Origin of the sequence: Streptomyces puniciscabiei, from assembly GCF_006715785.1 — a bacterium.
Lineage (GTDB): Bacteria > Actinomycetota > Actinomycetes > Streptomycetales > Streptomycetaceae > Streptomyces > Streptomyces puniciscabiei.
On record NZ_VFNX01000001.1, the window covers coordinates 2,389,261 to 2,615,793 of the forward strand.

Genomic DNA, 226,533 nt, shown 5'->3' on the forward strand with positions numbered 1-226,533 from the left:
CGCCGGTTTTGGAGACCGGTGCTCTACCAATTGAGCTACGACCCTTTGTGTGTCCCCCAACGTACCGCATCCGGCCGGGTGCGCGGTGTGCACCGGTTTCGGCGGCGGCTTCTGAAGGCCAACGAGGTGAGAGTGTACGTGGTCCACGGCCCGGCGTCGAACAGAAAGAGCCCGTCCGGGGCCACTTGACCAAAGATCGTCCTGGCCGGGGGCCGTATTCGGACCCGTGTTCACGCTTCGACCCCTGGTTGTTCAGTCCGTGAAACCCGTGTGCCGGGGACATTTCCGGTCTGGAACGATGGGCGCCATGAGCGCTGCAACCCCACCCACCGAGCGCCGGGTCTCCGCCCGAGTCGGCGCGATCTCCGAGTCCGCCACCCTCGCCGTGGACGCCAAGGCCAAGGCCCTGAAGGCCGCCGGGCGTCCGGTGATCGGCTTCGGCGCCGGCGAGCCCGACTTCCCGACCCCGGACTACATCGTCGAGGCGGCCGTAGAGGCCTGCAAGAACCCCAAGTACCACCGCTACACGCCGGCCGGCGGCCTGCCCGAGCTGAAGGCCGCGATCGCCGCGAAGACGCTGCGCGACTCCGGCTGGGAGCCCGACGTCTCGCAGATCCTGGTGACCAACGGCGGCAAGCAGGCCATCTACGAGGCGTTCGCCGCGATCCTCGACCCGGGCGACGAGGTCATCGTCCCGGCGCCGTACTGGACGACGTACCCCGAGTCGATCCGCCTCGCGGGCGGTGTCCCGGTGGAGGTCGTGGCCGACGAGACGACCGGCTACCGCGTGTCGGTCGAGCAGCTGGAGGCGGCGCGCACGGAGAAGACGAAGGTCGTGCTCTTCGTCTCCCCGTCCAACCCGACCGGAGCGGTGTACTCGGAGGCCGAGACCGAGGCGATCGGCCGCTGGGCCGTGGAGCACGGCCTGTGGGTGCTCACCGACGAGATCTACGAGCACCTGGTCTACGGCGACGCCGCCGCGGTGTCCCTGCCGGCGCTGCTGCCCGAGCTGCGCGACAAGTGCGTCGTCGTCAACGGTGTGGCGAAGACCTACGCCATGACCGGCTGGCGTGTGGGCTGGGTCATCGGCCCGAAGGACGTCGTCAAGGCCGCGACGAACCTGCAGTCGCACGCCACCTCGAACGTCTCCAACGTGGCCCAGGTGGCCGCCCTGGCCGCCGTCTCCGGTGACCTCGAGGCCGTGGCGAAGATGCGCGAGGCCTTCGACCGGCGCCGCAGGACCATCGTGCGGATGCTCAACGAGATCGACGGCGTGGTCTGCCCGGAGCCCGAGGGCGCCTTCTACGCCTACCCGTCGGTCAAGGCCCTGCTCGGCAAGGAGATCCGCGGCAAGCGCCCGCAGGACACCGTCGAGCTGGCCGCCCTGATCCTTGAGGAGGCCGAGGTCGCGGTCGTCCCGGGCGAGGCCTTCGGCACGTCGGGCTATCTGCGGCTGTCCTACGCCCTGGGCGACGAGGACCTCGTCGAGGGCGTGAGCCGCATCCAGAAGCTGCTGGCGGAGGCCAGGGACTGAGTGGTCCATTTTTGGACAGGGGCACCTCCGGACCTCGGAGGTGCCCCTGTTCGTTTGTGCGAGCAAGACCACGTACGGGGAAACGGCTACCGGTACGACAGGGGCGTACGGCAGGATCTGGGAATGGAGCGTGTACGTGATCTCTCTGAACTGCCGAAAGCCCATCTGCACCTGCACTTCACCGGTTCGATGCGGCCGGGAACCGTCCTGGAACTGGCCGACAAGTACGGCGTACGCCTGCCCGACGCCCTGACGGAGGCCCTGACCAGCGGTGAACCGCCGAAGCTGCGGGCCACCGACGAGCGGGGCTGGTTCCGCTTCCAGCGGCTGTACGACGCGGCGCGCTCCTGCCTGCGCCGGCCGGAGGACATCCAGCGCCTGGTCCGGGAGGCCGCCGAGGAGGACCTCAGGGACGGCTCGGGGTGGCTGGAGATCCAGGTGGACCCGACGTCGTACGCGCCCCGGCTCGGCGGGCTGATTCCCGCGCTGGAGATCATCCTGGACGCGGTGGAGACGACGTCCCGGGAGACCGGGCTCGGCATGCGCGTGCTGGTCGCCGCCAACCGCATGAAGCACCCCCTGGACGCCCGCACGCTGGCCCGCCTGGCGGTGCGGTACGCGGACCGGGGTGTGGTCGGTTTCGGGCTCTCCAACGACGAGCGGCGGGGCATGGCGCGGGATTTCGACCGGGCCTTCCACATCGCGCGCGAGGGCGGTCTGCTGTCGGCCCCGCACGGCGGCGAGCTGACCGGCCCGGCCTCGGTGCGCGACTGCCTGGACGACCTGCACGCCTCACGGATCGGGCACGGGGTGCGCGCGGCCGAGGACCCGCGGCTGCTGAAGCGGCTGGCCGACCGGGGCGTGACCTGCGAGGTGTGCCCGGCCTCGAACGTGGCGCTCGGCGTGTACGAGAAGCCCGAGGACGTCCCGCTGCGGACGTTCTTCGAGGCCGGCGTGCCCATGGCCCTCGGCGCCGACGACCCCCTGCTGTTCGGCTCCCGGCTGGCCGCCCAGTACGAGATCGCCCGGCAGGCCCACGGCTTCTCGGACGCCGAACTGGCCGAGCTGGCCCGGCAGTCGGTACGGGGATCGGCCGCCCCGGAGGACGTCAGGGCGCGGCTGCTGGCCGGCGTGGACGACTGGCTGGCGCGCCCGGCGGCCTGAAGTGGCGTAGGGCGGATATGCCTTGAAGCAGATCACCACCTCGATCGGATGCCCGCCGCCGGGCGGGTCGACCAGGGGGAAGATCGATCCCATGTACGCCATGTGCCCCTCGCGGGCACCCTTGTGATGCGGGCCGTGGCCCGCCGCCCGGGCGAGCCAGACCGCGGTGGCGGCGAACAGGTTCCGGTCGCCGAAAACAATGGTGTGCCGGGAGCAGGCGGCGAAGGTGAACAGGCCCGCCGGCCGGCTCGGTCCGTCGGGGTCGCCGAGCAGCAGGCCGATGGGGCCGGGCGCGCGCAAGGAGGTGTGGCGCAAGGGGCGCCAGGGATGGACGACCCGGTATGCGTGTGGTCCGGTGCGGGGCCGGAGCTCACGCAGTCTCAGCCGCATACGGTGCTCCGCGGGGCCGGTTGTCCGGCTGCTCGTCATGCACCCGGCTGAGGTTCACGCGCGCGTGGGCGCAACGGAGATTCCGCCCAGCAGTGTCCTCGCGAGCCGTGCGGCGAACGCGTCGACCGGCGGCCGCTCACCTGTGCCGGTCATGTCGTAGGCGAACGCGCGCTGTGCGCAGGCGCCCAGCAGCAGGGAGGCGGCGGCGAAGGTGTCGGCGTCGGCGCGGACTCGGCCGTGGGCCTGTTCGGCGCGCAGGTAGGCGTCCAGGTCCTGGATGGGCCGGTGCGGGCCGGCGCCGAGCGTGCGCAGGACGTCGTCGTGGCGCCGTTTGAGCTGGGTCTCGGCGTACAGGGAGGCGGCGATCGGGAAGCTCTGCTCGTAGAAGAGCGCGGCCTGGCGGGCGATCTCGGTGAGGTTGCCCTCCAGGGTGCCCTGTCCCGGTTCGGCGGCGAGACTGGCCAGGAGGGGCTTGAGCCGGGGCAGCCGCTCGGCGAGCACGCGCACGAACAGCTCCTCCTTGCTGTCGAAGTACTTGTAGAGGGCCGCTTCGGAGCACCCGGCCGCGCGGGCGATCTCCTTGGTGGTGGCGCGGGCGAGTCCGACGGTGAGCATGAGCTCGTGGGCGGCGTCGAGGATGCGGACACGCGCCGGCTTCGGCTCCATGGGACGTCCAATCGGGCTTGACGAGTGAGTGAGTGCTTACCCACTCTAGAGTGAGCAGAGGTGAGTGAATACTCACCCACCCTTTCGGACCACGGGAGCACTCATGAACCTCACCGTTTTCGGCGCCACCGGCGGCATCGGCCGGGAGATCGTGCGTCAGGCCCTCGGCGCCGGCCACCGGGTGACGGCCGTGGTCCGCGATCCCGCCCGGCTCGACGTCACGGGGGACGCGCTGGAGGTGTTCCGCGCGGACCTCACCGACCCCGAGGAGCTGCGCCCCGCCGTCAGCCGCCGGGACGCCGTCCTCTCCGGGCTGGGCGCGCGCAGCCGCAAGGACGCCGGTGTCGCCACCCGGCTGACCCGTACGGTCCTGCGCGCCATGGAGGCCGAGCGCGTACGACGGCTGCTCGTGGTCAGCGCCGGCCCCGTCGGCCCCGCCGCGGAGGGCGACGGCGCGCTCGACCGTGCGATGCGCGGCCTGGTGTCGGCCGCGCTGAAGGACGTCTACACCGATCTGCGCGAGATGGAGGCCGAGCTGGCCCGCAGCGACACGGACTGGACGTCCGTGAGGCCACCGCGCCTGCAGAACAAGCCGCTCACCGGCCGCTACCGCACCGTCGTCGGCGGCTTCCCGCGCAAGGGCCGCTTCATCGCACGCGCCGACGTCGCGCACGCCATGCTGGCGATGATCGGCGACGAGGCGACGGTGAAGCAGGGGGTGGGAGTGGCGTACTAGGCGTACACCCTGCGCCCCTTGTCCGTCCCTGCGGGCTGATGTGGCACTACAGGCTGACGCCGACCGTCACCGGCTCGTTGACGAGCGTGATCCCGAAGGCCTCGCGGACGCCGGCGACCACCTCACGGGCCAGGGCCAGCAGGTCCTCGGTGGTGGCGGCGCCCCGGTTGGTGAGGGCGAGGGTGTGCTTGGTGGAGATGCGGGCCGGTCCGGTGCCGTAGCCCTTGGTGAAGCCCGCCTTGTCGATCAGCCAGGCCGCGGAGGTCTTCGTACGGCCCTCCCCCGCCGGGTAGGCGGGGGGCTCTACGCCGTCACCCAGCCGCTCGCGCACGCGCGCGTGGAACGCGGCGAACTGCTCGCCGGTGAGGATCGGGTTGGTGAAGAAGGACCCGGCGGACCAGGTGTCGTGGTCTTCGGGGTCGAGCACCATGCCCTTCCCGGCGCGCAGCTTCAGCACGGTCTCGCGGGCGTCGGCCAGCGGCACCCGGTCCCCCGGCTCGACACCGAGCGCGCGGGCCGCCTCGGCGTACTTGACGGGCGCCGACAGCCCGCCCGCGTCCTCCAGCTCGAAGCGCACGCGCAGCACGACATAGCGCTCGGGGTCGGCCTTGAAGCGGCTGTGGCGGTACGCGAAGGCGCATTCCTCGTTGGCCAGCGTCACGGTCTCGCCGGCGCGCCGGTCGTAGGCGATGACCTCGGTGATGGTGGAGGAGACCTCCTGGCCGTAGGCGCCCACGTTCTGGATCGGCGTGGCACCCGCGGACCCGGGGATGCCGGCCAGGCACTCGATGCCGGCGAGCCCCGCCTCGACCGTGCGGGCGACGGCGTCCGTCCACACCTCGCCGGCGGCGAGCTCCAGCGTCGTACCGCGCATGTCGACACCGCGCGTGGCGATGCGCAGGGCGGTGCCGTCGAAGCCCTTGTCGCCGATGACCAGGTTCGATCCACCGCCGATGACCAGCAGCGGCGTCCCGCTGTCGTCGGCCTCGCGGACGGCGGCGATCACCTCGGCGTCGGTCACCGCAGTGACCAGCCGCGTCGCGGGACCGCCCAGCCGGAAGGTGGTCAGTGGGGCAAGAGGGGCGTCGTGGAGTACCTGCACGGGCCCAAGACTACGAGACGGCCCTGACAGCCCTGCGTCCGCGCGGACAGCGACTGCGGCGCCGAGACCGGCACCGGGGGTTTCTCGGCGCCGCTGGGCGGTGCGGGCCGGCGACGAGAGCGCCCTCGCGGGCGGGCGACCTTTTGGTCCCGTCCCCGCACGTCCTGGCAGGAACTTGCCTTGCGGCATGCCCCCTCGGCCCCCTGCCTACCGCTGTAGGCCGCTCGCCGCCCACCACCACGCGCGCGTGGCCGACTCACACGCATGGACGCGCGCATGGACGCCGACACACGTGCACGCGCGCGTGGCCTCCTCTCGAAGGCCACGCGCGCGTAGCGGCGTACCGCGACTGCCGACCGTCGTCGGTCCCCGTGAGCCGCCGCTCCGCCTCCTCCCAGCTCACCGGAAGTCGGGTCGCTGGAGGTCCGCCGGGTGGCGATCCAGGGTCCCGTCCTCAGCGGGCAGTGCCCTCCACGGCGGCAGCCGCCGAGGCGGTGGCCGCCGGCGCAGTGGCCGCCGGGGCAGTGCCCTCCAAGGCGGTGGCCTCCGAGGCGGCCGCGGGCGTCCGCCCGTCCCCCGCGGCGCGGCGGGCGGCGCTGCGCCGGCCCGGGATCACCAGGGCCGCGACCGCGGCGAGGGCGACCACCGCCGAGCCGGTGACCAGGGCGGGCCGCAGGCCGTCGACGAAGCTCTGCGCACTGTCGTAGCCACCCTGTGCGGAGAAGATCGACGACATCACCGCGATGCCGAGCGCGCCGCCCACCTCGCGCAGCGCGTTGTTGGCGCCGGAGGCGATGCCCTGCTCCTGCGGGCGGACGCTGGACATCACCAGATTGGCGGCCGGCGCGAAGTACAGGGCCATGCCGATGCCGCTGACGATCAGAGCGGGCAGCTGGGCGGCGTAGGAGGCGTCCGTGGTGGCCACGGCGGCCATGTAGCCGAGACCGACGGCCTGCAGGAGCAGGCCCGCCGCGACGACCGGGCGCCCGCCGACGCGGTCGGAGAGGATCCCGGCTATCGGCGCGACCAGCATCGGCATGCCGGTCCAGGGCAGCATCCTGAGGCCCGCCTCGGTGGGCGAGTAGCCGAGCACGCCCTGCATGTACTGGCTGAGCAGGAAGATCGAGCCGAACATGCCGACGAACATCAGCAGGCTGGCGGCGTTGATGCCGGAGAAGGCGCGGGAGCGGAACAGCCGCATCGGCAGCATGGGGTTGGCCGCGCGCGAGCTGTACAGGACGAACCCGGCCAGCAGCGCGCCGCCGGCGAACAGCGCGGTCAGGACGACGGTGTCGGTCCAGCCGTCGGAGGGGCCGCGGACCAGGCCGTAGACGATCCCGAACAGGCCACCGCTGGCGAGCAGGGTGCCGGGGACGTCGAGCCGGGCGCCGGTGCCGTGGGACTCGGCGAGGCGGAGACGGGCGAGGGGCAGCGTGACCAGGCCGAGCGGCACGTTCAGCCAGAAGATCCAGTGCCAGGACACGTGTTCGGTGAGGCTGCCGCCGATGAGGGGTCCGGAGGCGACGGCGAGCCCGTTGACGGCGCCCCAGATGCCGTACATCATCCCCCGCTTGGCCGCGGGGACGGCCGCGGTCAGCAGGGTCAGCGTGAGCGGCATCATCACGGCCGCGCCGACGCCCTGGACCGCGCGGGCGGCGATCAGCGAGCCGATGCCGGGGGCCATGGCCGCGGCGGCGGACGCACCGGTGAAGACGGCGAGTCCGGCGATGAAGAGCCGACGGCGGCCGAAGCGGTCGCCGAGCGCCGCGCCGAACATCAGCAGGACGGCGAAGGTGAGCGTGTAGGCGCTCACGGTCCACTCCAGGTCGTCCAGGGCGCCGCCGAGGTCCTTGCGGATGGAGGGCAGGGCGGTGGTCACGACGAGGTTGTCGAGGGCCGCCATGAAGCCGGCGACGCTGGTGATCACGAGGGCCCAGGCGGCGCTTCCGCGGCCTGTGCTCGTCGGTGCGGTCTGCTGTGACATCTCTCCCCCAGAGAGCGATCTTAGTTAGTTATTGCTGACTAACTTTCGTGCGCAGGAAAAGAGGCGGGCACCCCGCCTCGTTCCGCTACTTCTCCAGCCGGCCGGTGATCCGGGCCGACGGATACATCCCCTGCCAGACGCGGTGCTCGGGCGGAAACCCCATGGCCGCAAGGGTGTTGATGAGCATTCCGTACGCCAGGAAGGTCGTGGTGTCGCTGTCGTCCGCCCCCAGCGGCAGATGAACGGTGTCCCAGAGCTTCATCCAGGCCGTCCGCACTGCCTCGCCGAACTCGTGGTCGCCCTCCGCCTCGGCCGCCGCCACCGTGATGTACGTCTGCATCTGCATCTGCAGCTTCTCGGGCTGCTCCGTGATCAGCCGCACATAGGCGTTCGCCATGGCATGCAGGGCCTCCTCGCCCCGCAGCCCCTCGGCCGCCTCCTCGAAGACCCGGCAGGTGTCGTCGACGCAGCGCAGCGACGCGGCGGCGAAGATCGCCTTCTTGCCCGGGAAGAGCCGGAAGAGGTAGGGCTGCGAGACCCCCACGCGGCTCGCGATCGCCTCCGTGGAGGTGCCGTAGTAGCCCCTCTGGGCGAACTCGGCGATCGCCGCGCGAATGACGCTCTCGCGTCGCTCCTCTGCACTCATCCTGGGCATGCAAGTAAGTTAGTACTCAATCACTAACTTGGCAAGCCGTCCGGGTCGGGCGTATGCGTAAGGGGCGCCCCACCATGGAGGACGCCCCTTACTTCAGGTTCCGATGGAGCTGTCAGGCCAGCCGTACGACGGCGCGGGACATGCCCAGCACCTTCTGGCCACCGCTGGTCGCCGTGAGGTCCACGCGCACGGTGTTGTCGTCCAGCTTGGCCCCGACCTTGCCGCTGACCTCGATCAGTGCGCCCTGGTCGTCGTTCGGCACGACGACCGGCTTGGTGAAGCGGACGCCGTACTCCACGACCGCTCCCGGGTCCCCGGTCCAGTCGGTGACCACGCGGATCGCCTCCGCCATGGTGAACATGCCGTGCGCGATGACGTCCGGCAGGCCGACCTCCTTGGCGAACTTCTCGTTCCAGTGGATCGGGTTGAAGTCCCCGGAGGCACCCGCGTAGCGCACGAGCGTGGCGCGGGTCACGGGAAAGGTCTGCGCCGGGAGTTCGGTGCCGACCTCGACGTCGTCGTACGCGATCTTCGCCGTCATCAGGTCCTCACGCCTCCTCGGCCGCACGGGCCACGAGCTTGGTCCAGGCGGTCACGACAAGCTCGCCGGCCTCGTCGTGCACCTCACCGCGGATGTCCAGGATGTCGTTGCCCGCGAGGGACTTGATGCCCTCGATGGTGGAGGTGACGCTGAGCCTGTCGCCGGCGCGTACGGGCCGGCTGTAGGCGAACTTCTGGTCGCCGTGCACCACACGGCTGTAGTCGAGACCGAGCTGTGGGTCCCCGATGATCTGCCCGGCGGCCGGGAAGGTGATGGCGAACACGAACGTCGGCGGGGCGATCACATCGGAATGACCGAACGCCTTCGCGGCCTCCGGGTCCGTGTAGACCGGGTTGGTCTCGCCCACCGCCTCGGCGAACTCGCGGATCTTCTCCCTGCCCACCTCATAGGGCGCGGTGGGCGGGTAGGTCCGTCCCACGAAGGACTGGTCGAGCGCCATGGCCCGGCACCTCCTGATGTCTGCTGTGATGGCCCCAAATTAGCCGGATTCCCGCCGGGGAATGCGCGCGGGGACGGGTGTGGCCCCTGGCCGCTGAAACGCCGGGGGCAGCTGAAGCGCGGGGGAAGCTGAAGGGCCGGTGAGGCCGAAGCGCCGGTGAAGCGGTGAAACGCCGCGAGGCCGCCCCCTCGGAAGGGGACGGCCTCGCGGACGAGCCTGTTTATCGCGTTTCGCGGTGCGCGGTGTGCGCGTTGCAACGCGGGCAGTGCTTCTTCATCTCAAGACGGTCCGGGTTGTTACGCCGGTTCTTCTTGGTGATGTAGTTCCGCTCCTTGCACTCCACGCAGGCCAGCGTGATCTTCGGGCGGACGTCGGTGGCAGCCACGTGAGTGCTCCTAAGACGAACGGGTGGACTGATTCAACGCAAGAAAGAGTAGCCGATCGAAGGACCGACCCCGCAATCGGCTACTGTCAGTAGCGGTGACCGGACTTGAACCGGTGACACAGCGATTATGAGCCGCTTGCTCTACCGACTGAGCTACACCGCTGCGATGCGATCGGGCCCCGTCTTTCGACGGGAACCTCTCACACCAGAGCCCCAAAACGGAATCGAACCGTTGACCTTCTCCTTACCATGGAGACGCTCTGCCGACTGAGCTATTGGGGCGAGCGATGAAGACATTACACGGTCCGCCGCCGTTCACCCAAATCCGTATCCGGCAGCTCGCGGCGACTCCCACCCCAGCCCTCGCAGCGGCCCCGGATGTCGCCGCACGGAGCCGCACGGAGCGGCATGGAGCCGCGCGGAGCGGGAGCGGCGGCACGCGCGCGTGGCCCCAGCGGGGAGAGCGGGGCCACACAGGTGGGCGACACGTGTACTGCCATGGGCGGACCAACCGGTACGACTATTGCGCTCCTGCGCTCCCGGTGCGGCTCGCCGCCCTAGGCTCGACTCGCTCTGCGTGATCTTGGGGCCGAGGCCCCGGTGTCTCACGCGGGCCCGCCCGAGCCCCCGGCCCCATCCTGGAGCGCGATGCCCGACAGCCAGCCGCAGCCCCACCCGCCGTCGAACTCCTCGGGCTCCTCGGGCCAGTCCGACCCGGCCGCCCTGCTGCTGTGCGGAGCGCGGCTCACCGACGGCCGGACGGTGGACGTACGGCTGGGCGGCGGGCGCATCGAGGCGGTGGGCACAGCCGGCAGTCTGGCGCCGGGCCCGGCCCGGACGGGCGCCACGCGCGTGGACCTGAACGGCTACCTGCTCCTGCCGGCTCCGGCAGAACCGCACGCCCACGGCGACACCGCGCTGTCCGCCGAGCGCCCCGGCCCGGTGTCGTACGCCCCCGAGGACGTCCAGCGCCGGGCGACGGAGGCGGCCCTGCTGCAGCTCGGCCACGGCGCGACGGCGGCACGCGCGCACGTGCGCGTGGGCGATGTACAGGGGCTCGGCGCGCTGGGCGCCGTCCTGCAGGCGCGGCGCTCGCTGCGCGGGCTCGCCGAGCTGACGGCGGTGGCGATGCCACGGCTGCTGACCGGGGTGGCCGGGGCCGACGGGCTGGCGATGCTGCGCGACGCGCTCAAGATGGGCGCCTCCGTGGTGGGCGGCTGCCCCGACCTGGACCCCGACCCCACGGGCTACGTGGAGGCGGTCCTGGAGGTCGCCTCCGAGCACGGCTGCCCGGTGGACCTGCACACGGACGCCTCCGACCCCACCCGGCTGTCCCGGCTCGCGGCCATGGCCGGAGGCCTGCGCCCCGGCGTGACGATCGGACCGTGCGCCGGTCTCGCGCGCCTGCCCACCCAGGCCGCCTCCCGCGCCGCGGACCAGCTCGCGGCGGCCGGCGTGACGGTCGTGTGCCTCCCCCAGGGCGGCTGCTGCGGTGCCGACCGCCGGGGCGCCGCCCCGGTACGGCTGCTGCGCGCGGCCGGAGTGCGCGTGTCGGCCGGCAGCGGCGCCCTGCGTGACGCCTCCAACCCCGTGGGCCGCGGCGATCCCCTGGAGGCCGCCTACCTCCTCGCCTCCACCCACGGCCTGCGCCCGGAGGAGGCCTACGACGCCGTCAGCAGCTCGGCCCGCGCCACGCTCGGCCTGCCGGAGGTACGCGTGGAGGCCGGCTTCCCCGCCGACCTCCTCGCCGTACGTGGCAACCGCCTGGCCGGCGCCCTGTCGTTGGCGTACAGCCGGATCGTGGTCCACCGGGGCCGGGTGGTGGCCCGCACGAGTGCGGTACGCGAGTACTGCAACTCGGTGGCCACGGCGGAACTCGGGTTGCCACGGCAGGGGCGGGGCGAGTTGTCGTGAGGGGCGCGCGGTCCGGGGGCGCGGTCTGGGGGGCGGGGGGTCGGCGGCTTGGGGGCGCGGGCGTGGGTGTGCGCGGGCGTACGACCGTACGCGCCCGGCGTGTGCTGGTGGGTGCAAGCCCGGAGGTACGCACCCGGCGGCATGTCCGTGGGCGTGAGCCCGGCGCGGCCCTGCCACGCCGGTCAACTCATGCGGCGGATGCGCCCCGTCCGGCGTACGGTCGGAATCATGCGCATTGTCATCGCTGGTGGTCATGGTCAGATCGCGCTGCGGCTGGAGCGCCTGCTCTCCGCGCGCGGGGACGAGGTCGCGGGGATCATCCGCAGGTCCGAACAGGGCGACGATCTGCGAGCGGCCGGCGCCGAACCGGTGTTGCTCGACCTGGAGTCCGCCTCGGTGGAGGAGGTCGCGGCGCACCTGCAGGGCGCCGACGCGGCGGTTTTCGCGGCCGGCGCGGGCCCGGGCAGCGGGGCGGCCCGCAAGGAGACGGTGGACAGGGGCGCGGCGGTGCTGTTCGCGGACGCGGCCGTTCGCGCGCGCGTGCGCCGCTTCCTGGTCGTGTCCTCGATGGGCGCGGATCCCGCGCACCAGGGCGACGACGTCTTCGACGCGTACCTGCGCGCCAAGGGCGAGGCGGACGCGTACATCGCCCGCCAGGAGGCCCTGGACTGGACGATCCTGCGCCCCGGCTCGCTGACGGACGACGCCGGTACCGGTCAGGTCCGGCTGGAGGCGCACACCGGGCGCGGCACGATCCCCCGGGACGATGTGGCCGCCGTACTCGCGGAGTTGGTGGACACCCCGGCGACGACCGGCCTGACGCTGGAGCTGATCAGCGGATCGGCACCGGTGTCGGTGGCGGTGAAGTCGGTGGCCGGGAACTGACGCAGGCCTCCGGCCGTTGAACGGACAAACCCCGCCACGAGCCTTCAGCGTCACCTACTTGTCCCTGCGTCAGCTCCCCGCCCGCGCACGCAAGCCGACTCGCAAGCCGGCACGCTTCGCCTCCTCGTGACTCAGAACAGCGGCAGCTGCCCGGGCATCTCCGGTACGGCGTATCCGTCCAACGCCGGCTGGGCGGCCCCGAGTTGGGCCTGCCGCCGCGACCCGGCGCAAGAGACGAGTTCGCCGTTCTGCCGCGCGCCGGGCGGGTCGTGCCGCGCGTAGCGGCCCGCGACGACGGCGATGTCGCGGTGGCACACAGGGCAGGTTCTGCGTCGGGAGGACATGACCGCCAGTGTGCCCGCACCGGCGCCGGCGCGACACCGCCGTCAGGTGCGGGTCTCGGCTTCCCAGCGATCGGGGCCCACCCCACGCCAGTCGATCAGCGGCGAGTCGGCCACCTGCTCCGGCTCGATCTCCAACCCCGCGCGGCGCAGGAACTCCACCAGGTCCCCGACACTGTGCGCCAGGCCGAGGATCTCGCCGTCCACCCGGACCCGGCGGCCCCCGGTAGGGGACGGCAGGTGCACGATGATGGGTCGTTTCCCGGCCATGGCTCCAGCATCGTCCGGACCGCCCGGGCGCGCACCCGGACCGGTCATTCCAGTATTCCCAGCGCGGTGTCGGGGCGGCACAGCGGGCATGCGGCGACTCCTCCTTCGGTGAGCGCACGGACCGCCTGGTTGCGGCCGACCTCCTTGGCACGCCCGCCGACGCCGGTACAGCCGCCGACGTGGACGTACACCGCGGTGCGGCCGTTCAGGCCGTGCTCGATCAGCCAGTCCGGACCGGCCTGCCGGGTGGCGAGACGGCGCTGCCGTTCGGCCTCCCGGCGTTCCTCGTCCGCGATCCACCGGTCCATCAGGGCGAGCTGCCGCGCGGCCTGGTGTTCGACGACGCGGCGGGCGAAACGCAGCATGTCGAGACGCGTCAGCGGACGGTCATCGTTCACACGTTCGATTCTAGTGAAGGTACCCGGAAGTGCGACCAGCGGGATACGAACGAACGGGATCCGCCCCGAAACGGTTCTCCATCGGCGAGACGCATGAGGCACAGGTCACATTCATGTGCTGTCACAGCGCGCGGGGCCGCTCTGTCCAAGAGGGCGTACGCACCGGCAACCACCCAGGAGTACACCGTGGAAGCTCGTCTGAACGTCATGGCCAGTCCGGTCGCGGCCAAGGCCATGAAGCACCTCATCGCCGCGGGCATGGCGCTCTCGGAGTCGACCGTGCCGGCCTCGACGCGCGAACTGATGATGCTCCGCGCCAGCCAGATCAACGGCTGTGCCGGATGCATCGACATGCACACCAAGGAAGCCGCCGCGGCCGGCGAGACCGCCGTACGCCTCCACCTGGTCGCCGCATGGCGGGAGGCCAAGGTCTTCACCGACGCCGAGCGTGCGGCGCTGGAGCTGACGGAGCAGGGCACCCGCACCGCCGATGCGGCCGGCGGCGTCCCGGACGAGGTGTGGGCGAACGCGGCCAAGTACTACGACGAGGACCAGCTCGCCGACCTGGTGGCCCAGATCGCCGTCATCAACGCCTTCAACCGCGGCAACGTCATCACCCAGCAGCCCGCCGGCGACTACGAGGCGGGCATGGTCGCCAAGTTCCACTGACGGTCAACGACGAGAGCCCCGTGACCCGCTCTCGCAGGTCACGGGGCTCTCGATTCCGTGTGGCGGCGCCAGGATTCGAACCTGGGAAGGCTGAGCCGGCAGATTTACAGTCTGCTCCCTTTGGCCGCTCGGGCACACCGCCGGGTCGGCCACCAGATCGAACCGCTTCTCGGCGGTGCTCCCTGGCGACGACGTAAACAATACCCGATACACGGGGGTGCTTCGCCACCCGGTTGATCTCCACCCCTCGGCTCGTGGGGTGGCTAGGCTGGTGCGGATGCGGCCCGGTACGACGCCGGGCCCGGCGGCCGCCGCCGCGCACGCCGGCACGCACCCGATACGCATCCGATACGCACCCCGATACAAGGAGCCACAGGACATGGCCGACTCCAGTTTCGACATCGTCTCGAAGGTCGAGCGGCAGGAGGTCGACAACGCCCTCAACCAGGCCGCCAAGGAGATCTCGCAGCGCTACGACTTCAAGGGCGTGGGTGCCTCGATCTCGTGGTCCGGGGACAAGATCCTCATGGAGGCGAACTCCGAGGACCGGGTGAAGGCCGTCCTCGACGTCTTCCAGTCCAAGCTGATCAAGCGCGGTATCTCGCTGAAGGCCCTGGACGCGGGCGAGCCTCAGCTGTCCGGCAAGGAGTACAAGATCTTCGCGTCGATCGAGGAGGGCATCTCCCAGGAGAACGCGAAGAAGGTGGCGAAGATCATCCGCGACGAGGGCCCGAAGGGCGTGAAGGCCCAGGTCCAGGGTGACGAACTGCGTGTCTCCTCCAAGAGCCGGGACGACCTGCAGGCCGTGATCGCGCTGCTGAAGGGCAAGGACTTCGACTTCGCGCTGCAGTTCGTGAACTACCGGTAAGACCTACCGGTTGGACCCAACGGAAGGGTGGGCGCCCCGAGCGGTGCCCGCCCTTCCGTGCTGTCGTCGCGGGTGTCCGAGATCCCTGCCCTAGTGACCCTGTGTTCGTGGCCTGTTGACGTGGACGAGGTCACCCCTCCACGACCCCGTTGAGGCGGTCAGTAGGGTGCGGCGCATGACCTCCTCCGGCACCGGACCGGCCACCGGACTGCGACGCACCCTCGGCGTGCGGGACGCCGTGGTCGTCGGCCTCGGCTCGATGGTCGGGGCCGGCGTGTTCTCGGCCCTGGGACCGGCCGCGCGCGCGGCCGGATCGGGACTGCTGCCCGGGCTGGCGCTCGCGGCCGTGGTGGCCTACTGCAACGCGATGTCCTCGGCCCGGCTGGCCGCGCGCTATCCGGCCTCCGGCGGGACGTACGTGTACGGGCGGGAACGACTGGGCTCCTTCTGGGGCTATCTCGCGGGCTGGTCCTTCGTGGTCGGCAAGACGGCGTCCTGCGCGGCCATGGCACTCACCGTGGGCGCCTACGTCTGGCCCGGGCAGGCGCACGCGGTGGCGGTCGCGGCCGTGGTCGCCCTCACCGCGGTGAACTACGGCGGGATCCAGAAGTCCGCGTGGCTGACGCGCGTGATCGTGGCGGTGGTGCTGGCCGTCCTCGTGGCCGTGGTGGTCGTGTGCCTGGCCTCCGGGCGGGCCGACGCCGGGCGGCTGGACATCGGGCTGTCGTCGGGCGCGGGCGGGGTGCTGCAGGCGGCGGGACTGCTGTTCTTCGCGTTCGCCGGGTACGCCCGGATCGCCACCCTCGGTGAGGAGGTGCGGGATCCGGTGCGCACGATCCCGCGTGCTGTCCCACTGGCCCTGGGGATCGCACTCGTGGTGTACGCGTGCGTGGCCGTCGCCGTGCTCGCCGTGCTCGGCCCGGACCGGCTCGGGCACGCGGCGGCGCCGCTGGCCGACGCGGTACGGGCGGCCGGTGTGCCGGGGCTCGTGCCGGTGGTGCGGGCCGGGGCGGCGGTGGCGGCGCTCGGCTCGCTGCTCGCGCTGATCCTCGGCGTGTCCCGTACGACGCTCGCCATGGCCCGGGACGGGCATCTGCCCGGGGCGCTGGCGGCCGTGCACCCGCGTTTCCAGGTGCCGCACCGGGCGGAGCTCGCCGTGGGCGCGGCGGTCGCCGTGCTGGCCGCGACGGTCGACGTGCGTGGCGCGATCGGCTTCTCCTCCTTCGGCGTGCTCGCCTACTACGCCGTCGCCAACGCCTCCGCGTGGACGCTGAGTCCGTCCCCGGCCGCCCGCGTGGTGCCCGTGGTGGGCCTGCTGGGCTGCGCCACGCTGGCGTTCGCGCTGCCCGCCGCCTCGGTGGCCGTGGGGGCGGGCGTGCTCGCGGTGGGCGTGGCGGCCTACGCCGTACGACGGCGGGCGCGGCGGCGTACCGAGTGACGCCTTGTCAGCACGCCCGGCACGCGCGCGTGGTGCCGTTCTCCGCCGGCCCGCCCGGCGGGTGGCCGGCGCCGCCGAGCGGGATCGTCTCCGGACGTTCCCGATCACGCCACAAGGGTGCTGCGGTTCTGCCCGAACGCCGGACACGCTGATACTGGTGGCAGCAGGCATGCCGACGGAGCGACCCGGAGAGGTACCGATCATGAAGGTGTTCAACCTGCTGCTCAACATCCTGTGGCTCGTCTTCTGCGGCTTGTGGATGGCGATCGGTTATCTCATCGCTGCCGTGATCTGCTTCGTCCTGATCGTCACCATCCCGTTCGGCATCGCGTCGCTGCGCATCGCCGGCTTCGTGCTGTGGCCGTTCGGCCGGACGACCGTGGACCGGCCGGACGCGGGTGCGGGCTCCGTCATCGGCAACGTGATCTGGGTGATCTTCGCGGGATGGTGGCTGGCGCTGGGCCACCTGATCACGAGCATCCCGTTGTTCCTGTCGATCATCGGGATCCCCTTCGGCTGGGCGAACCTGAAGCTCATCCCGATCTCGCTCATGCCGCTCGGGCGTGAGGTGGTCGCGTCGGACCAGGGATTCGCCGGACGCTGATCCCCCGCGCCGGCCGCTGGTCTGTTCGTTCCGCCGCGGCAGCCGCTCACAGGGCCCGGTGGCTCCGGTGCCGAGCCCCGCTGGCGCGCAGCGAGATCCGCACGACGCCGATGTCGGCGGTGGACAGGACGGGTTCTCCGCTGAGCGCCACACCACCGGTCAGCAGCCGGTCCAGCAGGTCGATCAGGGCCACCTGCTGCTGCGGGACCGGCCGGGCGTCGTACGCACCGTGCTCGTACGGCGCCAGGGGCCGGTGACGTCCACGCGGATCCCGTCCAAGCCGTCCGCGGCGTGCAGCATCCGGGTGCGGAACTGCTCGGTCAGGCGGCGTGGGACCACAGAGGCGTCGTTGGCGACGTTCGCGCCCGGGGCCTGAGCCACTCCGCCCTCCTGCGGCCGGTGCCGGGCGCGCTCCACCGCGAGGCCGCGGGCCTGCTCCTCCGTACGCCGGACGGCTTCCTCGGCGAGCCAGGTGTCCTCCCGCTCGCGCCGTCCACCGTCCTCAGGCTCCGATCCTCGTCCTGCTCGTTCCGTCCCTTCCGTCCCTCCAAGGACTGCGGGCCTTCACCGGTGGCGGCCCGCCAGCTGCTCCAGCCGGGCGATGCGCTCCGCCATCGGCGGGTGCGTGGAGAACATCTTGGTCAGCCCCTGTCCGGGGCGGAACGGGTTCGCGATCATCATGTGACTGGCGGTCTCGATCCGCGGCTCGGGGGGCAGCGGGAGCTGCCGGGTGCCGGTCTCGAGCTTGCGCAGGGCACTGGCGAGGGCCAGCGGGTCGCCGGTGAGCTGGGCTCCGGAGGCGTCCGCCTCGTACTCCCGGGAGCGGCTGATGGCCAGCTGGATGAGGGTGGCGGCGAGCGGGCCGAGGATCATGATCAGGAGCATGCCGAGCAGGCCGGGGCCGTCGTCGTCGTCCGAGCGGCCGACCGGGATGAGCCAGGCGAAGTTCACCAGGAACATGATCACCGAGGCGAGCGCGCCGGCCACCGACGAGATGAGGATGTCCCGGTTGTAGACGTGACTGAGCTCATGGCCGATGACGCCGCGCAGCTCGCGCTCGTCCAGCAGGCGCAGGATGCCCTCGGTGCAGCACACGGCCGCGTTGCGCGGGTTGCGGCCCGTGGCGAAGGCGTTGGGGGCCTCCGTGGGCGAGATGTACAGGCGGGGCATGGGCTGGCGCGCCTGCGTGGACAGCTCACGGACCATCCGGTAGAGCGCCGGGGCCTCGAACTCGCTGACCGGGCGGGCGCGCATCGCGCGGAGCGCCAGCTTGTCGCTGTTCCAGTACGCGTACGCGTTCGTCCCGAGGGCGACCAGGACCGCGATGACCAGACCGGCACGGCCGAAGAAGCTGCCGATGACGATGATGAGTGCGGACAGCCCCCCGAGGAGTACTGCGGTCCTGAGCCCGTTGTGCCGGCGGTGCACCGTGCGCCCTCCAAGTCGTGCAGCTGGGGAACACTTTGGTCCAGTGGACCCTCCCGCCTGTGACAACGCCAGGCGGCGGCTGGGAGTTCCCTGATGGGTGCGGGTGCACGCCGGGCCGTACGGGTGAGGGGGCGCGTGCGGCTAAGCGCGCGTGGGGGCCGGGTGTGCCCCACGCGCGCGTGCCCGTGTCTCAGAACAGTCCGGTGGCCGCGAAGCGGAGGACCAGCTGGGGTGCTCCGGACAGGGCCACGCCGAGTACACCGGTGAGGGCGAGGGCGGCCGTGACGGGGGCCGGGACGCGGTGCCGGGCGGGTTCGCCCTCGGGGGCGCGGAACAGCAGGGCCGTCCACTGCAGGTAGTAGAAGAGGGCGATCACGACGTTGACGGCCATGACGACGGCGAGCCAGCCGAGGCCCGCGTCCACGGCCGCCGAGAACACGGTGACCTTGGCGAACAGCCCGATCACGCCCGGCGGCAGCCCGGCCAGGCAGAGCAGGAAGAACGCCAGCAGGAGCGCGGTGAGCGGATTGGTGGCGTACAGGCCCCGGTAGTCGCTGATCCGGTTCAGGGCCCGGCCGCGGCCCACCACGGCGGCCACCGCGAACGCGCCCAGATTCACGGCCGCGTACATCAGCGCGTAGGCCACGGTGGAGCCGATCGCCTTCTGCGGGTCCCTGGAGTAGCCCGCCGCGGCGATCGGCACCAGCAGGTAGCCGGCCTGGCCGACGGAGGACCAGGCGAGCAGCCGTACGGCGCTGTACGCGCGCGTGGCCTGCTGGCGCAGGGCGCCGACGTTGCCGACGGTCATGGTGAGCGCGGCCAGGACGGCGAGCGCGGGACCCCAGACGTCGGCGTACGACGGGAACGCGACGACGGTGACGAGGATCAGGCCGGAGAAGCCGACCGCCTTGCCGACGACCGACAGGTAGGCGGCGACGGGCAGCGGCGCGCCGACGTAGGTGTCGGGCACCCAGAAGTGGAAGGGGACGGCGGCCGTCTTGAAGGCGAAGCCGATCAGGGTCAGGACGACACCCGCCTGGGCGAGCGTGTGCAGCTGTCCGCCGACGTGGGGCAGGCGCTGGGCGACCTGGGTGAGGTAGAGGGTGCCGGTGGAGGCGTAGACGAAGCTGATGCCCATCAGGCTGACCGCGGTGGCCGTCACCGAGGACAGGAAGAACTTCAGGGCGGCTTCGGAGGACCGCTCGTCGCCGTGCCGGATGCCGACGAGGGCGAAGGCGGGCAGGGAGGCGACCTCCAGGGCGACGATCAGGGTGGCGAGGTCCCGGGAGGCGGGCAGCAGGGCGGCTCCGGCCGCGGAGGACAGCAGCAGGAACCAGAACTCGCCCGGCGGTACGCGCCGCTGGTCGTCCTCGAGGTTCGTGACGGACAGCAGGGCCGCGAGCAGCGCGCCGCCGAGGACGAGGAACTGGATGACGAGCGTGAAGTGGTCGGCGGTGTAGCTGCACGCGCGCGTGGCGCCGCCGGAAAGGCAGAAGGTGCTGCGGTCGCCGTCCAGGAGGGGCAGGAGCAGCAGCGCGGCCAGGGCCAGACCGGCGACCGAGACCCAGCCGAGGACGGCCTTGCGGGCCTCGGGCAGGAACAGGTCGGCGACCAGGACGACGAGTCCCACGGCGGCGGCGATGGCCGGCGGGGCGACGGCGAGCCAGTCGACGGACTGGACCAGCGACTCGGCGAGGGGCTGGGCGCTCATCGGGTGCCTCCTGCGAGGAGCTGGTGCACGGCCGGGTCGGTCAGGCCGAGCAGCGCCTTCGGCCACAGTCCGGCGGCGACGGTGAGGGCGACGAGCGGGGTCCAGGCGGCGAACTCGTACCCGCGCACGTCGGCGAGCTTCGGGACTTCCTGTTCGACGCCGCCCATGCAGACGCGGCGGACCACGATCAGCATGTACGCGGCCGTCAGCAGGGTCCCGAACGCGCCGATCGCCATGAAGGTGAGGAAGGCCGGCCGACTGAGGCCGACGGCGGGCTCGAACGCGCCGAACAGGGCCAGCATCTCGCCCCAGAACCCGGCGAGCCCGGGCAGGCCGAGCGAGGCGACGGCACCGAACGCGAGCAGGCCGCCGAGGCGGGGCGCCCTGCCGTACAGGGCGAGGCCGGTCTCCTCGGCAAGGGTGTCGAGGTCCGTCGTGCCCGTGCGGTCCTTCAGCGCGCCGACCAGGAAGAAGAGCAGGCCGGTGATGAGGCCGTGGGCGATGTTGGCGAACAGGGCGCCGTTGACGCCGGTGGGGGTCATGGTGGCGATGCCCAGCAGGACGAAGCCCATGTGGCCGACCGAGGAGTAGGCGATCAACCGCTTGAGGTCGCCCTTGGCACCCCGCTTGGCCAGGGCCAGGCAGGCCAGGGATCCGTAGATGATCCCGACCACGGCGAACGCCGCGAGGTACGGCGCGAAGGTGTGGAAGCCGTGCGGCGCGACCGGCAGCAGGATCCGGACGAACCCGTACGTACCCATCTTCAGCAGGACACCGGCCAGCAGCACCGAGCCGACGGTCGGCGCGGCGGTGTGCGCGTCGGGCAGCCAGCTGTGCAGCGGCCACATCGGCGACTTCACGGCAAGCCCGATCCCGATCGCCAGAACGGCGATGACCTGCACGGACGCGGTCAGCGACCGGCCGTTGTCAGTGGCGAGTGCCACCATGTCGAACGTGCCCGCCTTGATCCCGATCAGGAGCAGGCCGAGCAGCATGACGACGGAGCCGAGCAGCGTGAACAGGATGAACTTCCACGCGGCCCGGGTCCGGCCCTCGCCGCCCCAGCGGGCGATGAGGAAGTACATCGGGATGAGCACCATCTCGAACGCGAGGAAGAACAGCAGCAGATCGAGGACGGCGAAGGTCGCGAGAGTGCCGGACTCGAGCAGGAGCAGCAGCGCGACGAACGCCTTGGGGGAGCCGCCCTTGGGCGGGTTGAAGTAGGAGTACAGCGCGCACAGGAAGGTCAGCAGCGCGGTCAGCACGACAAGGGGGAGCGAGATGCCGTCGATGCCGAGGTGGATCCGCACGTCGAGCGCGGGGATCCAGCTGATGTCGGTCGTGGCCTGCATCTTCGACGGGTGGTCGTGGTCGAAGCCGAGCGCGAGGGCGATCGCGGCGATGAGGATCGCGCCGGTCACGGTCACGCCGTGCCGCAGCACGGCCTGCCCGGGCGACTTCCCCTTCAGCCCGGGCGGGGCGGGCAGGAGGGCGGCGACGGCGCCGAGGAGCGGGCCGACGACGGTGAATGCCAGAAGGAACTGCATCACGGACTCGTTGATATCGATCACGCCTGCTCACGCTCCCGTGGCGACGAGGACGACGGCGACCGCCAGGACGACGGTGCCGGCGAGCAGCGCGCTCACATAGGTCTGCACATTGCCGGTCTGCGCCCGCCGTACGGCGGCCCCGAGCAGCCGGGGCAGCGCGGCCGCGCCGTGTACGTAGGTGTCGACGACCTCGCGGTCGAGGAACCGGACGAGACTCGCTCCGGCCTGCACCGGGCGGACGAACAGCGCCGCGTACACGGCGTCCAGGTGGAAGCCGGCGGCCGCGTGGCGGCGCAGCGGGCCGAGCAGCAGCCGCGCCGGGTCCGCGGGGTCGGGCGCGTAGGCGATGTCGCCGTAGGCCGGCTCGTGGGTGGCGATGGCCTCGGCCTCGACCAGCCCGGCGTCCTCCTCCGGATGGGCGGCGACCGCGCCGAGCGGGACCCGGGCGGCGAGAGCGGTGGTGCGCTGCCAGGCGCCGTAGGTGAGCAGCCCGCCGACCAGGGCGAGGCCCGTGCCGAGGATGGAGGTGAGCAGGGTCGGGGTCAGGTCGCGGCCGTCGAACCAGCCGGGCAGCGCGCGGTAGGCGAGCCCGCCGAAGGCGAGGGACGGCGCGGCGAGGACCCACAGCACCACGGTCATCGTCAGCGGCTGGCGGCCGTGGTCGGGGGCCTCGGCACCTCGCCCGCGGAAGGCCAGCAGCCACAGCCGGGTGGCGTAGGCGGCGGTCAGCAGGGCCGTGACCAGGCCGGTGACGAGGACGATCCAGCCGGCCGCGCCGGGCACGTGCGCGGTGTGCCCGTCGGCCGCGTGCTCGGCGGCGCCGAGGACGGACTCCTTGGAGAAGAAGCCGCTGAACGGCGGGATCGCGGCGAGCGCGAGGAGCGCCACGGTCATCGTCCAGTAGGCGTCCGGCACGCGGTCGCGCAGGCCGTGCATGCGGGACATGGCGGCCAGCGAGTTGGTGCCGGCGGCGTGGATGATCATGCCGGCCGCGAGGAACAGCAGCGCCTTGAAGGCGCCGTGGGACAGGAGGTGGAAGACGGCGGCCCCGCGGTCGCCGACGGCGAGGGCGCCGGTCATGTAGCCGAGCTGGCCGATGGTCGAGTAGGCGAGGACGCGCTTGATGTCGTCCTGGGCGAGCGCGGCGAGGCCGGAGCCCACCATCGTGACGGCGGCCATGACGGCCAGGACCACCATCGCGGCCTGGGAGGCCTCGAAGACGGGAAGGAGACGGGCGATGAAGTAGACACCGGCGGCGACCATCGTCGCCGCGTGGATCAGCGCCGAGACGGGGGTCGGGCCGGCCATCGCGTCCGGGAGCCAGGTGTGCAGCGGGAACTGCGCCGACTTGCCCGCGACGCCGGCGAGGAGCAGCAGGGCGACCACCGTCGGATGGTGCAGATTGCCGCTCGCGACGGCGCCGAGGACGCGCGTGATGCGGAAGGAGCCGGCGTCGGTGGCGAGCGCGAACAGCCCGATGAGGAACGGCACGTCGCCGAGCTTGGTGACCAGGAAGGCCTTCAGGGAGGCGGCGCGGGCCTCGGGGGTCTCCCAGTAGTGGCCGACCAGGAAGTAGGAGCAGATGCCCATGACTTCCCAGCCGACCAGCAGCACGATCAGGTCGCCGGAGTAGACGACCAGGAGCATCGCGGAGGTGAACAGGGAGACGAGCGCGGCGTACGAGGGGTAGCGCGGGTCGTCGCGCAGATAGCCCGTCGAGTAGATCTGCACGCAGGCGGCGACGAAGGCGACCAGGATCGCGACGAGCGCGGCGAAGCCGTCGATGTGCAGCGCCAGCTCGATGGGAACCGAGCCGGTGGGCGTCAGCTCCGTGTGGGCGTCGATGGCCTGACCGCCGCCCTGACGTGCGGCGACCAGCGCGGCCAGGACGAGCGAGGCCAGCGGCGGCAGCACGGCGAGCGGACGGACGAACCCGGGCGCGGTGCGGCCGAGCAGCAGTCCGGCCGCGGCGCCGAGGAACGGCAGGAGGGGGACGAGGACGGCGAGGGTGGTCGTGGTCACGCGGGGGCCTCAGCCTTCTCGGCCGCGGAACCCGGTCCCTCGGTGCCGGGGCCCTCGGCGGTGTCGCGGAGCTTGTCGATGTCGGAGGTGCCGCGGTTGCGGTAGACGGCGAGCACGATCGCCAGGCCGATGCCGATCTCGGCTGCGGCGATGGTGACGGTGAACAGGGTCAGCGCCTGGCCGGAGTGCAGGGTCTCCTTCGCGGCCCGGCTGAGCCAGACGTCGAAGGCGACGAGGTTGAGGTTGACGGCGTTGAGCATCAGCTCGACCGACATCAGGACCAGGATCGCGTTGCGGCGGGCGAGGACGCCGTACAGGCCGGTGCAGAACAGGAGGGCGGAGAGTACGGCCGGGTAGGCGAGGTGCATCAGCGGGCGCCTTCCTTCTCGCCGGCGTTGGTCACGCCGGTCACGGAGGTGGCGTTCGTGTCCGCCTTCGCCTTCCGGGACAGGACGATCGCGCCGACCAGGGCCGCGAGGAGCAGCACGGACAGCGCCTCGAAGGGCAGTACCCAGTTGCGGAACAGGCTCTCGCCGGTGACCCGGGTGGAGCCGGCTGCCGGGCCGTTCAGGTCGATCCAGGTGGTGCGGAAGGCATCGACGACCACCCACACCAGGGCGACGGCGGCGGCGACCGCGACGGTCAGGGCGGCCCAGCGGTTGCCGGAGTCGGCGTCCGGGGAGCGGCCGATGGGGGCCTTGGTGAGCATCAGACCGAACAGCAGGAGGACGACGACGGAACCGACGTAGATCAGCACCTGCACCCAGGCGATGAACTCGGCCGTGAGCAGCAGGTACTCCACGGCGAGGCCGCCGAGCGCGACCACCAGCCACAGGGCGGCGTGCACCAGCTGGCGGGTGGTGACGGTGACCAGCGCGGCGCCGAAGGTGACCAGTCCGACGAGGAGGAAGGCGATCTCGACCCCGGTCGGGGACAGGAAGCCGTGCGAGGTCGCGGCGAGGTGCACGCCGGGGTACCCCGCGGCCGCGCTCAGGGTGGAGGCGAGGGTCACGACGTGCCCTCCCCCGGTTCGGCCTGCGCGGCGGCCAGCTTCTCGGCGGTCTTGCGGGCGGCGGCGATCTCCTTGGGCTCCTCGGCGGCCGGGTCGAGGGCCGGCGGGGCCGGGACGGTCCACATCCATTCGCGGAGCTTGCCCCGCTCGTGGGTGAGCTCGTGGATGTCGGTCTCGGCGTACTCGAACTCCGGGGACCAGAACAGCGCGTCGAAAGGACACACCTCGATGCAGATACCGCAGTACATGCACAGGGAGAAGTCGATGGCGAACCGGTCGAGGACGTTGCGGCTGCGCTCGCGGCCGCCCGGGGCGGCCGGCGGGACCGTCTCCTTGTGGGAGTCGATGTAGATGCACCAGTCCGGGCACTCACGGGCACAGAGCATGCAGACCGTGCAGTTCTCCTCGAACAGGCCGATCACGCCGCGGGTGCGGGGCGGGAGTTCGGGCTGGGCGTCCGGGTACTGCTCGGTGACGTGCTTCCTCGTCATCGTGCGGAGGGTGACGGCCAGGCCCTTGGCGAGGCCGGAGCCGGGAATGCGGGGCCGGGTGGGCGGGAGAGACTCGGCCATCAGGAGATCACCACCTTGACGATGCCGGTGAGGGCGATCTGGGCGAGGGAGAGGGGGACGAGGAGGGTCCAGGACAGCTTCTGGAGCTGGTCCTCGCGCAGGCGTGGGTAGGTGACGCGGAGCCAGATGACGAGGAAGGCGAGGATCGCGGTCTTCAGCAGGGTCCACAGCCAGCCGAGTCCGTCGTGGCCCCACGGTCCGTGCCAGCCGCCGAGGAAGAGGACGGTGGTCAGGCCGCACAGGACGACGATCCCGGCGTACTCGGCGAGGAGGAAGAGGGCGAACCGCAGTCCGGTGTACTCGGTGTACGCGCCGAAGATGATCTCCGAGTCGGCGACGGGCATGTCGAAGGGCGGGCGCTGCAGTTCGGCGAGTCCGGCGACGAAGAAGACGACCGCGCCGACGATCTGCCAGGGCACCCACCACCAGTGGAAGGCGTGCAGGATGCCGGGCAGGGAGACGGTGCCCGCCGCCATGGCGACCGAGGCGGCGGCGAGCAGCATCGGCAGTTCGTAGGCGAGCAGCTGGGCGGCCGTGCGCAGGCCGCCGAGCAGGGAGAACTTGTTCGCGCTGGCCCAGCCGGCCATGAGCGAGCCGAGGACGCCGACGCCCATGACCGCCAGCACGAAGAACACGCCCGCGTCCAGGACCTGGCCGACGGCGCCCTTGCTCGGGCCGATCGGGATGGCGAGCAGCACGAGGAGGTACGGCAGCAGGGCCACGGCCGGGGCGAGCTGGAAGACGCGGCGGTCGGCGCCGGCCGGGACCACGTCCTCCTTCTGCGCGAACTTCACGCCGTCCGCGATGAGCTGGGCCCAGCCGTGGAAGCCGCCCGCGTACATCGGGCCGAGGCGGCCCTGCATGTGCGCCATCACCTTGTGCTCGGTCTGGCCGATGATCAGCGGGAAGGTGAGGAAGACGACGAACACCAGCAGGAGTCGCAGGGCGACGTCCAGCACGCCGTTCACTGCGGGCCTCCCGTGGGGTTGTCGTCGTCGGGGTCGGGGTCGGGGTTGGTGCCGGCGCCTGGCTTGGAGTCGTCCGGGTTGCCGGGCTCGTCGCCGGTGGTGGGCTCGTCACCGGTGGTGGCGGCCGGCCGTTCGGGTTGCTGCTCTGTCTGCCCGGTGTGTTCGGGCGCCGCAGCGGCCCGCTCCGGTTCTGCCGGGGCCTGTTCCGGTTCTGCCGGGGCCTGTTCCGGCTCCGCGGGGGCCTGTTCCGGCTCCTCGAAGGCCGGGCGGGCGTGGTGCCACGGGGCGTCCGAGCTGCGCGGGGCCGTGCTCCGGCGGCCGTGGGGCGCCGCGGTGTCCGGCGCCGCATGCTCACCCGTAGCCGGTGCCGTCGGCTCGCTTCCCGCCTGTGCCGTCGGTTCCGGAGTCCCAGGTCGCTGTGAGGCCGAGCCCTCCGAGGCACTGCGGGCACGGCGCGGACGTGCTGGGGCGGGGCCGGGCTCGTGGGCCACGGAGGCCTCGGCGGCCGGGCCTTCCGCCGCCGCGGCACGGGTCGCGTCGCCCTCGGCAGCGGCCTGCTCGAGCTCGGCCGCGTCCTGGGATGCCGTCTGGCTGACCGAGCCCTCGCCGGCGCTCCGCATCCGCCGCGGCCGGGCACCGGCAGCAGCACCCACACCCCCGGCAGCCCCGGTCCCGGCCGACGTGGCGGCCTCGCCCGTCTGGCTCGCCGAGCCCTCCGCCGCCGTGCGGGTGCGTCGTACCGGACGGTCACCCGCCGCGCCCGCACGTGCTGCCGGCCGTTCGCCCGGCGCGCGGCCCGCACCCCGCGCCGGCCGGGCGGGGGCAGGGGGCAGCTGGCCCTTCAGGGGGCCCCACTCGTTGGGGTCCGGCACGCCCGGGGGGAGCATCTGGCGGCGCTTCGGGCCGCCGTGCTCGGATTCGCCGGGCTCCTTCGCGCCGGGCCAGGCCTTGGCGACACGTGCGGCGAGGACGAAGTCCTTGCGCAGCGGGTGCCCCTCGAAGGTCTCCGGCAGGAGCAGGTGCTCCAGACCCGGATGGCCCTCGAACACCACGCCGAACATCTCGTGGGTCTCGCGCTCGTGCCAGGCGGCGCCCGCGTAGACGCCGACGGCGGAGGGCAGGGTCGGCGCCTCGTGCGGGACGGTCGTACGGACGAGGAGGCGGCGGACCGGGCCCAGGGCGACGACGTGGGCGGAGACGCGGAAACCCGTGCCCGGTTCGTCGACCGCGCTCAGCCAGTCGAAGTAGCTGCAGCCCAGGGTCGTACGGGCCGTCTCCAGGGCGGTGAGCCAGGAGGACGGGGGTACGTCCACGGTCAGGAGGTCGTACGACTCCTCGGCCGTGGCGTCCGTACCGAAGAAGTCCTCGACCGGGGCGGGCAGCCAGCCGACGGTGCTCATCGGGCGTCCCCCTCACCGGCGGGGGCGGGCGGCTTCACCAGGTCGCTGGTCAGGGCGGCCGCGGACGGCCGGGCGGGACCGGAGCCGTACCGCTCCCCCAGCGACTCGCGGGCGATCTTCTCCTGCAGCTTGAGGATGCCCTGGAGCAGCGCCTCGGGGCGCGGCGGGCAGCCGGGGACGTACACGTCCACCGGGATGATCTGGTCGACGCCCTTCGTCACCGAGTACGAGTCCCAGTAGGGGCCGCCGCAGTTGGAGCAGGCGCCGAAGGAGATGACGTACTTCGGCTCGGGCATCTGCTCGTACAGGCGCTTGACGGCCGGGGCCATCTTGTCCGTGACCGTGCCCGACACCACCATCAGGTCGGCCTGGCGCGGCCCGGGGGCGAACGGGATCACGCCGAGCCGGATGAAGTCGTGCCGCGCCATCGACGCGGCGATGAACTCGATCGCACAGCAGGCGAGGCCGAAGTTGAAGACCCAGAGCGAGTAGCGGCGGCCCCAGTTCAGGACCACCTTCATCGGCTCGGGGGCCAGGCGGGCCAGGGCACCCAGCCGCTTCGGCTCGGGCAGGTACACGGGCTCCGGGTTCACGTCCATGCCAGGACGCCCTTCTTGTATGCGTACAACAGGCCCACGGCGAGGAAGCCGAGGAAGACGAACATCTCCACGAGCGTCGTCGCGCCGTAGCCGGGGGCGGCGAAGACCGTCGCCCAGGGGAACAGGAAGATCGAGTCGACGGCGAAGATCACGTACAGGAAGGCGTAGACGTAGTAGCGGACCTGGGTGTGGGCCCAGCCCTCGCCGACGGGGTCGACGCCGCACTCGTAGGTCAGGAGTTTCTCGGGGGTCGGCACGACCGGGCGCAGCAGGCGGCCCGCGCCGAAGGCGACCGCGACGAACAGCACGCCGACGACGGCGAGCAGGCCCACCACCGAGTAGGACTGGAAGTAGCCGGCCGCGATGACGTGCGCCGCGGCGGCCGTCGAGTCCCCCAACGTCTCCCGCACCGTCCGACCTCGCTCCCTGACATCATTCGACGATCTGTACGCACGGGAGTCTAGGCCCTGATAAAGAGAGGGTAAGCAGCCTGTCACGCCATGAGACGGCTTGAGGCGGCTGACGGGGACGACCGAGGGGTGCGGGGTGGGGTTTTCCCCCGCCGGCGGAGGGCGGCGTACCGCATGGCGCGGAGGGTGCCGGGCACGGCAGGCTGACCGGTATGACCGCTACCAGCTCCGCCGTCGGCCGGTCCGACGGCACCGACCAGCTGCCCCCGCTCCGGCCGGCGTACGACGCGCACACCTGGAAGGAGATCCTGTATCTCCTGCTGAACCTGCCGGTGACGGTGTTCGGCTTCGTGTACGCGGTCACCGCGCTGTCCGTCGGCGGGTCCCTGACGATCACGGTCGTCGGCCTTCCGCTGCTGGCGCTCAGCCTGCTGGGCTCCCGGCAGCTGGGGAAGCTGGAGCGGGCCCGCGCCCGGCGGCTGCTCGGATTGCGGGTGGAGGAGCCGACTCCGCTGCCGCTCGCCAGGACCGGCGGGCTGACGCAGCGGCTGTGGATGGCGCTGAAGGACCCGGTGGGCTGGCGGACACTGCTGTACGACCTCATCCGGCTGCCCTGGGGCATCCTCACCTTCTGCACCGTGCTGACCTCGCTGTTCGTGCTGTGGCCGGTGCTGCCGTATCTGGCGCGCGGCCTGGCGAACGTGGACCGGTTCATGGTGCGCGGGCTGCTGTCGCCCTCGGACGAGCTGGAGCGCCGTATCGCCGAGCTGGAGTCGGACCGCGGGGTCGTGGTCGACACGGCCGCCGCCGATCTGCGGCGCATCGAGCGGGACCTGCACGACGGCGCCCAGGCGCGGCTGGTCAACCTGGCCATGGGGCTCGGCCTGGCCAAGGAGAAGCTGCTGGAGGATCCCGACTCGGCGGCGGCGATGGTGGAGGAGGCGCACGGCGAGGTGAAGCTGGCCCTGCAGGAGCTGCGCGACCTCGCCCGCGGCATCCATCCGGCCGTGCTGACCGACCGGGGCCTGGACGCGGCCCTGTCCTCGGTCGCCTCCCGCTGCACGGTGCCGGTGAAGGTGACCGTGGACCTGCCGGACCGCCCGGCCCCCGCCATCGAGGGCATCGCCTACTTCACCGTCTCCGAGCTGCTGCAGAACATCAGCAAGCACAGCCGGGCCCGGTCCGCCTCGGTGGACGTGTGGCGCACGGAGGACCGGCTCTTCATGCAGGTCCGGGACGACGGCCGGGGCGGCGCCCGCCTCGACGGCGGCACCGGCATGCGCGGCCTCGCGGAGCGACTGGGCGCGGTGGACGGCCTGTTCGTCCTCGACTCGCCTCCCGGGGGCCCGACGGTGGTCACGGCGGAGCTGCCGTGGCGTGACCGGACGGAGTAAGCCGACGGCTCCCGATACGGGTGCGGCGGCCGGCGTGCCCCTTTTCGTGCGGCGGCCGGCGTGCCCTTTTCGGGTGCGGCGGCTGCAACTCCCCAGGGGCGCGGGGCTGTGCTGATATGCGGCTCCGCCGCGCGGGCGCGACCAGCCACAACGGACCCGCAGCCGCCCCACGACGGGACCCCCACGGCGATCGCGCACGACGGCACCAGAAGCCGACCGCACCAATAGGCCCACGGCACCGATCGATCGGCTGGCCGCCGGAGGCAACCGGTAGGGAAAACCCCCGCCCCAAGACGCCGACGGACTCCATGGCCCGGCGGCCCACGGCACACGACCCTGGAGACACGGCTGAACCGCCGCTCGGACGACAAGAACGGGACGACATCGATGGCCACGGAGTACGGACACGGGTACGGGTACGGGCGGGAGGACGGAAGGTCCGCCGGAACCGGCCATCGGCTGCCCGCCGCGCTGCGGGCGCCGTTCGAGGCGCGCACCTGGCGTGAGTTCGGCTATGTGCTGCTGAGCCTGCCGATCTCGATCGTGCTGTTCACCTGGACGGTGACCATGGCCTCGCTCGGCGCGGGCCTGCTGGTGACCTTCCTCGGCGTCCCGGTGCTCGCGGCGGCGCTCGCCGGCTGCCGCGGCTTCGGCGCGCTGGAGCGGGCGCGGGCGCGCGGGCTGCTGCGGCTGGAGGTGGCCGAGCCGGAGCCGCTGCGGATGCGCGGGCCGGGCGCGCTGGCCTGGATGGGTGCGGTGCTCAAGAGCGGCACCTCCTGGCGCAACCTGCTGTACGCGCTGCTGCAGTTCCCGTGGGCCGTGTTCACGTTCTCGGTGGCGCTGAGCCTGTGGTCGATGGCCCTGTCGCTGCTGACGTACCCGCTGTGGTTCTGGGTCTTCCCGATGTACGGCGGCCAGGGCGGGCTTCAGCTGTACGGCGACGAGCACCACAGCGTCTATCTCGACAACCCCTTCGAGATCACCGTGACGGCACTGGTCGGGCTGGTGTTCACGCTGGCCACGCCGTGGATCGTACGGGCCCTGACGACGGTGGACGGGCTGCTGGTCCGAGGTCTGCTGGGGCCGTCGCCGCTGTCGGCACGGGTGGTTCAGCTGGAGTCGGACCGTGGGGTCGTGGTCGACGCGGCCGCCGCCGATCTGCGGCGCATCGAGCGGGACCTGCACGACGGCGCCCAGGCGCGGCTGGTCAACCTGGCCATGGACCTGGGGCTGGCGAAGGAGAAACTCCGGGAGGACCCGCGGGCGGCGGCGCGGATGGTGGACGACGCGCACGGCGAGGTGAAGACGGCGCTGCAGGAGCTGCGCGACCTCGCCCGCGGCATCCACCCGGCCGTGCTGACCGACCGGGGCCTGGACGCGGCGCTGTCCTCGGTCGCCTCCCGCTGCACGGTGCCGGTGCGGGTGGAGGTCGATCTGCCGGCCCGCCCCGCGCCGGCCATCGAGGGCATCGCCTACTTCACCGTCTCCGAGCTGCTGCAGAACATCAGCAAGCACAGCCGGGCCCGTTCCGCCTCGGTGGACGTGTGGCGCACGGAGGACCGGCTGATGCTGCAGGTGATCGACGACGGTGTCGGCGGCGCGGACGCCGCCCGCGGCTCGGGCCTGGCCGGTCTCGCCGGCCGCCTGGACGCGGTGGACGGCGTCCTCGTGGTGGACTCCCCGGCCGGCGGCCCCACCCGGGTGATCGCGGAACTGCCCTGGCGGACCTGACGCGTGGACCCGCCCCGGCCTCTCCCGCCCCCTCGCCTGGGGGCGGGATTGTGCTGGTCGGGCGAGCGGCGCGTACCGAATGCTGGAATGCTGGACCTCCGTACCGGACCTGCGTAGGACTGACTTGGGGGCCAGGAGATCGTGGAGGACAGGGTGCGGGTGGTCATCGCCGAGGACTCAGTGCTGCTCAGGGAGGGCCTGACCCGGCTGCTGACCGACCGCGGGCACGATGTCGTGGCCGGCGTCGGGGACGCGGAGGCGCTGGTGAAGACCGTCGCCGACCTGGATGCACAGGGCGAGCTGCCCGACGTCGTGGTGGCGGACGTACGGATGCCGCCGACGCACACCGACGAGGGCGTCCGGGCGGCCGTACGGCTGCGGAAGGCCCATCCGGGGCTCGGGGTGCTGGTGCTTTCGCAGTACGTGGAGGAGCGCTACGCCACCGAACTGCTGGCCGGATCCAGCCGGGGCGTGGGCTATCTGCTCAAGGACCGGGTCGCCGAGGTGCGCGAGTTCGTGGACGCGGTGGTGCGGGTGGCCGGGGGCGGTACGGCGCTGGATCCCGAGGTGGTCGCGCAGCTGCTCGGCCGCAGCCGCAAGCAGGACGTGCTGGCGGGGCTGACCCCGCGGGAGCGCGAGGTGCTGGGGCTGATGGCGGAGGGACGCACGAACTCGGCGATCGCCAAGCAGCTGGTGGTCAGCGACGGCGCGGTGGAGAAGCACGTCAGCAACATCTTCCTGAAGCTCGGACTGGCGCCGAGCGATGGTGATCACCGGCGTGTTCTGGCCGTACTGACCTATCTGAACTCCTGACCCGAAGACACTGGGTCGGCAGGGCGTCACAGGAGGAGACGACCGGGGCTGGAGGAGAGAACCGGCGAAGGACGCCCTGACACGTCAGCGCCGTGCCGGCCCGAAAGCGCCGCAGGCCGACTCGATGTCGTCCAATCTGTGGATGGCCTCGGGAAGGCGACCCTAACCGACGTAGGGTTGATCCTGGGATGGTCCGTGGGACGACCAAGCCCCGGACAGCCGCCTCGAAGGAGGTCCAGTTCAGTGACCAGCCAGGTCAGCAGCCAGGCGGAGCAGGCCGACGGAGCCGTCGTCGGAGAACAGCGCAAACCGGGCGGCGCGAAGGACGTGCGGCGCCTGGACCGGGTGATCATCCGGTTCGCGGGGGACTCGGGTGATGGTATGCAGCTCACCGGGGACAGGTTCACCTCGGAGACGGCGTCCTTCGGCAACGACCTCTCCACCCTGCCCAACTTCCCCGCCGAGATCCGGGCGCCCGCCGGGACGCTGCCCGGTGTCTCGTCCTTCCAGTTGCACTTCGCCGACCACGACATCCTCACCCCCGGGGATGCGCCGAACGTGCTGGTGGCGATGAACCCGGCGGCGTTGAAGGCCAACATCGCCGATCTGCCGCGCGGGGCGGAGATCATCGTGAACACGGACGAGTTCACCAAGCGGGCGCTGCAGAAGGTCGGCTACGACGTCTCCCCGCTGGACGACGGCTCACTGGATGGTTACAACCTGCATCCGGTGCCGCTGACGACGCTGACGGTTCAGGCGCTGAAGGAGTTCGACCTGTCCCGCAAGGAGGCCGAGCGCAGCAAGAACATGTTCGCGCTGGGTCTGCTGTCGTGGATGTACCACCGGCCCACCGAGGGCACGGAGAAGTTCCTGAGGACCAAGTTCGCGAAGAAGCCCCAGATCATGGCGGCGAACATCGCGGCGTTCCGGGCGGGCTGGAACTTCGGGGAGACGACGGAGGACTTCGCGGTCTCCTACGAGGTCGCCCCGGCCGCCGCCGCGTTCCCCACCGGCACCTACCGCAACATCTCCGGCAACCTCGCCCTCGCGTACGGCCTGATCACCGCCTCGCAGCAGGCGGACCTGCCGCTGTTCCTGGGCTCGTATCCGATCACTCCGGCCTCCGACATCCTGCACGAGCTGTCGAAGCACAAGAACTTCGGTGTGCGGACCTTCCAGGCGGAGGACGAGATCGCGGGGATCGGCGCGGCCCTGGGGGCGGCGTTCGGCGGCTCCCTCGCGGTCACCACGACCTCCGGCCCGGGTATCGCGCTGAAGTCGGAGACGATCGGTCTGGCGGTGTCGCTGGAACTGCCGTTGCTGGTTGTGGACATCCAGCGGGGTGGCCCGTCGACGGGGCTGCCGACCAAGACGGAGCAGGCGGATCTGCTGCAGGCGATGTTCGGGCGTAACGGTGAGGCACCGGTGCCGATCGTGGCTCCGAGGACTCCGGCGGACTGTTTCGACGCGGCTTTGGAGGCGGCGCGGATCGCGCTGACCTACCGCACCCCGGTGATGCTGCTGTCCGACGGCTACCTGGCCAACGGCTCCGAGCCCTGGCGGATCCCGGACCTGGAGGAGCTGCCCGACCTGCGGGTGCGGTTCGCCTCCGGTCCCAACCACACCCTGGACGACGGCACCGAGGTGTTCTGGCCGTACAAGCGGGACCCGCAGACTCTGGCCCGCCCGTGGGCGGTGCCGGGCACCCCGGGTCTGGAGCACCGTATCGGCGGCATCGAGAAGCAGGACGGCTCGGGGAACATCTCCTACGACCCGGCCAACCACGACTTCATGGTCCGCACCCGCCAGGCCAAGATCGACGGCATCGCCGTCCCCGACCTGGAGGTCGACGACCCGCACGCAGCCAAGACCCTGGTCCTCGGCTGGGGCTCCACCTTCGGGCCGATCACGGCGGCGGTACGCAGGCTGCGGGCGGCCGGCGACTCGATCGCGCAGGCGCATCTGCGCCACCTCAACCCCTTCCCGGCCAACCTGGGTGAGGTCCTCAAGCGCTACGACAAGGTGGTGATCCCCGAGATGAACCTCGGCCAGCTCGCCACCCTGATCCGGGCCAGGTACCTGGTCGACGCCCACTCCTACAACCAGGTCAACGGCATGCCGTTCAAGGCGCAACAGCTCGCCACGGCGCTGAAGGAGGCCATCGATGACTGACGCGACCAACGGGCTGCTGCAGCTGGTCCCCAAGGCCGAGGCCAAGCAGTCGATGAAGGACTTCAAGTCGGACCAGGAGGTGCGCTGGTGCCCCGGCTGCGGTGACTACGCCATCCTCGCCGCCGTGCAGGGCTTCATGCCCGAACTGGGCCTGGCCAGGGAGAACATCGTCTTCGTCTCCGGCATCGGCTGCTCCTCCCGCTTCCCGTACTACATGAACACCTACGGGATGCACTCCATCCACGGCCGCGCCCCGGCGATCGCCACGGGCCTGGCCACCAGCCGGCGGGACCTGTCGGTGTGGGTCGTCACCGGCGACGGCGACGCCCTGTCCATCGGCGGCAACCACCTCATCCACGCCCTGCGCCGGAACGTCAACCTCAAGATCCTTCTCTTCAACAACCGGATCTACGGCCTCACCAAAGGCCAGTACTCCCCGACCTCCGAACTCGGCAAGATCACCAAGTCGACCCCGATGGGCTCGCTGGACGCGCCGTTCAACCCCGTCTCGCTGGCGATCGGCGCGGAGGCGTCCTTCGTGGCCCGGACCATCGACTCCGACCGCAAGCACCTCACCGAGGTCCTGCGCGCCGCCGCCGACCACCCCGGCACCGCACTCATCGAGATCTACCAGAACTGCAACATCTTCAACGACGGCGCCTTCGACGCCCTCAAGGACACACAGCAGTCCCAGGAAGCCCTCATCCGCCTCGAACACGGGCAGCCCATCCGCTTCGGCCCGGACGGCACACGCGGCGTCGTACGCAACCGTCAGACCGGCGACCTGGAGGTCGTCACCGTGACGGCCGGCAACGAGGCGGACGTCCTGGTGCACGACGCGCACTCGGCGTCCCCGACCACGGCCTTCGCACTGTCCCGGCTGGCCGACCCGGACACCCTGCACCACACCCCGATCGGCGTTTTCCGCTCCGTCGACCGGCCGGTCTACGACACGGCCATGGCCGACCAGCTCGACACCGCCATCGAGCAGAAGGGCAAGGGCGACCTCGCCGCACTGCTCGCCGGCGGCGACACCTGGACCGTCATCGGCTGAGAGCGACTTCGGCCGAGACCGGCTTCGGCCGAGACCGGCTTCCGTGTGACTACGAGGCCCGGGACCCGGCGTCCCGGGCCTCGTCGTACGCCCGGCGGGCCTTCTCCACCTCGCCCATGCGGTCATGGGTCCACCGGGCGAGGGAGCGCACCTGCTCCGCCGCCTCACGGCCGAGGGCGGTGAGGGAGTAGTCGACGCGGGGCGGGATGACCGGCTTGGCGTCCCGGTGGACCAGGCCGTCACGCTCCAGGGTCTGCAGGGTCTGGGTGAGCATCTTCTCGCTGACGCCCCGCCCGCCGAACCGGCTGATCGCCCGGCGCAGCTCGCTGAACCGGTACGGCCGTTCCAGCAGCTCGATGAGGACGAGGACGCCCCAGCGGCTGGTGACGTGCTCCAACACGAGCCGGTAGGGACACAGCGCCTCGGCGTCCACGAGCCTCTTATCACTTACTGCCATGCCAGTACCTTACTTCAAAGTGGGTACTTTCGCTTGGTTAGCGACAGCCCTAGGGTGAGTGCCATACGAGACCTACGGCATCCCACAAGGAGTTCCGCATCATGAGCATCGTCGTCACCGGCGCCACCGGACACCTCGGCCGACACGTCGTGGAACAGCTGCTGGAGAAGGTTCCGGCGGAACAGATCACCGCCGTCGTGCGCGACGAGGCGAAGGCCGCCGACTTCGCCGCCCGCGGGGTCAAGCTGGCCGTCGCCGACTACAACGCGCCCGAGACCTTCGACGGCCTGTTCGCCGCCGGCGACAAGGTCCTGCTGATCTCCGGCAACGAGTTCGACAAGGGCAGGGTGCGGCAGCACCAGGTCGTCATCGACGCCGCGAAGGCCGCCGGCGTGGCCCTGCTCGCCTACACCAGCGCCCCCGGCAGCCTCACCGCCGCCCTCGCGGACGACCACCGGGCGACGGAGGAGGTGCTGCTCACCGCCGGCCTGCCGTACACGCTGCTGCGCAACGGCTGGTACCACGAGAACTACACCGAGAACCTGGCCCCGGTGCTGGAGCACGGCGCGGTCGTCCAGGCCGCCGGCGACGGCCGGGTCTCCTCGGCCGCCCGCGCCGACTACGCCGCCGCCGCGGTCGCGGTGCTGACCGGCGAGGGCCACGAGAACAGGACGTACGAGCTGGGCGGCGACGAGGCGTGGAGCTTCGCCGAGTACGCGGCCGAGCTCAGCCGGCAGACCGGCAAGGAGATCGCCTACAGCCCCGTCTCCGTCGAGGCCCTCGCCGGCATCCTGACCGGCGCCGGGCTGCCCGGGCCGCTGGCCGCGATCCTGGCCGGTGTGGACGCCTCGATCGAGAAGGGTGAGCTGGTGGTCTCCTCCGGGGACCTGTCGCGGCTGATCGGCCGTCCCACCACCCCGCTGGCGGACGCGGTCAGCGCCGCGCTCAAGGGCTGAGTCATCCGGCACCGCCCCACTGTCATGACCGTATGGCGATACGGCCATGACAGCGGGGGGTGCTCGGCGCTACCTTCGTTCTCGCGTGCCTGACGTGAGAGGGAGGGGCCGGTGGCCGGAAAGTCGAAGGGTGAGCACCGGATAGGCCTGCTGAACGGCTTTGCCGCCTACGGCATGTGGGGCCTGGTGCCCCTGTTCTGGCCTCTGCTGAAGCCCGCCGGGGCGCTGGAGATCCTCGCCCACCGCATGGTGTGGTCCCTGGCCGTCGTCGCCGTCGCCCTGCTCTTCGTACGGCGCTGGACGTGGGCGGGCGAGCTGCTGCGCCGACCGCGGCGGCTCGGGCTCGTCGCCGTGGCCGCCGCCGTCATCACCGTGAACTGGGGCGTGTACATCTGGGCCGTCAACTCCGGCCATGTGGTCGAGGCCTCCCTCGGGTACTTCATCAACCCGCTGGTGACCATCGCGATGGGCGTACTGCTGCTGAAGGAGCGGCTGCGGCCCGCACAGTGGGCGGCAGTCGCGACCGGCTTCGCCGCCGTCGTCGTGCTGACCGTCGGCTACGGCCGCCCGCCGTGGATCTCGCTCGTCCTCGCGTTCTCCTTCGCCACCTACGGCCTGGTCAAGAAGAAGGTCGCCCTCGGCGGCCTGGAGTCGCTGGCCGCCGAGACCGCGATCCAGTTCCTGCCCGCGCTCGGCTACCTGCTGTGGCTCGGCGCGCACGGCGACACGAGCTTCCTGAACGACGGCCCCGGGCACGCCGTCCTCCTCGCCTCCACCGGCCTGGTCACCGCCCTGCCCCTGGTCTGCTTCGGCGCGGCGGCGATCCGCGTCCCCCTCTCCACGCTGGGCCTGCTGCAGTACCTGGCGCCCGTCTTCCAGTTCCTGCTCGGCATCCTCTACTTCCACGAGGCCATGCCGCCCGAGCGCTGGGCCGGGTTCGCGCTGGTCTGGCTGGCGCTGATGCTGCTCACGGGCGACGCGCTGCGCTCCGCGAGGCGGACCCGGGCATCGCTGGTGGTGGCACGGGGCGAGCGGGCGGAGTCGGCGCCGGTGGAGACCTGACGCCCGCTGTACGGCCGTTTGTACGGCCGTTGTCAGTGCCGCGCGCTATAAGTGACGACCATGTCGACGCAGACGCCCGCACCCCTGCACTGGAAGCTCGTCATCGACGCGGCCGACCCGCACGCCCAGGCCGACTTCTGGGCCGCCGCGCTGCACTACACACCCGAGGACAACAGCGCCCTGGTCGAACGGCTGCTGTCCCTCGGCGCGCTGCCCGGAGCGGCCACGGTGGAGTACCACGGCCGGCCCGCCTTCCGTGACCTGATCGCCGTACGGCACCCCGACGACCCGTACGACCCGGAGACCGGCACCGGGCTCGGGCGGCGGCTGCTGTTCCAGCGCGTGCCGGAGCCGAAGACCGCCAAGAACCGGCTGCACCTCGACCTGCACGCCGGCGGGGGCAGGCGCGCGGACGAGGTGGCCCGGCTCCAGGCGCTGGGCGCGCGGGTGCTGCGCGAGGTGAAGGAGCCCGCCGGCGAGTGGGTACTGATGGCGGACCCGGAGGGCAACGAGTTCTGCGTGCAGTAGAGCTGTTCGCCGGTTATGGCGTACGGCCGCCGGTTATGGCGTACGGCCGCCGACTACGGCTGTGCGGCGCGGGCCGCCCGGTCGGTCAGGCGGACCATGCGGGCGCGGGCGGACTCCAGCGGGCGCGGGTCGGCGGCGGCCGGACCCGGCTCGGTGGTGAGGTCCGCCCACAGCTCGATGAGGTCGCGGCCCAGCCGCAGGCCCTCCTCCGGATCGCGCACCGCACGCCACGCGGTCGCCGCGCTCTGCACGTTGCCGTACGCGGCCTCCGCGTCCCGCGCCTGCCGGCGCAGTGCGGCGAGCTCCAGGGACAGTTCGCAGGCGCGGACCGGTTCGTCCGCCAGGTAGGCGATGTAGGCGGTCAGTTCGCGCAGGTGCAGCACCTCGGCATGGCCGGCACCCAGCACGGCGGACGCCTCGGTGACCGTACGGTCCGCCAGTTCGGCCGCCGCCTCGATCCGGCCCGCCCGCACGGCCTCGTTGATCCGTGACATCGGCTCGGTGAGCAACTCGGCGCCCTCCGCGGTCTCGGTCACGGGCTCGTCCCCGAGCACCTCCTCGGCGACGGCGTCGAAGCCCCGGGCGGGGGTGGGAGTCTGGGTGGTGGGGGCGGGCTCGGACTCGGCGGCGTCGATGACGGGCAGCAGGGCCTCCGCGACCGACATGACCGGCGCGGGGCCGAACTGCCCGGTCGGCACCTGCACGGTCCCGGGCGACACGGGCACCGGCTGCTTCGCCGAGGGGACGTCCCGCACATCCTGCGAGGAAGGCACGGCCACGGGTGAAGCCACAGCCGCCGGTGAAGCCACGCCCGCCGCGGCCGGCAGCTGTGGCGAAGCCCCGCTCGCCGTCCCCGGCTTCGCCGGCGCGGCCACCCGTACCGCCTGCCCCGTGACGCGGCTGGAGCCGTCCGCCGAGACCTCAAGGGGAACCACGCAGCCCGCGCGGTCGTCGTGGATCGTGGCGCGTATGGGAGTGCCCAGGCTGATGGCCAGGCGCTGGAGGTGGTTGAGGACGGCCTGCTGGATCTCCTCGCCCGGCGCCGCCACCACCGACGTCCCGCCCACCGACGCGCCTCCCGCACCGAACACCCGGACCGCTACCACCGCCGGATGCGCCACGGGCTGCTGCACCCGCTTCTTCTCGAAGTTGACTCGAGACATCGGTCTTCCCTCACTCCCCCGGCGTCGCGATCCGGTCGTACGCGTCCTGCCGACCAGTGTGTCGGCTCGCTTCGGTTTCCGCGTCACCGCAGCGTCACAGCCTCGCACCAGCCGCAGCCCTGGCGCAGATTGCTTGCATGTGCATAAGATGCACATGTCTCTATCCTCGTATGACAACACACCCGCGAGAGAGCGATGAATCGCCGTTTCCTCTTCGTCCTGGGCAGCGCCCGCACCGAGGGCAACACCGAACTGCTGGCCCGCGCGGCCGCCGAGCAACTGCCCGGTGACGTCGAACAGCGCTGGATACGCCTCGCCGAGCACCCGCTGCCCGACTTCACGGACCTGCGGCACGACAGCGAGCACGTACGGCCGCCCTCGGACAGCCCGACCGGTCTGCTGCTGGACGCCACGCTCGCGGCCACGGACATCGTGATCGCCTCGCCGTTGTACTGGTACTCGGTGTCCGGTCTCACCAAGCGCTACCTGGACCACTGGTCGGGCTGGCTGCGCACCCCGGGCGTCGACTTCAAGGCGACCCTCGCCGGGCGCACGCTCTGGGGCATCGCCGCGCTCGCCCATGCCGAGCCCTCGGTCGCCGACCCCTACATCGGCACGCTCAACAACTCGGCCGCCTACATGGGGATGCGCTTCGGCGGCGTCCTGCTGGGCAACGGCAGCGCTCCGGGTGACGTACTGAACGACGCCGACGCACTGGCCCGCGCGAAGACGTTCTTCGCGCAGGACCCGCCCCTCGCGCGCTTCCCGTACGACATCGCCTGAGACCCCCCTGAACGCCTGGAGGGGAATCAGGCGCTGATGTCCTTCGTCGTGAACCGCGCCCAGGCCGCCGAGCCGAACACGGCCGCGTACAGCGCCTGGAGGCCGAGGTTCTTCAGCAGGTCGTCCCAGTAGACGGGGTCGCGCACCAGGTCGGCGAAGGACAGCCAGTAGTGCGGGAAGAGGTACGGCCGCAGCGCGTGCAACTGGGGTATCTGGTCGAGGATCTGGACCGTGATGAGTATGCCGACGGTGGTCGCCATCGCGGCGATGCCGCTGTTGGTGAGGGTCGAGACGAACAGGCCGAGCGCTGCCATGCCCACCAGTGAGGCGGCGACCACCAGGGCGATCAGCACCGCCCGGCCGAGGCCCTCGGTGAAGCTGATCCGGGTGCCGGATATGGTCGTGAGGTCGCCCAGCGGGAACAGCAGCACGCCCATGATCAGCGCCGAGCCGGCCACGACCAGCGTGGCCAGCACGCAGAAGGCCATCACCGTCGTGTACTTGGTGAGCAGCAGCCGGGTGCGGCCGGCCGGGGCGACCAGCAGATAGCGCAGGGTGCCCGCGCCCGCCTCGCCCGCTATCGCGTCGCCCGCGACGACCCCGACGGCCATCGGCAGGAAGAACGGCAGGGTCGCGGCCAGGGCCGTGAACACCAGGAACAGGCCGTTGTTGGTGATCTGTGTCATGAACGCCGGGCCCTGGCCGCTGTGGTCGACCGTCCTGCCGCCCCGGGTCTGGATCTTCACCGCGATCCCGACCAGCACCGGCACGGCGGCCAGCACCCCGAGCAGGGCGAGCGTGCGCCAGCGGCGCAGGGTCATGACCAGTTCGCTGCGCAGCAGCCCGAAGGTCCACAGGGGGCTCGGCCGGTGTGCGGCGGATGCGGCGACCGTCTCGGGCACAGGGACCGTCTCAGCCCGCGACATCGAAGCCCTCCCCCGTCAGTGCCACGAACGCGTCCTCCAGCGAGGCCCGTTCGACCGTGAACCCCCGGACCCGTATCCCCGCCGCGACCAGGGCCGCGTTCACCTCGGCGAGGTCCCGCGCGGGTGGCTCGCCGGTGACCCGGTCGCCGTCGGCGGTGACGTCCCCGACGCCCTGCTCCTTCAGCACCCGGGCCGCCTCGGCCGGATCCGGGGTGGTCACCACCAGGCGGCCGCGCGCCCCGGCGGCCAGCTCGGCCACCGCCCCCTGGGTGAGGAGCCGGCCCCGCGCCATGACCGCCGCGTAGGTGCAGACCTGCTCGATCTCGTCGAGGAGGTGGGAGGAGAGGAAGACGGTCGTGCCGTCGGCGGCCAGTTCGCGGATCAGGGTGCGGATCTCGCGCATTCCCTGCGGGTCGAGGCCGTTGGTGGGCTCGTCCAGGACGAGCAGCCGGCGGGGCTGGAGCAGCGCGGCGGCCAGGCCGAGGCGCTGTCTCATGCCCAGCGAGTACGCCTTCGCCTTCTTGCCGGCGGCGGCCGCGAGGCCCACCCGGTCCAGGGCGGCGGCGACGCGGGCGCGCCGGGTACGGGGGTCGGCGGTCGGGTCGGCGGCGTCGTAGCGCAGCAGGTTGTCCCGGCCGGAGAGGAAGCCGTACAGCGCGGGGCCCTCGATGAGGGCCCCGACCTGGGGGAGGACGGACCGGGCCGCCCGGGGCATCGGGCGGCCCAGCACGTGGGCCGTGCCCTCCGTGGGCTCGATCAGGCCCATCAGCATGCGGATGGTGGTGGTCTTGCCCGAGCCGTTCGGACCGAGGAAGCCGAAGACGCTGCCCGCGGGGACGGTCAGGTCGAGGCCGTCGACGGCGAGCTGCCCGCCGCGGTAGCGCTTGGTGAGGCCACGGGTGGCGATGACGCTCGCCTCCGCCGGCCCCGCAGCAGGCTCACCGGCGTCCTCGGCCGGCCCCGGGGCACGGTTCCCCGCGCCCCCCGCCTCCCGCTCCGTGGCGATCGGTCCGTCCATCGGCTCCCCCTCGACTCGCGCCTCCCCCGAAGGGGGAACGTACGGTCACGGTCCGTAGTGCCCGGACGGGGTCACTTTCCCGCGTTCGCCGCCTTCACCAGGGCGTCCTTGGTCACCGCGCCGGCGTACACCTTGCCGTCGTCGGTGATCAGGGCGTTGACCAGGCGGGTGGAGAAGACCGTGCCCTTGCCGAACTTGCCGGAGACCTTGTCGCCGAGCGAGCCGAGGAAGCCGCCGAGGTCACCGCCCCGGGAGCCGGTCGGCAGGCCGCCCTTGGCACCGGTGTCGAAGGTGGCGATGGACGTCCAGCCCTTGCCCAGCACGTTGGCGCCGTCCCTGCCCTGGGCGAAGTCCCCGCCGGATTCGGGCGCGTGCTTCCGAGCCGCGGAGTCCTTCTGCTCCTCCGTCACCTTCGCGCCCTTGGGCGGGGTGAAGGCGAAGGTGGAGGCGGCCGGCCTGGCGAAGGAGACCTGGGTGAAGCCCACGTCGAGCACGGCGGCGCCGCCGCTCTTCGGCGTCAGCGTGAACTTCAGCGGCATGCCCGTCTTCGCGTCGACGGCGATGCTGACGGCACCCACCGTGGTGCCGGACTGCCTGGGCTTGATCAGCAGCTTGTAGGCGTCCCGGCCGGCGACCCGCTCGGTGCCGTCGACGGTGACGGACGTGGTGTCGTCCACCGACTTCAGCGCCTGGTCCGCGAAGTCCTTCGGCGTGGCCGGCGGCTCGGCCTTGTGCTCCCTGCCGGAGTCGGCCGAGGTGCCGTGGTAGGCCTCGTTGGTCTTGCTGTTGTAGCCCCACACGTTCTTGCCGTTGTGGATGAGGCTGTACTCGGAGCCGCTCTGCAGCAGCGACAGTTTCTGCTTCTCGGGGCCGTCGGCGGCGACGCGCAGCGTGTGCGTGCCGGAGACCAGCGAGGTGAGCTGGGACTGCGGGTCGGCGGAGGAGCCGCCGTCGGAGCCCTTGACGGCGCCGGAGGCCAGGCTGCTCTCCAGGCCGCCGAGGTCGGGCAGGCCGAGGTCGGTGTCGATCCGCACGGTGCCGGACAGCTGCTGCACGTCCGACTTGGCGATCTTCTCGATGAGCTGCTGCGCGGTGATCCTGGGCAGGTCGGGGTCCCCGGACGCGGCGAGCGCCGGGACCAGACCGATCGTGGCCGCCGCGACCCCCACCACGGCGACCGGGACCGCGTAGCGGGCGGCCCTGCGGCGCCCGGGGTGCCGCTCCTCGTCCCGCCCGGCGTCCACTGCGTCGTCGGATTCGTACGGTGCCATGTGTGCCTTACCTCCGTCGTCGGCGGCGGCTGTTCTCACGCTGGTCCACCAGAGCCGCCATTCTCACCCGGATCGGTGAGGAGTGGTGATTTCCGTGGTTTCCATCTCACCAAATCAGCCATGAGGAAGCGTCAGACCACGGAGCCAACTCCGTGTACGCCTGCGGTATGACACGTAGGGGGCGGAGCTCCGCCGACCCGTAGGGGTCTCACCGGAACGGAGGGCGCCCTACGGGGTCGGGGGGAGTGCGGACGTACGGGTCGTATGGCCTGGCACGCGCGCGTGCCAGGCCATACGACCGCAGGCCCGTAGCGGCGGACGGCCGGAGGCGTACGGCGTGTCGGGTGACCGGGGGTCAGCCGGCGCGGTGGACCACCGCGTCGCACAGTTCCATCAGCGCGGCCTTGGCGTCGCACTCGCGCAGCGGCACCAGCGCGGCCCGCGCCTCCTCCGCGTACCGCACGGTGTCCCGGCGGGCCTGCTCCAGCGCGGGGTGGGCGCGCAGCGCGGCCAGCGCCTCGGCGTGCCGGGCGTCGTCGCTGAGATCGGAGTCGAGCAGCTCGCACAGCGCGATGTCCTCGGCCAGGCCCAGGCGGGCGGCGCGCTCGCGCAGCCGGAGCACGGGCAGCGTCGGGATGCCCTCGCGCAGGTCGGTGCCCGGGGTCTTGCCGGACTCGTGCGAGTCGGAGGCGATGTCCAGGACGTCGTCGGCGAGCTGGAAGGCGACGCCGAGCCGCTCGCCGTACTGGGTGAGCACGTCCACGACCGTCTCGTCGGCACCGGACATCATCGCGCCGAACCGGCACGACACCGCCACCAGTGAGCCCGTCTTGCCGCCGAGCACGTCCAGGTAGTGCTCGACCGGGTCGCGGCCGTCGGAGGGGCCGGCGGTCTCCAGGATCTGGCCGGTGACCAGCCGCTCGAACGCCAGGGCCTGCACCCGGACCGCCTCGGGGCCGAGGTCGGCGAGGATCTGGGAGGCACGGGCGAAGAGGAAGTCACCGGTGAGCACCGCGACGGAGTTGCCCCAGCGGGTGTTGGCGCTGTCCACGCCGCGGCGCACGGCCGCCTCGTCCATGACGTCGTCGTGGTACAGCGTGGCGAGGTGGGTCAGCTCCACGACCACGGCCGAAGGCACGATGCCCGGCGCGTAGGGGTCGCCGAACTGGGCCGCGAGCATCACGAGCAGCGGCCGGAACCGCTTCCCGCCGGCTCGCACGAGGTGCTGCGCGGCCTCCGTGATGAACGGGACCTCGCTCTTGGTGGCCTCGAGCAAGCCTTCCTCGACAGCCGCCAATCCGGCCTGGACATCGGCTTCCAGAGCCTGGTCCCGCACGCTCAGCCCGAACGGCCCGACGACGGTCACGAGGGGTCTCCTGTCTGCTGGTGTCTGCTGGCGATTACACGGTTTGTCGATAGGTCGCTGCCATCACTCAAGTCAGCGTATCCGGTCCCTGTTCGATCACCGATAGCGCCCACCGGTCCAGCCCGGGCGGTATCGGATCACGACCGGTATGTTTTTGATCAAGTGATAAGAGCGGACATTTAGTGACTTAACAGGAATCCGCACCCTGTGTCGCGAACCGAGGGGCGGGCGGAGTAACGCCTGTCACCCGATCCGCCCAAATCCCTCATGTCCGATTTAAAATACTTTGTTATTTCGTGAGTTGGGTCACGCACGGTCGAGCGCAACCCCTGCCACCAGGAACCCGCCAGACTACCTTCACCCCTTGCCCCGAGGGCGAGTTGAGGATTGGCTGCCGCAAAGGATCAAGTGTCTCAAACGGCACAGATCATGGTCAAACTGGGCGTTGTGTGATTCCAGTACTTGTTCCCGACATGTGCTCTCGCATACGTTCCGGGCCGTCGGGCGGACGCCGAATCCTGCCGCCGCCCGCGTGAACCCATCGACGAACTCATTCGTACGGCAGGAGCGGGGGACCCAGGTAAGTCCGCCGGACCGGTCGGCACACGCCGCACCGGAACGGCTAGGGGTGAAGCCATGTCCTCTCACGAAGGGCGCGGCCGGGCACCTCCCCGCCCGAACCCGACAGCTCACCTCGCAGGCGCCGGAGAGGACTTCCCCATGCCTGCTGCCCCTCAGCACCGCCGCCCCCGCGCCAACCGTCTCGCCCGCGTCCTCGCCGTCGCAGGCACCGGCGCCGCCGTCCTCGCCCTGCCGCTCATCGGTGCCACCAGCGCCTCCGCGGCTACCGGCACGACCACCACCAAGACGGCCTCCACCACCCTCGCGGGCTACCCGAACAACCTCGACGGCTGGATCCGCGAGTCCCTCGCGATCATGGCCCAGAAGGGCATTCCGGGCACCTACGACGGCATCCACCGCAACGTCATACGGGAGTCCGCCGGCAACCCGAAGGCCATCAACCTCTGGGACTCCAACGCCGCCAAGGGCATCCCGTCCAAGGGCCTGCTCCAGGTGATCGACCCGACCTTCAACGCGTACCACGTGGCCGGCACCTCCTTCGACCCCTACGACCCGGTCGCCAACATCACCGCGGCCTGCAACTACGCCGCCGCGCGCTACGGGTCGATCGACAACGTGTCCAGCGCGTACTGACGGTCCCGCCGACCGGCACGGCATCGGCCGCCCGGAGTGTGCCCCGACCTGACGGAGGGGCGCGCCGGGCGGCCGTCGCCGTCCGCGGCGGGCGGTCGCCTACTGATGTGCCGGTCAGTCGGTCGGGAACAGTCTTTCGAGGACGGCGGCGATGCCGTCGTCCTCGTTCGACAGGGTGACCTCGTCGGCCACCGCCTTCAGTTCGGGATGCGCGTTGGCCATGGCGACCCCGTGTCCGGCCCACTCGAACATCGGGATGTCGTTGGGCATGTCGCCGAACGCCAGGGCCGCCTCCGCCGCGATCCCGAGCCGCTCGGCGGCCAGCGCGAGGCCGGCCGCCTTGGTCACCCCCGACGGCTGGAGCTCCACGGTCCCCGGCCCCGACATGGTGACGGTCGCGAGCGAGCCCACCACCGCGCGCGCGATGGCCGCCAACTCGTCGTCGGGCAGGGCGGCATGGCGCAGCAGCACCTTGCTGATCGGCGCGCACCACAGGTCGTCGCGCCGGTCGACCCGGACCGCGGGCAGGGTCGGGTGCGGCATCCGGTACCCGGGCTCGATCAGCGTGAGCCCGTCGACCCCGTCCTGGTCGACGGCCGCGTACACCTGCCCCACCTCGGCCTCGATCTTGCCGAGCGCCGTCTCGGCCAGTTCCCGGTCCAGCCGGACCGACCACAGCAGACGGCCCGTTCCGGCGTCGTAGACCTGTGCGCCCTGCCCGCACACCGCGAGCCCCGTGCAGCCGAGGTGCGCGAGGAGCTGCCGTACCCGCGGGGCCGGGCGGCCCGTCACCACCAGGTGCCGGGCACCGGCCCGCGCCACCCGCGCGAGCGCGGCGAGCGACCGGTCGGAGACACTGTCGTCGCCGCGCAGCAGTGTTCCGTCCAGGTCGGTGGCGATCAGTGCATATGCGGGTGAGGCTGCCATGATCAGAGAATACGGATACCGGGCCCCGCCGACTCACCTTGTCGCCCTGCGCACTTACGTGCTGGTCCACCCCAAGTGGTGCCTCTTGTCCCCGGGTTGATGAGCGTGCACGGGCGCGATCAGGCGGCCGGCGGCCTCAGCCGTGGGCCGACGCCAGGTGTTTCGCCAGGCGCGGTGAGGCGAACTCCGTGCCGCAGACGAAACGCATCACCGGGCCGTACGACGACGCCGCCGGCAGACCGGTGAAGTACAGGCCGGGAACGGACGAGACGAAGCCGGGGCCGAGCTTCGGCGTGCCGCGGCTCACCGCGAGCCGGGTGCGCAGTTCGTGGCCGAGGAAGTCCATCGCCGCGACGTCGACGCGGTAGCCGGTGGCGGCGATGACGTGGTCGGCGGTGAGCCGCTCGGTGTGCCCGCCGTGGGTGCGGACGGTGAGGACGGGGCTGCCGCCCGCTGCCTCGGCGCTCATCACCCGCTCCACGTCCTGCACCTGCACCGCGCTCTCGAAGCGCTCGCGCAGCCACCACGCGCCGAGCGGCCCGAGGACCCGGCGGACCAGGAAGTGGCGGGTGGCCTCGGGCAGGTAGCGGTAGGGGTGCGGGTAGTAGCTGAACGCCCACAGCGACCACGCGCGGCCGAACGGGGACTCGGGGCGCAGCTTCGGCTGGTCCCAGGGCGGGGCGCCGAAGGCCACCCGGCCGCGGCCGCGCGCGACCACACGCACGCGTGCCCCCGCCTCGGCGGCGAGCGCCGCGGTCTCCAGCGCGGACTGGCCGGCGCCGACCACGATGAGGTCCTTGCCGGCGAAACGGCTCAGGTCGTGGTGCTGGGAGCTGTGCGAGACCGGGCCGGTGGGCGCCGGTCCGTCGGCCGCGGCTTCCGCGAGCTCCGCCGGCAGATGCGCGAGGCCCGACAGCCCGGTGGCCACGACGACCGCGCGCGCGGTGAACATCTCCCCCGAGTCCAGCTTCAGTTCGAAGCCGCCGCTCTTGTCGCGGTCCACCGAGACGACCCGGACCCCCTCCAGGTCGGGGACGAGCTTCTGCTGGAACCACTCGCCGTAGGCGATGAAGGTCTCCACCGGGATGATGTCCTCGTCGGTCACCAGGCGGCGGATGCCGGCCGCGTCGCAGTAGTCGGCGAGGGTGTGGCCGGGCTGCGGGCAGTCGAGGTTCGAGGCGGCGGGTGTCGACTTCAGGAGCATGCCCTCGGGCATGTGGTCGCGCCAGCTGACCATGGGGTCACCGAAGACGCGGACGGGGATGCCGCGCGCCCGCAGATGGGCGGCGGTGGACAGGCCGAACGGCCCGGCCCCGATGACTGCAACCGGTCGAGTCACGAAGTCCCTCCCCAGGACATGGTGCGCCACTCTCCGTGGCCTTGCCTACTTCGTGGAGGTGCTGCCGCGGCGGTTGGTCCGCCACAGCTGGTAGAGGTGCTTCGCGCCCGGGCGCACGAAGCGGGCGAGCATCGTGAGGAACGGCAACGGGTCGTCACCCGCGAGCCAGGCCAGCTCGGTCCCGCTCGCCTTCGCCGGCGCGTGCGGCGTCGTATAGCCGCTGCGGCGGTAGGCGAGGAGAGCGGGCAGGTCGATGTTCTCCACGATGTAGCGCCGGCCGGCCCGCTGTTCCCCCTCCGGGACGGGGCGGCCGGTCAGGTTCAGATGCATCGCGCGTACGACGTCCACGCCCGACTCGTTCTCGAACAGCCGGAACTGGGCGCCCATGCGCGGGTTGAAGTCGAGGAGCTTGTACCGTCCGTCGCGCCGGTCGAAGCGCAGGTCGAGGTCGATGATGCCGCTGTAGCCGATCTGTTTGATGAAACGCGCGGCGAGGTCGGTGAGTTCCGGGTTGTCGACGACGTACGCGTTCGCCGTCATGCCGGCGTGCGGCGGCCAGGAGCGGACCTTGACGCCGGTGAACATCGCGAGGGGACTTGCGTCCTGGTCGAAGCAGGCGTGCACGATCCAGTCCTCGGCCTCCTCGCGCGGCAGGTACTCCTGGAGGATCACCCCCGGCCGCGTGCCCCAGTCGCGGGCCAGGGCGAGCAGGCCCTGGCGGGTGGCGATCCGCGTGGTGCCGCCCACGGCGGGCCGGGTGCGCCGGACGAACGCCTCCCGGTTCTTGGCCACCACTGGGAAGCGCGCCGTGTCGGCGAAGGCGACGACGTCCTCGTACGACTCCGGGAACGCCGACGCGGGGCTCGCGATGCCGTGCTCCACGCACAGTTCGTGCAGGCCCTGCTTGCTGGCGAGCCGGCGCGGCAGCGCGGGGTCGACACGCGGGAACAGAAAGGAACCGGCCAGCTCTTCCTGGTGCTCGGCGATCAGTACGGCGGCCTCCTCGTCCGTGGGGACGAGAACGGCGGGGCGGCCGATGCGGCGGCCGACGCGCAGCAGGCCCTCGACCAGATGGCCGGGTTCCTCCGCACCGGTCGTCGGCCACACGAAGGCCTTCTTCAGGTAGCGCGAGGAGGCCGCGGGCGTGTAGGCGTCCTCGGTGATGGCGTACATGGGCACGCCGAGCCGGCCCAGGCTGCGGATCGCGCCGACGCCGCCGTGGTGCAGCGGATAGTCGCCGAACTTGACGATCAGTCCCGGTACGTCCCGGTCCGCCTCGAACGGCACACCGACGGTGTCTCCGGCCACGGGTCCCCCCACGTGTCCCCCCAATGGAACGGACCCACCCCGTCCGTGTCCCCAAAGGACGCTAAGCCGGAATTGCCGCCTCCGACAAGGCCTATTCGGACATTGCGAACTCTTTAGACAGGGTGCGAGCAACCTTTCGAAGCCTCTTCGACACGACCTTTCGGACACCGTGACGGGTGCCGCAGAAGGCTCTGCCCAAGACACGCATCACGGCCGTAACGTGTGGCGCGACCACATGGAACGAGCGCCATGCACGGCCCGGCTGAGAGTGAGGCAGCACCCCATGCCCCCCTTCGACGTCCCCGAGGGCGACCCCTTCGGCCCACACAACCTTCCCTATGGCGTGTTCTCGCCCTCCGGCAGCACGGAGCGGAGGGTCGGCGTCCGGCTCGGAGACCAGGTCCTCGACGCTGGTGCCGCGGCCGCCGCCCTCGGCTCGCCGCACCACGCGCTGCTCGCGCGGCCCACCCTCAACACGCTGCTGGCCGCCGGCCGCCCGGCCTGGACGGAGGTACGGCGCGCCGTCACGGCCTGGGTCACGGACCCCGCGCACCGCGAGGCCGTCGAGCCGTTGTTCCACCCCCTGTCCGAGGTGACCCTGCACCTGCCCTTCGAGGTGGCGGACTACGTCGACTTCTACGCCTCGGAGAACCACGCCCGCAACGTCGGCCGGATCTTCCGCCCGGACGCCGAGGACTCCCTCACCCCCAACTGGAAGCACCTGCCGATCGGTTACCACGGCCGCTCCGGCACGGTCGTCGTCTCCGGCACGGACGTCGTACGGCCGTCCGGGCAGCGCAAGGGCCCGGCCGATCCGGCACCCGTCTTCGGCCCGTCGATCCGGCTGGACATCGAGGCCGAGGTCGGCTTCGTCGTGGGCGTGCCGTCCGCGCTGGGCCGGCCGGTCACGCTCGGCGACTTCCGCGAGCACGTCTTCGGGCTGTGCCTGCTGAACGACTGGTCCGCACGGGACATCCAGGCCTGGGAGTACGTTCCCCTCGGCCCCTTCCTCGGCAAGTCCTTCGCGACCTCGGTGTCGGCATGGATCACTCCGCTGGAAGCGCTGGACCACGCGCGCGTGGCGCCTCCGGAGCGCACGCACCCGCTGCTGCCCTACCTGGACGACTCGGCTCCGGGCATCGAGCCCGGCGGCTACGACCTGCGGATCTCCATCGCCGTCAACGGCCAAGTGGTCTCCGAGCCGCCTTTTTCGACCATGTACTGGACCGCCGCCCAGCAACTCGCCCACATGACGGTGAACGGCGCCTCGCTGCGCACCGGCGACCTGTACGGCTCGGGCACGGTGAGCGGCCCCGAGGAGCGTCAGCGCGGCTCGCTGCTGGAGCTGACCTGGAACGGCCGCGACCCCCTGGAACTCCCGGAGGGCAAGCGGGCCTTCCTGGAGGACGGTGACGTGGTGACCCTGTCGGCCTGGGCCCCCGGCGCGGACGGACGCCGGGTCGGACTCGGGGAGGTCAGCGGACGGGTCGTGGCGGGGTGAAGGGCCACCCTGTGGCAAGAGGTTGACTCAAGGCCGCCGGGACGGACGCCTTGTACTCACCGTTTGATGCGGGCGGTGAGTACGAGTCGTGCGTTCACGGCGGACCGATCTCGGCGCGACCGCCCCGTCGACCGCCTCCTGGGCCCGGCCCCGGCCCCGGTCGACCGCTGCGCCCGCTGAACCCGTGTCGCCCGCCCGGCGCGAGCAGAGGGTGCAGAACGGCCGTACGGCCCTACCGGACGGACCGAGGGGCGAGCCGATGAGCTGCGCTGCCGTCCGGGGCGACAGGCCGGCCGAGGGCGAACGACTGCCGACGGTACGGCAGCCGGCCGCGGACCTCGGCCTGGCGGCCGGCACCCTGGCCCACGCCTACCGCGAACTGGAAGCAGCCGCCCTGATCCGCGCACGGCTCGGTGCGGGGACTCGGGTGGCCCGCCGCCCCCTCGCACCCGCCGCCGCGAGACAACCGACCTCACCGATGGCACCAGGGACTTCGTGGCCCGGGCAGGGACCCTGGGGTTCGGAGAGGACGACGTACTGGAGGCAGTGCGGCAGGCCTTTCGGGAGCGGGAGTCCTGAGGCCTGCCGCACCGGAAGCCGGGCAAGCCGGACCCGAGGGAGAGCGGGTGGCCTCAACCACGCGACCGATCACCGCCGAGACCTGCCTCTCGCCGCCCCGCACCGTCATACTGGGCGGACACGCAACACGCGATGCACCCTCGGCGCATCGCCCCGCACCACCCGACACCCGCACAACTCTCCGACCAGGAACCGGAGCCCCGGCATGACCGTCTGCCTGCTCCTGCTGAGCGTCGTCGCCCTGACGGCCGCCCTGCCGGCGCCGCGCGCCCTGACCCGTGCCGCCTGGCCCGAGCGGGAACCCGTCGTCGCACTGTGGGTGTGGCAGTGCCTGGTCGCCACCGTCCTGCTGTGCTGCCTGGCCGCACTCGTCCTGGGCGCGGCAGCCGTTTTCCACACCGTCCGCGACCACGTCTTCGCCCCCGCTCCGCCCTCCGTCACCGCCGCCTACGACCTCTCCTCCGCGCCGGTGTGGGCCTCCGCCCTCACCGTGCTGCTGGCCTGCGGGGCCGCCTGGACGACGGCGATGCTGGCCCGGGAACTCGTCGAGGCCCGCCGCAGCCGCGGCCAGGCCCGCGCACAGCTGCGCGAGCGCGCCCCCGACCTGCCGGCCGGGCTGCCGGCGGCACGCGGCCCGATGCTGGTGCTGGAGGACGAGTACCCGGACGCCTGGTGGATGCCCGGACATCCGCCGCAACTGGTCGTCACCACCGGCGCCCTCCACCGGCTCACCGACCATCAGCTGGACGCCGTCCTCACCCACGAGCGCGGGCACGCGCGTGCCCACCACGACTGGCTGCTGCACCTGTCCACCGCGCTCGCGACCGGCTTCCCGCGCGTGCCGCTCTTCGCCCACTTCTGCGACCAGACGCACCGCCTGGTCGAACTGGCCGCCGACGACACGGCGTCCCGGCGCTGCGGCCACCTCACCACGGCCCTCGCGCTGATCGAGCTGAACCAGCACCGGGGCGTCCTGTCCTGCGCCTCCAGCCGCCGCCTCCTCGGCGAACGCGTGGACCGACTGCTGGAACCCCCGCCGCGGCTGCTGCGCCGGCACCGGGCCCTGACGACGACGGTGGCCGCCCTGGTGCCGCTGCTGCCGCTGCTGATCACGTTCGCGCCGGGGCTGACGGCACTGTCCTGACCGGCTCACCGAGTGGCAGATCTTCCCGACCGGCGAGGAAAACCCACAGGTGAGCGGCGTATCCGACGCCTCCTCACCTGGCGCAACACTTCAGCAACACGACTTTCCCTACCGCATCGGTATGGTTCCAGCCATGCCAGCCACCGACCGCCCCCGCGACCACGCCGGTCAGGGCGCCGCGGCCACCGTCGCCGCCCACCGCACGCGTCGTCGGCTGCGTGCGGACCGGGCCCGGCAGCTCGCTGACCTGCTGCGCCACCAGATCCTCACCGGCGTCTTCCAGAACGGCCCCCTCCCTCACGAGTCCACCCTCGCCACCGACTACCGCGCCTCCCGCAACACCGTTCGCCAGGCCCTGGACCTCCTCAGGGCCGAGGGCCTGGTGGAACGGCTGCCCGGGGTCGGCACCGTGGTCGTCGCCCGGAAATACCCGCATGGGCTCGACCGTCTGATGGGCCTCGCGGAAACCCTCCGCGAACACGGCCACGTCACCAACGAGGTCCGCACCATGGGCCCCGCCCCCGCACCCGCCCCGGTCGCCGATCGCCTCCACGTCCCCGCCGGCGCCGACGTCCTCTACATCGAACGCCTGCGCCGCCTGAACGGCCTCCCCCTCTCCCTCGACCTCACCTACATCCCGCTCGACATCGGCACCGCCCTGCTCGGCGCCGACCTTGAGAACACCGACGTCTTCCGCCTCCTGGAAGCCATCACCGGCCGCCCACTCGGCCATGCCGAGATCACCCTGGAGGCGGTGACCGCGGACGCCCACTCCGCCGCAGTACTCCAGGCCCCGCGCGGCGCCGCCGTACTGATGCTGGAACGCCTCACCCACCTCGCCGACGGCCGCCCCGTCGACCTGGAGTTCATCCGCTTCCGCGGCGACCGGATCACCATGAGCGGCCTGCTCCACCGGTCGTAGACACCCCGCCGCACCCGCCCCTGCCTGCACGTTTCCTGGAGACAGCCATGCCCTTGGCGCCCCAGCGGGCCGACGTGCCCGTGACCATCGACGAGTCGAAGTGCATCGACGGCTGCACCCTCTGCGTGGACATGTGCCCGCTGGACTCCCTCGCCATCGACGAGACGAACGGCAAGGCGTACATGCACGTCGACGAGTGCTGGTACTGCGGCCCCTGCGCAGCCCGCTGCCCCACCGGGGCCGTCACGGTCAACATGCCCTACCTGCTCCGGTGAGAGGCACCACCACCATGAAACGAACAGCAGTTGCCGCATCCGCCGCCGCGCTCCTCCTCCCCCTGTCGGCCTGCGGCGGCAGCGCCGAGGCAGGCAGCGGCTCCACGGTCACCGTGACCGTCGGCTACCAGTCCAAGACCATCAACACCGTCACCGCCGGCACCCTGCTGCGCTCCCTCGGCGCCTTCGAGAAGGACCTCAACTCCCTGCACGACGGGCACACCTACAAGGTCGACTGGCAGGACTACGCCACCGGCGCCCCGATCACCGCCCAGATGACCGCGGGCAAGATCGACATTGGTTCGATGGGCGACTTCCCGCTGCTGCTCAACGCCGCCCGCGGCAAACAGCTCGGCCGCCCCACCCACCTGGTCTCGGTCACCGGCTACAACCTGCGCGGCGGCCTCAACACCGTCGTGACCACACCCGGCTCGAAGCTCACGTCCTTGCAGGACCTGAAGGGCAAGAAGGTCTCTACAAGCATCGGCTCCGCCGCCGACGGCACCCTCGTACGGGCCCTGCAGCGCGCCGGCATCGACCCGGACAACGGCATCTCCAAACTCAACCAGCAGCCTGCGGTGGGTGCTTCGGCGCTGTCCTCCGGCGGCGTGGACGCCCTGTCGCAGTTCGTCGCCTGGCCGGGCCTGCTCGCCTACCAGGACAAGGCGAAGGCGCTGTACGACGGCGCCCAGCTGAACCTGCCCACCTTCCACGGTGTCACCGCACGCGAGGACTTCGCCAAGCGGCATCCGGCAGTGCTGAAGGCGTTCCTCAAGGCCCAGGCAGAGGCGACGGACTACCTCAACGCCCACCCCGTCGCCGCCGCCGAGAAGGTCGCGAAGGCCACCGGCCTGCCCGCCGAGGTCGTCTACCTCTACAACGGCGCCCACGGCATCGCCACCTTCGACCCGGCCGTCAAACCACAGCTCGTCTCCGCACTGAGGCAGGACGTGTCCGTGCTGAAGGCCGCCAAGCTGACCGGCGACATCGACGTGGGCTCCTTCGTCGACGACCAGTACGTCAAGAAGGCCCTCGGCGCCTCCTACGCCCGGCGCCTCGCCGACGGGCCCGCACCCGCCGCGAACGAGGTATGGCCCAAGGGCAGCGATAAGACGGTCTCCTTCAAGTCCGCGAAGGAACTGCTGGCGTACGTGGCCGGGCACCAGGGCGGCATCCGCGCCGCCTACGTGCCTGACGCGACCACCGGCACCCTCTGGTTCGCCGACAAGGCAGTCTGGGTGGCCGACAGCGACCAGCTGCTGCCCTTCGTCACCCCGGCGACCGCGCAGGCCTACATCACCGCCCACGGCGGCGCCCGCACGGTGTCGTACCGCGAGGCTCTGGAGCGCGCCTCATGACCCGGCGCCCCCTGGCCCGGTATGCGCTGCGGACGGCCTCCCTCGCCGCCTTCCTCGGGCTTTGGCAGTTGCTGACCAGCCTGAACGTCGACCTGTGGCTGCGCTTCTCGCAGTTCCCGACGGTCACCGACGTGGCCCGTGCCTTCGCCGACCGGCTCTCCGGAAGCGACTACTGGACGGACCTCACCGACAGCCTCACCCGGATCCTCACCGGCTTCGCGCTGGCGGCCGTCCTGGGCGTGGCGACCGGCGTGCTCGTGGCCCGGTCGCGCCTCGCCGAGGATCTGCTCGGCCCGGTCCTGGAGGTCATCCGCCCGATCCCGGCGATCGCCCTCGTCCCGGTCGCGATCCTGCTCTTCCCGTCCAATGAGCAGGGCATCGTCTTCATCACCTGCACCGCCGCCTTCTTCCCCGTGCTGGTCTCCACCCGGCACGCGGTCCGCGCGCTGACTCCCGTCTGGGAAGAGGCGGTACGCACCATGGGCGGCGGCCGGCTGCGGATCCTCGGCTCGGTGGTGCTGCCGGGCGCGCTGCCCGGCATCTTCGGCGGGCTGTCGGTCGGCATCGGCGTGTCGTGGATCTGCGTGATCTCCGCCGAGATGATCTCCGGCCAGTACGGGGTCGGCTACCGCACCTGGCAGGACTACACGGTGGTGAACTACCCCGGCGTCTTCGTCGGCATGGTCACCATCGGCGTCCTCGGTTGGGTCACCTCCACGGCCGTGGAACTGCTCGGCCGGCGCCTGACCCGCTGGCTGCCCCGGACCTCGTACGTCCCCGGCGGCCGCACCCGCGTGCCCCGGCCTGTCACCGTCCCCGCTGGTGCCGACCGCGATTCCGAGCACCAGGCCCAGCCCGAGCAACACAGCCAGAAGGACGCCGAGGAGGCCCGCGATGAGCACCTCGTCTGAGATCGTCACCGCTCCTGTCGCGCCCGCGTCGGAGGCCGGACGCGGCACCCGGCTCACCTTCCGTTCCGCCGTGCTCGGCAGGCCGGACGCGCCGGTGCTGTACGACGTCGACCTGGAGGTCTCCCCCGGCGAGATCCTCACCGTCGTCGGCCCCTCCGGCTGCGGCAAGTCCACATTGCTGCGCACCCTCGCCGGCCTGCTGCCTCCCCTGGGCGGCGCCGCCGAGGTGGACGGCGTCCCGCTGACCGGACCGTCGGCCGACCGCGCGCTGGTCTTCCAGGAGGACGCGCTGCTGCCCTGGCGCACCTTGCGCGGGAACGTCGCACTGCCGCTCGCCATCAGCGGCGTACCGCGTTCCGAACGCCGTTCCCTGGCCGAGTCGTGGCTCGCCCGCGTCGGACTCAGTGCACAGGCGGGGCAGTTGCCGCACCGGGTGTCCGGCGGGCAGCGCCAACGCGCCCAGTTGGCCCGGGCGCTGGCCGACAGCCCGCGCGCCGTCCTGATGGACGAGCCCTTCGGCGCCCTCGACGCACAGACCCGTTCCGGCATGCAGGACCTGCTGGTGGAGGTGTTGCGCGGCACGGGCGCGACCATCGTCTTCGTCACGCACGACGTGGACGAGGCCCTCTTCCTCGGAGACCGCGTCGCCCTGCTCGGCTCCGGCCGGGTGGCCGCCGTACGGGACGTGCCCGGGCCACGTGACCGCGGGGCCGTGGACGACCCCGCCCGCGTGGCCCTGCGGCGCGACATCCTCACCTCGCTCGGCTCCTGAAAGGCACCCCGGTGACCACCCCCGCCACCACTTCCCCGGAGATTCCCGCCGTCGCCGACGCCGAGGAGCTGACCTGCGACGTCCTCGTCATCGGCGGCGGCACCGCCGGCACCATGGCCGCGCTGACCACCGCCGAGCGCGGCGCGAACGTCCTGCTGCTGGAGAAAGCCCACGTCCGTCACTCCGGCGCGCTCGCCATGGGCATGGACGGCGTCAACAACGCGGTCATCCCCGGCCGCGCCGAACCCGACGACTACGTCGCCGAGATCACCCGCGCCAACGACGGCATCGTCGACCAGTCCACCGTCCGCCAGACCGCCACCCGCGGTTTCGCCATGGTGCAGCGGCTGGAGTCGTACGGCGTCAAGTTCGAGAAGGACGAGCACGGTGAGTACGCGGTGCGCCAGGTGCATCGCTCCGGCTCGTACGTACTGCCCATGCCAGAGGGCAAGGACGTCAAAAAGGTCCTGTACCGGCAGCTCCGGCGGCGCGAGATGCGGGAGCGCATCAGGATCGAGAACCGGGTGATGCCGGTCCGGGTCCTGACCGCCGAGGGGCGGGCCGTGGGCGCCGCCGGATTCAACACCCGTACCGGCGCCTTCGTCACCGTCCGCGCCGGCGCCGTCATCCTCGCCACCGGCGCCTGCGGCCGGCTCGGCCTGCCCGCCTCCGGCTACCTGTACGGCACCTACGAGAACCCCACCAACGCCGGGGACGGGTACGCCATGGCCTACCACGCCGGCGCCGAGCTGACCGGCATCGAGTGCTTCCAGATCAACCCTCTGATCAAGGACTACAACGGCCCGGCCTGTGCCTACGTCGCCAATCCCTTCGGCGGCTACCAGGTCAACCGGCACGGTGAGCGGTTCGTCGACTCCGACTACTGGTCGGGGCAGATGATGGCCGAGTTCGCCGCCGAGGTCGCCAGCGACCGCGGCCCGGTCTACCTCAAGCTCAGCCACCTCCCGGAGGAGTCGGTCTCCGCACTGGAGTCGATCCTGCACTCCACCGAACGGCCCACCCGGGGCACCTTCCACGCCGGCCGCGGGCACGACTACCGCACCCACGACGTCGAGATGCACATCTCCGAGATCGGCCTGTGCGGCGGCCACTCCGCCTCCGGCGTCCGCGTCGACGACCACGCCCGCACGACCGTCCCCCGCCTGTACGCCGCCGGCGACCTCGCCTGCGTCCCGCACAACTACATGATCGGCGCGTTCGTCTTCGGCGACCTCGCGGGCGCGGACGCCGCCCAGTACACCGCGTACGAGGGGGAACTTCCCGCGGACCAGGTGCGTGAGGCGCACGAGCTGATCTACCGCCCGCTGCGCAACCCCGACGGCCCGCCGCAGACCCAGGTCGAGTACAAGCTGCGCCGTTTCGTGAACGACTACGTGGCACCACCGAAGTCCGGCGCCCGGCTCTCCCTCGCCCTGGAGGCCTTCGAGCGGATGCAGGCCGACATCGCCGCCATGGGCGCCCGCACGCCGCACGAGCTGATGCGCTGCGCCGAGGTCACCTTCATCCGGGACTGCGCCGAGATGGCCGCCCGCGCTTCCCTCGCCCGCACCGAGTCCCGTTGGGGCCTCTACCACGACCGTCTCGACCACCCCGGCCGCGACGACGTCTCCTGGTTCCACCATCTCGATCTGCACAAGTCCCCCTCTGGTGCGATGGAGTTCACGGCCCGCCCCGTGGCTCCGTACCTGGTCCCGGTCGAGGAGTTCGCGCCGGTCGGCGGTCCCTCCCGGAAGCTGGGCGAGGTCCGACCGGAGCACGTGGCCACGGCGGGGCCGCGCGAGGTGGCGCCGGTCGCGGCCGAACGGACGTCCGCGCCCGCCACCGCCTCCGCCGACCGGGCCGACGCGCCGGGCAGTGCTTCGCCCCGGCTCCTGGAACTGGTGGAGCTGGCCGAGGCGGAACCCGAACTCGCCGTCGTCGAGCCCTACTTGGCCGACGCGGACCCCGCCGTGCGCCGTACGGCCGTCTCGGTCCTGACCGAGACCGTGCCACCCGGCACCGGGCAGGCCCTGGCCGGTACCCTGTCCGATCCCGATGCCGGGGTACGCGCCGCCGCCGCTGCCTCGCTCCGCGAACTCGTCGAGACCCTGCCGCCCGAACCCGCCCTGGGCACCGCCCTCGCCGGCGCCCTCGCCGCGGCCGACCCCGTGGTCCGCGCCGCTGCCCTCGATGTGCTGCGCGCCCTGCGGCTCGGCCAGGCCGGGGTGTTCGCGGCGGCGCTGGACGACCCCGACATCGCCGTGCGCACCGAGGCCGTACGAGCGCTCGTCTCCGTCGACGCGGTCCGGCCGCTCGCGGGCGCCGCGGACGATCCCGCACGGGAGGTCCGGGTCGCCGTGGCCAAGGCCCTGGCCGCCGTCGGCTCGGCGTCCCTGACCGCGGCCGACCGGGAGCTGCTGACCGCCGCCCTGGACCGGCTCACCGAGGACAGCGATCCCCTGGTGCGAGGGGCCGCGTTCGCCGCGCTGGCCGGCACCGGCTGCCAAGGCCCGCTCGCCGACCGAGCCGTCGCCGCGCTGTCCCACCCGGCCTGGCAGGTCCGCTCCGGCGCCGCCACGGCGCTGTCGGCCGCGCCCTCCGAGATCGCCGTCGCCGCCCTGGCCAAGGCGCTGGCCGACACCAACGCCGATGTGCGCAAGGCGGCGGTGCTGTCCCTGACCCGGCACCGGGCCACCGAGGAGGCACGCACAGCCCTCGCCACGGCCACGGCCGACACGGACGCGGACGTCAGGGCCTACGCGGCTCGGGGGCTGTGATCGCGACGCTCCCGCGCATCACCCCGAACCAGCCCGCCCGCTATATCCAGTCGTCCGGTCCGGGCTCCACGTCCGGCTCCGGCCAGTCGGCGTCCTGTGCGTCGCCTGCGGCCGGGGCCGGGTCGTCCAGGCCGGCGAGCACGGCCAGCACGCCCTCCCCGTACGTCGCCAGCTTCTTCTCGCCGACGCCGCTCACCGTGCCGAGCTCACGCACCGAGCCGGGCCTGCGGGTGACGATCTCCCGCAGGGTGGCGTCGTGGAAGATGACGTACGCCGGCACGCCCTGCTCGCGGGCCTGGTCGGCGCGCCAGGCCCGCAGCGCCTCGAAGGCGGGCAGGAGCTCGCCGGGCAGCTCGGCCGCGGCGGCCTTTGTCGTGCGGTCGCCGCCGGACGACCGGGACCGGGAGGCGGCCGGCCTCTTCGGCTCCTTGCGCAGCGGCACCTCCCGCTCGCTCCGCAGCACGGAGCCGCTCGCCTCGGTGAGCACCAGAGTGCCGTACTCCCCCTCGACCGCGAGCAGCCCTTGGGCCAGCAGCTGCCGGATGACGCCGCGCCACTCGCCCTCGGTGAGGTCCTGTCCGATGCCGAAGACGGACAGCTGGTCGTGGTCGAACTGGATCACCTTGCCGGTGCGCTTGCCGAGCAGGATGTCGACGATCTGCACGGCGCCGAACTTCTGCCCGCGCTCCCGCTGCAGCCGGACCACCGTGGACAGCACCTTCTGCGCGGCGATCGTGCCGTCCCAGGTCTCCCGCGGGGTGAGGCAGGTGTCGCAGTTGCCGCAGCCCGCCGCATCGGGGTCCTGGCCGAAGTAGGCGAGCAGCTGGCCGCGGCGGCAGCGGGCCGTCTCGCACAGCGCGAGCATGGCGTCGAGATGGGCTGTGGCCCGGCGGCGGAACGCCTCGTCGCCCTCGCCGGACTGGATCAGTTTGCGCTGCTGTATGACGTCGTTCAGGCCGTATGCCATCCAGGCCGTGGACGGCAGCCCGTCGCGGCCCGCGCGGCCGGTCTCCTGGTAGTAGCCCTCGATGGACTTGGGCAGGTCCAGGTGGGCGACGAACCGTACGTCCGGCTTGTCGATGCCCATGCCGAAGGCGATGGTCGCCACCACGACCAGGCCGTCCTCGCGCAGGAACCGGGCCTGGTGGGCGGCGCGAATGCCCGCGTCCAGGCCCGCGTGGTACGGCACCGCATCGATGCCGTTGGCGGTCAGGAACTCCGCCGTCCGCTCCACCGAGTTGCGCGACAGGCAGTAGACGATGCCGGCATCGCCCGGGTGCTCCTCGCGCAGGAAGGCGAGCAGCTGCTTCCTGGGGTCGGCCTTGGGCACGATCCGGTACTGGATGTTGGGCCGGTCGAAGCTGGCGACGAAGTGGCGGGCCGTCGGCAGGTTCAGCCGCTGGGTGATCTCCTGGTGGGTGGCGCGGGTGGCCGTGGCGGTGAGGGCGATCCGCGGGACGTCCGGCCAGCGCTCGCCGAGGAGGGACAGGGCGAGGTAGTCCGGGCGGAAGTCGTGGCCCCACTGGGACACACAGTGCGCCTCGTCGATCGCGAAGACGGAGACCTTGCCGCGCGAGAGCAGGTCGAGCGTGCCCTCCAGCCGCAGCCGCTCCGGCGCCAGGTACAGCAGGTCCAGCTCGCCGGCCAGGAACTCCGCCTCGACCACGCGCCGCTCGTCGAAGTCCTGCGTGGAGTTGATGAAGCCGGCGCGCACGCCGAGGGCGCGCAGGGCGTCCACCTGGTCCTGCATGAGCGCGATCAGCGGCGAGATCACCACGCCCGTTCCCGGTCTGACCAGGGCCGGGATCTGGTAGCACAGCGACTTTCCGCCGCCGGTGGGCATGAGGACGACGGCGTCGCCGCCCGCCACCACATGCTCGATGACCGCTTCCTGCTCACCTCGGAAGGCGTCGTACCCGAAGACCCGCTGCAGCGTGGCCAGCGCCTCGCTGTCGGCCGCGCCCGGCCCCTCGGTCACCTGTGGCATCTCGCTGATCCCGCCCGTCGCACCCATCGTCCTTGTCCCCCGTCGGTCCCCCGTGTGTCGTCTCTCGACCGCTGCCTCCACGATAGGGGTCCGGACCGACAGCCTCGGAGTTATCCACAGGCGCCGGCCAGTGACCCCGGAAACATGCCGCTGCCCGGCCCCTGCGCAACGAGGGGGCCGGGCAGCGGCATGGCCGAACGGAGCGTCAGCGCACGAACACTCCCGCCTGGCTCGCCAGGTCCAGGAAGTACTGCGGAGCGACACCGAGTACCAGCGTCACCGCGACGCCGACGGCGATCGCCGACATGGTCAGCGGGGAGGGGACGGCCACGGTCGGGCCCTCCGGCTTCGGTTCGCTGAAGAACATCAGCACGATCACGCGGATGTAGAAGAACGCGGCGATCGCCGAGGAGATCACACCGACGACGACCAGCGGCGCGGCGCCGCCGTCCGCCGCCGCCTTGAACACGGCGAACTTCCCGGCGAAGCCGGAGGTCAGCGGGATGCCGGCGAAGGCCAGCAGGAACACCGCGAAGACCGCCGCCACCAGCGGGGAGCGGCGGCCGAGCCCCGCCCACTTGGACAGGTGGGTCGCCTCGCCGCCCGCGTCGCGCACCAGCGTGACCACCGCGAAGGCGCCGATCGTCACGAACGAGTAGCCGGCCAGGTAGAAGAGCACGGACGAGACGCCGTCCTTCGACGTGGCGATGACACCCGCGAGGATGAATCCGGCGTGCGCGATGGACGAGTACGCCAGCAGCCGCTTGATGTCGGTCTGCGTGATCGCGATGATCGCGCCGCCGAGCATGGTGATGATCGCCACCGCCCACATGACCGGCCGCCAGTCCCAGCGCATCCCGGGCAGGACGACGTACAGCAGCCGCAGCAGCGCGCCGAACGCGGCCACCTTCGTCGCCGCCGCCATGAAGCCGGTCACCGGGGTAGGCGCGCCCTGGTAGACGTCCGGCGTCCACATGTGGAACGGCACCGCACCCACCTTGAACAGCAGGCCCATCACGATCAGGGCGCTGCCGAGCAGCAGCAACGCGTCGTTGCCCATGGTGTTGGCCAGCGCCGGGTCGACGTTGCTGACCGTGCCGTCGACGACCTGTGCGATGCGCGCGTACGACACCGAGCCCGCGTAGCCGTACAGCAGGGCGATGCCGAACAGGGTGAACGCCGAGGCGAACGCGCCGAGCAGGAAGTACTTGACTGCGGCTTCCTGCGACATCAGCCGCTTGCGGCGGGCCAGCGCGCACAGCAGGTACAGCGGCAGGGAGAAGACCTCCAGGGCCACGAACAGCGTCAGCAGGTCGTTGGCCGAGGGGAACACCAGCATGCCGGCGATCGCGAAGAGCAGCAGCGGGAAGGCCTCAGTCGTGGTGAAGCCGGCCTTCACCGCCGCCTTCTCGCTGTCACTGCCGGGTACGGAGGCGGCCTGCGCGGCGAAGGAGTCGACGCGGTTGCCGTGCGCGGCCGGGTCGAGGCGCCTCTCGGCGAAGGTGAACAGACCGACGAGTCCGGCCAGCAGGATCGTGCCCTGCAGGAACAGGGAGGGGCCGTCGACCGCGATCGCCCCCATGGCCGCGATGTGCGCCTTGGTGGTGCCGTAGCCGTCGGCGGCCAGCGCGACCACCGCGGCGAACGCGGCGCAGAGGGCTACGACGGACACGAAGACCTGGGCGTAGTAGCGGGACTTCCGCGGGACGAACGCCTCGATCAGCACGCCGACCAGTGCGGCACCGACGACGATCAGCGTCGGCGACAATTGTCCGTATTCGATCTTCGGTGCCGGGATCTTCGCGATCGGGTCGGCCGCGGTTGTCCACAGGCTGTGGACGACTGTTGTGCTCACTTGGCCGCCTCCACCGAGGGCTTGGGGTCGGTCTTGTGGACGTCGGACATGGTCTGCTTGACCGCCGGGTTGACGATGTCCGTGACGGGCTTCGGATAGACGCCCAGGAAGATCAGCAGCACGATCAGCGGGGCGACGACCACGAGCTCACGCGCGCGCAGGTCGGGCATCGCGGAGACCTCGGGCTTCACCGGGCCCGTCATCGTCCGCTGGTACAGGACCAGGGTGTAGAGCGCGGCGAGGACGATGCCGAAGGTGGCGATGATGCCGATCGCCGGGTAGCGCGTGAACGTGCCGACCAGGACCAGGAACTCGCTCACGAACGGCGCGAGGCCGGGCAAGGAGAGGGTGGCGAGGCCGCCGATCAGGAAGGTGCCCGCGAGCACCGGGGCGACTTTCTGCACGCCTCCGTAGTCGGCGATGAGCCGCGAGCCGCGCCGCGAGATCAGGAAGCCGGCGACCAGCATCAGCGCGGCCGTGGAGATGCCGTGGTTGACCATGTAGAGCGTCGCGCCGGACTGGCCCTGGCTGGTCATCGCGAAGATGCCCATGATGATGAAGCCGAAGTGCGAGATCGACGCGTAGGCGACCAGGCGCTTGATGTCCCGCTGGCCGACGGCGAGCAGTGCGCCGTAGACGATGCTGATCAGGGCCAGGACGAGGATGACGGGCGTCGCCCACTTGCTGGCCTGGGGGAACAGCTGGAGGCAGAAGCGGAGCATCGCGAAGGTGCCCACCTTGTCGACGACCGCGGTGATGAGGACGGCGACCGGTGCGGTGGACTCCTGCATCGCGTTGGGCAGCCAGGTGTGCAGCGGCCACAGCGGGGCCTTCACCGCGAAGGCGAAGAAGAAGCCCAGGAACAGCCAGCGTTCCGTGCTCGTCGCCATGTGCAGCGAGCCGTTCGCGCGGGCCTGGGCGATCTCCTGCAGGCTGAAGTTTCCGGCCACCACGTAGAGGCCGATCACCGCGGCCAGCATGATCAGACCGCCGACCAGGTTGTAGAGCAGGAACTTCACCGCCGCGTACGACCGCTGCGTCGACGCCGCCTTCTCGCCCTGCGCGTGGGCGCGGTCGCCGAAGCCGCCGATGAGGAAGTACATCGGGATGAGCATGGCTTCGAAGAAGATGTAGAAGACGAAGACGTCGGTGGACTCGAAGGAGATGAGCACCATCGCCTCGACGGCGAGGATCAGTGCGAAGAAGCCCTGGGTGGGCCGCCAGCGCCGGCTGCCCGTCTCCAGTGGGTCCGCGTCGTGCCAGCCCGCGAGGATGATGAACGGGATCAGTACGGCGGTCAGCGCGATCAGCGCCACCGCGATGCCGTCGACGCCCAGCTCGTATCTCACGCCGAAGTTCTTGATCCAGGCGTGGGACTCGGTGAGCTGGTAGCGGGCGCCGTTCGGGTCGAAACGGACCAGGACGGTGATCGCCAGGGTGAGTGTGGCGAGCGAGACGAGCAGCGCCAGCCACTTGGCGGCGGTGCGCCGCGCGGCCGGTACGGCGGCCGTCGCGACGGCCCCTACGGCCGGGAGCACCGCTGTCGCTGTCAGCAGAGGAAAGGACATCGGTATCAGACCGCCCTCATCAGCAGGGTCGCGGCGACCAGGAGTGCCGCACCGCCGAACATCGAGACCGCGTAGGAGCGGGCGAAGCCGTTCTGGATCCGGCGGAGCCGTCCGGACAGGCCGCCGAAGCCGGCCGCCGTGCCGTTGACGACGCCGTCGACCAGGGTGTGGTCGACGTAGACCAGGGAGCGCGTCAGGTGCTCGCCGCCGCGCACCAGGACCACATGGTTGAAGTCGTCCTGGAGCAGGTCGCGGCGGGCCGCGCGGGTGAGCAGGGAGCCGCGCGGGGCGACGGCGGGGACGGGTTTACGGCCGTACTGGGCCCAGGCGATGCCCACGCCGACGACCAGGCAGACCAGGGTGGCGCCGGTGACCGTCCAGGTACTGACCGGGGAGTGGCCCTCGCTGTGCCCGGTGACCGGCTCGAGCCAGTGCAGGAAGCGGTCGCCGAGGTTGAAGAAGAAGCCGCCGGCCACCGATCCCACGGCCAGCACGATCATGGGGACCGTCATGACCTTGGGCGACTCGTGCGGGTGCGGCACGGCGTGCTCGCCGCGCGTCTCGGCGGCCGGCTCCACGCTCGGTTCGGCCGGGGACGGGGTCGGGGCGTTGCGCCAGCGTTCTTCTCCGAAGAACGTCATCAGCATCACGCGGGTCATGTAGAACGCGGTGATGGCCGCGCCCAGCAGGGCCGCGCCGCCGAGGATCCAGCCCTCGGTGCCGCCCTTGGCGAAGGCCGCCTCGATGATCTTGTCCTTGGAGTAGAAGCCGGACAGGAACGGGAAGCCGATGATCGCCAGGTAGCCGAGCCCGAAGGTGATGAACGTGATCGGCATGTACTTCCGCAGGCCTCCGTAGCGGCGCATGTCGACCTCGTCGTTCATGCCGTGCATGACCGAGCCCGCGCCGAGGAACAGCCCGGCCTTGAAGAAGCCGTGCGTCACCAGGTGCATGATCGCGAAGACGTAGCCGATGGGGCCGAGGCCCGCGGCGAGCACCATGTAGCCGATCTGCGACATGGTCGAGCCGGCCAGTGCCTTCTTGATGTCGTCCTTCGCGCAACCGACGATCGCACCGAACAGGAGCGTGACGGCGCCAACGACGGTGACGGCCAGCTGGGCGTCGGGAGCCGCGTTGAAGATGGCTCCGGAGCGGACGATCAGATAGACGCCCGCGGTCACCATCGTCGCGGCGTGGATCAGGGCCGAGACCGGGGTCGGGCCCTCCATGGCGTCGCCGAGCCAGGACTGCAGCGGCACCTGGGCGGACTTGCCGCAGGCTGCGAGGAGCAGCATCAGGCCGATCGCGGTGAGCTTGCCCTCGGAGGAGTCGCCGGTGTGGCTGAGGACCGGGCCGAAGGCGAAGGTGCCGAAGGTGGTGAACATCAGCATGATCGCGATCGACAGGCCCATGTCGCCGACGCGGTTCACCAGGAAGGCCTTCTTCGCCGCCGTCGCGGCGCTGGGCTTGTGCTGCCAGAAGCCGATCAGGAGGTACGAGGCGAGGCCGACGCCTTCCCAGCCGACGTACAGCAGCAGGTAGTTGTCGGCGAGGACGAGCAGCAGCATCGCCGCGAGGAACAGGTTCAGGTAGCCGAAGAAGCGGCGGCGCCGCTCGTCGTGCTCCATGTACCCGACCGAGTACAGGTGGATCAGCGAGCCGACGCCCGTGATGAGCAGGACGAACGTCATCGACAGCTGGTCCAGGCGGAAGGTGACGTCCGCCTGGAAGCCGGCCACCGGGACCCAGCTGAACAGGTGCTGCATCAAGGTCCGGTGATCGGCCGCCTTGCCGAGCAGATCGGCGAAGAGGACGAGGCCGATGGCGAAGGAGACGAACGAGAGCAGCGTGCCGATCCAGTGGCCGACGGCGTCGAGCCGGCGGCCGCCGACCAGAAGGACGGCCGCTCCGAGCAGGGGCGCCGCGATGAGCAGCGCGATCAGGTTCTCCACGATTCTTCCGACCCCTTACAGCTTCATCAGGCTGGCGTCGTCGACCGAGGCCGAGTGGCGGGTACGGAACAGCGACACGATGATCGCGAGGCCCACCACGACCTCCGCGGCGGCGACGACCATCGTGAAGAAGGCGATGATCTGGCCGTCGAGGTTGCCGTGCATCCGGGAGAAGGTGACGAACGCGAGGTTGCAGGCGTTCAGCATCAGCTCGATGCACATGAAGACCACGATGGCGTTGCGCCGGATCAGTACGCCGGTCGCACCGATCGTGAACAACAGGGCCGCGAGGTAGAGGTAGCTGACCGGGTTCATTTCGACGCCTCCTCGGGCCGCTTGAACGTCGCCGGTTCGATCGCCTTGCGCTCCAGGCGCTCCTCCGCGTGCTGCTCCAGCGCCCGCAGGTCGTTGAGCGCCTCCGCCGACACGTCACGGATCTGGCCGCGCTCGCGCAGCGTCTTGCTGACGGTCAGCTCGGAGGGGGTGCCGTCGGGGAGGAGGCCCGCGATGTCGACGGCGTTGTGCCGGGCGTAGACACCGGGGGCGGGCAGCGGCGGCACGTGCGTGCCCTCGCGGACGCGCTGTTCGGACAGCTCGCGCTGGGTCTTGGCACGCTCGGTGCGCTCGCGGTGGGTGAGCACCATGGCGCCGACGGCGGCCGTGATCAGCAGGGCGCCGGTGATTTCGAAGGCGAAGACGTACTTGGTGAAGATGAGGGACGCGAGGCCCTCCACATTGCCGTTCGCGTTCGCCTGGCCGATGCCGGCGAACTCCTTCAGGGAGGCGTTCCCGATGCCGGCGAAGAGCAGGACGCCGAAGCCGACCCCGCACAGAAGGGCCAGCCAGCGCTGACCCTTGATGGTCTCCCTGAGCGAGTCCGCGGCCGTGACGCCGACGAGCATCACCACGAACAGGAACAGCATCATGATCGCGCCGGTGTAGACGACGATCTGCACGATGCCCAGGAAGTAGGCGCCGTTGGCGAGGTAGAACACCGCCAGGACGATCATGGTCCCGGCGAGGGAGAGCGCGCTGTGCACGGCCTTCTTCATGAAGACGGTGCCCAGGGCGCCGATCACCGCGACGGTGCCGAGGACCCAGAACTGGAAGGCCTCACCGGTGGAGGTGGTGTAGGCGGCGAGTTGTGCGGTCATCGGCCGATCACCTTCTCCGAGGCCGGCTCCTCCTCGCCGAAGGTGGACGCGGCCTCCTGCGGGACCTCGCCCTTGGACAGGGCGACCTGGCGGACCGTGCCGGGGGCGGCCTGTGTCACCAGGCCCCGGTAGTAGTCCTGTTCGTCGGTCCCCGGGAAGATCGCGTGCGGCGTGTCGACCATGCCCTCTTCGAGGCCGGCGAGGAGTTGTTCCTTGGTGTAGATGAGGTTGGCGCGGCTGGAGTCGGCCAGTTCGAACTCGTTGGTCATCGTCAGCGCGCGCGTGGGGCACGCCTCGATGCACAGGCCGCACAGGATGCAGCGGGCGTAGTTGATCTGGTAGACGCGGCCGTAGCGCTCGCCCGGCGAGTAGCGCTCCTCGTCGGTGTTGTCGGCGCCCTCCACATAAATGGCGTCGGCGGGGCAGGCCCAGGCGCACAGCTCACAGCCGACGCACTTCTCCAGGCCGTCCGGATGGCGGTTGAGCTGGTGCCGTCCGTGGAACCGCGGAGCCGTGGTCTTCTTCTGCTCCGGGTACTGCTCGGTCAGCCGCTTCTTGAACATGGCCTTGAAGGTCACGCCGAAGCCGGCCACGGGGTTCAGGAAACCGGGCTTGGTCTCCTTGGGCTCCTCAGCCATCGGACGCCTCCTTTCCATCCGAAGATCCATCACTGACAGTGTCCGACCCACCACTGACAATCAGCTCTCGCTCGCGGCGAGGGCGGCGCCTGGGCACCGGCGGCAGCTCCTGCCCGGGCAGCGGCGGTACGGGGAATCCGCCCGCCATCGCGTCGAATCCGGCCTCCTCGGCGGCGGGCTGCTCGGGAGTCCCGGCCTTCTCCCGGAACATGTCGGCGACGAAGGAGATCAGCAGCAGGGCGAGAACTCCGCCGCCCACGTACAGGGCGATGTCGGCGAAGTCGTAGTGCTCATTGCGTAGGGCCCGCACGGTCGCCACCAGCATCAGCCAGGTCACGGAGACCGGGATGAGGACCTTCCAGCCGAGCTTCATCAGCTGGTCGTAGCGGACGCGGGGGAGCGTGCCACGCAGCCAGATGAAGAAGAACAGCAGCAGCTGGACCTTGATCACGAACCAGAGCAGCGGCCACCAGCCGTGGTTGGCGCCCTGCCAGAAGGAGCTGATCGGCCAGGGGGCCCGCCAGCCGCCGAGGAACAGCGTGGTCGACACAGCCGAGACCGTCACCATGTTCACGTACTCCGCGAGCATGAACATCGCGAACTTGATGGAGGAGTACTCGGTGTTGAAGCCGCCGACCAGGTCGCCCTCGGACTCCGGCATGTCGAAGGGGGCGCGGTTGGTCTCGCCGACCATCGTGACGATGTAGAGGATGAACGAGACCGGCAGCAGCAGGATGTACCAGCGGTCGTGCTGCTGGGCCACGATCGTGGATGTCGACATCGACCCCGAGTACAGGAACACGGAGGCGAACGCGGCGCCCATGGCGATCTCGTAGGAGATCATCTGCGCGCAGGAACGCAGGCCGCCGAGCAGCGGGTAGGTGGATCCGGAACTCCAACCCGCCAGGACGATGCCGTAGATGCCGACGGAGGCGACCGCGAGGATGTAGAGCATCGCGATCGGCAGGTCGGTCAGCTGCATCGTGGTGCGGTGGCCGAAGATCGAGATCTCGTTGTCGGCCGGCCCGAAGGGGATCACCGCGATCGCCATGAAGGCCGGGATGGCCGCGACGATCGGGGCCAGGACGTAGACCACCTTGTCGGCGCGTTTGACGATGATGTCTTCCTTGAGCATCAGCTTCACGCCGTCGGCGAGCGACTGGAGCATGCCCCAGGGGCCGTGCCGGTTCGGGCCGATGCGCAGCTGCATCCAGGCGACGACCTTGCGCTCCCAGACGATGGAGAACAGTACGGTCACCATCAGGAAGGCGAAGCAGAAGACGGCCTTGATGACGACCAGCCACCAGGGGTCGCGGCCGAACATCGAGAGGTCTTCAGCGGCGAGGTACGGGCTCATGCCTCCACCTCCTTGGGGGCCTGTTCGGCGGGTGCCGCCGGGCCGATGCGGACGAGGGAGCCGGGCTGTGCGCCGGCGTCGGAGGCGACGCCGGCGCCGACGGAGTTCAGCGGGAGCCAGACCACCCGGTCGGGCATCTCGGTGATCCGCAGCGGCAGTTCGACGGTGCCGGAGGGGCCGGTGACGGCGAGGACTTCGCCGTCCTTGACGCCTGCCTCGGCGGCGGTCGCGGCGGACACGCGCGCGTGTGCGGCATGCCGGGTGCCGGCGAGCGCCTCGTCGCCCGCCTGGAGGACGCCCTGGTCGAGCAGCAGCCGGTGCCCGGCGAGTACGGCCTCCCCGGCGGCCGGGCGGGGCAGCGCACCCGCGTACTCCTGGGGAGCGGAGGCGCGCGGGCCGTCCCAGGGGCCGAGCCGGTCGATCTCCGCGCGCGTGCTGCGCAGATCCGGCAGGCCCAGGTGGACGTCCATGGCATCGGCGAGCATCTGCAGCACGCGCGCGTCGGTCGGTGCCAGGCGGCGGGTCATCTGGTCGGGCTTGAGGGCGGCCTCGAAGAACCGCACCCTGCCTTCCCAGTTGAGGAAGGTGCCCGCCTTCTCGGCGACCGCGGCGACCGGCAGGACGACGTCGGCGTGCTCGGTGACCTCGCTGGGCCGCAGTTCCAGCGACACCAGGAAGCCGACGCTGTCGAGTGCTTCACGCGCGCGTGCCGGGTCGGGCAGGTCGGCGACCTCCACCCCGGCGATCACGAGTGCCGACAGCTCGCCGGTGGCGGCCGCCTCGACGATGTGGTGGGTGTCGCGGCCGTAGCGCAGCGGGAGTTCGGCGAGCCCCCAGGCGGCGGCGACCTCCTCCCGCGCACGCGGGTCGGTCGCGGGACGGCCGCCCGGCAGCAGCGAGGGCAGCGCGCCCACTTCGACGGCGCCGCGCTCACCGGCCCGGCGCGGGATCCACACCAGCTGCGCGCCGGTCGCGGCGGCGGCGCGTACGGCGGAGGTGAGCCCGCCCGTGACCGTGGCAAGCCGCTCGCCGACGACGATGACCGCGCCCTCGGTGCGCAGGGCCTCCGCGGCCCGTGCGCCGGGCTCCTCCAGGCCGACGCCGCTGGCGAGGGCGTCCAGCCACTCGGTCTCGGTGCCGGGCGCGGCCGGCAGCAGGGTGCCGCCCGCCTTCTCAAGGCCCCGGGTCGCGTGCGTGGCCAGCGCGAACACCTTCTGCTTGTGCTTGCGCCAGGCCTTGCGCAGCCGCAGGAAGACGCCGGGCGCCTCCTCCTCCGACTCGAAGCCGACCAGCAGGACGGCGGGCGCCTTCTCCAGGGAGGTGTAGGTGACGCCCGTGCCGTCGAGGTCGCGGCCGCGACCCGCCACCCGGGCGGCCAGGAAGTCGGCCTCCTCGCCGCTGTGCACGCGCGCGCGGAAGTCGATGTCGTTCGTGTCGAGCGCCACGCGCGCGAACTTGCTGTACGCGTAGGCGTCCTCGACGGTCAGCCGGCCGCCGATGAGGACGCCGGCCCGGGAGCGGGCGGCGGTCAGTCCCCGCGCGGCCGCCTCCAGGGCTTCCGGCCAGGAGGCGGGTTCCAGCACGCCGTCGGCGTTACGGACGAGCGGGGTGTCGAGGCGGTCCTTGAGCTGTGCGTACCGGAACGCGAAGCGTCCCTTGTCGCAGATCCACTCCTCGTTGACCTCGGGGTCGTTGGCGGCGAGCCGCCGCATGACCTTGCCGCGCCGGTGGTCGGTGCGAGTGGCGCAGCCCCCGGAGCAGTGCTCGCACACCGACGGCGAGGAGACGAGGTCGAAGGGGCGGGAGCGGAAGCGGTAGGCCGCCGAGGTGAGCGCGCCGACCGGGCAGATCTGGATGGTGTTGCCCGAGAAGTACGACTCGAACGGGTCGCCCTCGCCGGTGCCGACCTGCTGGAGCGCGCCCCTCTCGATCAGCTCGATCATCGGGTCGCCCGCGATCTGGTTGGAGAACCGGGTGCAGCGGGCGCACAGCACGCACCGCTCGCGGTCGAGCAGCACCTGCGTGGAGATCGGTACGGGCTTCTCGTAGGTCCGCTTCTTGCCGTCGAAGCGGGACTCGGCGCTGCCGTGCGACATCGCCTGGTTCTGCAGCGGGCACTCGCCGCCCTTGTCGCAGACCGGGCAGTCCAGCGGGTGGTTGATGAGCAGCAGCTCCATCACACCGTGCTGGGCCTTCTCGGCGACCGGCGAGGTCAGCTGGGTCTTCACCACCATGCCGTCGGTGCAGGTGATGGTGCAGGACGCCATCGGCTTGCGCTGGCCCTCGACCTCGACGATGCACTGACGGCATGCACCGGCGGGGTCCAGGAGGGGGTGGTCGCAGAACCGGGGGATCTCGATGCCGAGCTGCTCGGCGGCGCGGATGACGAGGGTGCCCTTGGGCACGCTGATCTCGATGCCGTCGATCGTCAGCGTGACGAGGTCTTCCGGCGGGACCGCCGCCTCTCCCCCACCGGCGGGAGCACTGGTGGTCACGGTCATGCGTTCACCTCCGGGCGGTCCGCCCAGGCCGTCGACTTGGCCGGGTCGAAGGGGCAGCCCCGGCCCGTGATGTGCTGCTCGTACTCCTCACGGAAGTACTTCAGCGAGGAGAAGATCGGGGACGCGGCGCCGTCGCCGAGGGCGCAGAAGGACTTGCCGTTGATGTTGTCGGCGATGTCGTTCAGCTTGTCGAGGTCGGACATGACGCCCTTGCCGGCCTCGATGTCCCGCAGCAACTGCACCAGCCAGTACGTCCCTTCCCGGCAGGGTGTGCACTTGCCGCAGGACTCGTGGGCGTAGAACTCGGTCCAGCGGGTCACCGCCCGCACCACGCAGGTCGTCTCGTCGAAGCACTGCAGGGCCTTGGTGCCGAGCATCGAGCCGGCGGCGCCGACGCCCTCGTAGTCCAGGGGAACGTCGAGGTGTTCGTCGGTGAACATCGGCGTCGAGGAGCCGCCCGGCGTCCAGAACTTCAGCCGGTGGCCGGGTCGCATGCCGCCGCTCATGTCGAGGAGCTGGCGGAGGGTGATGCCGAGCGGGGCCTCGTACTGGCCGGGGCTGGCGACGTGGCCGCTGAGCGAGTAGAGCGTGAAGCCCGGGGACTTCTCGCTGCCCATCGACCTGAACCAGTCTTTGCCGTTTTTCAGGATCGCGGGAACCGACGCGATCGACTCGACGTTGTTCACAACAGTCGGACAGGCGTAGAGGCCTTCCACCGCAGGGAAGGGGGGACGGAGCCGCGGTTGACCACGGCGGCCTTCGAGCGAGTCCAGCAGTGCGGTCTCCTCACCGCAGATGTACGCGCCGGCGCCCGCGTGCACGGTGAGCTGAAGGTCGAGCCCGCTGCCCAGGATGTTCTCGCCGAGGTAGCCCGCCGCGTAGGCCTCGCGCACGGCCTCGTGCAACCGCCGCAGAACAGGGACGACTTCACCACGCAGATAGATGAAGGCATGCGACGACCTGATGGCATAACACGCGATCACGATGCCCTCGATGAGGCTGTGCGGGTTCGCGAAGAGGAGCGGGATGTCCTTGCAGGTCCCGGGCTCCGATTCGTCGGCGTTGACAACTAGATAGTGCGGTTTTCCATCACCCTGCGGAATGAACTGCCACTTCATTCCGGTCGGGAACCCCGCGCCGCCGCGGCCGCGCAGCCCGGACTCCTTGACGTAGGCGATCACGTCGTCCGGGGACATGGCGAGCGCCTTGCGGAGCCCCTCGTACCCCTCGTGCCTCCGGTAGACGTCCATGGTCCAGGACTGGTCCTCGTCCCAGAAGGCCGACAGCACGGGTGCGAGCAGCTTCTCGGGGCTCGTGTCCTTGACCTCGGGTACCACGGTCATCACTCCCCCTCCTCGGCGGTAGGCCCTGCCGGGTGGGCCGGGTCGGAGGCCGATGTCTCCTGCGGCGCGTCATGGGAACTGAGGTGTTCGGCCGGCGACGGTTCGTGCACCCTGTCCCTCGGTTCCTCATGCGGACCTCCGCGTGGATGGACCACGCGCGCGGGTGCGGCCTCTCCCCTTGCCAGGCGAAGGCCCACCAGCGACGCGGGTCCCGCACTGCCGCCCTCCTCGACGGCCCCGGGCCGCTCGTCGGGGAAGCCGGCCAGGATCCGCGCGGTCTCCTTGAAGGTGCACAGCCGCGCCCCGCGCGTGGGCTGTACGGGCCGTCCGGCGCGCAGGTCGTCGACCAGGCGCTTGGCGCTGCCCGGCGTCTGGTTGTCGAAGAACTCCCAGTTGACCATCACGACCGGCGCGAAGTCGCAGGCCGCGTTGCACTCGATGTGCTCCAGCGTGACCTTGCCGTCGTCGGTGGTCTCGCCGTTGCCGACGCCCAGGTGCTCCTGGAGGGTCTCGAAGATCGCGTCGCCGCCCATCACCGCGCACAGCGTGTTGGTGCACACGCCCACCTGGTAGTCGCCGGAGGGCTTGCGCCGGTACATGGTGTAGAAGGTGGCGACGGCGGTGACCTCGGCCGTGGTCAGGTTCAGCATGTCCGCGCAGAACTGCATTCCGGTGCGCGTGACATGGCCCTCCTCCGACTGCACGAGGTGGAGCAGCGGGAGCAGGGCGGACCGGGAGTCCGGGTAGCGCGCGATGACCTCGCGCGCGTCCGCCTCCAGCCGGGCCCGGACGTCGTCCGGGTAGGCGGGTGCGGGCAGTTCGGGCATGCCCAGGCTGACGCCCCGCTCCGAAGAAGAGGTGGTCACCGGTCGACGCCTCCCATCACGGGGTCGATGGACGCGACGGCGACGATCACGTCGGCGACCTGGCCGCCCTCGCACATCGCCGCCATGGCCTGCAGGTTGGTGAAGGACGGGTCGCGGAAGTGGACCCGGTAGGGGCGGGTGCCGCCGTCGGAGACGGCGTGCACGCCGAGCTCGCCCTTGGGGGACTCGACAGCCGCGTAGGCCTGTCCCGGCGGGACGCGGAAGCCCTCGGTGACGAGCTTGAAGTGGTGGATCAGGGCCTCCATGGAGGTGCCCATGATCTTCTTGATGTGGTCGAGGGAGTTGCCGAGTCCGTCCGGGCCCAGGGCGAGCTGGGCGGGCCAGGCGATCTTCTTGTCGGCGACCATGACCGGGCCGGGCTGGAGCCGGTCCAGGCACTGCTCGATGATCCCGAGCGACTGGCGCATCTCCTCCAGGCGGACCAGGAAGCGGCCGTAGGCGTCGCAGGTGTCGGCGGTCGGGATCTCGAAGTCGTACGTCTCGTAGTCGCAGTACGGCTGTGCCTTGCGCAGGTCGTGCGGCAGGCCGGTGGAGCGCAGGATCGGGCCCGTGGCGCCGAGGGCCATGCAGCCGGCCAGGTCGAGGTAGCCGATGTCCTGCATGCGGGCCTTGAAGATGGGGTTCCCGGTGGCGAGCTTGTCGTACTCCGGGAGGTTCTTCTTCATCTTCTTCACGAACTCGCGGATCTGGTCCACCGCGCCGGGCGGCAGGTCCTGGGCGAGTCCGCCGGGGCGGATGTACGCGTGGTTCATCCGCAGGCCCGTGATGAGCTCGTAGAGGTCGAGAATCATTTCACGATCGCGGAATCCGTAGATCATGATCGTGGTGGCGCCGAGCTCCATGCCGCCGGTGGCGATGCACACCAGGTGGGAGGACAGCCGGTTCAGCTCCATCAGGAGCACCCGGATGATCTTGGCGCGCTCGGTGATGTCGTCCTCGATGCCGAGGAGTTTCTCGACGGCGAGACAGTAGGCGGTCTCGTTGAAGAAGGACGTCAGGTAGTCCATGCGCGTGACGAAGGTGGTGCCCTGCGTCCACGTGCGGTACTCGAGGTTCTTCTCGATGCCGGTGTGCAGATAGCCGATGCCGCAGCGGGCCTCGGTGACCGTCTCGCCCTCGATCTCCAGGATCAGGCGGAGCACTCCGTGGGTGGAGGGATGCTGGGGACCCATGTTGACGACGATGCGTTCGTCGTCGGCGCGGGTCGCGGACTGGACGACCTCGTCCCAGTCGCCACCGGTGACCGTGTAGACGGTGCCCTCGGTGGTTTCCCGGGCGGCTGCTGACTGGGTGCTGCTCACGAGTACGACCTCCGCTGGTCCGGAGCCGGGATCTGGGCGCCCTTGTACTCGACGGGGATGCCGCCGAGGGGGTAGTCCTTGCGCTGCGGGTGGCCCTGCCAGTCGTCCGGCATCATGATCCGCGTCAGGGCCGGGTGACCGTCGAAGACGATTCCGAAGAAGTCGTAGGTCTCGCGCTCGTGCCAGTCGTTCGTCGGATAGACGGAGACGAGGGACGGGATGCGCGGGTCGGCGTCCGGGGCGCTGACTTCCAGGCGGATCAGCCGGTTGTGGGTGATCGAGCGCAGGTGGTACACGGCGTGCAGCTCGCGGCCCTTGTCGTGCGGGTAGTGGACGCCGCTGACACCGGTGCACAGTTCGAAGCGCAGGGCGGGGTCGTCGCGCAGGGTGCGGGCGACGCGGAGCAGGTGCTCGCGTTCGATGTGGAAGGTGAGCTCGCCGCGGTCGACGACCGTCTTCTCGATGGCGTTGCCAGGGAGGAGTCCCTGTTCCTCCAGGGCGCCCTCCAGCTCGTCGGCGACCTCGTCGAACCAGCCGCCGTAGGGGCGGCTCGCCGGTCCCGGGAGCCGGACCGAGCGGACCAGGCCGCCGTAGCCGGAGGTGTCGCCGCCGTTGTTGGCGCCGAACATGCCGCGCTGGACGCGGATCTCCTCGCCGCCCTGGCCTCGCTGGCCGGGGAGGTTGGAGGCGGAGAGGTCCTTCTCGGGGTTCACCCCGTTCGCGGACCCGTTCACGCCGCCCGTGCCGTTGCCGTTCGCGTCGCTCACCGCAGCAGCCCCTTCATCTCGATCGTGGGCAGGGCCTTGAGCGCCGCCTCCTCCGCCTCGCGGGCCGCTTCCTCGGCGTTGACGCCGAGCTTGGAGGACTGGATCTTCTGGTGGAGCTTGAGGATCGCGTCCATCAGCATCTCGGGGCGGGGCGGGCAGCCCGGCAGGTAGATGTCGACCGGGACGATGTGGTCGACGCCCTGGACGATCGCGTAGTTGTTGAACATGCCGCCCGAGGAGGCGCAGACGCCCATGGAGATCACCCATTTCGGGTTGGGCATCTGGTCGTAGACCTGCCTCAGCACCGGCGCCATCTTCTGGCTGACCCGGCCGGCGACGATCATCAGGTCGGCCTGGCGCGGTGAGCCACGGAAGACCTCCATGCCGAAGCGCGCCAGGTCGTAGCGGCCGGCGCCGGTGGTCATCATCTCGATGGCACAGCAGGCGAGGCCGAAGGTGGCCGGGAAGACGGACGCCTTGCGCACCCAGCCCGCGGCCTGCTCGACGGTGGTCAGCAGGAAGCCGCTCGGCAGCTTTTCTTCGAGTCCCATGTCCTAAGGCCCCTCAGTCCCATTCCAGGCCGCCGCGCCGCCACACGTACGCGTACGCGACGAAGACGGTGAGCACGAAGAGCAGCATCTCCACGAGCCCGAAAATCCCCAGGGCGTCGAAGGTGACGGCCCAGGGATAGAGGAAGACGATCTCGATGTCGAAGACGATGAAGAGCATCGCCGTCAGGTAGTACTTGATGGGGAAGCGCCCGCCGCCGGCCGGCGTGGGGGTCGGCTCGATACCGCACTCGTAGGCCTCGAGCTTGGCGCGGTTGTACCGCTTCGGACCGATCAGCGTGGCCATGACCACGGAGAAGATCGCAAAGCCTGCCCCGAGGGCTCCCAGTACGAGGATGGGCGCATACGCGTTCACCGCTCCTCGCTCCTCTCAGTCGGCGCTGACTGCTGGCGGTTGCACTGGTGCACCTGCGCTCACTTCCGCCTCACCGGTCCCACGAACCCCGCCGTCCCGGGCGAAGATCGAGAACATGTGAAGCAGGTCACAAGCCCAGTTGCCACGCATCTTATGCCCGCCGCTCTGTGATCTGCGACACGGGGTATTGCACGAGCTTTGTGATCTCCACCACCTGACGAAGGATCATGAAGTCGGATGATGAGTGATCTTCATACGCGAAGCGTTCAGTTGATCACGAGAAGTGACATTCTCGCTTGTCATCGCAGGCCGGAGGGTGCGTCTCAATATCAAGAGAGTTCCGCTGCATGCAAATTGGCGCTGGACGCGGGAGCCTGCTAGAGGGCGCATTCACACATCAGAGGGAGGTGCGGGGCGGGATGTGGACGTGCATGTGGACGCGTGCACACATTCACGAGCTCCGTGCACACGGGACGCCGCGATTCCGGTGACCGTTCCGTGACCTCCGCCACACCGATGAGAGGCCTCTGAGAACCGGGCTTGGCCAACGACCCCAACCGGTGGTAGGCGGGGGGCAATTCGGACGTAATGATCAAAGACCGTGATCAAGCCCTTGATCACCGACGTCCGCAATGTCCGTTACGGCGTCAATAAAGAGCGACACGCCCGGGATTCCAGGTCTCGATTGAGCAACTGTGGCGCAGCACACGTTTCTTGAAGATATGAAGGAGCCCCTGGTACCGCTTGTTCCCATGTCCCACACCGCTCACATACGCAGCCACCGGAAGCCCCGCCGCAGCGCGTCGACCCTCGCGATGCGGGCCGGAGTTGCCGGTGGCGTCCTCAGCACCCTGGCAGTCGCCGGGGCGTCCGGCTCGGCGAACGCGGCCGAGCCGGTGACGCAGACCCTCGAGCTGCCCACCCTGACGACCGACCTGGCCGCTCAGGCAGCCAAGTCCGCGGACGCCACCCAGCAGGCCGCCGCGAACTACCAGCTGCAGGCCGAGCGCGACGCGGCCGCCGCAAAGGCCGCGAAGCAGGCCAAGGCGGACCTCGCCGAGGCCAAGCAGAAGGCCGCCGAGGCCAAGAAGAAGGCCGAGGAGGCCGCCCGCAGGGCCGCCGCCGCGCGTGCCTCGCGCAACGCCGAGCGGACGACGCTCGCCGCCACGGACACCGGCAGCACCTCCACGAGCAGCTCCACCGCCACCGGTTCCGCCGCCGCCGTCGTCGCCTTCGTCAAGGCGCAGATCGGCAAGGCGTACGTCTCCGGCGCCACCGGCCCCTCGGCCTACGACTGCTCCGGCCTGGTGCAGACGGCCTTCAAGCAGGTGGGCATCAGCCTGCCGCGCGTCTCGCAGGACCAGTCGACCCAGGGCACCCAGGTCTCGCTGAGCAACCTGCAGCCGGGCGACATCCTGTACTGGGGCAGCGCGGGCAGCGCCTACCACGTCGCGGTGTACGTGGGCGACGGCATGTTCGTCGGCGCGCAGAACCCCTCCAGCGGCGTCGGGGAGCACCCGCTGTCGTACGACCCGCCGACCGGCGCCGTGCGGGTGCTCTGAGCGCACCACGCACCTCTCACGCGCGTAGGGCCGCAGCCGCTCGGGGGCAGCGGCCCTTGCGTCGTTCCCGGGGCGCCACCAGGCCCCTTCCTGACAAGCTCTGACCGGGCCGCCGGCCGGCGGTCCGTCCATGAGCGAAGGAGACTGCGTCATGCCACGCGTGTTCGTACAGGGAAGGCCCGCCGACTACTACCCCCGCCACGCCCCCGAGGCCGGGCGCGGCGCGGTGCGCCGGATCACCGAGGTCGGCGAGGGGGTCCTGCACAAGCCGTGCCGGGACGTCACGGAGTTCGGGCCCGACCTCGCCGCACTCGTCGACGACATGTTCCTCACCCTGTATGTCGCCGAAGGGGCGGGACTTGCCGCGAATCAGGTAGGGGTCGATCTGCGGCTGTTCGTGTACGACTGCCCCGATGACGAAGGAGTCCGGCATGTCGGACACATCGTCAATCCGGTGCTGGAAACGCCCACGAGCGGGCGGCGATTGCTGGACGAGGGCGAGGGCTGTCTGTCGGTGCCGGGTGCCGTGATGGCCGTACCGCGGCCGGACCGGGCCGTCGTGCGCGGACAGGACAAGGACGGCAACCCCCTGGTCGTCGAGGGCACGGGGTACTTCGCGCGGTGCCTCATCCACGAGACCGACCACACCGACGGGTACCTCTACCTGGACCGGCTCTCCAAGCGGGAGAAAAAGGACGCCCTGCGGCAGATGGCGGACCGGCGGGACGAGGTGTTCGCCCGCCGGGCCGCCAGGGCGGCGGAACTCCGCCGAGCCCAGTGAGGCTTACGCCTTCGGGGCCACCTTGCTCAGGCCGTTGATGATGCGGTCCATCGCGTCTCCGCCCGTGGGGTCGGTGAGGTTCGCCAGCAGCTTGAGGGTGAACTTCATCAGCAGCGGGTGGGTGAGGCCGCGCTGGGCGGCGATCTGCATGACCTTCGGGTTGCCGATGAGCTTCACGAAGGCGCGGCCGAGGGTGTAGTAGCCGCCGTAGGTGTCCTTGAGGACGCGCGGGTAGCGCTGCAGGGCGATCTCGCGCTGGGCGGGCGTGGCACGCGCGTGTGCCTGGACGATGACGTCGGCGGCGATCTGGCCGGACTCCATGGCGTAGGCGATGCCCTCGCCGTTGAAGGGGTTCACCAGGCCGCCGGCGTCGCCGACGAGCAGCAGGCCGCGCGTGTAGTGGGGCTGGCGGTTGAAGGCCATGGGGAGGGCGGCGCCGCGGATGGGGCCGGTCATGTTCTCGGGGGTGTAGCCCCAGTCCTCCGGCATGGAGGCGCACCAGGCCTTGAGGATCTCGCGCCAGTCCAGCTCCTTGAAGGAGGCGGAGGTGTTCAGCACGCCGAGGCCGACGTTCGAGGTGCCGTCGCCCATGCCGAAGATCCAGCCGTAGCCGGGCAGCAGCCGGTCCTGGGGGCCGCGGCGGTCCCACAGTTCCAGCCAGGACTCCAGGTAGTCGTCCTCGTGGCGGGGGCTCTCGAAGTACGTCCGGACCGCGACGCCCATCGGGCGGTCCTCGCGGCGGTGCAGGCCCATCGCGAGGGACAGGCGGGTGGAGTTGCCGTCGGCGGCCACGACCAGGGGCGCCTGGAAGGTGACCTCACGCTTCTCCTCGCCGAGCTTGGCGGTGACGCCGGTGATGCGGCCGGTGCGGTCGTCGATGACGGGGCCGCTCACATTGCAGCGCTCGTACAGCCGCGCCCCCGCCTTCTGGGCGTTGCGGGCGAGCTGCTCGTCGAAGTCGTCGCGCTTGCGGACCAGTCCGTAGTTCGGGTAAGAGGCGAGTTCCGGCCAGTCCAGCTGGAGTCGGGAGCCGCCGCCGATGATGCGCAGGCCCTTGTTGCGCAGCCAGCCGGCCTCCTCGGAGATGTCGATGCCCATGGCGACGAGCTGCTTGACCGCGCGCGGGGTGAGGCCGTCGCCGCACACCTTCTCGCGCGGGAACTCGGTCTTTTCGAGGAGCAGGACGTCGAGACCGGCCTTGGCGAGGTGGTACGCGGTCGTGGAGCCGGCGGGCCCCGCGCCGACGACGATCACGTCGGCGGTGTTCTCGGAGAGGGGCTCCTTCACGACGGTCACGGCGGGATCTCCCCAAGTTCGAAATCTGCGTGCCGACCGGCACTGGACATGGGCAGTCTATTCAGCAGAATTGATCACCCGGCTGAAGGGCTGCCCTGTGAACCGACCTCTCCCCGCGGTACGGCTGCGTGTCCCCACCCACGAGGACGCGATCGCCTGGCACCGGGTCTTCGACGACCCGGAGGTCATGGAGTTCTACGGCGGCAAGCCGGCCGCGCTGTCGGTCTACGAGGAACTCACCGCGCGGCAGCGGCGGCACGACGCCGAGCTCGGCTTCTGCCTGTGGACCATGCTGGACGAGTCCGGTGAGGTCATCGGTTTCACCGGAGCGCAGCCCTGGCGGCCCGACTGGGGTCCGGTCGGCGAGATGGAGATCGGCTGGCGGCTGGGCCGCGCGCACTGGGGCAGGGGGTACGTCACCGCGGCCGCGCGCGAGACGCTGCAGCGGGTGCGCCAGGCCGGGGTCAAGGAGGTCGTGGCGATGGTCCGGCCGGGCAACGAGCGGTCGATCGCGGTGACCCGGCGGCTCGGCATGCGCCCGGCGGAGACCTATCGGCATCCCGCCCTGGACGAGGACGCCCTCTGCTTCCGGCTGACTCTCTGATCCTTACTCACGCAGAGTAGTCATCTGTCACAGAAAGACACCGGCTCCTTCCGGCCGGGGCGCACGGGAGTTACCCTTCCAGTACCGCTGGGGGTGACATCTGTGCGCATAACACCCAAAACACCCGAAGTGCGCGTGCCACGGCTGGTCGGAATGATGGCCGTGGACGCGCGCGAAACGGCCCGGGCGCAGGGCCTGTTCCTCAATGCGCCGGATCGCCCGGACTTCCACCTCGCGGTCGTCGACTACGTCGTACGCCAGTACCCGCAGCCCGGCGCGGAGGTGCCCCGGGACTCCATGGTGTACGTGTGGTTCGACTTCGGTGAGGGAGAGGGCGGCGGAGGCGTGCGCGAGCCACGCATCCCGCGGCCGCCCGCCGGTGGCCTGCAACGCGAACTCGGTGAGCCCGGTGACGCCTTCGAGATGATCAACCGCTGAGGGCCCGACGCCCGGCGGCGAAGCACCGGGGCGTTTCCGCCGGACCCCGCAAGCGGCCTCAGCTCTCCTTGAAGCCCCGGTGCAGCGCGACCACGCCGCCGGTGAGGTTGCGCCAGGCCACCCTCGACCAGCCCGCCTTCTGCAGCCGCTCGGCGAGGGCGGGCTGGTCGGGCCAGACGCGGATGGACTCGGCGAGGTAGACGTACGCGTCGGGGTTCGAGGAGACCGCGCGCGCGACCGGCGGCAGCGCCCGCATCAGGTACTCGGTGTAGACGGTCCGGAAGGGCGCCCAGGTCGGGTGCGAGAACTCGCAGATCACCACCCGTCCGCCGGGCCGGGTGACCCGGTACATCTCCCGCAGCGCCGCGTCGGTGTCCTGGACGTTGCGCAGCCCGAAGGAGATCGTCACGGCGTCGAAGGTGTCGTCCTTGAAGGGCAGCCGCGTCGCGTCGCCGGCCGTGAACGGCAGCCAGGTGTGCCTGCGCTTGCCGACCTGGAGCATCCCGAGCGAGAAGTCGCAGGGGACGACGTACGCGCCCGTGCGCGCGAAGGGCAGCGAGGAGGTGGCGGTACCGGCGGCCAGGTCGAGGACCTTCTGCGCGGGGCGTGCGTCGACCGCCTTCGCCACCTCCCTGCGCCACACCCGGTCCTGGCCGAGCGACAGCACGTCGTTCGTCAGGTCGTACCGTTCCGCCACGTCGTCGAACATCGAGGCGACTTCGTGCGGCTGCTTGTTCAGGGAAGCGCGGGTCACCCGGCCATTGTTGCAGCCCGGGTTCACGCGGCCACGCGCGGCTCAGCGACGCCGGTACACCAACCGCCCGCCGATCACGGTCGCCACGCAGGTGCCGGCGCCGCGACGGACCAGTTCGGCGCGGTCCGCGACCTCGAACACGGCGAAGCGGGCAGGGCCGCCCGGGACGAGCTGCGGCAGCAGGATCAGCGGGGTCGGGGACAGCGCCGGCGGCCCTGGAAGGCGGTCGGGCCGCTGCCCCACGGCGAGCCCGGCCCTGCGCACCGCGTCGACCACGGCCCGCGACCGCAACTCCCCGGCCACCGCTACGGTGCCGTGCGCCAGCATCCGCTGCACCCCGCGTCGCGCGCTCGCACCGAGGCGTGCGGGATCGCCGCGGAAGATCTCCCTGGCCCGCGCCCCGCCGATGGGCTCGGTGCCGAGGATGTCGGCCTCGCGCGGGTCGGGGTGGTAGGTGGTCTCCAGCAGCTCCGGGCCGTACGGGTTCAGCAGCCCCGGGGTGAGGATGCCGGGCCAGCGCCGTACCCTCGCCCGGGGCGCGGCGGCGGCCAGTTCCTCGTACGGGCCGACGGCGGCGACGGACGCACCGTCGACCAGAACAGCCGCCTCGGGAGACCGCTCGGCGAAGTGAAGTGTCAGCACAGGGGGACGGGTTGGACTAGTTGGACGTCAGCAGCTTCAGTTCCGGGTGGGCCGTGCCGCCCTCGATGGCCGTGGACGAGATGTGGGACATCACCCGCTCGTCGACGGGGTCGTTCGCCGGGTCGTCGTGGACGGCCAGGTGCTCGTACGTCGTGGAGCGCTGCGCCGGGACGCGGCCCGCCTTGCGGATGAGGTCGATGATCTCCAGGCGGTTGGAGCGGTGCCTGGCGCCGGCCGAGGAGACCACGTTCTCCTCCAGCATGATCGAGCCGAGGTCGTCCGCGCCGTAGTGCAGCGACAGCTGGCCGACCTCCTTGCCGGTGGTCAGCCACGAGCCCTGGATGTGCTGGACGTTGTCGAGGAAGAGGCGGGCGATGGCGATCATCCGGAGGTACTCGAAGATCGTGGCCTGGGTGCGGCCCTTCAGGTGGTTGTTCTCGGGCTGGTAGGTGTACGGGATGAAGGCACGGAAGCCGCCCGTGCGGTCCTGTACGTCCCGGATCATCCGCAGGTGCTCGATGCGCTCGGCGTTCGTCTCGCCCGTGCCCATCAGCATGGTGGAGGTGGACTCCACGCCCAGGCGGTGCGCGGTCTCCATGATCTCCAGCCAGCGCTCGCCGGACTCCTTGAGGGGCGCGATGGCCTTCCGGGGGCGCTCGGGGAGGAGTTCGGCGCCGGCGCCGGCGAAGGAGTCGAGGCCCGCCTCGTGGATCCGGGTGATGGCCTCCTCGACCGACACGCCGGAGATCCGGGCCATGTGCTCGACCTCGGACGCGCCCAGCGAGTGGATCACCAGCTGGGGGAAGGCCTCCTTGATGGCCCGGAAGTGCTTCTCGTAGTACTCGACGCCGTAGTCCGGGTGGTGGCCGCCCTGGAACATGATCTGGGTGCCGCCCAGCTCGACCGTCTCCGCGCAGCGGCGCAGGATGTCGTCGAGGTCGCGGGTCCAGCCCTTGTCCTTGTCCTTGGGGGCCGCGTAGAAGGCGCAGAACTTGCACGCCGTGACGCACACGTTCGTGTAGTTGATGTTCCGTTCGATGATGTACGTCGCGATGTGCTCGATGCCGGCGTACTTGCGGCGGCGTACGGCGTCGGCGGCGGCGCCCAGCGCGTGCAGCGGCGCGTCCCGGTAGAGGTCGAGCGCCTCCTCGGGCGTGATGCGTCCGCCCGCTGCGGCTCGGTCGAGCACGGACTGGAGGTCGGCCTTCTCGGTCACCGGGCGTCCCTTTCGTCAGGGTTCGTAAGGGGTCTGGACGGACCGAACCAGCCTACGCCAGCGCTCTCACCGTACCGACGTCAGGCCGCGTACGCGCCGATCAGCAGCCCGGCGAAGGCCCCGGCCAGCAGGAACGGCCCGAACGGGATCGCGGTCTTCCGGCCCGCCCGCCGTACGGCGACGAGCGCACCGCCGTACAGCGCGCCGAGCAGGAACCCGGCGAAGGCGCCGAGCAGGACGGTGGACCAGCCGTACCAGCCGAGTACGGCGCCCATGCCGACGGCCAGCTTGACGTCGCCGAAGCCCATGCCGGCGGGGTTGATGAGGTACAGCGCGTAATAGCCGGCGCCGAGCGCGAGGGCGCCGTACAGCGCGGTGGGCCAGTGACCGGCGTGCTCGGGCAGCAGGGTGGTGAGACCCAGCAGGCCGAGGGCGGCGGCCGGGAGGGGCAGGGTCAGCGGGTCGGGCAGTCGCCGCACCCGGAAGTCCACGGCCGCCAGCAAGGTGCCGACCGGCGCGAGCAGCAGCCAGACCGCCAGCTCCGGGCGGGTTCCGGTGGCGGCGGCCAGCGCGGCGCACAGAAGTGCGGTCGCCGCGGAGAGCAGGGGGACGGAGGGGGCGTACGGCGGCTCGGCCGCACCGGACGGCTCCACCGCCCCGAGCGGTCCGGCGGAACCCGCGCCACACCGCGCGCACCGACCGCAGCGCGCCGGCCCGAGCCAGCCCCGCAGCGCGTGTCCCCGGGGGCACCGGTCACGCCACTCCTCCCCCGCCGGGACGGCGAAGCGGTAGGCGGCCCTGGGAAGCAGTGCTCCCGCCGCCGCGCCCCACAGCGCGGCAGCGGCCCACAGCAGTACGTCGCTCATCCGGCGCGGGTGTGGGAGGCGTCCATACTCCGGATCCTACAGATCGTCAGGCGTCGGGGCCGGGGAGAAGACAAGGCGGTGAGGTACCGGATGCCCTGGGTCGGCCCGCGGGAGGCGGCCGGAGCCGGACCGGCATCATCGCCGTCGTCGCCGCCGCGGCGGTCGTCCCCGGACAACGACCGGAACGGCACCCTGGAGAACCAGCCGGACAGCACCGTACGGCTCTACAAGGCGCCGTCGGACTCCTGATCCCGCGGGGCGTCCACTTCGCCCGTCAGCCCACCTTCGACATGCGCGACACCGGATTCCCCTCCGCCGAGCTGTCCGAGGTGAACCTCAGGTCGTCGCCGACCGGGGTCAACTCGACCTGGTGCGGGGTGGGTACGCAGTGCCCGGGGTTGTCCTTGGCGCCGGTCGAGGTCGCGAGGATCTGGGTCTTCGTCACCTTCTTCAGGGTGAGGACGTCGGTGCACACGCCGCCGATCTGGTCGGTCTGCCGCAGCCGTCCCAGCTCCTGGCCCACGGCGGCCTGACGGACGGTGAGCCGGAAGGTGCCCATCGGCAGGCTGCCGCCGAGGCCGGTGGCCTGTCCCTCCCAGGTGCCGAGGTAGCGGGCCGGGACCGTGCCGGCGCCGGTGCCTTGATCGCCGGCGCCGTTGGAGGCCGAGGGTGGTGTCTGGGAGATGGAGGGGGCGCTGCCTCCCGCGCTGCTGCTCCCGCCGTCCTGGAACCAGGGTCGGAGCAGCGCGCCCACACCCAGCGTCCCCGCGGCCAGCGCACCGGCGACGGCCAGCACCAGCGTGCAGCTCAGCCGGCGCCCACGGCCGCCCTCGGCCGGCGCGGAGGCCGCCGCCACGCTGACGGAGAACCGGCCTGGCGGCGCCGCGTCCCGCTGCGCGGGCACGACGGTCGGCGCGCCGGGGGGCGCCCCGTCCACACCGGTCGCCGTTCCGGAGGAGGGCCCGGGCACACCGGGATTCATCACCGGTGCAGGCCCGAAAACCCCGGCTCCCGTCAACGAGTTCGGCTCGGCAGGGGCAGGGATGGAGGCAGAGCCTTGAACCGGGGCCACGCCCGAAGCGGGCCACAGGCCCGAAGCCGCCCCCGCACCCGTGCCCGGCACGTGCCCGGAAACCGGCGTCCCCGCCGAGGACGCCGTCACCGCAGGGCTGTCGAAGGCCACCGGCCCCGAAGGTGCCGTCTCCCCGGTGTCCAGGTTCAGCAGGCGTACGGCGCTGCGGCTGACCTGTTCGACCAGGGGGCCCGGGAGCCAGCCGCCGGTGATCAGACGGGCGGCGCCGTCGGGGGCGAGGCGGTGGCCCAGGTCGGCGGGGGTGGGGCGGGAGGCCGGGTCCTTGGCCAGGCAGGACGCGACCAGTTCGCGCAAGTCGCCGTCGAGGGCGCCCAGTTCGGGTTCCTCGTGGACGACCTTGTAGAGCAGCGCGGCCGAGGAGTCGCCGCGGAAGGGCGGTTCGCCGGTGGCCGCGTGGACGAGGACCGCGCCGAGGGAGAAGACGTCGGCGGCGCCCGTGGCGCCCTTGCCGAGGATCTGCTCGGGGGCCATGTAGCCGGGGGAGCCGATCGACACGCCGGTGGAGGTGAGGGAGGCCGTGCCGTCCATGGCCCGCGCGATGCCGAAGTCGATCAGCAGGGGCCCGTCCAGGGTGAGCAGGACGTTGGAGGGCTTCACGTCCCGGTGCACCAGGCCGAGTTCGTGCACGGCCGTCAGCGCCTCGGCGAGGCCCGCGCCCAGGGCCCGTACGGTGTGCGGGGGCAGCGGGCCGGTGTCGGTGACGGCCGCGGCGAGGGACGGGCCGGCCGCGTAGGCGGTGGCGACCCAGGGCACCGGGGCGTCCGGGTCCGCGTCCAGGACGGGCGCGGTCCAGGCGCCGCCGACCCGGCGGGCGGCCGCCACCTCGCGCCGGAAGCGGGCGCGGAACTCCTCGTCCAGCGCGAAGTGCGGGTGCACGATCTTCACGGCGACGGTACGGCCGCCCGCGCTGCGGCCGAGGTAGACCCGGCCCATGCCACCCGAGCCGAGCCGGCCGAGCAGCCGGTAGGGCCCGACGGTGGCCGGCTCGTCGACTTCCAGCGGCTGCATGGCGCATCTCCCCCCTTCGACGCCTCCTGTGCAGCAGCCTAGTGATGCCCGCTCACGGCTGCAGCAGGTCCACCTTCACGTTCGCCGGGAAACCGGTCGTCGGGCCGACGCGGCGGGCGAACTCGGCGACGGCCTCCAGTTGGGGAGTGCCGAAGCTGAAGTCGAGGGTGGTGAAGTACTGGGCCAGGGTCGCCTCGTCGAAGGCCTCCCAGCGGGCCGCCTGTTCGGCGACCTTGGCGACCTCCTCCAGGGAGAGGTTGCGGGATTCCAGGAACGCCTCGTGGACCTTGCGGGTGATGTCCGGCTCGCGGTCGGCGTAGTCCCGGCGGGCCGCCCAGACCGCGAAGACGAACGGCAGGCCGGTCCACTCCTTCCAGAGCGCGCCGAGGTCGTGCACCTCGAGGCCGTAGCGCGGGCCGTCCAGCAGGTTCGCCCGCAGCGCCGCGTCGCCGATGAGGACGGCGGCCTCGGCCTCCTGCATCATCAGGCTGAGGTCGGGCGGGCAGGTGTAGTAGTCGGGCTGGACGCCGTAGCGCTCGGCGAGCAGCAGCTGGGCGAGGCGGACCGAGGTGCGGGAGGTGGAGCCGAGCGCGACCCGGGCGCCGTGCAGGCGGTCGAGCGGGACCTGGGAGACGATCACGCAGGACATCACCGGGCCGTCGCAGCCGACCGCGATGTCCGGGAAGGCGACCAGGTCGTCCGCGTTGCGCAGGAACTCGACCAGGGTGACGGGACCGATGTCGAGGTCGCCGCGCACGAGCTGCTCGCTGAGCTTCTCCGGGGTGTCCTTGGTGAGCTCGAAGTCGAGGAGGGTGCCGGTTCTCGCGAGCCCCCAGTACAGGGGCAGGCAGTTCAGGAACTGGATGTGGCCGACGCGCGGCCGGGTGCGAGCATTGTCCACATCGCGAGACTAGACCCCGTGCCGTAGGGCGCCGGGACCGCCCCCACCGCCAAACGGGCTATCGGGTGTTCAAACCTCCGGGTGACGTGATCTTGACCCCTATTGCTTTCGGCTGCCCGGATGCTAGGCTTGCCGCAAGTTGCAGTTTGGTTTCCCTTGCAGTACAGAGCCTGCGGAGCATGTAACCGCAGGCTCTCGTCGTTTTCAGAAGTATGCAGTTGTGCAGCACCGTTTCACACTTGCAGGTTCTGGAGCAGGGCAACCCTTTTGAGCCCAAGGAGGGCTTATGGCTACCGGAACCGTTAAGTGGTTCAACGCCGAAAAGGGCTTTGGCTTCATCGCCCAGGAGGGCGGCGGCCCCGACGTCTTCGTTCACTACTCCGCGATCAACGCCTCCGGCTTCCGCTCCCTCGAGGAGAACCAGCAGGTGAGCTTCGACGTGACGCAGGGCCCGAAGGGCCCGCAGGCGGAGAACGTCACCCCCGTCTGATCACTGCCTGACCGCAGAACCTGAGAGCAGTACCCAAGGAGCCCCGCGCCGTTCCGGCGACGGGGCTCCTGCCTTTTCCGTCCCGGCCGTCCATGAATTCTGCGCGAATTCTCGGCGGTCCCCCGGGTTACGTGTGCTGCATGACGAGGATGAACGTCGTCCCCGGTTCCAGCGCCTCGTACGAGTGCGCCACGTCCCCGCGGTAGGTCATGTAATCGCCGGGCCCCAGTTCGGCCTCCTGCCCGGCGGGGCCCGCCTTCATACGGCCCGAGCCGACGATCAGGTGCTCGACCGTGCCGGGGATGTGCGGGTCCGACATCCGGGCAGCCCCCGGCTCGGCGCGCAGGCGGTAGACGTCCCGCCGGGCCCCGGGAGGGCTCGCGGACAGCAGGGTGGCGACGAAGTTCGCCTGCCCGGAGGCGACCTCCGGACCCTCGCCGGCCCGGATCACATGGACCTGCGGCGCGGGCGGCTCGACCAGCGCGCTGAACGGCACCCCCAGGGCGACCGCGAGCGCCCAGAGCGTCTCCACGTTCGGATTGCCGCCCGCCGCCTCCAGCTGGGAGAGCGTCGACTTCGCGATTCCGGCGCGTTTGGCCAGCTCGGACAGGGACAGCCCGATGCGGGTGCGCTCACGCTTGAGCGCTGCGGCGATCCATTCCAGCGGGAGCCGGGCGGGCGTGCGGGGAGGCGGCTCGGACATGGCGTTCGCTCCATCGGTACGATCGTTCGCCTTGACGGACAGGCGCTCTGCTGTCCATTGTAGAAAACATGCGTTCGGTACAGCGAACATCCGATGACCTGTCCCTGGCCCGCGACAGCTCGCTCGTCTGGCTCGCCAGCGGCGTCGTCGGCGTCTCCTTCGGCGCCGTGTCCGTGGCGGGCGGCCTCCCGGTGTGGGTGCCGGTGCTCATGTCCCTGGTGGTGTACGCCGGCTCGGCCCAGTTCAGCGCGGTGGGCGTACTGCTCGCCGGGGGCGGGCCGATCGCCGCCGCGGCGACGGGGCTGCTGCTCAACACCCGCACGGCCGCGTTCGGTCTGGCGGTGGCGGAGATCATCGGCACCGGGCGCGCGGCCCGCTTCCTCGGCGCGCACCTCGTCACCGACGAGACGGTCGCCTTCGCCCTGGCCCAGTCCGATCCGGCACGGCAGCGCAGGGCGTTCTGGATCTCCGGGCTCGGTCTGTTCGCCGTGTGGAACACCGGGGTGCTCGGCGGCGCACTCGCCGGGGACGCCCTGGGGGACACGGCCCGGTACGGCCTCGACGCCGCCTTCCCCGCCGTGCTGGTGGCACTGGTGCTGCCCCAGCTGCGGGGCGATGCGACGGTACGGCGCTGCGCGCTGCTCGGCGCGGTCATCGCCCTCGCGGCGACGCCCGCCGTACCCGCCGGGGTGCCGGTGCTGCTCGCGCTGACCGGACTCCTCCTGCACCGCCGACAGCCCGTGGAGGCCGCCGTATGAACGCCACCGTCGTGATGATCCTCGCGCTGGCCGTGGGCACGTACGCCTTCCGGCTGGTGGGGCCGGTGCTGCACGGGCGGGTCGAGATACCCGCGCGGGCACAGGAGCTGGCCTCGGCCGGGGCGGTCGTGCTGCTCGTCGCCCTGCTGGCCACCGGCGCGCTGACGGAGTCCGGCGGCTTCGCGGGCTGGGCCCGCCCCGCCGGGGTCCTGGTCGCGGGCGTCCTGGCCTGGCGCCGGGCGCCGTTCCCGGTCGTGGTCGTGGCCGCGGCGGCGACGACGGCGCTGCTGCGGCTGGCGGGGGTGGGCTAGGCCGCCTTCCGCCAGATGGTCAGGTCTCCCCTGAGGAAGGCGATGTCCGGCATCGCGGTGGACTTGACCTGGATCACGAACAGCCCGATGTCGCCCTCGGTGTCCTTCATGCAGAACTCGGTGCCGGCCGCAGCCCCGGCCAGCGTCCAACTGTGCTTCGTGGCGCTCCCGAGTATCAGCCGGCACTCGTCGAGGGTGGTGCCATGCCTGCCCCACATCTGTACGAACACGGTGCTGTCGCTGGTCAGTTCACACCCGGCCGGCCGGCAGTCGAAGCGGATGTCGCCCTTGCGGTCGTCCCGTCCGGGCTCCTTGTCCTTGAGGCTGAACGAGGATTTCGCGTCCAGGAGCGTCCCTGCGAAGTCCTCCGGCCGCGGGTCCCTGGGCGAGGCCGACGAGGACGCGGCATCCCCGGACGCGTCGCCGCCACCGTCACCGCCCCCTTGCGCCGAAGAGTCCGACGAGTCCGATGCGGAGCCCGGCGCGGACGCCGACGACCGCGCGGCCGGACCGGTGGCGGACGTCCTGGAATCCGCCGCGTCCCGGCGCCCGAGCCGGTCCTCCGCGTCCATGACCGACCACGCCAGCAACGAAACCAGCAGCGCACCCCCCGCCACCCCGACGGCCGAGATCAGCGCGGTACGCCGCCTGCGGGCCCTCCGCTGCTCGGGCGTCGGCTGCGGCGGGCGCGGCGGCGCGAGCAGCGGCTGTGTGTACAGCGGCCGCGTGTGCGCCGGGGCGGGACGCGGAACCGGGGCCGGAACCACGACCTGCGGCCCGGTGATCTCCCGCCACACGGCCGGCCCACCGCCCGCGTCGGCGTCCGGCCCCAGCCGCTCCCGGCACCACCGCACCACCTCCGCCGCAGTGGCCCGCTCCGCCGGCTCCGCGGCCAGGCACCGGGCCAGCAGCGGCCGGAGCGGCTCGGGCAGCAGGGACAGGTCGGGCTCGGAGTGCACGATCCGGTAGAGGACGTTGATCCCCGGGCCGTCCCCGTACAGCGGGCGGCCCAGCGCCGCGAACGCCGCCGTCTGGCCGAGCGCGAAGACGTCGGTCGCCGCGGTGACCTCGTGGCCCGACGCCTGCTCGGGAGCCATGAACGAGGGCGTGCCGATGACGGCGCCCGTGGCGGTGTACGCGGTGCCGTCGGCGGCCGTCGCGATGCCGAAGTCGATGACCCGTGGCCCGTCGGCGGCCAGCAGCACGTTCGACGGCTTCAGATCCCGGTGCACGATGCCCTCGGCATGGATGGCCTGCAGCGCCTCCGCCACCCCCGCCATCAGCCACAGCACCGCCGGCACCGGCAGCGGCCCACGCCGGGCCACGGCATCCGCCAGCGACGGCCCCGGCACGTACAGCGTGGCCAGCCAGGGCGGCACGCCGTCCGCGTCCGCGTCGATCAGCTCGGCCGTGTACGCCCCCCGTACCCGCCGGGCCGCCCCGATCTCCCGCGCGAACCGGCGCCGGAAGTCCGGGTCGTCAGCCAGCTCCGGCCGGACCACCTTGAGCGCCACCGGCCGGCCGCCCTGCGTGTGCGCCAGGTACACCCGGCCCATGCCACCGGCGCCGAGCCGCGCGGCCAGCCGGTAACCGGCCACCACCGGCGGATCATCCGCCTGCAGTGGCTGAAAGACCTCCGTCGCATGGGTCATCGGCCCACTTCCCCCCGTTCCGCCGAGTCGGCCAAGGACAGCAGCCTAAAGGGGATGTCAGTGCGGCCCGGTACGGTCCCTCCCCATGACCGACACGGCTGACTTTCTCACCGCCACCCGCACCTTCTACGACACCGTCGCCGAGGACTACGCCGAGCACTTCGGAGACCACCTCGGGGACAAGCCGTTGGAGCGGGCGCTGCTCGGTGCGTTCGCCGAACTGGTCGGCACGGCCGGGACCGTGGCCGACCTCGGGTGCGGCACCGGCGTCGCCACCGTGTACCTCGCTTCCCTCGGACTCGACGTCTTCGGGCTCGACCTGTCCGAGTCCATGCTCACCGTCGCCCGACGCGAGCATCCCGCTCTGCGGTTCGAGCAGGGCTCGATGCTGGAGTTGCCCCTCGCCGACGGTTCGCTCGCCGGGGCCGTGTCCTGGTACTCCAGCATCCACACACCCGTGGAGGAACTCCCCCGCCTCTTCGCCGAGTTCCACCGAGCCCTCCGGCCCGGCGGCCACCTCCTCCTCGCCTTCCAGCCGGGCGACGAGCCGCGGCGCCTGGCTCAGCCGTGGGGGCGTCCGGTGACCCTCGACTTCGAGCGCCGCCGCCCCGAGTTCATGGCAGGCCTGCTGGCCGACGGCGGTTTCACCCTCCGCTCCAGCACCGTCCGCCAACGGGACGCGGCACAGGCCGAGTCAGCGGACCAGGCGTTCCTTCTCGCCCAGAAGGAAGGCTGACCAGGCGGCGGGGGTGACGGTGAGGTGGGGGGCGGCGGGTTGCTTCGAGTCGCGGATGTGGATGGCGGTGGGGTGGGTGGCCACCTCCAGGCAGTCGCCGCCTTCACCGCCGCTGTGCGTGGACTTGCGCCAGATGTAGGCGAGTTCGACGCAATCGCCACCTTCTCCGCTGCTGTAGCTGGACTTGAACCAGGTCAGGTTCTCGATGCTCACAGCTCCTCCAGCTTCCGTTTGATCAGAGACCGGGTCTCCATGGGACTGAGTGCCATTGCGCGCATGGTCCCATAGCGGTCGGCGATCTTCCGGACCTCATCCCGGTCTGTGATCAACCGAGGGAAGCTCTGCGCCTCTGTGTACGCCACCTGCATCTGCCCCTTGGGCACCAACAGGTTGAACGCACTGTCCAGGTTGGGGTGATCCTCACAGTGAGTCGGCATCACCTGAATTTCCACGTTCTGCTTGCTGCTGACCTCCAGCAAGCGCCGCAGCTGGCCCGCGTGGACCTTTGGCCCACCGATCGGGCGATCGAGCACGACCTCTTCAAGGACGTAGCTGACGATCGGCGCGGGCCAGCGCTCGAAGACCTGCTGGCGTGACAGCCGGTCGGCCACACGCTTCTCGATGGTCTCCTCGCTGAGGAATGGCCGCCGTTTGGCAAACACCACTCGTGCATGCTCCTCGGTCTGGAGCAGGCCGTGCATCGCGTGGATGCAGTAGTGATGCAGCTCGACAGCCTCCGCCTCCATGGCCGCGTAACTCCGATACCACTCCGGATGCCGAGTCCGCGCCCTGCTCATCGCCTCCTCGACCTGCGGGATGACGGCAGTCAACAGCCCCTCAGTTCCCAGGATTTCGTCCGCCTTCCGCAAGAACTCCGGCCTAGGCGTCCGTACCCCCCTCTCCATCGCCGAGATCTGGTCGGGGCCGTACCCCACCAGATCCCCGAACTCCCGCTGGCTGAGCTCCGCCCGCTCCCTCAGCAGCTTCAGCTGCTTGCCGATCACGACGAAGACACCCACCGCCCCGTTGACCTCGGCGGGCGTCTCCGGTCGCCGCTCGTCCATCGTCACCTCCGACTCCCGTACAGCAAACGACCCGCACCCGTACGACTACGCACAGTCGCCGGCTCCCCCCTGGTCAGCGTAGGGAGAACCCACCACTCTCGGTGACGTGAATCCGCAAATCTCCACCCCCGCAACCGAGGCCACCGAACTCGTCCAGCGCCTCAGTGCCACCCCGCTCGGCGCCCGGCTGGCCCGGCGGCTCACCTCCACCCAGCTCGCCGCCTGGGGATACGCCCATGACGGTGACCCGAACTGCACAGCGCAGCTGATCGTCGCCGAGCTCTCGGCGAATGCGGTCACCCACGGTCGCGTCCCCGGCCGGGACTTCGAGCTCCGGCTGCGGCTCCTCCCCGAGAGGGACACCTTGCGTATCGAGGTGAGTGACGCCCGGGGAGACAAGGAGCTCCGCTTCCTGGACGGCCGGCCGGAGGACGAGAACGGGCGCGGACTGGTCGTCGTACTGGTGCTGTCGAGCCGGTGGGGCGTGACGCAGCGCACCGTCGGCAAGACCGTCTGGGCCGAACTCCCGCTCAGCCCGCGGCAGCGCCCGCAGCGACTTCGCCCCGGAACTCCGCGACCGTGTGCGCGAAGGCCCGGGCCGGAGGGCTGAGGGCGTCCCAGCGGCGGACGGCCCAGCCGACGGGCAGGGGGCGCAGTCCGGGCAGGGGGACGAGCCGCAGCGCGCCGGTGCCCGGGACCGGGAGGCTCGGTACGGCGGGGACCACCGCCCGGCCCACGCCCAGCTCGGTCAGCTGCAGCGCCGTGTCCCAGTCGGCGACGCTCGTGTCGTAGGTGAAGCGGACGCCCAGCTCGGCGCAGGCCGCGTCCAGATGGACGGCGGAGGTGGAGTTCGGGGGCAGCCGGATGAGCCGTACGCCGGTCAGGTCGGCCGCGTCGAGACGGGACCGCCCGGCGAGGGGGTCGTCCGCGGGGACCGCGAGCAGCCACGGCAGTTCCGCGACCGTCCGCTGCTCGATCCCCCGGACCGGGGAGCCGACGGTGATCCAGGCCAGGTCCAGGGTGCCGTCGGCCAGGGCGTCGAAGGTGCCGCGTCCCGAACTGACCGTGCGGAATTCGAGGTTGACCGCGGGATGGCGGCGACGGAAGGCGACCACCGCCTCGGACATGAAGTGCCGGACGGTGGTGGCACCGGTGGCGACCCGGACGTGTCCGCTGTGGCCGTCGACCAGGTCGCGCAGTTGCCGTACGGCGAGGTCGAGGCCCGAGATGCCCTCGGCCGCGGCGGCCTCCAGTATGCGTCCGGCCTGCGTGGGGACCACGCCTCGCGGTTGCCGTTCCAGCAGCGCCACCCCCGTCTCCCGCTCCAGCCGCTTCACGTGCTGGCTGACGGCGGACTGGGTACAGCCGAGGTCCCGGGCGACGGAACTGAGGCTGCCGGCGCGGCACACGGCCACGAACACGCGGAGGTCGTCGAGAGTCACAACACCCAAGTTAACGCTTGGGGTTGTTGAGGAAACCCAAGGATTGACTGGAATCATGGACGGTACGAGGATCGGTGGCGGGCCACGGCCGACCCAGGCGGCAACCCGCTCCGCGCGCGAGGAGCGGGTGCCGACCCCCGGTCGCTCAGGGCCCCGTGGCCGGGCCGTACAGGCCCTCCACCTCGCTCGCGAAGTCGGTCGTGATCTGCTCGCGGCGCAGTTTCATCGACGGGGTCAGATGGCCGGACTCCTCGGTGAAGTCCACGGGCAGGACCGCGAACCGGCGGATGGACTCCGGGCGGGAGACCAGCTTGTTCGCCTCGTCGATAGCGCGCTGCAGGACGGCCTCCAACTCCGGGTCGCCGACCAGCAGTTCCGGGGGGACCGGATGCTTGCCGATCATCTGCCGCCAGTGGGTCAGCCCGTCGACGTCGAGGGTGATCAGCGCGGCCACGTACGGGCGGCCGTCGCCGACCAGCATCACCTGGGAGATCAGCGGGTGCTGGCGCAGCCAGTTCTCCAGCGGGGCCGGGGCCACCGACTTGCCGCCCGCCGTGATCAGCAGCTCCTTCTTGCGGCCGGTGATGGTGAGGTAGCCCTCGTCGTCCAGTTCGCCGATGTCTCCGGTCGGCAGCCAGCCGTCCCGGGTCGCGGGGACGACCCCGCCGGCCTGCGGGTCCCAGTAGCCGCGCAGGACGTGGTCGCCGGAGACGAGGATCTCGCCGTCGGCGGCGATGCGCACGCGGGTGCCGGGCAGCGGCCAGCCGACCGTGCCCAGGCGGGGTTTGAGGGGCGGGGTGACGGTGGTGGCGCCGGTGGTCTCGGTCAGGCCGTAGCCCTCGAAGATCTCGATTCCGGCTCCGGCGTAGAAGGCGGCCAGGCGCCGGCCGAGCGGGGAGCCGCCGCAGATGGCGTACCGGACGCGCCCGCCCATGGCGGCCCGGAGCTTGCGGTAGACCAGCGGGTCGTGGAAGGCGCGGGCGGTCTTCAGGGAGCGGCTCGGGCCGCCGCCGGTGCCGGTCTGCCGGGCCTCCAGTGCCTCGCCGTAGCGGACGGCTACCGCCGCGGCCCGGTCGAAGGCGGCGACCCGGCCGCCCGACTCGGCCTTCGCGCGGGCCGAGTTGTAGACCTTCTCCAGCATGTAGGGAATGGTCAGCAGGCAGGTCGGCTTGAAGGCGGCGAGGTCCGGGAGGAGGTCGTCGGCGGCCAGGCTCGGGGCGTGGCCGAGGCGCACGCGGGCGCGGACGCAGGCGATGGCGACCATGCGCCCGAAGACATGGGACATCGGCAGGAAGAGGAGGACCGACGGCTCCTCGTCCTGGACTGCCTTGAAGACCGGGTAGAGCAGTTCGATCGCGTTGTCGACCTCGGCGAAGAAGTTGCCGTGCGAGAGGGCGCAGCCCTTGGGGCGGCCGGTGGTGCCGGAGGTGTAGATGAGGGTGGCGAGGGTGTCGGGGCCCAGCATGCCCCGGCGTACGGCCACTTCGCCGTCCGGCACCTGCACGCCGGCCTCGGCGAGCCGGGCCACGTGGTCCTTGTCCATCACCCACAGATGGCGCAGGTCGGGCAGGTGGTGGAGTTCGGGGCCGAGGGCGGCGGCCTGCGCGGCGGTCTCGGTGATCAGGGCGACCGCCCCGGAGTCGTGCAGGATCCACCGGGTCTGGAAGACGGAGGAGGTCGGGTAGATCGGCACGGTGACCAGGCCGGCGGCCCAGGCGGCGAAGTCGAGGAGCGTCCACTCGTACGTGGTACGGGCCATGACGGCGATCCGGTCGCCCGGCACCAGGCCCTCCGCTATCAGCCCCTTGGCCACGGCGAGGACCTGTTCGGCGAAGTGCGCGGCCGTCACGTCCGCCCAGCGGCCGTCCTGCAGCCGGCGGCTGAGCACGATCGCGGCGGGGGCCGCGTCCGCGTTGTCGAACGGCAGGTCCGCGAGCGAGCCGTGCTTCACCGGGGGCGCGAACGGCGGTACGGACACCTCCCGCACGGCGCCGTCCAGACGCTGGACCCAGGGCTCCACGAGGACGGGGCGGCCGTCGTAGTCGGTGGCGGAGACGGGGGTGCCGGAGGAGACGGGGGCGTTCGGGAAGGGGGCGGACACGGGCGGCTCCTCTGGCGTTGCAGCGGTGCGCGGCTTGCTGCATGACGTACGTGCCTCACGCGTGGAGGCGTTCACCGGCGGCGGTCCGTGAGATAGGGGTTACCTCCGGTTAGCGAGGTGATCGTACGGGTCCCTTGTGAGGGGATCGTGCGGGTTCGGGGGTGCTCCGGGGCCGGGGATGTGCAGCCTCGGGGGTTGTGTGACGGACGCTCACGTTAGACTTACCGGCGGTAACCTTACTTCAGAGTAAGCAATGGGAGCTGGACATGCCAGGCGAGTTGCTGCATCTCACGGGCGGCGTGCTGCGCTCCCCCTTCAAGCGGCCCTCCCCCCACGCGGACTTCCCCCGGGACCGGCTGGTGCTGGCCGGGGTACGGGTCGACCAGGACCGGCTGGCCGCCTACGAGCGGGTGTGCGGCTTCCCCACCGGCTCGGCCGACGGCGCCCTGCCCGTCACCTATCCGCACGTCCTCGGCTTCCCACTGGCCATGCGACTGATGAGCGACCGGGCCTTTCCGCTGCCGCTGCTGGGGCTCGTCCACACCTCGATCGAGATCACCCGGTACACCTCCCTTCCGGCGGCCGGGGAGTACGAACTCGCCGGCCACGTCGAGGGACTGGCCCCGCACCGGCGCGGCACCGAAGCCACCGTGGTCACCGGGATGCGGGCCGGGGGTGAGGTCGTATGGGAGTCGCGGAGCACCTATCTCGCGCGCCATCGCACCGACGGGCCCGCCGAACCCCGGGAAGGGCGGCCCGCCCCGCTGCCCGTCGTCGCCGAGTGGCGGCTCGCCGGGGACGTGGGCCGGCGGTACGGCGCCGTCTCCGGCGACCGCAACCCCATCCATCTGCACCCACTCACCGCCCGCATCCTCGGCTTCCCGCGGGCCATCGCGCACGGGATGTGGACGGTGGCGCGGTGCCTGGCCGCGAGCGGCTCCGCGGGCGGCTCCGCCGTGGTGCGGGCGCGGTTTCTGGCGCCGGTGTTGTTGCCGGGGACGGTGGCTTACGGGGCGGATGGGTCCGGGCGGTTCGAGTTGCGGGGCGATGGGGGGCGACTGCATCTGTGGGGGGAGGTGACCTAGGCGCCATTGAGGGCTCTCGCCGTGGCCGGGTGCGGGTTCGTCGTGGCTTGTCGCGCAGTTCCCCGCGCCCCTAGGTATCTGCAGTGGGCGGAGTCCAGGAGTGACCGCCCATGAGATTCCCCAAGCCCGACCAGGCGAAGTTCATCAAGGTCGTCGCTGCTTGGCGGGCGGTGATGCCGGGGGTGCTGTTGGCCCACGCGGCCAGGGATTCGGCCGCGCCCACCAGGGCCTCCGCCAGGCCCGCCACCTCGTGCTCGGGGAGGTCGGGGGCTCGGTGGGCCTCCCGGGCGGCGACGGCCACCAGGTGGGTCACGAAGGCGACGATCTCCTTGCGCATCGCGGCCACCTCGGTCGCGAAGGGTTCGCCGTGGGTGCGGGCCTGGAGGTGGAGCACGGACCAGGCGTCGGGGTGCTCGGCGGTGTGGGCGAAGAACGCCTGGAGGCCGTCCCAGAGCCGGCGGTCGGCGGGCAGGTCGGTGCGCACCCCGGCACGGACGGCCTCCGTCAGGGCGGCGGCCTCGCGGCGGATGCAGGCGGTGAAGAGGTCTTCCTTCGAGTTCAGGTACAGGTAGACCAAGGGCTTGGAGACGCCGGCGAGTTCGGCTATCTCGTCCATGGAGGCGGCCATGTAGCCGCGTTGCCCGAAGATGCGTACGGCGGCGTCGAGCATCTGCTGCTCCCGCACCGCACGCGGCATTCGCTTGGTCTTCGCCCCACCCATGAGGGCAAGACTAGTTGGACGCGGCCGCCCCGCCCTGCGCCCTCGCGGCGTCGTCGACGCCGTCCTCCTGGCTGCGGTTGGCCTCCAGGTTGGCCTTCATCCGGTCGACCCTGGTGACGATCTGCACCGAGGCCCGGTCCCGCTCCTTGCGCAGCACCACCCAGCTGATCGGCGCCGACAGGATCAGGGCGAGCAGCAGTACCCAGAGGCCGTTGGACGCGCCGAAGCCGCGCGGGAAGATGCCGGAGTAGACGGCTCCCCAGACGACCACGAGGCAGCCGGCGAAGATGCCGAGGCGCATCAGCGTGTAGCGGAGCATCTCAATCCACTCGTCCGATTCCAAAAGGGGTCATCGTCCAGTGAAGCACGAGCGGGGAGGGATCTTGCACGGGGGTCAGCCGAGGGGCAGCAGCATGGTGATGTCGTCGCGGTCGTCCCCCGGGGCGACCCGGATCGCGCCGGGCACCCGGCCGACCTCCTTGTAGCCGCAGGACGCGTAGAAGTGCTCCAGGCCGTGGCCGCCCCGGCAGCCGAGGCGTATCGCCTCGATGCCGTCGAAGGTGCGGGCCGCGTCGGCGGCGGCCGCCAGCAGGTCACGGCCGTACCCCTTGCCCTGGTGCCTCGGGTGGACCATCACCGTGTAGAGCCACACCCAGTGCCGCATCAGACGGTGGGCGTTGAAGGAGATGACGGCGGTGGCGGCCACCTCTCCGGCCTCGTCATGCCCGACGAGCAGCCGGCTGCGCCCCTCGGCCAGCTGCGCGAGCAGCCGGACCAGCTCCGGGCGTATCTCCCCGCGTGTCACCGGCGGCACGAAGCCGACGGCGCCGCCCGCGTTGCTGACGTCCGTCCACAGGTCGAGGAAGCCGTCCCGGAGCTCGGGCGTGATGGCGGGGTCCAGGGTGAAGGTAAGTGGCATACGGCGATGTTAGCCATTACCCCAGGGCTCGCGCAGCCACTTTCAGATCGGCGACGAGCCCTTCGTACGCGGCCTTCCTGTCCTTGTCGTCCTGCGCCCGCAGCACCGACGACGGATGCACGGTCGGCACCAGCCGCTCGGGGCGGCCGTGGATCTCCCGTTCCAGTACGGTCCCGCGCACCTCGCCCACCCGGAACGAGGAGCCGAGCAGCGCCTTGCCCGCGGTGGCGCCGAGGACCACGATCAGCTCGGGTTCGACGAGCGCCAGCTCCGCCGCGAGCCAGGGCCCGCAGGCCGTCATCTCCCTCAGGCTCGGAGCCTTGTGGATGCGGCGCTTGCGGGGCTCGGCCTGGGTGAACTTGAAGTGCTTGACCGCGTTGGTGACATACGCGTCCGCCGGGTCCAGACCGGCTTCCTCCAGGGCACGGTCGAGGAGCTTGCCGGCGGGGCCCACGAAGGGCTTGCCCTGCCGGTCCTCCTGATCGCCGGGCTGCTCGCCGACGAGCATCACGCGCGCGTGCGCGTTGCCCGCGCCGAACACCGTCTGGGTGGCGTTCTCGTGCAGCGGGCAACCACGGCAGTCGGCGGCGGCTTTCCGCAGGGCGGTGAGACTGGCGCCCTCCGGGACGAAGGGCTCCGCCGTGTAGGCGTCCTCGGGGGCTTTCGTGACAGCCATGCCCGCCGGGTACCCGGCGTGGGGCGCGGCGAACGAAGGGGTGGCTTCGGCCGTCGCCCGGCTGCCGCGCCGTCGTGGCTCGTCGCGCGGATCTCAGACCCGCATCGGCTGCGGGGACTCCCGGCGCGCCGGGTCCGGGCCGTCGTACTCGCGGATGATCTCGTACCGCGTGTTCCGCTCCACCGGGCGGAAGCCGGCGTCGCGGATCAGCTCCAGCAGGTCCTCGCGGGTCAGCTTGTTCGGCGTGCCGAAGTTGTCGGCGTCGTGGGTGATCTTGTACTCCACGACCGAGCCGTCCATGTCGTCCGCGCCGTGCTGGAGGGCCAGCTGGGCGGTCTGCACGCCGTGCATCACCCAGAAGACCTTCACGTGCGGGACGTTGTCGAACAGCAGGCGGGAGACGGCGAAGGTCTTCAGGGCCTCCGCACCGGTCGCCATCTGGGTGCGGGCCTGGAGGGTGTTGCGTACCTTGCCGTCCTTCATGTCCACGAAGTCGTGCTGGTAGCGCAGCGGGATGAAGACCTGGAAGCCGTTCGTCTCGTCCTGCAGCTCACGCAGGCGCAGGACGTGGTCCACGCGGTGGCGGGGCTCCTCGATGTGGCCGTACAGCATGGTGCACGGGGTCTTCAGACCCTTCTCGTGCGCCAGGCGGTGGATCCGGGACCAGTCCTCCCAGTGGGTGCGGTGGTCCACGATGTGCTGCCGGACCTCCCAGTCGAAGATCTCCGCGCCGCCGCCGGTGAGGGACTCCAGGCCCGCGTCGATCAGCTCGTCCAGGATCTCCGAGGCGGACAGGCCGCTGATCGTCTCGAAGTGGTGGATCTCCGTCGCCGTGAAGGCCTTCAGCGAGACGTCCGGGAGGGCCTTCTTCAGTTCCCTGAGCGAGCGCGGGTAGTAGCGCCACGGCAGGTTCGGGTGCAGGCCGTTGACGATGTGGAGCTCGGTGAGGTTCTCCGACTCCATCGCCTTGGCGAGCTTCACGGCCTCCTCGATGCGCATCGTGTACGCGTCCTTCTCCCCCGGCTTGCGCTGGAAGGAGCAGTAGGCGCAGGAGGCCGTGCACACGTTGGTCATGTTGAGGTGCCGGTTGACGTTGAAGTGGACCACGTCGCCGTTCTTGCGGGTGCGCACCTCGTGGGCGAGGCCGCCGAGCCAGGCCAGGTCGTCCGACTCGTACAGCGCGATGCCGTCCTCGCGGGTCAGCCGCTCACCGGAGCGGACCTTCTCCTCCAGCTCGCGCTTGAGCCCGACGTCCATGCCAACACGCCCTTTCTACGACAGCACCGCCAACCGTATCCCTAGACCTCCTCGGGCAGCTCCCCGACCCGGTTCTCCCACTTGGTGGAGAGCACGATCGTGGTACGGGTGCGCGAGACGCCCTTGGTGCCGGACAGCCGGCGGATGATCTTCTCCAGGCCGTCCACGTCCGTCGCCCGGACCTTGAGCATGAAGGAGTCGTCGCCGGCGATGAACCAGCAGTCCTCGATCTCCGGCAGGTCCCGCAGGCGCTGGGCGACATCCTCGTGGTCGGCGGCGTCGGAGAGCGAGATGCCGATCAGCGCGGTGACGCCGAGGCCGAGGGAGGCCGCGTTCACCGTGGCGCGGTAGCCGGTGATGACACCGGCCGCCTCGAGACGGTTGATGCGGTCGGTGACGCTGGGGCCCGACAGGCCGACGAGGCGCCCCAGCTCCGCGTACGAGGCCCGGCCGTTCTCCCTCAGGGCCTGGATGAGCTGCCTGTCCACCGCGTCCATGCGATCGAAGCCTTCCGCTGAAGAGGTCTGAAGTTCCTGAAGTGATGAGACGTGCTGCGATGTGCCCGCGCAGGTGCGCTACAGGTTCGTGCCGCTGCCCAGTTCGCCCTTCCAGCGCCGGTACAGGCCGTGCCCGACGCCCGCCGCGTCCAGCACCCGCCCGGCGACGAAGTCCACCAGGTCCTGGATGTGGGTGGCGCCCGCGTAGAAGGCGGGCGAGGCCGGTACGACGCTCGCGCCCGCGTCGTCCAGCGCCACGAGGTGCCTCAGGGTCTGGCCGCTGAGCGGGGTCTCGCGCACGGCCACGACCAGGGGGCGGCGCTCCTTGAGGGTGACGCTCGCCGCCCGCTGCAACAGGTCCTTGGACAGGCCCAGCGCGACGCCCGCGACACAGGCCGTCGAGGCCGGCACGATCAGCATCCCCCGCACCGGGTACGACCCCGAGGACGGACCGGCCGCGAGGTCGCCCGCGCTCCAGTACCGCACCCCGCTGATGTCCACGTCGAAGGTCCCGGGCTTGCCGTCGGCCCCCCGGGCCAGCCATTCCCGCAGGTCGTCCTGCCAGTGGGCGTCCCGGAACGAGATGCCCGTCTCGTCCAGCAGCGTCAGCCGCGAGGCCCGGCTGACCACCAGGTCGACCGCCTCCCCCGCACCGAGCAGCGCCCGCAGCACGGCAGCCGCATACGGCGTCCCGGAGGCACCGGACACCCCCACGATCCAAGGCACGCGCTGCGATTCTCCTGCGTTCACACCTTGAGCGTACCGGTGGGTCGGGGAGTGCTCAGGCCGGGTGGGGCGCCTCGCGGTGGACGGGCAGGGAGGCCATGGGGATGGTCAGCTTGCCGAGCCCTTGAGCCGGCTGCTCAGACGCTCAGACCCCGAACCAGGAGATCCAGCAGGGCGCACACGAACAGGGCAATGCCGATGAAGCCGTTGACGCTGAAGAACGCCCTGTTCAGGCGGGACAGGTCATGCGGGCGCACGATCGTGTGCTCGTAGACGAACGCTCCCGCGACGATCAGCAGGCCCAGCCAGAAGAACGCGCCGGCGTGGGTGGCCAGGGCGTACCAGACGAACAGGGCCGTCGTGACCGTGTGGCAGGCCCGGGCGCCCCAGATCGCCGCCGGGATGCCGAAGCGGGCCGGTACCGACATCACGCCGATCTCGCGGTCGGTCTCGACGTCCTGGCAGGCGTAGATCAGGTCGAAGCCGCCGATCCAGACGCCGACGGCGAGGCCGAGGATCACCGCGGTCCAGGACCACTCGCCGGTGATCGCCAGCCAGCCGCCGATCGGGCCCATGGCCTGGGCGAGACCGAGGATGGCCTGCGGGAAGTTGGTGAACCGCTTGCCGTACGGATACACCACCATCGGGATCACGGCGACGGGGGCCAGCGCCAGGCACAGGGGGTTCAGCAGGGCCGCCGCGCCCAGGAAGACGACCAGGGCGATCAGGGCGCCCGTCCAGGCGTGCCGGACGGTCATCGCGCCGGTCACCAGCTCGCGGTGCGCCGTACGCGGGTTACGGGCGTCGATCTCGCGGTCGATGATCCGGTTGACCGCCATCGCGAAGGTGCGCAGGCCGACCATGCAGACAGTGACCAGCAGCAGCCGGCCCCAGTGGACGTTCCTGTCCCACTCGTACATCGCCGTGAGCGAGGCGATGTAGGCGAAGGGCAGCGCGAAGATCGAGTGCTCGATCATCACCAGGCGCAGAAAGGCCTTCGTGCGTCCCGGCTGGGGGATCGCGGCAGAGGCGCTGCTCACAGGCCGTACTCCTTCCAGCGGCGGTCCACCAGGGCCGCCGTAGCCGGGTCCGACAGGACCATGTCCGGCCAGCCCCCGTCGCGGGTGTAGCCCTCCTCGGGCCACTTCTTGGTCGCGTCGATGCCCGCCTTGCCGCCCCAGAACTGCTGGTAGGAGGCGTGGTCGAGATGGTCGACGGGGCCTTCGACGACCGTGAGGTCCCGGGCGTAGTCGGTGTTGCCGAGCGCCCGCCAGGCGACCTCGTGCAGATCGTGCACGTCGCAGTCGGCGTCCACGACCACGATCAGCTTGGTCAGGGACATCATGTGTGCCCCCCAGATCGCGTGCATCACCTTCTGCGCGTGCTTGGGGTACTTCTTGTCGATCGAGACGATCGCGCAGTTGTGGAAGCCGCCCGCCTCGGGCAGGTGGTAGTCCACGATGTCCGGGACGATGATCTTGAGGAGCGGGAGGAAGAAGCGTTCGGTCGCGCGGCCGAGCGGTCCGTCCTCCGTCGGGGGGCGGCCCACGACGATCGACTGGAGCAGGGGACGGCGGCGCATCGTCACGCAGTCGATCCTCAGCGCCGGGAACGGTTCCTGCGGGGTGTAGAAGCCGGTGTGGTCGCCGAAGGGTCCCTCGGGCAGCATCTCGCCCGGCTCCAGCCAGCCCTCCAGGACGACCTCGGCGTTCGCCGGCACCTGGAGCGGGACGGTCTTGCAGTCGACCATCTCGATCCGCTTGCCCGCGATGAACCCGGCGAACAGGTACTCGTCGATGTCACCGGGGAGCGGGGCGGTGGAGGCGTAGGTGACGGCCGGGGGGCACCCGAAGGCGATGGCGACGGGCAGCCGCTCGCCCCTTCTCGCGGCCACCTGGTAGTGGTTGCGGCTGTCCTTGTGGATCTGCCAGTGCATGCCGATGGTGCGCCTGTCGTGGCGCTGGAGGCGGTAGAGCCCGAGGTTGCGGACGCCCGACTCCGGGTCCTTGGTGTGGGTGAGCCCCAGGTTGAAGAAGGAGCCGCCGTCCTTGGGCCAGGTGAACAGCGCCGGGAGCCGGTCGAGGTCCACCTCGTCGCCGTGCAGGACGACCTCCTGTACCGGGGCGCTGTCAGCCTTCACCTTCTTCGGCGGCACATGGGTCATCGCGCCCAGCTTCCCGAAGGCCTCGCGCACGCCGACGAAGCCGTGCGGCAGTTCGGGCCGCAGCAGGCCGCCGATCTTCTCGGAGATCTCGCCGTACGACTTCAGGCCCAGCGCCTTCAGCAGGCGGCGGTCGGTGCCGAAGACGTTCATGGCGAGGGGCATCGCCGAGCCCTTCACGTTCTCGAAGAGCAGGGCGGGGCCGCCGGACTTCTGCACCCGGTCGACGATCTCCCCGACTTCCAGATACGGGTCGACCTCGGCCTTGATGCGCTTGAGGTCGCCCTCGCGCTCCAGCGCCCGCAGCAGGGAGCGAAGATCGTCGTAAGCCATGCGGTCAAGTATCGCCGACGGAGAGAAACGGGCGGCGGCGGGGCGCTCGTATACCCTGCACGCCATGCTCAGGTATCTGCCGTTCCTGCTGGTGCTGGCGCTGTGGATCTATGCCTTCGTGGACTGTCTGAACACCCCGGAGGAAGAGGTGCGGCATCTGCCGAAGGTGGTGTGGGTGGTCATCATCCTGCTCTTCGGCGAGGTGCTGGTGGGCCCGGTGGCCTGGCTGCTCACCGGCAAGGTGCGGAGCGGGGCCCCGGCGGGCGGCGCCGCGCCCGGGCGGTGGGTCGCCCCCGACGACAACCCCGAGTTCCTCCGGTCCCTGGACAAGGACGACCCCGGGCAGGACTGACGGAACTCCGGCTGCTCGCCCCTCATCGGCGGTGCCGAGGACCCCGGTTCACTGGAAGACGGCCACCGGGTACTGCAGCACGACCTCGCGGGTGTCGGGGCGCCAGGTCGTCACCTTGCCCAGGCAGTGGGCCTGGAACTGGCCCTCGGGCAGCTGTCGGCCCGGGGGACGCAGCCCGGCGGGGCGCAGGACGACCCGCAGGTGCGCGGACTGCTCGCCGTCTCCGTAGGGTGCTCGCATCACCAGGGTCTCGCCCTGGGGGTCCTGGGCCTCGAACCGGCCGGTGATCATGACGAACTCGCCGATCTCGCTGAGCACCACGTCGTTCGTGACCCCGGCGCCGAGGAGGGCGCGGTTGGGTGTGACCGTGGACTTCTCCCAGGACTTCTCCCGCAGTCGCACCTTGGCGAGCCCGTCCCCCCGCTCCAGGACGGACAGCAGCAGACCGATCACCTGTATCGGCTTGCTCTCGTCGACGTACTTGGCGACGATCTCGGTGGTTCTGTCCCCGGTGAGCTGGAACATCAGGGACAGCACCGGGATCGCCGCCAGGCAGCCGGTGTTGCGCACGTTCCGCTCCTCGACCTCCTTGCGCAGCGCGGAGCGGTGGTTGCGCATGCTGAAGACGTCCATGACCGCGTCGTTGTCCAGATACAGCGGAAGGTAGTGGGGCTCCTCGACCGTCCTCCCGATCCGCTTCACGGCCCGCCGTACGACGAGCACGGCCAGCACGACGAGGCCGGCGAAGGCCACCAGCCACCATGTCATCGCGCCCCACCAGGCGCTCCACCAGGTGCCGTCAAGAACAGCCACGGATCTCCTTGAACGCGCTGGACAGGGACGAGTGCCGGGCGTCGACCATGCGGCCACCGGTCACCGAGGCGACCTGGCGCAGTTCGGCCGCGTCCGCGTCGCCGAAGTGGACGGGGTAGGTGTGCACGGCGCGGGCGTCGGCGGGCCGCGCCCGGTAGCGGCTGACGAAGGTCGCGCGGTCGATGCCCGCGTTGTTCTCGCCGTCGGTCATCAGCACGATGGCCACGGCCCGCCCCGGGTCCGCGCCGAGGGCCCGCTCGGCGGTGCCGTAGCCGTGGTCCAGGGCGGACCAGACGGCCGTCGAGCCGTCGTAGCCGCCGTCGGCGACGAAGCGGGTGAGGGCCGTGAGGTCGGCGCCGCCGTGCACGGTGACCGTGCGCTCGGCCAGCGGGCGCCCGCCGAAGCGGATCACGGTCAGCTTCTCGCCCTGGTAGAAGCGGACGAACTTGCCCGTGGCGGAGGAGTCCGCCCCGCTGAGCCCGGCGAACGCGGCCCTGAGCGCGGTCGTCCGGGAGCCGCGCATGGAGGCGGAGAAGTCGAGCAGGAAGATCACCTGGTCGGCGATGCGGCGCCGGGGGTCGCCGTAGTCGGCGAGGAGCCGGTCCAGGACGGCGGGGTCGTCGGGGAAGTACAGGGCGTTGTCCAGGGGCGCGGTGAGCCGGGGGTCGCGGGCCACGGCGGTGCTGACCGGGCGGCGCAGCGTCCGCCGCATGATCTCCCGCTGGTGGTCGGCGGCGGTCAGCCAGTTCACCACCCGGTCGTAGGCGTCCCGGCTGCGCTGGTCGAGCAGGAGCAGCGGATAGTCGGACAGCACCATGCCGTCGGCGGGGTGCACGATCTCCAGGGGCTGCTCGAGGCGCCCGGAGGCGTTCAGGGTGAGCAGTTCGGACTCGTAGGTGATCAGGGCGTTGGTGCGTCCGGGGTGCTCGGCGAAGGCGTCCAGCAGGGCGTGGGAGCTCTCGGCGGTGAGGGTCTGCCCGGAGCGGAAGCCGCGCAGCCGGTCGCAGCTGACGTCCTGCGGTCTCAGCGCGCTGCCCGTGCCGGCCGCGGCGGTGGCGACGCCGACCAGCGCGGCGAGCCCGCTGTTGCTGTGCCGGGGGTCGGCCATGCCGAAGCGCACGGTGCCGGTGGCGGCCGCGTCGGCGAGGTCCGCCCAGGACAGGCGTCCGCCGGGCGCCTCGGCGCGCAGGGTGCGGGCCACCTCCCGGGTGAGGCCGACGACGACCGGGGAGCGCATGACCGAGGCGCTCTGCACGATGGCGGCCGGGCGGGTCCCGGCGGCCGCCTTCTTGGCCTTCAGCCGGAAGTAGCGGTCGGAGGAGAGCCAGGCCAGGTCGTAGGAGTGGCGGCCGGTCAGCAGGGTGTCGCTCGCGTCGTTGGTCGGCCGGTAGTCCATGTCCAGGCGGACCCCGGTGTCCTGCCGGAGCCGACCCAACAGGGGTTCCATGTCGGCGAGTTCGTCGCTGGCCAGGACGTGCAGGGTGGTGTCGGGGCCGCCGCCCCCGCCGGAGCAGGAGACGAGAGGGCCGAGCGCGGCGAGCAGGACCAGGCACAGGGCGGCGGGGAGGCCACGGCCCCGGCACAGGGCGGCCATCGGTGCGCGGGCGGTCATGGCGCGTCACCGCCCGTGGCCGACTGCGCCACGGGGTCGCAGTCGCCGACGATCTCGATCATCTTCTCCAGCAGGTCGAGCCGGGGCAGCACCGCCTTGGTGTCGTCGTCCGACAGGACGGGCGCCTGGATGTGGTGGTCGGTGAGGAACCGGGTCAGGGAGTCGCTGGTGGCGGAGGCGCCCTCGGCGTCCCGGACCCGGAAGCCCAGTTCCATCGCCCGCTTCTGCAGCGCCGGGTCCCTGGTGATCAGGTCGCCGAGCCGGTCGCCGGCCGGGGTGAGCGCGATGAGCTGCGGCTCGGCGATGAACCGCGCCGACGGATAGAGCAGCACACGCTCGCTGTCGACGTGCCCGGTGCCGGCCTGGGTGGCGATCTGGTGGGCCAGGAACTGGTGCTCGTAGATCACCGCGATCGGCGCGATGCTCTTGCCCTCGGCGGAGACGTAGGTCTCGTTCTTCTCCGAGGACGGCATGCCCTGGTCGTTGAGGAGGAGCCTTATCCGCTCGGCGAAGCGGGTCGCCTCGGCCGTGTCCTGCGGGATGTTGTCGTGGTTCCAGATGTAGGAGACAAGCCCCAGATAGGTGCCGGCGGAGTTGGCCTCGCAGATGTCGGAGGTCTGGGCGAGCACCTTGTTGCCGTTGTGGATGCCGTGGCTGTCTATGCCGATGCGTCTGCCGCTGCGGTCGGTGCCGAGGCTGTCCCAGCGGCGGCCGTCGGCGGTCGCCTGCAGGAACTTCTGCATGTTCAGCGAGTAGTACAGCGGCTTGGATCCGGCGGGCACGCCCGGTAACGGGGTGGCGATCCCGGCGTCGTGCAGCGTCTCGGCGTACTCGCGGTAGGTGCCGAGCACGACCGGGCTGACGAACGGGCGGTACGTCGTCGCCGGGTGGCCCTCGGCCGCGCGCTTCCTGGTGATCAGGTCGGCGGCGGGCTGCCCGGAGGGGAACACGACGTCGTAGCCGTCGTAGCTCTGGGCGGCGATCCCGCGCGAGCCCATGCGGGTGATGTGCACCCGGAAGCCGTGCCGGACGAGCAGCCGCTGGACCTCGGGATCCTCGAAGTAGTCGGCCTTCGAGGCCATCTTGGCCTCGATCGTGACGATACGGGTGAAGGGCAGGCCGACATGGCCCTGGGCGAGGACGACGACCGCGCACAGGGCGGTGACGGCGGCGACGGCGCGCGGGAACCACCGGCGCGCCGTGGAGCCCGGCGAGGGCGGGTCCGCCGGCTCCCCGACCCGCAGGCGGGGCTCCCCGGTCTGAGGGGGTCTTTCGGTCTCGGCTCTGTGTGTGACCACCCGTGTCTCCTGCGTCAGCGGGGACAGGATCGTCCGCCCCCCGGACGATGCCGGGTGGAACGCTCAACAAACGTCAGGCGAAGGGAATGTGAAGGAGCGTCAGGAGTGATGGTCAGTCGTCGCGCAGCACGAGGTCGAGCAGTCCCGGGAAGCGGGCGTCGAACTCCGCGCGGCGCAGCCGGTTGACGCGGCGGGGGCCCTCGTCCCGCTGCTCCACCAGGCCGGCCGCGCGCAGTACCGCGAAGTGGTGGCTGAGCGCGGCCTTGCCCACCGGCACGTCGAAGCTGCCGCAGCTGCGGGTCCAGTCGGCGGAGCCGGCCAGCTCCCTGACCAGGGCGAGGCGCACGGGGTCGGCGAGGGCGGCGAGCGCCGTGGGGACGGGCACGTCGTCGGGATGGGTGTGCTCCGGGGCGGCCCGGTGACTGGCGGCTACCACGCCACGCTCCTCTCTTTGGCCTGCTTGCGCTTCGGCTTGCATCCGCGTCCGCTTCCGCTTCCGCGCCCACTTCCGCTTCCGCTTGCCGAGTGTTCGATGAAAACCATACACTCACGAGTGTTCGCTTTTGATTGAACAGTCGAGTCGAGCCAGGGGTGCGGCATGCGTGCGGTGGAGTTCCAGGAGTACGGCGGTCCCGAGGTACTGCGACTGGTCACGGCCGAGGTGCCGGAACCAGGACCCGGGCAGGTCGGCATCGACGTGGCCTGGACCGGCGTGAACTTCGCCGACCTCAAGGCCCGCGCGGAGGGCTACCGGGTGCCCGCGCTGCCGTTCGTCCCCGGACTGGAGGTCTCCGGCCGGGTCCGGGCGCTCGGCGCCGGCGTCACGGACCTGACCGTCGGCCAGCAGGTGGTCGCGCACACCGCGAGCGGCGGATACGCGGAGGTGGTGGTGGCCGGGGCGGCGACCGTCTTCCCGGTCCCCCCGGGCCTGGACCTGCGCACCGCCGCCACCCTCCCGACGGTCCTCACCACGGCGTACGCGCTGGTCCACACCGTCGGCCGGCTCCAGCCCGGCGAGTCGGTCCTCGTCCAGGGCGCGGCCGGCGGGGTCGGCACGGCGGTCGGGCAGCTCGCGCGGGCCGCGGGCGCCGGGGCGGTGTACGGCGTGGCGTCCTCGGCCGCGAAGGCGGAGTACGCCAAGAACCACGGCTACGACGAGGTGTTCGTCGGCGCCTTCCAGGAGCCGGTGCGCGCGGCGACCGGCGGGCGCGGCGCCGACCTGGTGCTGGACCCCGTCGGCGGCGACACCCTGCGCGCCGGACTGGCCTCGCTCGCACCGTTCGGGCGCCTGGTCTCCTACGGCAACGCGAGCGGCGCCGAGCCGTGGAGCGTGGGCCAGCCCGAGCTGTCCCCGCTCGGCGTCTCGGTCTCCGGTTTCTCCGTCCTGACCCTGGCCCGGACCGCGCCGGACGCCCTGCGCCGGCTGACGGAGCGGGCGCTCGCGAAGGCGGTCGACGGCACGGTGACCCTGCCGGTGACGGCCGAGTTCCCGCTCGCGGAGGCGGCTCGGGCACACCGGCTGATGGGGGGACGGTCGAGCACGGGGAAGCTGCTGCTGCGGGTGGCCGACTGAGTCTCCGTCAACTGCTCACAGGACGCGGGCACTTCGCCGTTCATAACGACTTGCCATCGTCCACCGGGGTTGTTGTTAATGGTCGTCACTGAGTTGCGAGGGATTGCCCGACCTCTGGGGGACACAGATGCAGAACGGCCAGCCACCCGAACGCCCGGCGCAGGATCCCGCGCCCGCCCCGCCGACGGCCGCGCCCACCACACAGGCCCCGGCGGCCGCACCGGCCGCGCCGCCCGCCGCCCCCGCCGCTGCGCCGCTCATGCCGGACGTCCCCGCACCACCGGCGCACCCGACGCCGCTCCGGCTCGACCTCCGGGTGAGCAAGCGGATCCTGTGGATCGGGGCGGCGGTGTACCCGCTGGCGAACATCGCCCGCGTCTACTCCTTCGTCATGCGCCCCAAGCGCAAGGAGGCGGTGATGCGGTTCCTGCGGTACACCGCCGCCACGCTGGTCGTCGGCTTCATCGCGATGCTGCCGAGCCTGCCCTCCCTCGCCTTCGGGGGAGGCGGGGAGCAGAACTCCGGCGCGGCCGGCTATGTCACCTTCATCTGGATCGTGGCCGTCGTCGCCGAGATCTACTTCTTCATCGACATGCTCGGCGTGCTGACGGCCCCACCGCAGCACGTGCTCGCGGTGGAGACCTCGGGTGCGTCCACCGCGCTGGTCACCAGCCAGGACCCGCGGCAGCTGGACCAGATCGTCGGCCAGATCTCCTACGCCATCGATCACCCGGAGGCCGAGTTCAAGGTCACGGTGGAGAGCCTCACCGTCTCGCCGAAGAACTACTACTTCGGCGACAACGTCAACATGTACGGCGGCAGCGGAAACGTGGGGATCGGCGCATGAGCGGCACGAACTACTACTACGGCGACAACGTGAACATGTACGGCGGCCAGGGCAACCAGGGCATCGTCAAGAACCAGGCGGGCGCCGGAGCCGGGCAGCCGGACCCGGCCCTGGTCGCCGCCCTCGCCGAACTGCACCGGCAGATCGCCGAGTTGCGGGCGCAGGTGCCGACGCCCAGCGCCCAGCTCCTGGACGAGTCCCTGCCCGCCCTCAGCCCCGACGCCGCCGTGCCCGCGCAGGAGCGGCACCGGGCACTGATGGCGATCGCCGGGATCGCCGCCACCGTCGGGGCCGTCGGCCGGCCGGTGGCCGAGGCGGTACAGGCGGTCATCGGGATGATCGGCGGATAGCGGCCGGCTCCTGGCCCAGCCTGCCTTGTTGCTCCGCACCTCCCGGCACAGCACAGTGAAGCCATGGACGTACAGCAGGCCCGTGGCTGGCTCGGTGTCGCCCTGGCGGAGGCCCGTGCCGGGCTGGGTGAAGGCGGGGTCCCCGTCGGCGCCGCGCTCTACGGGCCCGAGGGCACGCTCCTGGGCCGGGGCCACAACCGCCGGGTCCAGGACGGGGACCCCTCGATGCACGCCGAGACGGCCGCCTTCCGTGCGGCGGGACGGCAGCGCACCTACCGTGGCACGACCATGGTCACCACGCTCTCGCCCTGCTGGTACTGCAGCGGCCTGGTCCGCCAGTTCGGCATCTCCCGGGTGGTGATCGGTGAGGCCACCACCTTCCACGGGGGCCACGACTGGCTGGCCGAGCACGGGGTCGAGGTCCTGGTGCTGGAGGACCCCGAGTGCGTCGCCGTGATGCGCGCCTTCGTGAAGGACAACCCCGAGTTGTGGAACGAGGACATCGGTGACTGACACGCGTGTTCCCACCATCGACCTGCGGCCCTGGCTGGCCGGTGACGAGAAGGCCCGGGCCGCCCTCGCCCGTACCGTCGACGGGGCGCTGCAGACCGCCGGGTTCCTGCTGGTGACCGGGCACGGGGTGGAACCGGGGCTGCGGGCGGGGATCCGGCGGGCGGCCCGGGAGTTCTTCCTGCTGCCCGCCGGGGTCAAGCAGCGGTACGAGGCGAAGGTCGGCGGCCGGGGCTGGCTGGGGCCCGGTGCCGAGGCCAACGGGTACGCGGAGGGCACCGAGACGCCGCCCGACCTGAAGGAGTCGCTGACCTTCGCGACGGACGAACCGTTCGAGGACCCGGTCGTCAACGCCGAGTGGTACGCGCCCAATGTCTGGCCGGCCGAGGTGCCCGACCTCCGGACGCTGTGCAGGACCTATCTGTCCCGCATGGCCGCCCTGGAGAAGGAGCTGCTGTCGCTGCTGGGCTACGCGCTGGGACTCGAACGCGACTTCTTCTCCCGGCACATGGACCATCCGACGTACGGCTTCAACATCAACTGGTATCCGGGCACGGACGTCGTCGGCGAGCCGCTGCCCGGGCAGTTCCGGATCGGGCCGCACACCGACTTCGGCACCGTGACCATCCTCGACCGGCAGGCCGGGAAGGGCGGGCTCCAGGTGTACACGGACGCCGGCGGCTGGGAGGACGCGCCGTACGACCCGGACGCCTTCACCATCAACATCGGTGACCTCCTGGCCCGTTGGACCGGTGACCGCTGGCGGTCCGGGCGGCACCGGGTGCTGCCCCCGCCCGTCGACGCGCCCGCCGAGGAGCTGATGTCGCTGGTGTACTTCGGCGAGTGCACCCCGGGCACCCGCGTGGAGTCCGTGCCGGCGCCGGTGGGCCGGGTGGCGTACCCGCCGGTCGACTCCCATGTGTACCTGCGCGAGAAGCTGGACTCGATCACCGTCGGCTGAACCCGCCCCGACCGCATCATCCACCATTCGCTCCCGCGTTCGCACCGTCACCCGTTCCGTTGAAATGAACCCGACGGGCATGTCCCGGCCGCGTCCCACGGCATTGGCCTTGAAGGGGGCCCACAACCAGGGCCCCCTTCTTGCGATGGGAGACGCGTGCGAATCACTGACATCCAGCGCTGCGAGGTCCGGCCGGGACGGCTCGTCGAGTGGACACTGAGCCCGGCGACGGTGGCGGCGGCGACGTCACTCCCGGAGGACTCCCGCCCCCCGGCCTACATCCAGGAGTCGCACATCAGGACCGCCCGCTGCGTCCGGGAGGACGGACTGTTCGTGCCGACCTGGCTCGGCACCGCCTTCGACCTGCCGGGCCCGGTCGACCTCGACGTGCTCCAGGAGGCGCTGCGCGCGTGGACGGTGCGGCACGAGACGCTGCGCAGCGGCTTCCGCTGGGCCGGTGACGACCTGCGCCGGTTCACCCTGGAGGCCGCCGACGTGTCCCTGGAGCGGGCGGACGCGGGCGACTTCCCGGACGCGGACGCGCTGGTCCGGCACCTCCAGGACCGCTTCGACACCGTCGCGGACGCGCTGCGCTGGCCGAACCTGATCTACACGGCGGTCGTACGGGACGACGGCGCCAGCGTGTACATGGCCTTCGACCACAGCAACGTCGACGCCTACTCCCTGACCCGGATCGCCGCCGAGGTGCACGAGCTGTACACGGCGGGCCTGGCCGACACCGACCCCGGCTCCCGTGCCCCAGCGGCCAGTTATGTCGACTTCTGCGAGATCGAGCGCGCCGACGCGGACGGCATCGACGCCCGGCACGCGATCGTCGGCCGCTGGCGCGCGTTCATCCGGCGCTGCGACGGCATGCTGCCGGGCTTCCCGGTCGACCTCGGCCTGGAGCCGGGCGGCCCGCTGCCGAGGCAGCGGATGCTGTGCGAGCCGCTGGCGGACGCGGCCGAGGCGGCCGCGTTCGAGGCGTTCTGCAGGCCGTACGGCGGCAGCCTGGTCGGTCTGCTCGCCGCGACCGGGCTGATCGTGCACGAACTGGGCGGGCAGCCGGTGTACCGGACGGTGGTGCCGTTCCACACCCGGGTGAAGTCGCGCTGGAGCGACTCGGTGGGCTGGTACGTGGGCGGCGCCCCGATCGAGGTCCCGGTGGGCCCTGCGACGGGCTTCCCGGACACCCTGCGGGCGGTGCGCGCGGAGCTGCAGGCCAACCGCTCGCTGGCGCGGATGCCGCTGGCCCGGGTACTGAGCCTGATCGGCGCGGACTTCCGGCCGACCTCGCCGGACCTGTACTCGATCGTCTCCTACGTCGACACCCGGACCGTCCCCGGCGCCGAGCGCTGGGCCGAGCAGCGGGCGCACGCGCTGCTGCGGGTGAGTTACGGCGACCAGGTGTGCGTGTGGGTGAACCGGCTGCACGAGGGGCTGTGGCTGGCGACCCGCTATCCGGACACGGACGTGGCGGCGAAGAACCTGCGCCTGTACGTCGAGCGGCTGCGCGACCACATCGCCTCGGTGGCCCACGGCACCCTGTCCGCGGTGTGCTGACCTAGGAGGACCCCAGCTGGCCGATCAGACGTTCGAATCTGTGGCGCCACTGGGACTCCGAGTCGCCCTCGCCCCGGAACTCGCGGGTGAAGCGCAGCACGCTCGCCGTGTCCCCCTCCCGCTCCAGGTGGAACCGGATCCGGCCACCCTCGACCGTGTACTCCGCGACCCGGTCCACGTCCCAGGCCGTGACCCGGCCGGTGCCCAGTTCACCCAGGACGACCGTGCCGCCCAGCCGGGGCTCCAGAACGCCGACGGCGGTGCACCACCCCGTGAGTCCCTCGGGGGTGGCCACCGCCGGCCAGACGTCTTCCATGGGCCTCGGGAGCCGCACCAGGAAGTGGAGTATGTGCGTGTTCCCGTGGGTCTGGCTGGTGCCCTGTGCGATGGAACCGCTCATGACACCAGTGTGGGCGACCCTCGGCTCACACGCCCGCGTAGGAGTGCTTGCCGCTGACGAAGATGTTGACGCCGTAGTAGTTGAACAGCCAGCAGCCGAAGGCGATCATCGCCAGGTAGGCGGCCTTGCGGCCCTTCCAGCCGGCCGTCGCGCGGGCGTGCAGGTAGCAGGCGTAGGCGACCCAGGTGATGAAGGACCAGGTCTCCTTCGGGTCCCAGTTCCAGTAGCGGCCCCAGGCGTCGCCCGCCCAGATCGCGCCCGCGATGATCGTGAACGTCCACAGCGGGAAGACGGCCGCGTTGACCCGGTAGGCGAACTTGTCCAGCGAGGCCGAGGCGGGCAGGCGCTCCAGGACCGAGGTCGCGAAGGCGCCGGGCTTGCCACCGGTCTGCAGCTTGTTCTCGTACGAGTCCTTGAACAGGTACAGGATCGTGGCGACCGCGCCGACGTAGAACACCGCGCCGCAGAAGATCGCGGTGGAGACGTGGATGTACAGCCAGTACGAGTGCAGGGCCGGGACCAGCTGGTCGCTGGCCGTGTACAGGACGGTGACCGCGAGGCCCAGGTCGAGCAGGACCGTGGTGATCAGGAACAGCCCGAGCCAGCGCACGTTCTTCTTCAGTGCCAGCAGCGCGAGGTACACGCCGACGGCCACCGTGGAGAAGGTGATGTTGAACTCGTACATGTTGCCCCACGGCGCCCGCTGCACGGAGGCCGCGCGGGCGACGACGCCGCCCAGCTCCACCAGGAAGGCGAGCACGGTGAGCGAGACGGCGATACGGCCGTAGAGGTCGCCCTGCGCGTCCCCGCCGTGCGCGCCGGGACCGTCCGGAACGTCGCGGGCGCCGGAGGCCGAGCGCACGACGACCTTGGGCCGCTCCAGCACGGCGGTGCTCCCGGCCTGCTTCACGGTGACCGTGGGAGCCTTCGCGGAGGTCTCCGTGCTCGCGGTCAGCGCGGCGGCCGTACGGGCCACCTTGCTGCGGCTGCCGAAGAGCCATTCGGCGATGTACGCGAAGAAGGCCAGGGTGTAGACGGCCATCGACGAGTAGATCAGCGTGTTGCTGATGCTCGCCAGGTGTTCGTTGGTTGCGGCGGCGAGAGTCACTTCTCAGCCCCTTCGGCAGGTACGACTGGGGTGTCGGAGGATTCTGAAGGGTCGTCGTCGGGGTCGGGTGCCCCCGGCGCCTGGTCGTAGAGGATTCCGGCGAGGTCGCCCAGCTCCTCGGGCACCTTGGCGGACTCGCTGCGGCCGAGCCCGGCCATCTCGACGACCGTCACGCCGTCGGCGCCGCGCACCGCGCGCACCCACACCCGGCGCCGCTGGATGAACAGGGAGGCGGCCAGGCCGAAGATCGCGGCGAGGGCACCGCCGAGCGCCCAGCCGCTGCCGGGCTCCTGGACGATCTCGAAGCCGGCCCACTCCTTGATGTCCTTCTCGAAGGTGATGGACCCGGCGCCGTTCGGCAGCGTCATGGTGTCGCCCGGCTGCAGGAGCTTCTTCAGCAGCTGGCCCTTGCCGTCCTTGAACGCCTTCATGTGCGTCTTGTCCAGCTGGTACACGCTCTGCGGGATGCCGGCGTTGACGCCGAGGTCGCCGTGGTAGGCGTTCACCGCGAGCAGCGGGTTCACCAGCGCGGGGAACTGGGAGAGCATCGTGCCGGCCTTCGGGTCGAAGGTGGGCACGAAGAAGGCCTGGAAGCCGAGCTGTTCCTTCTGGCCCTGGGCGTTCCGGTAGCCGTCCATCACCTTGATCACACCGTTGGAGGTGACGTTCCCGTCGAGCGGCAGCAGCGGTACGGCGTCGCGGTAGACCACGTTGCCCTTGCCGTCGCGGACCGTGACGACCGGCGCGTAGCCGTGGCTGACGAGGTAGACCTTGGCGTCGCCGATGTGCAGCGGCTGGTTGACCTTGATGGTGGTCGACTTCTGCTTGCCGTACGCACCGACGCTGTAGTCGACCTTCGCCTCGTAGGTGCGCGGCGTGCCCTTGTTGGGGCCGGAGACCTCGTAGGTGCCGGTGAACTTCTTCAGGTCGAAGCTGAACGGCACGAGGTCGTCGTTCTGGAACAGGGTGCCGGACTTGAAGTCGTCGTACATCGGCAGCGCGTTGGAGAAGCCGTCGCCCTCCACCATCAGCTTGGTGCCGTCCGACTTGTACAGCTGGCCGGAGGCGAAGGCGACCAGCAGCACGATCAGGGCGATGTGGAAGACCAGGTTGCCCAGTTCGCGCACATAGCCCTTCTCGGCGGCGACGGCGTCACCGGCGACATGGGCGCGGAAGCGGCGCTTCCTCAGCAGCGCGAGCGCGGCCTCGCGGACCTGCTCGGGGTCGGCGGCCGTACGCCACGTCGTGTAGGCGGGCAGCCGGGTCAGCCGCTTGGGGGCGCCCGGCGGCCGGCCGCGCAGCTGGCCGACGAACTGCCAGGTACGCGGGACGATGCAGCCGATGAGGGAGACGAACAGCAGGATGTAGATCGCGGAGAACCACACCGAGCTGTAGACGTGGAACAGGCCGAGCTCGTCGTAGATCGGCGCGAGCGTCCTGTGGGCCTTGCGGAAGTCGTCGACCTTGTTGAGGTCGGCGCCGGTCTGCGGGATGAGCGAGCCGGGGATCGCGCCGAGCGAGAGCAGCAGGAGCAGCAGCAGCGCGACCCGCATGGAGGTCAGCTGCCGCCAGAACCAGCGGGCCCAGCCGATGACGCCGAGCCCCGGCGCGACGGAGAGCTCCTCCGCCGGGGCGGTGGACAGCTGGGAGCCGGCCGCGCCGAGATCCTCCTGGTCCGCGGCCGCCTGGTCCTGGCTCTTGTCGGTTTCGGTCTTGCTCATCGATCAGATCCCCACAGTGAAGCCGTTGGACCAGGTCTGCATCTGCTGCACCAGGCTGTCCCAGGCACCGGTCAGCAGCAGCACACCGGTGACGATCATCATCGAGCCGCCGACGCGCAGCACCCAGACATAGTGGCGCTTGACCCAGCCGAAGGCACCGAGCGCCTTGCGGAAGGCGATCGCGGTGAGCACGAAGGGGACGCCGAGGCCGAGGCAGTAGACGACCGTCAGCAGGGCGCCGCGTCCCGCGCTCGACTCGTTCCAGGCGAGGAGGTTCACCGACGACAGGGTCGGGCCGAGACAGGGTGTCCAGCCGATGCCGAAGAGGGCGCCTATGACCGGCGCGCCCACCAGTCCCGTGGCCGGCCGCTTGTGGAAGCGGAACTCGCGCTGGGTGAACCAGGGCATCAGCCCCATGAAGAACACGCCCATGAGGACCATGAGCACGCCGAGCACCTTGGACAGGACGTCCTTGTACTCCTGCAGGGTCGAGCCGAAGTAGCCGAACAGCGCACCGCCGGAGATGAACACGGCGCTGAAGCCGAGGACGAACAGGGAGGCGCCGGCGACCATCCGGCCCCGCCGGGCCTCGGCCAGGTCGGTGCCCGCCACGCCGGTGACGTAGGAGAGGTAGCCGGGGACCAGCGGCAGCACGCACGGCGAGAAGAAGGAGACCAGGCCGCCGAGCAGGGCCACGGGCGCGGCGACGAGCAGCGCGCCGTGCAGCACGGTCTGGTTCTGGCCCGCTGCGGCCAGCGTCAGCATCGCGCTCACGTCACTTCTCCGCGAGGACCGGCTTGAGCATCTTCAGCAGCGTGGTGTCGTCGAGCGCCTCCAGGGCCCGCGCGGCGACCTTCCCCTGCCTGTCGATGACGAGCGTGGAGGGGATCAGCTGCGGGTTGAGGGTGCCCTTCTTGAAGCGGAGCATCAGCCTGCCCGTGGGGTCGTACAGGCTGGGGTAGCCGATCCCGTGTTCCTTCTCGAAGGCGACGGCGGGAGTGGTGCTGGTGTCCCGGGTGTTGATGCCGACGAACTGCACGCCCTTGCCCTGGTACTCCTTCGAGACCTTGGCGAAGTACTGGGCCTCCTCACGGCACGGACTGCACCAGGAGCCCCAGACGTTGATGACGACGACCTGGCCCTTGTAGTCGGCGACGTCGAGGGTCCTGCCGTCGATGGTCTTGCCGGACAGGTCCGGGGCACTGGTGCGCTTGCCCGCCGGGACGGTGGCGATGCCGTTGTTGCCGGTGACGAAGTTCGTGTTGCCACCGCCGCCGGAAGTGCCGCCCTTGCCGCACGCGGACAGGGTCAGGGCCGCGACGGCGGCCACGGCGCTGAGCAGGACGGCGCGGCTACGGGTACTCATGTGAAAAGTTTCGCATGTCCCCTCCGGCGCCCTGTGGCGCCCCCCTGCCGGGCGGAAAACCGCATTTCAGGGCGTATTTACACGGGACATTTCCGGCAGGCGGGCGGGTGGGCGGCTACGCGAGGAAGGTCTTCCAGCCGCCGGCCGGAGCCTGTCCGGGCGCGAGCGTGCGCAGCTTGGCGAGCACCTCGGGCTTCTGCACGTCGATCCAGTCGCAGAACTGCCGGAAGGAGACCAGCCGGACGTCGGCGCCCTTCTCCTTCGCCTGCGCGATGTGCTTGAAGGCCTGCTCGACGGCGTCCATGTAGATGCCGCCGTTCCAGTGCTCGAAGTGGTTGCCGATGAAGAACGGCGCCCGGTTCGAGAAGTACGCCCGCTTGAAGCCGGCGATGTACGCCCCGGCCGCCTGCTCGCGCCAGGCCGGGTAGTTGTAGGCCGGCGCCTTGGTCGAGTTCTGCGACTGGTTGAACATCATGTTGTAGTCCATCGAGAGGACCTGGAACTTCCTGCCGGGGAAAGGTATCTCCTGCAGCGGGAGGTCCCACAGCCCCTGCTTCTTCACCGGCCACATCTGCAGCCCGCCCGGCGAGGAGGCGTCGTAGCGCCAGCCCAGCTCGCGGGCGGTGGGCAGCAGGTTCTCCTGGTTGAGCAGGCAGGGCGTACGGCCGCCGACCAGTTCCTTGTCGTAGTCGAACGGCAGGGCCGGCATGTCGGTGAGGCCGGTGTTGGTCTTCCAGTTCTTGACGAAGGACTTGGCCTGCTTGATCTCGCTGTGCCACTGCTGGGGCGTCCACCACTTGACCGAGGTGTGGGCCTCGCCGCAGAAGTGGCCGTTGAAGTGGGTGCCGATCTCGTGGCCTTCGAGCCAGGCCCGGCGGACGTTGGTCAGCGTGGCCTTGATGTGCTCGTCGCTGAGGTAGCCGATGTCGGAGGCGCCGATCTTGTTGTTCGGCGGGACGTACAGACGCTTCTTCGACTCGGGCAGCAGGTACAGCCCCGACAGGAAGAAGGTCATGCTCGCGCCGTACTCCTTGGCGAGGTCCAGGAAGCGCGGGAAGAGTCCGTTGCCGACCTCGCCCGCGCCGTCCCAGGAGAAGACCACGAACTGCGGCGGGGCCTGGCCGGGCTCCAGCGGCTCCGGCGCGGCCGGCTGGTGCGGCTGCTTGCCGGTGAAGGACGTGGAGCCGTCCCCGATGAGCCGGCCCTGGGGCGCGCCGCTCGCGTCGCCGCCCTTGCCGCCGTTCTTTCCGCCGCCGGAACCGTCCGCGGCCCCGGTGCCGTCCGATGACGTGTGGCTCCCGCAACCGGCGAGGGTGGCGGCGGCCGCGGCACCCGCGCCGAGGCCGAGTACTCCCCGGCGGGAGAAGGTCCGGGAGACGGTGCGCATGGAGTTCCCCGATCATCGCGCCTGTGTGGTGGTCACCCACTCAGAGGACACGGCGATCGGGGAGGTTCCGATAATTCTTATGTTTTTCGCAATAGTTGCGGCAAAGGTAACCTAAGCAACGCCAAACGGACCGTCAGAAAACGGCGCCCACGGCCTGCTCAGGCCCGAGCAGGCCCGCTCAGGCCCCGAAGGCCTTCCCCTGGGCGGTGCCCTTGCCCTTCTGCGGCTTGGCACCGGCCCGCAGATGGGCCGGGACGAGATCGATGGCGGGCTCGCTGTAGCCGACCGACACGATCTTGTCGCCGAGGTAGGTGAAGGACGTCAGGGAGGCCAGCGTGCACTGCCGCTTGCGCGGATCGTGCCACAGGCGCCGCCGCTCGACGTAGGACCGCACGATCCAGATCGGCAGCTGGTGGCTGACCAGCACCGCCTCGTGCCCGCGCGCCGCGTCCTTGGCCGCGTTCAGCGCGCCCATCATCCGCACGACCTGGTCGACGTACGGCTCGCCCCAGGACGGCCGGAACGGGTTGACGAGGTGCTTCCAGTTGCCGGGCCGCTGCAGCGCGCCGTCGCCGACGCCGAAGGTCTTGCCCTGGAAGACGTTGTCGGCCTCGATGAGCCGCTCGTCGGTGTCCAGGTCGAGACCGTGCGCCTTGGCGATCGGGCCGGCCGTCTCCTGCGCCCGCTCCAGCGGGGAGGCGCAGACGTAGGTCACGTCCCGCGGGGCGAGGTGCTCGGCGACCCGGTCGGCCATCCGCCGGCCCAGCTCCGACAGGTGGTAGCCGGGCAGCCGCCCGTACAGGATCCCGGTCGGGTTCTCGACCTCGCCGTGCCGCATGAGGTGGACGACGGTGACGTCCTTGTCCCTGCTGCCGGCGCTGCTGCTGATGTCGTTGCTCACGCGGTGGCCTCCGCAGCCGCCCGGGCCGCCGCCGGAAGGGCGTCGGCGATCTTCTGGAGGGCCCGCTCGTCATGGGCCGTGGACACGAACCAGGACTCGAAGGACGACGGCGGCAGGTAGACGCCGTTCGACAGCAACGAGTGGAAGAACGCGGTGAAGCGGAACGACTCCTGCCGCTTGGCGTCCTCGTAGTCGCGCACCTGCCGGTCGGTGAAGAACACGGAGAACATGTTGGAGGCGGTCTGCACCCGGTGCGCGACGCCCTCCTTGCTCAGCGCCTCGCTGACCAGCCCCTGGATCTGCGCGGACACGGCGTTCACGGTGTCGTACGCGGCGTCGTCGAGCAGCCGCAGCTGGGCGAGCCCGGCGGCGGTGGCGACGGGGTTGCCCGAGAGGGTGCCGGCCTGGTACACGGGGCCCGCGGGGGCGAGGTGGGCCATGACATCGGCCCGCCCCCCGAAGGCGGCGGCGGGGAAGCCGCCGCCCATGACCTTCCCGAAGGTCATGAGGTCGGGCCTGACCCCGTCCACCCCGTACCACCCGGCGCGGCTGGTCCGGAACCCGGTCATCACCTCGTCGGAGATGTAGAGGGCGCCGTTCTTGTGGCAGGCGTCCCGCAGCCCCTGGTTGAACCCGGGGTCCGGCGGCACCACGCCCATGTTGCCGGGCGAGGCCTCGGTGATCACGCAGGCGATCTCGCCGGGGTGCCGGTGGAAGGCCTCCTGCACGGCCTCGAGATCGTTGTACGGCAGCACGATCGTGTCGCCGGCCTGCGCACCGGTGACACCGGGGGTGTCCGGCAGGGCGAAGGTGGCGACCCCGGAGCCGGCGGCCGCGAGCAGGGAGTCGACATGGCCGTGGTAGCAGCCGGCGAACTTGATCACCTTGGACCGCTGGGTGAACCCGCGGGCGAGCCGGATGGCGCTCATGGTCGCCTCGGTCCCGCTGCTGACCAGCCGGACCTGCTCGACGGGCTCGACCCGGGCGACGATCTCCTCGGCGAGCGCGACCTCGCCCTCACCGGGCGTGCCGAAGGACGTACCGCGGGCGACGGCCTCCTGGACCGCCGCGATGACCTCGGGGTGCGCGTGCCCGAGGATCATGGGCCCCCAGGAGCAGACGAGATCGACGTACTCCCGGCCGTCCGCGTCCGTCAGGTAGGGGCCGCGGCCGGACACCATGAAACGGGGCGTGCCGCCGACGGCACGGAAGGCGCGCACCGGGGAGTTCACACCGCCGGGCGTGACGGCGGAGGCGCGGTCGAAGAGCGCCTGGGAGACCGGCGCGTCGTAGGGATAGGGCGTTTCGCTCAGGGCACTCATGGTGTGCGACTTCTCCGGCTTCTCGGACTCCGGTGACTTGGGTGACCCCCTCAGGGTAGGCCGCGGGCCGGGCGCGGGGCGGGCGACCTCCGGTCCGCGGCACCGCGCGCGTCCCATCTGCGAGACTGAGACCTGATACACACAGCTCTTACGCACGTAATGATCAGAGGATGCTCAGGGGCCGGGAAGAACCCATGGACTGTTGTTCCACCGCACGTTTCGGCGGGCGGCCGTGGGGGAGGTCACTGACACGATGATCGGGTTGCGCGGCGGGGGCCACGCGTCCTAGAAAAGCAGTCGGGTGGAGATATGCATCGCGGTGGCGGACTGGGCGAGGGGACTGATGACCTGGGTCCTCGACGTGCCCGGCGGGGAAGGCACCGGCGCGACGCGGAGGAAACGAGCGAGGCACGGCAGAGCGACGCACGTCAGACACAGGGTGTACCGGGTGAGCCCGAGCGGTACGACCGGCGGACCGACCGGCAGCTGGAGAGCCAGCTGGACCGGCCGTCCGACCGCCGGTTCGACCATCGGGCCGACCGCCTGAGGGCGGGGAGCAGGAATGGTGGTCGGGTGGGGGTGACATACAAATACTTCGGCGCGCCCGACGGCGCGACCGCGGCCCGCGTCCCCATCTCGATGCGCCCCGAGGAACTCGGCGGCGACGAGCTGGGCATGAACGGCATGTTCACCAAGATCAAGCCGGAGACCATGGCCGCGATGGTGCTGACCGGCATCGAGGGCGTCCCCCTGCACAAGGTCCCGCCCCTGGAACTGGTCGTCCTCCACCCCGACTACGCCGTCGTCAAGCTCCCCATGACCGTCGTCGACCCCCTGCGCGGCATCGGCGAGGAAGCGGTCGGCGCGGCGGCCTTCATCTGGTCGACGGTCCCGGACCGGGGCGGGCCACGGGATGCGTTCAACGTGTACCAGCTGCTGCACGAGTGGCAGGACTTCAGCCATCGGCTGCATGAGGCGGGGCATCAGCCTTATTGCCTGGTGTGGCCCTGAGCTGGGGTTTCGTGGGGTTTGGGCGGGACTTTCGGGTCCGGCCCCCTGCGCAAACCGCCGTATCCGGCGCGGGTCCCACACGCGATCGTGCGTGGTCGACTGCCGTCAGCCAGGTGACGTCGGCGGGAATCCGCCAGGGCAGCCTCGGAGGGTAATCCCGGAGCAGATCCGGAGATCCTCCCGTGGCTTCCCTGCTGTACCGGTTGGTCAGCCTTCGACGGCCCGGCGTACGCGGCGGGACGGGCTGAACTCGTACAGGTCGAGGATGTCGGGCGGTTCGGCGAGACCGGGGCCGCCGTCGCGGACCCAGGCGGCGATGTCGGCGGTCGCGTCGGGGTCGTTGACCAGCCCGAGCCAGACCGGACGACCGCCCGCCGCCCGGCCGGCCGGTGACGGCTGTACGACGATGACGTTGGCCTGCTCACAGGCGTCGAGGCAGCCGGCCGCGCGAACCTGGGCGATGGACGCCAGCTCGGCCTTGAGAGTGCCCAGTTGGGCGGTGTGGTCGACGCCGGGGACCTTGGCGGTGCCGCAGCAGCAGCCTCGGCACACGGTCACCGTGCACCGGGGTGCAGCCTGCGCAACGGGTGCCTTGCGCCGGCTCACTCGGCCGCCCGCCGCCAGGCAGCCTCGCGCAGCAGCCGCAGCCCGTTGAGGCCGACGATGACCGTGGAGCCCTCGTGGCCGGCCACACCGAGCGGAAGCGGCAGGGTGCCGGCCAGGTCCCACACCACCAGGCCCGCGATGAAGACACCGGCGATCACGAGGTTCTGCACGACGAGCTTCCGGGCCCGGCGGGACAGGGAGATCACGGCGGGCACGGTGGCGAGTTCGTCGCGGACGACGACCGCGTCGGCGGTCTCCAGGGCCAGGTCGGAGCCTGCCCGTCCCATCGCGATCCCGGTGTGGGCGGCGGCGAGCGCCGGGGCGTCGTTGACGCCGTCGCCGACGGCCATCACCTTGCGGCCGGCGCCCTCCAGTTCCTTGACCACGCCCACCTTGTCCTGCGGCAGCAGGCCGGCCCGCACGTCCTCGATGCCGACCTCGGCGGCCAGGCGTGCGGCGGCGCGCGGGTTGTCGCCGGTCAGCAGCAGCGGCGTGGTACCGGTCAGCGAGGACAGCGCGGAGACCGTGGTGGTGGCGTCGGCACGCAGGCGGTCGGCGATGGCGAGCACGCCCGCCGGAGCGCCGTCCGCCGTGACCAGGACGGCGGTCCGGCCGCCGTCCTCCAGTGCGCCCGCCACAGCCGCCGCGCGCCCGGAGTCGGGGTGGGTGGCATCGGCGAGCAGCCGGGCAGGGGTGCCGACGGCGATCTTGCGTCCGTCGACGGTGGCGGTCACGCCGATGCCGGGTGTGGAGTCGAAGTCCTCCGCCCCCGGCAGGGCGAGCCCTCGCTCGCGCGCCGCCTCCACCACCGCCCGGGCCAGCGGGTGCTCGCTGGGGTGCTCGGCCGCGGCGGCGAGCCTCAGCAGCTCCGTCTCGTCCAGGCCGGAGCCGGTCGACGGCCGTACGTCGGTGACGCGCGGCGTGCCCTCGGTCAGCGTGCCGGTCTTGTCGAGCACCACCGCGTCGATCTCACCGAGCCGCTCCATGACCACCGCGGACTTCACCAGCACGCCGTGACGGCCGCAGTTGGCGATCGCCGACAGCAGCGGCGGCATGGTCGCCAGCACGACCGCGCACGGCGAGGCCACGATCATGAAGGTCATCGCCCGCAGCAGCGAGCCGGTCAGGGCGGCGCCGAAGGCGAGCGGGACGAGGAAGACGGCCGGCGTCGCGGCCACCATGCCCAGCGAGTAGCGCTGTTCGACCTTCTCGATGAACAGCTGGGTCGGCGCCTTCGTCCCGGACGCCTCCTCCACCATGCGCACGATTCGGGCGATCACTGTGTCGGAGGCGTCCCGCTCGACGCGGACGCGCAGGGCGCCGGTGCCGTTCAAGGTGCCGGCGAAGACCTCATCGCCCTCCACCTTCGCCACGGGCAGCGGCTCACCGGTGATGGTCGCCTGGTCGACGTCGCTCGCACCGTCCAGCACGCGGCCGTCGGCGCCGACACGCTCGCCGGGCCGCACCAGGATCGTGTCGCCGACAGTCAGCTTCTCGACGGCGACGGTCTCCTCAGCGCCGTCGGCGTCGACACGGGTGGCCGTGGCCGGCGCGAGATCCAGCAAGCCGCGCACGGAGTCGGCCGTGCGCGCGGTGGCCAGGGCCTCCAGCGCACCTGACGTGGCGAAGATGACGATCAGGAGGGCACCGTCCGTCACCTGCCCGATCGCCGCGGCTCCGAGCGCCGCGACGACCATCAGCAGGTCCACGTCCAGCGTCTTCTCCCGCAGTGCCTGAAGGCCGGCCCAGCCCGGCTCCCAGCCACCGGCCGCGTAGGTCAGGACGTACAGCGGACCCCAGGACCACGCCGGGGCGCCGGTCAGCTGCAAGGGCAGCGCGATCAGGAAGAGGACGAGGGCGGCCGCCGCCCAGCGGGCCTCCGGCAGCGCGAGGACACGGGTACGGCGCCGGGGCGCGGCGGTGTCGCGCGCGGAGGCGGTCCGGTCGACCGGGGCCGGCGCGAGTGTGGAGGTCATCAGGGAGTCCTTCACGGGAGCGGGGCATGCTCGCGGGCAGCCGGGAATCCGGCGCCGCTCCTCCCACCGTACAGGATTGAATGAAGAAGCATTCATGCGTTCATGGATGCTTCTCCGTAGGATGAAGGCCATGGGCCACGGAGCTGACGGAAAGACCACCGCCACCGCGCGCGAGCGCCTGGAGACCGTGGGCGCCGCCGACGTCGCCGCCACGCTCCAGGCGCTCGCCACACCGTCCCGCCTGCGGATCCTGGCCCGCCTCCAGGAGGGCCCCTGCGCGGCGACGGAACTCGCCGACGCCGTCGGCATGGAACAGTCCGCCTGCTCCCACCAACTGCGCCTGCTGCGCAACCTCGGCCTGGTCACGACCGAACGCCGGGGCCGCTCGGTCATCTACGCCCTCTACGACAACCACGTGGCCGACCTCCTGGAGCAGGCCCTCCACCACGTCGAACACCTGCGCCTCGGCCTGCGTGACACCCCGGCCACCACCGAGGCGGCAGCCGGGGTCCGCTGAACCTCACCCCGGAACGGTCCGAGGCGGACGCGGCCCGGCCACCGGAGCCGGCAGGACTGGGGCAGTGGACCAAGGGCGGAACGCACTCTCCGCACAAGCCGCTGCTGCTCCTGTACGCCCCCGGCCAGGAGGTTCGCACCGATCGCGGACCGGGCAGCCCCGGCAGCGGAGTACGGGACCTTGGCGAGACGGGCGCCACCGTCCGGGTCGCGCCGGACCGGAGAGCGACCCTGCGACGCGAACCGGACCGGCTCGGCAGAATCGCGCGATTGCTGCGGAGGATGCGGGAACCGATGCCGACCGCCTACGAGTACCGGTGCGCCTTCTGCGGATACGACGGCGGGATCGGCGCGGTACCGGTCGGACTGGAGGCCGCCCACTCATCGGCCCCGGCCCGGCTCGCGCCCCCTTGCCGAAGCTCACCGCGGCCGGCACACGCGACAGGTCTTCCGCGGCGAACCGCGCCCTGCCACGGATGCCTGACCCCTCATCCTCCGCTGGGTCGTACGCCGGTCAGCCGGTGCTGTCCCGGCGGTGCTCGCCGTGTTCGCCGCGCTCGCCGTGGTGAGGGCAGCAGAAGCCGGGGGCGTGCCGGGGGCCGGCCACCGGTGATGCGCTCGCGGTGTCCATGAGTGCCGCGCACTGGGCTCGCTTCGCGCTGTCGACCATGCGGTCGCTGTCGGAGGCGGCGTTGGCCAGGCTCGCGCAGCAGACGGTCAGCAGCAGGGCGCCGGCCAGGAAGGGCAGGCTGCGGCGGGCGGGTGGCGGTGCCAGCAGGGCCCGTACCCGCTGGGGCACCTCCCCGCCGGTCACGGCGAGGGCGGGGCGGGGCGCGCCGGCGGTCGCGAGGGCGGCGTGGCCGACCGCGCGGGCGACCACCGACCGGTCCCCGAGCTGCGCGGCGGCCTCCTCGTCGGCCCAGCGCTCCAGGACGAAGGCGCCCGTGCCGGCCAGGGGACGCAGCAGCGGGTTCAGGGCGGCCGTGAGCCGCCACAGGCTCAGGAAGAGGTGGTGCCTGCCGCGCAGATGGGCCCGCTCGTGCGCCAGCAGGGCCTCGCGCTCGTCGTCGCCGAGACAGCGCAGCATGCCCCGGGAGACCACGATCCGTCCGGGCCTGCCGGGCAGGGCGAAGGCCAGCGGGGCTTCGTCGTCGAGCACGGCCAGCTCCGTGCCACCGCGCAGCCCGGCGCACTCCCGACGCGTCCGCACCACCTGGCGCACCTGGCGGAGGGCGGCCACGCCCAGCGAGACGACGCTCGCGGCCAGGACCCACGTGCTGACGACCGCGACGACGAGATACACCGGGTCCTCGGCGCGCAGCGCGGTCACCGACCAGTGGCCCTCGGCCGCGACCTCGGGGATCTGCGCGATGCCGGTGAAGGCCAGCAGGGCGAGGGAGCCGGTCCAGCCGATCGCGGTGACGAGCGCGGCGCAGGCCAGTGCCCAGGCGGCGGGGCGCGGGGTGAGCCGTCGTGCGAGACGGGGCGCGAGCAGCGTGAGGACCGCCGTGACGGCGAACGGGACGTAGACGCTGATCAGCACCGGCTCACCGCCTCCCGTCGGAGCCCTCGCCCCGAGCCTCGTGCTCGGACAGCAGCTGGTGCAGCAACTGCTCGTCCGCCGCGGAGAGTTCGGACACGAAGCGGGTCAGCACCGCCTCGCGGTCGGAGCCCTTCTCCAGCAGTGACCGCATGCGCCGGGCCGTGTCCGAGGCCTCGTCCCGGACCGGCGCGTAGGCGAATCCGCGGCCCTCGCGGTGCCGGACGAGCATGCCCTTGTCGTGCAGGCGGGACAGGATCGTCAGGACGGTGGTGTACGCCAGGCCGCCCGGCAGCCGCTGAAGGACCTGGCGGGCGGTCAGCGGGCCGTCGGCGGCCCACAGCGCGGCCAGCACATCGCTCTCCAGCTCGCCGCGCGCACGCCGGCCAGAGGTGTCCGGGTTCTTCGGGTCGTTCACCGTCCGTCCTTCCTCGCTTCGGCCAGGACAGGCTACCCGGTCACCTCCTACTAGTTGTAGGAGGTATGCTCCGGGCTTCGACACGCGAACTACTACATCTTGTAGAGCCCCAGCTCTCCCGACGGCCGGAGGACCAGCCCATGCCCTACGCCGGACGCACCCTTCCCGTGCCCGCACCCGTGGGCTCCGTACCGTGCCCCCGGAGCGGGGCGACGCCCGCCGGCCGGATCGCGATCATCTCCGCGAGCGTCGGCGCGGGCCACGACGGCGCCGCCGCCGAACTCGCCCGCCGCCTCGACGCGGACGGCTTCACCGTCGACCGGCACGACCTGCTGGACCTGCTGCCCGCCCGGCTCGGCCGCGCCGTCCAGGAGGGCTACCACCGGATGCTCGTCCGGGCACCTTGGGCCTACCAGCGGGTCTACGCCGGCACCGAGCGCGCCGGTGGCGGCGGCCCGGCGGCACGCGCACTGCTGCGCTCCGCCGAGGCCCGGGTGCTGCGCGCCCTGACCCCGGGCACCGGCGCGGTCGTCTCCACCTATCCAGGGGCCAGCCGGGTGCTGGGCAACCTGCGCCGGTCCGGGCGGCTGACCGCCCCGGTCCTCACCTACCTGACCGACTTCTCGGTGCATCCCCTGTGGGTGGCGGACGGCGTGGACGTCCACCTCGCGGCCCACGCCGTGCCCGCCGCCCAGGCACGGGCCGCCGGAGCGGCGGACGTACGGGTGTGCGGGCCGGTCACCGACCCGCGGTTCAGGCCCTGCGGCCGAGCGGAACGCGACCGCGCCCGGGCCCGGTTCGGGCTGCCGCCGCACGCCCCGCTCGCCCTGCTGGTCGCCGGGTCCTGGGGGGTCGGCCCGGTCCGGAAGGTGGCCCGGGAGGTGCGCGACTGCGGCGCCGCCGTACCGGTTGTCGTCTGCGGCCGCAACGAGGCCCTGGCCGAGCAGCTGCGCGCCGACGGCATCGAGCACGTCCACGGCTGGGTGGACGACATGCCCGGCCTCATGCACGCCGCCGACGTCCTGGTGCAGAACGCCGGCGGGCTCACCTCCCTGGAGGCCTTCGCCGCGGGCCTGCCCGTGGCCAGCTACCGCTGCATACCCGGCCACGGCCTGACCAACGCCGCCGCCCTGGACGAAGCGGGCGCGGCCGTCTGGATCCGCGAGCCGGCCGACCTCAAGGCCGTACTGCACGACCTGATCGACGGCCCGCGCGGAACGCTCCAGCGCGAGACGGGCCTCGCCCTGTTCGCCGGGGCTCCGGACGAGGGCCCGGCGGCCGAGATAGCCCGCGTGCACCGTGCCGGGCCGCCACAGCCGGGCCACCGCCCCGCGGCCCGGCGGCGCCCGGCCCCCCGACGGCTCGCCACGACGGTCGCCGTCGCGTGCGCGGTGTGGGCGTGCGCCGTCGGCACGGGAGCCGCGACGGCGTACGACGGCCCGGGTCTCGCCCGCACCATCGGCCACGGCCTCGACCTGGACGACCTCGCCCGGCACCACGGACCCCGCCCGGAAAGCCACCACTCGTGACCGCCGCCCGCACCCTGCGCACCGCCGCCCTGACCGCCCTGCCCATGCTGGCCGCCGCCCACGCCGCGCCCGTCGTCTCGACGTTCGGCCCCCTGCGCAACCGCACCCTGCCCCGCCTGTCCGGCCGAGGCCGCCCGGACCACATCGCCCTCACCCCCGACGACGCCCCGCACCACCGACCCCGCCCGGAAAGCCACCACTCGTGACCGCCGCCCGTACCCTGCGCACCGCCGCCCTGACCGCCCTGCCCGTGCTGGCCGCCGCCCACGCCGCGCCCGTCGTCTCGACGTTCGGCCCCCTGCGCAACCGCACCCTGCCCCGCCTGTCCGGCCGAGGCCGCCCGGACCACATCGCCCTGACCTTCGACGACGGCCCCGACCCCGGCTCCACCCCGCACTTCCTGCGGCTGCTGGCCGAGCGCGGGGTGCGCGCCACCTTCTTCCTGCTCGGCACGCAGGCCCACCACGCACCCGGTCTGGTCCGCGAGATCGCCGCCGCCGGCCACGAGATCGGCGTCCACGGCTGGCTGCACCGCCCGCTGCTCCTGCGCGGCCCGCGGGCCACCTACGACGACTTCGCCCGCGCCCGCGACACGGTCGCCGCGATCACCGGGCGGCGGCCCACGCTGTTCCGGCCGCCGTACGGCGTCATGTCGACCGCCGCGCACCTGGCGGCCCGCCGACTCGGCCTCACGCCGGTGCTGTGGACCTGCTGGGGCGAGGACTGGACGGCCCGGGCCACCCCCGAATCCGTCCACCGCACGGTCACCCGCGACCTCGACGGCGGCGGAACCATCCTGCTCCACGACTCCGACTGCACCTCCGCCCCGGGCGCCTGGCACTCGGCCCTCGGTGCCCTGCCCCGCATCCTCGACACCTGCGCGGAACGGGGCTTCGAGGTGGGCCGGCTGGGTGACCACGGATGGCCCACGGCGCCGTAGCGTCCCCGCCACCCGGTGATTCACTCCGTAGGGAGCGGAGTCGTACCCGTCTCTTGCGGCCCGGCTCCAGGCCGCACCCGCGCCCGCTGTCCCTCCCGTGCCGACCCAGCCGTTGGGAACCGGCCGCTGCAGGTCTATCGTCGGAATTCTCAGGCCAGGACGAGGAGGACGGCCGGTGATGCCGCAGGACGAGGCCGTGGTCGGCTGCACGGGCAAGGTGCTCATCGGGACGCGGGGTACCGCGGGCCCCGGTGAGGTCCTGGTGCGGGTTCGAGGTGGCTCCGAGACCTTCCTGGCGTGGTCCGAGGATCCCCTGCCCGCGGGCGCCACGGTCCTCGTGATCGAATCACGGGGATGCCGAGAGGTCGGCGTCATCGAGTGGGTGGATCCATTGGACGCGCTCGGCGGAGAGGCCGCCGGCGCAGGCTGAGGAGTACAAGCATGTTCGGATACCGCGTTCCCGCTCCCGACGAGGCGATGTTGATCTCGGGGGGCCGGCGGGGACTGGGGGGCGCGCCGTTCCGAGTGGTGACGGGCCATGGAAAGTTCGTCCTCCCCGTCTTCCGCAAGGTCCGCTTCCTCACCCTCTCCATGTGTGAGGCCGAGGTCACCGAGACCTGTGTGACCAAGCAGGGCATCTCGCTGCACGTCCGCGCCGTCATCGCCTTCAAGGTCGGCAACGACCACGAGAGCATCATCAACGCCGGCCAGCGCTTCCTCTCCGACCAGGAGCAGATGTCGGTGCTCACCGGCCGGATCTTCGCCGGCCACCTCCGGGCGATCATCGGCTCGATGACGGTCGAGGAGATCGTCACCGAGCGGCAGAAGCTGGCCGCCGAGGTCCTGGACACCTCCAAGACGGAGATGGCGAAGATCGGCCTGATCGTCGACTCGCTGCAGATCCAGTCGATCGACGACGGCGACACCGGCTACATCGACGCCATGTCCGCCCCGCACAAGGCGGCCATCCAGCGGCAGGCCCAGATCGCCCAGGCGCAGGCCACCCAGGCCGCGGTCGAGGCGGAGCAGGCGGCGGCCCGCAAGCAGGCCGAGTACGCCCGGCAGACCGCCATCGTCAAGGCCGAGTACTCGGCTGAGGTGGACCGCGCCCAGGCGCAGGCCGCGCAGGCCGGACCGCTCGCCCAGGCGCACGCCCAGCAGGAGGTGCTCGCCGCGCAGACCGAACTGGCCGAGCGGCAGGCGAAGTTGCGCCAGCAGCAGCTGGTCGCCGAGGTCGTCAAGCCCGCCGAGGCGGAGGCCGAGCGGGTCAGGATCCTCGCCGCCGCCGAGGCCCAGCGCATGAAGATCCAGGCGGAGGCCGCGGCCTCCTACGACCGGGTCGCGCTGGACCGGATGCTCATCGACCAGCTCCCGCAGATCGTGAAGGAGGCCGCCGGCGGCCTGTCCGGCGCCAACGTCAACGTCCTGAACGGCGCGGACGGCCTCGGCGAGATCGCGGCCGGACTGGTGTCCCAGGGTCTGACCATCCTCGACTCGGTCCGGCAGGGCCTGGGCCAGGACAAGGACGGCCAGGGCCCGAGGGGCGACGTCAACGGCCTGCTCCAGCTGCGCTCGGGCAAGGACCGGAAGTCGGACGACGGGCCGGTGGACATGGACTAGGGGGCATGGATCAGCGGTCCGTCTCCACGACCGTGAAGTGGCGGTCGGTTCCAGGGCGTTCGAGTTCGTCCAGCGCCGCGACCGCCAGGTCCTCGGCGCTGATGCGGGACTCCCCGTCGGCGCCGCGGAGCAGGGTGTCGGTGCCCCGCCGGTAGTCGCCGGTGCGCGTGCCGGGTTCCAGTACGGCCGGTGGGCTGAGGTAGACCCAGTCGGCGGTGGCGTGGGCCTGGCAGGCGCGCAGTTGGGCGACTCCGGCGGCGGCCACGGCATGCCACTCGGCAGGCACGTACACGGGGTTGTCGGCGACCAGCAGCTCCCGGTCACCGGGGCTGCGCAGGGCGCCGGCGCCGCCGATCACGAGGACGCGGATGCCGAGCCGTGCGGCGGCGTCCAGCACGGTACGGGTGGCGCCGACCAGGAACTCCTCGTCGGCCGGGAACGTCCGTACGGCCAGGACGACGGCGTCGGAGCCGGTCAGCGCCAGCGGTACGGCGCGCGGGTCGGTCACGTCCACCGCGACCGGCGTCAGGTCAGGGTCGCCGCTCGCCGGCGGTTTCCGGGACAGCGCCCGCACGCGGTGTCCGCGCGTCCTCGCCTCGCCGGCCACCCGGGTGCCGACCATCCCGGTGGCTCCGAGCACGGTGAGCGTCATCGAACCTGTCCTCATCGGGCTTGTCCTCTTTCGTCCGGGGTCCCGTGGGACCGAGTTGCGCGGTCACCAGCGCGGTCAGCGCCAGGGCGAAGCCGAGGGTCTGCGGCAGGCTGAGCGACTCGCCGAGTGCGATGCCGGTGACGGTCGCGACCAGCGGGGACAGCAGCACCAGCGGGGCGGACGCGGCGACCGGCAGCCTGCCGATCCCGCGGAACCACAGGGTGTACGCGATCAGTCCGCCCATGCTGCCGAGCCACAGATAGCCGCCGGCGGCGCCCGCGTCGATCCGCTGCGGCACCCCTTCGACGGCCAGGGTGAGCGGCAGCAACAGCACTCCCCCGGCGGTCAGTTGCCACCCGGCCAGGGCGAGCGGACCGACGCCTGGCGGCCGGCCCCAGCGCTTGGTGAGGACGATCCCGGCGGCCATCATCGCCGTATGACCGAGGCCGGCGAGCACGCCGACGGCGTCCAGCCGGGCCTGTGGTCCGAGCACGACGAGCCCGACGCCGAGCAGGCCGAGCACACCCCAGGTCAGCCGCCAGGCCGTGGGCCGGTCGTGCAGCAGCGCCAGACCGAGGCCGGCGACCAGCAGCGGCTGGGCGGCGCCGAGGGTGGCGGCCACACCGCCGGGCAGGCGTTCGGCCGCCACGAACAGCAGGGGCATGGCGCCGATGTTGAGCACGCCGAGGACCGCGGTCCTCCACCACCACTTTCCGCGCGGCGGCACCCGGGTGATCGCCAGCGCGACCAGTCCGGCGGGCAGGGCCCGCATCAGGCCCGCGAACAGGGGATGCCCGGGCGGGAGCAGCCGCGTGGTGACCACGTAGGTGGTGCCCCAGGACGCGGGAGCGAGCGCGGTGAGCAGGACGGTCGTCGCCTGTGTCTTGTGCCGATGCATGGGGGAAGTGTCGGCGCGAGGGCTCATGATTCCAACGCATGGTTGTCATCGCAGCCATGAAGGAGAACGATTGATCGCGTGGACCTCCAGCAGCTGCGTTACGTCGTCGCCGTCGCCGACACCCTCAACTTCACGCGTGCCGCGGAGCGGTGTGAGGTGGTGCAGTCCGCGCTGAGCCATCGGATCGCCGCGCTGGAGCGGGAGTTGGGGGTGCGGCTGTTCGCCCGGTCCAGCCGCCGGGTGGAACTGACCGGCGCCGGCGCGGCGTTCCTGGTGGGCGCGCGCGAGTGCCTGGCCGCCGCCGACCGCGCGGTCGCGGACGCCGCCGCGGCGACCGGCGTGGTGCGCGGGCGGCTGGCGGTGGGCGTGATCGTGACCACGGCCGCCGTCGACGTACCGGAGCTGCTCCAGCGGTACCGCGCCCGGCACCCGGAGGTCCGGGTGGTGCTGCGGTCCAGCCGCAGTGACGAGATGGTGGCGGCGATCCGCGCCGGGGAGCTGGACATCGCCTTCCTGGGCCTGCCGGAGGGTGAGCGGCCGGCCGGTGTGGAGACCGTCGTGCTCGATCACGACCGGCACGTCCTGGTGGTGCCGGCCGGGCATCGGCTGGCCGGCGCCTCCCGGGTCACACTGGCGGACATCGCCGGCGAGACCTTCGTGGACTTCGTGGCCGGGACGCCCGCCCGCGCCCAGTCCGACCGGGCGTTCGCCGCCGCGGGCCTGTCCCGTGACGTCGCGTACGAGGCGGCTGTCGTGGAGCTGATCACCCGGCTCATCGGGCGCGGGCTCGGCATCGCCCTGCTGCCGTCGGCGTTCATCCGGCCGCTCGCCGAGGACGATCCCCGGCTGGCCCTGGTTCCGGTGGCCGACGGACCGCGACGCCTGGAGTACCTGGCCTGGAGCCGGTTCAACCCCAGCCCGGCGACCCGGGCGATGCTCGACGTCCTCGGGGTCAGACAGCCTTCGGCACGGTCTTGAGGGGGTGCACCGCCGCCCTGGCGAGCAGTCGCAGGGCGGCGTCGGAGGGGGAGCCGGGCCCGGCTGCCCGTCGGGCACGGGCACGCGGGCCGTCTCCGCGCCGGCGCCCGAGGAGTTCCCGCTGCTGGCACCGACCGCGGCACCCGACCGACGGGTCGACGCCGAACGGGCGTCCTTCGGCGGCCGCACGGTACTGCTGCACGGCCCCGGGGCCCCGAGGGCCCTTCGCGGTCAGGCCGGCCGGAGCCGGTCCGCGAGACCCGCGGCCTCGAACGCCTTCGCCACGTCCGCGCGGCTCTCCGTGAAGTGGGCCCAGCTGTCACAGTGGGCCGGGACCACCCGGCGGGCGCCGAGCAGCCGGGCGGCGGTGGCCGTCCCCGCGCCGTCGAGGACGAGGAGGGCGCCTTCGAGGATGCCCGGGATGCGGGGCGCCCCTGCGAACAGCACCGCGGTGTCCACGGGGCCGAAGCGGTCGGCGACCTCCTCGACCAGCTCCAGGGAGGCGTTGTCGCCACTGACATAGACGGTGGGCAGGTCGGCGGAGGTGAGGACGAAGCCGATGACCTCGCCGATGACCGCGTCGGCACCGTCGGGTCCGTGCAGGGCGGGCGCGGCGGTGACGGTGAGGGTGCCTCCGTCGGGCCGGGGCAGCTCGACCGACTGCCAGGGGGCGAGGCCCCGTGCGGTGCCGCCGAGGCGGGTGGCGCCGCCGCCCGTGGTGAGGGTGCGCGGCACGTCGGCGAGCAGGGCCCGGCCGGAGTGGTCGAGGTTGTCGGGGTGCTCGTCATGGGAGAGCAGGACGACGTCGATGGGCCCGAGGTCGGCCCGGGGCAGGCGGGGCGGGGCGGTCTTGGTGAGGAACCGGCCGCCGCCGCGCGGGTAGTCGCCCGGGGTGTCGAAGGTGGGGTCGGTAAGGAGGCGGAGGCCGCCGTACTCGATGAGGACGGTGGGGCCACCGAGCACGCGCACGGGAATCGGCTCGGCAGGAGCGGTCATGGCGAATCCTCACGCTTGAATCGAGTGCTGTCCGTGAGAAGAAGCTAGCCCGGCCTCACGGATAAAGGCAAGCCGTACCATGAGTCATGTGAAGGGAAACCTGACCGACGACATGGGGCTGCCACCCGCGCCGGGAGCGGAACAGCACGCCGCGCTCGACCTCGCCAACAGCGCGGTCACCCTGCCCGGCGGCCAGTACACCGACCTGCTCGCCACTCCCGCGGCCGCGAACCTGTGGCTCACCGCGCACGGGCTCGCGCCCGCCGACGCCGGACTGCGGGAGACCTGCGCGGCCGAGCTGCGCTCCCTGCGCGAGCATCTCCGGTCGCTGATCGCCGCCCGGGTCGAGGGGCACACACCTCCGGCCGGGGCCCTGAACGCCGTCAACGACGCGCTCACCCGTGCCCCCGCGGCAGCGCTGCTGCACTGGTCCCCGGAGCGGGGCCCGTACCGTGCGACGACCCACCCCACCACCCAGATCCTCGAGCACGCCCTCGCCGCCCTCGCCTCCGACGCCGCCGACCTGCTCACCGGCGCCGACGCAGACCGCCTCACCGCCTGCGGCTCTCCTCCCTGCAACCGCTACCTGGTCCGTCACGGCCGCCGCCACTGGTGCTCCACCCGCTGCGGCGACCGCGCTCGCGCAGCCCGTGCCTACGCCCGCCGGACAGGGCGGCTGGAGGAAACTGAAGGGTCAGAGGGGGCTGAAGGGGCGAAAGGCGAGGCCTGAGAGCGCCGGACCGGGAAGGGCACCCTCGCGGCCGGCGGTACGGCGGCAGGGGCGCGGCACCTCGGGCGGCAGGCCGCGCATCGGGCCGTAGGCGTGCTCGACGAGGAGCCGGCGGCGCCGGCCGCCAGCGCGCCCCACACGGCCGCGTCCACACCCTCGGCCATCATGGAATCCGTCGACCCGGCCGACCCTACGTATTGTAGGTTCCCAACCGCCGGCCATACCGGGGCCGTCCATTCGTCTGTTCTTCGGGGGATCCATGCAGGACACGGAAGCGGAGGCCGCCGGTGAGGTCTGTGTGCGCAGTCTGGCGCCGACGCTGACCCTGCTGGCCGTCAGCCTTCTCGTCGCCGCCGTCGGCGTGTACGAGCTGTGCGGGTTCGGGCTGCACAGCCTCGACCGGCGGCCGCATCTGTTCAGCGACGGGCTGGCGACCGGCGGGGTGATCGTCGCCGCGGTCGCGGCCGGCGCCGCGGTGGGCAACCTCGGCTGGCATCTGGTCGCGGCCCGGCGCGGCAGGGGAAGGGCCGGGTAAGAGGCTCGGCACGGGAGGGGCCGGGTAAGAGCGGTTGTCGGTACGCTCCTCTCCCGGAAGACCGACCGACCGGACTACCCTACAAGCTGTAGGGTCAGGGTGGCCCCGACCGGGGTCGACCCGTCCCCCTCTCCTCAAGGTGACCAGTCACCATGCCCGCTCAGCAGCAGACCCTGCTCTCCTCACAGGTCCCCGCGCAGCGTGGCACGCGCCGCGTGCCGCAGCTGCCCGTGCCCGGCCCCCGGCTGCGCGCGCGGGCGGCCTCGGCCACCGTGTGGTACCTGCGGCTGATCGCCGTCTTCAACATCATCGCGGTCATGTCGCTGCCGTTCCGCAAAGAGGTGCAGGAACACAACGACGGCAAGCTCTTCACCGCCCGGCACGTGCACGCGCACACCCACCACGCCGGCCAGTTCTTCACCCCGTACCTGGCCACCGCGGGCCTGGCCTCGGCCGCGGCGGCGATCTTCCTGGCACTGGTGATGCGGCGCGGGAAGCGGGCCGCGTGGGTGGTCAACCTGCTGTGCGCGGGCCCCCTGTTCGTGCTGTACGTCCTCGCGCTCACCCAGCACCCGTTCCGCGACCACGCCTTCAACTGGGTCTCCACCGCCCTCACCGGCCTCTTCGTGGTCGCGCTGCTGATCGGCCGCCGTGAGTTCAACGCCATCGGCGACCCCTCCAACCCGAAGCTCGCGCTGGCCGTCGGCGCCGGCGGCGTCCTCGTCACCGGCGGTCTCGGCACGCTGCTCGTGCACGCCACCAACAAACTGACCGGCGCCACCTGGTACGACGAGCTGGCCTACAGCCTGCTGCGCGGCGTCAGCGTCGGTCCGCTCGCCGACCGGGTCGACTCCGTGCACGCGCCCCGCTGGGTCGACATCATCATCAACATCCTGCTCGCCGCGGCCTTCTGCCTGGTCCTGTACGCCTGCTTCCGCTCCCCGCGCGGCCGCAAACTGCTCACCGAGGAGGACGAGACCCGGCTGCGGGCCCTGCTGGACAAGCACGGCGCCCGGGACTCCCTCGGCTACTTCGCGCTGCGCCGCGACAAGGCCGCCATCTTCTCCCCCACCGGCAAGGCGGCCGTCACCTACCGCGTCGTCGGCGCCGTCTCCCTCGCCTCCGGCGACCCCATCGGCGACCCCGAGGCCTGGCCCGGCGCCATCGACGCCTGGCTCACCGAGGCCCGCCGGCACGCCTGGACCCCGGCCGTCATGGGCGCGAGCGAGGAGGCCGGCACGATCTACGCACGGCACGGCCTGGACGCCCTCGAACTCGGCGACGAGGCGATCGTCGACATCGCCGACTTCACCCTGGAGGGCCGTGCCATGCGCGTGGTCCGCCAGGCCCACAACCGGGTCAAGCGGGCCGGCTACACCGTCCGCATCCGCCGCCACGAGGACATCCCCGCCGACGAGCTGGCCCTGCTCGTCGACCGCGCCGACCGCTGGCGCGACGGCGCGGTCGAACGCGGCTTCTCCATGGCCCTCGGCCGGCTCGGCGACCCGGCGGACGGCCGCTGCGTGATGCTGGAGTGCCGCGACGCGAACGACGAGCCGCGCGCCCTGCTCAGCTTCGTCCCCTGGGGCGAGCACGGCCTCTCGCTGGACCTGATGCGGCGCGACCGCGACTGCGAGAACGGCCTGATGGAGTACATGGTCGTGGAGCTGCTGCTGCGGGCCAAGGAGCTGGGCATCCAGCGGGTGTCGCTGAACTTCGCGATGTTCCGCTCGGTCTTCGAACGCGGCGCCCGGCTGGGCGCGGGCCCGGTCCTGCGCCTGTGGCGCTCCACCCTGACCTTCTTCTCACGCTGGTGGCAGATCGAGTCCCTCTACCGCGCCAACGCCAAGTACCGCCCGGTGTGGGAACCGCGCTTCCTGCTGTTCGCCAAGAGCAGCGACATCCCGAGGATCGGCCTGGCGAGCGCCCGTGCGGAGGGCTTCCTGGAGCTGCCGCGGATCGGTGGCCGCAAGCCTTAGGGCCTGTCGGCCGCCACCCGCCCGTCCCTCGTCCCCCGGCCCGGCCAACGGCTACCGCCCGGACGAGGGCCCGAGGACGGGCGGGGTGAGGGAGTCCGCTGCGGAGTCGGGGTCGTAGGAGTCGGCGTCGCTGCCGGTCCACGCGGGGTCGTAGGCGCAGGGCACCCCGGCGCCGCCCGAGAAGTACTGCCGGTGCGCGTACCAGTCGAAGGACATCTGCTCCTCCCCGCCGTCCCGCTGGGCATAGAGCTCCGCGTCCTCGCCCTTCCCGCCCGCCCGGTACGAGGAGATCACCCAGCCCTCGTCCTTGAGCCGCTGGTGCAGCCGGCGCAGACCGGGTACGGCCCGGCTCTCGGGCACCCGGTCCAGCGCCCAGGAGTGATACAGGCGGTAGGCGCCGCCCACGGTCTTGTCCTCAAGACCCAGCAGACCTCCGTCGTAGCAGGGGTCGGCGCTGAAGGTGTCCTCCGTGCCGGCGCCGGCGCGTCCGGCACCCGGCTGCACGGGCCGGGTGAACCCCATGACGTCGTACGCCTCCTGGGAGTACCGCAAGGCCCGGCCGGCCATCTCCTCGGGCGCGACCCTGGGGAAGTCGGTCGCGCCCCAGGAGCTCCAGGCGAGCCGGACCACCAGGACCAGCACGCCGACGAGCGCGAGACCGCCGCACCCGAGGCAGCCGAGGACGAGGGAACGGCCCCCGGAATCGGCGGAGTCGGGGGTGGCAGGGCTCGGCGTGGTGGTCTCCTCGGTCATACGAGGACGCTAAGGCCCGGGAAAGCGCCACGGATGCGCGCGCCTACCCGGTGGGGCTGGGTACCGGTACTCAGCCGCCCACCGTGAAGCCGATCACCGCCCCGCCGCCCTCGCGCCGGAAGGCGAACGGTGCTCCGCCGTGGGCCATGGCGACCTCGCGGACGATGGACAGGCCCAGGCCCGAACCCGGCAGGGAGCGCGCGTCGGCGGCGCGGTAGAAGCGGTCGAAGATGCGGATGAGGTCGCCCTCGGCGATCCCGGGCCCCCGGTCCAGGACCTCCACCCGCACGGTCCCGGACCGTGCGGGACCGGTGATGTCGACCTCGATCGGCGCCTTGCCGTCCCGGTCGAACTTGGCCGCGTTCTCCACCAGGTTCGACATGGCCCGCTGCAGCATCCCCGGCCGCCCGTCGGTGGTCGTGTCGCCGCTCGTGCGCAGGACGATCTGGCGGCCGGTACGGCGCTTGGCGAGGCCCACGACCTCCTCGGCGATGTCGGCGAGGTCCACCCGCTGCGGCGGCTCGGTGTCGGACTGCCCCGCCGCGAGGTCGACCAGCTCGTTGACGAGGTCGGTCAGCTCCCGCGCCTCCTGGCTGAGGTCGGCGACGAGTTCGTCCCGGGTGGCGGGGGGCAGTTCGTCGATGCGGCGGAGCAGGGAGATGTTCGTGCGCAGGGACGTCAGCGGGGTGCGCAGCTCGTGCCCGGCGTCCTGGACCAGGCGTCGCTGGTCCTCCTCCGACTGCGCCAGGCGGCCCAGCATCCGGTCGAAGGCGCGGCCGAGCCGGCCCACCTCGTCCAGCCCGGCCACCGGCACCTCGATGCCCAGCTGCCGGGTGCGGGCCACATCCTCCGCGGCGGAGGTGAGCATCACCAGGCGCCGGGTGATCCGGCGGGCCAGCCACCAGCCGAACAGACCGGCCGCCACCACGACCGCCGCCATCAGGATCAGGGTGCGCCGCTGCAGCGTGCGCAGCAGGTCCTCGGTGTCGCTGAACTCCTGCGCGACCTGCACCGCGCCCCGCCCGTCGCCGAGCGAGACGGTGGCGATGCGGTACATGTCCGAGTCCACCGGCACGTCCTTGTGCTGGACCACCTTCCCCGCGGTCGTCGCGAGCGCCATGGCCTTGTCCCGGGAGGTGACCGGCAGGCTGGGATTGCCGTGGTCCACGATCTGGCCCTGCGCGCCGAGCACCTGTACGTCGGTGCGGGCGGGCCGGACCAGGTCGTGCCCGGGGCGGGAGGAGGAGAAGTCCTCGGGGACCATCTCGTGCTGCCGTACCTCGCCCCGCACGTCCTGCACGACCTGGCTGAACACCGACTGCTGGTCGACCCGGACCAGTCGCGCGGCGCTGCCGTACGACAGGATGCCGACGAGGATCGTGACGGCGGCGGTGACCGCCGCGAAGGAGACGGCGAAGGTGGTGCGCAGGGAGACCAGCTTGGGCCGGCCGGGGGCCAGCAGCCGCCGCAGGCGGCCCACCTAGTCCTCCCGGAGCACGTAACCCACGCCCCGCACGGTGTGGATCAGCTGCGGGGCGCCGGGCTCGTCGAGCTTGCGGCGCAGGTAGCCGACGTACACGGCGAGGTTCTTCGAGCCGGGCCCGAAGTCGTAGCCCCAGATCCGGTCGTAGATCGTGGAGTGGTCGAGCACGATGCCCGCGTTGCGCACGAGCAGTTCCAGCAGCTCGAACTCGGTGCGGGTCAGCTCCAGCTCGCGCTTGCCGCGCCAGGCCCGGCGGGCCTGCAGGTCCATGCGGATGCCGGCGGCCTCGACCTGCCGGTCGGAGAGCTGGGGCTCCCGGCCGGCGGTCTCGCCGCCACCGGCGCCGCTGCCGGCCGGCACCGGGCTGGTGCGGCGCAGCAGGGCGCGCAGCCGGGCGAAGACCTCCTCGACGTCGAACGGCTTGACCACGTAGTCGTCGGCGCCGGCGTCCAGGCCGGCGATGCGGTCGGCGGTCTCCACGAGGGCGGTGAGCATGAGGATCGGGGTGCGGTCGCCCTCGGCGCGCAGCACCCGGCAGACCTGCAGGCCGTCGATCCCCGGCATCATCACGTCGAGCAGGAGGACGTCCGGCGGCGTCTTGTGGGCCTGTGCCAGCGCCTCGACGCCGTCGGCGACCGCCGTCACCTCGTACCCTTCCAGGGTCAGGGCACGCTCCAGGGCATGACGGATGGCACGGTCGTCTTCAGCGAGCAGCACAGTCTGGGGCACGCACCCAGTTTGCCAAGGCCTGCGGCGGTTCGGTCGGGGCGGGTGGACCTACGATCACCCTTTTTACCCCTCTCTCACCGACACACGGGCAACCCGGCCCGCCGCCCTACCGTCTTCTCACCTTGCCCGAGCGCCGAGCCTGGCGAGCTGCTCCTCGAACGGTACGAGCGGCGGCCCGGCCGCCCGCTCCGGCGCGGCCGCCCGCAGCCCCGCCATCAGGCCGGCCAGCTCCCCCGCGGCCCGCTCGATCCGCCCGGCCAGCCCCTCCTCGCCCCAGTCCTCAGACGCCGCGTACACGCCCGTGGGGACGACCACGGCCCGAAGGTGGGCGAACAGCGGCCGCAGGGCGTGCTCCAGCACCAGGGAGTGCCGGGCCGTTCCCCCGGTGGCCGCGAGCAGCACCGGCTTGCCCACCAGGGCCTCCTTGTCCAGCACGTCGAAGAACGACTTGAACAGCCCGCTGTACGACGCCGAGAACACCGGTGTGACGACGATCAGCCCGTCGGCCCCCGCCACCGCGTCCTGCGCGGCGGCGAGGCCCTTGCCGGGAAACCCGTTGGTGAAGTTGTGCGCGATCTCGACGGCGAGGTCCCGCAGCTCGATCACCTCCACGTCCGCCCCCGTCTGCCGCGCCACCGCGCCGGCGAGCCGGTCGCCCAGCAGCCGGGTGGAGGAGGGGACACTCAGTCCCGCGGACACGACGACGAGCCTCATTCCGCGGTCACCTCCTCGGATGCCTTCAGGGAAGCGTGGGTCGGCGCCTCCGGCACGTCAGCCGGACGGCCGTTCGCGAACTCCTTGCGCAGCACGGGTACGACCTCCTCGCCGAGCATGTCGATCTGCTCCAGCACGGTCTTCAGCGGCAGCCCGGCGTGGTCCACCAGGAACAGCTGGCGCTGGTAGTCACCGGCGTAACTGCGGAAGGACAGGGTCTTCTCGATGACCTGCTCCGGGGTGCCGACGGTCAGCGGGGTCTGGTCGGTGAAGTCCTCCAGGGAGGGCCCGTGGCCGTAGACCGGGGCGTTGTCGAAGTACGGCCGGAACTCGCGCACCGCGTCCTGCGAGTTCCTGCGCATGAACACCTGGCCGCCCAGGCCGACGACCGCCTGCTCGGGCGTGCCGTGCCCGTAGTGGGCGAACCGGGTCCGGTACAGCTCGACCATCCGCTTGGTGTGGTCGGCCGGCCAGAAGATGTTGTTGTGGAAGAAGCCGTCGCCGTAGTAGGCCGCCTGCTCGGCGATCTCGGGCGAGCGGATGGAACCGTGCCAGACGAAGGGCGGTACGCCGTCCAGCGGGCGCGGGGTGGAGGTGAAGCCCTGAAGCGGGGTGCGGAACTTCCCCTCCCAGTCCACGACGTCCTCGCGCCACAGCCGGCGCAGCAGGGCGTAGTTCTCGATGGCGAGGTTGATGCCCTGCCGGATGTCCTGGCCGAACCAGGGGTAGACCGGCCCGGTGTTGCCGCGGCCCAGCATCAGGTCCACGCGCCCGTCGGCCAGGTGCTGGAGCATCGCGAAGTCCTCCGCGATCTTCACCGGGTCGTTGGTGGTGATCAGGGTGGTGGAGGTGGAGAGGATCAGCTTCTCCGTGCGCGCCGCGATGTAGCCGAGCATGGTCGTCGGGGACGACGGCACGAACGGCGGGTTGTGGTGCTCGCCGGTGGCGAAGACGTCCAGGCCGACCTCCTCGGCCTTGAGCGCGATGGCGACCATGGCCTTGATCCGCTCGCGCTCGGTCGGCGTACGCCCCGTGGTGGGGTCCGGCGTGACGTCGCCGACCGTGAAGATCCCGAACTGCATGGTCGCTCACCCTCCAGGTTGTTTATGGTTCAACTATATCCACTGAACCGAGACCCCGGCCGGGTTATTCCGGTCACCCCGCGAGCCCACCGCCTCGGGGCGGTCCGCCACCTCGGGACTCAGGGCACGAGCACCAGCCGCCCGCGCACCCCGCCCTCCGCGAGCCGCGCATGCGCCTTGGCCGCCTCCTCCAGGGCATACGTCTCGGCCACCCGCAGGGTCAGCACCCCCTCGTCCACCAGGCGCACCAGCTCCGCGAGCCGCGCGCCGTCGGCCTGAACCCACACGTTCCGCAAGCGCACCCCGCGCTCCGCCTCCGGCAGCGCCCCGTCACGGACCGCGACGAACGCGCCCCCGTCCCGCACCCACGCCAGCGCGGGCGCCCCGAGCACAGCGGCGTCCAGCACCGCGTCCGCACTCCCCGGCTCGACCCCGTCGGCGGTGAAGCGCGCGGCGCCCAGGGAGCGCACCAGCTCCTCGTCGCCCGCCCGGGCGTGCCCGGTCACCTCGATCCCCCGGTGCGCGGCCAGCTGCACCGCGAACCCGCCCACCGCACCCGCGGCCCCCGTCACCAGCAGCCGGTCACCCGGCGCCAGGTCCAGCAGGTCCAGCGCCTGCAGCGCGGTCAGCCCGTTCAGCGGCAGGGTGCCCGCGTGCGCCGCGTCCACCGAGACGGGCGCCGCCGCCACCGCGTCCGCGTCCACCACCACGTACTCGGCATGCGACCCCAACGGCTCGGCCACACCCGCCACCAGCGCCACCACCGGATCACCGACCTCCCAGGAGGCGGGCGCACCCACCGCGTCCACCGTGCCGGCCACGTCCCAGCCGAGCCCCAGGGTCTTCCCCGCTCCGCCGAAGACACCGGCGCGCACGGCAGCGTCCACCGGGTTCAGCGCACCCGCGGCCACCTTGATCCGCACCTGGCGCGCCCCCGGCTCCGGCACCGCGACCTCCGCGATCTCCACGCTCTCCGGACCGCCGAACGCCCTCACCACAGCAGCACGCATGACAACTCTCCTCACACACACGACAGTTGATGTTCCACGGCACCTTTCCCGGCCGCAGCACCAACCGTAGGAGAGCTACTATCCATTGGTAAGTAGTTACCTGAGAGTGCGTAGCTGCCCCGAAGGGAAGAGCCCATGGCGACCACGACCGCCGCCCAGCGCCGCGAGCAGGCCCGCGCCGACTACGACGCCTTCCTGCGCGAATGCCCCTCCCACCAGCTGCTCGGCCGGCTCAGCGACAAGTGGGTCAGCCTGGTCATCGCCGCCCTGTCCGGCGGCACCAAGCGCTACAGCGACCTCGGCCGCCAGATCGCCGGCGTCAGCCCCAAGATGCTCACCCAGACCCTGCGCACCCTCGAACGGGACGGCATCATCAGCCGCACCGTCACCCCCTCCGTCCCGGTCCGCGTCGACTACGACCTCACCCCGCTCGGCACCAGCCTCGCCACCCTGCTGACCGCCGTGAAGGACTGGGCCGAGACCCACTTCGAGGAGGTACGAGCAGCCCGCGGGCGCTACGACACCGAGAACCCCGCCTGACCGGGACCGTGCCAAGCTGCTGCCATGCCGATCCTCCGCTCCGCCGCCCTGTTCGTCGTCGCCGCCGTGCTCGAGATCGGCGGCGCCTGGCTGATCTGGCAGGGCGTGCGCGAACACCGGGGCTGGCTGTGGATGACCGGCGGCGTCCTGGCCCTCGGCGCCTACGGCTTCGTCGCCACCTTCCAGCCGGACGCCCACTTCGGCCGCGTCCTGGCCGCGTACGGCGGCATCTTCGTCGCCGGCTCACTGCTGTGGGGCGCGATCGCCGACGGCTACCGCCCCGACCGCTGGGACGTGACCGGGGCACTGATCTGTCTCGCCGGGATGGCCGTGATCATGTGGGCCCCGAGAAGCGGCGCCTGAGCCTCACTTACGCTGGACGGAGCCTTCACCGTCACCAGACCAACGGAACACAGGAGCTGCCCATGGCCCCCGCCTCCCGCATCGCCGTCGTCACCGGCGCGAGCAGCGGCATCGGCGCCGCCACGGCCCGGCAGCTCGCCGAGGCCGGCTACCGCGTCGTCCTCACCGCCCGCCGCAAGGACCGTATCGAGGCACTGGCGGAGGAACTGACCAAGGCCGGCCACTCGGCGGTGGCCTACCAGCTGGACGTGACCGACCGCGCGGCCGTCGACGAGTTCGCCACGGCCTTCCAGAGCGTCGGCGTCCTGGTCAACAACGCGGGCGGCGCGCTCGGCGCGGACCCGGTGGCCACCGGCGACCCGGCCGACTGGCGCACGATGTACGAGACCAACGTCATCGGCACCCTGAACCTCACCCAGGCCCTGCTGCCCAAGCTGGTGGCGAGCGGCGACGGCGTGATCGTGGTGGTGTCCTCCACCGCCGGCCACGGCACCTACGAGGGCGGCGGGGGCTATGTCGCCGCCAAGCACGGCGCCCACGTCCTCGCCGAGACCCTCCGCCTGGAGATCGTCGGCCAACCGGTCCGCGTCATCGAGATCGCCCCCGGCATGGTCAAGACCGACGAGTTCGCCCTCACCCGCTTCGCCGGCGACGAGGCGAAGGCGGCCAAGGTCTACGAGGGCGTGGCCGAACCCCTCACGGCGGACGACGTGGCCGAGACCATCACCTGGGCCGTCACCCGCCCCAGCCACGTCAACGTCGACCTCCTCGTCCTCCGCCCCCGCGCCCAGGCCTCCAACACCAAGGTGCACAGGGAGCTGTGATGCCGGAAGAAGACACCGAGGCCGCCAATTCCCTCGAACAGGCCCGCCTGGCCCAGGAAACCAAGGACGAACGCAAGGTCTGGTACTTCCTCGGCTACTTCCTCTTCGGCATCCACATCGTGGCGTTCGTCATGATCTACGCGGTCCGCCACGCGAAGTGACCCACGGCCGCACGGGCCGGGGGCCTTTTCGCGTCAGCCCTTCACGCAAACGACCTGCTTCAGCTTCGCCACCACCTCAACGAGGTCGCTCTGCTGCGCCATCACCTGGTCGATGTTCTTGTAGGCACCGGGAATCTCGTCCAGAACGCCGGAATCCTTCCGGCACTCCACGCCCCGGGTCTGTTCCTCCAGGTCCTTGGTCGTGAAGTGACGCTTCGCCGCGTTACGACTCATGCGCCGACCTGCGCCGTGCGAGGCCGAGTTGAAGGCCTTCTCGTTCCCGAGCCCCTTCACGATGTACGAGCTGGTGCCCATCGAGCCGGGGATGATCCCGAAGTCGCCGGAGCCGGCCCTGATCGCCCCCTTGCGGGTGACGAGCAGGTCCATACCCTCGTACCGCTCCTCAGCAACGTAGTTATGGTGACAGGAAATCTCCTGCTCGAACCTCGGCTTGGCCTTCTTGAACTCCTTGCGGACAACATCCTTCAGGAGCGCCATCATCAGCGTGCGGTTGTGCTTGGCGTACTCCTGCGCCCAGAACAGGTCGTTGCGATAGGCCGCCATCTGCGGGGTGTCCGCGACGAAGACGGCGAGATCACGATCGACCAGGCCCTGGTTGTGCGGGAGCTTCTGAGCCACACCGATGTGGTGCTCGGCGAGTTCCTTGCCAATGTTCCGGGAACCGGAATGGAGCAGAAGCCACACCACATTGGACATATCTACACATATCTCGACATAGTGGTTGCCCGCTCCAAGCGTCCCCATCTGCAGAGCCGCCCGCTCCCGCCTGAACTTCACCGCCTCCGCGACCCCGTCGAACCGCCCCCAGAAGTCGTCCCATCCGGCGGTCGCCAGCCCGTGGAAGTCCCCCGGCTGCACGGGATCGTCATGCATCCCCCGGCCCACCGGAATCGCCTGCTCGATCCTCGACCGCAGCCGCGACAGGTCACCCGGCAGGTCATTGGCCGTCAGTGAGGTCTTCACCGCCGACATCCCGCAGCCGATGTCCACCCCGACCGCCGCCGGGCACACCGCGCCCTGCATGGCGATGACGGAGCCGACCGTCGCGCCCTTGCCGTAGTGCACGTCCGGCATGACGGCGAGGCCCTTGATCCAGGGCAGGGTCGCCACGTTCTGGAGCTGGCGCAGGGCCACGTCCTCGACCGTCGCGGGGTCGGTCCACATCCGAATCGGGACCTTCGCGCCCGGCATCTCCACGTACGACATAAGACTCTCATCCCCCCGGAACGGACAATAAAGATTTACACAAGGCTTATTAGCAACAAAGCGGAAAGTCGGCACTGATGCCGGTGAAAACGGACAAGGGACCGGCGGTCACGGCAGCGCGTGCGATACACATTGTCTCCAGTGGACGCCCCGCTGCGGCAAGCGAATAACCAGCGGGGACACTGGAGGACCGAGCGAGCGCAGACCCGAGAGGAGCCCGACCGTGCAGCGGAAGGCGTACGTAACCGGCACCGCCGCCCTCCTCGCGGCGTTGCTGGCCGGCTGTACGAGCGGCTCGGGCAGCGACGGTTCGACGGACGACGCCCACCCCGGCGACGCCGGTACGACCACGGTCGCCGCGCAGCCCGGCAAGTACCGCACGCTGCCGGAGCCCTGCCGTGCGGTCGGTCACGACACGCTGGACGCGATGCTGCCGGGCATCAAGCAGATCACCGATCCCGACCAGCGGGACAAGGCCTACCAGGGGCAGGCCGCGCTCACGTACGACACCGACCGCAAGGTCGGCTGTCATTGGAAGGTGGAGTCCGCGGACGCCACCGACCGCCTGTCGGTCGACTTCGAGCGCGTGGTGTCGTACGACAACGCGGTCAGCGACGACGACCAGGCGAAGAAGCTGTTCGAGGACAAGGAGACGGCCGCCCATCTCCCCGAGCCCAGCGGCTCCTCCGGGGCGAGCGGCAGCCCGGCGCCGTCCGCCAGCGGGACGCCGTCGTCCTCGGCGAGCGGCACCGCGTCCCCTTCGGACTCCGGGTCCCCCTCCGGCTCCGGTTCCGGGTCCCCGTCCGGCTCCGCCTCCGCCACCGCCGATCTGCAGCCGCGGGTGCTGACCGACCTCGGTGACGAGGCGTATATCGACGACCAGCTCGGTTCGTCCGGTTCGACCGCCGAACAGCGGACGGTGACTGTGGTGTTCCGCACGTCCAACGTCATCGTGACCATCGAGTACGAGGAGCAGCCGACGGCCGTCGGGGCGGTCCCGGACAGCAAGGAAATGCAGGACAGGGCCCGTAATCTGGCCTCTCAACTGGATGACACGCTGGGCGGTTGACGGCCCCGGGTGCCGCTCGCCGGGCAGCGCGCGAAGCACCCGAACGGAAACCGCGCAGCTCCTTCACCGCGTACCGTGGGCCCCCGCAGGAACCCGCACGATCACCGAGTGTCATGAGTGAAGGAACCATGCAGCGAGCAGCCCAGCGAGACGACCGTGCCCAGCAAAAGACGCGTGGAAAGCGCCTGAGCCGTGTTCTTGTCTGCGCGGCAGCCGTGCCGGCGGTGCTGATCACCGCCGCTTGTTCGTCGGGCTCGGGTGATTCCAAGGGCAAGGGCTCCGGCAGCAGCGCGCAGCAGTCGGCGGGCGGCGGCTCGCAGTCTTCGGCGAGCGCGTCTCCGAGCGTGCAGGCGGCGGCGTACAAGAAGCTGCCGGATCCGTGTGCGGTGCTGTCGAAGAAGACGCTGACGAGCCTCGTACCGAAGGACACCTCGGGCAAGAAGGGCGGTTCGGACGATCCGTCGTCGCGTGCCTCGTGCTCCTGGAGCAGCCTGGACAACAAGGGTGTGAAGGGCTCGCAGTTCCGCTGGCTGAACGTGTCCTTGCTGCGGTTCGACTCGGACGCCACGCGCGGTTCGGGTGACACGCAGGCCCACACGTACTTCGCGCAGCAGGTGAAGGACGCCGCGGCGGTGGACGGCGCTAAGAACACCCGGGAGATCCCGCTGTCCGGCACGGGCGCGGAGGCGACGGTGGTGCGCTACGACCTGAACAAGAAGGAAGGTCTGTTCAAGCAGCAGACGGTGGTCGCGCGGGTGGCGAACGTGGTCGTCACGCTCGACTACAACGGCGCCGGTCTCGCGGGTGAGAAGACCCCGGACGCCGATGACCTGACGAAGGCGGCCCAGGGCGCGATCAAGGAGGCGGTCGGGGCGGTCTCGTCCGCCAATGGCGGCTCCTCGTCGACGGGTTCCTCGTCGGCAGCTCCGTCGGCCTCGCCCTCGAAGTCCGCGTCCGCCTCCCCGTCCAAGTCGGCTTCTTCCAGCGCTTCTCCGTCCAAGTCGGCCGCGAAGAAGAACTGACGCAGGGGCCGGGAGGGGTTCGAAGCCCCGACCGGTACCACGTTCGCCGTTCGCGTGTGCCACCCTGTTGCGCGCAACAACAGGCAAGGGGAGGGGAGTACGAGTGGCCGCGCCACTGCAGCTGACTCGGATGCACCGCGTTCTCATCGGTGTGGTCGTGACCGGCGCCTTGATCATCGCCGGCATCGGTTTCGCCGGCTCCTACGCGGCTGTCCGGGCTCTGGCTCTGAAGAAGGGCTTCGGGAACTTCTCCTATGTCTTCCCGGTGGGCATCGACGCGGGTATCTGTGTCCTGCTGTCCCTGGACCTGCTGCTGACCTGGATCCGCATCCCCTTCCCGCTGCTGCGCCAGACGGCGTGGCTGCTGACGGCGGCGACGATCGCGTTCAACGGTGCCGCCGCCTGGCCGGATCCGCTGGGTGTCGGCATGCACGCGGTGATCCCGGTGCTGTTCGTGGTCGCGGTGGAGGCGGCCCGGCATGCGATCGGCCGGATCGCGGACATCACGGCGGACAAGCACATGGAGGGCGTCCGGCTGACCCGCTGGCTGCTCTCCCCGGTTCCCACGTTCCTGCTCTGGCGTCGTATGAAGCTGTGGGAGCTGCGTTCGTACGACCAGGTCATCAAGCTGGAGCAGGAACGTCTCGTCTATCAGGCCCGCCTCCGTTCCCGTTTCGGCCGCGCCTGGCGCCGGAAGGCTCCGGTGGAGTCCCTGATGCCGCTGCGTCTGGCGAGGTACGGCGTCCCGCTGGCGGAGACGGCCCCTGCGGGCCTGGCGGCGGCGGGTATAGAGCCGGCGCTGATACCGGCGGTGGCCGCGGGCGGTCGTGCCGCGGGGGCGGCGTCCGTGCCGCAGAAGGCGGCACCTTCCGGCGAGCAGCGCCTCGAACTGCCGAGCCAGCGTCCCGGGCAGCCGGACAGCACGCCCGTGGACGAAGAGAGCCCGTGGTTCCAGGCCCAGCGCGAGATCCAGTACCACGGCGGCTACGACCCGACGTACGACCCGATGATGCAGGAGCCTCAGTACGCCCCGGACGAGCAGTACGAGGAGTGGTACGAGGAGCAGCAACCGGAGGACTTCCAGCAGCCCTCGCCGGAGGAGACCGGCAGCTTCCCGATTCCGGTGGGCCCGAACCGCACCCGGGAGCTGGGCGAGGGCGGTGGCTCCCCGGAGCCGGACGAGGAGGCCTACTACCAGGTCTTCCGTCAGTCGATCGACGGCAGCTTCCCCACCCCGCACCAGTTCGGCGAGGCCGTGGAGGCGACGTACGGGATGAAGCTCCCCTCCCGCGAGGCCGACCGCATGGTCAAGCGCTTCACCAACCGCTTCAACGCGGAGCTGGAGGAGAACCACATCGCGTGAGGAACGTGAGCGTGTAGCGAGCATGGAAAAGGGGCCCTCGGTCGAGGGCCCCTTCCGCGTTGCCGCTCACGCGGGCCGGTTCACTCCCCGAGGAGGCGCCGCACCCGGTCCTGCCCCACCGCGAGCAGCAGCGTGGGCAGGCGGGGCCCGGTGTCCCGCCCGACGAGCAGGTGGTACAGCAGGGCGAAGAACGCGCGCTGAGCCGTCTTGATCTCGGCGGGCAGTTCCTTCGGGGTGGCGTCGGCCGGGAACCCGGCCTGCACCTTGGGCACGCCGTACACGAGGTGGGTCAGTCCGTCGAGGGACCAGTGCTCGGCGAGCCCGTCGAGCAGCAGCCGTACGGACTGCTGGGAGGCCTCGTCGAGGGACTTCAGCAGTTCGGCGTCGGGTTCCTCGCGCACGATGGTCCGCTGGTCGGCGGGCACGTGCGTGTTGATCCAGGCCTCGGCCTTGTCGTACCGGGGCCGGGCCTCGTCCAGGGAGGCCAGCGGCTGCTCCGGGTCCAGCTCGGAGAGGATCCGCAGGGCCTGGTCCTCGTGGCCGGCGGTGATGTCGGCGACGGACGCGAGCGTGCGGTAGGGCAGCGGGCGCGGCGTCCTCGGCAGGTCACCGGCGGCCGTGCCGACCGCGCGGGTGTACGCGGCCACGTCGGCCGGCAGCGCGGAGCCGTCGGCGACCTTGGCGGCGAGCTTGTCCCACTCGTCGTAGAGCCGCTGGATCTCCTGGTCGAAGGCGATCTTGAAGGACTGGTTGGGCCGGCGGCGGGCGTAGAGCCAGCGCAGGAGCTGCGGCTCCATGATCTTCAGGGCGTCGGCCGGGGTCGGGACCCCACCACGCGACGACGACATCTTCGCCATGCCGCTGATGCCGACGAAGGCGTACATGGGACCGATGGGCTGCTTGCCGCCGAAGATCCCGACGATCTGGCCGCCGACCTGGAAGCTGGACCCGGGCGAGGAGTGGTCCACGCCGCTCGGCTCGAAGACGACGCCCTCGTACGCCCAGCGCATCGGCCAGTCGACCTTCCAGACCAGCTTGCCGCGGTTGAACTCGCTGAGCCGCACCGTCTCGGCGAAGCCGCACGCGGTGCAGGTGTAGGCGAGCTCGGTGGAGTCGTCGTCGTACGACGTGACGGTCGTCAGGTCCTTCTCGCAGCCGCCGCAGTACGGCTTGTACGGGAAGTACCCGGCGGAGCCGGAGCTGCCGTCGTCCTCGGACGCCGCGCCGGAGCCCTCCTCGGCCTCCAGCTCGGCCTCGTCGACGGCCTTCTGCTGCTGCTTCTTCGGAGCCTTCTTCGTGCGGTACTGGGCGAGGATCGCGTCGATGTCGCCGCGGTGCTTCATGGCGTGCAGGATCTGCTCGCGGTAGACGCCGGAGGTGTACTGCGCGGTCTGGCTGATGCCGTCGAACTCCACGCCCAGCTCGGCGAGCGAGGCGATCATCGCGGCCTTGAAGTGCTCGGCCCAGTTCGGGTACGACGATCCCCGCGGAGCCGGCACCGAGGTCAGCGGCTTGCCGATGTGCTCGGCCCAGGCCTCCTCGTCGACGCCGTCGATGCCCTTGGGCACCTTGCGGTACCGGTCGTAGTCGTCCCAGGAGATCAGGTGCCGGACCTGGTGACCGCGGCGGCGGATCTCGTCGGCGACGAGGTGCGGGGTCATGACCTCGCGCAGGTTGCCCAGGTGGATCGGGCCCGACGGGGAGAGTCCGGACGCGACGACGACCGGTTTGCCCGGGGCCCGGCGCTCCGACTCCTCGATGACCTCATCCGCGAAACGGGAGACCCAGTCGGTGGTCTCGGTGCTCTGAGCCACGATCGGCACGTCCTTCTTTCTGAACGGGGATGGCACTCCATCTGATCGGGGTGACACCCCATTCTCACAGACCGGGATGCGACGGCGAAAACGGCTTTACCCGCCATGGGATACTGGCTGGGACTATCCATCCCACGAGGAGAACGGCACCCATTCCTATGGCCTCGGTCACGTCCCTCAGCGATTCCGTCCAGCAGCACCTCGCGTCCGCCCTCTCGGCCACCCTGCCCGAGGCCGCCGGCGCGGACCCGCTGCTGCGACGAAGCGACCGGGCCGACTTCCAGGCCAACGGGATCCTGGCCCTCGCCAAGAAGGCCAAGGCGAACCCGAGGGAGCTGGCGACGCAGGTCGTCTCGCACGTGGCGACGGGTGACGAGCTGATCAGGGACGTGGAGGTCTCCGGCCCCGGCTTCCTGAACATCACGATCGCGGACCGGGCGATCACCCGGAACCTGGCCGCGCGGTACGCGGACGAGACGGGCCGCCTCGGCGTTCCGACCGCCGCGCAGCCGGGCACGACGGTGATCGACTACGCGCAGCCGAACGTGGCGAAGGAGATGCACGTCGGTCACCTGCGGTCGGCGGTGATCGGCGACTCGGTGGTCCAGCTGCTGGAGTTCACGGGTGAGAATGTGGTCCGGCGCCACCACATCGGCGACTGGGGCACCCAGTTCGGCATGCTGATCCAGTACCTGGACGAGCACCCGCACGAGCTGGACCACAAGGAGGCCCAGGTCACGGGTGAGGAGGCGATGTCGAACCTCGACCGCCTCTACAAGGCGGCGCGGAAGCTCTTCGACTCCGACGAGGAGTTCAAGACGCGGGCCCGGCGCCGGGTCGTCGACCTCCAGGCGGGCGACGCGCACACGCTGGCCATGTGGCAGAAGTTCGTGGACGAGTCGAAGATCTACTTCTTCTCCGTCTTCGAGAAGCTGGACATGGAGATCCGGGACGCGGACATCGTCGGCGAGTCCGGCTACAACGACATGCTCGCCGAGACCTGCCGGCTCCTGGAGGAGTCGGGGGTGGCGGTCCGCTCCGAGGGCGCCCTGTGCGTCTTCTTCGACGACATCAAGGGCCCGGACGGCAACCCGGTCCCGCTGATCGTGCAGAAGTCGGACGGCGGCTACGGCTACGCGGCCACCGACCTCTCCGCGATCCGCGACCGGGTGTTCAACCTGAAGGCGAACACCCTCCTGTACGTGGTGGACGCGCGCCAGGCCCTGCACTTCAAGATGGTCTTCGAGACGGCACGCCGGGCCGGCTGGCTGAACGAGGACGTCACCGCCCTCCAGCTGGCCTTCGGCACGGTGCTGGGCAAGGACGGCAAGCCGTTCAAGACGCGTGAGGGCGAGACGGTCCGCCTGGTGGACCTCCTCGACGAGGCGATCGAGCGCGCCTCGGCCGTCGTACGGGAGAAGGCCCAGGACCTGTCCGAGGAGGAGATCGCCGAGCGGGGTGCCCAGGTGGGCATCGGCGCGGTGAAGTACGCGGACCTGTCGACGTCGGCGAACCGGGACTACAAGTTCGACCTGGACCAGATGGTGTCCCTGAACGGCGACACGTCCGTCTACCTGCAGTACGCGTACGCCCGTATCCAGTCCATCCTCCGCAAGGCCGGCGAGACCCGTCCGGCCGCGCACCCGGAGCTGGCCCTGGCGGAGGCGGAGCGCGCCCTGGGCCTGCACGTGGACGCCTTCGGGGAGACGGTCGGGGAGGCGGCGGCGGAGTACGCCCCGCACAAGCTGGCGGCGTACCTCTACCAGCTGGCGTCCCTGTACACGTCCTTCTACGACAAGTGCCCGGTCCTGAAGGCCGAGACGCCGCAGCAGGTGGAGAACCGCCTCTTCCTGTGCGACGTCACGGCCCGCACCCTGCACCAGGGCATGGCCCTGCTGGGCATCCGGACGCCGGAGAAGCTCTGACGACGGCCCTTCGGGTCTGCCCTTAGAGTCTGTGGAGCCGTCCAGTCTCCACAGACTCTCGAGGGAGCCGAACCCGATGTCCGATCGAGTCCCCGATCCGACCACGTCCCACTTCGGCCGGGACGGAATGCGCCGGTTCACGGTGCCGGCCTCCTACGGCGTCCAGCTGCCCGACGCGACCCGTGAGGTGCTGGCGGACACGGGGGTGCCGCTGCACGTGCAGCCGTACTTCACGGCCGCGAGTGACACCGACGACCCGACCCTGGGGATCACCGCCGGCCACCAGGGCCTGCCGGCACCCGCCGACGGCCGGGAGAACTGGCTGCGGCTCGGCAGCGACCCGCTGGCGCACCTGTGCGTGCGTCCGGACGGGGCGGTGCAGGCGGTGTTCCTGGGGCTCGACGAGCCCGACATGTTCGTCAGCTCCGGCGTCCCGGCGTTCAACGCCTCCCTGACGGCCCTGGACCGCCGCATGCCGGTGATCGCCGCCTCGACCAGCCTCCCGGTGGCGGCGGCCGCGTTCCGCGAACTCGACGCCGAGCTGCGGCAGATCGACGCCGCCGCGTTCCAGGACCGCGAGAGCTGGTGGCCGAGGGTCCTGGACGACGTACGGCACACGCTGAACTTCCCGTTCTCCTCCGCCTTCGAGTACGTCGACGCGACGGGCGCCAAGCAGATCGTCACCGACGCCACCGGCCCGGGCCGCCCGCACCCCGAGGAACTGGTCTGGCGGCGCCTGCACGCGCAAGGGGTGGCCCCGGAGCAGGTCCGCCGCGTCTACTGCGAGCTGGAGCCGTGCATGATGCCGGGCCACTACTGCGCGGTCTGGCTGCAAGCGACCTTTCCGCACGCGGAGTTCACGCACAGCTTCGACTACGGCGACACGGCGGACTCCCGCGAGGACGGCCTCAAGGGGTTGATCACGCACGCGGCGCAGCAGGCGGGCAACCGGTGACCGGGCTGAAGTGGTCCCGCCCGGCGGCGGGCCGCGAACCGGCCGCCGCCGCACTGCTGTCCTGGCTGGCCGATCCGGACGCCCCTCGCCTGTGTGTGGTCACCGGGAGCGCGGGGTGCGGCAAGTCGACGTTGCTGGCGTGGCTGATCGGGCACGGGACGCGGCAGGGGACCCGACCGGATCGCCGGGTGCACGGGTTCGTCCCCCTGTCCGGCCTGACCGCCCTGACCGCCGCCTGGACCCTGGCCGAGCAGCTGCACATGGCGGCCCGCACCCCGGGCGAGCTGGTCGAGGCCCTGGCCGCCGACGAGCGCCGTACGGTGCTCGTGCTGCCGGAGCTGCATGAGGCGGAGGATGCGGGGGCGGTCGCCGAACTGGTGCTCGCGCTGGTCGAGTTGCCACACGTCCGCCTGCTCGTGGAGGTCCGCAGCGGCAGCGTGGAGGCCGGAGTTCTCACGGCCGCTCCCTCGGCAGTGATGGACCTCGACCAGGCGCAGTGGGCGGATCCGGAGCGGTATGCGGCATGGGCGGCCACCCAGCCGGCCGACCGCCGGACGCCGGTCGAAAACCCCCCGGGGACGGTCGACTTGAACGACCCCGTGGCGGTCTGCGCCGCGGACCCGTGGCAGGTGTCCGTCGGCTACGAACGCTCCGCCGACGCTCACGGGGGCCTGCGGGCGGCGTGGCTGCGGGCGGGGGCGTCGCTGACCCGGGAGCAGACACCGGCGGACCGCGCCGTCGTTCTTCTGTCGGCCCTGGGCGACGACGCCGACCCGAGGCTGCCCCAGGCACTGGCGGGGCAGGCCGAGGGTGCCGCATGGCGAGTGGTCTGGCGCCGGGTGCGCGGCGATGTCCGTCCGCCGTGGCCGGGACCGGCGCGTGCGCTGTCGTCGGGGCGCGGGCACCTCGCCGGGAAGCTGGTCGTGGCCGATCACCAGGGCACGGTCCGGCTGGTGGACGAGGCGCAGGCGGCTCCGGTCGGCCGACTGCCGGAGCCGGTGGCAGGGGTACGCGCGGTGGCCGCCGTACCCGAGGGTGACGTCCTGGTCCTGGACGCGGAGGGCCGGCTGCACACAAGGCGCAGTCCGGCGGCGCCCAGGGCGACGGGCCTGGCGGCGCTGCTGGAGGACAGGCCGACACCTCTGGAACGGCTGGTGGAGGCGGCGCGGTCCCAAGTGGGCGGCCCACCGGTGGCGTTGGCGTACGTGGAGGGGCTGCTGGCGGTGGGCGACACGGCAGGCCTGGCACACGTGTTCTCGGAGACCGACGGTGAGCCGCGGCCGCTGACGGCACGCCTGCACGAGGGCGAGGTAGCGGCTGTGGCAGCCCTGCGCCTTGAGGTGTCCGACGACGCGCCAGGCATCCCCCTGATCTACAGCGGCGGTTACGACGGCACGGTACGGGCGTGGAGCCCTGGCGCGGAGCCGCTGGCATCCCCTGTCCGGTCGCGGCCATGCCCGGTGACGGCGCTGGCGGCGGCGTCCACGGATACCGGCCCGGTGCTGGCAGTCGCCTGGGCGGACGGCCTGGTGGAACACGAGGCTTTGGACGAGGGCGGCCAGGTCCGCCCCTTCTGGTCCGGCGCCCCGGTGCACTCGCTGGCGCTGAGCAAGGCCGGACATCTACTGATCGGCACGGACGAGACACTGGCCTGCCTGAGACCTGCCTGAGACCTGCCCGCTGGGGCCGGCCGAATGCGAGCGGTCCGCCGACAGCCTTGCGCCGGCCCACTGGGGGTGCCGCCTTCACCTCCTCTCTCACGTCCTGGGCCGGGATCCGCTCGCCTCTCCTGCCCTCTCGCGGCCGTGCCAGGTCACAGTCCTGCCATAGAGGGCGGCGTCGCCTTGCCTTCCAACTCCTCCTACCCGTTACGGTTTTTAGGCTCATATGACGATCGGAGGACGAGGGGGCGTCACGGGGGATGGGCTACACGATTCCGGGGTGGCTGGACCAGGTCCTGGACTACATCGGCATCCACTTCCCGAACGTCGACGAGGACGACTACCGCGACATGGCGCACGCCATGCGGGAGTTCGCCGACAAGTTCGAGGGTCACAGCGCGGACGCGCACAAGGCGGTCGAGCAGATCCTGGCCTCCTCGCACGGCTGGGCCGTCCACTCGATGCAGACCCACTGGAACCAGGTCAAGGCCGGCCACCTGGACAAGATCCCGGAGCTGGCCCGCCTGTTCGCCGACGCCCTGGACGTGGTCGCGGACATCGTCTTCGGCATGAAGACCAAGGCCGAGGCCGAACTCGCCGTCATGGCAGGCTCGGTGGGCCTCTCGATCGGCGCCGCCTTCATCACCGGAGGCCTCTCCGCCGTGCTGGGCGCGGCGGAGATCACGGCCATGCGCCAGCTGGTGAAACGCATCATCGACGAGGCTGTCGACCAGATCGTGAACGAACTGACCGCCAAGGTCACCGAGCCGGTCAACGCCAAGCTGGAGGCGATGATCGAGGACGCGGTGCTGAACCTGGCGGAGGACGCGTTCACCCTGCCGCCTGCTCCCAACGGCGGTGCGGGCGCCGGCGGCACCGGTGGTGGCGGGCACGGCCACGGACACGGCGGTATGAAGCTGGCCTCGGCGGGAGCCGGAACCGGTGGCATGGAGTTGGCCTCCGCGTCCGGCGGTTCCGGCTCGGGCGGCGACCTCCACATCGACCACGAGGAGTTCGAGAACGGCGCCAGCAAGCTCTCCTTCCACGGCAGCGAACTCCACGCGAACAGCGCCGCCCCCCTCGGCCGCGCCAAGGGCCTGTTCGGCCGCACCAGGGGCAAGGACCCCTTCACCCAGGCCTTCGACTCGATGATCCATGGGGCACTGCACGGCTGCGAGAAGGCGCTCGTCAAGGTCGGAAAGCACCTCACGGAGACGGTCCCGGACCGGGCCAAGGCGGTCTCGCGTCTCCACAAGGGCAATGACATCGAGATCGGACAGCGGCTCAAGGGGATCGAGACACACAAGGGCCGGGACGAGCACGGCAACCCCAGGATGTACATCCTGAACGCGGACGGCTCAGTGGACCGCCTGTTACCGGACGGCACGATTCCTGCCAAGGGAACCCACGGGCACGATCGCGAGGACCGGCTGAACCTTGCGAACATCGCTCCGAACGGCCAGGTCTGGCGTCCCAAGACGCAGTCGGAGCGAGAGAAGTGGCAGACGCCTTCGGGCCACGAGTGGAAAGTGGTCTCGCGGAAGGTCGACCCCGCTTCCAGCGACCTGGCCCAGGCGACGCAACTGGCTCGTAAGGCGCACGACTACTACCAGGGAAGGAACTACGCGGCCGGCCGGTACATCGACCCCCAGAGCGGCCGGGAAATGATCCTCATCACGCGCAGTGGCGGGGGTTTTCACTCCGAACGCTCTCTTGGACACCCCCTCCTCCACACGGGGAATGCAAACGGACTTCGGGAGGTGTTCACAGAGAGAGCACCTTGTCAGAAGAGTCCTCGTTGTGAGCGATGGCTCAACGCGTTCTTCCCCCACACGAAAGTCACGCACGCCGCGAACTATGACCAGAGCGACCCGTCGACGCAGGGCAAGGAGCACAAGACGTACCGGGAGGACCTGGCACGGCTCCACGGCAAGAAGTGAGGCGCGATAGCGTGGCGGCATGAAGTACGCAGTGAGCAGCGAAGACGTCATCCGTCTGTTCGGCCTGGACGGCGTCAACTACTACCCGCAGTACGACGGCAGTGAACTCGACGCGAAAGCAGCGGAGTTCCTTGCCGGTGTGGGTCTGCCCACCGACCGCACCTTCGCCTCACGCGCCGAACCCGAAAGCGGCTTTCCCACGCCGAACGAACTGGGCCCGCTCTTCGGCCGTCGAGGCCAGGCGTGCCCGCCGGAGCGGCGCCATTGGCTCGTACTCGGGTACCTCGTCACAGCTTTGGTCGTCCTCGACCCTCGGACCGGAACGATCCACGTGTACCCCGAGGGTGAGAGCGACAGCCAACTGCTCCACCGCGATGTCGAGTCGTTCGTCTTCACACTGTGCGCCTTCCGGAAGCTCACTGACGCCTACACCGAGGACGAGGACCAGGTGGAGGAGTTCGCCTACGAGTTCCGGCAGGCTGTCACCACAGTGGACCCCACCCCTCTCGCCGACGAGGAAACCGAGTGGAACCGCCTCCTCGACGAAGTCCTCGAGGGGATGTGGTGAGGGAATTTCACCCGGACCACCGGACACTGTCACCCCGGCGACCAGCAAGGATCGGTGGAAGTCCTGGGCCTGATCGCCTCCCTGCGACACCGATTGGAAGATAAGGGTCAGGGGGCGCAGGCAATCCCCCAGGTCACGCGGTGGAGAGTTGGCCGAGGGGGTGCCCAAAACGTCCAATCGCCGCGCCTTCTGTGACTCGCGGGACGCGACCGCGCCCCGGAACCCAGGACGCGGACGCAGCCCACCCAAGGGCCCGGCACCGCCAAGCCGCCCACTTTCCCCGGGCTGCCCGCTCGCTTCTCCCCCGTGCTGGAGCGAGGTGGGTCAAGGGTGGCCCGCAGGGCGCGGCGAAGCCGACGCGGGAGTGGAGCGCAGCGGAACGGGAGCGCCCTTGACGCAGCTCGCGGAAGCACGACGATCGCCGAGAAGCGGGCGGCCCCACGGCAACCGAGCGGCGCCGGGGGCAAAAGACAAGGGCCAAGCCCGAGGGCGGCTTCCGTCAGCTGTTGATGAGGGTTGCGCGGGCAGGCTCGCCCTGTGCGCGTCGGCCCCGTCTGCCGCGCGGGGGCCTCTGGGGCCACAGCAGGACGTACGCCGCCGAGCCGAGGCAGAACGCCAGGCGTATGAGGCCCCGGGTGGAGTCCGACGGGATCAGCAGGGCGCTGCCGTAGAGGGAGATCAGGGCGATCCAGCTGACCCAGGGGACCAGGCGGCGCTGGCCGATCGAGTCCCAGATCAGCGTGCCCAGGAGGACCGAGGCGTTGTAGTAGGTGTAGACGCTGGGGTCGAGCAGGATGCGGGCGTCGGCGGCCAGGAAGACCACCGCCGGCCAGCGGCCCCGTCGTACCGCCAGGGCGCCGAGGCCCATGCCCAGCGCCATCTGCGCGGGACGGTCCCACCAGGGGGTCGCGGGGTCGTTCACGCCGAACCAGCGCAGCGAGGACGCCGGTTGGTTGGGGATGGTGAAGCGGGCCGCCTGCAGGGTTTCCAGGTGCGTCAGGTAGAAGGGGAGCCAGGCCGCCGCCACCAGGGCGACGGTCCAGCTCGCCGAGCGCAGGCGCTGCGGGCGGGGCAGGGCCAGCAACAACGGCAGGAAGCCCACCGCCCAGGGTTTGGAGTCCACCGCCAGGGCCAGGAACACGCCCACCGCCGTCGCGTTGCCCTGCACCAGTGCGCGTGCCGCGAGCGTGGTGAAGAACAGGGCGAGGACGTCGTCGAGGTGGGCGAAGCGGACCGAGACCTCGACCCACATGGGGATGAAGGCCGCCCCGGCGATCAGGACGCGTTGCTGGAGGCGTTTGTGGTTGACGCCGGTGCCGAGGTAGTGGTCGGCGGCGGCGCGGCCGACCAGGACGAGCATGTACAGGCCGAGGCCGGACATGAACGCGTCGGCCAGTTTCTCACCCAGGTCGGGTGGGAACGGTGCGAAGAGGCCGGCGACCACGAAGCTGACGGGGCCGATCTGCAGATCGGGGTGGTTGGCGTAGAGGGCCAGGCCCCCGCCGGAGGCCTGGCCGAAGAGCAGTTGCTCGCCCTCGCGGAGATAGTGCCAGGACACTGCCGCGTGGCGTTCGGCCACGACGAACCAGATGGCCGTCCACAGGGTGAGCAGCACGATGTGCCACCGCACCGGGTAACGCCCGATCCGCACGTTCCTCCGTCCTTCCCGTCACCACGGTCACCGTGTCCCCACCCATCACAACACCCCCCGGTAAGAGAGGGTTCGGCGGCCTTGGGTTCCTCGCGGACACAGCCCAACGGCGTTGTCAGTGGCGGCCCTTACAGTCACGGGTATGGCGACTCTTCCCAACCCGCTGCCCAAGCTGGCAACCGACCCCAGCGGCCGTTCCCTGGGGCTGCGGCTCCCTCCCGGCCGGCTGGTCGACATGACGTACGACGGGCCCTGGCACGAACCCCTGCTGTGGCACGCGGAGAAGCCGGCCGCGCCGGGCACGTGGAAGGCGCTGGGCGCGCCGGCGGCACGGGCCGGTCTGCTGCCGGTGCTGGTGGATGCCGGCAGCGCCGGGGGCACTGTGGAGCAATGGGTGCTGCTCCCCGGCGAGACGTCGTACGCCGGCGATCACGACGCCGAGGAGGTCCTCACGGAGTACTGGGAGGAGGAGACGGAGGACGGCGACATCGACGAGGAGATCGAGCCGTTCGGGCGTGAGTGGCCCGGGCTCGCACCCGCCCCCGCCGCCCTCTCCGCCGACCCGGACACCCGGGCCGGCCAGGTCGCGGACGCGCTGGTCCTCGACCCCGAGTCGGAGGTCCAGGACGCGCACCTCGCGCTGGTTCCGGCCCGCCGGTCCGCGGACATACCGGCCGCGATCGGCTGGACCGGCCCGGTGAACTACGAGGCCGACGTGGCCCGGATGTGCGCGGTGCTGCGCTCCTGGGAGGACCGCTTCGGCATACGGGTCGTGGCCCTCGGTCCGGACACCCTGGTCGTGTCCGTCGCGGCCCCGCCGGCCACGCGGGAGGAGGCCGAGGCGGTGGCGGCGGAGCACTTCGCGTTCTGCCCGGACCTCGTGCTCCAGGGCGAGCGGGACACCCTGCGCGCCTACGCGAAGGACCTGGTCGGGGAGCCCGTCTGGTCCTTCTGGTGGGACTGACCCACCGCCGCCCTCAGCCCCCGAGGCTTCCGAGTCCCCGTCCCAGCCTGCGCAGCCCCTCCGCGATCTCCTCCGGTGTCTGGGTGACGAAGCACAGGCGGAGGGTGGTGGGGTCGGGGGTGCCGGCGTAGAAGGGCGCCCCGGGGACGTAGGCCACGTTCTGCTCGACCACGCGGGGCAGCAGGGCGAGGGTGTCGTACGGCTCCGGCAGGCGCACCCAGAGGAACATGCCGCCCTCGGGCCGGCTCCACTCCGACCCGGCCGGAAGCACGCCGGGCAACCCGGCCAGCATGGCGTCCCGGCGTTCGCCGTACACGGCGCGCACCCGCGCCACGTGGGCGTCCAGGACGTCCAGGTACCGTGCCGCGGCGAGCTGGTTGAGCGTCGGGGTGTGCAGATCGGCCGCCTGCTTGGCCACGGCGCAGATGCGGCGCAGCTCGGCGGGCGCGCGCAGCCAGCCGAGGCGCAGGCCGGGGGCCATCACCTTGGAGAAGGAGCCGAGCAGGACGGTCCGGTCCTCGGCGCCGGGAAGGGAGGCGATCCAGGGGACGGGTTCACCGTCGTAGCGGAGTTCGCCGTACGGGTCGTCCTCGACGATCCACAGGCCCTGACGGGCGGCGACGGCGGCGATCTGCGCGCGGCGTGGGGCGGGCATCGTACGGCCGGTGGGGTTCTGGAAGGTCGGGACGAGGTAGAGCAGCTTGGGGCGTTCGCGGCGGATCGCCTCCTCCAGGGCGCCCGGGTCCACGCCGTCCGCGTCGCCCGGCACGGCCACCACACGCGCTCCCGCGAGGCCGAAGACCTGGAGTGCCGCCAGATAGCAGGGGTTTTCCACCAGGACCGTGTCACCGGGATCGAGCAGGGCCGTCGCCAGGAGGGACAGGGCCTGCTGGGAGCCGGTGGTGATCAGCAGGTCGTCCGGAGTGGTGGGCAGTCCCCGGGCGGTGCTGCGCGCGGCCAGGGCCGCCCGGAGCGCCGGCTCGCCCTCGGTGGTGGAGTACTGCAGCGCCTGCGCCGGGGTCCGCGTCAGCACCTCCTGGAACGCCGCCGCTATGCCCTCCCGGTCGAAGAGTTCCGGTGCCGGGAGCCCGCCCGCGAAGTTGATCACCTCGGGGCGCGCGGTGACCGCGAGGATGTCCCGCACGGGCGAACCGCCCACGGCCTGGGCCCGGGCGGCCGGCGGCGGGACGGGGGCAGGCCCGGCGACGGCGGCGCGTCCTTGGGCAGCGGTCGGGGCGGCGGGCTCGGCGATGGTCATGGCGCGGCTCTCCTTCGGCTCGGGGAGCCGTCAGGCTAGAGAAGTACGTGCCGCCTACACCGTTAATTCCGCGATCCGGACGGTCCGTACGCGTCGCAGCGGCGGACCCCGCTGCCCCCTCCCCCGACGAGGTCAGCGCAGCTTCCGCGCCGCCTCGGTCGCCCAGTAGGTGAGGATGTTCCGGGCCCCGGCGCGCTTGATGCCGGTCAGGGTCTCGAAGATGGCCCGGTCGCGGTCGACCCAGCCCTTCTCGGCAGCGGCCTCGATCATCGAGTACTCGCCGGAGATCTGGTACGCGGCGACGGGCACGTCCACGGCGTCCGCGACCCGGGCGAGGATGTCGAGGTACGGTCCGGCCGGCTTGACCATGACCATGTCCGCGCCCTCCTTCAGGTCGAGGGACAACTCCCGCAGGGACTCGCGCCAGTTGGCGGGGTCCTGCTGGTAGGTCTTGCGGTCGCCCTGGAGCGAGGAGGCGACGGCCTCGCGGAAGGGGCCGTAGAAGGCGGATGAGTACTTGGCCGTGTAGGCGAGGATCGCCACGTCCTCGCGCCCGATCTGGTCGAGCGCGTCGCGTACGACGCCGATCTGGCCGTCCATCATGCCGCTGGGCCCGACGACATGGGCGCCGGCGTCGGCCTGCACCTGGGCCATCTCGGCGTACCGCTCCAGGGTGGCGTCGTTGTCGACACGGCCCTCGGCGTCGAGGACGCCGCAGTGCCCGTGGTCGGTGAACTCGTCCAGGCACAGGTCGGACATGACGAGCAGGTCGTCGCCGACCTCGGCCCGCACGTCGCGGAGGGCGACCTGCAGGATTCCGTCCGGGTCGGTGCCGGCCGTGCCCTGGGCGTCCTTGCTGGACTCCTCCGGCACGCCGAACAGCATGATCCCGGAGACCCCGGCCTCCACGGCCTCCAGCGCGGCCTTCTTCAGGCTGTCGCGGGTGTGCTGGACGACACCGGGCATGGCGGCGATCGGCACGGGCTCGCTCACGCCCTCACGGATGAAGGCGGGGAGGATGAAGTCGGCGGGGTGCAGTCGCGTCTCGGCGACCATCCGCCGCATGACGGGCGAGGTCCGCAGTCGCCTAGGACGCGTACCGGGAAAGGATCCGTACTTCGTCATGCCCCCTACGCTACGCCCGCCCGGCCCCCCTCTTTGCCGACGCCGTGTCGGCCCGTTCGGCGGCTGACAGGCGGCCCACAGCGAGCCCATTCACGGGCAAACCGGCGCCGTCATACGAAGTCTTTGCGCTCTCCTGGCGATCCCTGGATCCGCGTGCCTCCCGGGTGTTCTACGCGCGTGGTGTCATGCCCGCGCCACCCCTCCTCGCCGTGCACCACCCGTGAACCCAGGAGTCACGCATGCTGCGGAAGGTCCTCACCCGCGCGGCCATCGCCCTGACCGCCGGCGCCGCCGTCGTCGCCACGGCCGTCCCCGCGAACGCCGCGAGCTACTCGGCGTTCGCCTTCTCCCAGACCGGCAGCCAGCCCACGATCTACGACTTCATCAACTCGGCCACCAGCACGCTCGACATGACCATGTACGAGCTGGAGGACACCACGGCCGTCAACGACCTCATAGCCCTGAAGAACAAGGGCGTCACGGTCCGCGTCATCCTCGACCGTCAGCACCAGAGCGCCAACAACTCGGCGTACACGTCGCTGAAGAACGCGGGCATAGGCGTGGTCTGGTCGTCCTCCGCCTACGTCTACACCCACCAGAAGACGATCACCGTCGACGGCGTCAAGTCCCTGGTCATGACCGGCAACCTGACGGCGCAGTACTACACGACCAGCCGCGACTACGGGGTCTTCACCGACGACACGCGCGACGTCGCCTCCATCGAGAAGGTGTTCAACGCCGACTACACGGCGACCTCGATCACCCCCACCGACGGCGACCACCTGCTGTGGTCCCCCACCGACTCCCGCAACCGCCTGGTGTCCTTCATCAACTCCGCGACCAAGAGCCTGGACGTGGAGGAGCTGGAGTTCAGCGACAGCACGGTGGTCAACGCGATCGTGGCCCGCGCCAAGGCCGGCGTGAAGGTCCGCGTGGTCCTGGAGAATCCTTCCAGCTACTCCACCGAGGTCTCCGCCGTCAAGGCCGCCGGCGGCACGGTCGTCGGCTACTCCGACCCCAACGGCTTCTACATCCACGCCAAGGCCATGGTCGCGGACTACGGCCTGTCCACCCAGGAGGTCGAGGCCGGCTCCATGAACATCAGCAGCAACTCCCTGAGCAACAACCGCGAGCTGGGCATCATCCTCACCGGCACGGGCGTGGCCCAGCCGGTGGCCCAGACGATCGAGACGACGTTCAACAGCGACTACGCGGGCGGCACGGGGGCCTGACCGAACAGCGGCCGGCGGTCATCCCTCGCCGAACTCGCTGAGCACACGATCGGCGAGCTGGCCCCGGTCGCTGTCGCGCGGCATCCGGGAGCGGAACTCCTCCAACCGGCGAACAACGCCGAGCGGAACGTGCTCCGCTCCCATCTCCTCCACCACCCTGCCGACCACGCGCAGCCCCCAGTACTGGTTGAAGGAGAGCGGTTCAGCGGTCACCACGTCGACCAGCGCGTCCAGCAGCTCCCGTTCGGGCAGCGCGTACAGGCGCGCGTAGGCCGCGAGCCGCAACCCGGCGTCCTGCGAGCGCAGCAGCGTCTCGGCGTCGAACTCCCGCACCCGCTGCGTCGCTCGTACCAGGCGGGCGAAGATCTGGTCCATCCGGTGGGTGCGCGCCGGACCGCTGGGCAGCTCATCGCGTACCTTCACATAATCGGCCGCCAGTTCCCGGACCGCGCCCAACGCGGCTGTGTCGTCCACTGCGCCGCCGCCCGGTTCATCACCCACGAGAGCCGCGTTCGCCGTCCGCTGGGCCGCCTCCAGCTGGCGCCGCATGTCCTGAAACTCGATCCTCACGAACCCTGGCACGTCGATACTGCGGACCAGATCCCCGAGCCACGGCACCGCTGCCACCGCCAGCAGCGCGACCGTGACACCGTCGATCTTCAGCCCAGGTGCCAGGACATGCAGCACAGCGGCCGTGACCCCGAAGCATGTCAACGCCACCGCCGCAGCACGCCGCCGTAGCCAGCGGGCCGCACGTCGTCGTTCTCCCCCACCCATGCCGGTCAGCATCGCAGACGCGCAGTGACGAAGAAGGTGATTCGATCAGGACTGCGCCGAGGTGGCAACCATCCCCGAGCACGCTTCCTGCCGTACGCCCCCGACCACTGAGCGTGCGGGTGCCCTGGACAGGGCACCCGCCGCACCTCACGTCGTGGACCGCCGCCTGCGCGCCCCCGGCCGCCGCTCACTGGGCCGCGTCACCGGGTCCCCCGCCTCCAGCGCGGCAGCACGCCGCTTCATGCCGAAGTCGGCCAGCGCCTCCGCCAGCTTGTGCACGGACGGCTCGGGCGCCATGACGTCCACCCGCAGGCCGTGTTCCTCGGCCGTCTTCGCCGTGGCCGGGCCGATGCACGCGATCACCGTCACGTTGTGCGGCTTGCCCGCGATGCCGACCAGGTTGCGCACCGTGGACGACGACGTGAAGAGAACGGCGTCGAAGCCGCCGCCCTTGATCGCCTCGCGGGTCTCGGCCGGCGGCGGCGAGGCGCGCACGGTCCGGTAGGCCGTGACGTCGTCCACCTCCCAGCCGAGCTCGATCAGGCCGGCGACCAGCGTCTCCGTGGCGATGTCGGCACGGGGCAGGAAGACACGGTCGATCGGGTCGAACACCGGGTCGTACGGCGGCCAGTCCTCCAGCAGACCCGCGGCCGACTGCTCGCCGCTGGGCACCAGGTCCGGCTTCACGCCGAAGGCCACCAGCGCCTTCGCGGTCTGCTCGCCCACCGCAGCCACCTTGATACCCGCAAAAGCCCGAGCATCAAGGCCGTACTCCTCGAACTTCTCCCGGACCGCCTTCACCGCGTTGACCGAGGTGAACGCGATCCACTCGTAGCGGCCGGTCACCAGGCCCTTGACCGCGCGCTCCATCTGCTGCGGGGTGCGCGGGGGCTCCACCGCGATCGTCGGGACCTCGTGCGGCACGGCGCCGTAGGACCGCAGCTGGTCGGAGAGCGACGCCGCCTGCTCCTTCGTGCGCGGCACGAGCACCTTCCAGCCGAACAGCGGCTTGGACTCGAACCACGACAACTGGTCGCGCCGGGCGGCGGCGCTGCGCTCGCCGACCACGGCTATCACCGGCCGGCCGCCGTCGGGGGACGGCAGGACCTTCGCCTGCTTCAGGGTCTGCGCGATCGTGCCGAGCGTCGCCGTCCAGGTGCGCTGGCGGGTCGTCGTACCGGCGATCGTGACCGACAGGGGGGTGTCGGGCTTGCGGCCCGCCGAGACCAGCTCGCCCGCCGCGGCGGCCACCGAGTCCAGCGTCGTCGAGACGACGACCGTGCCGTCCGACGCGCCCACCTCGGTCCAGCAGCGGTCCGAGGCCGTACGGGCGTCCACGAACCGGACGTCCGCGCCCTCGGCGTCCCGCAGCGGCACACCGGCGTACGCGGGCACGCCGACCGCCGCCGCGACACCGGGGACGACCTCGAAGGGCACCCCGGCGGCCGCGCAGGCGAGCATTTCCTCGGCCGCGTACGTATCAAGTCCCGGGTCGCCGGACACCGCACGGACGACCCGCCTGCCGCCCCGCGCAGCCTCCATGACAAGATGAGCGGCATCCCGGGCAGCGGCCGGGACAGCGGCGGGTGTTGACGTGCCGTCAACGACCGTCAGCTGGGGCGTGCCCGTGCCCGGCGGCGAGACCGAAGAAGGGTCTGCGTCCGTGCGGACCACGGAGACGCCCTGTCGGGCGTGCGTCCGGATCACGTCGAGCACCTCGTGCTCGGCGATCAGGACGTCCGCGCTCGACAGCGCCTCCACGGCGCGCAGAGTCAGCAGTCCCGGATCTCCGGGTCCGGCACCGAGGAAGGTGACGTGCCCGTGCTCAGGACCGGCGGCAGGAAGGGCGGTGGGGCTCAATGTGCTCGCTCCCCCATCAGACCGGCCGCGCCCTGGGCGAGCATCTCGGTGGCGAGTTCGCGACCGAGTGCCCACGCCTGGTCGTGCGTCTGGGGCACGGGACCGGTGGTGGACAGCTGCACCATGCGGGTGCCGTCGGTCGTGCCGACGACGCCCCGCAGGCGCATTTCCTTGACAAACTGCCCGTCGGCCAGCAGGTCGGCCAGCGCGCCCACGGGGGCGCTGCAACCGGCCTCCAGGGCGGCGAGCAGTGACCGTTCGGCGGTCACGGCGGCCCGCGTGAACGGGTCGTCGAGTTCGCCGAGTGCCGCGATCAGGTCCGCGTTGCCCGCGGCACACTCGATCGCCAGGGCCCCCTGGCCGGGGGCGGGCAGAACTGTGTCGACCGACAGGAAGTCGGTCACCTCGTCGATCCGGCCGATCCGGTTCAGTCCGGCGGCGGCCAGGACGACCGCGTCGAGTTCGCCGTCCCGGACGTACCGGATGCGGGTGTCGACGTTGCCGCGTATCGGGACCGTCTCTATGTCCAGGCCGTGGGCGCGGGCGTACGCGTTCAGCTGCGCCATGCGGCGCGGCGCACCGGTGCCGATGCGCGCAACCCCCTTCGGGGAAGACGCAGCCAGGTCCGTGAACTTCAGCGCGTCCCGGGCGACGATCACGTCCCGCGGGTCCTCGCGCTCCGGTACGGCGGCCAGGACCAGCTCCTCCGGCTGCGCGGTCGGCAGGTCCTTGAGCGAATGAACCGCGAAGTCGACCTCGCCCCTCAGCAGCGCGTCGCGCAGCGCCGTGACGAACACGCCGGTGCCGCCGATCTGCGCGAGGGCCTCGCGGGAGACATCGCCGTACGTGGTGATCTCGACCAGCTCGACGGGCCGCCCGGTCACCCGGCGGACGGCCTCCGCCACCTGCCCGGACTGGGCCAGGGCGAGCTTGCTCCGCCTGGTGCCCAGCCTCAGTGGATTCTCACTCATGCCGGTCGGTCCTTCTCGTCTGTGCTGTCCCCGGCCCGGGAGACGGCGGCGACCGTCTCGGGGTCGAGGTCGAACAGGGTGCGCAGCGCGTCCGCGTACCCGGCGCCGCCGGGCTCGGCCGCGAGCTGCTTGACCCGTACGGTCGGCGCGTGCAGCAGCTTGTCGACGACCCGGTGCACGGCCTGGCGGATCTCGCCGCGCTGGCGTTCGTCCAGGTCGGGCAGGCGGCCGTCGAGCCGCGCGATCTCACTGGCGACGACGTCGGCGGCCATGGTGCGCAACGCGACCACGGTCGGCGTGATGTGCGCCGCCCGCTGTGCCGCGCCGAAGGCCGCGACCTCGTCGGAGACGATACGCCGGACCAGGTCCACGTCGGCCGCCATCGGCGCGTCGGCGGAGGCCTCGGCGAGGGACTCGATGTCCACCAGGCGTACCCCGGCCAGCCGGTGCACGGCCGCGTCGATGTCCCGGGGCATCGCCAGGTCGAGCAGGAAGAAGAAGGGCGCCGGGCGCTCGGCCTGCGGCTGCGGCCTGCGCCGCTCGGGGATCCGGCCCACGGCCGCGGCGGTCGCGGCGAGCGCGGTGATCAGCTCGGCGTCCGCCTCGGGGGTACGGCGCTCCCGGCGGTCGATCGTTCCTCCGGCGACCCAGGCCGCGTGCTGCTCCAGGGTGGCCGCGTCCATGCCGGCGACGGCGGCCTCGCCCATGAGGGAGAAGCCGGGCTGTACGGCGGCCAGGTCCAGCGGGCAGTTCTCGTCGCTGCCGGCGGCCGGCAGGGCGGTGCCGGCGGCCTTCGGGGCCGTACGACCGCTGTCGGCGATCTCGGCGACGGGCGCGCCGGTGCGGCCCTCGACCGCCTGCGCGACCGCCGCGGCCGTGAGCACCAGGCCTGTCGCCCCGGTACAGGAGACGACGACGTCGGCACGTGTCAGCTCGCCCGGCACGGCGTCCATCCGTACCGCGCGGGCGGTCACCGCGTTGTCGTCGGCCTCGGTGAGTATCTGGGCGAGCCGCTCGGCGCGGTCGAAGGTGCGGTTGGCGACGACGACCTCGGCGACCCCGGCCCGCGCCAGCGTGGCGGCGGCCAGCGAGGACATCGACCCGGCGCCGATGACCAGCGCCTTCTTGCCCCGGGCCCAGTCCTCGACGGCTGCGCCGACCGCCAGCTGCTCCAGTCCGAAGGTGACCAGGGACTGCCCGGCGCGGTCGATGCCGGTCTCGGAGTGGGCGCGCTTGCCGACCCTGAGGGCCTGCTGGAACAGGTCGTTCAGGAGCCTGCCGGCGGTGTGCAGCTCCTGCGCCCGGGCCAGGGAGTCCTTGATCTGGCCGAGGATCTGCCCCTCGCCGACGACCATCGAGTCCAGGCCGCAGGCCACCGAGAACAGGTGGTGGACGGCCCGGTCCTCGTAGTGCACGTAGAGATAGGGGGTGAGCTCCTCCAGGCCGACACCGCTGTGCTGGGCGAGCAGTGTGGACAGCTCGGCCACACCGGCGTGGAACTTGTCCACGTCGGCGTACAGCTCGATGCGGTTGCAGGTGGCGAGCACCGCGGCCTCGGTGGCGGGTTCGGCGGCGACCGTGTCCTGCAGCAGCTTGCTCTGGGCGTCCGTGCTCAGCGCGGCCCGCTCCAGCACGCTGACCGGTGCGCTGCGGTGGCTCAGCCCGACGACGAGGAGACTCATGCCGGCATCACGGCGGGTACGTCCCCGTCGGGCCCCTGGTCTGCGGAATCCTCGCCGGTCACGCCGCGGGGAGCGGTCGCGGGCAGCGCGCCGTCGCCCGCCGCGGTCTCCAGGGGGGTCTCCTCGCCGGCCTTGCGCTGTTCGTGGAAGGCGAGGATCTGGAGTTCGATCGACAGGTCGACCTTGCGCACGTCGACGCCGTCCGGGACGGACAGCACGGTCGGCGCGAAGTTCAGGATGGAGGTGACCCCGGCGGCCACGAGCCGGTCGCAGACCTGCTGGGCGGCACCGGCGGGCGTGGCGATGACGCCGATGGAGACGCCGTTGTCCTTGATGATCTTCTCGAGGTCGTCGGTGTGCTGCACCGGGATACCGGCCACGGGCTTCCCGGCCATGGCGGGATCGGCGTCGATCAGCGCGGCCACGCGGAAGCCGCGGGAGGCGAACCCGCCGTAATTGGCCAGGGCGGCGCCGAGGTTACCGATACCGACGATGACAACCGGCCAGTCCTGGGTCAGGCCGAGTTCACGGGAGATCTGGTAGACGAGATACTCCACGTCGTAGCCGACACCGCGCGTTCCGTAGGAGCCCAGGTACGAGAAGTCCTTGCGCAGCTTGGCGGAGTTGACCCCCGCCGCGGCCGCGAGCTCCTCGGAGGAGACCGTGGGTACCGAGCGCTCCGACAGCGCGGTCAGGGCTCGGAGGTACAGCGGAAGCCTGGCGACGGTGGCCTCGGGAATCCCTCGGCTACGGGTCGCCGGTCGGTGTGTTCGGCCAGTTGCCACGGTGCTCCTGCGGGTAGAGCGGGGCTGCGGGCGGTCATACGTCCCCAGACCGCCCCGTCGACAGCAGGCTATGTCTTTGTGAACGCGTGCACAAAGATGGTGTCCGATTTGCCCGGCAGAAGTGACCGGGGTCACGCACCTTCCACGCCCTCGACGGGAACCGGCGCATACGCACCGACGTTCCTTCGTTACTGGGGGCAAAACCGCACACTCTCCTCACGAATCCCGCCCCCGAGATCAGTCCGCCGTCGATCCTAAGCGACGTTCCGACCGGTTTGGACTAGTCGGTCAGTGCCCGGCGCAGCCGCTCCTCGTTCACGCGCCAGAAGGTGTGCTGTTCACCGTCGATCAGTACGACCGGGATCTGCTCCCAGTACTGGTCGTGCAGGGCCCGGTCCTCGGTGATGTCCTTCTGCTCCCAGGACACGCCCAGCTCCCCGCAGACCTTCTCGACGACGACCTGCGCGTCGTCGCACAGATGGCAGCCGGGCTTGCGGATCAGCGTGACCTGCCGGTCACGGGGGTCGGTCGGGTCGGCCTTGCGCCGGAAAAGAGGACTCATACCGGCCATTCTCGCGCGCGCCGCGCCCGCTTCCGATCAGGTCTTTAACGGCTCGGTCGCGGAGAGTTCACACACACCCAACCTCTGAACTCCGGAAGCACCGAACAAACTGGCTATGCTCACGACATGGCCGCTCTCGGATGGCTCGCTCCCCGTAGGCGCTCCGCCACGGCACGCAGCGTATTGGCAGGCGAGGCCTCGGCGGAGGCTGCCCGCAAGTCCTCGCAGGAGGCCCCGCAGGTCGCCGACCGGGAACCGGAGTTCCCCGTCATCGGCGACGAGAAGGCGGCTGCCTTCTTCGACCTCGACAACACCGTCATGCAGGGCGCCGCACTGTTCCACTTCGGCCGGGGCCTGTACAAGCGGAAGTTCTTCGAGACGCGCGACCTCGCCAGGTTCGCCTGGCAGCAGGCGTGGTTCCGGCTGGCCGGCGTCGAGGACCCCGAGCACATGCAGGACGCCCGCGACTCGGCGCTGTCGATCGTCAAGGGCCACCGGGTCGCCGAGCTCGAGTCGATCGGCGAGGAGATCTACGACGAGTACATGGCCGACCGCATCTGGCCCGGCACCCGTGCCCTGGCCCAGGCCCACCTGGACGCCGGGCAGAAGGTGTGGCTGGTCACCGCCGCCCCGGTGGAGATCGCCCAGGTGATCGCCCGCCGCCTGGGCCTCACCGGCGCGCTCGGCACGGTCGCGGAGTCGGTGGACGGCGTCTACACCGGCAAGCTGGTCGGCGAGCCCCTGCACGGCCCGGCGAAGGCGGAGGCGGTCCGCGCCCTGGCCGCGGCGGAGGGCCTCGACCTCTCCCGCTGCGCGGCCTACAGCGACAGCCACAACGACATCCCGATGCTGTCCCTCGTCGGCCACCCCTACGCCATCAACCCCGACGCCAAGCTGCGCAGGCACGCCCGGGAGAAGGACTGGCGCCTGCGGGACTACCGCACGGGCCGCAAGGCGGCGAAGGTGGGCATTCCGGCGGCGGCCGGGGTGGGTGCGGTTGCCGGTGGCACAGCGGCCGCCATTGCCCTGAGCCGACGCCGGCGATAGCCCCGCGCTGCGGCGGCCGATCGCCGTGGCGCCGCAGCCCGTCACCCGGCCACGGCCCGTGGCGGGCTGGTCGCGCCCACGCGGCGGAGCCGCATATCGAACAGCCCGCGCCCCTAGGGGGTTGCAGTGGCCGCACCCGCATCCGCGCCGTGGCTGCGGGCCCCCGCCCCACCACAGGGCCGCGCGCCCGTGATTATGCCGCGGCCATTTCAACACGCCCTGTACCTCACCGAAACCGGCCAGATTCCGGTCAACAAGCGATCAAAGTGCGGAACTTGATGAGGCGTCATTCGATAACAGAAGCGACGCAATCGATGATTTGAGCAACTCGGTGTAGCAGTGCCTGCACGAAGCGTTATTCTCCTCAGACGCAAACCGGTACCCCTCCGTCGCTACGACGGGTGAACGGTCCCGCACTGCACGTGATGGAAGCTCTGCCTCTGGGAGTCCCGTGTACCCACACGTCGGGGTTGACGCCTCGGGCCTGGCTACGCTGCGCGCAACAGTCGCAACGGTCAAACTGACGCTGCGCGGCCTCGTCCCCACCGCGTACGCCGTCCCCGCCCTAGCCACCGCCGCGCCCGTCGGCCCGTGCTACGCACTGGCCGAGAGCAGCGCGGCCGTCGGCAGACGAGGGCGCTCCGCCGGCGCCACCACCGCCCGCCGTCCGGCCGCGGACAGCGACAGCGCCCGGATGATGGACCTGGTCGAGCGCGCCCAGGCCGGCGAGGCCGAGGCCTTCGGCCGGCTGTACGACCAGTACAGCGACACGGTGTACCGGTACATCTACTACCGCGTCGGCGGCCGGGCCACGGCCGAGGACCTCACCAGTGAGACCTTTCTGCGGGCGCTGCGCAGGATCGGCACGTTCACCTGGCAGGGCCGCGACTTCGGCGCCTGGCTGGTCACGATCGCCCGCAACCTGGTCGCCGACCACTTCAAGTCCAGCCGCTTCCGGCTGGAGGTCACCACCGGCGAGATGCTCGACGCCAACGAGGTCGAGCGCTCCCCGGAGGACTCCGTCCTGGAGTCCCTGTCGAACGCCGCGCTACTGGACGCCGTGCGCCGGCTCAACCCGCAGCAGCAGGAGTGCGTGACCCTCCGCTTCCTCCAGGGCCTCTCCGTCGCCGAAACCGCCCGCGTCATGGGCAAGAACGAGGGCGCCATCAAGACCCTCCAGTACCGCGCCGTACGCACACTCGCCCGTCTGCTCCCGGACGACGCCCGCTGAACCGGGCGACTCTCGGCAACACCCAACTCACGCTCCGTGAAGGCGCGTTGCCTTTACGATCCGGGCCTCCGCCGTCCGTAACCCAAGTGCCGCGCCAGTCGTTGTGCGGGATACAGGCTCCCTGTGGTCACGTCCTGGCCGACCCTGATCACTCGATCGTGTGAAGTGGTCGCGGGCGTGCAACCCTCAGGACCCCCTGGGGAGTCGACCGTCATGACGAGAGGAGGTGCCGCCAGTGATCGCGAACGTATCGGCGCACCGGCGGGCGAACGCCTTCGCCCAGGCCCTGGAAGAACAGTCCGACCGGGACACGGCGGCCGAGCAGTCCGCAGACCCGGCGGGTTTCCCGCCGACCGCCGAGGAACAGACCGAGCAGGGCGAGCTGCTGGCCCTGGCCGCGGATCTCGGCGCGCTGCCCAAGCCGCACCTCGACCCCGAGGTCAAGGTCGTGCAGCGGGCCCAGCTGGTGGCCGCGATGGAGGCCATGCTCCAGGAGGGCACGGGGGCGGCGGACGCGTCGGTACCGGAACAGCGTTCCTCCCGGTCACGGGGCGCGCACCGGGCGAGCCCGCTGGGCAAGCTCCGACCGCGCTCCCGGCTGACCAAGGGGCTCGCGGCGGGCGGGCTCAGCGTGGGCGTGGCCGCGGGAGCCTTCGGCGGAGTCGCCGCCGCCAGCTCGGACGCCCTGCCCGGTGACTCCCTCTACGGCCTCAAACGCGGCATCGAGGACTTCAAGCTCAACTACCTGACCAACGGCGACGACCAGCGCGGCCAGACCTACCTCGACCAGGCCTCCACCCGGCTCAGCGAGGCCCGCCGGCTGATGGAGCGAGGCCGTGGCGGACACCTCGACCACGAGTCCATCAGCGAGATCCGGCGCACGCTCTCCGGCATGCGGCAGGACGTCACCGAGGGCCACCGCCTGCTCCACGAGGCCTACGAGGCCGACCCCCAGTCGCTCGGTCCCATCCAGGCCCTGTCCACGTTCTCCCGCGCGCACCGCGAGGTGTGGACGGCGCTGAGCCACAAGCTGCCCGTACAGCTCGGAGACGTCAAACAACAGGTCTCGTCGGTGTTCGACGCCATAGACCAAGAGGTCGCCCCGCTGCAGTCCCTGCTCCCGCAGTCACCCGCCCAGGGCGGCGACGGCAAGCGGCAGGGCTCCGGCTCGGCATCCTCCGGCTCCTCCGGGGGCCACCGGTCGTCGGCGCCCAGCTCCTCCGGCAGCACCCCGTCCTCCGGCAAGCACGCACGCTCCGGCGACCCGAGCGGTTCGGCCACCGGCAGCAGCGGCATGGGTCTCATCGGCGGCGACACGGGCGGACTGCTGGAGCCACCGAAGACCGGCACCGGCAGCAGTACCCCGCCCACCAGCAAGTCCCCGACCCCCGCCCCCGACGTCACCCTCCCCCCGCTCCTCCCCGGCCTCCTGCCGGGCCTCGGCATCGAGGGCGAGGAGACGCACTAGCGGCGATACGGCCACGACAGTGTGGGGGGCGCCCTTCCCGAGCGGGGCGCCCCCCACACTGCGGGTCGGCACCTTCCCGGGCGCGGAGTCACGGGCGGCCGGATGGGAAAGCCGAGGCAGGACAAGCGCCGGGCCCCCGAACGACACCGAGTCGGCAGCTTCCCCCCGCGGCACCCTCGCAGCCGACCGAGTCGGGCGGGTGGGTGGGCAAGGAATCAGAAGAACACCGACCGCCGCTGCACCAACAGCTTGTACAGCGTGTGCTGAATCTGCTCCCGCACCTGATCGGTCAGGTTGAACATCAGCATCGGATCCTCCGCCGCCTCCGCCGGATACCCGTCCGTCGGAATCGGCTCCCCGAACTGGATCGTCCACTTCGTCGGCAGCGGAATCGCGCCCAGCGGGCCGAGCCAGGGGAACGTCGGTGTCAGCGGGAAGTACGGGAAGCCCAGCACCCGCGCCAGCGTCTTCGCGTTGCCGATCATCGGGTAGATCTCCTCCGCCCCCACGATCGAGCACGGAATGATCGGCGCCCCCTGCCGCAGCGCGGTCGACACGAACCCGCCCCGCCCGAACCGCTGCAGCTTGTACCGCTCGCTGAAAGGTTTCCCGATGCCCTTGAAGCCCTCCGGCATCACCCCGACCAGCTCACCCTGGGCCAGCAGCCGCTCGGCGTCCTCCGCGCAGGCCAGGGTGTGCCCCAGCTTGCGGGCCAGCTCGTTGACCACCGGCAGCACGAAGACCAAGTCGGCCGCCAGCAGCCGTAGATGACGGTCGGCCGGGTGCTGGTCGTGCACCGCGACCTGCATCATCAGCCCGTCCAGCGGCAGCGTCCCGGAATGGTTGGCGACGATCAGCGCCCCGCCCTTCGCCGGGACGTTCTCGATGCCCTTCACCTCGACCCGGAAGTACTTCTCGTACACCGGCCGCAGCAGCGACATCAGGACCTGGTCGGTCAGCTCCTCGTCGTAACCGAAGTCGTCGACGTCGTACTCCCCGGTGAGCCGGCGCCGCAGAAAGGCCAGCCCGGCCGCCACACGCCGCTCCAGGCCGCTGCCGGGCCCGCCGGTACCCGGCCGCTCAAGCGGCTCCTGCGGCTTCTTCTCGCGGCTCACAGGCCCATCTTCCCGCGCCCGCGCCCGCCCGGGCAGGGGCTGGACCTCACCCATCTCCCCGGACCCGGTCCCGGACTCGCCGAGACCGCCGCGCCGGCTGCCCGTGCCGCGGCGCCGCGCCGGGCGCTGTGCGGCGCTCCCGCGGGACCGGTCGTCGTCGAACGGAATGACCTTGGCGTCCGCCATTGTTGCCGCTCTCCTCAGTTGGCGCTGTCGGCGCTGTGCGTCGTGGGCCGGTCGCCGCCCCCCGCGGCGAGCGCGGCGATCCGGTCGACGGCCCCCGCGAGGACCTCCGGCGGCACAAGACCGGGGCCCTGGACGCGCGCGAAGTCCGCGAACGTCTCCGCCGTGGTGTACCTGGGCGTGAAGCCCAGCGTCTCGCGCATCTGGGCGGTGTCCACCACTCGCCCGTGCGTGAGCAGCCGGATCTGCTCCGGCGAGAAGTCCGTCATACCGAGCGTACGCACCAGCGAACCCGCCCAGGTGACCGCCGGCAGCAGCAGCGGCACGGTGGGCCGCCCGAGCCGCCGGGAGCACTGCGAGAGCAGCAGCACCCCGTCCCCGGCGATGTTGAACGTGCCGCTGTTGAGGGTGCCCCGGCGCGGCTCGTGCGAGGCGATCCTGAGCACCTCCACGACGTCGTCCTCGTGCACGAACTGCAGCCGCGGGTCGTAGCCGAACACGGTCGGCAGGACGGGCAGCGCGAAGTAGGAGGCGAGCGGGGTGTCGGCGGCCGGACCGAGGATGTTGGCGAACCGCAGCACGCACACGGCGACGTCCGGCCGCCGCCGGGCGAACCCTCGCACGTATCCCTCGACCTCGACGGCGTCCTTCGCGAAGCCGCCGCTCGGCAGCGACTTGGGCGGGGTCGTCTCGGTGAAGACGGCCGGATCCCGCGGTGCGGAGCCGTACACGTTGGTGCTGGACTTCACCACCAGCCGCTTCACGGCCGGCGACTTCTGGCACGCGCCGAGCAGCTGCATGGTGCCGATGACGTTGGTCTCCTTGACCGTGGCCCGGTTGCCGCTGCCCAGTGCCGTGCCGGTCACGTCCATGTGGACGACCGTGTCGGCGCCCGTCTCGGCGAGCACCCGCGCGATCGTGGGCTGCCGGATGTCGGTCTGGATGAAGTCCGCGCCGCCCAGATGGTGCGCCGGCGGCACCGCGTCCACGGCGATCACCCGGTCGACATCCGGATCCCGCTGGATCCGCCGTACGAACCGGCCGCCCAGTTGCCGGGCGACTCCGGTGACGAGCACGACCTTCCCCAAGATCAGCGCCTTCCCTCGTACGTGATGCGTACGGCCAACCTAGCGGGTCGATGTTGCGCTGTGATGACCACCCGATGCACGAAGTGACGGAAATTCACTCATCGGAATACGCAGGGTACGACCGTGACAGGTGCCTGGATACGCCTGTGGCCCCCCAGCAGTACCTCAGTACCGATGGGAGGCCACAGATACGCGCTGACACGCTCTCGCGGCGCCGCTTACTTCTTGTTGCGACGCTGAACGCGCGTGCGCTTGAGCAGCTTGCGGTGCTTCTTCTTGGCCATCCGCTTGCGCCGCTTCTTGATAACAGAGCCCACGACTACCCTCGCTCACTTCTCATCACTCGGTTGTTTGGGCGCCATGGGCCCACACGACCTACGAGGGGCTAGCCTACCCAACCGAGCGCCAAGGTCGTAATCGAGGGGGGTACCCGGGGTCACCCGGGGGTCACCCTGGGGTTGCCGTCAGGCTGTCTCCACCCCCACATAGCTGTCACGGAGGTACTCGTGTACCGCTTGCTCCGGGACACGGAACGACCGCCCGACCCGGATCGCGGGCAGATGACCGCTGTGCACCAGGCGGTACACGGTCATCTTCGACACTCGCATCACCGAGGCGACCTCCGCCACGGTAAGGAACACGACCTCGTTCAGAGGCCTCTCGTCAGCTGCAGCCATGACACACCTGAACCTTCCGCACTCGACGGCCACCGGCTTCCCCTTCCGGTGACTCTTCGTCGTTGCGTGCTCACTCCCCAATGTAGGGGCGGGTGATGCAAGTGGGGAAGAGGTGCACCCATCGCAGGCCTACTGTGACAGACACGCTCGTTTGAGTACGTAGCGGATGAGCGGCCGGTAGTACTCGGACCGCACGGCGTCATCAACCGGAACGACGACGGACACGCGCCCCTCCGCCTCCCCCACGAACAGCGCCGGATCGTCCGTGTCGGCCAGCCCGATGGCCTCGAACCCCAGCTGACCAGCACCGCAGACCCACCCGTGATCCCCCACGACCAACTCGGGCAACGGTCCTCCGTCCTCCGCCGCGGCCTCCAGCACGACCCGAACCGGCAGCGGCGAATGACTGTGCACGCCGGGCTCACAACCGGGGCGCCCACCGTCGGCTTTCCGCACCAACCCGACTCCTCGTGCGTAGTCCAGTGCACACGTACGTAGACCGAACCGGGTCAATATGTCGACACAGCGACCCTGCGCGGGGGTGAGCACGTCACACCCCGCCGCCGAGAGGGCGTCCGCCAAGCCTGCGTAGAACCCGAGCAGCCGCTGCGGATGCCCGGTCCCGAACAACACGGGCGCGCCACGCCTGGCCACCTCCCGGATCCTGCCCGCGAAGGCATCCAACCCGGCCAGCGTCCGCTCCGGATCGATCACGTCCGGTCCCGAAGTGTGCCGGGGATCGCCCGACACCCCGCACCTCTCCGCCATCAGCTCGAGCAACTCCGGCTGCCCCCAGGCCCCTTCGGGATCGATCCCGATCAACGCCCGAGGATCCCGGGCCGCGAACAGCCGATAACTCCGCAGACTGTCCTCCCGGGAGGTCCCCACCACCCCGGCGAGCCCAACAGCCAGCAGATGCGCGCGCAGAGCCCCGCCGGTCGACATGGGTGCGATGGTGACGCATGGGGGACACGGACGGCGGGAAATCCGGAAAAATGGGCACGGTTGGCCTAAACGCCCGCACAGCCCACGGGCGACCGGGTGGCCGCCCGGCCGCCGCGACCGGGTGGACGCGGCGACGGGTCGGGGCGGATCTCGTCAGGGGAGGAGCCCCCGCAACGGAAACACCGCCCGACGGGTGGCCCGTACCGCCTGGTCCAGGCGATCCGCGGGGTCGTAGCCCGACTCCCACGACGCCCAACTCACCGGCCACCGCCCGTCGGTCATCCGCTGCGGCCCGAGCTGCCGGGTCCGGGCGAACACGTCCTGCCGCCATGCCTCGGGAATCATCGTCTCCGGCGCCACCGGCCTGCCGGCCGCGATCCCCACCAGATGCGTCCACGACCGCGGCACGACGTCGACAACGGCGTACCCACCGCCGCCGAGCGCGACCCACTTCCCCGCGGCGTACTCGTGTGCCAGCTCATGACACGCCACCTGCACGGCCCGCTGCGCGTCCAGCGACACGGCGAGATGCGCCAGCGGATCCTCGAAGTGGGTGTCCGCCCCGTGCTGCGTCACGAGCACCTGCGGCCGGAACTCCGCGAGCAACTCCGGCACCACGGCGTGAAAGGCCCGCAGCCAGCCCGCGTCCCCGGTCCCCGCCGGCAGCGCCACGTTCACCGCGGCCCCCTCCCCCGCCCCGGCCCCGGTCTCCTCCGGCCACCCGGTCTGCGGGAACAACGTACGGGGGTGCTCGTGCAGCGAGATCGTCAGAACCCGCGGATCCTCCCAGAACGCCGCCTGCACCCCGTCCCCGTGATGCACGTCGACGTCCACGTACGCGACCCGCTCGGCCCCCAGCTCCAGCAACCGGGCGATGGCCAGCGAGGCGTCGTTGTACACGCAGAACCCCGACGCGGCCCCGGGCATCGCGTGATGCAGTCCGCCCGCGAAGTTCACGGCGTGCTCGGCATCCCCCCGCCACACCGCCTCCGCCGCCCCCACCGACTGTCCGGCGATCAGCGCGGACACCTCGTGCATCCCGGCGAACGCCGGATCGTCGAGGGTGCCGAGCCCGTACGACACGTCCGCCGCCGCCGGATCCGCCGACGCGGCCTTCACCGCGTCGATGTAGTCCTCCCGGTGGACCAGCCGCAGCGTCGACTCCCCGGCCGGCTTGGCCGCGACGACCTCCATCTCCCGGTCGAGCCCGAAGGCACCCACCAGCTTCCGGGTCAGTGCCAGCCGGACCGGATCCATCGGATGGTCCGGGCCGAAGTCATAGCCCGTTACTGCCTCGTCCCACATCAGCTGTGCGCGGCCGCTCATGCCCGCCACCGTATCGGTCCGGTTGAGCCGCGAACGACCTGGCGTACACCAACGTCACCAGCACCAACACCATCGGCACGAGCATGGCCCCCCGATAGCTCCAGGCATCGCCCAGCGCCCCCACCAAGGGCGAACCGATCAGAAAACCGACGTAATTAAAAATATTCAGGCGCGCGATGGCCGCATCCGAAGAGCCCGGGAACAGCCGCCCCGCCGCCGCGAACGTCTGCGGCACCAGCACGCACAACCCCAGCCCCAGCATCGTGAACCCGAGCATCCCGACCCACGCGCCGGGCGCCGAGGCCACCACCGCGAACCCGCCGGCCCCCACCAGCGTCCCGAGCCGTACGACCGCCACGGCCCCGAACCGCCGCACCCCGAGGTCCCCGATGGCCCGCCCCAGCAGCGTCGTCACCATGTACACGTTGTACGGCACCGTCGCCAGCTGCTCCGAGCTGCCCAGCACGTCCTTCAGGTACTTCGCGCTCCAGTTGGAGACGGTCGAGTCCCCGATGTAGGCGAAGGTCATCACCAGACACAGCGGCAGCAGCAGCTTGAAGACGACACCGGCGCCCTGGCCCTGTTCCTCCCCGACGGGTGCCGGATCCCCGTCGACGTACCACCCGCTCCCCACCAGCGTCGCCGGCAACAGCACGGCCACCACCGGCAGGTACGACACCCACAGCGCGAGATGCCAGTGCGCCCCGACCCACGCCAGCGAAGCGCCCAGGATCCCGCCCAGGCTGTACGCGGCATGGAAGCTGAGGATGATGCTGCGCCCGTACGACCGCTGCAGGCTCACCCCGAGCATGTTCATCGAGGCGTCCAGCGCGCCCACCGCCAGCCCGAAGGCGCCCAGCGCCACCGCCAGTTCCGCGATGTGCCCGCCCGCGCCCGCGCCGAGCAGCGCCAGCAGCACGACCGGCTGGGACCAGCGCAGCAGCCGGCTGGGCCGTACCCGCTTCACCAGCTGCTCGGTGGTCACACTGCCGACCCCGGCGAGGATCGGCACGGCGGCCAGGAAAACCGGCAGCAGCGCGTCGGAGACGCCGTACCGGTCCTGGATGGCCGGGATCCGCGTCACCAGCAGGGCGAAGGTGGCGCCCTGGGCGAAGAAGCCGAACGCCAGCGAGGCCCTACCGCGCCGCAGCACATCAGTCATGGCGGCGAGCGTAGGGCCCCGGGCTACCTGTGGGTAGATCCAGCCAAAGATGAATTTCCTTCAGCTTTACTGTCTTCGGTCTCGTCGGCCTCGGTCTCAGCCTCGGCGGCGAGCATCTTCTCCATCGGCTCGACGGCAAGGCCACCGCTGACGACGAACGCGACCGCCATGAAGCCGATCAGGAAGACGGTGCTGAGCCACACCATCGTGTCCACGGGGAGGGTGTACGCACCCAGGACCCGGCTGACGCACTCCAGGAGCAGTGCCCCACCCCAAACCGAGGAGAAGACCCGCTCCTTGCGCCGGAAGGCCGTGGACCGGACGGACTGCCCGGAGAGCAGCCGCTGCCAGGCCGCCTCCTTGGCCATGTCCCCCTTCACCAGGAACGGCTTCATACCGGCGGTCATCATCGGCTTCCCCAGCCACACGGACACCAGGATGCCGATACCGACGGTGCTGCTGACCGCGCCGTCCTTGGCGAGCATCAGCCGCGGGTCGCCGGAGACGAAACTCAGCAGCAGCGAGACGACATTGACGACCAGGATGAGCCCGGCCAGCCCGTTGGTCCGCCGCTCCTTCACCAGGCCCCACACGGTCCGCACCGCCGGCACCACACTGCTCCAGGCGAGCGCCGCGAAGGTGCTCATCCCGAAGGCGTCCTTGAAGAGGTAGTACGACCCGAGCGGCACCGCCACGTCCAGGAGCAGCGGCTTGAAGTTGTGGATCCCCGTGTTCTCCGTCATGCCCTCAGCTTCGCCGCCACAGGGGGTCCGCGAGTAGAAACGATCGTCCGGACGTCCGCGTGACAATTGTCAGGCACCGGGCGATGGCTTCCGTCAGACCACCAGGTCAGCCAACTCGCCCATGGAGGAGAAGAGTTCATCGGCTCCCGCCAGCTTCGCCGCCGGCGTCATCGCGGTGAACCCGTAGACGGTCATCCCGGCCGCCAGGGCCGCCTGCACGCCCAGCGGAGAGTCCTCCACGACCACGCACCGCTCCGGCGCCACGCCCATCCGCTGCGCCGCATACAGGAAGAGGTCGGGCGCCGGCTTCCCACGCCCCACGTCCTCGGAGCTGAAGAGGCGCTCCTCCGGGAACCACCGGTCGAGCCCGGCGGTTCGGTGCCCGACCCGGATCCGCGCGTGACTTCCCGAAGAGGCCACGCAGTACGGCACCCCGTCGGCCGCCAGCTTCTCCAGTACGCCGGCCACGCCCGCCACCGGCTGCAACTCCCGCTCGAACGCGGCGAACACGCGCGCGTGGAAGACGTCGTCGAAGTCGTCCGGCAACCGCTGCCCGGTCCGCTCCAGCACCAGCTCATGGATCCGGTGCATCGCCGAGCCCATGTAGTCCCGTATCGAGTCCTCGTACGACGTCGGGTGACCCAACTCGGTCAGGTAGGCGGCCAGATGCCGATTGGAGATGGGCTCGCTGTCGACGAGCACTCCGTCATTGTCGAAGATGATCAGGTCATAGCGCATGGGCCAACCATAAACGCAGAAAGGCCCACGCCAAATGGCGTGGGCCTTTCCCAAGAATTGTTCGGCGGCGTCCTACTCTCCCACAGGGTCCCCCCTGCAGTACCATCGGCGCTGTGAGGCTTAGCTTCCGGGTTCGGAATGTAACCGGGCGTTTCCCTCACGCTATGACCACCGAAACACTATGAAACTGACAACCGAACCATGCAAGGCATGGGGCTGTTCGTGGTTTCAGAACCAACACAGTGGACGCGAGCAACTGAGGACAAGCCCTCGGCCTATTAGTACCGGTCACCTCCACCAGTTACCTGGCTTCCAGATCCGGCCTATCAACCCAGTCGTCTACTGGGAGCCTTACCCCATCAAGTGGGTGGGAGTCCTCATCTCGAAGCAGGCTTCCCGCTTAGATGCTTTCAGCGGTTATCCCTCCCGAACGTAGCCAACCAGCCATGCCCTTGGCAGAACAACTGGCACACCAGAGGTTCGTCCGTCCCGGTCCTCTCGTACTAGGGACAGCCCTTCTCAAGACTCCTACGCGCACAGCGGATAGGGACCGAACTGTCTCACGACGTTCTAAACCCAGCTCGCGTACCGCTTTAATGGGCGAACAGCCCAACCCTTGGGACCGACTCCAGCCCCAGGATGCGACGAGCCGACATCGAGGTGCCAAACCATCCCGTCGATATGGACTCTTGGGGAAGATCAGCCTGTTATCCCCGGGGTACCTTTTATCCGTTGAGCGACGGCGCTTCCACAAGCCACCGCCGGATCACTAGTCCCGACTTTCGTCCCTGCTCGACCCGTCGGTCTCACAGTCAAGCTCCCTTGTGCACTTACACTCAACACCTGATTGCCAACCAGGCTGAGGGAACCTTTGGGCGCCTCCGTTACCCTTTAGGAGGCAACCGCCCCAGTTAAACTACCCATCAGACACTGTCCCTGATCCGGATCACGGACCCAGGTTAGACATCCAGCACGACCAGACTGGTATTTCAACGACGACTCCACACACACTGGCGTGCATGCTTCACAGTCTCCCAGCTATCCTACACAAGCCGAACCGAACACCAATATCAAACTGTAGTAAAGGTCCCGGGGTCTTTCCGTCCTGCTGCGCGAAACGAGCATCTTTACTCGTAGTGCAATTTCACCGGGCCTATGGTTGAGACAGTCGAGAAGTCGTTACGCCATTCGTGCAGGTCGGAACTTACCCGACAAGGAATTTCGCTACCTTAGGATGGTTATAGTTACCACCGCCGTTTACTGGCGCTTAAGTTCTCAGCTTCGCCCCACCGAAATGGAGCTAACCGGTCCCCTTAACGTTCCAGCACCGGGCAGGCGTCAGTCCGTATACATCGCCTTACGGCTTCGCACGGACCTGTGTTTTTAGTAAACAGTCGCTTCTCGCTGGTCTCTGCGGCCACCCCCAGCTCACCAAGTAAATTGGATCACCAGGTGTGGCCCCCCTTCTCCCGAAGTTACGGGGGCATTTTGCCGAGTTCCTTAACCATAGTTCACCCGAACGCCTCGGTATTCTCTACCTGACCACCTGAGTCGGTTTAGGGTACGGGCCGCCATGAAACTCGCTAGAGGCTTTTCTCGACAGCATAGGATCATCCACTTCACCACAATCGGCTCGGCATCAGGTCTCAGACACATGCAGGGCGGATTTGCCTACCCTGCGTCCTACACCCTTACCCCGGGACAACCACCGCCCGGGATGGACTACCTTCCTGCGTCACCCCATCACTCACCTACTACCAGCTCGGGTCACCGGCTCCACCACTCCGACCTCGTCCGAAGACTCAGCCGGCGGCTTCACGGGCTTAGCATCACTGGATTCGATGTTTGACGCTTCACAGCGGGTACCGGAATATCAACCGGTTATCCATCGACTACGCCTGTCGGCCTCGCCTTAGGTCCCGACTTACCCTGGGCAGATCAGCTTGACCCAGGAACCCTTAGTCAATCGGCGCACACGTTTCTCACGTGTGAATCGCTACTCATGCCTGCATTCTCACTCGTCAACCGTCCACGACTACCTTCCAGTGCCGCTTCACCCGGCAGACGACGCTCCCCTACCCATCACAGCACCCGTTGGGGCTAAAGCTGCAATGACACGACTTCGGCGGTACGCTTGAGCCCCGCTACATTGTCGGCGCGGAATCACTAGACCAGTGAGCTATTACGCACTCTTTCAAGGGTGGCTGCTTCTAAGCCAACCTCCTGGTTGTCTGTGCGACTCCACATCCTTTCCCACTTAGCGTACGCTTAGGGGCCTTAGTCGATGCTCTGGGCTGTTTCCCTCTCGACCATGGAGCTTATCCCCCACAGTCTCACTGCCGCGCTCTCACTTACCGGCATTCGGAGTTTGGCTAAGGTCAGTAACCCGGTAGGGCCCATCGCCTATCCAGTGCTCTACCTCCGGCAAGAAACACACGACGCTGCACCTAAATGCATTTCGGGGAGAACCAGCTATCACGGAGTTTGATTGGCCTTTCACCCCTAACCACAGGTCATCCCCCAGGTTTTCAACCCTGGTGGGTTCGGTCCTCCACGAAGTCTTACCTCCGCTTCAACCTGCCCATGGCTAGATCACTCCGCTTCGGGTCTTGAGCGTGCTACTACAGCGCCCTATTCGGACTCGCTTTCGCTACGGCTTCCCCACCCGGGTTAACCTCGCAACACACCGCAAACTCGCAGGCTCATTCTTCAAAAGGCACGCAGTCACGAGATGCAGCAAGCTGCATCCGACGCTCCCACGGCTTGTAGGCACACGGTTTCAGGTACTATTTCACTCCCCTCCCGGGGTACTTTTCACCATTCCCTCACGGTACTATCCGCTATCGGTCACCAGGGAATATTTAGGCTTAGCGGGTGGTCCCGCCAGATTCACACGGGATTTCTCGGGCCCCGTGCTACTTGGGTGTCTCTCAAGCAAGCCGCTGACGTTTCGACTACGGGGGTCTTACCCTCTACGCCGGACCTTTCGCATGTCCTTCGCCTACATCAACGGTTTCTGACTCACCGACCAGCCGGCAGACTGATCAAGAGAGATCCCACAACCCCGTATACGCAACCCCTGCCGGGTCTCACACGCATACGGTTTGGCCTCATCCGGTTTCGCTCGCCACTACTCCCGGAATCACGGTTGTTTTCTCTTCCTGCGGGTACTGAGATGTTTCACTTCCCCGCGTTCCCTCCACACTGCCTATGTGTTCAGCAGCGGGTGACAGCCCATGACGACTGCCGGGTTTCCCCATTCGGAAACCCCCGGATCAAAGCCTGGTTGACGACTCCCCGGGGACTATCGCGGCCTCCCACGTCCTTCATCGGTTCCTGGTGCCAAGGCATCCACCGTGCGCCCTTAAAAACTTGGCCACAGATGCTCGCGTCCACTGTGCAGTTCTCAAACAACGACCAGCCACCCATCACCCCGAACCAACAGGCTCGAGTTCACCGGGGCCGGCATCTCAGAGGGAGTTCATTCCCTCAGACACCCAACAGCGTGCCCGACACGATCAGCCGACCAGATCAGCGTTCCACGCCCCGAGGGGCAGTACTAGCGCCTGGTCCGTCCTGGACCGTGCCGAATAATCAACGTTCCACCCATGAGCAACCAGCATCGGACGTTCGCCGATGTACTGGCCTCTGACCGAGCGAACCCGGTAAGAAGTGCTCCTTAGAAAGGAGGTGATCCAGCCGCACCTTCCGGTACGGCTACCTTGTTACGACTTCGTCCCAATCGCTAGTCCCACCTTCGACAGCTCCCTCCCACAAGGGGTTGGGCCACCGGCTTCGGGTGTTACCAACTTTCGTGACGTGACGGGCGGTGTGTACAAGGCCCGGGAACGTATTCACCGCAGCAATGCTGATCTGCGATTACTAGCGACTCCGACTTCATGGGGTCGAGTTGCAGACCCCAATCCGAACTGAGACCGGCTTTTTGAGATTCGCTCCACCTCACGGTATCGCAGCTCTTTGTACCGGCCATTGTAGCACGTGTGCAGCCCAAGACATAAGGGGCATGATGACTTGACGTCGTCCCCACCTTCCTCCGAGTTGACCCCGGCGGTCTCCTGTGAGTCCCCATCACCCCGAAGGGCATGCTGGCAACACAGAACAAGGGTTGCGCTCGTTGCGGGACTTAACCCAACATCTCACGACACGAGCTGACGACAGCCATGCACCACCTGTACACCGACCACAAGGGGGGCACTATCTCTAATGCTTTCCGGTGTATGTCAAGCCTTGGTAAGGTTCTTCGCGTTGCGTCGAATTAAGCCACATGCTCCGCCGCTTGTGCGGGCCCCCGTCAATTCCTTTGAGTTTTAGCCTTGCGGCCGTACTCCCCAGGCGGGGAACTTAATGCGTTAGCTGCGGCACCGACGACGTGGAATGTCGCCAACACCTAGTTCCCACCGTTTACGGCGTGGACTACCAGGGTATCTAATCCTGTTCGCTCCCCACGCTTTCGCTCCTCAGCGTCAGTAATGGCCCAGAGATCCGCCTTCGCCACCGGTGTTCCTCCTGATATCTGCGCATTTCACCGCTACACCAGGAATTCCGATCTCCCCTACCACACTCTAGCTAGCCCGTATCGACTGCAGACCCGAGGTTAAGCCTCGGGCTTTCACAATCGACGTGACAAGCCGCCTACGAGCTCTTTACGCCCAATAATTCCGGACAACGCTTGCGCCCTACGTATTACCGCGGCTGCTGGCACGTAGTTAGCCGGCGCTTCTTCTGCAGGTACCGTCACTTGCGCTTCTTCCCTGCTGAAAGAGGTTTACAACCCGAAGGCCGTCATCCCTCACGCGGCGTCGCTGCATCAGGCTTTCGCCCATTGTGCAATATTCCCCACTGCTGCCTCCCGTAGGAGTCTGGGCCGTGTCTCAGTCCCAGTGTGGCCGGTCGCCCTCTCAGGCCGGCTACCCGTCGTCGCCTTGGTGAGCCATTACCTCACCAACAAGCTGATAGGCCGCGGGCTCATCCTTCACCGCCGGAGCTTTCCAAGTTCACAGATGCCTGCGAACCTCGTATCCGGTATTAGACCCCGTTTCCAGGGCTTGTCCCAGAGTGAAGGGCAGATTGCCCACGTGTTACTCACCCGTTCGCCACTAATCCACCCCGAAGGGCTTCATCGTTCGACTTGCATGTGTTAAGCACGCCGCCAGCGTTCGTCCTGAGCCAGGATCAAACTCTCCGTGAATGTTTTCCCGTGATCGGGATGAACACCACGAGAGCGGTGCGAGAGGAGGAATAGTCCCCTCGCACACAGCGTCCTCGCTGTGTTATTTCAAAGGAACCTCGACCATCGGATTGTTCCGACGGACGGGGTATCAACATATCTGGCGTTGATTTTTGGCACGCTGTTGAGTTCTCAAGGAACGGTCGCTTCCTTTGTACTCACCCTCTCGGGCTTTCCTCCGGGCGCTTCCCTTCGGTGTTTCCGACTCTATCAGATCTTTTCTCGATCCGATTTCCTCGGTGCTTTCCAGGTTCTCGCTCTCGCGTTTCCCTTTCCGGCGGTTCCGACTCTATCAGATCCTTTCGGTGTCTGACGCCCAGTCAGCGGGCTTGTCTTCCCGGCCCCGTTGGGCCGTTCCGACGAGTGAGACTTTAGCGGATTCCGTGCTCCCGAGCTAATCGGGGGCGGCGTCCTTTCGAACGCGGATTCCTCATTCCGAAAATACGCATGCCGAAGCGGACGATGCCGAAGCGTCGAATCTCGACTGGTACCTGCGGAGTGGCTGTCCGGGGACCGACCGGAGTCGGCGCTCACGTCGGACAACCCGGAGAACACTACGGATCGGCGTGTCGTGTGTCAACTCTTGCCCCTCGTGCACTCCGGAGGCGTACTCTGGTCGACATGACGACGCGTACGTGTACCCAGCTTTGGTGGGCCGCCTGACGGCGGCCGTACTCACGTATGCATCCAACGGCCGCCGCTTCGGCGGCCGTTCTCGTATCTCCTCCGGACTCCGGGGGCCGGCCGCAGGAGCGGCGGTCCCGACCAGGAGGTGGAGTGAAGATGACACGGGTCTTCAGCGGGATTCAGCCGACCGGGCACCTGACGCTGGGCAACTACCTGGGAGCCCTGCGGCGGTGGGTCGAGACCGACCAGCACCAGGCCGACTCGTTGTTCTGCGTCGTGGACCTGCACGCGCTGACGGTGGACCAGGATCCGGCGCGACTGCTGAGGCTCAGCCGGCAGACGGCGACGTTGATGCTGGCGGCCGGGCTGGATCCCGGGGTGTGCACCGTGTTCCTGCAGAGCCATGTCGACGAGCACACGAGGCTGTCGTACCTGCTGGAGTGCGTGGCGACCGACGGTGAGATGCGTCGGATGATCCAGTACAAGGAGAAGACGGCGAAGGTTCGGGCGCACGGCGGGACGGTGCGGCTGTCACTGCTGACGTATCCGGTGCTGATGGCGGCGGACATCCTGGGCTACGGCGCGGACGAGGTGCCGGTCGGGGACGACCAGGTGCAGCACGTCGAGCTGGCGCGGGACCTGGCGGTGCGGTTCAACCAGCGGTACGGGCACACGTTCGTGGTGCCGAGGGCGACCCGTCCGGCGGTGGCGGCGCGCGTGATGAACCTGCAGAGCCCGGCGTCGAAGATGGGGAAGTCGGACGAGTCGGGGCTGGGTGTCGTCTATCTGCTCGACGAGCCGGACGACGTGCGGAAGAAGGTCATGCGGGCCGTCACCGACAGCGGGCGGGACGTGGCGTACGACCGTGCGGGGCGGCCGGGGGTCGCGAATCTGCTGGAGATTCTCGCTGCGTGCACGGGCGGGAACCCTGAGTCACTGGCAGACGTTTACGATTCGTACGGCGCCTTGAAGAAGGACACCGCGGAGGCGGTGGTGGAGGTCCTCAGGCCCGTGCAGGCCAGACACAGGGAGCTGTGCGCGGATCCCGGCTATGTGGAGGGGGTGCTGCGGGATGGTGCGGACAAGGCGCGGGCGATGGCCCGGCCGACCGTCGATGCGGCTTACCGGGCGATCGGGCTGTTGCCGCCGGTGTTCGAGACGGCGCTGAGCGGGGCCGGGCGTTAGGGGCTGCTTGTGCGGAGCCCGTGCGGGGGCGGGCGGCTGGTGGTGAGCCGTCGCCCCCCTGCGCCGGGTCAGTCCTTCTTGCCGGAGGCGAGTTCGCGGCTGCGGTCGCGGGCGGCTTCGAGGGCGGCGATGAGGGCGGCTCGTACGCCGTGGTTCTCCAGTTCGCGGATGGCGTTGATCGTGGTGCCGGCCGGGGAGGTGACGTTCTCGCGGAGCTTGACGGGGTGTTCGCCGCTGTCGCGGAGCATCACGGCGGCGCCGATGGCGGACTGGACGATGAGGTCGTGGGCCTTGTCGCGGGGCAGGCCGAGCAGGATGCCGGCATCGGTCATGGCCTCGACCAGGTAAAAGAAGTAGGCGGGGCCGGATCCGGACAGGGCGGTGCAGGCGTCCTGCTGGCTCTCGGGGACGCGAAGTGTCTTGCCGACGGCGCCGAAGATCTCCTCGGCGTGCGCGAGGTGCTCCTCGGTGGCGTGGCTGCCGGCGGAGATGACCGACATGGCCTCGTCGACGAGGGCCGGGGTGTTGGTCATGACGCGGACGACCGGGGTGCCTGCGGCCAGGCGCTCCTCGAAGAAGGAGGTGGGGATGCCGGCGGCGCCGCTGATGATCAGGCGGTCGGCGGGGACATGCGGGGCGAGCTCGTCCAGGAGGGCGCCCATGTCCTGCGGCTTGACCGTGAGGATGAGAGTGTCGGCGGTCTTGGCGGCCTCGGCGTTGGTGACCGGGCTGACTCCGTAGCGGGTGCGGAGTTCTTCGGCGCGTTCGGGGCGGCGGGCGGTGACCAGGAGGTCGGCGGGGGCCCAGCCGGCCCGGATCATTCCGCTGAGCAGGGCTTCGCCGATCTTGCCGGTGCCGAGGACTGCGACTTTCTGGCTCATGGGGTTCAGTCTGGCACCGGCGGGTGAGGTGGCGATCGGCTGTCCGGTGGGCGGACCGGGGCTGGCCTGGACCGGGGCTGGACCGGGCGAGTTCCGCTTTCCCCGGGTTACGCGGTGCGCCTTCGGAGTGTCGCCGCCCCCAGTCCCAGCACCAGCAGCGCGCAGCCCGCCACGATCAGGACGTCCCGCAGGAAGGTGGCCGTCATGTCGGTGTGGCGGAGGACCTGGTTCATGCCGTCGACGGCGTACGACATGGGCAGGACGTCGGAGACGCCCTCCAGGACGGGGTGCATGTTCGAGCGGGCGGTGAACAGGCCGCACAGCAGGAGCTGGGGGAAGATCACCGCCGGCATGAACTGGACCGCCTGGAACTCCGAGGCGGCGAAGGCCGAGACGAAGAGCCCGAGGGCCGTGCCGAGCAGGGCGTCGAGGAGGGCGACGAGGAGGAGCAGCCAGGGTGAGCCGGTGACGTCGAGGCCGAGCACCCACACGGCGAGGCCGGTGGCGAGGGCGGACTGGACGATGGCGAGGGCGCCGAAGGCGAGGGCGTAGCCGGCGATGAGGTCGGCCTTGCCGAGGGGCATGGCGAGGAGGCGTTCGAGGGTGCCGGAGGTGCGTTCGCGCAGGGTGGCGATGGAGGTGACCAGGAACATCGTGATCAGCGGGAAGATGCCGAGCAGGGAGGCGCCGATGTTGTCGAAGGTGCGGGGGTTGCCGTCGAAGACGTAGCGCAGCACTATCAGCATCAGGCACGGGACGAGGATCATCAGCCCGATGGTGCGCGGGTCGTGGCGCAGCTGGCGCAGGACCCGGGCGGCGGTGGCGGTGGTGCGGCCGGCGTTGATGACACCGGTCGGGGCCGGGGCGGTCGTGGTGCTCGCGCTGTTCGTCGTGCTCATCGGGTGCTCTCCTTGGGTCGGGCTGCCGCGGCTGCCTCGTCGACGAGGTGGAGGAAGGCGGCCTCGACGGTGTCGGTGCTGGTGCGGGTGCGCAGGGCGTCCGGGGAGTCGTCCGCGAGGATCTCACCCTCGCGCATGAGCAGGAGGCGGTGGCAGCGCTCGGCCTCGTCCATGACATGGGAGGAGACGAGGAGGGTGGCGCCGCGGGTGGCGGCGATGTCGTGGAAGAGGTGCCACAGGTCGCGGCGCAGGACGGGGTCGAGGCCGACGGTGGGTTCGTCCAGGACGAGGAGTTCGGGGGCGCCGAGCAGGGCCACGGCCAGGGAGACGCGGTTGCGCTGGCCGCCGGAGAGGTTGCCGGCGAGGGCGTCGGCGTGGCTGGTGAGGTCGACGTCGGCGATGGCCCGGGTGACGTGTTCGTGGCGTCGTCCGGCGGCCGCGCGGCCGGGGTCGAGGATCGCGGCGAAGTACTCGAGGTTCTGGCGGACGGTCAGGTCGTCGTAGACGGACGCGTCCTGGGTGACATAGCCGATGCGCGAGCGCAGGGCGGGGTGGCCTGCCGGGTGGCCGAGGACCTGGAGGGTGCCGGTGACCTTGGCCTGGGTGCCCACGATCGAGCGCATGAGGGTCGACTTGCCGCATCCGGAAGGACCGAGCAGGCCGGTGACCTGGCCACGGGGGACCGAGAAGTCGAGGTGGTGGAGGACGGTCCGGGGGCCGCGGACGACGGTGAGGTCCTGGGCGTGGACGGCGGCGGTGGCGGGCGGGGGTGGCGGGTCCGGCACATAATTCATCATGCGATGAATAATCTGCCCGGAGGGCGCACGCGTCAAGGGACCGACCGGGCGGACATGCGAAAGCGGCGGCCGGACGAGCCCGGCCGCCGCTCGCAGCGGCGCTTCTTCGCCGATCAGGGCTTGGTGGCGACGAGCAGCAGCACGTCGTAGGTCTCCTCGACCATGCCGTCCGGGAAGGCCTTCAGCAGATGGGCGCGCTCCTCTGCCAGGAAGGCGGTCCTGCGGTCCTCGGGGGTGAGGAGGAACGCCGAATGGCTGCCGATGTTCGCGAGGTGGGTGTCGATCGTGACGCGGCGGCTCCAGCGGACGTCGCGGCGGGTGAAGTCCAGGCGTCCGCTGGGGTCGGCCAGGTCCGTGCGCTTGCCGGCCCTGCGCTTCTCGGCGGCGATGTCGATGCCGAGGAAGCGGCCGATGCGGTCGGCCGCCTCGGCGATCCAGTCGACGTCCAGCGCGTCGGTGTTCCACCACACCGCCAGCGCACCGCCCGGCCGCAGCACCCGCAGCGCCTCCGGGACCGAGCGGGCGGTGTCGGTCCAGTGCCAGGCCTGGGCGTAGGTGACGAAGTCGGCGTACGCGTCGGTGACGGGCAGGGCGTCGCCGCTGCCGCGGACGATCGGGAGACGCGGCAGCCCACGGCGGAACTCGGCGGCCATGCCCTCACCGGGGTCGACGGCGAGCACGTCGGCGCCGCGGTCATGCAGGAGGGCGGTCGCGATGCCGGTACCGGCCCCGACGTCGACGACCCTGGCACCGGCCAGCGGCCGGCCGGCCAGTTCCTCGATGGCGTCGAAGAGGGCGGGCGGGTAGGACGGGCGGTTCGCGGCGTACTGGGCGGCGGCGGAGTTGAAGGAGTGCGCGCGGGCGGAGGGCGGTGGCGGTTGCGTCACGGTCATACGGCCCATGGTGCGGGCGAGGGGAGGTGACGGCAGGGGGTTTTCGGGCGGGAGGGGGTTCTTCAGGGGCTTCGGGGAGGAGGGGGTTCTTCAGGGGCTTCGGGGAGGAGTCCGGGATAAGGGCAGAGGGCGGCCACCGCAAGCCCCTGTCACCGGCCCGCCCTCATCCCCTGAGCACCGGGAACCGGTGTCACCGGCCCCCGTCACCGACCGCCGGACCCGGTGTCACCGGCGCCGCTTCTTCTTCGAGGGGTTGCCGGTGCGGCGGGAGGTGCGGCGCTCGTACTCCTCGCGGGCCGTCTCGTACTCCGCGCGGTGCAGCTTCTCGCCGGGCGCCTCGGTGAGGGAGCGGAAGAAGTAGGCGAGGAGGGAGCCGACGAAGCCGATGGCGAGCAGGCCGCGCAGGGAGGCCTGGCGCTGGGGGTCGTGGCGTTCGCCGAAGCCCTCCCAGGTGTTGCGGAAGGCGAGCGCGCTGCAGATCGCGAACATGACGATGATCAGCACGGTGACGAAGGAGCCGGTGTCGGCGATCCGGATGCCCTCGTAGGCGAAGCGGAGGACCAGGCAGGAGGCGACGGCCGCGGCGAGGGAGCCGACGGCGGCACCGGCGCGGCGGGCCGCGTAGCCGTTGTCGTGGTTCACCCAGGTGGTGCCGAAGAAGCGGAGGGGCTCCGGGCGGGGGCCGCCGCCCTGGGCCGTACCGCCCGAGGAGCCCGCCGGGGTGTCCGGGGTGCCGGTTTCGTCGCTCACGGAACGATTATGGCGCCGGGCGGGGGCGGGCTCGGGGCGGGGTCAGGCGTCAGGCGCAGCGCGAGGCGATGTAACCGTCGCTGCCGGTCTGGACGTAGGCGTCGGAGACGTACTCGCCGTTGTCGATGTTGTCCCAGATGTTGGTCGTGCCGTACGGACCGGAGACCCGCGTGCCCGGTGCCTGGCAGAAGATCGGGACGCGCATGCCCTCGGGCAGGACGCGGACGATCCCGTAGTCGGTGCCCGGGCCACTGCGGACATTCAGGCGGACGCCCGGAGCGACCGCGTAGGTGCGTATGGCCGCCTCCGCCGTCACCGCGTCGTCTGCGGCACCGGGTTCGACCTTTTCGGCACGGTCAACAGCCATGTGAAACCTCCCCGTTGAGCACCATGGTCACCATGGGCGTCAGTGATCCCCGTGATCGAGTCCCAGCACACGTGTGCGCGACTCGCGCGCAGGCTAGCAAGCCGCCTCTGTCTCGCACGAGTCATCGACTAGGCTCCGTGCGTCGCGCGCGCGGACGAACAGCACGGGGGTGGTCGCATGGCGCCACGCGGGAACACAGGAGCGGGCGCGGAAGCGGAACTTCCCGAGTACGCCGGTCACTACCGCCTGGAGTCACGGCTCGGTTCGGGTGGCATGGGTGTCGTCCATCTGGCGCGCAGCACCTCGGGGATGAAGCTCGCGGTGAAGGTCGTACACGCCGAGTTCGCGAGGGATCCCGAGTTCAGGGGCCGTTTCCGGCAGGAGGTGGCCGCCGCCCGGAGGGTGAGCGGCGCCTTCACCGCGTCCGTCGTGGACGCCGATCCGGAGGCCGAACGGCCATGGATGGCCACGCTGTTCATTCCCGGGCCCACGCTGTCCGAGCACGTCAAGCGGAACGGACCCATGCCGGCGGCGCAGTTGCGGCGGCTCATGGCCGGGCTCGCCGAGGCGCTTCGCGACATCCATCGGGTGGGGGTCGTGCACCGGGACCTCAAGCCGAGCAACGTGCTGCTGGCGGAGGACGGGCCGAAGGTCATCGACTTCGGCATCTCCCGGCCGAAGGACAGTGAACTGCGCACCGAGACCGGGAAGTTGATCGGTACGCCACCTTTCATGGCGCCGGAGCAGTTCCGGCGGCCGCGTGAGGTCGGGCCCGCCGCCGACATCTTCGCGCTCGGGTCGGTGATGGTGCACGCGGCGACCGGGCGTGGCCCGTTCGACTCCGACAGCCCGTACGTCGTCGCCTACCAGGTGGTGCACGATGAGCCCGATCTGACCGGGGTACCGGAGAATCTCGCGCCGCTGGTGCTGAGCTGTCTGGCCAAGGAGCCCGAGGACCGGCCGACGCCGGACGAGCTGATGCGCGAACTGCGGTCGGTGGCGGCCTCCTACACCACACAGGCGTTCATACCGGCACAGCGTACGGGCGACGAGCCACCGGCTCCGCGTTCTCCCGCCGGGGAACGGCCCGAGCCGGCGGTCAAGAGGCGGGGCGGGAGGAGGGTGGCCGTCGGCGCCGGGGCGCTCGCTGTCCTCATGGCCGCCGCCTTGGCCTCGGCCCAGTGGAGCGGGGGCGGCGGCCGTACGCCTGCCGGTACGAGCCCGCACACGAAGGCAGCCGCATTCAGCTCCTGGCGGGCCCGGCCGACGCCCGGCGCCACGGGGATGCCGCAGTGCGCGTACGGGGCGGGAAAGCTGTTTTGCGCCCGGACCGGTGTCGCTTTCGCCCTCTCCCCTGCCGACGGAAAGCTCCTGTGGCGCCGTTCCGCCGCCCCCCGGCCCGCGTGCGGGCCGCCGGTTCCGTCGGATGCTCTCGTGCAGTTCTGCTCGGACGGCGGGTCCCTGCTGACGGCACGCGACCCGCGCTCCGGCAACGCGGTGTGGAAGCGTGCTCTGCCTCATGGCACGACGGTCCGGTACGCCGGCGGCACGGCCCTGCTCACGGGCGCCGACGGGACGGTCACCGGCGTGGACGGCAGGTCGGGCCGGACCAAGTGGCACCGGCGCCTCCCCGGCTACAGCACGCCGGCCCTCGCCTCGTTCGCCGGGGATCCGCTGGCGTACGCGACCACCTCGTCCCAGGACGGCACGCACACGCATGTGGCCGCCGTGGATCCGGACAGCGGTGCGGTGCGTTGGGAGGCGACCCTGGGCGGGATCCTGAAGCCCGTCGGCAGCCAGCGCGGGTCCCTGTTCTTCCTGTCCGTCGACAAGGCCTGGGCCGCGAACGCCGTGGTCCGCTACACACCGGCCGCGAAGGCGTCGCGCCGGGTGGCCCTGCCGGTCCCGCGCCTGTCACCGCAGGCCACCGCGTACGGCGGCACGGTGTATCTGCTGGCCGCTGGCGGCTCGCTGGAAGCCGTCGACCTGGACGCCGGCAGGCGGCTGTGGCACATCGAGACGTCCGTCAGCCGTGGTTCCGCGCCGGTCGGCGATGGCGGGCACGTCTGTTTCACCGCGGCCGACGGACGCCTGCTGGCGTTCGACGCGCGTGACGGTCACCTCGTGGGGCAGACGCCGCCCCGGCTCGGCGCCGACGCGGACGAGGTCACCGGGGAACTCCCGGCACCGCTGGTGGTCGAAGGCCGCGTCTACGCCACCGCCCCCGACGGAACCGTCTTCGCCGTCGCGGCGCGCGACCCGTCCGGCTGGTGACGCACGAAGGGGCCGCCCCCCTGCGGGAGGCGGCCCCTTCTCGCCGGTGCCGGGCTCAGCCCAGCTTGGTCACGTCCCGCACCGCGCCCTTGTCGGCGCTGGTCGCCATCGCCGCGTAGGCGCGGAGGGCCTGGGAGACCTTGCGCTCACGGTTCTTCGGCGCGTACACCCCGCCCAGCGCCTGCTCGCGGCGGGCGAGCTCCGCCTCGTCCACCAGCAGCTCGATCGTGCGGTTCGGGATGTCGATGCGGATGCGGTCGCCGTCCTGGACGAGGGCGATGGTGCCGCCGGAGGCCGCCTCGGGGGAGGCGTGGCCGATGGACAGGCCGGAGGTGCCGCCGGAGAAGCGGCCGTCGGTGATCAGGGCGCAGGTCTTGCCCAGGCCGCGGCCCTTCAGGTACGAGGTCGGGTAGAGCATCTCCTGCATGCCGGGGCCGCCCTTGGGGCCCTCGTAGCGGATGACGACGACGTCGCCGTCCTTGACCTCGTGGGTGAGGATGCGCTGGACGGCCTCCTCCTGGGACTCGCAGACGACGGCCGGGCCCTCGAAGGTCCAGATCGACTCGTCCACGCCGGCCGTCTTCACCACGCAGCCGTCGACCGCCAGGTTGCCCCGGAGGACCGCCAGGCCGCCGTCCTTGGAGTAGGCGTGCTCGACCGACCGGATGCAGCCGCCCTCCGCGTCCTCGTCCAGGGCCGCCCAGCGCTCGGACTGGGAGAAGGCCTCGGCGGAGCGGACGCAGCCCGGGGCCGCGTGCCACAGCTCCACCGCCTCCTGCGAGGGCGAGCCGCCGCGGACGTCCCAGGTCTTCAGCCAGTCGTCCAGGGACGGGCTGTGCACGGCGTGGACGTCCTCGTTGAGGAGACCGGCGCGGTGCAGTTCACCCAGCAGGGCCGGAATGCCGCCGGCCCGGTGCACGTCCTCCATGTAGTACGTGCGGTTCTTCGCGACGTTCGGGGCCACCTTGGCGAGGCAGGGGACGCGGCGGGAGACGGCGTCGATCTGCTCCAGGCCGAAGGGGACGCCGGCCTCCTGGGCGGCGGCCAGCAGGTGCAGGATCGTGTTGGTGGAGCCGCCCATCGCGATGTCCAGGGCCATGGCGTTCTCGAAGGCCTGGAAGGTGGCGATGTTGAGCGGCAGGACCGAGTCGTCGTCCTGCTCGTAGTAGCGGCGGGTGAGGTCCATGACCGTGCGGGCGGCGTCGACGTAGAGCTGCCTGCGCGCGGTGTGGGTGGCGAGGACCGAGCCGTTGCCGGGGAGGGACAGGCCGATGGCCTCGGTCAGGCAGTTCATCGAGTTGGCGGTGAACATGCCGGAACAGCTGCCACAGGTCGGGCAGGCGTTCTCCTCGATGCGGAGGATGTCCTCGTCGGAGATCTTGTCGTTGACGGCGTCGGAGATCGCGTCGACCAGGTCGAGGGTGCGGACCGTGCCGTCGACCAGGGTGGCACGGCCGGACTCCATCGGGCCGCCGGAGACGAACACCGTCGGGATGTTCAGGCGCAGGGCCGCCATCAGCATGCCCGGGGTGATCTTGTCGCAGTTGGAGATGCAGACCAGGGCGTCGGCGCAGTGCGCCTCGACCATGTACTCCACCGAGTCGGCGATCAGGTCGCGGGAGGGCAAGGAGTACAGCATGCCGCCGTGGCCCATCGCGATGCCGTCGTCCACGGCGATCGTGTTGAACTCGCGCGGGATGCCGCCCGCCTCCTTGATCGCCTCGCTGACGATCCGGCCGACCGGCTGAAGGTGGGTGTGTCCCGGCACGAACTCGGTGAAGGAGTTCGCGACGGCGATGATCGGCTTCCGGCCGATGTCCGCACCGGGTACACCGGAGGCGCGCATAAGGGCGCGGGCGCCCGCCATGTTGCGGCCGTGGGTGACTGTGCGGGACCTCAGCTCGGGCATCGTCGCTCGCTCCTTCAGAGACTGCGATCAGAGAGACTTCTGACTGCTTACGAGCCTACGCCGGTGCTCCAAACGCTGGACACGGTTGTCCGGAATGCGGGACACGTGTTTCATCCGGCCGCCGGTCTCACCTGACCGTGAGGTGGTGCTGCACGACGGGGGCGACGCGCGCGATGATCTGCTCCAGGTCCGCCGAGGCCAGCGGCTCCAGTTTGATCACGTAACGCATCATCGCCGCGCCCACCAGCTGGGCGGCGGCCAGCTCGGCGCGCAGCTCCGGGTCCGGCAGATCCACCTGGGCGGCGATGCGGCGCAGCAGCTGGGAGGCGATCAGGCGGCGGAACACGGCGGCCGCGGTCTCGTTGTTGACGGCCGACCGGACGATCGCGAGGAGCGGTGTACGGGTCGTGGGGTTCTCCCAGACGCCGAAGATGAACCGGGTCAGCCGCTCCCCCACCGCGTCCAGCGGGCCGGCGGCCACCGCCTCGGGGGCGTTCAGCGCGGGCGCGAAGGCCACCGCGATCGCCGCCTCGAAGACCTGCTCCTTGGTGCCGAAGTAGTGGTGGACCAGCGCGGAGTCCACGCCGGCCGCCTTGGCGATACCGCGCACGGACGTCTTCTCGTACCCGCGCTCGGAGAACTCCGCACGGGCGGCGGAGAGGATGCGATCACGGGTGTCGGCCGACTCGGCGCGCGGGGGGCGGCCTCTTCGGCGGGCCGTCGGCTCCTTCCCGGCAGGAGGCAGGGGCTCGCTCATGGCCGCAGTGTCGCTCATCGCCGGGGCACCCGGACCGCCGACGCCAGGTGCTTGCGGGTGAAGGCCAGGGCCTCGGCGAGGTCGGCCTCGCGTTCGGCTCCGGACATCGCCCGCCGGGTGTTGACCTCGATGACGACATGGCCGTCGAACCCGGACAGCGTCAGGTGCTCCAGCAGTTCCGCGCAGGGCTGGGTGCCGCGGCCCGGCACCAGGTGCTCGTCCTTGGCCGAGCCCCGGCCGTCGGCCAGGTGGACGTGCCCGAGCCGGTCGCCCATGCGGCCGACCATCTCCAGGGCGTCCGTACGGGCCGTCGCCGCGTGGCTGAGATCGATCGTGAAGTGCCGGTAGTCGTGCTGGGTGACGTCCCAGTCCGGGGCGTAGGCGAGCATCTCGCGGTCGCGGTAGCGCCACGGGTACATGTTCTCGACGGCGAACCGTACGTCCGTCTCGTCCGCCATCCGCCAGATCCCGTCGACGAAGTCGCGCGCGTACTGCCGCTGCCAGCGGAAGGGCGGGTGTACGACGACGGTGGAGGCGCCCAGCTTCTCGGCGGCCGCGCGGGCCCGCTGCAGCTTGACCCAGGGGTCCGTCGACCAGACCCGTTGCGTGATCAGCAGGCAGGGGGCGTGGACGGCCAGGACCGGGATGCCGTGGTAGTCCGACAGGCGGCGCAGCGCCTCGATGTCCTGGCTGACCGGGTCGGTCCACACCATGACCTCGACGCCGTCGTAGCCGAGGCGCGCGGCGATCTCGAAGGCCGTCGCGGTGGACTCCGGGTATACCGAGGCCGTCGACAGCGCGATGGGCACGTCCGTTGGTTCAGCCACGTCCGTCACCTTACGGCGTGCGGTGGTGCCGGTGTCGGGTGCCTATTCGCCGGTGTGAGGTTTGCCATTCCGGCGGGTGCGGCTGCGTGGTCGCTCGCGCGCATGCGGCGGAGCCGCATATCGAAACAGCCCCGCGCCCCTTCCGTGGCGCTAGTCGGAGCCCATGTGATCAAGGCGCCGGAGGATGACACCCTCCCTCAGAGCCCAAGGGCAGATCTCCACTTTCTCCACCCCGAACAGGTCCATCGCGCCCTCGGCCACCAGGGCGCCCGCGAGGAGCTGGCCGGCTCGGCCGTCGGAGACCCCGGGGAGCTCGGCGCGCTGGTCCACCGTCATGCCGGCCAGGCGCGGGACCCAGGCCTCCAGTGACTCGCGCTTGAGTTCGCGCTGGACGTAGAGGCCGTCGGCGCTGCGGGCGGCGCCGGCGATGCGGGCGAGCTGCTTGAAGGTCTTGGAGGTGGCGACCACGTGGTCGGGGGCGCCGAAGCGGCTGAATTCGCCGACCGTGCGGGCGATCTCGGTACGGACATGGCGGCGCAGGGCGCGCACGGCCTCCGGGGTGGGCGGGTCGCCGGGCAGCCAGCCCGCGGTGAGCCGGCCGGCGCCGAGCGGCAGGGAGACGGCGGTGTCCGGCTCCTCGTCTATGCCGTAGGCGATCTCCAGGGAGCCGCCGCCGATGTCCAGGACCAGCAGCTTTCCGGCGGACCAGCCGAACCAGCGGCGCACGGCGAGGAAGGTCAGGCGGGCTTCCTCAGGACCGGTCAGGACCTGGAGCCGTACGCCCGTCTCCTCCTCCACGCGGGTGAGGACGTCGTCGGCGTTGGTGGCCTCGCGCACGGCGGAGGTGGCGAACGGCAGCAGATCCTCGACGCCCTTGTCCTCGGCGGCCTGGAGCGCGTCCTGTACGACCGCGACCAGCTGGTGTATGCCGTCGTCGTCGATGGCACCGCTGTCGTCGAGCAGTTGGGCGAGCCGAAGTTCGGCCTTGTGGGAGTGCGCGGGCAGCGGGCGCGCGCCGGGGTGGGCGTCCACCACCAGCAGATGCACCGTGTTCGAACCCACGTCCAGGACACCGAGTCTCATATACGGAACGCTACTGCCAGAACGCCCGGCGGCGGTCCCCGGAGCGGTCCTCGGCGCTTTACCCTGGACGGGTGCCGAAGACGAAAAAGGCGAAGGACCACAAATCCTCCAAGGGATTGAAGGATTCCGCGCAGGCAAAGGCGTCGTCCGTGTCCAAGAAGTCCACGAAGTCGAAGAAGGCCCCGCAGATGAGCGACGAGAAGGGGCTCGACTTCGCGCGCGCCTGGGTGGAGTTTCCCGATCCTGCGGACGACGAGCAGGTCTTCCGCTGTGATCTGACATGGCTGACCTCTCGCTGGAACTGCATCTTCGGCAGCGGCTGCCAGGGCATCCAGGCGGGCCGCGCGGACGACGGGTGCTGCTCGCTGGGCGCGCACTTCTCGGACGAGGACGACGAGAAGCGGGTCGCCGAGCATGTGGCACGGCTCACGCCGGAGATCTGGCAGAACCACGACGAGGGCACCCGGAACGGCTGGGTCTCCAAGGACGAGGAGGGCTCCCGCCAGACCCGCCCGTTCCAGGGCTCGTGCATCTTCCAGAACCGGCCCGGTTTCGCGGGCGGGGCAGGCTGCTCGCTCCACATCCTCGCGCTGCGGGAGGGCCGGGAGCCGCTGGAGACCAAGCCGGACGTGTGCTGGCAGCTGCCGATCCGGCGGACGTACGACTGGATCGACCGCCCCGACGACACGCGGGTCCTGCAGGTGTCGATCGGCGAGTACGACCGCCGGGGCTGGGGGCCGGGCGGCCATGACCTGCACTGGTGGTGCACCTCGGCGACCTCCGCACACGGCGCGGGCGAGCCGGTGTACGTCTCCTACCGGGCGGAGCTGACCGAGCTGATGGGCAAGGCCGGATACGACCGTCTGGTCGAGCTCTGCGAACAGCGCCTGGCGTCGCAGCTGCCCCTGGTCGCCCCCCACCCGGCCGACCCGGCCCCGTAACGCCACCTGCCCGACGCCGCCCGGCCGAGGAAGCCGGCGACCGCCCGGGCGTCCGCCGCGTCTCCCGCCCCGCTGCCGGCCGGGCGGGCTCAACGCACATTCACCTGTCCCCCCACCCGCCCGGAACTCATCCCTGGCTCCCTGACGGGCTGGGCGTCCCGCTGTCGGACGGGGTGGGTGTCGGGGTCGGGGAGTCGGGCGGTGAGCTGGGGTCGGTGGGGGTGGACGGGGGGTCGGTCGGCGGGGTCGGTCCAGTCGTCGGGGGGCCGGTGGGGGGTGTGGTCGGCGGAGTGGGGGTGGGAGTGGCGGAGCCCGGGGGTGTGGGGCGGCGGGTGGGGGCCGTGCCGTAGCCGTCGATGGTGACCACCGCGCCGGCCGGGGAGACCGCCACCTGTGACTGCCAGTGGCCGGCCGGCTCGCGGAGGTGGTCGACGTACACCTTGATCGTCAACGAGTCGCCGGGGGCGAGGGTTCCCGCGGACCGGCTGAGGTAGAGCCAGGGCGCCGAGGTGGACGCGGACCAGTGGACCGGGGAGGAGCCGGAGGCGATGAGGGTGACAAGGGTCGTGTCACCGTCGTTCGCCGCGCTGACGTCGAGCCGGCCGGCGCCCTGGTGGTCCGCTCCGGTCACGCTGACGACCTCCACGGAGACGTCCGCCTTGCCGTCCTCGCCGATGTGGGCACCGGGCTTCACGCTCGCGTTCCCGGCGTTCTCGTAGCCGCCGGCCGTGTCGCTGCCGAGGGCGTCGGGGCCCTGCGCCTCGTGCGCGGTGGCGGAGGGGCCCTCCCCGTCCGCCGTCGGCGCGCCCCGGTAGGCGGCCCACAGGGCCAGCACGGGGGCGGCCACCACCGTGGCGACGACCGTCGTCGTCACCGCACGCGCGCGTAGCCGGTCGCGGCGGGCCGCACGGTCCTTGGGGTCCATCGGGAAGCCGCGCCGGTCGAAGCGGGGCGCCGCCGCGCCACGCGCGCGTGCGGAGTGCGTCAGGGCGATGTGCAGGGCCGCCCGCGGGGCCTCCAGGACGGGCAGCTCTGCCGGGGTGACCGTGGCGCCGGGCCAGCGGCCGGGGACGGCGCGCTCGGCGGTGCGGCGGCAGCGCGGGCAGTCGTCCACGTGCCGGACCAGTTCCCGGCGCAGGGCCGTGCTGAGGACCAGGCCGCTGTCCCCGGTGAGGTGGGCCACGCTCGGACAGCCGCCGGTCTCGACCACGGCGAGCGCCGCGCGGGTGCGCTCGACCTCGCAGGCGGCGGCGGCCAGCAGCTCGCGCGCGGCGGCCGGTTCCATGCCGAGGACGGCGGCGACCTCGGGGGCGGTCAAGTGGTGGCGGACGGCCAGCTCCAGGGCCTCGCGCTGCTCGGGCGTCGTACCGGCCGCCTCCGGCCAGGCCAGCAGGGCCAGTTCGCGGCGCCGCTGTTCCTGGGCGTCCGCGGAGAGTTGCGGTTCGGGGGTCACCCCCGCGGCCCTGGCGCGGCCCGCCGCGTGGGTGGCCTGACGTTTCTGCTTGGCCTCGGCCAGCTTGCGCAGGCACGCCCAGCGGGCCAGCGCGTACAGCCAGGCCCTGCGGTCGGCGGCCTCCGGGACGCGGTGTCCGCGCCGCTCGGCCAGGGCGAGGACGTCGCCGAGGGCGGCGGTGGCCGCGTCGTGGTCGCACAGCACCGACAGACAGTAGGTGAACAGCCCGTCCACGTACGGTTCGTAGCGCGCCGGCGGCCGCTGGGCGAGGGTGCGCGCGGCGGCACGGTCGCGCGCCTCCCGCATCTCGCGGGCCTCTCCTGCTTCGCGTCCCTCCCGCGCCGCTCGTGCTTCTCGGGCCTCGCCGCGCGTCCCGTGCGCGCCGGGGGTGCGGGTGGTGGTCTGCGGACTACTGCTCATCACCCGTGCGACCGTAGGCGGCGGTGGAGCGCCCCTTCCTGAAGCTTGAGCTCTTTTAATCCGTACGGGTGAAACGATCCCTCATAAGGGGACAGGAACCCTTTGTTCCATGGCTCGAACCCGGCGGGTGGTGGCCGATACCGGTTCACCCACACACGGCCCGGGGGCCCGTTGTCAGTGCCGCGGGCTACGGTTTCCGCATGGCTGCCCGTACCAGGACCACCAAGGACCGCCCGTCCTACCGCTGCACCGAGTGCGGCTGGCAGACGGCCAAGTGGCTCGGCCGCTGCCCCGAGTGCCAGGCGTGGGGCACGGTCGAGGAGTACGGCACGCCCGCGGTGCGTACGACGGCACCGGGCCGTGTGACCAGTTCCGCGCTGCCCATCGGCCAGGTCGACGGGCGGCAGGCCACCGCCCGCTCGACCGGCGTGCCCGAGCTGGACCGGGTGCTGGGCGGCGGCCTGGTGCCCGGCGCGGTCGTGCTGCTCGCGGGCGAGCCCGGCGTCGGCAAGTCCACGCTGCTGCTGGACGTGGCCGCCAAGTCCGCGAGTGCCGAGCACCGCACCCTCTATGTGACCGGCGAGGAGTCGGCGAGCCAGGTGCGGCTGCGCGCGGACCGCATCGGCGCCCTGCACGAGGAGCTGTATCTGGCCGCCGAGACGGATCTGTCGGCCGTCCTCGGCCACTTGGACGAGGTCAAGCCCTCCCTGCTGATCCTCGACTCGGTGCAGACGGTCGCCTCCCCTCAGATCGAGGGCGCGCCCGGCGGAATGGCCCAGGTGAGGGAGGTCGCGGGCGCGCTCATCCGCGCCTCCAAGGAGCGCGGGATGTCCACACTCCTCGTGGGCCACGTCACCAAGGACGGGGCGATCGCCGGCCCGCGCCTCCTCGAACACCTCGTGGACGTCGTCCTGCACTTCGAGGGCGACCGGCACGCGCGCCTGCGCCTGGTGCGCGGCGTGAAGAACCGCTACGGCGCCACGGACGAGGTCGGCTGCTTCGAGCTGCACGACGAGGGCATCACGGGCCTTGCGGACCCCAGCGGACTTTTCCTCACCCGTCGTGCCGAACCGGTCCCCGGCACCTGTCTGACCGTCACCCTGGAGGGCCGCCGCCCGCTGGTGGCCGAGGTGCAGGCGCTGACCGTCGACTCCCAGATCCCCTCCCCGCGGCGTACGACCTCGGGCCTGGAGACCTCGCGCGTGTCGATGATGCTGGCCGTCCTGGAGCAGCGCGGCCGGATCAGCGCACTCGGCAAGCGGGACATCTACTCCGCGACGGTCGGCGGGGTGAAGCTGTCGGAGCCGGCCGCCGACCTCGCCATCGCGCTCGCGCTGGCCTCCGCCGCCGGCGACACCCCGCTGCCGAAGAACCTGGTCGCGATCGGCGAGGTGGGCCTCGCGGGCGAGGTGAGACGCGTCACGGGCGTGCAGCGCAGGCTCGCGGAGGCGCACCGGCTGGGCTTCACGCACGCGCTCGTGCCGACCGATCCGGGCAAGGTGCCGCCCGGCATGAAGGTGCTGGAAGTCGCCGACATGGGGGACGCACTGCGGGTGCTGCCGCGCTCCCGTCGCCGAGAGGCCCCACAGGAGGCGGAGGACCGCCGGTAGACTTTGCCCTGGTCTCGCCCGTCCGTACGAACCGAGTGCGGGTCACGGGGGCGCGTCAGAACCTGCGACCGGAGGAGTGCAGTGGCAGCCAACGACCGGGCAGCAGCTCCCGGAAAAATCGGTGGGAGTGCCGGTTCCGATGGCCTGATGCGCGCCTCGCTGAGCGCCGTGGCTCCTGGTACGGCCCTGCGTGACGGCCTGGAGCGTGTGCTGCGCGGCAACACCGGCGGGCTGATCGTGCTGGGCTCGGACAAGACGGTCGAGGCGATGTGCACGGGCGGTTTCGTCCTGGACGTGGAGTTCACCGCCACCCGGCTGCGGGAGCTGTGCAAGCTGGACGGCGGCATCGTGCTGTCCTCGGACCTGTCGAAGATCCTGCGCGCGGGCGTGCAGCTGGTGCCGGACCCGACCATCCCCACGGAGGAGACGGGCACCCGGCACCGTACGGCGGACCGGGTCAGCAAGCAGGTCGGCTTCCCGGTGGTCTCCGTCTCCCAGTCGATGCGGCTGATCGCCCTCTACGTCGACGGTCAGCGGCGCGTCCTGGAGGACTCGGCGGCGATCCTCTCCCGCGCGAACCAGGCCCTGGCCACGCTGGAGCGGTACAAGCTGCGGCTGGACGAGGTGGCCGGGACCCTCTCGGCACTGGAGATCGAGGACCTGGTGACGGTGCGGGACGTGTCCGCCGTCGCGCAGCGCCTGGAGATGGTCCGGCGCATTGCCACCGAAATCGCCGAATACGTGGTCGAACTGGGCACGGACGGTCGTCTTCTCGCGCTCCAGCTGGAGGAGTTGATCGCGGGTGTCGAGCCCGACCGCGAGCTGGTCGTCCGGGACTATGTCCCCGAGCCGACGGCCAAGCGCTCCCGCACGGTCGAGGAGGCCCTGTCCGAGCTGGACGCCCTGACCCACGCGGAGCTCCTCGAACTGGGCACGGTGGCACGGGCACTGGGCTACACGGGCTCGCCGGAGACCCTCGACTCCGCCGTCTCCCCGCGGGGCTTCCGGCTGCTGGCCAAGGTTCCGCGCCTGCCGGGCGCGATCATCGACCGGCTGGTGGAGCACTTCGGGGGCCTGCAGAAGCTGCTCGCAGCGAGCGTCGACGACCTGCAGACCGTGGACGGCGTGGGCGAGGCCCGGGCGCGGAGCGTGCGGGAAGGTTTGTCGCGTTTGGCCGAGTCGTCCATCTTGGAGCGGTACGTCTAGGTTTGAGCCGGGGTGCCTCATAGCTAGGGGGCGTGCGCTGCTCGGCGGCTGGGCTGCGGGTGAGTGGGGGTTGCCCGCAGCCGGCCACGGTCCGCGCCATCCCACCCTTTGGCCGGCTCAGTCGGCCGACAGCACGAACGACGCCTGCAGCTTCCCGAACCCCGGCGCCCTGGCCTCCAGCAGATAGGTCCCCACCTTCGCCGAACCCCCAGAGGGCGTCGCGCACTGCGGAGCGCTCGGCCTGCGGTCCCACTTCACCGTGTACGTGATGCTCTGCCCCGCCGGCACCCGGAACACCAGGCTGCCCGCGCCCTGCGGACAGTCGGCCGACGACCAGAACGCGGCGGCGGCGTCCGCCGGCGTGATGGTCAACACCGCGTTCTTCGGGCCGAGATCGACCTTGCAGTCGGTGGACGTGCCGTTCTTCGCGCTGAGTTCGAAGGTCGGCGTCTGGTCCGGCGAGTAGGAGTTGCGCAGGCTCCGCAGGCTCAACGTAACTGCCGGGGCAGTGCAGTTGGGCAGCGAAGAAGACGCCGGGAGCGTGTCGCCGGTGCCGACGTTGCCGCCGCCGGTGCCCGCACTCGAGCCGCCACCGGTACCGGAGGAGCCGGCGGAACCGGCGTCGGAGCCGCTGTCGCCGCCGGAAGCGGAGTCGCCGCCACCGGAGCCGCCGCCCGAGTCGTCGCGGCCGCCCGGGTGTTGGCTGATCGCGGGCCCGGACGAGGACGGCCCCGGCGTGATCGTGGGCACGGGATTCTTACCGTCGGACCGGCCGGTGTTCTTCTTGCCGCCCCCGCCGCCGGCCGTGACGATCCACGCGATCAGCAGCGCCAACAGGGCGATCACCGACAGCAGTACGACCCTCCTTCGCCAGTAGATGGAGGAGGGAAGCGGCCCGACCGGATTGCGCAGAGATCCCACGGCGGAAACTGTACGAGAGAACGCCCTGCTTGCTTGCCCCACCCGCCGCGCGAGCACCAACTTTTCCGGATCATCATCCCGGCAACTGCCGTGAGCGCCCAGGGTTCTTCACCCTTCGGCACGCTCGGTGACCGCGCCGTCACCCGACATGCATGCCGAGCCGTGGCAGGATCGGAAGGCCATGACTGAGAAGCTGCACACCCCCGTGATCGCCTGGTTCGACGCCCACGCCCGCGACCTCCCCTGGCGCCGCCCGGAGGCGGGCCCGTGGGGTGTGATGGTCAGCGAGTTCATGCTCCAGCAGACCCCGGTCAACCGGGTGCTGCCGGTGTACGAGGAGTGGCTGGGCCGCTGGCCGCGCCCCGCGGACCTGGCGAAGGAGGCGCCGGGCGAGGCCGTGCGCGCCTGGGGCCGGCTCGGCTATCCGCGCCGGGCCCTGCGCCTGCACGGTGCCGCGGTCGCCATAACGGAGCGGCACGGTGGCGACGTACCGACGGATCACGCGCAGCTGCTGGCGCTGCCCGGCATCGGCGAGTACACGGCCGCAGCGGTGGCCTCGTTCGCGTACGGGCAGCGGCATCCGGTGCTGGACACGAATGTGCGCCGGGTCTTCGCGCGGGCGGTGACCGGGGTGCAGTACCCGCCGAACGCGACCACGGCCGCCGAGCGCAGGCTCGCCCGTGAGCTGCTGCCCGAGGACGAGAGGACGGCCGCGCGCTGGGCTGCCGCCTCGATGGAGCTGGGCGCGCTGGTGTGCACGGCGAAGAACGAGGGGTGCGGGCGGTGTCCGATCGCCGCGCAGTGCGCCTGGCGGCTGGCCGGCAAGCCGGAGCACGCGGGACCGCCGCGCCGCGGGCAGACATACGCCGGCACGGACCGGCAGGTGCGCGGCAAGCTGCTCGCCGTGCTGCGGGAGGCGCACGCGCCGGTGCCGCAGGCGGTGTTGGACCGGGTCTGGCACGAGCCGGTGCAGCGCGCCCGGGCGCTCGACGGGCTCGTCGCGGACGGTCTGGTGGAGCCGCTGCCGGGTGGCCTGTACCGGCTGCCGCTCAGCTGACGTACAGCCAAGTCACAGTCGTGGTGCCTCTGTTGCGGACGAATTCAGCCGACAAAGGCTAATGTAAAGGGACATAACGGTCACCCCCTCTACCCCGTTTCTATGGCTGTTACACAACCGACGGATAGCCGATTGCTAGCCGCAGGCTGGTTCGGACAGCGCCGTGACAACCACTCCCTAACTTCTTTTCCGTGCCCGGCAGACCACCGGACACGGGGAACGAACGCAGGACTTCAGGCACGGAGCCGGAGTAAACGGGGAACGGAGGCGGTTGATCATGGCGCAGGGCGAGGTGCTCGAGTTCGAGGAGTACGTCCGCACCCGGCAGGACGCGCTGCTGCGCAGCGCCCGTCGGCTGGTCCCGGACCCGGTCGACGCCCAGGACCTGCTGCAGACGGCGCTGGTGCGGACGTACGGCCGCTGGGAGGGCATCGCCGACAAGCGGCTCGCCGACGCCTATCTGCGCCGGGTCATGATCAACACCCGTACGGAGTGGTGGCGGGCGCGCAAGCTGGAGGAGGTCCCCACCGAGCAGCTGCCGGACGCGTCCGTGGAGGACTCCACCGAGCAGCACGCCGACCGGGCCCTGCTGATGGACGTCATGAAAGTGCTCGCCCCGAAGCAGCGCAGTGTCGTAGTCCTGCGACACTGGGAGCAGATGTCCACGGAGGAGACGGCCGCCGCCCTCGGCATGTCGGCCGGTACGGTCAAGAGCACGCTGCACCGGGCGCTCGCCCGGCTCCGCGAGGAGCTGGAGGCCCGCGATCTGGACGCACGCGCGCTGGAGCGTGAGGAGCGGGAGCGTTGCGCGGCCTGACCGGGGCCGGGCCCGACCGGGTCCGAGGCAGTTCACAGGCGGTGATCGCGGCGGTGGCCGCGATCGCCGCCCTCGGCCTTTTCGTCGCCGCGTGCGGCACGGGAGGCACCGGCACCCGGGACGAGGGCCCCGCGTACGCGTCGGCGGCCGCGGGATCCGTCGCCTCCCCCAGCCCGAGCCCGAGCCCGACCACCGGCTACCGACGGGTGGACGCGGTCTCCATGCTGAAGAAGGACCCGACGGTGTCCTCGGCGGTCAAGCGGGAGCTGAAGCCGTGCAGCGGCAACGACTATCCGGTCGAGGTCACCTACGGCTACCTGACCGGCGGACCCGTCAACGACGTCCTCATCAACGTGTCGACCTGCAGTGACTGGGTGGGCCTCGGCACCTACGTGTACCGGGACGTCGGAGGCACGTACAAGAATGTGTTCAAGGCGGAGGACTCGCCGGTCGTCTCGGAGATCGACGGCACCGACCTGACCGTGACCAAGCAGGTGTACGACACGGACGACCAGGTGTCGAACCCGTCCCGGGAAACCGTGATCACGTACAGGTGGAAGGCGGGCCGGTTCACCGAGCGGTACCGGCACGACACCTTCTACAGCAGAACCAGCGGCGACGCGGCGTCCGCGCAGGACAACTGACCCCCCACACGCACAAACACGAGGACTGAGAGCACCGGGATGGCAGACCAGACCCACGTCCTGTTCGTCGAGGACGACGACGTCATCCGCGAGGCCACCCAGCTCGCCCTGGAGCGGGACGGCTTCGTGGTCACCGCCATGCCCGACGGGCTGTCGGGCCTGGAGGCGTTCCGGGCGAACCGCCCCGACATCGCCCTGCTGGACGTCATGGTGCCGGGTCTGGACGGCGTCAGCCTGTGCCGTCGCATCCGGGACGAGTCCACCGTGCCGGTGATCATGCTGTCCGCGCGTGCCGACTCCATCGACGTCGTCCTCGGCCTGGAGGCGGGCGCCGACGACTATGTGACCAAGCCGTTCGACGGTGCCGTGCTGGTGGCGCGGATCCGGGCGGTGCTGCGCCGCTTCGGGCACGCGGGCGGCGGCGACCGGACCGAGGCGGCCGAGGAGACGGTGAGCGGTGGCGTGCTCACCTTCGGGGACCTGGAGATCGACACCGAGGGCATGGAGGTGCGCCGGGCCGGGCAGCCGGTCGGGCTCACCCCGACCGAGATGCGGCTGCTGCTGGAGTTCTCCTCGGCGCCGGGCACCGTGCTCTCCCGCGACAAGCTGCTGGAGCGGGTCTGGGACTACGGCTGGGGCGGGGACACCCGGGTCGTCGACGTGCATGTGCAGCGGCTGCGCCAGAAGATCGGCCAGGACCGGATCGAGACGGTCCGCGGCTTCGGCTACAAGCTGAAGGCCTGAGCGGGGCGGCATGCGGGGGATACTTCGCGACCCGGTCCGGCGCATGCAGCGCGCGGGCCTGCACACCGGGCTCAGATGGAAGCTCAGCGCGGCGATCGCGCTGGTGGCCGGCCTGGTGGCGATAGCGCTGAGCCTGGTCGTGCACAACGCGGCCCGGGTCTCGATGCTCGACAACGCACGCGACCTGGCCAACCAGCGCGTCCAGATCGCACAGCGCTTCTACGAGACAGGCCGGCGGCCGAACTTCCCCAACATCAAGCTCGACGACCCCGAGCTGCCCGACTCGCTGCGCAAGAGCGCGGCGAACGGCCGGAAGGCCAGCGATGTCATCGACCACGGCGGGGTGCCGGACATCTGGTCGGCCCTGCCGACCAAGGACGGGCATGTGCTGTCCCTGCACACCCATATGCCGGACCGGTCCACCGACGTGATGAAGGACCTCGACCAGGCGCTGGTCATCGGGTCCGTCGCGGTCGTGCTCGGCGGCAGCGCGCTCGGCGTGCTGATCGGCGGGCAGCTCTCCGGGCGGCTGCGCAAGGCGGCGGCCGCCGCGAACCAGGTCGCCAAGGGCGAGACCGACGTCCGGGTGCGGGATGCCATCGGCGGGGTCGTCCGGGACGAGACCGACGATCTGGCGCGCGCGGTGGACGCCATGGCGGACGCGCTGCAGCAGCGGCTCGAGGCCGAGCGGCGGGTCACCGCCGACATCGCCCACGAGCTGCGCACCCCCGTGACGGGCCTGCTCACGGCCGCGGAGCTGCTGCCCCCCGGCCGCCCCACGGAACTGGTCCTGGACCGGGCGAAGGCCATGCGCACGCTCGTCGAGGACGTCCTGGAGGTGGCCCGCCTGGACGGCGCATCGGAGCGGGCGGAGCTGCAGGACATCATGCTCGGCGAGTTCGTCTCCCGGCGCGTGGCCGCCAAGGACCCTGAGATCGAGGTACGGGTGGTGCACGAGTCGGAGGTCACCACCGACCCGCGCCGCCTGGAGCGGGTGCTGTTCAACCTGCTCGCCAACGCCGCCCGGCACGGCAGGCCGCCGATCCAGGTGACCGTCGAGGGCCGGGTCATCCGGGTCCGCGACCACGGGCCCGGCTTCCCCGAGGAACTGCTCGCCGAGGGACCGAGCCGCTTCCGCACGGGCAGCGAGGACCGCGCCGGTACGGGGCACGGGCTGGGCCTGACCATCGCGGCGGGCCAGGCCCGGGTGCTGGGCGCCCGCCTGACGTTCCGCAACGTACGCCCCGCCGGCACCCCGGCCGGCACCCCGGCGGAGGGCGCGGTGGCGGTCCTGTGGCTACCGGAACACGCACCCACCGCGACGGGCAGCCATCCGATGCTGCCGCTGTCGGGGGGCGCGGGCTGAGTCTTCTGCCCTGCCGGGACGCGGGGCAGCGCCCTCCGAGGGGCGCGCGGCTGCTTCTGATATGCGGCCACCGTCGCGTGGGCGCGACCAGCCGCGACGGCGCCGCGGACGCGCGCCGGCAGCCGGCGGCACTCCCGTCCGCGTAGCGGCGCTCTCCCAGGCGCTCAGCGAAGCAACGAGTCGGTGAGCCGCTCGGCGGCCTCCCAGTCCCTCTTCGACGGCTTCGCCGCGATCACCCCGTCGGCCGCGTCGGCCGCGTCGGTCGCGTCGGCCGCCCGGAGGACATCGCCCGGGCGATCCACATGCTCGCGGCCAACCGCAGGACGCAGACCTCAGCCGGCCCAGTCCTGCTCCAGATCCAGGCCCCCCTCCCGCCGCTGAGTGAACGAGAACCAGTTCCCGGAGTCGTCCCGGAACAGCGCCTCCGTGCCGTACGGCCGCTCCTGGGGCTCCTGCAGGAACTCCACCCCACGCTCCTTGAGCTTCTTGTAGTCGCCGTGGATGTCATCGGTCGCCAGCACCCCCGCGCCGAGCGCCCCCTTGGCGACGAGCTTCCGCATCATCTCCGCGGACTCGGGGTCCATCGCCGGAGGCCCCGGCACCATCAGCGTCAGCTCCACGTCGGGCTGGCCGGGGGCGCCGACGGTGAGCCAGCGCATGCCGCCGTCCCCCATGGTCATGTCCGTACGCACCTCGAGCCCCAGCTTCTCGGTGTAGAACTCCTTGGCCCGGTCCTGGTCCAGGACCCATACGGTGGTGATGGCAAGCCCCTTGATCATGGTTCTGCTCTCCTGTCGGCGGATTTCCTCTCGTCACCGTAGGCAGGGACGGCCCCGGGGCGCTTCTCCGTTCTTGCGGTGCTGAAGCCGCCGGCCCAGAGCATGGCGTAGCACCCGGGTATCAGCGAGGCCCCGCGTCCCACGTGCCGCGCGCGGTACTCGCTCGGGGTGAGCCCGGTGCGGGCCTTGAAGCGGGCGGAGAACGTACCGAGGCTGCTGAAGCCGACCAGTGTGCAGATCTCGGTCACGGTGAGGTTGGCACAGCGCAGCATCTCCTCGGCCCGCTCGATGCGCCGGTGGGTCAGATACTGGCCCGGCGTCTCGCCGTAGACGTCCTTGAAGGCCCGCAGGAAGTGAAACCGCGAATACCCGGCGCACGCCGCGACGGCGTCCAGATCGAGACCGGGGTCCGCCCAGTCCCGGTCCATGGCGTCCTTGGCCAGCCGCAGCCGCCGTACCCTGTCCATGCAACCGATGGTGGCACGGGGCACTGACAAGGGCTCCGACCAGCACAGACACCCAAAAAAGAAGACCCCCGGGGGCGGACACCGACCCGGGGATCTCCAGTTCAGCTGCGACTCAGACGGCCTCGACCACCTGCACGGGAGCCACCTCGTCGCCGCTCTCCGCCGAAGGCTTCCCGCTCTTCAGCGGAACCTCCTTCACGAACAGCGCCGCGATCAGCACGATCACCGCGACCCCCGCGCCCAGCAGGAAGGCCGAGTGCGTGCCGGCGGACACCGCGTGCTGGTACGCCTCCCGCGCCACGGCCGGCAGCTTCGCCAGGCTCTTGGCGTCCAGCTGCGCGGACTTCTCGGTGACGCCCTTGCCCAGCGCACCGGCCCGCTCGGCCATGACGTGCTTGACCCGGTCGTTGAACAGCGCGCCCATGATGGCCACACCGAAGGAGGAGCCGAGCGTACGGAAGAGGGTGGTGGACGAGGACGCGACGCCCATGTCCTTCATCTCCACGCTGTTCTGTGCCACCAGCATGGTGATCTGCATCAGGCAGCCCATGCCCAGGCCCAGTACGGCCATGTAGATGCCGGAGGTCAGCCGGGTGGTGCCGGTGTCCATCAGCGACAGCAGATACAGCCCGACGATCATCAGCGCACCGCCGACGATCGGGAAGACCTTGTAGCGGCCGCTGTTGGTGGTGACCCGGCCCGCGACCATCGAGGTCACGAGCATCGCGCCGAGCATGGGCAGGAGCAGCAGACCGGAGTTGGTCGCCGAGGCGCCCTGCACCGACTGCTGGTAGAGCGGCAGGTAGAGCGTGGCGCCGAACATCACGAAGCCCGTGATGAAGCCGATGACGGACATCAGGGTGAAGTTGCGGCTGGCGAACATGTGCATCGGCACCACCGGCTCGGCGGCCCTGAACTGCCAGAACACGAACCCGATCAGCGCGGCGACGCCGATGCCGATCAGCTCCATGATCCGCGCGGAGGTCCAGGCGTACTCGGAGCCGCCCCAGGTGGTGACCAGCACGATCGAGGTGATGCCGACGGTCAGCAGCAGGACACCCCAGTAGTCGATGCGCGCCTGCGACCGCTTCTTGGGCAGATGCAGCACGGCGCTGACCAGGGCCAGGGCCACGGCGCCGAGCGGCAGGTTGATGTAGAAGGACCAGCGCCAGCCCCAGTTGTCGGTGATGGTGCCGCCGACCAGCGGGCCGCCGATCATCGCCAGCGCCATGACGCCGGCCATCATGCCGGTGTACTTGCCGCGCTCCCGCGGCGGTATCAGATCGCCGATGATCGCCATGACGCCGACCATCAGACCGCCGGCGCCCAGACCCTGTACGGCCCGGAAGCCGATGAGCTCGCCCATGTTCTGGGCCATGCCGCTGAGTGCCGAACCGATCAGGAAGAGCACGATCGAGGCGAGGAACGAGCCCTTGCGCCCGTACATGTCGCCGAGCTTGCCCCAGATCGGGGTGGAGGCCGCGGTGGCCAGGGTGTAGCCGGTGACCACCCAGGACAGGTGCTCCAGGCCGCCCAGTTCGCCCACGATCGTCGGCATCGCCGTACCCACGATCATGTTGTCGAGCATCGCGAGCATCATCGCGATCATGAGCGCGAGCAGGACGACCCGCACGCTCCTGGGCCGTTTGCCCTCCGGTTTGCTTTTCATGACGCTTTCGACCGTGTCCGCCATCTCTTCCCATTCCCCCTACGACGGCTACTTACTTGCCGCCCGGCTAGTTCACTACACTGGGGAAGGTAGACCCGTCACTAGCCGGGCGTCAAGTAAGTTTCGGCGGGAGCGCAAGGAGTACGAGGATGGGCGTCACCATGGACGGCACCAAGCATCAGCGCCGCGGCAACACCCGCCAGCGCATCCAGGACGTCGCGCTCGAACTCTTCGCGGAGCAGGGCTACGAGAAGACCTCCCTGCGCGAGATCGCCGAGCGTCTCGACGTCACGAAGGCGGCCCTGTACTACCACTTCAAGACGAAGGAAGAGATCATCGTCAGCCTCTTCGAGGACCTGACGAAACCGATCGAGGACCTGATCGAGTGGGGCCGCAGCCAGCCGCACACCCTGGAGACCAAGCAAGAGGTGGTACGGCGCTACAGCCGTGTGCTCGCCGACGCCGAACCCCTCTTCCGCTTCATGCACGACAACCAGGGCACAGTCCGGGACCTGCGCATCGGTGACACCTTCAAGGACCGGATGCGTGATCTGCGGGACATCCTGATCGATCCGAAGGCCGAACTCGTCGACCAGGTGCGCTCGGTCAGCGCGTTGTTCACCCTGCACGCCGGGATGTTCCTGATGCAGGACCTCGAAGGCGACTTCGTCACGAAGCGCACGGCGGTCCTCGACGTGGCCCTGGACCTGATCACCCAGGCCCACGAACACGCCCGCCGGCAGGACTGACCCAGTCGGCGCCACACAATGTGACGCACGCCTCTGGCCACCTACCGTTCAGTAACCCTACGGTTCCCCTCGCGCCATCCTCGCCTCAGATCATGCCCCTGACATTTCAGGACGCGTACGGACGTGAGAGGACCCCCACCGATGACCAGACGCCCCTGGGCGCGCCGTATATCCGCCACCGCCGTCTCCGTGGCCGCCCTGGCCGCGATGGCCGCCCCCGCCCACGCGGCGGACGACACGGCGGCCACCGGCAGCTCCGCCACCAAGGTCGACTACGCCACCTGGCAGAAGGACTGCCAGGCCGTGATGGACCAGGCCCTGCCGTATCTGAAGGAGCGGATCGCCGACGCCGCACCGGGCGAGAAGCAGGCCATCGTCTTCGACATCGACAACACCACGCTGGAGACCGACTTCGGCTTCAGCTACCCCCAGCCGGCCAACAAGCCCGTCCTGGACGTCGCGAAGTACGCCCAGCAGCACGGCGTCTCGCTGTTCTTCGTCACGGCCCGCCCGGGCATCATCTACCTGCCCACCGAGTACAACCTCGAACACGACGGCTACGACGTCTCCGGCCTCTATGTGCGCGGCTTGTTCGACCTCTTCAAGGACGTCGCCGCCTACAAGACCGCCCAGCGCGTCGACATCGAGAACAGGGGCTACACCATCATCGCGAACATCGGCAACAGCGCCACCGACCTGTCCGGCGGCCACGCCGAGAAGACCTTCAAACTGCCGGACTACAACGGGCAGTTGTCGTAGGCCACAGCCCTCGCGGGCATGCGAAGGGGCCGGTGCTCACAGCACCGGCCCCTTCAACTCGGCCCATCGGCCGGAGGCTTACGCCTCCTTGCTCAGGTTCGGCCCGGCACCGCCGGCCGCCTGCTCGATCGGCGGGACGTCGGGCAGCGCCGACTTCTCCTCACCGCGGAAGGTGAAGGTCTGGGTCTCGCCCTCGCCCTCGGTGTCCACGACCACGATGTGACCGGGACGCAGCTCGCCGAAGAGGATCTTCTCCGAGAGCGTGTCCTCGACCTCGCGCTGGATCGTGCGGCGCAGCGGACGCGCGCCCAGCACCGGGTCGTAACCCTTCTTGGCCAGCAGCTCCTTGGCGGACTGGGAGAGCTCGATGCCCATGTCCCGGTCCTTCAGGCGCTCGTCCACCTTGCTGATCATCAGGTCGACGATCCGCAGGATGTCCGCCTGCGTCAGCTGCGGGAAGACCACCACGTCGTCGACGCGGTTGAGGAACTCGGGGCGGAAGTGCTGCTTGAGCTCGTCCGACACCTTGTTCTTCATGCGCTCGTAGTTGGTCTTCGTGTCGCCCGCGGCGGCGAAGCCCAGGTTGAAGCCCTTGGAGATGTCCCGGGTGCCGAGGTTGGTCGTCATGATGATGACCGTGTTCTTGAAGTCCACGACCCGGCCCTGGGAGTCGGTCAGGCGACCGTCCTCCAGGATCTGCAGCAGCGAGTTGAAGATGTCCGGGTGGGCCTTCTCGACCTCGTCGAAGAGGACGACGGAGAACGGCTTGCGGCGGACCTTCTCGGTCAGCTGGCCGCCCTCTTCGTAGCCCACGTAGCCGGGGGGCGAACCGAAGAGACGCGACACCGTGTGCTTCTCGCTGAACTCCGACATGTCGAGGGAGATCAGCGCGTCCTCGTCACCGAAGAGGAACTCGGCGAGCGCCTTGGACAGCTCGGTCTTACCGACACCGGACGGGCCGGCGAAGATGAACGAACCACCCGGACGCTTCGGGTCCTTCAGGCCCGCGCGCGTACGGCGGATCGCCTTCGACAGCGCCTTGACGGCGTCGTTCTGGCCGATGACCCGCTTGTGCAGCTCCTCCTCCATGCGGAGCAGGCGGCTGGACTCCTCCTCGGTCAGCTTGAAGACCGGGATGCCGGTGGCCGTGGCGAGGACCTCGGCGATCAGCTCGCCGTCGACCTCCGCGACGACGTCCATGTCGCCGGCCTTCCACTCCTTCTCCCGCTTGGCCTTGGCGGCCAGGAGCTGCTTCTCCTTGTCGCGCAGGGAGGCGGCCTTCTCGAAGTCCTGCGAGTCGATCGCGGACTCCTTGTCCCGGCGGACGGCGGCGATCTTCTCGTCGAACTCGCGCAGGTCCGGCGGAGCGGTCATCCGGCGGATGCGCATCCGGGAACCGGCCTCGTCGATCAGGTCGATCGCCTTGTCCGGCAGGAAGCGGTCGGAGATGTACCGGTCGGCCAGGGTGGCCGCCTGGACCAGGGCCTCGTCCGTGATGGAGACGCGGTGGTGCGCCTCGTACCGGTCGCGCAGGCCCTTGAGGATCTCGATCGTGTGCGGCAGGGACGGCTCGGCGACCTGGATGGGCTGGAAGCGGCGCTCCAGGGCCGCGTCCTTCTCCAGGTGCTTGCGGTACTCGTCCAGGGTGGTCGCACCGATGGTCTGCAGCTCACCGCGGGCCAGCATCGGCTTCAGGATGGAAGCCGCGTCGATGGCGCCCTCGGCGGCACCCGCACCGACCAGCGTGTGCAGCTCGTCGATGAACAGGATGATGTCGCCGCGGGTGCGGATCTCCTTGAGCACCTTCTTCAGGCGCTCCTCGAAGTCACCGCGGTAGCGGGAGCCGGCGACCAGGGCGCCGAGGTCCAGGGTGTAGAGGTGCTTGTCCTTGAGGGTCTCGGGCACCTCGCCCTTGACGATGGCCTGGGCGAGGCCCTCGACGACGGCGGTCTTGCCGACGCCGGGCTCACCGATCAGCACCGGGTTGTTCTTGGTACGGCGGGACAGCACCTGCATGACCCGCTCGATCTCCTTCTCGCGCCCGATGACCGGGTCGAGCTTGGACTCACGAGCGGCCTGGGTGAGGTTCCGGCCGAACTGGTCCAGGACGAGAGAGGTCGAGGGGGTGCCCTCGGCCGGGCCGCCGGCGGTGGCGGTCTCCTTGCCCTGGTAACCGGAGAGCAGCTGGATCACCTGCTGCCGCACCCGGTTGAGGTCTGCGCCCAGCTTGACCAGGACCTGGGCGGCGACGCCCTCGCCCTCGCGGATCAGGCCGAGCAGGATGTGCTCCGTGCCGATGTAGTTGTGGCCCAGCTGAAGGGCCTCGCGGAGCGACAGCTCCAGGACCTTCTTGGCACGGGGGGTGAAGGGGATGTGCCCGGACGGGGCCTGCTGGCCCTGGCCGATGATCTCCTCCACCTGCTGGCGGACCGCCTCAAGCGAAATGCCGAGGCTCTCCAGGGCCTTAGCGGCGACACCTTCGCCCTCGTGGATGAGACCCAGGAGGATGTGCTCGGTGCCGATGTAGTTGTGGTTGAGCATCCGGGCTTCTTCCTGAGCCAGGACGACAACCCGCCGCGCGCGGTCGGTGAACCTCTCGAACATCGTTAATCGCTCCTCAGAGCGGTCAGGCAGTGGGGGGAACTTCCCCTCCCTGTCCTTCCGCAGCTTAGTCCCGCAAGCGGGGACCGCTCATTCCAACTGCCGACACCGTCGATGGCCTCCTGACCGTGTGCGCCGACATCTGCTCCAACCCGATGGTGCGAGACGATGTTCCCGCAGGCCAGGCAGTTACCCCACTCGCCAGTACGCCGATGGCGAACGTGAGACGTCCCGCCCTGCGTGTCGCCCCCTCCCACTAGGGATGTCTTACCCGCTGGGACTGACACTCCATGCGGCGCGCACCGGTTCCCTCCGCTATGGGCGAACAACCTTGCGCCTCCCCGCACCCCCGCGCGCCCCCTCTTTCGACACTCTTCGCGACCAAGTCGGCACTCAGCGTAACCCGGCGGCCGTTTCGGCGGTTGCGCTTGGCATGGCTGGCTCGGTCCCCACGGTCTCAACGGTCCCCCTTCCCCGTCGTCCTCTGGATCCGGACGTACCGGACACCGGTGATCTCCTGGCCGGCCCGGACGCCCGGGTCCGGCACTGGTACGAGAACGATCTGGGCTGGGCGACAGTGCCCGGACGGCCGCTGCGGCTGCTCACCGGGGTGCGGTTCGACGTCCTGGACGTGCCGGCCGAGGCGGGCGCGGGGGCGCTCCGGCATCTCGTGCCGGGCTCCCCGGTGGCCCTTCGGGGCGACCGGATGGAGCTGCTGGTGGCCGCGGGCAGCGCGGAGGAGCTGCCGGGGCTGCTGGACTGGCTGGAATGGAGCGCCGTGGCCCTCGACCTACGGGTCCTGGGGGCGGGCGACGCGATTCAGGCGCCGGTCCCGCCGGCGAACGTGTCCGGGCGAGCCGGGTGGGCCGGGTCCGTGCAGGGGGCCGCCGTATGGCTGCGGCCCCCTGGGCCCAAAGGCGAGGCCGAGGCCTCGTTGCCGGCGATGCCGGCCATGGGGCGCGCTCAGGGCGCCCCCGATCTCGTACGACTGCTGGACACGGTGGCAGCGGGATGTCACCGGGTCCGGCTGCGGCGCCCGCGCGCGGGACTGCCGGCCGCCTGTCGGCGGGATCAGCCGTTGGCCTTCTCGTAGGCCTCGCGAATGGACGCGGGAACACGGCCGCGGTCGTTGACCTCGAGACCGTTCTCCTTCGCCCAGGCGCGGATGGCCGCGGTGTCCTGGCTGCCACCGGAAGCGGCACGCGCCTTTCCGCGTCCGCCGGAAGCACGGCCACCGGTACGACGACCACCCTTCACATAGGGGTCGAGAAGGCCGCGCAGCTTGTCCGCATTGGCAGTCGTGAGATCGATCTCGTACGTCTTGCCGTCCAGCGCGAACGTCACCGTCTCGTCCGCCTCGCCGCCGTCGAGGTCGTCGACAAGAAGGACCTGAACCTTCTGTGCCACCGGATTTCCTTTCATCGATAACGTTGAGGGTCGGGGGTGTGCGGCGTCCGCCGTTTCGCCGCCCCTGTTATATGCAGTACTGCAGTACGTCGGAAAGCAAACCGCTTTTGCCGGAAAAACACAAACCCCTGGCAGAGGAGCGGTAGAGCGGCGACGGAGCGCCTCCGTCCGGAAAGATGCGCGTTTCGGACATAGGGCAC

At 70.9% G+C, this 226,533-nt stretch carries 215 protein-coding genes, 4 tRNA genes, 3 rRNA genes, 3 pseudogenes and 1 riboswitch (1 of these 226 only partly in view); of the genes and pseudogenes, 86 read left to right on the forward strand and 139 right to left on the reverse strand.

Annotated elements, in window-relative coordinates; translation table 11 throughout:
* Positions 1–45, reverse strand: a tRNA-Trp gene (locus tag FB563_RS10765) (it extends 28 nt beyond the left edge of the window).
* Between the two features lie 262 nt (positions 46–307).
* Here FB563_RS10765 and FB563_RS10770 point away from each other — a divergent pair.
* Positions 308–1,534, forward strand: coding sequence for a pyridoxal phosphate-dependent aminotransferase (locus FB563_RS10770; RefSeq protein ID WP_055706211.1), 1,227 nt, complete (start codon positions 308–310; stop codon positions 1,532–1,534).
* Between the two features lie 123 nt (positions 1,535–1,657).
* Positions 1,658–2,698: an adenosine deaminase gene (locus FB563_RS10775; RefSeq protein ID WP_055706204.1), complete on the forward strand. Its 1,041-nt coding sequence runs from the start codon at positions 1,658–1,660 to the stop codon at positions 2,696–2,698.
* Between the two features lie 444 nt (positions 2,699–3,142).
* Here the strand turns inward: FB563_RS10775 and FB563_RS10785 are convergent, their stop codons facing one another.
* Positions 3,143–3,754 (reverse strand): TetR/AcrR family transcriptional regulator, encoded by a 612-nt coding sequence (locus FB563_RS10785; RefSeq protein ID WP_055706203.1) that lies wholly within the window; start codon positions 3,752–3,754, stop codon positions 3,143–3,145.
* A gap of 103 nt (positions 3,755–3,857) precedes the next feature.
* Between FB563_RS10785 and FB563_RS10790 the strand changes: the two genes are divergently transcribed.
* On the forward strand, positions 3,858–4,490 hold the full coding sequence (locus FB563_RS10790) for an NAD(P)-dependent oxidoreductase (protein ID WP_055706202.1): 633 nt from the start codon (positions 3,858–3,860) through the stop codon (positions 4,488–4,490).
* A 46-nt stretch (positions 4,491–4,536) separates the two neighbouring features.
* Here the strand turns inward: FB563_RS10790 and FB563_RS10795 are convergent, their stop codons facing one another.
* The 8 genes from FB563_RS10795 to FB563_RS10830 all read right to left on the reverse strand — a co-directional run bounded on the left by FB563_RS10795 (position 4,537) and on the right by FB563_RS10830 (position 9,899).
* Positions 4,537–5,592, reverse strand: a complete 1,056-nt coding sequence (locus FB563_RS10795; protein ID WP_055706201.1) for a UDP-N-acetylmuramate dehydrogenase — start codon at positions 5,590–5,592, stop codon at positions 4,537–4,539.
* Positions 5,593–6,046: 454 nt separating this feature from the next.
* Positions 6,047–7,576, reverse strand: a complete 1,530-nt coding sequence (locus FB563_RS10800) for a DHA2 family efflux MFS transporter permease subunit (RefSeq protein WP_055706200.1) — start codon at positions 7,574–7,576, stop codon at positions 6,047–6,049.
* Between the two features lie 85 nt (positions 7,577–7,661).
* Positions 7,662–8,231: a TetR/AcrR family transcriptional regulator gene (locus FB563_RS10805; protein WP_079048766.1), complete on the reverse strand. Its 570-nt coding sequence runs from the start codon at positions 8,229–8,231 to the stop codon at positions 7,662–7,664.
* A 112-nt stretch (positions 8,232–8,343) separates the two neighbouring features.
* Positions 8,344–8,772 carry a MaoC family dehydratase gene (locus tag FB563_RS10810; protein ID WP_055706198.1) on the reverse strand — a complete coding sequence of 143 codons (429 nt, stop codon included), beginning with the start codon at positions 8,770–8,772 and terminating at the stop codon, positions 8,344–8,346.
* A 7-nt stretch (positions 8,773–8,779) separates the two neighbouring features.
* Positions 8,780–9,232, reverse strand: coding sequence for a MaoC family dehydratase N-terminal domain-containing protein (locus tag FB563_RS10815; RefSeq protein WP_055706197.1), 453 nt, complete (start codon positions 9,230–9,232; stop codon positions 8,780–8,782).
* A gap of 220 nt (positions 9,233–9,452) precedes the next feature.
* Positions 9,453–9,617: a 50S ribosomal protein L33 gene (gene rpmG / locus FB563_RS10820; protein WP_003948671.1), complete on the reverse strand. Its 165-nt coding sequence runs from the start codon at positions 9,615–9,617 to the stop codon at positions 9,453–9,455.
* A 90-nt stretch (positions 9,618–9,707) separates the two neighbouring features.
* Positions 9,708–9,780: transfer RNA gene (locus tag FB563_RS10825), tRNA-Met, on the reverse strand.
* A gap of 46 nt (positions 9,781–9,826) precedes the next feature.
* A tRNA-Thr gene (locus FB563_RS10830) sits at positions 9,827–9,899 on the reverse strand.
* 366 nt (positions 9,900–10,265) lie between these two features.
* Here FB563_RS10830 and FB563_RS10835 point away from each other — a divergent pair.
* Positions 10,266–11,531, forward strand: coding sequence for an amidohydrolase family protein (locus FB563_RS10835; protein ID WP_055706196.1), 1,266 nt, complete (start codon positions 10,266–10,268; stop codon positions 11,529–11,531).
* Between the two features lie 228 nt (positions 11,532–11,759).
* Positions 11,760–12,416 (forward strand): SDR family oxidoreductase, encoded by a 657-nt coding sequence (locus FB563_RS10840; protein ID WP_142218616.1) that lies wholly within the window; start codon positions 11,760–11,762, stop codon positions 12,414–12,416.
* Positions 12,417–12,547: 131 nt separating this feature from the next.
* Here FB563_RS10840 and FB563_RS10845 read toward each other — a convergent pair whose 3' ends face one another.
* From FB563_RS10845 to FB563_RS10855, 3 genes are read right to left on the reverse strand one after another with little or no spacing between them, the layout of a single operon-like run.
* A complete protein-coding gene (locus FB563_RS10845; protein ID WP_055707637.1) occupies positions 12,548–12,760 on the reverse strand; it encodes a hypothetical protein in 213 nt (70 codons plus the stop codon).
* Between the two features lie 42 nt (positions 12,761–12,802).
* Positions 12,803–13,027 (reverse strand): hypothetical protein, encoded by a 225-nt coding sequence (locus FB563_RS10850; RefSeq protein WP_199832892.1) that lies wholly within the window; start codon positions 13,025–13,027, stop codon positions 12,803–12,805.
* Between the two features lie 44 nt (positions 13,028–13,071).
* Entirely contained in the window at positions 13,072–13,425 is a 354-nt protein-coding gene (locus FB563_RS10855; RefSeq protein ID WP_055707636.1) for a DUF6233 domain-containing protein, read from the reverse strand.
* A 186-nt stretch (positions 13,426–13,611) separates the two neighbouring features.
* Here FB563_RS10855 and FB563_RS10860 point away from each other — a divergent pair, with 186 nt between their 5' ends.
* The gene (locus tag FB563_RS10860) at positions 13,612–14,094 is read left to right on the forward strand and encodes a carboxymuconolactone decarboxylase family protein (protein ID WP_055707635.1); all 483 of its coding nucleotides are present in this window, start codon (positions 13,612–13,614) and stop codon (positions 14,092–14,094) included.
* Positions 14,095–14,154: 60 nt separating this feature from the next.
* Here FB563_RS10860 and FB563_RS10865 read toward each other — a convergent pair.
* Positions 14,155–14,236: transfer RNA gene (locus FB563_RS10865), tRNA-Tyr, on the reverse strand.
* A 237-nt stretch (positions 14,237–14,473) separates the two neighbouring features.
* Here FB563_RS10865 and FB563_RS10870 point away from each other — a divergent pair.
* From FB563_RS10870 to FB563_RS10880, 3 genes are all read left to right on the forward strand, one after another.
* Positions 14,474–14,962, forward strand: a complete 489-nt coding sequence (locus tag FB563_RS10870; protein ID WP_019756392.1) for a YajQ family cyclic di-GMP-binding protein — start codon at positions 14,474–14,476, stop codon at positions 14,960–14,962.
* Between the two features lie 175 nt (positions 14,963–15,137).
* A complete protein-coding gene (locus FB563_RS10875; protein ID WP_055707634.1) occupies positions 15,138–16,400 on the forward strand; it encodes an APC family permease in 1,263 nt (420 codons plus the stop codon).
* A gap of 202 nt (positions 16,401–16,602) precedes the next feature.
* A complete protein-coding gene (locus FB563_RS10880; RefSeq protein WP_055707633.1) occupies positions 16,603–17,004 on the forward strand; it encodes a YccF domain-containing protein in 402 nt (133 codons plus the stop codon).
* A gap of 46 nt (positions 17,005–17,050) precedes the next feature.
* On the opposite strand, the gene gvpJ is transcribed toward FB563_RS10880, so the two are convergent.
* The 13 genes and pseudogenes from gvpJ to FB563_RS10945 form a co-directional block, all read right to left on the reverse strand.
* Positions 17,051–17,251, reverse strand: coding sequence for a gas vesicle protein (gene gvpJ, locus FB563_RS10885; RefSeq protein ID WP_055707632.1), 201 nt, complete (start codon positions 17,249–17,251; stop codon positions 17,051–17,053).
* A pseudogene (locus FB563_RS10890) lies at positions 17,188–17,460 on the reverse strand (GvpL/GvpF family gas vesicle protein); the annotation flags it as partial. The pseudogene FB563_RS10890 and the gene gvpJ, both read right to left, overlap by 64 nt.
* Before the next feature lie 108 nt (positions 17,461–17,568).
* On the reverse strand, positions 17,569–18,432 hold the full coding sequence (htpX, locus tag FB563_RS10895; protein WP_055707630.1) for a zinc metalloprotease HtpX: 864 nt from the start codon (positions 18,430–18,432) through the stop codon (positions 17,569–17,571).
* A gap of 190 nt (positions 18,433–18,622) precedes the next feature.
* Positions 18,623–20,143 (reverse strand): NADH-quinone oxidoreductase subunit N, encoded by a 1,521-nt coding sequence (locus FB563_RS10900; protein ID WP_055707629.1) that lies wholly within the window; start codon positions 20,141–20,143, stop codon positions 18,623–18,625.
* Positions 20,140–21,714 carry an NADH-quinone oxidoreductase subunit M gene (locus FB563_RS10905; RefSeq protein ID WP_055707628.1) on the reverse strand — a complete coding sequence of 525 codons (1,575 nt, stop codon included), beginning with the start codon at positions 21,712–21,714 and terminating at the stop codon, positions 20,140–20,142. Before FB563_RS10905 ends, FB563_RS10900 begins: the two co-directional genes overlap by 4 nt.
* A gap of 6 nt (positions 21,715–21,720) precedes the next feature.
* The gene (locus FB563_RS10910; protein ID WP_055707627.1) at positions 21,721–23,715 is read right to left on the reverse strand and encodes an NADH-quinone oxidoreductase subunit 5 family protein; all 1,995 of its coding nucleotides are present in this window, start codon (positions 23,713–23,715) and stop codon (positions 21,721–21,723) included.
* The gene (nuoK, locus tag FB563_RS10915; protein WP_055707626.1) at positions 23,712–24,083 is read right to left on the reverse strand and encodes an NADH-quinone oxidoreductase subunit NuoK; all 372 of its coding nucleotides are present in this window, start codon (positions 24,081–24,083) and stop codon (positions 23,712–23,714) included. The genes FB563_RS10910 and nuoK (FB563_RS10915) overlap by 4 nt, the downstream gene beginning before the upstream one ends.
* Positions 24,083–24,727, reverse strand: a complete 645-nt coding sequence (locus FB563_RS10920; RefSeq protein WP_055707625.1) for an NADH-quinone oxidoreductase subunit J family protein — start codon at positions 24,725–24,727, stop codon at positions 24,083–24,085. The genes nuoK (FB563_RS10915) and FB563_RS10920 overlap by 1 nt, the downstream gene beginning before the upstream one ends.
* On the reverse strand, positions 24,724–25,299 hold the full coding sequence (locus FB563_RS10925; protein WP_055707624.1) for a NuoI/complex I 23 kDa subunit family protein: 576 nt from the start codon (positions 25,297–25,299) through the stop codon (positions 24,724–24,726). Before FB563_RS10925 ends, FB563_RS10920 begins: the two co-directional genes overlap by 4 nt.
* Positions 25,299–26,267: a complex I subunit 1/NuoH family protein gene (locus tag FB563_RS10930; protein WP_055707623.1), complete on the reverse strand. Its 969-nt coding sequence runs from the start codon at positions 26,265–26,267 to the stop codon at positions 25,299–25,301. The genes FB563_RS10925 and FB563_RS10930 overlap by 1 nt, the downstream gene beginning before the upstream one ends.
* The gene (locus FB563_RS10935; protein WP_055707622.1) at positions 26,264–27,667 is read right to left on the reverse strand and encodes an NADH-quinone oxidoreductase subunit C; all 1,404 of its coding nucleotides are present in this window, start codon (positions 27,665–27,667) and stop codon (positions 26,264–26,266) included. The genes FB563_RS10930 and FB563_RS10935 overlap by 4 nt, the downstream gene beginning before the upstream one ends.
* Complete coding sequence (locus FB563_RS10940; protein ID WP_055707621.1) at positions 27,664–28,266, reverse strand: NADH-quinone oxidoreductase subunit B; 603 nt, start codon at positions 28,264–28,266, stop codon at positions 27,664–27,666. Before FB563_RS10940 ends, FB563_RS10935 begins: the two co-directional genes overlap by 4 nt.
* Complete coding sequence (locus FB563_RS10945) at positions 28,257–28,676, reverse strand: NADH-quinone oxidoreductase subunit A (protein ID WP_055707620.1); 420 nt, start codon at positions 28,674–28,676, stop codon at positions 28,257–28,259. Before FB563_RS10945 ends, FB563_RS10940 begins: the two co-directional genes overlap by 10 nt.
* 212 nt (positions 28,677–28,888) lie before the next feature.
* Here FB563_RS10945 and FB563_RS10950 point away from each other — a divergent pair, with 212 nt between their 5' ends.
* From FB563_RS10950 to FB563_RS10970, 5 genes are all read left to right on the forward strand, one after another.
* The gene (locus tag FB563_RS10950; protein ID WP_055707619.1) at positions 28,889–30,070 is read left to right on the forward strand and encodes a sensor histidine kinase; all 1,182 of its coding nucleotides are present in this window, start codon (positions 28,889–28,891) and stop codon (positions 30,068–30,070) included.
* Between the two features lie 387 nt (positions 30,071–30,457).
* A complete protein-coding gene (locus FB563_RS10955; RefSeq protein WP_055707618.1) occupies positions 30,458–31,801 on the forward strand; it encodes a sensor histidine kinase in 1,344 nt (447 codons plus the stop codon).
* Positions 31,802–31,954: 153 nt separating this feature from the next.
* Positions 31,955–32,614 (forward strand): response regulator transcription factor, encoded by a 660-nt coding sequence (locus FB563_RS10960; protein ID WP_280116577.1) that lies wholly within the window; start codon positions 31,955–31,957, stop codon positions 32,612–32,614.
* Between the two features lie 243 nt (positions 32,615–32,857).
* The gene (locus tag FB563_RS10965; protein ID WP_055707616.1) at positions 32,858–34,786 is read left to right on the forward strand and encodes a 2-oxoacid:acceptor oxidoreductase subunit alpha; all 1,929 of its coding nucleotides are present in this window, start codon (positions 32,858–32,860) and stop codon (positions 34,784–34,786) included.
* Positions 34,779–35,840 carry a 2-oxoacid:ferredoxin oxidoreductase subunit beta gene (locus tag FB563_RS10970; protein WP_055707615.1) on the forward strand — a complete coding sequence of 354 codons (1,062 nt, stop codon included), beginning with the start codon at positions 34,779–34,781 and terminating at the stop codon, positions 35,838–35,840. The genes FB563_RS10965 and FB563_RS10970 overlap by 8 nt, the downstream gene beginning before the upstream one ends.
* 49 nt (positions 35,841–35,889) lie before the next feature.
* On the opposite strand, the gene FB563_RS10975 is transcribed toward FB563_RS10970, so the two are convergent.
* Complete coding sequence (locus tag FB563_RS10975) at positions 35,890–36,297, reverse strand: winged helix-turn-helix transcriptional regulator (protein WP_055707614.1); 408 nt, start codon at positions 36,295–36,297, stop codon at positions 35,890–35,892.
* Positions 36,298–36,398: 101 nt separating this feature from the next.
* On the opposite strand from FB563_RS10975, the gene FB563_RS10980 reads away from it, so the two are divergent.
* The 3 genes from FB563_RS10980 (at position 36,399) to FB563_RS10990 (ending at position 38,843) form a co-directional block, all read left to right on the forward strand.
* A complete protein-coding gene (locus FB563_RS10980) occupies positions 36,399–37,253 on the forward strand; it encodes an SDR family oxidoreductase (RefSeq protein ID WP_055707613.1) in 855 nt (284 codons plus the stop codon).
* Between the two features lie 111 nt (positions 37,254–37,364).
* The gene (gene rarD, locus FB563_RS10985) at positions 37,365–38,315 is read left to right on the forward strand and encodes an EamA family transporter RarD (RefSeq protein ID WP_055707612.1); all 951 of its coding nucleotides are present in this window, start codon (positions 37,365–37,367) and stop codon (positions 38,313–38,315) included.
* A gap of 60 nt (positions 38,316–38,375) precedes the next feature.
* The gene (locus tag FB563_RS10990; protein ID WP_055707611.1) at positions 38,376–38,843 is read left to right on the forward strand and encodes a VOC family protein; all 468 of its coding nucleotides are present in this window, start codon (positions 38,376–38,378) and stop codon (positions 38,841–38,843) included.
* Between the two features lie 53 nt (positions 38,844–38,896).
* Here FB563_RS10990 and FB563_RS10995 read toward each other — a convergent pair whose 3' ends face one another.
* On the reverse strand, positions 38,897–40,006 hold the full coding sequence (locus FB563_RS10995) for a hypothetical protein (protein ID WP_244329016.1): 1,110 nt from the start codon (positions 40,004–40,006) through the stop codon (positions 38,897–38,899).
* 195 nt (positions 40,007–40,201) lie between these two features.
* On the opposite strand from FB563_RS10995, the gene FB563_RS11000 reads away from it, so the two are divergent.
* Positions 40,202–40,789, forward strand: a complete 588-nt coding sequence (locus tag FB563_RS11000; RefSeq protein WP_055707697.1) for a flavodoxin family protein — start codon at positions 40,202–40,204, stop codon at positions 40,787–40,789.
* A gap of 26 nt (positions 40,790–40,815) precedes the next feature.
* Here FB563_RS11000 and FB563_RS11005 read toward each other — a convergent pair whose 3' ends face one another.
* The 4 genes from FB563_RS11005 to FB563_RS11025 all read right to left on the reverse strand — a co-directional run bounded on the left by FB563_RS11005 (position 40,816) and on the right by FB563_RS11025 (position 45,370).
* Complete coding sequence (locus FB563_RS11005; protein ID WP_055707698.1) at positions 40,816–41,715, reverse strand: ABC transporter permease; 900 nt, start codon at positions 41,713–41,715, stop codon at positions 40,816–40,818.
* The gene (locus tag FB563_RS11010; RefSeq protein WP_055707699.1) at positions 41,702–42,733 is read right to left on the reverse strand and encodes an ABC transporter ATP-binding protein; all 1,032 of its coding nucleotides are present in this window, start codon (positions 42,731–42,733) and stop codon (positions 41,702–41,704) included. The genes FB563_RS11005 and FB563_RS11010 overlap by 14 nt, the downstream gene beginning before the upstream one ends.
* Positions 42,734–42,804: 71 nt before the next feature.
* A complete protein-coding gene (locus FB563_RS11015) occupies positions 42,805–44,004 on the reverse strand; it encodes a LolA family protein (protein WP_055707700.1) in 1,200 nt (399 codons plus the stop codon).
* Positions 44,005–44,359: 355 nt separating this feature from the next.
* Complete coding sequence (locus FB563_RS11025) at positions 44,360–45,370, reverse strand: polyprenyl synthetase family protein (protein WP_055707701.1); 1,011 nt, start codon at positions 45,368–45,370, stop codon at positions 44,360–44,362.
* Between the two features lie 532 nt (positions 45,371–45,902).
* Positions 45,903–46,086, forward strand: a riboswitch (cyclic di-AMP (ydaO/yuaA leader).
* A gap of 4 nt (positions 46,087–46,090) precedes the next feature.
* Here FB563_RS11025 and FB563_RS11030 point away from each other — a divergent pair.
* Positions 46,091–46,585: a transglycosylase SLT domain-containing protein gene (locus FB563_RS11030; protein ID WP_055707702.1), complete on the forward strand. Its 495-nt coding sequence runs from the start codon at positions 46,091–46,093 to the stop codon at positions 46,583–46,585.
* 114 nt (positions 46,586–46,699) lie between these two features.
* Here the strand turns inward: FB563_RS11030 and FB563_RS11035 are convergent, their stop codons facing one another.
* From FB563_RS11035 to FB563_RS11045, 3 genes are all read right to left on the reverse strand, one after another.
* Positions 46,700–47,512 carry an HAD family hydrolase gene (locus FB563_RS11035; RefSeq protein ID WP_055707703.1) on the reverse strand — a complete coding sequence of 271 codons (813 nt, stop codon included), beginning with the start codon at positions 47,510–47,512 and terminating at the stop codon, positions 46,700–46,702.
* A 136-nt stretch (positions 47,513–47,648) separates the two neighbouring features.
* The gene (locus FB563_RS11040) at positions 47,649–48,851 is read right to left on the reverse strand and encodes an FAD-dependent oxidoreductase (protein WP_055707706.1); all 1,203 of its coding nucleotides are present in this window, start codon (positions 48,849–48,851) and stop codon (positions 47,649–47,651) included.
* A gap of 45 nt (positions 48,852–48,896) precedes the next feature.
* Complete coding sequence (locus FB563_RS11045) at positions 48,897–50,138, reverse strand: carboxylate--amine ligase (RefSeq protein ID WP_055707707.1); 1,242 nt, start codon at positions 50,136–50,138, stop codon at positions 48,897–48,899.
* 304 nt (positions 50,139–50,442) lie between these two features.
* Here FB563_RS11045 and fahA point away from each other — a divergent pair, with 304 nt between their 5' ends.
* From fahA to FB563_RS11085, 8 genes are all read left to right on the forward strand, one after another.
* The gene (gene fahA / locus FB563_RS11050; protein ID WP_055707704.1) at positions 50,443–51,660 is read left to right on the forward strand and encodes a fumarylacetoacetase; all 1,218 of its coding nucleotides are present in this window, start codon (positions 50,443–50,445) and stop codon (positions 51,658–51,660) included.
* Positions 51,661–52,444: 784 nt separating this feature from the next.
* Positions 52,445–53,383 (forward strand): M56 family metallopeptidase, encoded by a 939-nt coding sequence (locus FB563_RS43955; protein WP_055707705.1) that lies wholly within the window; start codon positions 52,445–52,447, stop codon positions 53,381–53,383.
* Positions 53,384–53,516: 133 nt separating this feature from the next.
* Positions 53,517–54,305 (forward strand): GntR family transcriptional regulator, encoded by a 789-nt coding sequence (locus FB563_RS11060; RefSeq protein WP_142218618.1) that lies wholly within the window; start codon positions 53,517–53,519, stop codon positions 54,303–54,305.
* A gap of 47 nt (positions 54,306–54,352) precedes the next feature.
* Complete coding sequence (locus FB563_RS11065) at positions 54,353–54,580, forward strand: 4Fe-4S dicluster domain-containing protein (RefSeq protein ID WP_031166915.1); 228 nt, start codon at positions 54,353–54,355, stop codon at positions 54,578–54,580.
* A 14-nt stretch (positions 54,581–54,594) separates the two neighbouring features.
* Positions 54,595–55,938 carry an ABC transporter substrate-binding protein gene (locus tag FB563_RS11070; RefSeq protein ID WP_055703794.1) on the forward strand — a complete coding sequence of 448 codons (1,344 nt, stop codon included), beginning with the start codon at positions 54,595–54,597 and terminating at the stop codon, positions 55,936–55,938.
* Positions 55,935–56,849 (forward strand): ABC transporter permease, encoded by a 915-nt coding sequence (locus FB563_RS11075; RefSeq protein WP_055703795.1) that lies wholly within the window; start codon positions 55,935–55,937, stop codon positions 56,847–56,849. The genes FB563_RS11070 and FB563_RS11075 overlap by 4 nt, the downstream gene beginning before the upstream one ends.
* The gene (locus FB563_RS11080; RefSeq protein WP_055703796.1) at positions 56,833–57,621 is read left to right on the forward strand and encodes an ABC transporter ATP-binding protein; all 789 of its coding nucleotides are present in this window, start codon (positions 56,833–56,835) and stop codon (positions 57,619–57,621) included. The genes FB563_RS11075 and FB563_RS11080 overlap by 17 nt, the downstream gene beginning before the upstream one ends.
* Positions 57,622–57,632: 11 nt before the next feature.
* On the forward strand, positions 57,633–60,398 hold the full coding sequence (locus FB563_RS11085) for a fumarate reductase/succinate dehydrogenase flavoprotein subunit (RefSeq protein ID WP_055703797.1): 2,766 nt from the start codon (positions 57,633–57,635) through the stop codon (positions 60,396–60,398).
* Between the two features lie 40 nt (positions 60,399–60,438).
* Here FB563_RS11085 and recQ read toward each other — a convergent pair whose 3' ends face one another.
* From recQ to FB563_RS11160, 15 genes are all read right to left on the reverse strand, one after another.
* Positions 60,439–62,412 (reverse strand): DNA helicase RecQ, encoded by a 1,974-nt coding sequence (gene recQ, locus FB563_RS11090; RefSeq protein WP_055703798.1) that lies wholly within the window; start codon positions 62,410–62,412, stop codon positions 60,439–60,441.
* A gap of 178 nt (positions 62,413–62,590) precedes the next feature.
* Positions 62,591–64,240, reverse strand: coding sequence for an NADH-quinone oxidoreductase subunit NuoN (nuoN, locus tag FB563_RS11095; protein WP_055703799.1), 1,650 nt, complete (start codon positions 64,238–64,240; stop codon positions 62,591–62,593).
* Complete coding sequence (locus tag FB563_RS11100; RefSeq protein WP_055703800.1) at positions 64,237–65,808, reverse strand: NADH-quinone oxidoreductase subunit M; 1,572 nt, start codon at positions 65,806–65,808, stop codon at positions 64,237–64,239. Before FB563_RS11100 ends, nuoN begins: the two co-directional genes overlap by 4 nt.
* A 5-nt stretch (positions 65,809–65,813) precedes the next feature.
* Positions 65,814–67,760 carry an NADH-quinone oxidoreductase subunit L gene (nuoL, locus tag FB563_RS11105; RefSeq protein ID WP_055703801.1) on the reverse strand — a complete coding sequence of 649 codons (1,947 nt, stop codon included), beginning with the start codon at positions 67,758–67,760 and terminating at the stop codon, positions 65,814–65,816.
* A gap of 15 nt (positions 67,761–67,775) precedes the next feature.
* Positions 67,776–68,075 (reverse strand): NADH-quinone oxidoreductase subunit NuoK, encoded by a 300-nt coding sequence (nuoK, locus tag FB563_RS11110; protein ID WP_055703802.1) that lies wholly within the window; start codon positions 68,073–68,075, stop codon positions 67,776–67,778.
* Positions 68,072–68,914: an NADH-quinone oxidoreductase subunit J gene (locus FB563_RS11115; RefSeq protein ID WP_055703803.1), complete on the reverse strand. Its 843-nt coding sequence runs from the start codon at positions 68,912–68,914 to the stop codon at positions 68,072–68,074. Before FB563_RS11115 ends, nuoK (FB563_RS11110) begins: the two co-directional genes overlap by 4 nt.
* Entirely contained in the window at positions 68,911–69,552 is a 642-nt protein-coding gene (gene nuoI, locus FB563_RS11120) for an NADH-quinone oxidoreductase subunit NuoI (RefSeq protein WP_055703804.1), read from the reverse strand. The genes FB563_RS11115 and nuoI overlap by 4 nt, the downstream gene beginning before the upstream one ends.
* Positions 69,545–70,909: an NADH-quinone oxidoreductase subunit NuoH gene (gene nuoH, locus FB563_RS11125; RefSeq protein ID WP_055703805.1), complete on the reverse strand. Its 1,365-nt coding sequence runs from the start codon at positions 70,907–70,909 to the stop codon at positions 69,545–69,547. Before nuoH ends, nuoI begins: the two co-directional genes overlap by 8 nt.
* Positions 70,906–73,410 (reverse strand): NADH-quinone oxidoreductase subunit G, encoded by a 2,505-nt coding sequence (locus FB563_RS11130; RefSeq protein WP_055703806.1) that lies wholly within the window; start codon positions 73,408–73,410, stop codon positions 70,906–70,908. The genes nuoH and FB563_RS11130 overlap by 4 nt, the downstream gene beginning before the upstream one ends.
* Complete coding sequence (gene nuoF, locus FB563_RS11135; RefSeq protein ID WP_055703807.1) at positions 73,407–74,753, reverse strand: NADH-quinone oxidoreductase subunit NuoF; 1,347 nt, start codon at positions 74,751–74,753, stop codon at positions 73,407–73,409. Before nuoF ends, FB563_RS11130 begins: the two co-directional genes overlap by 4 nt.
* Positions 74,753–75,619, reverse strand: coding sequence for an NADH-quinone oxidoreductase subunit NuoE (nuoE, locus tag FB563_RS11140; RefSeq protein ID WP_055703808.1), 867 nt, complete (start codon positions 75,617–75,619; stop codon positions 74,753–74,755). The genes nuoF and nuoE overlap by 1 nt, the downstream gene beginning before the upstream one ends.
* The gene (locus tag FB563_RS11145) at positions 75,616–76,941 is read right to left on the reverse strand and encodes an NADH-quinone oxidoreductase subunit D (RefSeq protein WP_055703809.1); all 1,326 of its coding nucleotides are present in this window, start codon (positions 76,939–76,941) and stop codon (positions 75,616–75,618) included. The genes nuoE and FB563_RS11145 overlap by 4 nt, the downstream gene beginning before the upstream one ends.
* Positions 76,938–77,708, reverse strand: a complete 771-nt coding sequence (locus FB563_RS11150) for an NADH-quinone oxidoreductase subunit C (protein WP_055703810.1) — start codon at positions 77,706–77,708, stop codon at positions 76,938–76,940. The genes FB563_RS11145 and FB563_RS11150 overlap by 4 nt, the downstream gene beginning before the upstream one ends.
* Positions 77,705–78,259, reverse strand: coding sequence for a NuoB/complex I 20 kDa subunit family protein (locus tag FB563_RS11155; RefSeq protein ID WP_007383964.1), 555 nt, complete (start codon positions 78,257–78,259; stop codon positions 77,705–77,707). Before FB563_RS11155 ends, FB563_RS11150 begins: the two co-directional genes overlap by 4 nt.
* A 13-nt stretch (positions 78,260–78,272) precedes the next feature.
* On the reverse strand, positions 78,273–78,632 hold the full coding sequence (locus tag FB563_RS11160; RefSeq protein WP_003992243.1) for an NADH-quinone oxidoreductase subunit A: 360 nt from the start codon (positions 78,630–78,632) through the stop codon (positions 78,273–78,275).
* Between the two features lie 752 nt (positions 78,633–79,384).
* On the opposite strand from FB563_RS11160, the gene FB563_RS11165 reads away from it, so the two are divergent.
* Positions 79,385–80,194 (forward strand): C40 family peptidase, encoded by an 810-nt coding sequence (locus tag FB563_RS11165; protein WP_107100494.1) that lies wholly within the window; start codon positions 79,385–79,387, stop codon positions 80,192–80,194.
* Positions 80,195–80,345: 151 nt separating this feature from the next.
* On the forward strand, positions 80,346–80,975 hold the full coding sequence (gene def, locus FB563_RS11170) for a peptide deformylase (RefSeq protein WP_055709914.1): 630 nt from the start codon (positions 80,346–80,348) through the stop codon (positions 80,973–80,975).
* 3 nt (positions 80,976–80,978) lie between these two features.
* Here the strand turns inward: def and FB563_RS11175 are convergent, their stop codons facing one another.
* A complete protein-coding gene (locus tag FB563_RS11175; protein WP_055709915.1) occupies positions 80,979–82,271 on the reverse strand; it encodes a geranylgeranyl reductase family protein in 1,293 nt (430 codons plus the stop codon).
* A 97-nt stretch (positions 82,272–82,368) separates the two neighbouring features.
* Between FB563_RS11175 and FB563_RS11180 the strand changes: the two genes are divergently transcribed.
* Positions 82,369–82,875, forward strand: coding sequence for a GNAT family N-acetyltransferase (locus tag FB563_RS11180; RefSeq protein ID WP_055709916.1), 507 nt, complete (start codon positions 82,369–82,371; stop codon positions 82,873–82,875).
* Positions 82,876–83,004: 129 nt separating this feature from the next.
* Positions 83,005–83,313, forward strand: a complete 309-nt coding sequence (locus FB563_RS11185) for a PASTA domain-containing protein (protein ID WP_079049098.1) — start codon at positions 83,005–83,007, stop codon at positions 83,311–83,313.
* A 58-nt stretch (positions 83,314–83,371) separates the two neighbouring features.
* On the opposite strand, the gene FB563_RS11190 is transcribed toward FB563_RS11185, so the two are convergent.
* From FB563_RS11190 to FB563_RS11215, 6 genes are all read right to left on the reverse strand, one after another.
* Positions 83,372–84,067 carry a demethylmenaquinone methyltransferase gene (locus tag FB563_RS11190; RefSeq protein ID WP_055709917.1) on the reverse strand — a complete coding sequence of 232 codons (696 nt, stop codon included), beginning with the start codon at positions 84,065–84,067 and terminating at the stop codon, positions 83,372–83,374.
* A gap of 42 nt (positions 84,068–84,109) precedes the next feature.
* Positions 84,110–84,709, reverse strand: coding sequence for an imidazolonepropionase-like domain-containing protein (locus FB563_RS11195; protein WP_055709918.1), 600 nt, complete (start codon positions 84,707–84,709; stop codon positions 84,110–84,112).
* Between the two features lie 16 nt (positions 84,710–84,725).
* Complete coding sequence (gene mqnC, locus FB563_RS11200; protein ID WP_055709919.1) at positions 84,726–85,925, reverse strand: cyclic dehypoxanthinyl futalosine synthase; 1,200 nt, start codon at positions 85,923–85,925, stop codon at positions 84,726–84,728.
* Positions 85,926–86,005: 80 nt separating this feature from the next.
* Complete coding sequence (locus tag FB563_RS11205) at positions 86,006–86,791, reverse strand: prepilin peptidase (RefSeq protein ID WP_055709920.1); 786 nt, start codon at positions 86,789–86,791, stop codon at positions 86,006–86,008.
* A 274-nt stretch (positions 86,792–87,065) separates the two neighbouring features.
* Positions 87,066–88,892: a serine/threonine-protein kinase gene (locus FB563_RS11210; protein ID WP_142218619.1), complete on the reverse strand. Its 1,827-nt coding sequence runs from the start codon at positions 88,890–88,892 to the stop codon at positions 87,066–87,068.
* A 52-nt stretch (positions 88,893–88,944) separates the two neighbouring features.
* Positions 88,945–89,793 carry a menaquinone biosynthetic enzyme MqnA/MqnD family protein gene (locus FB563_RS11215; RefSeq protein WP_055710622.1) on the reverse strand — a complete coding sequence of 283 codons (849 nt, stop codon included), beginning with the start codon at positions 89,791–89,793 and terminating at the stop codon, positions 88,945–88,947.
* Positions 89,794–90,079: 286 nt separating this feature from the next.
* On the opposite strand from FB563_RS11215, the gene FB563_RS11220 reads away from it, so the two are divergent.
* Positions 90,080–90,283 (forward strand): cold-shock protein, encoded by a 204-nt coding sequence (locus FB563_RS11220; RefSeq protein WP_003992177.1) that lies wholly within the window; start codon positions 90,080–90,082, stop codon positions 90,281–90,283.
* Between the two features lie 127 nt (positions 90,284–90,410).
* Here FB563_RS11220 and FB563_RS11225 read toward each other — a convergent pair whose 3' ends face one another.
* A complete protein-coding gene (locus FB563_RS11225) occupies positions 90,411–90,986 on the reverse strand; it encodes a helix-turn-helix domain-containing protein (RefSeq protein ID WP_055710621.1) in 576 nt (191 codons plus the stop codon).
* Between the two features lie 68 nt (positions 90,987–91,054).
* On the opposite strand from FB563_RS11225, the gene FB563_RS11230 reads away from it, so the two are divergent.
* Both FB563_RS11230 and FB563_RS11235 read left to right on the forward strand, forming a co-directional pair.
* Positions 91,055–91,744: an AzlC family ABC transporter permease gene (locus FB563_RS11230; RefSeq protein WP_055710620.1), complete on the forward strand. Its 690-nt coding sequence runs from the start codon at positions 91,055–91,057 to the stop codon at positions 91,742–91,744.
* A complete protein-coding gene (locus FB563_RS11235) occupies positions 91,741–92,055 on the forward strand; it encodes an AzlD domain-containing protein (RefSeq protein ID WP_055710619.1) in 315 nt (104 codons plus the stop codon). The genes FB563_RS11230 and FB563_RS11235 overlap by 4 nt, the downstream gene beginning before the upstream one ends.
* Here FB563_RS11235 and FB563_RS11240 read toward each other — a convergent pair.
* Positions 92,052–93,707, reverse strand: coding sequence for a serine/threonine-protein kinase (locus FB563_RS11240; RefSeq protein WP_055710618.1), 1,656 nt, complete (start codon positions 93,705–93,707; stop codon positions 92,052–92,054). The two genes, FB563_RS11235 and FB563_RS11240, sit on opposite strands and share 4 nt — an antisense overlap.
* Before the next feature lie 85 nt (positions 93,708–93,792).
* Between FB563_RS11240 and FB563_RS11245 the strand changes: the two genes are divergently transcribed.
* On the forward strand, positions 93,793–94,443 hold the full coding sequence (locus tag FB563_RS11245) for a class I SAM-dependent methyltransferase (protein ID WP_055710617.1): 651 nt from the start codon (positions 93,793–93,795) through the stop codon (positions 94,441–94,443).
* On the opposite strand, the gene FB563_RS11250 is transcribed toward FB563_RS11245, so the two are convergent.
* Both FB563_RS11250 and FB563_RS11255 read right to left on the reverse strand, forming a co-directional pair.
* Complete coding sequence (locus FB563_RS11250; RefSeq protein WP_142218620.1) at positions 94,402–94,656, reverse strand: DUF397 domain-containing protein; 255 nt, start codon at positions 94,654–94,656, stop codon at positions 94,402–94,404. The genes FB563_RS11245 and FB563_RS11250 overlap by 42 nt on opposite strands.
* Positions 94,653–95,507, reverse strand: a complete 855-nt coding sequence (locus FB563_RS11255) for a helix-turn-helix domain-containing protein (protein ID WP_055710616.1) — start codon at positions 95,505–95,507, stop codon at positions 94,653–94,655. The genes FB563_RS11250 and FB563_RS11255 overlap by 4 nt, the downstream gene beginning before the upstream one ends.
* A 106-nt stretch (positions 95,508–95,613) precedes the next feature.
* Between FB563_RS11255 and FB563_RS11260 the strand changes: the two genes are divergently transcribed.
* Positions 95,614–96,117 (forward strand): ATP-binding protein, encoded by a 504-nt coding sequence (locus FB563_RS11260; RefSeq protein ID WP_055710615.1) that lies wholly within the window; start codon positions 95,614–95,616, stop codon positions 96,115–96,117.
* Here FB563_RS11260 and FB563_RS11265 read toward each other — a convergent pair.
* Positions 96,038–96,949: a LysR family transcriptional regulator gene (locus tag FB563_RS11265; RefSeq protein WP_055710614.1), complete on the reverse strand. Its 912-nt coding sequence runs from the start codon at positions 96,947–96,949 to the stop codon at positions 96,038–96,040. The genes FB563_RS11260 and FB563_RS11265 overlap by 80 nt on opposite strands.
* Positions 96,950–97,094: 145 nt before the next feature.
* A complete protein-coding gene (locus tag FB563_RS11270) occupies positions 97,095–98,969 on the reverse strand; it encodes an AMP-dependent synthetase/ligase (protein ID WP_244329047.1) in 1,875 nt (624 codons plus the stop codon).
* 347 nt (positions 98,970–99,316) lie between these two features.
* Between FB563_RS11270 and FB563_RS11275 the strand changes: the two genes are divergently transcribed.
* On the forward strand, positions 99,317–100,135 hold the full coding sequence (locus FB563_RS11275; protein WP_055707808.1) for a MaoC/PaaZ C-terminal domain-containing protein: 819 nt from the start codon (positions 99,317–99,319) through the stop codon (positions 100,133–100,135).
* A 70-nt stretch (positions 100,136–100,205) separates the two neighbouring features.
* Here FB563_RS11275 and FB563_RS11280 read toward each other — a convergent pair whose 3' ends face one another.
* The 9 genes from FB563_RS11280 to FB563_RS11320 all read right to left on the reverse strand — a co-directional run bounded on the left by FB563_RS11280 (position 100,206) and on the right by FB563_RS11320 (position 107,425).
* The gene (locus tag FB563_RS11280) at positions 100,206–100,856 is read right to left on the reverse strand and encodes a TetR/AcrR family transcriptional regulator (RefSeq protein ID WP_199832900.1); all 651 of its coding nucleotides are present in this window, start codon (positions 100,854–100,856) and stop codon (positions 100,206–100,208) included.
* 10 nt (positions 100,857–100,866) lie between these two features.
* Positions 100,867–101,175: a DUF4229 domain-containing protein gene (locus FB563_RS11285; protein WP_055707809.1), complete on the reverse strand. Its 309-nt coding sequence runs from the start codon at positions 101,173–101,175 to the stop codon at positions 100,867–100,869.
* Positions 101,176–101,250: 75 nt separating this feature from the next.
* On the reverse strand, positions 101,251–101,775 hold the full coding sequence (locus FB563_RS11290) for a GNAT family N-acetyltransferase (protein ID WP_055707810.1): 525 nt from the start codon (positions 101,773–101,775) through the stop codon (positions 101,251–101,253).
* A 16-nt stretch (positions 101,776–101,791) separates the two neighbouring features.
* The gene (locus FB563_RS11295; protein ID WP_055707811.1) at positions 101,792–102,451 is read right to left on the reverse strand and encodes a UdgX family uracil-DNA binding protein; all 660 of its coding nucleotides are present in this window, start codon (positions 102,449–102,451) and stop codon (positions 101,792–101,794) included.
* A gap of 93 nt (positions 102,452–102,544) precedes the next feature.
* Entirely contained in the window at positions 102,545–103,708 is a 1,164-nt protein-coding gene (gene mqnE, locus FB563_RS11300; protein WP_055707812.1) for an aminofutalosine synthase MqnE, read from the reverse strand.
* A 41-nt stretch (positions 103,709–103,749) separates the two neighbouring features.
* Positions 103,750–104,205, reverse strand: coding sequence for an Lrp/AsnC family transcriptional regulator (locus FB563_RS11305; RefSeq protein WP_055707813.1), 456 nt, complete (start codon positions 104,203–104,205; stop codon positions 103,750–103,752).
* A 78-nt stretch (positions 104,206–104,283) separates the two neighbouring features.
* Complete coding sequence (locus tag FB563_RS11310) at positions 104,284–104,931, reverse strand: UbiX family flavin prenyltransferase (protein WP_055707814.1); 648 nt, start codon at positions 104,929–104,931, stop codon at positions 104,284–104,286.
* Between the two features lie 137 nt (positions 104,932–105,068).
* Positions 105,069–105,971, reverse strand: coding sequence for a menaquinone biosynthesis prenyltransferase MqnP (gene mqnP, locus FB563_RS11315; RefSeq protein ID WP_055707815.1), 903 nt, complete (start codon positions 105,969–105,971; stop codon positions 105,069–105,071).
* Entirely contained in the window at positions 105,968–107,425 is a 1,458-nt protein-coding gene (locus FB563_RS11320; protein ID WP_055707816.1) for a menaquinone biosynthesis decarboxylase, read from the reverse strand. Before FB563_RS11320 ends, mqnP begins: the two co-directional genes overlap by 4 nt.
* A 64-nt stretch (positions 107,426–107,489) precedes the next feature.
* Between FB563_RS11320 and FB563_RS11325 the strand changes: the two are divergent.
* A pseudogene (locus tag FB563_RS11325) lies at positions 107,490–107,759 on the forward strand (PLDc N-terminal domain-containing protein); the annotation flags it as partial.
* Positions 107,760–107,825: 66 nt separating this feature from the next.
* Here FB563_RS11325 and FB563_RS11330 read toward each other — a convergent pair.
* The 4 genes from FB563_RS11330 to FB563_RS11345 all read right to left on the reverse strand — a co-directional run bounded on the left by FB563_RS11330 (position 107,826) and on the right by FB563_RS11345 (position 111,978).
* Positions 107,826–108,590: a hypothetical protein gene (locus FB563_RS11330; protein WP_142218622.1), complete on the reverse strand. Its 765-nt coding sequence runs from the start codon at positions 108,588–108,590 to the stop codon at positions 107,826–107,828.
* Entirely contained in the window at positions 108,577–110,202 is a 1,626-nt protein-coding gene (locus tag FB563_RS11335) for a vWA domain-containing protein (protein ID WP_079048915.1), read from the reverse strand. The genes FB563_RS11330 and FB563_RS11335 overlap by 14 nt, the downstream gene beginning before the upstream one ends.
* The gene (locus FB563_RS11340) at positions 110,199–111,500 is read right to left on the reverse strand and encodes a hypothetical protein (protein WP_234357853.1); all 1,302 of its coding nucleotides are present in this window, start codon (positions 111,498–111,500) and stop codon (positions 110,199–110,201) included. The genes FB563_RS11335 and FB563_RS11340 overlap by 4 nt, the downstream gene beginning before the upstream one ends.
* Positions 111,501–111,612: 112 nt before the next feature.
* On the reverse strand, positions 111,613–111,978 hold the full coding sequence (locus FB563_RS11345; protein ID WP_055707819.1) for an ArsR/SmtB family transcription factor: 366 nt from the start codon (positions 111,976–111,978) through the stop codon (positions 111,613–111,615).
* Positions 111,979–112,098: 120 nt separating this feature from the next.
* Here FB563_RS11345 and FB563_RS11350 point away from each other — a divergent pair, with 120 nt between their 5' ends.
* The 6 genes from FB563_RS11350 (at position 112,099) to FB563_RS11375 (ending at position 117,304) form a co-directional block, all read left to right on the forward strand.
* A complete protein-coding gene (locus FB563_RS11350; RefSeq protein WP_055707820.1) occupies positions 112,099–113,073 on the forward strand; it encodes a quinone oxidoreductase family protein in 975 nt (324 codons plus the stop codon).
* A gap of 127 nt (positions 113,074–113,200) precedes the next feature.
* Positions 113,201–113,920 (forward strand): DUF6232 family protein, encoded by a 720-nt coding sequence (locus FB563_RS11355; protein WP_244329017.1) that lies wholly within the window; start codon positions 113,201–113,203, stop codon positions 113,918–113,920.
* Positions 113,917–114,270: a hypothetical protein gene (locus FB563_RS11360; RefSeq protein WP_055706358.1), complete on the forward strand. Its 354-nt coding sequence runs from the start codon at positions 113,917–113,919 to the stop codon at positions 114,268–114,270. The genes FB563_RS11355 and FB563_RS11360 overlap by 4 nt, the downstream gene beginning before the upstream one ends.
* A 63-nt stretch (positions 114,271–114,333) precedes the next feature.
* Complete coding sequence (locus tag FB563_RS11365) at positions 114,334–114,783, forward strand: nucleoside deaminase (protein WP_055706359.1); 450 nt, start codon at positions 114,334–114,336, stop codon at positions 114,781–114,783.
* On the forward strand, positions 114,776–115,741 hold the full coding sequence (locus FB563_RS11370) for an isopenicillin N synthase family dioxygenase (RefSeq protein WP_055706360.1): 966 nt from the start codon (positions 114,776–114,778) through the stop codon (positions 115,739–115,741). The genes FB563_RS11365 and FB563_RS11370 overlap by 8 nt, the downstream gene beginning before the upstream one ends.
* 156 nt (positions 115,742–115,897) lie before the next feature.
* A complete protein-coding gene (locus FB563_RS11375) occupies positions 115,898–117,304 on the forward strand; it encodes a condensation domain-containing protein (protein ID WP_055706361.1) in 1,407 nt (468 codons plus the stop codon).
* 1 nt (position 117,305) lies between these two features.
* On the opposite strand, the gene FB563_RS11380 is transcribed toward FB563_RS11375, so the two are convergent.
* The 8 genes from FB563_RS11380 to hemL form a co-directional block, all read right to left on the reverse strand.
* Positions 117,306–117,704: an SRPBCC family protein gene (locus tag FB563_RS11380; protein ID WP_055706362.1), complete on the reverse strand. Its 399-nt coding sequence runs from the start codon at positions 117,702–117,704 to the stop codon at positions 117,306–117,308.
* A gap of 25 nt (positions 117,705–117,729) precedes the next feature.
* Positions 117,730–118,812: a c-type cytochrome biogenesis protein CcsB gene (gene ccsB, locus FB563_RS11385; RefSeq protein ID WP_055706363.1), complete on the reverse strand. Its 1,083-nt coding sequence runs from the start codon at positions 118,810–118,812 to the stop codon at positions 117,730–117,732.
* Positions 118,809–120,533, reverse strand: coding sequence for a cytochrome c biogenesis protein ResB (gene resB, locus FB563_RS11390; RefSeq protein ID WP_055706364.1), 1,725 nt, complete (start codon positions 120,531–120,533; stop codon positions 118,809–118,811). Before resB ends, ccsB begins: the two co-directional genes overlap by 4 nt.
* A 3-nt stretch (positions 120,534–120,536) precedes the next feature.
* Complete coding sequence (locus FB563_RS11395; RefSeq protein ID WP_055706414.1) at positions 120,537–121,298, reverse strand: cytochrome c biogenesis CcdA family protein; 762 nt, start codon at positions 121,296–121,298, stop codon at positions 120,537–120,539.
* Positions 121,299–121,308: 10 nt separating this feature from the next.
* The gene (locus FB563_RS11400; RefSeq protein WP_055706365.1) at positions 121,309–121,899 is read right to left on the reverse strand and encodes a TlpA family protein disulfide reductase; all 591 of its coding nucleotides are present in this window, start codon (positions 121,897–121,899) and stop codon (positions 121,309–121,311) included.
* A gap of 115 nt (positions 121,900–122,014) precedes the next feature.
* On the reverse strand, positions 122,015–123,286 hold the full coding sequence (locus FB563_RS11405) for a polysaccharide deacetylase family protein (protein WP_055706366.1): 1,272 nt from the start codon (positions 123,284–123,286) through the stop codon (positions 122,015–122,017).
* Between the two features lie 178 nt (positions 123,287–123,464).
* Positions 123,465–124,124 carry a histidine phosphatase family protein gene (locus FB563_RS11410; RefSeq protein WP_055706415.1) on the reverse strand — a complete coding sequence of 220 codons (660 nt, stop codon included), beginning with the start codon at positions 124,122–124,124 and terminating at the stop codon, positions 123,465–123,467.
* Between the two features lie 59 nt (positions 124,125–124,183).
* The gene (gene hemL / locus FB563_RS11415; protein WP_055706416.1) at positions 124,184–125,500 is read right to left on the reverse strand and encodes a glutamate-1-semialdehyde 2,1-aminomutase; all 1,317 of its coding nucleotides are present in this window, start codon (positions 125,498–125,500) and stop codon (positions 124,184–124,186) included.
* Positions 125,501–126,082: 582 nt separating this feature from the next.
* Here hemL and FB563_RS11425 point away from each other — a divergent pair.
* A complete protein-coding gene (locus tag FB563_RS11425) occupies positions 126,083–126,520 on the forward strand; it encodes a hypothetical protein (RefSeq protein ID WP_003974483.1) in 438 nt (145 codons plus the stop codon).
* 207 nt (positions 126,521–126,727) lie between these two features.
* Here the strand turns inward: FB563_RS11425 and FB563_RS11430 are convergent, their stop codons facing one another.
* Together FB563_RS11430 and FB563_RS11435 are read right to left on the reverse strand one after the other, a co-directional pair.
* Positions 126,728–127,126: a hypothetical protein gene (locus FB563_RS11430; protein ID WP_055706368.1), complete on the reverse strand. Its 399-nt coding sequence runs from the start codon at positions 127,124–127,126 to the stop codon at positions 126,728–126,730.
* Positions 127,123–129,102: a heavy metal translocating P-type ATPase gene (locus FB563_RS11435; protein WP_055706369.1), complete on the reverse strand. Its 1,980-nt coding sequence runs from the start codon at positions 129,100–129,102 to the stop codon at positions 127,123–127,125. Before FB563_RS11435 ends, FB563_RS11430 begins: the two co-directional genes overlap by 4 nt.
* 130 nt (positions 129,103–129,232) lie before the next feature.
* Between FB563_RS11435 and FB563_RS11440 the strand changes: the two genes are divergently transcribed.
* Positions 129,233–129,619 carry an ArsR/SmtB family transcription factor gene (locus FB563_RS11440; protein ID WP_055706370.1) on the forward strand — a complete coding sequence of 129 codons (387 nt, stop codon included), beginning with the start codon at positions 129,233–129,235 and terminating at the stop codon, positions 129,617–129,619.
* A pseudogene (locus tag FB563_RS43960) lies at positions 129,616–130,102 on the forward strand (hypothetical protein). The gene FB563_RS11440 and the pseudogene FB563_RS43960 overlap by 4 nt, the downstream one beginning before the upstream one ends.
* Positions 130,103–130,132: 30 nt before the next feature.
* Here FB563_RS43960 and FB563_RS11450 read toward each other — a convergent pair.
* Complete coding sequence (locus FB563_RS11450; RefSeq protein ID WP_055706371.1) at positions 130,133–131,161, reverse strand: M56 family metallopeptidase; 1,029 nt, start codon at positions 131,159–131,161, stop codon at positions 130,133–130,135.
* A 4-nt stretch (positions 131,162–131,165) separates the two neighbouring features.
* Positions 131,166–131,576 (reverse strand): BlaI/MecI/CopY family transcriptional regulator, encoded by a 411-nt coding sequence (locus FB563_RS11455; RefSeq protein WP_055706372.1) that lies wholly within the window; start codon positions 131,574–131,576, stop codon positions 131,166–131,168.
* A 140-nt stretch (positions 131,577–131,716) separates the two neighbouring features.
* On the opposite strand from FB563_RS11455, the gene FB563_RS11460 reads away from it, so the two are divergent.
* From FB563_RS11460 to FB563_RS11480, 5 genes are all read left to right on the forward strand, one after another.
* A complete protein-coding gene (locus tag FB563_RS11460) occupies positions 131,717–133,105 on the forward strand; it encodes a glycosyltransferase (protein WP_055706373.1) in 1,389 nt (462 codons plus the stop codon).
* Entirely contained in the window at positions 133,102–133,311 is a 210-nt protein-coding gene (locus FB563_RS11465; protein ID WP_142218623.1) for a hypothetical protein, read from the forward strand. Before FB563_RS11460 ends, FB563_RS11465 begins: the two co-directional genes overlap by 4 nt.
* Entirely contained in the window at positions 133,308–134,045 is a 738-nt protein-coding gene (locus FB563_RS11470) for a polysaccharide deacetylase family protein (RefSeq protein WP_055706374.1), read from the forward strand. Before FB563_RS11465 ends, FB563_RS11470 begins: the two co-directional genes overlap by 4 nt.
* 178 nt (positions 134,046–134,223) lie before the next feature.
* Complete coding sequence (locus FB563_RS11475) at positions 134,224–134,475, forward strand: hypothetical protein (RefSeq protein ID WP_055706375.1); 252 nt, start codon at positions 134,224–134,226, stop codon at positions 134,473–134,475.
* Positions 134,476–134,486: 11 nt separating this feature from the next.
* On the forward strand, positions 134,487–135,665 hold the full coding sequence (locus FB563_RS11480; protein WP_055706376.1) for an SPFH domain-containing protein: 1,179 nt from the start codon (positions 134,487–134,489) through the stop codon (positions 135,663–135,665).
* A 10-nt stretch (positions 135,666–135,675) separates the two neighbouring features.
* Here FB563_RS11480 and FB563_RS11485 read toward each other — a convergent pair whose 3' ends face one another.
* Entirely contained in the window at positions 135,676–136,287 is a 612-nt protein-coding gene (locus tag FB563_RS11485; RefSeq protein WP_234357766.1) for an NAD(P)-dependent oxidoreductase, read from the reverse strand.
* Positions 136,196–137,215: an EamA family transporter gene (locus FB563_RS11490; RefSeq protein ID WP_234357764.1), complete on the reverse strand. Its 1,020-nt coding sequence runs from the start codon at positions 137,213–137,215 to the stop codon at positions 136,196–136,198. Before FB563_RS11490 ends, FB563_RS11485 begins: the two co-directional genes overlap by 92 nt.
* 78 nt (positions 137,216–137,293) lie before the next feature.
* Between FB563_RS11490 and FB563_RS11495 the strand changes: the two genes are divergently transcribed.
* Positions 137,294–138,193 carry a LysR family transcriptional regulator gene (locus tag FB563_RS11495; protein WP_055706378.1) on the forward strand — a complete coding sequence of 300 codons (900 nt, stop codon included), beginning with the start codon at positions 137,294–137,296 and terminating at the stop codon, positions 138,191–138,193.
* A 231-nt stretch (positions 138,194–138,424) separates the two neighbouring features.
* On the opposite strand, the gene FB563_RS11500 is transcribed toward FB563_RS11495, so the two are convergent.
* Positions 138,425–139,189 (reverse strand): MBL fold metallo-hydrolase, encoded by a 765-nt coding sequence (locus tag FB563_RS11500; protein ID WP_055706379.1) that lies wholly within the window; start codon positions 139,187–139,189, stop codon positions 138,425–138,427.
* Positions 139,190–139,268: 79 nt separating this feature from the next.
* Here FB563_RS11500 and FB563_RS11505 point away from each other — a divergent pair, with 79 nt between their 5' ends.
* The 3 genes from FB563_RS11505 to FB563_RS11515 all read left to right on the forward strand — a co-directional run bounded on the left by FB563_RS11505 (position 139,269) and on the right by FB563_RS11515 (position 142,433).
* Positions 139,269–139,919 (forward strand): CGNR zinc finger domain-containing protein, encoded by a 651-nt coding sequence (locus FB563_RS11505; RefSeq protein ID WP_055706380.1) that lies wholly within the window; start codon positions 139,269–139,271, stop codon positions 139,917–139,919.
* Positions 139,920–140,178: 259 nt separating this feature from the next.
* On the forward strand, positions 140,179–140,454 hold the full coding sequence (locus FB563_RS11510; RefSeq protein ID WP_055706381.1) for a hypothetical protein: 276 nt from the start codon (positions 140,179–140,181) through the stop codon (positions 140,452–140,454).
* 152 nt (positions 140,455–140,606) lie between these two features.
* Positions 140,607–142,433 (forward strand): phosphatidylglycerol lysyltransferase domain-containing protein, encoded by a 1,827-nt coding sequence (locus FB563_RS11515; protein WP_055706382.1) that lies wholly within the window; start codon positions 140,607–140,609, stop codon positions 142,431–142,433.
* Between the two features lie 51 nt (positions 142,434–142,484).
* On the opposite strand, the gene FB563_RS11520 is transcribed toward FB563_RS11515, so the two are convergent.
* The 6 genes from FB563_RS11520 to FB563_RS11545 all read right to left on the reverse strand — a co-directional run bounded on the left by FB563_RS11520 (position 142,485) and on the right by FB563_RS11545 (position 148,204).
* Positions 142,485–143,186: a hypothetical protein gene (locus tag FB563_RS11520; protein WP_055706383.1), complete on the reverse strand. Its 702-nt coding sequence runs from the start codon at positions 143,184–143,186 to the stop codon at positions 142,485–142,487.
* Between the two features lie 70 nt (positions 143,187–143,256).
* The gene (locus FB563_RS11525) at positions 143,257–144,666 is read right to left on the reverse strand and encodes a sensor histidine kinase (RefSeq protein WP_055706384.1); all 1,410 of its coding nucleotides are present in this window, start codon (positions 144,664–144,666) and stop codon (positions 143,257–143,259) included.
* Entirely contained in the window at positions 144,667–145,386 is a 720-nt protein-coding gene (locus tag FB563_RS11530) for a response regulator transcription factor (RefSeq protein ID WP_055706417.1), read from the reverse strand.
* 129 nt (positions 145,387–145,515) lie between these two features.
* On the reverse strand, positions 145,516–146,112 hold the full coding sequence (locus tag FB563_RS11535) for an FMN reductase (RefSeq protein ID WP_055706385.1): 597 nt from the start codon (positions 146,110–146,112) through the stop codon (positions 145,516–145,518).
* Entirely contained in the window at positions 146,109–147,194 is a 1,086-nt protein-coding gene (locus FB563_RS11540; protein ID WP_055706386.1) for an LLM class flavin-dependent oxidoreductase, read from the reverse strand. Before FB563_RS11540 ends, FB563_RS11535 begins: the two co-directional genes overlap by 4 nt.
* Positions 147,195–147,313: 119 nt before the next feature.
* Positions 147,314–148,204, reverse strand: a complete 891-nt coding sequence (locus FB563_RS11545; RefSeq protein ID WP_055706387.1) for an NADP-dependent oxidoreductase — start codon at positions 148,202–148,204, stop codon at positions 147,314–147,316.
* 135 nt (positions 148,205–148,339) lie between these two features.
* On the opposite strand from FB563_RS11545, the gene FB563_RS11550 reads away from it, so the two are divergent.
* The 4 genes from FB563_RS11550 to FB563_RS42865 all read left to right on the forward strand — a co-directional run bounded on the left by FB563_RS11550 (position 148,340) and on the right by FB563_RS42865 (position 150,092).
* Complete coding sequence (locus FB563_RS11550) at positions 148,340–148,744, forward strand: winged helix-turn-helix transcriptional regulator (protein WP_055706388.1); 405 nt, start codon at positions 148,340–148,342, stop codon at positions 148,742–148,744.
* A gap of 24 nt (positions 148,745–148,768) precedes the next feature.
* Positions 148,769–149,107, forward strand: a complete 339-nt coding sequence (locus FB563_RS11555) for a YnfA family protein (protein WP_055706389.1) — start codon at positions 148,769–148,771, stop codon at positions 149,105–149,107.
* Positions 149,108–149,169: 62 nt separating this feature from the next.
* Entirely contained in the window at positions 149,170–149,931 is a 762-nt protein-coding gene (locus tag FB563_RS11560; protein WP_055706390.1) for an SDR family NAD(P)-dependent oxidoreductase, read from the forward strand.
* On the forward strand, positions 149,931–150,092 hold the full coding sequence (locus FB563_RS42865) for a hypothetical protein (protein ID WP_167528484.1): 162 nt from the start codon (positions 149,931–149,933) through the stop codon (positions 150,090–150,092). The genes FB563_RS11560 and FB563_RS42865 overlap by 1 nt, the downstream gene beginning before the upstream one ends.
* A gap of 33 nt (positions 150,093–150,125) precedes the next feature.
* Here FB563_RS42865 and FB563_RS11565 read toward each other — a convergent pair whose 3' ends face one another.
* On the reverse strand, positions 150,126–151,319 hold the full coding sequence (locus FB563_RS11565; protein WP_055706391.1) for an RtcB family protein: 1,194 nt from the start codon (positions 151,317–151,319) through the stop codon (positions 150,126–150,128).
* Between the two features lie 223 nt (positions 151,320–151,542).
* Between FB563_RS11565 and FB563_RS11570 the strand changes: the two genes are divergently transcribed.
* The 3 genes from FB563_RS11570 (at position 151,543) to FB563_RS11580 (ending at position 154,773) form a co-directional block, all read left to right on the forward strand.
* Positions 151,543–152,388 (forward strand): hypothetical protein, encoded by an 846-nt coding sequence (locus FB563_RS11570; RefSeq protein ID WP_055706392.1) that lies wholly within the window; start codon positions 151,543–151,545, stop codon positions 152,386–152,388.
* Positions 152,389–152,516: 128 nt separating this feature from the next.
* On the forward strand, positions 152,517–153,410 hold the full coding sequence (locus FB563_RS11575) for a DUF3558 family protein (protein ID WP_234357765.1): 894 nt from the start codon (positions 152,517–152,519) through the stop codon (positions 153,408–153,410).
* Between the two features lie 130 nt (positions 153,411–153,540).
* Complete coding sequence (locus tag FB563_RS11580) at positions 153,541–154,773, forward strand: DUF2637 domain-containing protein (protein WP_055706393.1); 1,233 nt, start codon at positions 153,541–153,543, stop codon at positions 154,771–154,773.
* A gap of 80 nt (positions 154,774–154,853) precedes the next feature.
* On the opposite strand, the gene lysS is transcribed toward FB563_RS11580, so the two are convergent.
* Entirely contained in the window at positions 154,854–156,596 is a 1,743-nt protein-coding gene (gene lysS, locus FB563_RS11585; RefSeq protein ID WP_055706394.1) for a lysine--tRNA ligase, read from the reverse strand.
* A gap of 149 nt (positions 156,597–156,745) precedes the next feature.
* Between lysS and argS the strand changes: the two genes are divergently transcribed.
* The 5 genes from argS to FB563_RS11610 all read left to right on the forward strand — a co-directional run bounded on the left by argS (position 156,746) and on the right by FB563_RS11610 (position 163,636).
* Entirely contained in the window at positions 156,746–158,512 is a 1,767-nt protein-coding gene (argS, locus tag FB563_RS11590) for an arginine--tRNA ligase (RefSeq protein WP_055706395.1), read from the forward strand.
* A gap of 76 nt (positions 158,513–158,588) precedes the next feature.
* Complete coding sequence (locus tag FB563_RS11595; RefSeq protein WP_055706396.1) at positions 158,589–159,467, forward strand: nucleic acid/nucleotide deaminase domain-containing protein; 879 nt, start codon at positions 158,589–158,591, stop codon at positions 159,465–159,467.
* Entirely contained in the window at positions 159,464–161,137 is a 1,674-nt protein-coding gene (locus FB563_RS11600; protein WP_055706397.1) for an NACHT domain-containing protein, read from the forward strand. Before FB563_RS11595 ends, FB563_RS11600 begins: the two co-directional genes overlap by 4 nt.
* A 251-nt stretch (positions 161,138–161,388) precedes the next feature.
* Complete coding sequence (locus FB563_RS45185; RefSeq protein ID WP_055706398.1) at positions 161,389–163,068, forward strand: nucleic acid/nucleotide deaminase domain-containing protein; 1,680 nt, start codon at positions 161,389–161,391, stop codon at positions 163,066–163,068.
* 19 nt (positions 163,069–163,087) lie between these two features.
* Positions 163,088–163,636 (forward strand): SUKH-4 family immunity protein, encoded by a 549-nt coding sequence (locus tag FB563_RS11610; protein WP_055706399.1) that lies wholly within the window; start codon positions 163,088–163,090, stop codon positions 163,634–163,636.
* Between the two features lie 499 nt (positions 163,637–164,135).
* On the opposite strand, the gene FB563_RS11615 is transcribed toward FB563_RS11610, so the two are convergent.
* Complete coding sequence (locus tag FB563_RS11615; RefSeq protein ID WP_055706400.1) at positions 164,136–165,287, reverse strand: hypothetical protein; 1,152 nt, start codon at positions 165,285–165,287, stop codon at positions 164,136–164,138.
* Between the two features lie 142 nt (positions 165,288–165,429).
* On the opposite strand from FB563_RS11615, the gene FB563_RS11620 reads away from it, so the two are divergent.
* Positions 165,430–166,251: a DUF4253 domain-containing protein gene (locus FB563_RS11620; RefSeq protein WP_055706401.1), complete on the forward strand. Its 822-nt coding sequence runs from the start codon at positions 165,430–165,432 to the stop codon at positions 166,249–166,251.
* Between the two features lie 13 nt (positions 166,252–166,264).
* Here FB563_RS11620 and FB563_RS11625 read toward each other — a convergent pair whose 3' ends face one another.
* The gene (locus FB563_RS11625) at positions 166,265–167,509 is read right to left on the reverse strand and encodes an aminotransferase-like domain-containing protein (protein ID WP_055706402.1); all 1,245 of its coding nucleotides are present in this window, start codon (positions 167,507–167,509) and stop codon (positions 166,265–166,267) included.
* A 132-nt stretch (positions 167,510–167,641) separates the two neighbouring features.
* Positions 167,642–168,634, reverse strand: a complete 993-nt coding sequence (hemB, locus tag FB563_RS11630; protein ID WP_055706403.1) for a porphobilinogen synthase — start codon at positions 168,632–168,634, stop codon at positions 167,642–167,644.
* Between the two features lie 239 nt (positions 168,635–168,873).
* Between hemB and FB563_RS11635 the strand changes: the two genes are divergently transcribed.
* Positions 168,874–169,866 carry a phospholipase D-like domain-containing protein gene (locus tag FB563_RS11635; RefSeq protein WP_055706404.1) on the forward strand — a complete coding sequence of 331 codons (993 nt, stop codon included), beginning with the start codon at positions 168,874–168,876 and terminating at the stop codon, positions 169,864–169,866.
* Between the two features lie 18 nt (positions 169,867–169,884).
* On the opposite strand, the gene FB563_RS11640 is transcribed toward FB563_RS11635, so the two are convergent.
* From FB563_RS11640 to FB563_RS11665, 6 genes are all read right to left on the reverse strand, one after another.
* The gene (locus tag FB563_RS11640; protein ID WP_142218624.1) at positions 169,885–170,586 is read right to left on the reverse strand and encodes a hypothetical protein; all 702 of its coding nucleotides are present in this window, start codon (positions 170,584–170,586) and stop codon (positions 169,885–169,887) included.
* Positions 170,587–170,790: 204 nt separating this feature from the next.
* Positions 170,791–172,503 (reverse strand): bifunctional uroporphyrinogen-III C-methyltransferase/uroporphyrinogen-III synthase, encoded by a 1,713-nt coding sequence (locus FB563_RS11645; protein ID WP_055706406.1) that lies wholly within the window; start codon positions 172,501–172,503, stop codon positions 170,791–170,793.
* A complete protein-coding gene (hemC, locus tag FB563_RS11650; protein WP_055706407.1) occupies positions 172,500–173,474 on the reverse strand; it encodes a hydroxymethylbilane synthase in 975 nt (324 codons plus the stop codon). The genes FB563_RS11645 and hemC overlap by 4 nt, the downstream gene beginning before the upstream one ends.
* Entirely contained in the window at positions 173,471–175,156 is a 1,686-nt protein-coding gene (locus FB563_RS11655) for a glutamyl-tRNA reductase (protein WP_055706408.1), read from the reverse strand. Before FB563_RS11655 ends, hemC begins: the two co-directional genes overlap by 4 nt.
* Positions 175,153–175,941: a redox-sensing transcriptional repressor Rex gene (locus FB563_RS11660; protein ID WP_055706409.1), complete on the reverse strand. Its 789-nt coding sequence runs from the start codon at positions 175,939–175,941 to the stop codon at positions 175,153–175,155. Before FB563_RS11660 ends, FB563_RS11655 begins: the two co-directional genes overlap by 4 nt.
* Positions 175,942–176,221: 280 nt before the next feature.
* Positions 176,222–176,503 (reverse strand): glutaredoxin family protein, encoded by a 282-nt coding sequence (locus tag FB563_RS11665; RefSeq protein WP_055706410.1) that lies wholly within the window; start codon positions 176,501–176,503, stop codon positions 176,222–176,224.
* Between the two features lie 126 nt (positions 176,504–176,629).
* Between FB563_RS11665 and FB563_RS11670 the strand changes: the two genes are divergently transcribed.
* From FB563_RS11670 to FB563_RS11680, 3 genes are all read left to right on the forward strand, one after another.
* Entirely contained in the window at positions 176,630–177,550 is a 921-nt protein-coding gene (locus tag FB563_RS11670) for an HAD family hydrolase (RefSeq protein WP_079048787.1), read from the forward strand.
* 451 nt (positions 177,551–178,001) lie between these two features.
* On the forward strand, positions 178,002–178,781 hold the full coding sequence (locus FB563_RS11675) for an ECF subfamily RNA polymerase sigma factor, BldN family (protein WP_055706412.1): 780 nt from the start codon (positions 178,002–178,004) through the stop codon (positions 178,779–178,781).
* Positions 178,782–179,016: 235 nt separating this feature from the next.
* Positions 179,017–180,249 carry a DUF5667 domain-containing protein gene (locus FB563_RS11680; RefSeq protein WP_142218625.1) on the forward strand — a complete coding sequence of 411 codons (1,233 nt, stop codon included), beginning with the start codon at positions 179,017–179,019 and terminating at the stop codon, positions 180,247–180,249.
* Between the two features lie 215 nt (positions 180,250–180,464).
* Here FB563_RS11680 and FB563_RS11685 read toward each other — a convergent pair whose 3' ends face one another.
* From FB563_RS11685 to FB563_RS11740, 12 genes are all read right to left on the reverse strand, one after another.
* The gene (locus FB563_RS11685) at positions 180,465–181,550 is read right to left on the reverse strand and encodes a lysophospholipid acyltransferase family protein (protein WP_055709593.1); all 1,086 of its coding nucleotides are present in this window, start codon (positions 181,548–181,550) and stop codon (positions 180,465–180,467) included.
* A gap of 14 nt (positions 181,551–181,564) precedes the next feature.
* Positions 181,565–182,635 (reverse strand): NAD-dependent epimerase/dehydratase family protein, encoded by a 1,071-nt coding sequence (locus FB563_RS11690; RefSeq protein WP_055709594.1) that lies wholly within the window; start codon positions 182,633–182,635, stop codon positions 181,565–181,567.
* 218 nt (positions 182,636–182,853) lie between these two features.
* A complete protein-coding gene (locus tag FB563_RS11695; RefSeq protein ID WP_003948845.1) occupies positions 182,854–182,952 on the reverse strand; it encodes a 30S ribosomal protein bS22 in 99 nt (32 codons plus the stop codon).
* 147 nt (positions 182,953–183,099) lie between these two features.
* Positions 183,100–183,312 carry a helix-turn-helix domain-containing protein gene (locus FB563_RS11700; RefSeq protein ID WP_159045602.1) on the reverse strand — a complete coding sequence of 71 codons (213 nt, stop codon included), beginning with the start codon at positions 183,310–183,312 and terminating at the stop codon, positions 183,100–183,102.
* Between the two features lie 129 nt (positions 183,313–183,441).
* Positions 183,442–184,257, reverse strand: a complete 816-nt coding sequence (locus FB563_RS11705) for a phosphatase (protein ID WP_055709596.1) — start codon at positions 184,255–184,257, stop codon at positions 183,442–183,444.
* A gap of 153 nt (positions 184,258–184,410) precedes the next feature.
* A complete protein-coding gene (locus tag FB563_RS11710) occupies positions 184,411–185,583 on the reverse strand; it encodes an acetoin utilization protein AcuC (protein WP_142218626.1) in 1,173 nt (390 codons plus the stop codon).
* Positions 185,534–186,745 (reverse strand): MFS transporter, encoded by a 1,212-nt coding sequence (locus tag FB563_RS11715; protein ID WP_142218627.1) that lies wholly within the window; start codon positions 186,743–186,745, stop codon positions 185,534–185,536. Before FB563_RS11715 ends, FB563_RS11710 begins: the two co-directional genes overlap by 50 nt.
* Before the next feature lie 23 nt (positions 186,746–186,768).
* Positions 186,769–187,488, reverse strand: a complete 720-nt coding sequence (locus tag FB563_RS11720) for a VC0807 family protein (RefSeq protein ID WP_055710067.1) — start codon at positions 187,486–187,488, stop codon at positions 186,769–186,771.
* A 93-nt stretch (positions 187,489–187,581) separates the two neighbouring features.
* Positions 187,582–188,226, reverse strand: a complete 645-nt coding sequence (locus FB563_RS11725; protein ID WP_142218628.1) for an HAD family hydrolase — start codon at positions 188,224–188,226, stop codon at positions 187,582–187,584.
* Positions 188,227–188,285: 59 nt separating this feature from the next.
* Positions 188,286–188,402: ribosomal RNA gene (gene rrf, locus FB563_RS11730) — 5S ribosomal RNA — on the reverse strand.
* Positions 188,403–188,484: 82 nt separating this feature from the next.
* A 23S ribosomal RNA gene (locus tag FB563_RS11735) occupies positions 188,485–191,604 on the reverse strand.
* A gap of 305 nt (positions 191,605–191,909) precedes the next feature.
* Positions 191,910–193,435: ribosomal RNA gene (locus tag FB563_RS11740) — 16S ribosomal RNA — on the reverse strand.
* Together the 16S, 23S and 5S rRNA genes form the textbook arrangement of a ribosomal RNA operon.
* An 822-nt stretch (positions 193,436–194,257) precedes the next feature.
* Between FB563_RS11740 and trpS the strand changes: the two genes are divergently transcribed.
* Complete coding sequence (trpS, locus tag FB563_RS11750) at positions 194,258–195,286, forward strand: tryptophan--tRNA ligase (RefSeq protein WP_055703502.1); 1,029 nt, start codon at positions 194,258–194,260, stop codon at positions 195,284–195,286.
* Between the two features lie 68 nt (positions 195,287–195,354).
* Here the strand turns inward: trpS and proC are convergent, their stop codons facing one another.
* The 6 genes from proC to FB563_RS11780 all read right to left on the reverse strand — a co-directional run bounded on the left by proC (position 195,355) and on the right by FB563_RS11780 (position 199,873).
* On the reverse strand, positions 195,355–196,167 hold the full coding sequence (gene proC, locus FB563_RS11755) for a pyrroline-5-carboxylate reductase (protein WP_055703501.1): 813 nt from the start codon (positions 196,165–196,167) through the stop codon (positions 195,355–195,357).
* 107 nt (positions 196,168–196,274) lie between these two features.
* A complete protein-coding gene (locus tag FB563_RS11760; protein ID WP_055703500.1) occupies positions 196,275–197,066 on the reverse strand; it encodes an ABC transporter permease in 792 nt (263 codons plus the stop codon).
* Positions 197,063–197,863: an ABC transporter ATP-binding protein gene (locus FB563_RS11765; RefSeq protein WP_142218630.1), complete on the reverse strand. Its 801-nt coding sequence runs from the start codon at positions 197,861–197,863 to the stop codon at positions 197,063–197,065. Before FB563_RS11765 ends, FB563_RS11760 begins: the two co-directional genes overlap by 4 nt.
* Positions 197,864–197,976: 113 nt before the next feature.
* The gene (locus FB563_RS11770) at positions 197,977–198,756 is read right to left on the reverse strand and encodes a class I SAM-dependent methyltransferase (RefSeq protein WP_142218631.1); all 780 of its coding nucleotides are present in this window, start codon (positions 198,754–198,756) and stop codon (positions 197,977–197,979) included.
* Positions 198,757–198,981: 225 nt separating this feature from the next.
* Entirely contained in the window at positions 198,982–199,506 is a 525-nt protein-coding gene (locus FB563_RS11775) for an EamA/RhaT family transporter (RefSeq protein ID WP_142218632.1), read from the reverse strand.
* Positions 199,507–199,555: 49 nt separating this feature from the next.
* On the reverse strand, positions 199,556–199,873 hold the full coding sequence (locus tag FB563_RS11780) for an SH3 domain-containing protein (protein WP_142218633.1): 318 nt from the start codon (positions 199,871–199,873) through the stop codon (positions 199,556–199,558).
* 177 nt (positions 199,874–200,050) lie between these two features.
* Here FB563_RS11780 and FB563_RS11785 point away from each other — a divergent pair, with 177 nt between their 5' ends.
* Positions 200,051–202,147, forward strand: coding sequence for a serine/threonine-protein kinase (locus tag FB563_RS11785; RefSeq protein ID WP_142218634.1), 2,097 nt, complete (start codon positions 200,051–200,053; stop codon positions 202,145–202,147).
* A gap of 55 nt (positions 202,148–202,202) precedes the next feature.
* On the opposite strand, the gene ilvD is transcribed toward FB563_RS11785, so the two are convergent.
* From ilvD to FB563_RS11805, 4 genes are all read right to left on the reverse strand, one after another.
* Entirely contained in the window at positions 202,203–204,056 is a 1,854-nt protein-coding gene (gene ilvD, locus FB563_RS11790; protein ID WP_055706799.1) for a dihydroxy-acid dehydratase, read from the reverse strand.
* Positions 204,057–204,183: 127 nt separating this feature from the next.
* Positions 204,184–204,813: a TetR/AcrR family transcriptional regulator gene (locus tag FB563_RS11795; protein WP_055706798.1), complete on the reverse strand. Its 630-nt coding sequence runs from the start codon at positions 204,811–204,813 to the stop codon at positions 204,184–204,186.
* 14 nt (positions 204,814–204,827) lie between these two features.
* Positions 204,828–205,640: a sugar phosphate isomerase/epimerase family protein gene (locus FB563_RS11800; protein WP_055706797.1), complete on the reverse strand. Its 813-nt coding sequence runs from the start codon at positions 205,638–205,640 to the stop codon at positions 204,828–204,830.
* Between the two features lie 150 nt (positions 205,641–205,790).
* The gene (locus tag FB563_RS11805) at positions 205,791–206,723 is read right to left on the reverse strand and encodes a Ppx/GppA family phosphatase (protein WP_055706796.1); all 933 of its coding nucleotides are present in this window, start codon (positions 206,721–206,723) and stop codon (positions 205,791–205,793) included.
* Positions 206,724–206,911: 188 nt separating this feature from the next.
* Between FB563_RS11805 and FB563_RS11810 the strand changes: the two genes are divergently transcribed.
* The gene (locus FB563_RS11810) at positions 206,912–207,664 is read left to right on the forward strand and encodes a DUF3109 family protein (protein WP_055706815.1); all 753 of its coding nucleotides are present in this window, start codon (positions 206,912–206,914) and stop codon (positions 207,662–207,664) included.
* 127 nt (positions 207,665–207,791) lie between these two features.
* Here FB563_RS11810 and FB563_RS11815 read toward each other — a convergent pair whose 3' ends face one another.
* A complete protein-coding gene (locus FB563_RS11815) occupies positions 207,792–209,540 on the reverse strand; it encodes a BACON domain-containing protein (protein WP_142218635.1) in 1,749 nt (582 codons plus the stop codon).
* Positions 209,541–209,737: 197 nt separating this feature from the next.
* Between FB563_RS11815 and radA the strand changes: the two genes are divergently transcribed.
* Positions 209,738–211,147 (forward strand): DNA repair protein RadA, encoded by a 1,410-nt coding sequence (radA, locus tag FB563_RS11820; protein WP_055703486.1) that lies wholly within the window; start codon positions 209,738–209,740, stop codon positions 211,145–211,147.
* Positions 211,148–211,228: 81 nt separating this feature from the next.
* Complete coding sequence (gene disA, locus FB563_RS11825; RefSeq protein ID WP_055703485.1) at positions 211,229–212,353, forward strand: DNA integrity scanning diadenylate cyclase DisA; 1,125 nt, start codon at positions 211,229–211,231, stop codon at positions 212,351–212,353.
* Between the two features lie 117 nt (positions 212,354–212,470).
* Here the strand turns inward: disA and FB563_RS11830 are convergent, their stop codons facing one another.
* Positions 212,471–213,274 (reverse strand): hypothetical protein, encoded by an 804-nt coding sequence (locus FB563_RS11830; RefSeq protein WP_199832683.1) that lies wholly within the window; start codon positions 213,272–213,274, stop codon positions 212,471–212,473.
* A 181-nt stretch (positions 213,275–213,455) separates the two neighbouring features.
* On the opposite strand from FB563_RS11830, the gene FB563_RS11835 reads away from it, so the two are divergent.
* From FB563_RS11835 to cseC, 5 genes are all read left to right on the forward strand, one after another.
* The gene (locus tag FB563_RS11835; protein ID WP_055703483.1) at positions 213,456–214,331 is read left to right on the forward strand and encodes an HhH-GPD family protein; all 876 of its coding nucleotides are present in this window, start codon (positions 213,456–213,458) and stop codon (positions 214,329–214,331) included.
* 277 nt (positions 214,332–214,608) lie between these two features.
* Positions 214,609–215,148 carry a SigE family RNA polymerase sigma factor gene (locus FB563_RS11840; protein ID WP_055703482.1) on the forward strand — a complete coding sequence of 180 codons (540 nt, stop codon included), beginning with the start codon at positions 214,609–214,611 and terminating at the stop codon, positions 215,146–215,148.
* Complete coding sequence (locus FB563_RS11845; RefSeq protein ID WP_107100475.1) at positions 215,136–215,792, forward strand: hypothetical protein; 657 nt, start codon at positions 215,136–215,138, stop codon at positions 215,790–215,792. Before FB563_RS11840 ends, FB563_RS11845 begins: the two co-directional genes overlap by 13 nt.
* A gap of 39 nt (positions 215,793–215,831) precedes the next feature.
* Positions 215,832–216,536: a two-component system response regulator CseB gene (cseB, locus tag FB563_RS11850; protein WP_055703481.1), complete on the forward strand. Its 705-nt coding sequence runs from the start codon at positions 215,832–215,834 to the stop codon at positions 216,534–216,536.
* Between the two features lie 10 nt (positions 216,537–216,546).
* On the forward strand, positions 216,547–217,902 hold the full coding sequence (cseC, locus tag FB563_RS11855; protein ID WP_055703480.1) for a two-component system sensor histidine kinase CseC: 1,356 nt from the start codon (positions 216,547–216,549) through the stop codon (positions 217,900–217,902).
* A 164-nt stretch (positions 217,903–218,066) separates the two neighbouring features.
* Here cseC and FB563_RS42870 read toward each other — a convergent pair whose 3' ends face one another.
* The 4 genes from FB563_RS42870 to FB563_RS11870 all read right to left on the reverse strand — a co-directional run bounded on the left by FB563_RS42870 (position 218,067) and on the right by FB563_RS11870 (position 220,817).
* Entirely contained in the window at positions 218,067–218,204 is a 138-nt protein-coding gene (locus tag FB563_RS42870) for a hypothetical protein (RefSeq protein WP_159045422.1), read from the reverse strand.
* A gap of 30 nt (positions 218,205–218,234) precedes the next feature.
* A complete protein-coding gene (locus FB563_RS11860) occupies positions 218,235–218,681 on the reverse strand; it encodes a VOC family protein (RefSeq protein ID WP_055703479.1) in 447 nt (148 codons plus the stop codon).
* Complete coding sequence (locus FB563_RS11865) at positions 218,678–219,148, reverse strand: helix-turn-helix transcriptional regulator (RefSeq protein WP_055703478.1); 471 nt, start codon at positions 219,146–219,148, stop codon at positions 218,678–218,680. Before FB563_RS11865 ends, FB563_RS11860 begins: the two co-directional genes overlap by 4 nt.
* A 112-nt stretch (positions 219,149–219,260) precedes the next feature.
* The gene (locus FB563_RS11870) at positions 219,261–220,817 is read right to left on the reverse strand and encodes an MDR family MFS transporter (RefSeq protein ID WP_411573158.1); all 1,557 of its coding nucleotides are present in this window, start codon (positions 220,815–220,817) and stop codon (positions 219,261–219,263) included.
* A gap of 149 nt (positions 220,818–220,966) precedes the next feature.
* Here FB563_RS11870 and FB563_RS11875 point away from each other — a divergent pair, with 149 nt between their 5' ends.
* Together FB563_RS11875 and FB563_RS11880 are read left to right on the forward strand one after the other, a co-directional pair.
* Positions 220,967–221,566 carry a TetR/AcrR family transcriptional regulator gene (locus tag FB563_RS11875; RefSeq protein WP_055703476.1) on the forward strand — a complete coding sequence of 200 codons (600 nt, stop codon included), beginning with the start codon at positions 220,967–220,969 and terminating at the stop codon, positions 221,564–221,566.
* 141 nt (positions 221,567–221,707) lie between these two features.
* Positions 221,708–222,325, forward strand: a complete 618-nt coding sequence (locus FB563_RS11880; RefSeq protein WP_055703475.1) for an HAD family acid phosphatase — start codon at positions 221,708–221,710, stop codon at positions 222,323–222,325.
* A gap of 78 nt (positions 222,326–222,403) precedes the next feature.
* On the opposite strand, the gene FB563_RS11885 is transcribed toward FB563_RS11880, so the two are convergent.
* Complete coding sequence (locus FB563_RS11885; protein ID WP_055703474.1) at positions 222,404–224,929, reverse strand: ATP-dependent Clp protease ATP-binding subunit; 2,526 nt, start codon at positions 224,927–224,929, stop codon at positions 222,404–222,406.
* 430 nt (positions 224,930–225,359) lie between these two features.
* On the opposite strand from FB563_RS11885, the gene FB563_RS11895 reads away from it, so the two are divergent.
* Positions 225,360–226,019, forward strand: a complete 660-nt coding sequence (locus FB563_RS11895) for an SCO3374 family protein (protein ID WP_199832682.1) — start codon at positions 225,360–225,362, stop codon at positions 226,017–226,019.
* On the opposite strand, the gene FB563_RS11900 is transcribed toward FB563_RS11895, so the two are convergent.
* Positions 225,998–226,333, reverse strand: coding sequence for a histone-like nucleoid-structuring protein Lsr2 (locus FB563_RS11900; RefSeq protein WP_055703472.1), 336 nt, complete (start codon positions 226,331–226,333; stop codon positions 225,998–226,000). The two genes, FB563_RS11895 and FB563_RS11900, sit on opposite strands and share 22 nt — an antisense overlap.
* Positions 226,334–226,533 lie beyond the last annotated feature (200 nt).

Coding starts and splice junctions, on each gene's coding strand:
- FB563_RS11540 (WP_055706386.1), bottom strand. CDS start 147,194: ATGCAGTTCGGGATCTTCACGGTCGGCGACGTCACGCCGGACCCCACC.
- FB563_RS11715 (WP_142218627.1), bottom strand. CDS start 186,745: ATGACTGATGTGCTGCGGCGCGGTAGGGCCTCGCTGGCGTTCGGCTTC.
- radA (WP_055703486.1), top strand. CDS start 209,738: ATGGCTGCCCGTACCAGGACCACCAAGGACCGCCCGTCCTACCGCTGC.
- FB563_RS11510 (WP_055706381.1), top strand. CDS start 140,179: ATGCAGGACACGGAAGCGGAGGCCGCCGGTGAGGTCTGTGTGCGCAGT.
- FB563_RS11685 (WP_055709593.1), bottom strand. CDS start 181,550: ATGGCGGACGCCAAGGTCATTCCGTTCGACGACGACCGGTCCCGCGGG.
- FB563_RS11490 (WP_234357764.1), bottom strand. CDS start 137,215: ATGCATCGGCACAAGACACAGGCGACGACCGTCCTGCTCACCGCGCTC.
- FB563_RS11395 (WP_055706414.1), bottom strand. CDS start 121,298: ATGCTGACGCTGGCCGCAGCGGGCCAGAACCAGACCGTGCTGCACGGC.
- FB563_RS11380 (WP_055706362.1), bottom strand. CDS start 117,704: ATGAGCGGTTCCATCGCACAGGGCACCAGCCAGACCCACGGGAACACG.
- FB563_RS10900 (WP_055707629.1), bottom strand. CDS start 20,143: ATGAGCGCCCAGCCCCTCGCCGAGTCGCTGGTCCAGTCCGTCGACTGG.
- FB563_RS10990 (WP_055707611.1), top strand. CDS start 38,376: ATGTCGACGCAGACGCCCGCACCCCTGCACTGGAAGCTCGTCATCGAC.
- trpS (WP_055703502.1), top strand. CDS start 194,258: ATGACACGGGTCTTCAGCGGGATTCAGCCGACCGGGCACCTGACGCTG.
- proC (WP_055703501.1), bottom strand. CDS start 196,167: ATGAGCCAGAAAGTCGCAGTCCTCGGCACCGGCAAGATCGGCGAAGCC.
- FB563_RS11410 (WP_055706415.1), bottom strand. CDS start 124,124: ATGCGGCACGGCGAGGTCGAGAACCCGACCGGGATCCTGTACGGGCGG.
- FB563_RS11875 (WP_055703476.1), top strand. CDS start 220,967: ATGGGCGTCACCATGGACGGCACCAAGCATCAGCGCCGCGGCAACACC.
- FB563_RS11115 (WP_055703803.1), bottom strand. CDS start 68,914: ATGACCGCACAACTCGCCGCCTACACCACCTCCACCGGTGAGGCCTTC.
- FB563_RS10790 (WP_055706202.1), top strand. CDS start 3,858: ATGAACCTCACCGTTTTCGGCGCCACCGGCGGCATCGGCCGGGAGATC.
- FB563_RS10775 (WP_055706204.1), top strand. CDS start 1,658: ATGGAGCGTGTACGTGATCTCTCTGAACTGCCGAAAGCCCATCTGCAC.
- FB563_RS11620 (WP_055706401.1), top strand. CDS start 165,430: ATGGCGACTCTTCCCAACCCGCTGCCCAAGCTGGCAACCGACCCCAGC.
- FB563_RS11655 (WP_055706408.1), bottom strand. CDS start 175,156: ATGAGTCTCCTCGTCGTCGGGCTGAGCCACCGCAGCGCACCGGTCAGC.
- FB563_RS42865 (WP_167528484.1), top strand. CDS start 149,931: ATGCCGGAAGAAGACACCGAGGCCGCCAATTCCCTCGAACAGGCCCGC.
- FB563_RS11720 (WP_055710067.1), bottom strand. CDS start 187,488: ATGACGGAGAACACGGGGATCCACAACTTCAAGCCGCTGCTCCTGGAC.
- FB563_RS11885 (WP_055703474.1), bottom strand. CDS start 224,929: ATGTTCGAGAGGTTCACCGACCGCGCGCGGCGGGTTGTCGTCCTGGCT.
- FB563_RS10975 (WP_055707614.1), bottom strand. CDS start 36,297: ATGGCAGTAAGTGATAAGAGGCTCGTGGACGCCGAGGCGCTGTGTCCC.
- FB563_RS10935 (WP_055707622.1), bottom strand. CDS start 27,667: ATGAGCACCGTCGGCTGGCTGCCCGCCCCGGTCGAGGACTTCTTCGGT.
- FB563_RS10840 (WP_142218616.1), top strand. CDS start 11,760: ATGCGCATTGTCATCGCTGGTGGTCATGGTCAGATCGCGCTGCGGCTG.
- FB563_RS10950 (WP_055707619.1), top strand. CDS start 28,889: ATGACCGCTACCAGCTCCGCCGTCGGCCGGTCCGACGGCACCGACCAG.
- nuoF (WP_055703807.1), bottom strand. CDS start 74,753: ATGACCGTGGTACCCGAGGTCAAGGACACGAGCCCCGAGAAGCTGCTC.
- FB563_RS11290 (WP_055707810.1), bottom strand. CDS start 101,775: ATGCCACTTACCTTCACCCTGGACCCCGCCATCACGCCCGAGCTCCGG.
- FB563_RS11005 (WP_055707698.1), bottom strand. CDS start 41,715: ATGTCGCGGGCTGAGACGGTCCCTGTGCCCGAGACGGTCGCCGCATCC.
- FB563_RS11700 (WP_159045602.1), bottom strand. CDS start 183,312: ATGGCTGCAGCTGACGAGAGGCCTCTGAACGAGGTCGTGTTCCTTACC.
- FB563_RS11235 (WP_055710619.1), top strand. CDS start 91,741: ATGAACGCCACCGTCGTGATGATCCTCGCGCTGGCCGTGGGCACGTAC.
- FB563_RS11550 (WP_055706388.1), top strand. CDS start 148,340: ATGGCGACCACGACCGCCGCCCAGCGCCGCGAGCAGGCCCGCGCCGAC.
- FB563_RS11480 (WP_055706376.1), top strand. CDS start 134,487: ATGTTCGGATACCGCGTTCCCGCTCCCGACGAGGCGATGTTGATCTCG.
- FB563_RS11015 (WP_055707700.1), bottom strand. CDS start 44,004: ATGGCACCGTACGAATCCGACGACGCAGTGGACGCCGGGCGGGACGAG.
- FB563_RS11100 (WP_055703800.1), bottom strand. CDS start 65,808: ATGTCCTTTCCTCTGCTGACAGCGACAGCGGTGCTCCCGGCCGTAGGG.
- FB563_RS11535 (WP_055706385.1), bottom strand. CDS start 146,112: ATGAGGCTCGTCGTCGTGTCCGCGGGACTGAGTGTCCCCTCCTCCACC.
- FB563_RS11760 (WP_055703500.1), bottom strand. CDS start 197,066: ATGAGCACGACGAACAGCGCGAGCACCACGACCGCCCCGGCCCCGACC.
- FB563_RS11895 (WP_199832682.1), top strand. CDS start 225,360: ATGGCTGGCTCGGTCCCCACGGTCTCAACGGTCCCCCTTCCCCGTCGT.
- FB563_RS11460 (WP_055706373.1), top strand. CDS start 131,717: ATGCCCTACGCCGGACGCACCCTTCCCGTGCCCGCACCCGTGGGCTCC.
- FB563_RS45185 (WP_055706398.1), top strand. CDS start 161,389: ATGGGCTACACGATTCCGGGGTGGCTGGACCAGGTCCTGGACTACATC.
- FB563_RS11610 (WP_055706399.1), top strand. CDS start 163,088: ATGAAGTACGCAGTGAGCAGCGAAGACGTCATCCGTCTGTTCGGCCTG.
- FB563_RS11440 (WP_055706370.1), top strand. CDS start 129,233: ATGGGCCACGGAGCTGACGGAAAGACCACCGCCACCGCGCGCGAGCGC.
- FB563_RS11835 (WP_055703483.1), top strand. CDS start 213,456: ATGACTGAGAAGCTGCACACCCCCGTGATCGCCTGGTTCGACGCCCAC.
- FB563_RS11810 (WP_055706815.1), top strand. CDS start 206,912: ATGAGCGACGAGAAGGGGCTCGACTTCGCGCGCGCCTGGGTGGAGTTT.
- FB563_RS43955 (WP_055707705.1), top strand. CDS start 52,445: ATGACCGTCTGCCTGCTCCTGCTGAGCGTCGTCGCCCTGACGGCCGCC.
- FB563_RS11240 (WP_055710618.1), bottom strand. CDS start 93,707: ATGACCCATGCGACGGAGGTCTTTCAGCCACTGCAGGCGGATGATCCG.
- FB563_RS11165 (WP_107100494.1), top strand. CDS start 79,385: ATGTCCCACACCGCTCACATACGCAGCCACCGGAAGCCCCGCCGCAGC.
- FB563_RS11805 (WP_055706796.1), bottom strand. CDS start 206,723: ATGAGACTCGGTGTCCTGGACGTGGGTTCGAACACGGTGCATCTGCTG.
- cseB (WP_055703481.1), top strand. CDS start 215,832: ATGGCAGACCAGACCCACGTCCTGTTCGTCGAGGACGACGACGTCATC.
- FB563_RS11780 (WP_142218633.1), bottom strand. CDS start 199,873: ATGGCTGTTGACCGTGCCGAAAAGGTCGAACCCGGTGCCGCAGACGAC.
- FB563_RS11475 (WP_055706375.1), top strand. CDS start 134,224: ATGCCGCAGGACGAGGCCGTGGTCGGCTGCACGGGCAAGGTGCTCATC.
- nuoK (WP_055703802.1), bottom strand. CDS start 68,075: ATGAACCCGGTCAGCTACCTCTACCTCGCGGCCCTGTTGTTCACGATC.
- FB563_RS11075 (WP_055703795.1), top strand. CDS start 55,935: ATGACCCGGCGCCCCCTGGCCCGGTATGCGCTGCGGACGGCCTCCCTC.
- FB563_RS10785 (WP_055706203.1), bottom strand. CDS start 3,754: ATGGAGCCGAAGCCGGCGCGTGTCCGCATCCTCGACGCCGCCCACGAG.
- recQ (WP_055703798.1), bottom strand. CDS start 62,412: ATGGGTGCGACGGGCGGGATCAGCGAGATGCCACAGGTGACCGAGGGG.
- FB563_RS11500 (WP_055706379.1), bottom strand. CDS start 139,189: ATGACCGCTCCTGCCGAGCCGATTCCCGTGCGCGTGCTCGGTGGCCCC.
- FB563_RS11560 (WP_055706390.1), top strand. CDS start 149,170: ATGGCCCCCGCCTCCCGCATCGCCGTCGTCACCGGCGCGAGCAGCGGC.
- FB563_RS11275 (WP_055707808.1), top strand. CDS start 99,317: ATGCCAGGCGAGTTGCTGCATCTCACGGGCGGCGTGCTGCGCTCCCCC.
- FB563_RS10835 (WP_055706196.1), top strand. CDS start 10,266: ATGCCCGACAGCCAGCCGCAGCCCCACCCGCCGTCGAACTCCTCGGGC.
- FB563_RS11595 (WP_055706396.1), top strand. CDS start 158,589: ATGTCCGATCGAGTCCCCGATCCGACCACGTCCCACTTCGGCCGGGAC.
- FB563_RS10940 (WP_055707621.1), bottom strand. CDS start 28,266: ATGGACGTGAACCCGGAGCCCGTGTACCTGCCCGAGCCGAAGCGGCTG.
- FB563_RS11795 (WP_055706798.1), bottom strand. CDS start 204,813: ATGAGCGAGCCCCTGCCTCCTGCCGGGAAGGAGCCGACGGCCCGCCGA.
- FB563_RS11280 (WP_199832900.1), bottom strand. CDS start 100,856: ATGGGTGGGGCGAAGACCAAGCGAATGCCGCGTGCGGTGCGGGAGCAG.
- FB563_RS11575 (WP_234357765.1), top strand. CDS start 152,517: ATGCAGCGAGCAGCCCAGCGAGACGACCGTGCCCAGCAAAAGACGCGT.
- FB563_RS11210 (WP_142218619.1), bottom strand. CDS start 88,892: ATGCAGCCGCTGGAAGTCGACGAGCCGGCCACCGTCGGGCCCTACCGG.
- FB563_RS11220 (WP_003992177.1), top strand. CDS start 90,080: ATGGCTACCGGAACCGTTAAGTGGTTCAACGCCGAAAAGGGCTTTGGC.
- cseC (WP_055703480.1), top strand. CDS start 216,547: ATGCGGGGGATACTTCGCGACCCGGTCCGGCGCATGCAGCGCGCGGGC.
- FB563_RS11880 (WP_055703475.1), top strand. CDS start 221,708: ATGACCAGACGCCCCTGGGCGCGCCGTATATCCGCCACCGCCGTCTCC.
- FB563_RS11625 (WP_055706402.1), bottom strand. CDS start 167,509: ATGACCATCGCCGAGCCCGCCGCCCCGACCGCTGCCCAAGGACGCGCC.
- FB563_RS11635 (WP_055706404.1), top strand. CDS start 168,874: ATGCTGCGGAAGGTCCTCACCCGCGCGGCCATCGCCCTGACCGCCGGC.
- FB563_RS11245 (WP_055710617.1), top strand. CDS start 93,793: ATGACCGACACGGCTGACTTTCTCACCGCCACCCGCACCTTCTACGAC.
- FB563_RS10800 (WP_055706200.1), bottom strand. CDS start 7,576: ATGTCACAGCAGACCGCACCGACGAGCACAGGCCGCGGAAGCGCCGCC.
- ilvD (WP_055706799.1), bottom strand. CDS start 204,056: ATGCCCGAGCTGAGGTCCCGCACAGTCACCCACGGCCGCAACATGGCG.
- FB563_RS10875 (WP_055707634.1), top strand. CDS start 15,138: ATGACCTCCTCCGGCACCGGACCGGCCACCGGACTGCGACGCACCCTC.
- hemB (WP_055706403.1), bottom strand. CDS start 168,634: ATGACGAAGTACGGATCCTTTCCCGGTACGCGTCCTAGGCGACTGCGG.
- FB563_RS11080 (WP_055703796.1), top strand. CDS start 56,833: ATGAGCACCTCGTCTGAGATCGTCACCGCTCCTGTCGCGCCCGCGTCG.
- FB563_RS11360 (WP_055706358.1), top strand. CDS start 113,917: ATGAGCGGCACGAACTACTACTACGGCGACAACGTGAACATGTACGGC.
- FB563_RS10980 (WP_055707613.1), top strand. CDS start 36,399: ATGAGCATCGTCGTCACCGGCGCCACCGGACACCTCGGCCGACACGTC.
- FB563_RS11545 (WP_055706387.1), bottom strand. CDS start 148,204: ATGCGTGCTGCTGTGGTGAGGGCGTTCGGCGGTCCGGAGAGCGTGGAG.
- FB563_RS10925 (WP_055707624.1), bottom strand. CDS start 25,299: ATGGCCGAGTCTCTCCCGCCCACCCGGCCCCGCATTCCCGGCTCCGGC.
- FB563_RS11060 (WP_142218618.1), top strand. CDS start 53,517: ATGCCAGCCACCGACCGCCCCCGCGACCACGCCGGTCAGGGCGCCGCG.
- FB563_RS11485 (WP_234357766.1), bottom strand. CDS start 136,287: ATGGTCGGCACCCGGGTGGCCGGCGAGGCGAGGACGCGCGGACACCGC.
- FB563_RS11070 (WP_055703794.1), top strand. CDS start 54,595: ATGAAACGAACAGCAGTTGCCGCATCCGCCGCCGCGCTCCTCCTCCCC.
- FB563_RS11255 (WP_055710616.1), bottom strand. CDS start 95,507: ATGGACGAGCGGCGACCGGAGACGCCCGCCGAGGTCAACGGGGCGGTG.
- FB563_RS11705 (WP_055709596.1), bottom strand. CDS start 184,257: ATGTCGACCGGCGGGGCTCTGCGCGCGCATCTGCTGGCTGTTGGGCTC.
- hemC (WP_055706407.1), bottom strand. CDS start 173,474: ATGAGTGAGAATCCACTGAGGCTGGGCACCAGGCGGAGCAAGCTCGCC.
- resB (WP_055706364.1), bottom strand. CDS start 120,533: ATGAGCAAGACCGAAACCGACAAGAGCCAGGACCAGGCGGCCGCGGAC.
- FB563_RS10880 (WP_055707633.1), top strand. CDS start 16,603: ATGAAGGTGTTCAACCTGCTGCTCAACATCCTGTGGCTCGTCTTCTGC.
- FB563_RS11365 (WP_055706359.1), top strand. CDS start 114,334: ATGGACGTACAGCAGGCCCGTGGCTGGCTCGGTGTCGCCCTGGCGGAG.
- FB563_RS10955 (WP_055707618.1), top strand. CDS start 30,458: ATGGCCACGGAGTACGGACACGGGTACGGGTACGGGCGGGAGGACGGA.
- nuoK (WP_055707626.1), bottom strand. CDS start 24,083: ATGCACCTCGCCTACCCGGCCGTACTCTCCGCCCTCCTGTTCTGCACC.
- fahA (WP_055707704.1), top strand. CDS start 50,443: ATGCCCCCCTTCGACGTCCCCGAGGGCGACCCCTTCGGCCCACACAAC.
- FB563_RS10995 (WP_244329016.1), bottom strand. CDS start 40,006: ATGTCTCGAGTCAACTTCGAGAAGAAGCGGGTGCAGCAGCCCGTGGCG.
- FB563_RS11320 (WP_055707816.1), bottom strand. CDS start 107,425: ATGGCTTACGACGATCTTCGCTCCCTGCTGCGGGCGCTGGAGCGCGAG.
- FB563_RS11230 (WP_055710620.1), top strand. CDS start 91,055: ATGCGTTCGGTACAGCGAACATCCGATGACCTGTCCCTGGCCCGCGAC.
- nuoH (WP_055703805.1), bottom strand. CDS start 70,909: ATGAGCCCGTACCTCGCCGCTGAAGACCTCTCGATGTTCGGCCGCGAC.
- FB563_RS11030 (WP_055707702.1), top strand. CDS start 46,091: ATGCCTGCTGCCCCTCAGCACCGCCGCCCCCGCGCCAACCGTCTCGCC.
- FB563_RS10845 (WP_055707637.1), bottom strand. CDS start 12,760: ATGTCCTCCCGACGCAGAACCTGCCCTGTGTGCCACCGCGACATCGCC.
- FB563_RS11865 (WP_055703478.1), bottom strand. CDS start 219,148: ATGGACAGGGTACGGCGGCTGCGGCTGGCCAAGGACGCCATGGACCGG.
- FB563_RS11205 (WP_055709920.1), bottom strand. CDS start 86,791: ATGAGCGACGTACTGCTGTGGGCCGCTGCCGCGCTGTGGGGCGCGGCG.
- FB563_RS10815 (WP_055706197.1), bottom strand. CDS start 9,232: ATGGCGCTCGACCAGTCCTTCGTGGGACGGACCTACCCGCCCACCGCG.
- FB563_RS11860 (WP_055703479.1), bottom strand. CDS start 218,681: ATGATCAAGGGGCTTGCCATCACCACCGTATGGGTCCTGGACCAGGAC.
- mqnE (WP_055707812.1), bottom strand. CDS start 103,708: ATGGACGTCGGGCTCAAGCGCGAGCTGGAGGAGAAGGTCCGCTCCGGT.
- FB563_RS11065 (WP_031166915.1), top strand. CDS start 54,353: ATGCCCTTGGCGCCCCAGCGGGCCGACGTGCCCGTGACCATCGACGAG.
- FB563_RS11405 (WP_055706366.1), bottom strand. CDS start 123,286: ATGCGCACCGTCTCCCGGACCTTCTCCCGCCGGGGAGTACTCGGCCTC.
- FB563_RS11870 (WP_411573158.1), bottom strand. CDS start 220,817: ATGAAAAGCAAACCGGAGGGCAAACGGCCCAGGAGCGTGCGGGTCGTC.
- FB563_RS10770 (WP_055706211.1), top strand. CDS start 308: ATGAGCGCTGCAACCCCACCCACCGAGCGCCGGGTCTCCGCCCGAGTC.
- FB563_RS11155 (WP_007383964.1), bottom strand. CDS start 78,259: ATGGGACTCGAAGAAAAGCTGCCGAGCGGCTTCCTGCTGACCACCGTC.
- FB563_RS11305 (WP_055707813.1), bottom strand. CDS start 104,205: ATGGACGCGGTGGACAGGCAGCTCATCCAGGCCCTGAGGGAGAACGGC.
- FB563_RS11010 (WP_055707699.1), bottom strand. CDS start 42,733: ATGGACGGACCGATCGCCACGGAGCGGGAGGCGGGGGGCGCGGGGAAC.
- FB563_RS11295 (WP_055707811.1), bottom strand. CDS start 102,451: ATGGCTGTCACGAAAGCCCCCGAGGACGCCTACACGGCGGAGCCCTTC.
- FB563_RS11350 (WP_055707820.1), top strand. CDS start 112,099: ATGCGTGCGGTGGAGTTCCAGGAGTACGGCGGTCCCGAGGTACTGCGA.
- FB563_RS11130 (WP_055703806.1), bottom strand. CDS start 73,410: ATGACCGTGACCACCAGTGCTCCCGCCGGTGGGGGAGAGGCGGCGGTC.
- FB563_RS11225 (WP_055710621.1), bottom strand. CDS start 90,986: ATGTCCGAGCCGCCTCCCCGCACGCCCGCCCGGCTCCCGCTGGAATGG.
- FB563_RS11710 (WP_142218626.1), bottom strand. CDS start 185,583: ATGAGCGGCCGCGCACAGCTGATGTGGGACGAGGCAGTAACGGGCTAT.
- FB563_RS10970 (WP_055707615.1), top strand. CDS start 34,779: ATGACTGACGCGACCAACGGGCTGCTGCAGCTGGTCCCCAAGGCCGAG.
- FB563_RS11285 (WP_055707809.1), bottom strand. CDS start 101,175: ATGCTCCGCTACACGCTGATGCGCCTCGGCATCTTCGCCGGCTGCCTC.
- FB563_RS11515 (WP_055706382.1), top strand. CDS start 140,607: ATGCCCGCTCAGCAGCAGACCCTGCTCTCCTCACAGGTCCCCGCGCAG.
- FB563_RS11000 (WP_055707697.1), top strand. CDS start 40,202: ATGAATCGCCGTTTCCTCTTCGTCCTGGGCAGCGCCCGCACCGAGGGC.
- FB563_RS11555 (WP_055706389.1), top strand. CDS start 148,769: ATGCCGATCCTCCGCTCCGCCGCCCTGTTCGTCGTCGCCGCCGTGCTC.
- FB563_RS11035 (WP_055707703.1), bottom strand. CDS start 47,512: ATGGCAGCCTCACCCGCATATGCACTGATCGCCACCGACCTGGACGGA.
- FB563_RS11665 (WP_055706410.1), bottom strand. CDS start 176,503: ATGAGTCCTCTTTTCCGGCGCAAGGCCGACCCGACCGACCCCCGTGAC.
- argS (WP_055706395.1), top strand. CDS start 156,746: ATGGCCTCGGTCACGTCCCTCAGCGATTCCGTCCAGCAGCACCTCGCG.
- FB563_RS11770 (WP_142218631.1), bottom strand. CDS start 198,756: ATGACCGTGACGCAACCGCCACCGCCCTCCGCCCGCGCGCACTCCTTC.
- FB563_RS11580 (WP_055706393.1), top strand. CDS start 153,541: ATGCACCGCGTTCTCATCGGTGTGGTCGTGACCGGCGCCTTGATCATC.
- def (WP_055709914.1), top strand. CDS start 80,346: ATGCCACGCGTGTTCGTACAGGGAAGGCCCGCCGACTACTACCCCCGC.
- FB563_RS11435 (WP_055706369.1), bottom strand. CDS start 129,102: ATGACCTCCACACTCGCGCCGGCCCCGGTCGACCGGACCGCCTCCGCG.
- FB563_RS11400 (WP_055706365.1), bottom strand. CDS start 121,899: ATGAGTACCCGTAGCCGCGCCGTCCTGCTCAGCGCCGTGGCCGCCGTC.
- FB563_RS10850 (WP_199832892.1), bottom strand. CDS start 13,027: ATGGCCGGGAAACGACCCATCATCGTGCACCTGCCGTCCCCTACCGGG.
- FB563_RS10805 (WP_079048766.1), bottom strand. CDS start 8,231: ATGCCCAGGATGAGTGCAGAGGAGCGACGCGAGAGCGTCATTCGCGCG.
- FB563_RS11765 (WP_142218630.1), bottom strand. CDS start 197,863: ATGATGAATTATGTGCCGGACCCGCCACCCCCGCCCGCCACCGCCGCC.
- FB563_RS11725 (WP_142218628.1), bottom strand. CDS start 188,226: ATGCGCTATGACCTGATCATCTTCGACAATGACGGAGTGCTCGTCGAC.
- FB563_RS11670 (WP_079048787.1), top strand. CDS start 176,630: ATGGCCGCTCTCGGATGGCTCGCTCCCCGTAGGCGCTCCGCCACGGCA.
- FB563_RS11355 (WP_244329017.1), top strand. CDS start 113,201: ATGCAGAACGGCCAGCCACCCGAACGCCCGGCGCAGGATCCCGCGCCC.
- FB563_RS10870 (WP_019756392.1), top strand. CDS start 14,474: ATGGCCGACTCCAGTTTCGACATCGTCTCGAAGGTCGAGCGGCAGGAG.
- FB563_RS11345 (WP_055707819.1), bottom strand. CDS start 111,978: ATGCAAGCCGAAGCGCAAGCAGGCCAAAGAGAGGAGCGTGGCGTGGTA.
- FB563_RS10810 (WP_055706198.1), bottom strand. CDS start 8,772: ATGACGGCGAAGATCGCGTACGACGACGTCGAGGTCGGCACCGAACTC.
- FB563_RS11520 (WP_055706383.1), bottom strand. CDS start 143,186: ATGACCGAGGAGACCACCACGCCGAGCCCTGCCACCCCCGACTCCGCC.
- FB563_RS11565 (WP_055706391.1), bottom strand. CDS start 151,319: ATGTCGTACGTGGAGATGCCGGGCGCGAAGGTCCCGATTCGGATGTGG.
- FB563_RS11785 (WP_142218634.1), top strand. CDS start 200,051: ATGGCGCCACGCGGGAACACAGGAGCGGGCGCGGAAGCGGAACTTCCC.
- FB563_RS11505 (WP_055706380.1), top strand. CDS start 139,269: ATGAGTCATGTGAAGGGAAACCTGACCGACGACATGGGGCTGCCACCC.
- nuoI (WP_055703804.1), bottom strand. CDS start 69,552: ATGGCTGAGGAGCCCAAGGAGACCAAGCCCGGTTTCCTGAACCCCGTG.
- FB563_RS11840 (WP_055703482.1), top strand. CDS start 214,609: ATGGCGCAGGGCGAGGTGCTCGAGTTCGAGGAGTACGTCCGCACCCGG.
- FB563_RS11335 (WP_079048915.1), bottom strand. CDS start 110,202: ATGACCGCCCGCGCACCGATGGCCGCCCTGTGCCGGGGCCGTGGCCTC.